This window comes from Prevotella sp. tf2-5 (genome assembly GCF_900115435.1).
Classification (GTDB): domain Bacteria; phylum Bacteroidota; class Bacteroidia; order Bacteroidales; family Bacteroidaceae; genus Prevotella.
The window spans coordinates 1-230,686 of the sequence record NZ_FOWK01000001.1 but is presented as its reverse complement, the minus strand read 5'-3'; the positions used below and the strand labels follow the sequence as shown (position 1 = coordinate 230,686).

The window sequence follows — 230,686 nt, the reverse complement described above, 5'->3', positions numbered from 1 at the left end:
AAACTATTAATATTTATCTTTTTAAACAACAACGATTATGAACAAGACAGAATTAATTGAGAAGATCGCAGCCTCTGCAAAACTGACTAAGGCTGATTCAAAGAAGGCATTGGACGCAACTATCGAGGCTATCGCTGGCGCACTGAAGAAGGGTGACAAAGTACAGCTCGTAGGTTTTGGTACATTCTCTGTAGCTAAGAAGCCTGCTCGTGAGGGTATCAACCCCGCTACCAAGGCTAAGATCAAGATTGCTGCTAAGAAGGTTGCTAAGTTTAAGGCTGGTGCTGAGCTTGCAAAGGTTGTGAACAAGTAATTTTTGTCAAGAAAAATTTAAAGAGGCTTCCTTACGGGAAGCCTCTTTTTTGTAGTCTGTCGGAAAGACTTATTGAGGTTGCTTTCCAATATATGCAAGGATACCACCGTCCACATACAGCACATGACCGTTAACGGCGTCAGAGGCATGTGAGGCAAGGAAGACAGCGGGACCTCCGAGTTCTGATGGATCGAGCCAGCGACCAGCAGGTGTCTTCGCACATATGAATGAATCGAACGGATGACGGCTGCCGTCTGGCTGACGCTCACGGAGTGGGGCGGTCTGTGGGGTAGCGATGTAACCCGGACCGATACCGTTACACTGGATGTTATATTCACCATACTCAGAGCAGATGTTGCGGGTCAGCATCTTCAGACCACCCTTGGCGGCTGCGTAGGCACTGACAGTCTCACGACCCAGCTCAGACATCATCGAGCAAATATTGATAATCTTACCCTCACGACGCTCCATCATCTCAGGGATGACAGCTGAGCTGACGATAAACGGACCTACGAGGTCGATATCGATGACCTGCTGGAACTCAGCGCGTTTCATCTCGTGCATGGGGATACGCTTGATGATACCGGCATTGTTGACGAGGATGTCAATCTGACCTACCTCTGCGTGGATTTTCTCCACGAGTGCTTTCACGTCGTCCTCCTTTGTCACGTCACAGACATAACCTTTCACGTTGGTGATACCTGCCTCTTTGTAATTGGCAAGACCACGCTCCAGCGCTGCCTCGTTGATGTCGTTGAAGATGATGTTCTTGATGCCTGCTGCTACGAAAGCCTTGGCGATGTTGAAACCAATTCCGTAAGATGCGCCGGTAATCCAGGCGTTCTTACCCTCTAATGAAAATAGATTTGCCATAATAGTTTATTTTTAAGTAAAGTGATATTAAATGCAAAGGTAGCAATTTTTTTTGAATTGCCACCTTTATATGATACGTTTTAAGTTTGATTAATACTTAAAATTCCAAAATCAACGATTGACGGGGACGTAGTCGGAGGTCTTGGGACAGATCATAGTATCGTCCTGTGAGTATGTCTTTCGCCCGTTTGGTGTTACCAATTACCTCGACATAGCGCTCCACAGGCATCGTGGCTTCCTGACGGGTGCCATTGAGGATGGTGAGTGCTGTTTTACCCTGGTATCGGCGGGCAATGACATAGATACCTCTATAGGGGATAAACTGGGTCATCGCCCCTTTGGTAATCACTTCGTTACCTTGTCTCCAGTGAAGCAGTCGACTGGTCCATCGGAACATGTCCTGCTCAGCCTTGGTGCGTCCCTCCTTGGTAAAGGCGTTACGCTTGTCACCCGGGAAACCGCCTGGGAAATCCTTGCGCACGTTGCCGTCGGTCACCTCCTTGGTACCGTTCATCAGAATCTCGGTGCCATAGTAGAGTTGTGGGATGCGGTTGACGGTCAATAACAAGGCGAGTGCTTGCTTGAGGGCAAGAGTGTCGCATCCGTTCCCCAAGAATCGGTCGGTATCGTGGTTGTCGATAAATGCCATGACCGATGAGGGGTTGGGGTAGAGGTAGTCATAAACAAACGAGTTGTAGATGCGGTTCAGACCATTCCACCATGCGTCCGTCTCCTCATTCTTTGCTTGATTGAGCTTGTCAAAGAACGAGAAGTCCATGACGGTCTTCAGATAGCTGTTATCTTTGGAGAGTTTACTGTCTTTCTGCCATGCCGCGGTATAGGCAGGCTCGGTAACCCATGTCTCACCAACGGTATTGAAATGGGGATATTCGTTGTCGAGCTCCTTCATCCACTGTGCCATAGCATGGGCGTCGGCATATGGATAGGTGTCCATACGGATTCCGTCGATACCTACCGTCTCTATCCACCAGATACTGTTCTGGATAAGATAGCGCATCAGGTGTGGGTTATGTTGGTTGAGGTCAGGCATTGTGGGTACAAACCATCCCTCCGTTGTCTCTTGCAGGTCTTTCTTAGAGGCGTAAGGGTCTTTGACAGGGGTCAACTTGTAGCTGGTCTGCAGATACAGGTTCTTTTGCTCGTCCTTCAACCATTCCGGAGAGTTGAGCCAGTCTTTCGATGGCATGTCCTTGGTCCAGGGATGCTCAAAGCCCGAGTGGTTGAAAATCATATCCATCACGACCTTCAGTCCCTTGGCATGTGCCTCGTCACATAACCGTCGGTAGTCCTCATTGGTCCCGAAACGTGGGTCTACTCTATAGTAATCTGTAGTGGCATAGCCATGATAGGTGGAGAAACCATTTTCCGTGTCAGGGGAGTCATTCTCCAATACAGGAGTCAGCCATAACGCGGTCACTCCTAATTCGGTGAAATAGTCCAGATGCTCACGGATCCCATTCAAGTCTCCTCCATGTCGCAGACTCGGTTGTGTTCGGTCCTCCTGATAGGGGCGTAGTCCCTTAACCTGTGGGTTATGACCAGCTCCCTGTGCAAAACGGTCGGGCATCAGCATATAGAGCACATCCGCATTGGTGAAGCTCATACGCTGGTCGCCAGCTTTCTCCCTCTGTCTCAGGGTATAGTTTACTTTCTGCTTGTCAAACTTCAGCGTCATGGTTCCAGGCTGTGCTCCCTGCAGGTTGAGGTATAGCAGAAGGTAGTTGGGAGAGTCAAGGCGTACCACACTGTCAATGCGCACATGGGGGTAGTCAGTGGTCACCTCTTTGACAGAGGCGATATTCTTACCATATACCATGAGTTGCAATTGTGGATTCTTCATGCCCGCAAACCAGTCGGTGGGGTCTATCCTGTCTATTTTCACTGCGGCGTTCATTGTTATTATATGCAAAGCAAAGAGTCCTAATAATAATGTTCGTTTCATATTGTCATACTTGGTTTAATTATGTATAATCATTGCAGATTGGGGAGTGACCACTATCTTGTTGCCATTGACGTTGCCCATCCCTTGTTCATTGATGTTACCGTCCTGACATACCACCGTGTATTTATCCTGGGGGATGGTGATGGTTTGTGGCTCCTTAGAGGCATTCAGTACGACGATGATATTCTGCCATTCGTCCTTGTCCTGAAGGTCTTTAAGTCTGAAAGCAACTACCTGTTGAGGGGTCTTCAGGAATTCCAGGTGTTTGCGGACGAGGTCTGCGTTGCCCAGACGAAAGGCAGGATGATGCAGGCGCAAGGCAATGAGTCGTTGGTAATATGCAAAGACTTGCGGGTAGCGTTGGAGATTCGACCATTCTAGACGGTTGATGCTGTCGGGCGACTCATAGCTGTTATGGACACCTTTTTTGTCACGTAGCAGTTCCTCACCACTTAGCATGAAGGGAATACCTTGTGAGGTAAAGACAGCGGTCTGTGCAAGGAGGTCAAGATGAATCAGCTCGTCCATCGTTATCCCAGGCTTACTGGTTTTCAGACGGTCGACCAGACACATGTCGTCATGACAACTTACATAACTCATCATCTGGGTAGGCTCGGCAGCCCAAGGCTCTGTTGAGTAGTTGACGCTCTTCATATCAACCTGTGGGTGCTCGATAGCACCGGCAATACCGAATTTCAGACTCTCCTCACAATTGGGGACTCCTATGAGGAAACCACCTTTGGTGTCGTCGCTGAAAGGACCACGAAGCGCATCGCGTATCTCGTCGGAAAAGGCGGCGATGTGAGGCATCTGCTTAATGTTCGCCTTCATACCCAGTTGCTCGTTAGGCAGGGCACAGGCTCCTGCGCTCCATCCCTCTCCATAGATGAGGATATTGGGGTCAATGGCATCCATCATCTTGCGGATCGCATTCATCGTCTCTATATCGTGAACACCCATCAGGTCAAAGCGGAATCCGTCAATATGGTATTCTTCAAACCAATATCTCACGCTTTCCTCCATGAATTTCCGCATCATAAGCTTGTCAGAGGCCGTCTCGTTGCCACAGCCAGACCCGTTGCTATATACCCCCTCTGCTGTTTTACGATAATAGTAATCGGGATAGGTACGCTGGAAATTGGAGTGATCGATGTCGTAGGTATGGTTATAGACAACGTCGAGGATAACCGAGATACCAGCCTTGTGGAGTGCCTGTACCATTTGCTTGAACTCCCGGATGCGACATTCTGGGTCATAAGGGTCGGTGGAATAGCCGCCATCCGGCACGTTATAGTTTACAGGGTCATAGCCCCAGTTATACTGCGGCTCATTCAGACGGGTCTCGTCCACAGAGCCGTAGTCGTAGCTGGGCAGGATATGGACGGCATTGATACCAAGGTCTTTCAAGTGCTGGATTGCCCAAGGCTCGGTCAGGGCAAGGAACTTACCGGGATGCTTTGCCTCTGGGCGTGCTATAGAGAAATCACGATGGTGCATCTCATAAACGACATAGTCCTGGAAAGGACGCAGCACATGCTGGTCGTCAGCCCACCCCTTGGGGTTGGTGTCACGCATGTCCAGGATAACCCCTTTCTCACCATTTACTGTTACCGCCTTGGCGAACACTCCAGGAGAAGCCTGTCCGTTGACGACAAACTGATAGGTCTTTCCTTTCTGGTCACCAGAGAGCGTTGCCGTCCAGATGCTGTCACTTTGTAGTTTCATGTGAATACTATCGTTATCGATGACCACCAGACACCTGGCGTCAGTAGGTGCAAACAACTTGAAGACGGTCTCTTGGGGTGAGTAGGTTACTTCGTCGAAGTGAAATGTCTCTGTCGTAGGCTTGCAAGCTGTCAGTAGCACTGTCATTCCTATTAATAAAGTTCTTCTCATTGTGCTATCATTGTGCTATCAGTGAAATTGCAAAACCGCCACCAGGAGCCTCTGTCAGTTTCAGGGAGTCACCAGCCTTCACCACCTTCTTGGTGATGACGTAAGCCTTGGGGTTCTTCTCGTAATGGGCATCCTTGGCATCAGCATAAATAGTACAGTTGTATTTCTTTCCTTTGTCTAGGAAGTCGAGTCTGATGACACTCTGGTGACCGTTCTCGTCACACTTGCCACCGATAAACCAGTTGTCGGTGCCTTTTGCCTTACGAGCCACTGTGATATAGTCGCCTGGCTCTGCCTCTAAATATTTGGAGTCATCCCAGTCGCAGGCAACGTCACGAATAAACTGGAAAGCGTCATCGTATTTCTCATAGTGCTCTGGGAGGTCTGCCGCCATCTGTAACGGGCTGTACATTGTCAGATAGAGCGCCAGTGTACCAGCGATAGTGATGCGTGCCCAAGAGGTGTTATTGCTCCATGTGTCTAACTTTGTCTCAAAGATACCAGGGGTATAGTCCATCGGACCACCTTGCAGGCGGGTGAATGGCAAGATACAGGTGTGGTCGGGGTTGTTGCCGCCGAAAGCTTCGTATTCTGTGCCTCGTGCACTCTCGCCACCTACCAGGTTAGGATAAGTGCGACAGAGTCCTGTCGGACGGGTGGCTTCATGGCTGTTTACCATCACATGGTGTTTCGCCGCCTCTTTGATGACATACAGGTAGTGGTTGTTCATCGACTGTGAGTAGTGATGGTCGCCACGAGGGATAATATCACCTACATATCCCGTCTTCACAGCATCGTAGCCATATTTGTTCATCAACTCATACGCTTCCTTGATATGTCGCTCGTAGTTCTGGGTGGAGCTACTGGTCTCATGGTGCATCAGGATCTTCACGCCCTTGGAGTGTGCGTACTCATTGAGCATCTTGATATCGAAGTCGGGGTAGGGGGTCACGAAATCAAAGACGTCCCGTTTCCACATATTCGCCCAGTCTTCCCAGCCGACATTCCAGCCTTCTACCAATACCTGGTCGAGTCCGTTCTTTGCAGCAAAGTCTATATAGCGCTTTACCTTCTCATTATTGGCAGCGTGCCGCCCATTGGGTTTTACACACTGCCAGTCTATCTGGTCAAGGTGGATACTGGGGAAGTCATCAGTGTAATGCCAGCTTGACTTACCCACAATCATCTCCCACCATACACCACAATATTTCGTGGGATGGATCCAGCTGGTATCCTCAATTTTGCAAGGCTCGTTGAGGTTAAGGATGAGATTACTTGACAGTATGTCACGAGCGTCATCACTAACCATCACTGTACGCCAAGGAGTGTTGCAGGGGGTCTGCATACAACCTTTCAGTCCTGTGGCGTCAGGTGTCAGATGACTGACGAATGTGAAAGCCTTGGGTAATTGATAAATGGAGGGCTTAGGATTGGGTGTATAGGCATTACTGCCGCCACCCAATTGTGTTGTCAGCGCTTGGGTTTCCGCGTCTACCAGTTCGAGATGCATGGTTGCATAGTCAAGACAGGCTGCCTCATGGATATTGATGTACAGCCCATCATCAGATTTCATTTGCAAAGAAGTCTGCACACCTGTCGGCGAGAAGACGGCAACGGAGGAGTTGTCCCAGTTGACAGCACTCTTCATTCGTCCGCGAATCTCTGAGAGGCGTGTCTGTTGTGTGATCTGCTCCTGTGTGTCGTAATCTCCAGGCAGCCACCATGCCATATGGTCGCCAGCCATAGCGAACTCAGAGTGCTCCTCTTTGATGAGGAAATAGTTGAGATCCTTTTGTTGTGGGAACTCATAGCGGAAACCGATACCGTCGTCATACACACGGAAACGGATCATCATCTCACGTGTTTGTGTCTCCATCCACATTCCCTTTGTCCCTGCCTTCTTGGGATAGTGGTGAATGTCCAGTCTCTGCTCGAGAGTAACTGCATATTCATTATAATGATTACGGATATCCTTGGTCTCGCCCCACACAGGTTGCCACGTCTCGTCGAAAGAAGTGGTAGTCTCCTCTTTAATGGAGAAATGATCCATCAGGTCTGTCTCGCTCATTCCTTTAGAGGCATGCTTGTCCTTGGCAAGTTCCAATCCCAGTCTGCTGGGCTTAATGACATCTTTGCCTTTATAAGTCATACTATAGGTGGGGACTCCATCGTTTACATGGAAAGTCAAAACGATATTGCCGTTTGGTGATTTCACTTCAGCAGCAAGAGCTGTCAAAGGCAATAGTAAGAGTGTAAGGAAAAAGTGAATGCGTCTCATATTATTATCTACCACTTTGTGAGATTAATGTCTTGATTGTTTCATTGAAATCATCGGCTTTTAACAAGTCCTCTATGGTCATGTGCATCCGATAACGCCAGTAATGGCGAGGGTTAGCAGGGATATTGATACGCTCTGCATTCTGGTCGGGCAGTCGTAGTTTCTCGTCTATCGACAGCCAGTCTTGCAGGGACAGCAGACAGAGCATACTGGGTGATGTCAACTGCCGGCTCACAATATCCTTGGCAAGCCAGCCAGGTAACGGATGAGGCGCGTCACCACCACGGCGCAGTGGTCCGTTGTAATATACTTGCGTCTGCTCATAGTCCTCGTCCCACCATTGGCGCAATGTTGGCATGTCGTGTGTCGAGAAGGTACATACACTGCGATAGGGATTGTGTGACAGTTTGCCAAACCGTAAATTCGGATCCTTGGGCATGGTCTGGATCTCGAGCGACAGGATGCGCAGCTCGTTCATCACCCAGGGAACACATTCGGGTACCATACCCAAATCCTCCGCACATACCAGCATACGGGTGGCTTGTGTCAGACGGGGCAGCTTCTTCATCGCCTCCTGATACCAGAATTGGTTGTTACGACGATAAAAATAGTCGTTATATAAACGGTTGAAATTGTATTTCTGTTCCTCGTCTAACTGTTCGTAAGCTTGTTGGAACTGAACGGCGATACGTGGATGCCAGCGGTCGTTACGCTTGTGGTCAACCAAGAAGAGACCATCGTTGAAATTCACACCATAGCCGGCAATCTCTTCCTTGCTCATTCCCAAGGCTGGCGCAAACTGCCCCATCAGTCCTGACTTCTCAGGTACGGGTATCTCCCAGATGCGGAAGAAGCCTAACACATGGTCAATACGATAAGCGTCGAAAAACTGAGCCATCTTACGGAAGCGGCGTGTCCACCATACACAATCGTCTTTCATCATCTCATCCCAGTTGTAGGTGGGGAAGCCCCAGTTCTGTCCGTCAGCAGAGAAAGGATCGGGTGGGGCACCTGCCTGTCCGTTGAGGTTGAAGTATTTAGGCTCCACCCATGCCTCTACGCCGTCACGGGAGATACCGATGGGGATATCACCTTTCAGAATGACATGATGCTGACGGGCATACTCATGGGCGGCATGCATCTGCTGGTCGAGGTTATACTGTACGAAGAACCAGAACTCTACATCCTTGTCTATCTTCAAGGCTTTCACCGTCGCGTCTTTGGGCCATTCCGAGAACACCGCAGTCTTGTATTTGTCACGGTAGTAACAGAAAGCGGCATAGGGCACCAACCACTCCTTGTTTTGTTCGTAGAATGCCTTATAGGTAGCACGGCGCTTGATAGTTGCCCATTCCTGCTCAAATAACGCATGCAGATAATCCATCTTAGCAGCGAACATCCGCTCATAATCAATCTGTGGCAGGGCATTCAGCTCATGGCGGAGTTGCTCGAATTGGATTTTTATTTTTTCATCCTTAATCTCTGGCAACTGCCTGAAGTCCGTGTATTGCGGATGCAGGGCATAGATACTGATACTATTATAAGGATAGCTGTCCTGCCATGTCTGAGTCATATTGGTATCGTTGATTGGCAGTATTTGGATGATATGCTGGTTGGTCTTGTCCGCCCAGTCGACCATCATTTTCAAATCACCGAAATCGCCTACACCGAAACTGCCCTCACTGCGGAGGGAGAAGACAGGGATGACGGTTCCGGCTCCCTTCCAAGGATAGATAGGGAAGAAAGCCCGAGAAAGCTCGTAAACGATGACTTCCCCTTTCTTGATCTGTGGTAGTACCACTGTGCGGTTGTTGCCATTCTCCCAAAGTGGGGTGACATCCTCCTCTTCGTCCAGCGCTACAAACTTAAACTCCATCGTCTCTCCCAGTTCATCAGCATCCAGACTGATGACCCATTCGTGACTCTCATGCTCTGTCATTTTTAAGGCACGCTTGGCTTCCCAATTACCTAAAGCCTCTCCACTTCCCAGTAAGGCAAGTCGCTCGTTGCCTCGTAATTGCGGGGCACGTACTTTCAGTCTTACCACTTGAGAATAAGATACCTCCTCGCTCTTCTCACGCTTACGGGCTGCAATACATTCTGTAAAGGCAGAAGAATACATATAGGAATCCTCTGGGATGTCTATCCAATGGTCATATACCATATAGAAGTTCGCTTTGGGAGCAATAATCTCTAGATGGTGAGGCTCTGTAAGCCATTCATGACGAGCCTCCTTGTCACCTCGGTAAACACTATAATAATAATCGATATGGGCTTCTGCCTTGGCACCCTTTGTTAATTGATACGACCAATGTAGTCCGTCAAGGGTACTCATCTTGTATTGAGTAACCTTTGACTTGTCGTCTTCCGACATGATGTTCAGTACCAGATTTTCACCGAAAGAGGTCTGATATTCCAGGTTAAATAATAGTTTCATAAGCATATATTTATAGTTTCTATTGGCAAAAATACAAAAAATCCCCATGCGGATAGTCCGAATGGGGATTGTTTTTCAAGTTATGGAATGCAAACGTTTGCACCAATTACTTTTGTCGGATGACTGTGACACACGCCGCTCCAGCGACCAAAAGGACGCCAGACACTATCATCATCGTGGATTGGTGACTACCTACCAAGGAAAGGACGATGCCTCCACAGAGTGCGGCAATAATCTGTGGAATACAGATGGTACCATTGAATAACCCAAGGTAAGCCCCCATGTGTCCATAACCTTGCAGGGCATTGGTGACGAAGGTGAAAGGCATTGCAAGCATTGCCGCCCAGGCACATCCTATCAGCAGGAATGGAATGAACTGCAGGTAGGCATCATGGATATATGGCACAAGTGCAAAACCGACGGCTCCGATGATGAGGCTGACTGCATAGGCTACCTTAATGTTCTTGAGTTGGGGCAGTACAGCGGCCCAGATAACGGAGCCGATAGCCTGTACGGCAAACAGTACGCCCACCCAGTTGCCGGCAGTTTGAAAGTCCTCGCAAGCAGGGTCTGTCGTGTTCCATACCGTCTCGGCAATAGCTCCTGTCGTGTAATTCCACATATAGAGGAAAGCTGCCCAGCAGAAAAACTGTACCAGTCCTACCTTCCAGAAAGTGGAAGGGGCTTTACGCAATAATGTGATCCAGTTGCCAGAGTTCTCTGAGTTCTCGGAATGCTCTGAGTTCTCAGATTTTTCCGAATTTCCATTATATTCCGCATATTCCTTTGGGTTCCACTCCTTAACTTTTAAAGTGGTATAGATGACACAGAGGATCAAGATCGCCGCACCGATATAGAACGACCAAATGACGCTGTCGGGAACCACACCCTTCTCGGCGACGTTACTGATACCGATGAAGGTAAAGATAAAGGGGAGTAGAAAACCTGCCACACTGCCTGCGTTACAGAGGAACGACTGTATGCTGTATGCTTTTGCCTTTTGCTCTTCGTTTACCATGTCACCCACCAGCATCTTGAAAGGCTGCATTGCCATATTGATACTGGTGTCAAGAAACATCAGGGCAATGAGTCCGAACATCATGGCGGCACTGACCGCTAGTCCCAGCGATCCTGCGTTGGGCAACAGACACATCACCAGAACGGCAACAGTAGCTCCTATAAATAAATAAGGTATACGTCGTCCGAAACGGGTCCATGTCTTGTCACTTAGTGAACCTACTATTGGTTGTACCAAAATACCCATCAATGGGGGTAATATCCAGAAATAGCTCAAGTTGTGAGGGTCTGCGCCTAGTGTGGCAAAGATACGTGAGATGTTAGCGCTTTGGAGTGCATACGCAATCTGTACCCCGAAGAATCCAAAACTCAGGTTCCACAGGCTCCAAAATGGTAAATTCGGTTTTTGTTTCATATCTCTTTTTCTTTTGTTATATTCTTAATATACTATAGTGACTATAGGAACTATAGGAACTATATTACTATACCCTATCTGGTAGTTCCCCTGATGATTAAGCGGGTTCTTACTATTCTTCGTTCCATCTTGCTACGAGGGATGGTTCCTTCCACATGTCCTATCAGGATGTCGGCGGCCTCTTCCCCGACTTTCGTGCCTCGTTGTTCCACTGTGGTCAGCATGGGGTCGCAGGCAACGGCACGTTGTCCGTTAGTAAAACCACAAATAGAGATGTCGTCGGGCACCTTGAATCCCATGCGCTTTGCCGTATAGAGGATGCCTATTGCCGTGTCATCGTTGACGGCAAAGAATCCATTGGGTGGGGCAGGGCTTTTAAGGATCTCTGGAGTAATCGCCTCTGCATCTGTCCGGTTGTCACAAATACGTACCAGTTCCGGATCAGGTTGGATGCCGTTTTTCAACAAGGCATCCCTGTAACCGTTATATCGGTTTTTGGAGATCTCCAGTGTCATTGCGGAACCATAATAGGCAATCCTGTTACACCCCGTTGCTATCAGATGCGACACAGCATTGAAGGCACCCATATAGTCATCCACCACCACGCGGCTAGCATTTACTCCCGTACAAATACGATCGTAGAAAACCAAGGGGACTCCTGCGTCTATCAGTCGCTGGAAGTGATCGTATCTCTGGGTGTCTTTAGCCTGGGACACGATGATGCCGCATACCTTGTTCTCGTAGAATGACTGGCATATTTTCACCTCTCGCTCATATCTCTCGTCACTTTGTGCTACCATGATACGGTAACCGTGAGCTGATGCCTCTTCCTCGATGCCGGAAAGGATGGACGAGAAATAATAATGGGCAAACTCAGGGATAATGACCCCGATAACTTTCATAGGCTGTATCCGGGAATGACGCAGTGACTCTGCGATCATATTCGGTGTGAAGTTATGCTCCCTTGCATACTGCTGGATAGCAGCACGCCGCTCCGCAGAGATGCGGGGCGAGTCCTTCAGGGCTCGTGAGACGGTTGCTACACTGATACCTAGCTCACGAGCAATGTCCTTCATTGTCAAGGGGGTACGTTCTTCCATTTCCTGATTTTTAGTCTGATGATGCAAAGGTATAGAAAAGTTTCTTTCCTTATTCCTTTACCTTATTTATTTTATATATTATCCGATGTGCAAACGTTTGCATGTCCTTAATAACGTTTTTAACTCAAAAAAAGTATGAACGAATGCAAACAACTCTTATCTTTGCATCAGAAATCGTGAGGATTTTACGAAACTTAAAACAATATATTAACTTAAAAATTCTAAGATGAAGCAGGTAAACATTACAACTCCGTTAAGGATGCTTGTCCTCTTATTAGGACTCTTTCTTTCGGTAGGAGCCTTTGCACAGATTGATGTCAAAGGTCATGTTAAAGATGCTCAGGGCGAACCGATTATCGGTGCGACGGTACGTGTGGTAGGTACTCAGACCGCTACTGTATCAGACTTCGATGGTAACTTCGCCTTGAAGGCTAATCAGGGTGCTGACATCAGCGTGTCGTATGTGGGTTATCAGACTCAGACCGTGAAGGCAGCGTCAAGTCTCGACATCACCCTTTTGGAGGATGCTGCAGTTCTCGACAATGTGGTTGTCATTGGTTACGGTCGTGCTAAGAAGACCGACTTGACTGGTTCTGTGACAGCTCTCAAGCCGGATGAGATGAACCATGGATTGCAGACTTCGGCACAGGACATGTTGCAAGGTAAGATCGCCGGTGTGAATATCACGAATAGTGGTGGTGAGCCAGGTGCTGGTGCAACCATCCGTATCCGTGGTGGATCCTCTCTGAACGCTTCCAATAACCCATTGATCGTGATTGATGGACTTGCTATGGACAGCTATGGTATGCAGGGTGCCTCTAACCCACTCAATCTGGTGAACCCAAATGATATCGAGAGCTTTACAGTGCTGAAGGATGCTTCCGCTACCGCCATCTACGGTAGCCGTGCTTCTAACGGTGTGATTATCATTACCACCAAGAAAGGACAGAAGAACTCCAAGCCACGTATCTCTTATAACGGTAATATCTCTATCAGTGCTGTGAAGAAGAAGATGGATGTGATGAACTCCGCTCAGTATCAGGCATATGTAAAGGATCGTGTGATGAGTGAGAAGGGATTGACGGAAGAGGAGTATCTAGCCAGTGATTATTATAATAGCCTCGGCTATTTCGATGCAAATGGTAATCACCTTTTTGCAAATACCGACTGGCAGGATGAGATTTACCGCACTGCCGTCAGCACAGACCATAATATCACTGTAGCCGGTGGTATTAAGAATATGCCTTATCGTGTTTCTTTCGGCTATACCAATCAGAGCGGTATCGTCAAGACCAGTAACTATCAGCGTTATACAGCCAGCGTGAACCTTTCTCCTTCATTCCTCGATGACCACTTGAACATTAACTTCAATGCAAAAGGAATGTATTCAAAGACAAAATATGCTAATGCTGGCTCTGCTATTGGTGGCGCAATCTATATGGATCCAACGAAACCTATCTATGATTACAACAAGGATAACGGTTATGGTGGATACTGGCAGTGGCCCGGTTCTACGGACTGGCAAGATCCTACATGGGGTAATACAGGTGTGAATACCTTTGCTACCGGTAACCCTGTTGCTGCACTCAATAACTATAGTGATGAGGGTAAGTCAAAGGCTTTGATTGGCAACATTGAGGCAGACTATAAGATTCACGGTTTTGAGGATTTGCATATCCATTTGAACATGGGTATGGATCTCAGCACAGGTAAGACTAACAAGTCACAGAGTCCTTATAGTTATGCTTCTGGTACCTACTATTACGGAAACTATGGTTGGAACACCATGGATACCTATAACCTCTCACTCAGCCTTTATGCCCAATACATAAAGGATGTGGCAGAGATTCATCATTTTGATGTCATGGCAGGTTATGAGTGGCAGCACTTCCATAAGAAGAGTGACTATTTCTATTATGGACTCTATCCTTTAACTTCTCAGAAGGTAGACGAGGATGGTAATCCATTAGCAGGTGAATATTATTTGCCTTCAGAGAATACGCTCTATAAGACAGAAAACTACCTCGTATCATTCTTCGGTCGTTTCAACTACTCGTTGATGGATCGCTACATGTTGACCTTCACCCTGCGTGATGACGGTTCTTCTCGTTTCCATAAAGACAAGCGCTGGGGCGTATTCCCCTCTCTTGCACTTGCATGGAAGATCAATGAGGAGCCTTTCTTGAAAAAAGCTACTTGGCTGTCTGATTTGAAACTCCGTTTAGGATGGGGTATCACTGGTCAGCAGGAGGGTATCGGTGACTATACCTATATTGCTACTTATACACCAAACTCTCAGGGTGCCTATTATCCCTTGTTCGGTGATGGACGCACCTATCGTCCGGATGCCTATAACCCCAACTTGACATGGGAGAAGACAACCACGTGGAATGCTGGCTTGGATTTCGGAATCCTCAACAACCGTCTGACCATGAACTTTGATGTATATCATCGCAAGACGAAGGACCTGATTAATACTGTTACAGTTCCAGTAGGTACAAACTTTAAGAACAAGGTGACCAGTAATATCGGTTCACTGCACAATACCGGTTTCGAGTTTGCAGCTAACTGGCGTGCTATCCAGACAAAGGACTGGAACTGGCAGATTGGTTATAACCTTACTTATAACAAAAACGAGATTGACGAGTTGATAGCAAGTTCTGGCGAGGGCTATAAGATTCTTCATGGCGGTCTTGCCATTGGTGACGGTGGCTCTGATGGTGTGAAGGCATGGTCGGTAGGTCACCCTGTGGAGGCATACTATGTCTATCAGCAGGTCTATGATATGAACGGACAGCCTATTGAGGGACAATATGTAGACCGCAACGCTGATGGTATCATCAATATCAATGACCGTTATTTCTACAAGAAGAGTACTCCTGATGTAACGATGGGCTTCACCTCTAAGTTGATGTGGAAGAAATGGGACTTCGGATTCTCTCTTCGCGCCAGCATTAATAATTATGTATATAATGGTGTAGAGGCAGGTAACTCTAACCTCGTACTCTCAAATGTGTTCTTGGGTAATTCTTGGCACAATGTGATTGACATTGCTCGTCCAAAGAACTGGCAGACAGGAACAGTTGTTGGCGCTCTGAGTGACTATTATATCCAGAATGCCTCTTTCTTGAAATGTGATAATATTACGCTGGGTTATTCTTTCGACACCTTGTTCGGTCTGAAGGCGAGCGGTCGTGTGTATGCAACAGCTCAGAATGTATTTACAATCACTGATTACAAGGGACTCGATCCTGAAATTGACGGTGGCTATGATGGTAACATGTATCCACGTCCGTTTGTTGGAATTCTTGGTTTGACCCTTAATTTCTAAATCTCATTCATTTAAAAGATTATAAGTTATGATACTGAATAAAATCAAATCATTGATTCCTGTAGCTGTTGCCGTTTTGGCTTTTGGCACCATGACGACATCATGCACAGGCGACCTTGATGTAGACAATATCAATCCGCAACAGACCAGTGAATTGGATACTGATGCTCTATTGAACAAGATATATTCTTGTTTTGCTCTCACAGGCCAGAAAGGTCCTGGCGATAACGATGATGCTTGGAAGGATATCCTTGACATCGATGAAGGACGTTCTGACTTATTCCGTAAGTCATGGGAGCTTAACGAACTTCCTACTGGAGAGGCAACATGGAGATGGGATGATACAGGTCTCCCTGAACTGATTGATAAGACATGGGGTGCTGACAACGCAAGCTCTGTTGGTCTGTACTATCGTTTGTTCTTCTCTATCACATTGTGTAACTACTATCTCGACCAAGTCCCCGAGGATGGTACATCAGATGTTCAGCAGAAGCGTGCAGAGGTTCGTTTTATCCGTTCTCTTCTGTATTACTTTGTGATGGATTTCTATGCTAATGCTGCTTTCACAGAACATGTTAGCACAGAGGCTGGCGTTCGTTACACCCGTGATCAGTACTATAATTATATTGAGAGTGAGTTGCTGGCTATCGAAGATGAACTTGCTAATCCAGGAGCCAACACTTACGGTCGCATAGACAAGGTTGCTGCATGGTTGCTGCTGTCCCGTCTTTATCTGAATGCAGAGGTATATACAGGCACTGCTCAGTGGGCAAAGGCTAAGGAATATGCAGACAAAGTTATCAAGAATGGTTATTATAAGCTTTGTACTGCTGGTGCCACTAACCCCAAGACAGGAGAAGTATATTCTGGCTATCAGATGTTGTTCCTTGCTGACAATGACACCAATGGTGCTCAGTATGAGAATATTTATCCCGTCCTGAATCACGGTATTGACACACAGAGTTATGGTTCAATGCACTTCCTTGTACTTGCTATGTACGACAAACCAACAGACGGTAAAATGGATATTGATATTCCCTCAGGAACAGACTGTGCTTGGGGTAAGTGTGGTAAGCTGACTGGCTATATTGTAGACAAGTTCTTTGGCGTGGGTGGTGAGGTACCTGCAGTAACAACAAAGACACAGGATATCACAACTGCTGCTGGCGACGACCGTGCATTGTTCTACACCACAGGCTTTACTCGTAATATCGAGGACCGCTCTGACAATCTGAATGGTTATGGATGTGTTAAGTTCCGTAACGTTCGTTCTGATGGCAATGTTACAAGTTCTATTGTCAAGGTTGACACAGACCTGCCTTTGATGCGTATCGCTGAGGCTTATCTGAACTATGCTGAGGCAGAGACCCGTATGAATGGCAGTACTTCTGATGCAGCCGAAAAGATAAACGAACTGCATAAGCGTGCTCATGCAGCTACCAAGACAAACTATTCTCTTGCTGAAATTCAGGATGAGTGGGTGAAGGAGTTCTGGTTTGAGGGAAGAAATCGTATGGATCAGGTTCGCTTCGGTACTTACAATGTTCCTGCATACCGTTACATCTATGGTATACCTGTTAACGACTTGCTTAACAACCCGAATCTGATACAGAATCCTGGTTATTAATAGACATACAAACATCAAATAGATTATGAATATGAAAAAGATATATAAAAGTCTGCTTTTCGCAATGGTAGCCTGCCTGCCTTTCCTTACATCCTGTAAGGACGACAATGGCAGTAATCCTACCATCTGGATCCCTGCGTCATTTGAACTCAATGAACCAGAGTTTGCAGCGAACAATGTCTATGATTTGCCATCTGCTACCACGTTGAATCTGACGACCTCACAACCTAATTATGGTGGCTGGCCTGCTGCAGTGACCTATGCCGTACAGATCTCTCTGGATGGCAAAGATGACAGTTGGAACGAGCTCAAGACAACGTATACCTCTACGAAGATCGGTATCAGTACCGCTGAGTTGAATGCTGCCGTATTGGATATGTATCGTAAAGCTCATGAGGATGCTGATCCTGAAGGTGTGATGCCGTTATACTTCCGTTTGCGTGCTTTCCTCGCCGACACTGGTGCACATTATGCTGAGGTGTTCTCAAATGCTATTCAGGTAAATGTGCTGAGCTACGATAAACCTAGTGAAGTGACCATGCCTACAGCAGTTTATGTCTGTGGTAATTCTATCGCCGAGGCATGGAGTACCTGGAAACCTGTAGCACCTGTCTATGGTAAGGAGGGTCGCTTCTACACCATGATCTATAATAATGCCGATGGTTTCAAGTGGGGCTATAAGGAGAATGACTGGTTTGGCTATGACAAGATTACGGAGTTCGATAATCAGGTACCTGATCTGGAGATCACCGCTGCCAGTGATGGTAATATCGTCTTCAGCAAGGCTGGCTGGTACGTCCTTGAGTTTATCTGCAAGATTGTTGGCAATGATGTCCAGGTGAAACTGGTTGTTGCTCCTGGCGCTGCTGGTGTGATTGGTAACTCTATCGGAAACTGGGATGGCATACTGATGGATGTGCCTGCTGGTAAGACAGAGTGGACGTTCAGCGACTTTACCGCTTCTGGTGAGCTTCGTGCATATATTGTGGTTCCTGGTGAGGACTGGTGGCGTACAGAGTTCACGCTCTATAGCGGTACGACCGTCTACTATCGTGACTTTGATATTCCTAGTGACTGGGCTTCAGGTGCCGCAGAGAAGGCAGATCCTCCCAAGCCAGATCCAGAGAACTACAGTCAGCAAGTAGGACCTGGCAAGACGCTCAAGGTTAACTTCGATAACAATACTGGTTCTATTGAGTAACATAAAAAACAATGAGTCGTATGAAGAAAAATATATTATTAGGTGGAATGCTGCTCTGTGCAGCAGCATTCACTTCCTGTAACGAGGACTTCAAAGACTGGGCGGATCCACAGTCGAATGCCCAGGGAAATCCTGCTGGTACGTATGGTATTACTGTCTCTCCAGGCAGTCAGGCTAATGTGGTGATGGATAATGCCACTGAGATGTCAGAGATCATTACAGTCACAGCAGGTCAGGAGGAGGTGTCAACCATTGTCCTGAAGGATATCACCATCGGTGGTCAGAAATTGCCTTATACTTTTGAGAAAGGTGTTATCTCCGTGAAGTCCGCACAGTTGGACTCTTTGGTAGAGGCTGTGACCCTTGACCGCTCTGCCACTCCTCATGCAGTGATAGTAAAGACGGAATGGTCAGCTGTTCTGGCAACGGGTGAGGCAGTCCCTGTTGAGTCAGAGACAGAGATTTCCGTCACTCCGTATTCAAACATTCCTGAGATTGACCCTAAGGGCTACGCGATGTTGGGGCAGTGGCAAGGATGGGATCCCAGTAACCCTACATGGATGACTGAGGTGGAGCCGGGAGTCTATCAGGCTTTGGTGACTACGACAGATGCCGGTGACAACTGGTATAAGTTCTATAAGGGTTCTGGTTTTGATGCTGCCAGTTTCCCATGGGATGACGTAGCCTTAGGTTGCGCAGAAAATGGTGATGCTACATCTCCTAACTTGCTCGTTTGGAAGGATGACCCGCGTTTCGGTAAGTTCGAGACTCCTGTTATCAGCGGAGCTGGTCAGTGGCTGGTTACCCTTGATATGAACAAGTTCTGCTTCAAGTATGAGCCGAAGGAGACCAAGTATTATGTAGTTGGTGTTCCTAATGGTTGGAGTACGGAAAATAAGACTTGTCTGATGTATGCTCTCGGTGCCAATAAGTTCTCATACACTACGTCATGGAACAGTCAATGGAGTATGAAATTCTGGTCTGAGGAACATTTCGGAGACTGGAATGCTGCATTTGGTGGTGAAAATGGCTCTACTGCAGCTACTGGTAGTCTTATCTTCGGCGGTGACGCTGATGGTTGTGGCGCCATTGGTCCAAGTGAGTCTCAGGTATGGGCTGTCTTCACTGCTGACATGGGAAGCAGAACATATGAATGGACTATCATTGATGCTCCTACGGCTGAATACAATGCTATCAGTGTGATTGGCGGTTTCAACGAATGGAAGGACGAAGGTGAGATAGAACTCACGCAGTTGGAGAGTGCTCCACATAACTGGTATGCTCGTGCTACCATCGCAGAGGATACGGAGCTGAAGTTCCGTGCTAACCACAATTGGGATGTCAACTGGGGTGGCGACGGTAGTGCTGCTATCAGCGAGGATAAGTATTATGTGACTCCAGGTGGTGACAATATCATTGTCCCTGCAGGAACCTATGACTTCTTCCTGAATGATATCACAGGCAACTGGAGTATTGCTTGGGTAGCAGAATAATCCTTAAACTATAACCATGATCAGGCGGATAGGCTGGCAAAGGCCTGCTCCGCCTGATTTTAATTTAAAAGCGATGAGAAAAGTCTTTATAATATTAATAGGTACGTGTATGGCTTTGTCTGCCTCTGCCCAACAACGGTATCTGGGTGGTGACCTGTCCATGCTGCCATCCTATGAGGAAGCTGGGACGGTCTATCGTGACTCGGCAGGAAAGAAGGTGGATCCTCTGACGTTCCTAAGACAGCAGGGATGGAATGCGGTACGTGTCCGGTTGTTTGTCGACCCGCAGTATGCCAAGAAGGAGCACCAAGGGGAGGGTGTGTGCCAGGACCTGGACTATGTCATCCGTCTGTCAAGACATGTGAAGAAGGCTGACCTTGCGTTGATGCTGGACTTCCATTATAGTGACACCTGGGCTGACCCTGCCAAGCAGTTTATGCCGAAACGCTGGAAGGATGCGGCTCCTGAGACTTTGTCTGACTCGGTATATGCATATACTCGTCATTGTCTGCAACAGATGATTGCCGCAGGCTGTACTCCTGATATGATACAGGTGGGCAATGAGATTACCAATGGGATGATGTGGGAGGTAGGACGTGTCAATGCCGCAGGTAGTGAGGGCTTCGACGTGCTCTCCCGTTTGTTGAGGAGTGGTGTCCGTGCCTGTCGTGAACTCTGTCCGAAGGCAAAACTGATTATCCATACGGAGAAGGCAGGTGACTGGGCTGTCACCAAGAACTTCTATGAGCAGATGCGTAGCTGTCAGGTGGACTACGACATCATCGGACTGTCGTATTATCCGATGTGGCACGAACGTCTGCCTGTGCTCCACAACACCCTCGATTCCCTTGCTGTCCTGTTTCCCGACAAAGAGGTGATGATCGTAGAGACAGCTGCCTATTACTCTCATGAGCGTGATATCTGGTCGAAGGGACCGGATCAGTATAGCGAGTTCTATCCCATCACCACAGAAGGACAGCGTCTGTTTACGAAGGAACTGATGTCAGAACTGCGTAAACATAAGCATGTGACAGGTGTGTTTTGGTGGTTCCCGGAGGAGAATGAGAGTGGGCGACAGGTCACTAACTACTGGCTCAACCGTGGTCTGTTCGACAATCATACGGGTCGTGCCAAGCCTGCACTCTATGAACTGAAATGGTGAGTCGCCTGCTGACGCGATGTCGGCAAGCGACTCTCTCATTGATAAGGAAATCCTTTACTTGACAATAAACTTTTTCCCGTTCTGGATATAAATGCCAGGGCGTAGAGAATTCTTGTCTTTTACCTGATGACCGCTGAGAGTATAGATGCGATCATCGGTAGGACGTTGAGTAGAGATGGTGCGAATTCCTGTCAACTGACTGATTGTCTTGGTGGGAGTATCCGTTCCTTCTACATAATATCCGTTAACAACATATACTGCACCGTCGTAAGGACGTGGGTTATCACCATTCTTCGTGATAATGAAATTAGAGGGTGCCTTTGCGGCTTTGAAAGTGAACTTGTAAATATAATGTCCGTTTTCGGCAATTCCCATCAGTGTCATTGAAGGACGGTCACCCCAGCCTCCAGTGATTCCAAGCAGTTGTTGCTCAGTTACTCCTTCTCCCCATGCCCAGATTTGATAATTGGCTTCTGTGGCAGTCTCAAAGAACAGACTGATTTCATCAGAACTCTCAATAGTAGGAGTATAAACCTCTGGTGCGGGTATGTCTTCTTCTGAGTAGTTACCCTTTACATAAACTCTATACCCTTTTGCCTCTAATGAGATGCTTTGTGAGGTAGAGAGATTTACTTGTTTACGGCTGGTTCCACTGCTGATAGTCTCGCTATTAAGCCACAGACTATATGCTCCTGCGGTAATTCCGGAGATAGTGGTATTTACCGTGGCTGTTCCGAAATTCAGTATAATGATGGCCTCGCTACTACCGTATTTACAACTGTATGCAAGTACGTTGTTAGAACTGCTGGTCAGCCAAGTCGTGGAATGATGCGTAGAGGCTGTCTTTCCATCTTTGAATGCGTCAATACTATGCTTCAAAGCATTCAAGGTTCGGATGGTATTGAGCATCTTCTTATCAGTGCTATTCCAGTCAATTTTCTGGTCTGTAAAATAGTTCAAGGCTTGATTACCGCCAATCTCCTGACCATTATAAATGAGAGGCATACCCCATACGGTATGTGCTAAGACGGTTAAAGGATAACGGTTATTACCATATTTCTGAGTCAGTGTCTTTTTTTCCTCATTATAATTCTGGTCGTGGTTTGTCAGATACACCATGCGCCCAAAACTAATGCTGTTTTGACCGTCAATCAGTTTGTTGGCGTTTGTTTTAAGTGAAGCAGCATAAACACCTGATGACCCATAATTGACAAGTGATGTCTGATACTGCCAGGCATAGTCATAATCAAAGCCGACAGATTTCAGTTTCGTAGCATCATTAGCAATGTCTGCCTCACCAAGGAAAGTAATCGTCTTGCCACTCTTATAGGATTTGATGAGTGGAATGGTTGTCTGCCAGTACGATGCGGGAATAGCATTGCTGCTGACAAAGTCACAACGGTAGCCGTCAATGTCCGCCTGGTCAATCCAGAACTTGAGGCAGTCATTCATCGCAGTGACGAGGTCACTATTATTGTAATTCAACTGATAGACATCACTATAACCGTTTGGATGAATGAAGTTATTACCGCTTTTGCTATAATACTCAGGGTGTGAGGTTACCCAATCTGCGTCCGTTGCAGTGTGATTAGGTACCCAGTCGAGCCATACCTCCATCTTCAATTCATGGGCACGGCTGACAAATGTCTTTAGGTCATTAATGGTTCCATAAGCGGGATTTACTTTTTGGAAATTAGTGGCTGCGTAAGGGCTGTTGATACCACCTCCTCGGGGATAGATAGGCATTAGCCACACAATATCCACACCGAGGGTTTTCAAGTCTTCCAGTTTGTCCTTAGCAGCGTTAAATGTACCGGCTGATGTAAACGCACCCACATTCATCTCGTAAATCACTTGATGACCTGCTTCATATTTTGTGGAGGAGGTGTTGATGGCATCAACATAGTCTGTCGCCATCATCTGAAAAGGCACTAGTGCCATTAGGAATACGAATATCTTTCTCATAATCTTTATTATTTATCTTTCAGTTGTAAAAGGGCGGTCCGTTCTTCCCAGAGCAGTCCGCCCGTGGTTAAAATTTTAACTCTAATTAAACAGTTGTACCTTTATGATGAAGCAGGTCATAACTGTTTTACGTATACCGCATATCCCTTAGCCGATATGGCAATCTCGGATGCAGTGTCAAGAGTGTGCTCTGTGGCAGATGGACCTTGTTCGATAGTCTTGTCATTAAGCCACTGAGTATATGTTCCGGCTTCTATGCCATTTACCTTCACGTTAACGTCTGATTTCCCTAAGTTCAATACCACTACCACATTGCCACGGTGATAGGCAAGTACCTGTGGGTTATCGGTCACCAGGAACTCCACGGGAGCGTCAGCAGCAAGTGAGGGCTGGGTATGATGCAATGCGATCAGAGTGCGTATAGTGTTCTGCATCTTATGATCCACCTTGTTCCATTGTACCTTGGCATCAGTAAAATAGTTCAGGGTATCTGGGTCACCGATTTCCTGACCTTGATAGAGCAAGGGCATGCCATAGAATGTAAATTCCAGTACGGTGAGCAGATAACGGTTGTCGCCATAGAAGTCCTTCAGCGTATGTCCTCCGTCGTTGTAGTTCTGGTCGTGATTGGTCAGATACACCATACGGCGGTTTTTGATTGCCTTCGAGGCATTGAGGAATGTGTCCAGGATCGTCTTCAGGGTATCAGCCTTCTCGCTGTCTTTGAATTTCCATGCCAACGCTCCTTGTAGATCCCACGCATAATCATAATCGAAACCGCAAGAGTCAATACGAATATTCTCCTTATTGCTGATGTCAGTCTCGCTGAGCATCTCAATGCCTAAACCTTTGCTTTTCAGTTCGGCAATGATGTTCTGCCAGTACTTCACTGGGATGGTGGGGCTGCTTACATAATCGCAGCGGAAACCGTCTACATGACATTGCTCTACCCAGAAGTTCAATGTATTATCCATCTCGTTGACTAATCCTTCGTTCTGGTAGTTCAGTTCATAGACATCACCCCATCCATGCGGATGTACCATCTGCCCTTTGGCGTCTTTCGTGAAATATTCCGGATGCTCCTTTACCCAAGGATTCTCCACGGCGACATGATTAGGAACCCAGTCGAGCCATACCTTCATTCCTTTGTCGTGAGCAGCGGCAATAAAATCTTTCAAATCAGCAATCGTGCCATAAGCGGGATTGACAGATCTGAAATTCATGGAGGCATACGGACTGTGCATTGTCTCTCCACGAGGATAGATAGGCATCAGCCACAAGATATCTATGCCCAGCGTGTCAAGTCGTCCCAACTGCTCCTGTGCCGCCTTGAAAGTTCCTTCAGAGGTAAAGGCGCCGATGTTCAGTTGATAGATGATGCGGTTTTCCCTGCCAACGGGCACCGTGTTGTCCACCAAGAAGGCTTCTTTCCCAGGGTTGCAGGCTGCCAGAAGCAGCACTGCACCGAGGGATAGGAGCGTATATAAGCGTATTTTTCTCATACGGATTAGTTAGCGGTAAAAGTATAACTCTGATTGGCAATAATGGTAGCAATATCCTGCTGTACGCCTTCACCTTCACCGTTCAGGATAAGGTTATACTCGCCACCGTCATTAGGAAGTGGGAATACCAAAGTCCCGTTCGCATTGCTGATAGGTTTGATACCGCGCCAGCCGCCATAGATCTCGCCAGATCCCCAGGCGTAAAGTCGTGGGTCTGTATAACCTGACACATTTTGGATAGTCACCGTGTTGGTTGAGAGCTCCCAAGAGGTATTCACGTCGAAGAACATCATACCTGTAGTTGTAATGGCGGGACCGTCAATTTGAGAACCATTACCGTTATCATTCAGAATAGGATTGAAGTTTCCGTTTGCAGGTAATTCGAAGAGATACCAGCCGTTGTCGGTCACCTTGACAGGTGCTGCACCAGGCCATCCGCCACATGCCTCACTATCGCCCCATACATAGAGATGAGGATCTGCATAGCCGATAGTGTTCTTTACAGCAATAATGACGTTCTCATCAATAGGCTCTGGACCAGGAGTAGGTGTGTCGCCACCAGGCTGATAGTCCTTGTCGATAATCTCATATCCACCATCGAAGATGCGGATATAGATGTCGTGGTCAATCGTGAAGTTCAAATCGCCACCTTCCCATTGCACCCCATTATTGTTGTTGTTGGGGATGAGGTTGAGGTTCAGTCCTGTGTTAGCCTCACCCATGTCAAAGTAGATATATTCATTCCCATTGATGGTCTGAGTGCCCGTAGGAGCCATTCCTGGCCATCCGCCGAATGCCTCTGCGTCGCCCCATGCATAGAGAGCTAATTCAGTCTGACTCGACTCATTGAGTACGAACAGTGCATAACCGTCATGCTTGACAGCGGGCTCTGGAGAGATTTCTTCAACGCCATCAGCGGTGATGCGTAGGTAGATATTGCGGTCGATGGTGAAGTTGAAGTCTTTCAGCTGTGAGCCGCCTCCCGCATTGTTGAAGATGAGGTTTTCGTTCAGACCGGCATTCTCTTCGCCGAAATCGAAATACTTCCAAGTTACACCGTCATGCTTCCATGTACCGGTAACCTCCATACCAGGCCATCCGCCGTTCAGGTCGTTCACATCACCCCACATATAGAGTGTCAGTGCGTCCCAACCAGTCTGATCATCCACATAGACGCAAAAGCCGTCGTGCTCAGGTTCTGGTGACTCACCGCCTTCCCAGTAGTAACTCTCCCAGTGCTGTCCCCAGATGTTGGTGAAAGTACCGATACCAGGATTGTCGGTATGATGAGCCAGTTCACCGTTGAGGTCGAGTTCCTTGCCCTGACTTACTGAGTAGAAGTAGAACCCATCGGCAAGTGACTTACCGTTGACAAACGTCGAGGGATCTAGATAGACACCCCATTTAGCAGTGCTGGTGGGAGCTGCCATGAGTTTGTATTCCTCCTTGCCAATAGCCTCTTCCTCTCCGTTGAAAGCACCCAGAATGTAGATTTCCTCATTAGGAGTAGTACCAAATGGAGCGATGAACTCCAAGAGGATGCGGTCGGCGCGCGTCTCAAATTGCTGACGCTCATGATCGAACACAATGTCGTCGTTGCTCTTACAACCTGTCATCAATCCCGTCAGGGTGAGTACAGCCAGCAACAGACTATATAATCTCTTATTCATAGTTTTACTTGTTTACTTTTTTACCTTATAATATTTAATAGTTCGGATTCTGAACCAATCCGGGATTCACACTCAAAGCAGATTGTGGTAATGGATACCACTCATACTTGCGGTCACGTTTTGCAGGAAGTTCAAGTCCCGGTTCTGTAGCGCGTCCCCAGAACCACCATTGACCCTGTGTGAACTTGTCGAAGCGACGTAAGTCGGTACGACGGCGATTGCCCTCACCCAAGTATTCCTTACCCCACTCAGAAAGTATCCAGTCCATGTCAAAGTTACTAAAACCAGGACCAGGAATGCTCAGTGCACTGGTGCGGTCACCGCTCTTGAAGTAACGCTGACGGATTTCGTCCACATATTTCTTAGCTTCTGAAGCATTACCCTTGCGCATCTCACACTCGGCAACATTCAGATAAGCCTCCGCAAGACGGAACTGTACATCGTCGATAGACTTGAAACCACCATTGTCATCATTCGGATAGAGGGGATATTTCACCAGACGAATACCAGAGTTGGTCTCACCCCAGCGAGGACTCATGACTGTCTCGAGATCACGCCCTATGTTTTGGAAAGAGCCAATTTGGTCTACATATTTCAGACTCTGACCGTCACGGTCAGCATCTGCCGTCAGTACATCACCAGGCTCGAATACCTTACCGTCCTGTTCGAAGTGATAGTTGGCTTTCGCCAGTCCTTTCAGGAACATTCCCGGGCCGTGTGTCTTGGTAATATTGTCATATACATAGTTCTGTTTGCGGATATCACGGTCGTCAAAGCGTTCGTAGGGAGCACCCAATTTGTCATTATAGGGAGCACTCAAGAAACAATTGGGGTTGTCGGTGCCTCCCAGTGGGTCTACGTTCCCGGAGTTGTCGAAGGATGGAACAAGACATACACAGTTCCAAGCCCCGATGCCGTCGTAAGTCTGTCCGTAGATAGCAGGATAGCAGTAATGCATGCCAACCATGGTGCGTACGTTCGAGATAGCGTTGGCGGCACCCTGTCCATCTTCAGCAGCCAATGCGAAGATCACCTCTGGACATTTCACATTATCCATACTGTAGAGGTCACGGTAGTTGTCGGTCAATCCATAGGCTCCGTATTTACCACTGATAATCTCCTTCGACAGAGCCTCGCATTCGTCATAGTGCTTCTCACCGATGAATACTTCAGCATTGAGCAGCAGACGGGCTTTCAGTAGACGGTTCATACCCTGATTGGCGCGGTTTACCATCGTGTGGTTGGCATCGTCTTGTGCCAGACTATTGACTGTCTCGTCCAGTTCAGTAGCGATGAAATCGTAAATCAGTTTGCATGAGGTGTTGAAGTCAGGATCAGCCGTTCCAGGCACCTCACTGCCAGCCGATGTGTTCAAAGGCAGTGCACCACCCCAGAGTTCGAAGATACAGTAGTAGTTCCATGCACGAAGTGTGCGAACCTCTGCTACATACTGTGCCAAAGCATTTTCTGTCATACCAAGACTGGCAGCATTCAGACCTTCCAGATCGCTCAACAACAGGTTGGAGAGTCCGATGGCTGTCCATGCGCCTTTCCATGCATTCTCGATGATGGTCGATTCGGAGTTCCAGTTATGCCACGAAAGAACAGTCTTCATGGCTTCGTCCCATCCCCACAGACCACCGTTCCACACACGCCAGGTCAGTTGGTCGGCAGGATATTCTGAAAGGTGGAAGAAATTCTCACCAGCCAGTGTGCTGGAAGTCTGACCGTAGATAGCTGCTACGGCACCTTTCACACTTTCCTCATTCTGGTAGTAAACACCGGCATCAATACGGTCGTACACCTTCTCATCCAAATCGGTACAAGCCGTCAGTCCCAGTCCAACAACCATTGCTATGATGCTATATTTGATTGCTTTCATAACTTTCTAATCTTTAATTAATCAGTTCTTCTATTATATATTAGTGGAATCTCAGCGTTACACCGAGACTTACCTGCGTAGCCTGTGGATAGGCGCTATTTGTGTCGATACCTGGGGTAATACCATTGGAGGTAACGATAGAAGGGTCATTCCCTTCGTAGGCTGTCAGCGTGAAGAGATTCTTTGCTGTCAGATAGACACGCAGACTCTCAATCAGTTCACGCTTCTTTGGTGTGAAGGTGTAACCCACTGTCACGTTGTCGAGTTTAAAGTAGTTGCCGTTCTCCAGGAAGTAACTGCTAATAACACCACCACCAGAGGTGATATTATTATAGTCGGTATAGGCAGTGCGCAGTACGTTGTCGGTACCACATCCTTTCAGTCCCATACCATATTTGCGCATATTGAATATCTTATACCCTAAGGCACTGCGGAATAGCATGCTCAGGTCGAAGTTCTTGTAGCGGAAAGAGTTGCTCCACGACAAGAAGTGTTTCGGGGCACCGTTGCCGATGTTGCGCTTCCAAGCGGGATCTGCCTGAGCCACTGGTCTTGCCTCTCCCTCATTATCGTAGATCAGCAACTGACCAGTTTCGTCAATACCCGCATGCTCATAGCCATAGAACTGACCAATCTTTCCACCTTCCTCTACACGGAAGAAATATTCAGAGGTGCCCAGACCTGGTTTCTGGTAGAGATCCAGATAAGCTGCCTTATAGACATCACTTGACAGCTTGGTCAGCTTGGTTGTACCTGTACTCCAGTTGACACCGGTGGTCCACTTCACGGCAGTCTTTGAGAGAACGTCGTAGTCGAGTGAAATTTCAAGACCAGTGTTCTTGGTCGTACCAACATTCACCAAGATATTGTCATAGATGAATGGAGGCTGTGGAGCTGTGTAGTTATAAAGCAGGTCCTTAGAGCGGCGATCGAAATACTCAATGCTACCGCGCAAGTGACTGTTCAATGTAACGAAATCAATACCAACGTTGAAGGCTGTCGATTTCTCCCATGCCAAGTCAGGATTGGCGTTCAATGAGGGTGCATATCCGATTACCCACTGGTTGTTCAAATAATAAGAACTGTAACTGCTATAGGTCGAGAGTGACTTATAAGCATCGAAATCCGAACGACCTGTTACACCATAGGAGATGCGAGGCTTCAAACTCTGGAACATTTTGAAGGTGTCCTTCAACCCAGGTGTACTGGTTACTTCCCATGCCAATGAGATAGAAGGGAAGGTTCCCCATTTTTTGTTCTTACCGAACTTGGTGGAACCCTCGTGCCGCAGTGATGCTGAGGCATATAGCATATCGTTATAGTTGTAATTCAGTCGACCGAAGAAACCAATCAGTGTCGATTCAGATGAGCCGCCCCAGAGATTAGCCTTACCGTCTTTTAGAGCCGTACCGTTGCCGATACCATACCAAGACATGGAGTCATAGACGAAGTTCATGTTCTCATTACCACTCTGCTCCCATTTTGAGCGTTCCCAGGAATAACCAAGAACAGCCTTCAGTTGGTGCTTCTTTAGTGTCAACGTGTAATTGATGAGCCACTCTAAACGGTTGGTCCACCACTTCTGGTAGTTGACGTTGGCACGACCTTCGAAGCCTGTCCAGTAACTCTCACTGGATGTCGTCGGTGTGTAGAAGTTCGATTTCAGGTCGTTATACTGAAGTGCATAACTCAGTGAGGTGCTCAGGTTATGCATCTCCTGCTGTAAGATGTTCACCTTTACGTCGGCATTACCTAAGATATAGGTACGGTCACCCTCGTTGACGTTGTTCAGCAGGTCGTTGACAGGATTGTGGATTCCTGAAGGTGAACTGGGCTGATAGTAGTTACCGTTGGCTCCTTTCACAGGGATGGTGGGGTTCATGGTCAGTGCTGTGTCAAACAGGCCATCATTGCCCCAGTCCTCATGCACTTTACGAGCAGAGACTGACGCATTGAACTGCAGGTAGTTTTGCAGTACGCGTTGCTCCATGACAAAGCGTCCACCATACTCTTCACGCTTGGAAACGATGTCTAGACCGTTACCGCTTTTGTAGTTCAGTGAGGCTCCAAAATAGCCGTTCTTCGTAGAACTGTCAATTGAGATGTACTGGTTCAGACTGTAACTGGTCGAGCGGGTTATCTCGTCCCACCAGTCAGTGCTAGCGCCATAGTCAGTGGCACGGCGTGAGCGACGGAACTCGTCAGGGGACAGGATGTCTGGTTTTGGCTTGGCGAAGTTCAGGGCGATATAGCTGTCGTAGGTAACATTCGTCACACCAGCCGTGCCAGAACCTTTCTTTGTGGTTACCAGGATAACACCGTTGGCACCACGGGTACCATAGATAGCAGCAGAGCCGGCATCCTTCAGTACGGTGATGCTCTCGACATCCTGAGTGGCAATGTTACGCAGGTCGCCACCGGCAATACCGTCGATGACAATCAGCGGGCCGTTGCTTGCTGTCAGAGAACCAGCACCACGTACCTGGATATCGGTCATCGCATTCGGGTTGGCATCGGCAGTAGCAGCGACGTTCAGTCCGGTTACCTTACCGGCAATCAGTGCCATCGGGTCACTGGCAGCACCTTGGTTGAACTGGTCTTTGTTGATCTGTACCACTGAGCTTGAAATCTCTTTCTTGGCAAGTGAGCCGTAACCAACGACTACGACTTCGTTCAACTGAGCGACATCTTCTCTTAAAGTGATGTCCAAATTGTTCTTCGCCTTCACTTCCTGCGGCACGAAGCCGATGTAAGTGATGACCAGAGTGGCACCAGTCTCACACTTCAGTTGGAAATTACCATCAAAGTCAGTGACGGTTCCGTTTGTCGTACCTTTGACCATCACACTGGCTCCGATGATGCCTTCACCTGTGTCATCCTTCACATGACCATTAATGGTGGTCTGTGCCGAAACATCCAAGGCAAAAAATACCATTGCGAGCATCAGTAGGATTGCCCTTAGGCTTACGCCGTTTCCCGTTTGACGGGAATGCTCAAATGTTCTTTTCATTTTGTTGTTGTTTTAAGTTAAATAAATATAGTTATTTGTATATAGATTTCAATCCTTCAATCCTAATCGCCGCACCACCGCTACGGGCAAGGCTCAGGTGCAATATGCTCTCGCTCGTCACTTCCTCCTGACGGATGGTCATAGGGTAGGGGTTCTTCTCGTAGTCGGCATCCGGTCCGTCCTCATAGATGACGGCGTGGTATGTCATCCCTTTGTCAAGGAAGTCAAGGGAAAGGTCGATCTGGCGTGCCTCCTCATTGGTGATACTGCCTACGAACCATCGGTCACCATCACGCATTCCCGACGTGCCGTCGCCTACCCGTAGCCTTTCTTTACGTGCCACAGTGACATATTTGCCAATCTCACCATTTGGTACCAGAGTCTGGCTCCAGGTAGTTGGGCAACTCTCAATAAAGGTCAGTCCCGGTTGTCCCTCGTAGTTCTCGATAGCGTCGGCAGCCATCTGCAACGGACTGTAGATGACCACGAACTCACCGAGTTGCTTGGCAAGGGTGGAGTGAGGATGGGTACCCTTCACCACTTCCGAGAAATTGAAGATGGCAGGGGTGAAGTCGGTAGGTCCTGCGAGACAGCGGGTGAATGGCAAGGTAACGGTATGGGCAGGTGGATTACCGCCTCTAACATCCCAGGCATTGTATTCCTGTCCACGAACACCCTCCTGAGTCATCAAGTTGGGAAGGGTACGCTGGATACCGGTAGGCATGGCGGGCTCATGGTTGTCAATCATAATCTGGTGCTTGGCGGCACACTCTATTACCTTGCGATAGTGGCGGATGCCGTATTGCGACTTGGCAAGTTCCTTACCGTCGAAGTAGTGTCCTACATAACCTGTCTTCACGGCACGGATGCCCAGACGATTGTACCAGGCGAACGCCTCGTCCATCTGTTCCTCCAAAAGTCTTGTATTACCCCATGTCTCAGTATGTCCGATAAAACGGACTCCTTTCGAGAGGGCATAACGGCAAACCTCCTCAATGTCGAAGTCGGGATAAGCCTTCAGGTAACTGATTTGCTCACCCTTGCCCCAGCCAGGGTTCCAGCCTTCAGCCAGCACGCCACTGAATCCGTGACGGGCGGCGAAATCGATATATCTTTTGACGTTTTGTGTGGTTGCTCCGTGAGTGGGTCCCATCTCCCAGGTGTTCTGCTTCTTGTGGATGCTCCACCAGATGCCGATATAGCGTCCTGGCTCTATCCATGATGTGTTCTCTATCTTAGAAGGCTCGTTGAGGTTCAGCATCAGACGGGAAGTTATCAAATCTCCTGCGCGTGTACCTATTATAATAGTGCGCCAAGGAGTTTTCTTCGTTCCCTCGCAATAGACTTTTACTCCGTTTTGCCAAGGAGTCAGTGCCGTCAGCAGGCGTACACTGCCGTCGCTGTTGTTTCGTGGTGTCAGGTTGATGCTGGCATAGTCCTCTAATGCCGCCTCATGAAGAGCGAGATAAATATCCTTGTCATACTCAATGGTCAATGGGGTGCATACCGTATCCTTCTTGCTCAGTAGGTCAGAGGTATAGATACCCTCGAAATACTCGGTGCGGTTGGTGGGGATCGACCAAGCCTTGGCATCGTGTGCCAAGGTCATTTCGGTCAACTCCTCTAGAATACAATATTTCTCATTATTATTAGTATGAATCACATATCTGAATCCTATTCCGTCGTTGAACACACGGAAGATAACACTCATCCGCATCTTCGCTCCTGTTTTCTCCTGTAAGTCAACCGTGAGTTCGTTATAATGGTTACGGATGGTCTCGTCCTCACCCCATGGCTGCTGCCATGTCTCGTCCTTTGAGTCGGTATGCTCGTCCGTTATTCTCATATTCTCACCCAGTGTTCCCTTGTCAAGTTGGAAACCGAGATGTGACGGGGCGATAATAGGGGTTTGGTTATAATTGACTGTGTAGTAGGGTTTGCCCGACTTCAGTCCGACGGTCAACGAAATCCGACCGTCGGGTGAAGTCACATGCTTCGCTGCGTTACCCAACGCGGTGAAGACAGTCATTAAACTAAAACAAACTACTAACCTTAAAAAGTTCCTATTCATAATTTTAGTATTTATCATGTTTTGGCATTCGACGGCAAAATTAGAACTTATGCTATCAGTTTCCAAGCACAACAAATAAAAATCAAAGTGCCTCAAAATGTATCTGTCTGACAATAAGAATGTTGCGAAAATTAGTAGTTTGTATAATCTAAAGTTTTTCAATTCATATTTGGCTATTTTCCTACAGAATCATTTGGAGCTTATCCTAAAAAGACTTATCTTTGTTGGCGAAACATAAAACCCCAAAACTCTGTTGACTTATGATGAAGCGTCTCTTCCTTTTATTGCTGGTGGTCTGTTGTGTACCGAAAGTACACTCAACTCCCAATATACCCCAACTATATCAAACGCTTGACAGTCTTATCGCATTCTCCGATGAGATCATGACAGCCAAGGAACGTCATATCGAGTCACTCGGTAACGGATTACAGGGCATCCATCTCTCCTCCTCCCAGCGTTATGAGTTCAATATGCGTCTGTACGATGAGTATGTTGCCTTCCGTTTCGACTCTGCCTATTATTATATAAGGAAGAATATTTCACTTGCCGAACAAGAAGGAGTTCCACAAGAACAGTATGCTGCCAGTTTGATCAGACTTTCACACATCCTGTCTGTCAGTGGACTCTTTAACAAGGCTGAGAGAATCTTGACGACCATCCACCCCGAGCGACTTTCTGACACTGACCTTGTAGACTATTACAACCAGCGTGTGGAAATTAATCTCTACCGTTCGGAGATGGCGCAGTACTCACCCTTTTTCAGTGAATATATTGATAGTGCCCAGTATTACCGTCAGAAAGTGATGCAGGTCGCTCCCAAAGAGTCGTTCGCCTATATTACCAATTATGCTGGATACATCTGTGAGACAGGTGATATTGATGGGGCAATCCGTATGTTTGAGCGTTACCTGCCTACCTTCCAGTCTGGTGACCGCCGTTACTCCATTGTCGCCAGTACCCTTGCCTTTTTCTATATGCGTAAAGGTGATCAGCAGATGCAGGAACGTTATCTTCTGCTCAGTGCCATCAGTGATGTCCAGGGGGCGATCCTGGAGAATATCTCTTTCCGTGAGTTGTCTCTATTTTTGTTAGATAGGGGTGAATTGGAGAAAGCCTACATTTATCTTTCACGTGCCAGTGGTGACGCTAAAGCGTATGGCAGCGGATTACGTAGTTTGCAGGTGGCTCGTCTGGCACCAGTCATCACCAATGCCTATGACTTGGCGCGTAATCAGACTCAGCGGCGAACCAACATCTTATTGCTGGCAGTCTCCGTTTCGGCATTATTGCTTTTAGCACTGATGCTTTTCACGTTATCCTTGCTTCGGAAACGGCGTATCGCCTCCCGTAAAATCAGCCTGATGAATGAGGAACTTTCTCACCATAACGAGGAGATACAAACATTGAACGGACAGATGAAGGAGGATAACCTCATCAAAGAAGAGTATATCGGACGTTTCCTGCAACTATGCAGTGACTTGGTGCATCGTGGAGAGGAGCGTAATAAATTGCTCAACCGACTGGCTCGTGACCGTAAGTTGGAGGATCTCTATGCTGAGTTGAAGAATTACACCACTATCAATGAGGGTGTCCGCCTGTTCCACCAGAACTTCGATACGGCATTTCTGAATATCTATCCGAACTTCATAGACGAGGTAAATAAACTGATGACGGAGGAGAATCGCTTTGAGAAACCTGATGACGCCAAGAAACTCAGCACAGAACTGCGGATCCTTGCCCTCATCCGACTGGGTATCACTGACAATCAGCGGATCGCGGACATCCTGCGCTCCAGCATCACCACGATCTATACCTATCGGTCGAAAATGAAAGCACGTGCCGTATCGAAGGACACTTTTGAGGATGACATCTGTAAAATCGGCACTTATTAGTCCATTGCCTTTATTGTGGTTTCCAGGTCTTACCTATTTATATATTATTTGAACAAAGAATACTCTTGTACCTCCCAGGCAAGGGCACTGGCTCCTAAGACATCACGCTCCTGGTCGTTCAGTTCTGAGAGGGTCACCAACACTTTGCCCCGCATATTACGGAAGACATGGTTCTCGAATGACTCCTGGGTAGGCTCTAGCAACCATTTGCCGGCATGGGAGACACCTCCCGTAATGATGATTGCCTCAGGGTTGACAATAGAGGCATAGGTGGCAAGTCCGATACCGAACAGATAGCCGGTGCGGCGGTATACCTCTATGGCAAGTTCGTCACCCTCATCACATAAGGCGGAGATGGTCTTGGCATCCAAATGCTCTATGTCACGCATCTTCGAGGGGGTATCACTCTCCGCAAGCAACTCTTTCGCTGTCTGGACGATACCCGCAGCGGCAACGTAAGTCTCCAGACATCCTTTGAGTCCGCAGGGACAGGGTCTGCCGTCGTCCTTCAGACAGGTATGTCCAATCTCACCGGCATAGCCTTGGGCTCCTTGATGCTCGTGTCCTTCGGAGAAGAAACAACTGCCCAGTCCGACACCGAGGTTCAGCACGATGAAGTTCTTCATACCATGCGCAGAGCCGTACATCTTCTCACCCAGTGCTGTGTTATGGGCATCGTTCCCTAAGGCGACAGCGATTCCCAGTCGGTCGCGGAGCATGGCAGCCAAGGGTATGATACCTTTCCATGGGAGGTTGGCGGCATTCTCGATGCAGCCGGAGGTATGGGAGGCACTCGGACAACTGATACCTACTGAGCGGATAGCCTCGTAGCCGCCGTTAGCCTCTGCGATCTCCACAATGCTCTCCGTCAACTTCTCAACATACCTGTTGATGTCGGGATAGTCGGGGGTGGCGAACTGGTCGTGGGCAATCACGTTGCCACGAACGTCAACAATCGCATAGGAAGTCACGGCATTACCGATGTCTACACCGATGACGCGCTTCTTGATACTGGTCGCTTGCATAGTTTTTGTATATAAGAATTTTAGTTCCGCTTGCAAAGATAGACATTATATTTCAAAATCCCACATTTTTATATGCCTAAAAATTCCTAAAATCCTGCTATCCCTGCTACAATGTGGTTGAAATGTCGATAAATAAAGGGTGGAGGCTGTAGCAGGATGGGGATTTATCCTGCTACAATGGTGCTACAATCCTGCTACAGCATTCCACCCATCTATTTATTTCCTGAGAGTCATATAATAGCCGCGAATACCACTGATTCCTCCTTTGGGGAAGTTGAGCCGCTTGATAGCTGTTCCCAACGATTTCAGGTTAGGTACATCGCTTGCCTTCAAGTGTTTGGAAATCTCTTTCTGGATATCCGTGACAGTCCAGAAATACTTCTTACTATGCTGGTTCGTCGGCTCAAACAGACTCTGTAAGATCAGTTCTGGGGACGATAGTTGCTGATAAGGCATGTTATGCTCCTGAATCTCCTGCTCGTCCTCACTGGTAAACCAGTAGACGCAACCCTTCTGACGCAACTCTGTCATCGCCTGCGCATACATCTGTTTATAGGGTATGGGGGCTGTCATGTCAATCTCTCCTGTCACCTCCACGCACAGGTAGCGACGACTGCCGTCCCCACTGGGCAAGGGTGTGCTGTCGTTAGTGGTGGCGATGAATGAGCAAAGGCGGGGTATCATCGTGTACTGGTCGGAGCGCATCTTCCTTGCCTGCACGTCCTTCTCTGTCAACAGTCGTTTGATCTTCGCTTGCTCCCGCTCTGTCTTGGCGTTATACTCGTCGATGCACACCAGCCACATACGACCTAAGACACGCTCCACCTGCTCGGCATTCTCCATCTTGATGTCGTCAATTCTCTGTCTGTCAATGGTCTCCACTCTTTATAGGTCAGGTCGTTAGGACGGTATTCAGTCACCTGTTTCACCACGTTATAGCGTAGTTGGTAGCGACGGTCGAAGAACTCCACGATAGAACGCATGATACGCTCCTTCTCGTTCATCTGCGAGAGGGGTTTCTCACTTTGCGGTTTCCTGTAGGCATTACGGAAGATCTTGCGGATGACATCCTCGGAGAGCGTGCGGAAACGACTCTGCCAACGGGTGCGCTCCACACTGTCTTCTTCGCCCAGATGTGCCTTCGCACAGTAGTCGGCGAGTTGCTGTACACAATGTTCCACGTTATCACCTGCCTCCTCCAAAGCCTTCGACAGACAGGTATGGTACTCCAACTGTGCCTGCTCACGTACCTCCAGCGAGGGAGGTGGCAGTACATTCCCCTCGTCATCCGAATGGGTGTCCTCATAGGCTTTCAGGACATCCTGCTCCTCACGGACGACGGGAAGCGGTAGTGCCTCTGGCTGGTAATAGAGTTGTGGGTCATGACTCATGCGGCAACCAACCTTCAAGGATTGCTCCTTGACGAACACCTCACAACCTGTCAGGGCACTATACAGGCGCACGGCACTGTTCTGCGCATCGGTCAGGTAGGCGAGATAGCTCTCCTTGTCATGTTTTGGCTGTTCCTCAGGTGCTTGGCAGCGCACCACCACTTTCAAGGTCACGCCACTCACCCCTGCGAAGGCAAGCAACGTATAGGGCACCTGTGCCACCCTGCGTCTCATCATCGCCACCTGTGACAAGCCCTTCTCACAGTTGACATCAAGCAGGAGCAGGTTGGTGAAGTCCTTCGGATGGTCGAGACCGTCCTTGCCGAACGTTGCCGAGAAGATGAGGTAGGGCAGGCGGTCCTTGTCCGTCAGGTAGTAGTGGGGACTCCCTTCTTCCTCCATCAGTCTCGACAAGCGGGCACTGGTCGCTATCCGTTCTGCCGCTTCCTTGTTATTACCCGAGCGCATACGTTCTACTACGGCGCTCAATTCCGTACTCACTGGTGTACAAAGTTCACCGACTTTGGTCTTAATCTTTGAAATTCTCATTGTAGTTATTGATAATAGCCAGCTATGATAACAAGCTATGGTTGTGATGCAAAGGTACAAAAAATAAACGAAACGACCAAAGAATCGTTTCGAATATTGTATTAGATGTCTCCGATTGAAGACGAAGATGCCTTGCATAAGGGTTGCAGGTTACTGGTAATGGGGTATTAGTGCCTACCTTCGAGGGAATTAGAAGCATCCTTTCAACCGTTCGGCTATAGCCAAACGACTGAACGGCTCCAGCCAAACAACTGAACGCCTATAGCCGTTTTCAATCCACTCAAAAACAGTCGCTGTTTGGTTGTAGGGTTGTAGCAGGATTGTAGCACCATTGTAGCAGGATAAATTCCCATCGTGCTACAGGCTCCGCCCTTTGTACATCAGCATTTCAGCAACATTGTAGCAGGGATAGCAGGGTTCACTCGTACTAATCCAAAGCCTGGGGCGAACTTTCACACTTCCGTATAAATGAACTGTTGACCTTGCTTGGTCTTCAGGAGACGGGGAGTGTCGCCCTGGCACCATGCCTCCAACTGTTTGCGGGCGGAGTATTTGGTGAGGTTGGCGAATAGGGCGAAACGGCGGACGGTGGTGTAGCCGAAACCTTGGAGGCTCCGCTGGAGGGCACGGTCGATATACTTCGTGTCGGCAAGTAGCTCCTGGGTGTCGGGATTGTTGGCACGGCGGAAACCATGAAGCCAGTAGCGCACACTCTCCTCGAACGATTTCACCGACTTATACTCGATGCCCTCGAAACGGACATCATAGTTTTTGACATCCTTTGCGTCAGTAATCTCACGGCGCAGTCCGATCTTCGGGGCAAACGAACCGATAAGGGTCTCCAGCCGATAGCCTTCGGCAAGGTAATAGCCCGTCGCCTGGATGAAGGCATTGAACGAGCGGGTGAGTTCTCCGGGACGCAGGGCGTAGTGCTGGGCACAATAGTCGTCCAACTGTCTCATCGTTACTTTCTGTCCACTACGTGGACGGACATACAACAGGTTTTTACCGTCCTTCCCTTTCATTGGGGAGGGATGAATCTCAAAGGGCATTCCGTCTTTCTTTCTTGGCATAGTTGATGATAGTTTTGGTTTTACAGATGCAAAGTTACAAAAAGTTGAGAGCAGAACAAAAGATTTTAATCTTTTTTATGCCGAGACGGAGTAACTTCGCCATCTCTGAAGGCAAAGTTACGAAAAAAGGTTGACTTTAAAAAGCGATTTTGGAGAATTAACGCAGAATGACCGTAAATAAAAGGCAAGACGGGGAATAATGGGGGATCAAAGGACGAAGGGAAAAGGCAACTTGATGCGGATTGGTGCAAGAGTTAAGTCTCTAAATCGTAACCCGTTTAACCCGCATTTGACAGTTAAACTTTTACTCCAGCTCCGTGTCCTCAGTCAATTCGAAGACGTTCTCGTCAATCTTCAGTGCTTCAATTTGTTCATGTGTAGCCATGGGTTTCTATTCTTTTTTGCAAAAGTAGGCAATTACCTCGATTTATCCAAATAAAAAGACTTTCACAAGGCTTGTGGAAATCACTTTTTTAGTAATTGTGCATCTCATTAGAAAAAAAATCGTATCTTTGTGGTCAAAAATTGGCAATACGGAACAAGGACACCTAAAACGTAAGATATATGGCTCAATGGCAACCAATCCAAATAAAACGAGAAAACGGAGAGACTGTTAAAGCTCAGGCTCCCATTATAGTCTCTGCAAGTAGGAGTACGGATATCCCGGCTTTCTATGCTGACTGGTTCTTCCACCGTTTGAAGGTTGGCTATTCTGCTTGGACTAATCCCTTTAATGGGGTTAAGAGTTATGTGTCATATCAAGACACTCGCTTCATCGTATTTTGGTCAAAGAATCCAAGACCACTTTTACAGCATCTTGATTATCTGAAAGAGCGTAATATTGGTTGCTATATTCAATATACTCTTAATGATTATGAGAAGGAAGGTTTAGAGCGTGGCGTGCCGAAACTTTCTGAACGCGTAGACACGTTTAAGCTACTAGTTGATAAATTAGGAAAGGGACGGGTAATCTGGCGTTTTGACCCGTTGCTACTGACGGACGATATCTCTATTGATGCATTACTTTCCAAGATAGGACGAATTGGAGACCAATTACAAGGCTATACCGAGAAGCTTGTATTCAGTTATGCAGACATTCTGAGTTATCGGAAAGTAAAGGCCAATCTTGAAAAGAGTCATATCCCATATCATGAATGGACTGAACTGCAGATGCTGGAATTTGCAGAAAAACTTGCTGAGCTGAATAAGAAATGGGGGTATACTCTTGCTACTTGTGGCGAGAAAGTAGACTTACAGCGATATGGCATTGTTCACAACCATTGTATTGACGATGCACTTATTATCCGATTTACATACGAAGACAAGAAACTTATGGACTTTCTTAATGTCAAGACATTCCCAATGCCTGTACCAAATCTCTTTGGCGAATCAGAACCTTTGCCCGAAGATGCAATCCTTCTACCCAACAACACATACGCCACTCATGGCGATAATAGGGACAAAGGCCAGCGGCAGTTTTGCGGGTGTATAGTAAGCAAAGATATTGGGGAATATAATACTTGCCCCCACTTGTGTGAGTATTGTTATGCGAATTCGAGTAAGGAAATCGCAGTAAGGAACTGGAAAGAGCATAAAAAGAATCAATTTGGAGAAACAATAAAAGGGAGGTAATATGAAACCATTAAAGCGATTCATTCAGCAAAATAATGGATGGGCATTTTTGTTTGAGGATGGTACAACAGAATTTCATTCCGCATTAACCTCGGATATTTTAGCTTTTGGAAAGGGGGAGTTCTTTGAGAATTCTGGATATCTATCGTGTTCATGGGACTTTGACGAGTACAAATTGTGCCCAATATGCAAAAATGGCAAATGGGGTTTCGTAAATAAAAAGTTCGAATACACGATTCCATGTAAATATGATTTTGCAGGAATTGCAGTTAAAGATCAAGTTTACATACATTGTTGTAACCATACAATTTACTTCCATCACTATTTCTGGGATGCCTATACATTGTCAGAGCAGGAATCTGAGAAATATCTAGATTTCCATGAGAGAGTTAAGCCTTTTTATTGTCCCGTATTACTTGGTAACAGATGGCTACAAATCGACGAGAATGGCAATGAACTTGCCTTTGATAATATTAATACATATAAGACTGCTCTTAATCGAATTAGGAATGTAAATATTTCAAGCATTATTAAACTATGCCACGAATTATTACCTGAACAATGGAAATCTTACCCATGGAAACATCCAGAGTTGGTACATGGTATTGGACTATTGGCTAGTGAAGAAGCTCTTAATTGCTATATGTCTGCTTATGGGGAAATGCATGTTGGTAAGTTACGTGCAGCAATTATGAATTTCCCTTTTAATAAGTTGGTTGGCTCTATAGAAATTGTCGATTGGGGTTGTGGACAAGGTATTGGCTCCACAACGTTAATAGAAGTATTACAACAGCGTGACTTGTTGAAGTGGGTAAAAAGGATCACACTTGTTGAACCATCACCAAATGCCATCCAACGAGCGTTGTGCAATATTTCTAAGATGGTTGACAATAACATAGAAATAAATGCAATTAACAAATTCATGCCTGCCACAGTAGAAGTGACAGGTGAAGTAGTGACTTCTATTGGCTATAGATACAGCAAAGTCATTCATGTTTTCTCAAATATTCTTGATGTCAAGGCTATAGATTTGGCAGAAGTGGCACGCATGGTAGCTTCTTCTCATGGTAATCATTTCATTCTATGTATGGGACCCAAGAACAGTGCCGCTTACAGAATTGAACAGTTTTGTTCAGTATTTGGTGAACAAGAATATTTTAGCCATATTGATAGCGTGAGATATGGACGAACTCAAAGAACAGGTCATCCCTATACCTGCATGACGCGTTGTTTCGCTTATAATGGGGCATCATTAGACTTGAGCAGATTGTCATTGTATCATGACAGTGGAGAGGATGTGTTCAATGATTATGACATGCAGCTACAATGGCAAAACAAGGTGATGTCTCGAGAGAAAGCAAGAGTTGCATATCGTCTTCAGAGTATATTGTCAGTAGATGATATCCTATATGTTGATCCTGTTATTAATGAAGTGGCAGTTGATTTTATTATTGTTCGTCCAAATAAAGGGTTACTTCTACTAAATGTGTTTGAAGAGGATCTTAATAAATGCCAATTACCCAAGGATGGCAAAGGGATTTCTGTATTAGGTGAAAATGAGGTAGTCACAAAAACACTTCAGTCACCCATTGAACTTATTAGTTTGTGCCAAACCAGTATTAAGGATGGAATTGAAGAACTACTGTTGAGTACAATAGAAAGCAGTAAAAACTATGGTTTAATCAAGAAAGCGGTTGTGTTTACAGTTAATGACAACAATAAAGTTAGAGATTTCTTTGGTTTATCGGGTGAGCATATTAACTACACATATTTATTTGGAAGCGAGTTTATCTCCAAGAAAAGCATCTCGCAAGGACTTTATACCCAAATAGGACTTATTAACACCTCATCATATTTTGATGATGTAGTAAAACGTAAGATTGCAAAGATGCTTTCTCCTGCATGGCATTCTTATCAAGAAGGAAAAGCAGGATTTGAACCAAAAGGAGCACAAAAGAAACTCGTGGTTAGTCAAAATACACATCAGAAAATCAGTGGAGTTGCAGGATCTGGTAAAACTCATGTTCTCGCTGCCCGTGCTGTAAATGCGATGAAACGAACGGGTGGAGATGTACTTGTACTAACTTTCAATATTACATTAGCAAATTACTTGAGATATAGGCTCTCCGAACTGCGAGAGGATTTTTCATGGGAGAAAATAGATATTTATCCCTATCATCAATTTTTTAGGATACGAGCCTCAGAATGTAAACTTCATGTTGAGTTCGGATCATATGATAATCAGTCGTTCTTTAAGGATGTGAATGTTCATAAGCGTTATTCCGCTATCCTTGTAGACGAGGTACAAGACTATACTACCGAATGGCTAAGAATCGTTATGCAGAACTTTCTTTTGCCTAATGGAGAGTTTGTTGTGTTTGGTGATCCTAAGCAAAATGTTTATCACAGACCCATAGATAGTAATGGCGATATCCGATTGGGTGTTATTGGTGGTGTATGGAACAAAGAGCTGAGCACAGGACGGCGTTTTACCAACCCTCGACTTGCATCTTTAGCTACAGCGTTCCAGACAAGGTTCTTATCTAAGCAGTCCGTTGACACCATCAATGCAGCAAGTGATTTTGATAATTCGCTGAACTTTCAGATAGTCACTTATTACAATATGAGAGGGGCATTCACCATGGATAATCTGGTATTGAAATTAACAGAGATAATCAAAAATAGCAACAATAGTCCAAAGGACTTTGTTGTTTTGGCATCCTATTCTAAACTGCTGCAAATAATTGATTTTAAGTATCGAGAAAAGACAGGAGAAAAGACAGAAATTACCTTTGTCTCTACAGAACAATTCGAACATTTGAAACAGTTGCATAATGTTACCGATAAGCAACCTGCCAATTGGAAGTTCAATAGAGACTATGAAGCATTAGGTCGTACTAGGAAACAACTGTTTACTACAGACAAACGATGTTTGAAACTCTCAACTATCAAAAGTTTCAAAGGATGGGAGTCGCCTTGTGTGATAATTATTTTAGATGATGAGTATAATGCCAAAACCGCTTGCAATATACCGATGGAGCCAGAAATGATGTATACTGCAATTACGCGAGCTCGCGAAAATCTGTACATCATTAATATTGGTAACGAGACTTACGACAAATTCTTTAAAGAACAAACGATATGATTCAACTTACAATAATCGAGAAATTCGCAATAGTAACCATTCTCTCACAGATAATGAATGCTGATGGTATAATTTATCCGAAGGAGGAAAAATATATGGATAAGGTTTATGCTGAACTAGGTATAACCATTAGTGATATAGAAGATATGGCTAACATGGATGATATTCAGGCTAAGTCCGTTATAAATGAAATGCTGGAAGAGAAAAAGCAATATGTTCAATCTCTATTCGTTTCAATGGCTGAGGCAGATGGATATATACATCCAAACGAAACAGAAATAATCAATCATATTTGGGTGGAAGAAAAGACTCTATAAGATTTGAACATGGTAAAAGCAAATAATACAATATTCCGGTTTTATCTGGCAATGATGGATTTTTTTGGAGAGTATCTTTCTGAAAAGTATCCCCAAAGTAGTTCTATAGAAGACACAAAGCACTATCAGACTGTTATAATAATGAAGATTGTACGGATGTTTCATTCTTTAGAACTATTAACAAAGGGCACATTAGACGAAGTGTCTGCAAGATGTTTGCTCCGTGGAATTTTGGATAGTGTTACAGCCTATAGCTTCGTTTATCAAAGAGAAGATGAAAACGATATGCTGTTTCGTCATTATTTATATGCCTTGGATGGATGGCGAGAATATAAGAAGAGCGTTATTACAATTTCGGAAGAATATGAGTATAAAGATAAAGAGGATTATGCTTGTGACTATGTAATAAAGCAGATTGAAGAGAAACTGCGCAATCATATTTACTATTCTCAAGATCAAGCAACAGCCAAATTTTTAATTCAAAATTCTAATTGGAAATATGAATCATTGAAGAACCCAAGAAGTTTAAAATATGGAGAAATGTATTCTGTTATAGGTTTCAACAATAAATCAATAGAGTATTTCCAAGGCTATCTGTCACAATTTGTTCATGGTTTGTGCTTAAGTAATAAGCCAAACACAGACTCAGAACAAATGAAAAGGGTTCTGCATGAATGTATTCCTACAGCTGACATTTTCATTCAATCAATAAATCAGACGTTTAATGACAAAGAAATGATGATTAGTTTAATTGGTTCTGATACTATTCAGGATTTTCTTAATTCTAAAGATTTCAATTTTGAAGATTTGGCGGAATTTGCAATTGCATTAGTAAGGAAAGATAAAACCATATTGATATGATTTTACTTTAGTACGCATATCACATGACATGTGATTACATAAAAAATGGATTGAGCATTATTATAATTGATTAAAAAATACATATGACAGAAGATTTTTTCGATACAATTAGATACGATTATTCAATTGACCAGAAACTTGAGAAATGGGTGGCATCAAGAGTTAAATTGGCCTTCAGTTTAGCGAAGGTTCAGCAAGGTATTCTTGAAGAACTTGGATATAAGAATCTTGCTCCATTATCGGTTGACTATGATAGAATCTGGTTTTATATAAAAGAAGAAAAGTTCCATACTGTCGATGATAGTGAAGGAGGACATACTTATAGACGATGGACCCATTTGTATGGTGACATTCTCCTATGCTTAAATGACAACGGATATCATCTATGTGAGCCTTCAACTGAAAAAGGTCCAAAGAAGTACAAAGTTGAAGACGGAGAATACTATTTCTTGTGGGAAAATGACGAATATACAGAGTTGTCGTACATGCTTCCCATTGGCTATTGTAAAGATGAATTTGAATTTATAAAAGAAGAAAACTATGTTGCTATAAAATACCATAAGAAGAAAGAGTATGGTGATTCTTTTATGAGTGAGGAAGAAAGATGGAAAGAGAAACCCCTTAAAGATACAATTATTTCAAGAGAAAAAGACATATACCACATTAAAGTATTTACATATTTCTACAATGACAAAATTGTTGTATACGATGGCGATGAAATAATAGTCTACGATAAGGAGTTCAACATCTTGTATGAAAGCTATAGTGGTTTTGAAATATGGGAGGTAAATTCTACTTCTTATCTCCTTTTTCCATCAGAAGGATTAGTATATGAACTATCTAAAGGCGAAGAAATAAGTTTGGTAAATGGAAACAATATCTATTGGGATTATGTAAAAACATATAAGAACATAGCTGTCTTTTACACAATAGAACGATACCAAGTGGAAGATAATTCATATTATGATGAAGATGGCTATTATTGGAGTAGCGATTACAATGAAGAGGATATCCCCATAAGGAACACGATAGGACATATCTTCGATTCGTCTTTCAAATTGCTTAGAGAATTTAATGTAATAGGTGAGATTGAGCTACTAAAGGAAATAGGTAACACTATTGTAATGATAGCTAATTCATCATCTGTGGAAGAACACGACACCAGTGCCTATTATAATGTCAATGTTCCTAATTTGACTCGCCATAATGACAAAACTGATGAAGATTTCTCTGTTCCAGACATTACCTTTAGGGATATGGCTGGTTTTGAAGAACATAATCTGGTAGTCGTTAAGACAAGGGTTGCTTCATCTGAGTATATTGATTTAACAGAAAATACACCGTCTCAATTATTTAGAGAAAAATGTGGTGTTTACTCATGTATTGATTGGAGTAAAGGAAAATATAAGAAAATAATCGAATGCAAATACGATTATATAAAATCGTTACCCATTAAAGATGATTATAGCGTATACTATGCAGGCGTTGTTGGCTTAGGGGATGACAATAAATTTGATTTTTACATAAATCACAAACTTGTATTACAAGGGATACCTTTTAAAAGAGGGCACTCGGTGAAATTGATTAACGATGGAACATTCATTCAAATAACTAATTCTGATGGAAAAAAGGGGATATTAAGAAATGGCGAATTCCTTTTGGAGCCGATTTATAAAATGACTAAAGCATTTGTTATGCACGAAAGGAATTATAATCCAGAGACTAACATCACATCAGAATCCATAAAATATCTTTTTGTAGTTTCAGATGGCAAATTATTTGGAATATGTTCTCCATTAGGGAAACTAATACTTCCAATGAAATATTCCACGATTGACATGGATGATGAGCTCTGCATAGTATTGGTAAGAGACTTCGATAAAGAGCTTGATGATGAGAATAACAAGGAAATCGAAGAAATGCTTGATTATGGAGGAATTTATGAAACAGGCTATTATGATGAAGAAAAGGATGTTGTTGAAATAGAAAGAGCCGTGTTTAAAGAAGGTGCAGTTCTTCTAGACGATGAAGGTAATTATATTTGGGATGGTCAGTTTAGATATTTAAAAGAGGACGATTATTATGGATGGACGGATCAAGAACTTAGAGATGCCGCAGATATAGCTTATGAAGGTCATAGCAGATTGGAGTTAGGACTCGAAGACTAAAACACTATTATTAAAATCAAAGTCTTATTGAAATCAAGAATTACAAGATATGACGAAAGAAGATATACTGAAACTAAGAGATACGGCAGAACAGACGCGGGTGCAGTTCAAGGAGCGTGTGACTCGCGACAATAAGTATGACGTGAGTTGCGAGATGGTGGCACAGAGCAATTCTCGTGGCGGCATGATTGTAGTGGGTATTGATGACAAGACAGGACGCATCAATCCTCTCTCGTTTGTTGAGTTGCAAGAGACGACGAACTTGTTGGGAAGTTTGGCATCGGAAGGTGTGGTTCCACAGATTCTGCTCGACATCGAGAATGTTCAGATGGAGGGTGGTGTCATTGTGGTGGCTACCGTCAAACAAGGAAAAAACAAGCCTTATCGTGACAGCAAAGGAATTGTGTGGGTGAAACAGGGCGCAGACAAACGCAAAGTGTTTGACAATGCAGAACTGATAGCCATGCTGATGGAGAACGGACAGATGCATCCAGACAGCATGACTGTGAATGGAACCAGTATCAAGGATTTGGATGAGAATACCTTGCGGGACTATCTGCTCAACAGATTCCGTAGTGATTTTGAGCGACAGCAGTTGTCCGTAACAGAATTGAGGCATAGGAGTCTTGACGAGATTACAGGTGTTCTTAGCCAAACGCCAGAGGGCATCTTGAAGAACAATGGACTGATATTGGAGGATGGTACATTGACGGTGGCTGCCTTGATGCTGATGGGAAAGAACCCTCAACGTTGGTTGCCTGCCTTCACCGTGAGATGTGTCAGTTTTGTGGGTAACAGCATTGGGGGTACGGAGTTCCGTGATAAGAGTGGGAATGATGCAGATGGCAATGCCGTACACCTATACAACTATATCATTTCATTCCTGACCAGGAATCTTCGCAGGAAGCAAGTGGAAAAGGACTTTAACAGTCAGGGCGAGTTGGAGGTCTCAATCGCCAGTCTGTCAGAGATTGTCACGAATGGCATCCTACATCGCTCGTATGTGATAGAAGCACCATTGCGGGTGTTCATCTTCGACAACAGAATTGAGATTCACAGTCCAGGACTATTGCCAGAGGGTGTCAGCATGGAAAGCATTAAGCATGGCGCATCGGTGCCAAGGAACAAGTTGCTGTTCAATCATGGTATCAACTTGTTGCCATACACTGGTGCAGGAAGCGGCATCACCAGAGCCTTGAAGTTTACTCCAGATATCAAGTTTGTGAATGACGAGACGCTTAATGAGTTTGTGGTAACGGTGGAGCGTAGAAATGTAGGAGAAACAAGTCCTAAAAATGATAGAGATGATAGAGAAAAAAGAGACAGAGAAGACAGAGATAAAACGTTGGAAAACAATGACTTGAAAAATAGCCAGGGTCTTAAAAGAGACAGAGAAGACAGAGATGATATGATAGAGACGCACCCCGTTTCTTATAAGTCTCTCAGTGGGGTACAAAAGAATGTTATTCAATTCTGTAGTATCCCCAGAAGTGCAAGAGAAATCCTTGAGCATGTAGGATATGCTTACAACTCAACAAATATAGCCAATCAAATCAAGCCCCTAGTTGAGTATGGTTTTATTGAAATGACAGAGCCTAAAAAACTTAACAGTAAGAATCAGAAGTATCGGAAAGTTAGAAAAGACTAAAAGGAAGCGTATGATATTCGGTAAGAAGATAAAAGAACTCAGAGAAGAGCATGGGATGGTGCAGCGGAAACTTGCGGCTGCACTGGATATAGATACGCCAATGTATAGCAAGATAGAACGTGGAGAAAGAAAGGCCAAACGGAGTCATATACCTATTATGGCCAAATTACTGGAAATCGACGAGAAAGAACTACTGACTATCTGGTTGGCAGACAAGGTACTTGATACCGTTGATGGTGAAGACGAGGTAAAACATGGCGCTGTAATCTATGCTCAGAAAGAGATAGAGGCTGGAGTTGGATGATTTATGCTTGACAACTTTTTGTTGTACCTTTGTATTTGACAACGAGCCACGAAACAGGCGGTGATTCAGAGTCGGGTGCTCTTTCAGGCAATTTATAGCAGAACATTGAATTGAGAACGGTCTCCAAATCGTAACCCTAAATTTTCACAATCCTCTGCATCGCCTTTGTACAAAGAAATCCTACAAATTCTTCCAAAGTTACGAAAAGTTGAGAGCAGAACAAAAGATTTTAATCTTTTTTATGCCGAGACGGAGTAACTTCGCCATCTCTGAAGGCAAAGTTACGAAAAAGCACCCTGTGCAACCGATTGCACGACCCGCTTCACCTTATTTAATAGTTGAAAAGTAGCACGTAAAGGTAAAAATAGTATCTTTGCACACAGACAACTAAAAACTTACAGATATGAAGAAAATCTACACAACCCTTTTATTGTTTGTTGCCTCACTGACCGCATCGGCTCAGGGATGGCCGGCCAATTATGATGGTGTGATGCTGCAAGGCTTCTCATGGGACTCTTTTGTGGACACTCAGTGGACCAATTTGGAACGTCAGGCGGATGAGATGAAAGGCTATTTCGACCTGATATGGGTGCCACAGAGCGGTAATTGTAACTCATCGTATAACCAAATGGGTTATACGCCGGTGTATTACTTTGACCAAAATAGCTCGTTCGGTACGGAGGCTCAGTTGCGCTCGATGATCAAGGCTTACAAGGAACGGAAAATCGGGATTATTGCCGATGTGGTGGTGAACCATCGCAACGTGCTGGGCGTGGGCGGCTCATGGGTAGACTACCCGGCAGAGGTATATAAGGGCGTGACATACCAGATGCAGCCAACCGACATCTGTAAGAACGACGACGGCGGCAAGACGAAGACATGGGCCGACGGAAAGGGTATCAGCATCAGTGGCAATAGCGACACAGGTGAGGACTGGGACGGTTGCCGCGACCTGGACCATAAGAGCGAGAATGTGCAGAACATTATTAAGGTGTATCTTGGCTTTCTGCTGGACGACCTGGAGTATGCGGGCTTCCGCTACGACATGACCAAGGGCTTTAGCCGCAGTTATGTGGCAGACTATAATGCGACGACGAAGCCTCAGTTCTCTGTAGGAGAGTATTGGGACGGTAATGTGAACAACTTGAAGAACGTGGTGAATCAAATGAAGAAGAATGGCCAAATACAGAGTGCAACCTTTGATTTTGCTTTCCGCTATTCTGCTCGTGATGCTTGTAACAATACTAACTGGAGTAAGTTGGCAAATGGGGGACTTGCCACACAGTCAGGCTTCGACCGCTATGCGGTGACTTTCGTGGAGAATCACGACATGCAGGACCGTGGCAATGTCAGCAACTATACGAAAGACCCGATTACTAAGAATGTGGCGGCAGCCAATGCGTGGCTGCTTGCCATGCCGGGAACGCCTTGTGTGTTCCTGCTTCATTGGAAGAGCTATAAGGATGAGATCAAGCAGATGATTCTGGCTCGTAAGGCGGCTGGCATCACCAACCAGAGCACGTTTACGCAAGTGAGTAGTGCCATTCAATATTATGAAATGTACACTACGGGAGCAAAGGCCAAACTCTATGCTGTCTTTGGCAATAAGTCGTTCTCTGGTAGCGACTATGTGAAGATCCTGAGCGGCACCAATTATGCCTATTATCTAGAGAAGAAGGCAGAGACACCATGGGTGAGTCTGGCAGAGGATACTTATACCGATCCTATGGAGGCAACTCTGACTGCCGTGTCGCAGACTGCCGATGCTAAACTGGTGTACACACTTGATGGTAGTGATCCTACTGTTAGCAGCACACAGGTGAGCAGCGGTGCCAAGATCACTATCAGCGAAACTTGCACTCTGAAGGTGGGTCTGCTCATTGGTGGGGTAGTGAAGAACATCATCACGCGTCACTATACCATCAAGCCTTTCGAGCCTCATAAGGCTACCATCTACCTGAAGAATCCTGACTGGACTACTCCCGTATATTTCTACGCATGGGCCAATGATGAGAATAATACGCAGCTGCTGGGCAATTGGCCTGGTACACAGATCACTACGACCAAAGAGATTGATGGGTGCACGTGGTACTGCTATGAGTTCAATGTGGATATGAAAGACTACAGTTTCAACATCATCTTCAACCAAGGTTCAGGCAAGAAACAGACTGTTGATATCGGTCCGTTAAGCGAGGATACCTATTATGAGATTGGTGCTGAAGTGGGTGGCAAGTTCACGGTGAACGATGTCACGGGAACCGTTACGGCCATTACACCAATAACCTTCAACAATCGTCCGAACACAGACAATAACTGGTATGACCTTAACGGTCGCAGGCTGACAGGTGAGCCGACGACGAAGGGTGTGTATATTTACCAGGGAAAGAAAATACTTAGGTAAGAACCATTAGATATTTGCTAAGAAAAGAGGGAAAGGATTTACTTTCCCTCTTTTCTTTCGTTCATATACTCACGTGGCGACATGCCGTAGAACTTCTTGAAGATGGTCGAGAAGGAGGCGGCATTGTTGAAACCGCAGGCATACATCACCTCGGTGATATTCACATTCTGTCCTGCCAACAGGTTGGCTGCCTGCTTCAAGCGGATATTACGGATGAAGTCATGAGGTGTCTGTCCTGTGAGCTCTTTCATCTTTCGATGCAGATGGACGCGGCTGATACCTACCTCATCGGCGATGGCATCCACACTCAGCTCAGAGTTGCCGATATTCTTGTTGATGACAGCCATGATACGCTCAAGGAGCTTGTCGTCAGGAGTCTTGATCTGCAGTTCGTCCACCTTCTGCTCCAACTGGTCGTTGCGACCGTATTTCAGACGAAGTATGTTGTGAGTATGGATAAGATTGATAATGGTACGTCGCAGGATGTCCATATTGAAAGGTTTGACGATATAGGAGTCTGCTCCTGTCTCTAAGCCCTCTAACTGGTCCTCGTCACGGTTCTTTGCCGTCAGGAGGATGACAGGGATATGATTGGTGATAGGATTAGCCTTCACTTTCGAACAGAGGGTGTTGCCATCCATCTCAGGCATCATGATATCGGATATCAGAAGGTCTGGGAAGGTCTTCAGCACTTCTGCCAATGCCTCCTTACCATTCTCACACCCAATGACCTTATAGTTGTTTGACAGCTCTTGGATGAGGTATTCACGAATCTCCTGGTCGTCCTCAGCAATCACAATCGTCTGCTGTCTGTTTGCTTTAGGAATGATGACTTCCTGCTGGTTGTTGTCAGCGGTCATCATGGCATCCTCGTCAAACAAATTGTTTGCATGGGTGACTTCCGCTTTGTCGGTTACCATCTCCTCGGGTTTCAGATGCTCGTTACCCAATGGGATGGTGACGACGAACTCACAGCCCTCGCCCTCTTCATTGTTATGGGCGGAGATGGTGCCGTGATGCAGCTCCACCAAGGAACGGGTGAGGTCGAGTCCGATACCTGTTCCTACGTTACGGTCGTTGACAGAGGACGGTGACTGGTAGAAACGCTCAAAGATACGCTCTAACTTGTCTTCTGGGATCTTCTCACCATTGTCGAAGATACGGATCGTGGCATTTTTGTCGTCATGGAGGACCTTGATGCAGATCATACCACCGGTAGGTGTGAACTTGAACGCGTTAGACAAGATATTGACGATGACCTTGTCAAAGTTGTCACGGTCTATCCATACTGGCAGCATCTGGGTGTCGTGCTCATAGCTGAACTGGATGTTCTTCGCCTTCGACTGCTGGGTGAAGAGGGTGTGGATATCTCTGACGAAACTAATCAGGTCTGTCTCACACATATGCATTTGCATCTGTCCTTTGTCAATCTTACGGAGGTCCATCATCTGGTTGATGAGTCCTAAGATACGTTCCGCATTCCGTCGGATGGTCTCATAAAGACTGCGTCGGTGTGGATCGTCATCCTGTTTCATCAAAGAAAGCAAAGGAGAGATAATCAGTGTCATAGGTGTACGGATCTCATGGCTGATATTCATGAAGAAACGCAGTTTCGCCTCTCCCATCTCCTCAGCATGGATATGCTCCTGCAGCCGGAGTTTGTCTTGCTCCTTGTGACGGCGATAGAGCAGGTATTTCCATGCGATGAAGGCAAGAATCAGCAGGTAGCAGACATAGGCGAGGTAAGAGCGATACCAAGGTGCATGGATATATACGGTGAAGCAACGCTCCTCTGTGGTCTGGTTATTACGCTGTGCCACCACGCAGAAGTTGTAGTTGCCTGGTGCCATGTGACTGAATGTGATCTCATTTGTTCCTGGTTGCAGGCGTACCCAGTCCTCTTTGTTGATGCGATAGCTGTATACGATATGCTCTGGATTGTCGTAGGTTAGCGTTGACAACTGGATGGAGAATGAGTTGTCACCACTGCTCAGGACGAACCGTTTGGAGGCGATCACCGTTGTGTCCGTGACATGATACCATCCTGACTTGGTCTCTGGTGTGACAAATTCCCCATTGATGGAGAAGGCAGTCAACTTGACATCAGCCTTCCACTCTGTTTGTTTGATATCGGAGGGATTGAACCATGTCACACCGCCGACACCTCCGAACATCATCGTTCCTTTAGCGGAGATACTAGAGGCACCGTCACTGAACTCGTTACTTTGCAAGCCGTTGTCCACAAAGAAACTCTGGGTCAAATGTGTCTGTGGGTTATAACAGCACAGACCATGATCCGTACCCACCCATATATTCCCTTGTTGGTCTTGCTGGATAGAGGCGATACCATTGTCGGCAAGTCCTTTTTCCATATTCAGGTGACGTAGCTTCTTGGTGGTAAGGTCATAGACGTAAAGTCCGTCATTGGTTCCGATACACAGATTGTTATTGTATTCTCTTGCTATACGAGTGGGGGTACCATAATTAATGGTGTTCGCTCCAAAGACCTTTGTCCAGCTCTCACTGGCGATATCCATACAACAGACACCCATCGTGGTGGCAACATAGATACGCTTACCGTCTGGGGACAGTGAGATCTGTGAGATATAGTTGTTGATAATACTGTTTATCCTACGGTCGGAGATAGCATTCTCTTCTGTCAGATAGCTTTTCACCTCCCCGGAGCTTAGTTGCAGGCGCAGGAGTCCCTCACCCATAGTGGCAAGCCAGAGTGCTCCCTCTTTGTCACATTCTAAGTCGAAGACGCTGACGGTTTCTCCCTGGGGTAATGCCTGACGGTGGAACGCATGACTCTTGGCATCGACCCAGCCACACCCCTCACGGAAAGAACCTACCCAGATGCGTCCTTGGTTGTCTTCTGTAATACCGAGGATGGTACCTGGGAAATTCTCCTTATAATGATATGCGGGCTGGTCATTGTTGTCAAAACTGTACAGTCCGTCCTTGTCGGTGCCCACCCATGTCCATCCTTTGCTGTCGATGAGTACGCTGGTCACACATGCCTGTACCAGCAGGTTACGGGTTCCGAGTTTGTAACCCATGTAGTTGAAAGGTATCTCCGTGCGGGGTAGCATATAGATACCCTTTTGCAACAATCCTAACCAGACATTCGCGGTGTGGTCTTATACGATAGAGTAGCACTTACTCTGAGAGAGGTTCACTTCCCTGCTATAGTAGGGGTTGTTCTGTAACATACCAGTCTGCGGCTGGAAGATACCCATGCCTTTTCCATGATAGCGCAGCAGTAACTCTCCTTTCCTGTTTTTATAAATCTCTACAATGGGCAGGTTGCCTGTAACAGCGATATGCTCAAAAGTCCCTTTCTCCGTTAAGACAAAGAGTCCGTTCTTTGCTGTTCCTACATAGATCTTGCCGTCCCTTCCCTCGCAGACGGAGCGTAGTTGGGTGCGGTAAAACTCATCCTCAAAATAACGGTACGACTTGTTGCCGACATAACATACAAGACCTTGCTCTTCCGTGACCAGCCATAAACGCTCTTGCTGATCCTCTGTCATCTGGTGAACACCAATGACGTCAGCAAGAGGACCGCCAACCTGGTGGGCATTCTCTTTATCAGTCAGTCGAAGCAAACCGTGTCCTGACGTGCCGATCATGACATCCCCGTTCTTACGCTCCGTAAAACAAGTCACGTAAGGCGGCATGATACGGTCTTGCAGGTCATGCACTTTGATGTCTTTGAAACGATAACCGTTAAACGACTGGAGGGCACCATACATGCCGACGAAAAAGAGCCCGTTACGATCTTGCAGGATACAGTTGACATAGTTACTTGCCATACCCAGCTCTGCCTCTTTCTCTTTTTTGTAGATGCGGAACTGATACCCGTCGTACTTGTTCAAGCCGTTACGGGTGGCAACCCATATAAAACCATCTCTGTCAAGGTAGGCTTGGCAGACGAAACTACTGGACAATTGTTTGTCAGCGTCAAACAATTTACCTGTTTGGGAATGGATGCCCAAAGGCAGAAAAAGAAACAAGAATGTAAGAACTTTACTTTTCATGTCAGTTTGCACAGTTATGATTTGTAACATCAGAACAAGTGCAAAGATAATAATTTTTTACGAAATGTATCATATCTTTCTTGAAAAGAAAGACATAAATGTTACTTTTCGCAAAGTTTGCGTTACAAACCATGCGAATTCTTTATAATATGCCACCCCTATGTCAGAATGCCTTGCTGAACTCGTTGACGCTGATCTTGACGGGCTCAACCATAAACTCTGGTCGGTTGTAGCACTTCAATTGGAATGTGTTTTGCTCAGGGTCTTCCTGTGGGAGCATGAATGCCTTCTCCACTTTTCCATTATTGAAATAGGAGAAATAGACACGACTGTAGTTACCATCTCCTCGACGACTGGAACACATCATCCAATGTCCGTTGCTTGACCAGGTGGGATAGCTGTCTGCAAAGCCCTCACTGTTGAACTTGGATAGATCAAGCGGAGAAGGGTTCTCTACATTCAGGGGCATACAAACGATGTCGCCGTCACAGTGCCTGATATGAAAACAACCATACTGCCCTTGTGCAAATAGCAGATAACGTCCATCGGGACTGATACGTGGCAGGGTAGCGCTCTTGTTCTGCGATGCTGCATCATACACCAGTTCCTCCTCTCCGAAGTTGTGTGTTGCTATGTCGAACGAACGACGGTAGAGGTTGTATTGTATTTTCTCGAAGGTGGATCTGATATCCTTGTCGCGCAGTTCCTCTGGAAGTGGAACAGACTTACAGTAATACAGGTATTTTCCATCGGGTGACCAGGTAGGGTATACCTCCAAAAGCGTGGAATCGTTGCTAACGATGCTCACGGAGTCTGTCGCTACGTCATAGAGGATCAGGTCACTGGCAAGGTCGTATACCTCAAGTTTATTAGGATGTGCTGTATGGAAAGCCTGTCGAGTCTTATTGGTGGAGAAGGCAATTAATTTGGCGGTAGGGTGCCATGCTGGATAGACACCTCCAGAGATGGTGTAGTCACGCTTCATATTGACTTTTGACACCTTACCGTCGTTCACAATGATGGTGCCTGCATTAGCAAGACGTACATGGAAGAGCATGTTGTCTGTCTTGTAGTTCTGGTAGCTGTGGCAGTTAATGCATTGTCCTTTTGCTCTGTCATTACAGGTTATCTCATTGTTGAAGATTTGAGACTCCTCGAATGTAGTGACGTCGCGTTGGGAAATCTCCATGAAGTTCCATGCTACATACGATGGTTCGATGAGGCGATATGAGATATATTCATCAATGGGTTCTTTGGCTACATGAATCTCAAATAGGTTGAATGACAGCCACTCGTCATTCTTCTTACCCCATACCTCCACCTTGATGCTTTTACCTTTCGAGACATCTAGCATAGCATGCCATTCGTCTTCAGGTATCTGTACTTTCACACCATTGCCGTAAGTCTGTTGCTGTCCGTCTGATGTGGTGAAACGAGCAACGCACTCTTTGTATTGATCGGCAGGCAACATGAAATTGAGTGGGGCGATGTTATAAGGCACCGTCACATTGCAATAATCAGGAAAGACGGCAGGCAGGCACTTGGCTTCCTTGTATGAGGAAGGCACATCGGGATGATTCGCACACGATGTTAAGAGCAGCAAGGCTCCAATTATAAAGTAGATATATCTTTTCATAGCTTACTCATGATTGAACTTCGTTGTCTTTCCTCTCGGCAGAATTTGTATATTGTCTTCCGAAAAAGTTATAGTACCAATAGGTGCCTCCCCATTTCCCGCGCATTTCATCCGCCACTTGTCCAAGTGTCTTGCCAGGCTTTACTAGTTTGGCTAATGTCTCACAGAATTGTTGGTAGCCATTGTAAACTGTCTCCTCAACGGGAAGCATCATACGTTTTTCTTCTGGTGCCTTATCCATCATTAGGATATAAGCTTCTTGTGCATGTACAGGAAATTCCTCATTCCGATGCAACCTTATATAGTTACGCAATGTCGACCAGAAGCGCTGAGAGTCGCAACTGATCATGGCATAGTACAAAGCCTGCTCTGAAGCTACTTTGCTATCGGTTTCATACCAGAGACTGATGCTATTGACAATATAGCTGTCGCTGTTCTCCACGCCAGTGAGTTCATCAGGAAAAGCATCCTGCAATGATTTTACCTTAGTTGTGACGGGAGCCGGTTGCCAGTTGCTGTAAAGAGGATGATGATGCAATAGGGTGGTATAACGCTCCAACAGTTTCTGATCCCCCTTCGCTAAAGCACAGCGTGAGAGCGTTTTCAGAAAGAATGGTGAGAAGCCGTATTGAATGGCAAGTTCATAATTCAATCGAATGGCTTCATTGATCATACCATAATTATAATAGACAAGGGGTGAAACAATGTTCAGGAAACTAACATGGAGTGTATCGGGATTGGTGACGGGAAAACTGATGTTACCCGTTTTAAAAGAGCGATTGAGCAATCCTCCTTCATTCATGAGTGCCACATTCTTGAGAAAAACCATTGCGGTGGTAGGCTTAGGGTTCTCGGCTACTATGTTAAGGACTTCCTGCCAATTGTCTGTTTCAGCATAGCGCACCATGCGCATCTCGTCAATATAGTTCTGATCGCGAAAGCTGAATGATGTGGTGAATACGATGCCTGCAACTGTACATACTATAGGAACAAACCACTTCGTCAGATACTTGTTACACAACGGAAGGAGTGCAGAGACAGTACCAAGTACCCAGAACGGAGTGGATAGATACTTGCTGCTGTCGCTTGCTGTTACGAAGTGTGGTAAGCCTGCTAATACGACATCGTCGAATTTCAAATTAGAATAAAGTAACGCACGCCAGATGACAGCGGTAAAAAGAATTAATATAATGCCCGATAATTCACGCCAGTTAGGTTTTTCAGTAAGTATTAGACAAAGTACGAATAGCAAGGCAAGCCATCCTAGCACTGGATAGATGCAAAAGCCCAATATATACCAGGCAATATGCCATTTGTGTGGAGTACAACGGGCAGTCCATAATAGCAACAGCATCAACAGATAGCCAATTGATTGTGAGAACCAATAGCCTTTGATGGGAAGGATATAAATCCAATAGCCTAAATCAACAATCGATGTCAGGAGGCAGGCTACGGGCAAGAGCATCAAGGCAGAGGCATATCCCTGTAATCTGAATGCTTTTTTACCTACCAAGAAAATAAGTATCCAGATGGCTACCAGTATAGCCGTGCCTAAAGCTGGATGATAGAACAGTTGGGTAAGCCAGGCACCTAAATATTGTAACAGACCAAATGGCTTCGACAGGAGGGTGTTGAAATAGGGTGTTCCAAAGAGAAACTCCGAACGATCATGTGCCGTATAGAATACTTCCTGATTAATATATAATAGGTACGCGACAAATAAAATGAAAACCAACAGACATCCATAGAGGACGGCATCAGATGCTTTGCTTTTGTTTATCATTATAATGCTTTAAAAGGCTGGCTCACTTTAAATGAGCCAGCCTGTTATTAAAATACAGATAGGGAAATCTTATTCCTCATAATAAACGTCACCGAAGGTTATAGTTCCGCGTGTTACCAAAAGTGTAAGGTCCTTACCACCTGCGGGGTCAGCACTTGCGTATTTCTTTGCACACTCTCTTGCCATTGCCTCGGTGATAGTAATTTCCAGCAGACCTGGCTTAACTTCAACACCATCAGCATAGGTGGTACTCCACCAACCATTCATGACGCGCAACAGAGGAGATCCGTCTGGCATACCCCAGATGCCTGGACCATCTTGTGCATCCTTGATTTCAAAGACAAGTGTCTTGAGACCATCGTAAACCTCGTCAGAAATAGTGGGCCAGTGTTTACCTTCAGTATCACTGAAACGAGTCTGTCCGGCATCACCAGAAGCAACAATGGTAAATGGCTCGCCATCATAGATCATAAACTTCTGGAGTTCCTCGGTAATGACCTCACAAGATACATTGGTATCATAAGTAAGCTCAGTTCCATCAGGACAAACAGCGGTCAGGGTGACCACATAATCGCCTATCTTCATTTTCTTTCTAGCATAGTTGCTAGTGAAATCCTTGCCATCGATTGTCCACTTAGCATTGACAGGTGCTGTGGTTGAACAGGTAATGACGTTACCATTTTGACCATTGTCAGCCTTGTCAACAGCGACGGTGGACATTGCCTTGAGCTCATCAAGGGAGATGTGACTACCATTGCTGATATCCTCTTCTGTAGGATTACAAGCTACAAGCGCACATGCTGCGGCAAAAAGCAAAAATATCTTTTTCATATTGGTTACTGATTATAATTTTAGTATAATGAAACATATTGTGTTTCCTCGGAGCCATCCCAACCCTCGTTCTGGGTAAGCTTACCCGCCATCAGGTTGATCTGTTCCTGAGGTTTAGCCAAGAAGCCTTTGGTAGCAGCGTAACGCTTTGCCCAAGAGCTGGTCATGTGGTGCATAGGAACTCTAGCATCCTTCTTACCGCGGACAACAATCATCTTACCATCCTGTGCCTGAAGAGCCCTGGCAGCGAGTGAGCTCTCATTAGCGTCTTTACCAGACCAGCGACGCAGATCATTGAAACGAAGACCCTCGAAGGCAAACTCCCAACGACGCTCGTTCTGAACGGCTTTCAAAGTGTAGCCTGTCTCAGGAACACCGGCACGACGCTGTACCTCATTCATGTACTGGGCATCACCAGTGAGCTCAGTAAGCATCAGCAGTACATCAGCATAACGCATCAGATAGAAATCCTCGAAGTTGTCACCCTGCATCTTGTTGTCGAGTGAACTGCTGGAGTAATTAGGAGTAAAGCACCACCAGGGAGCAAAAGAGTCTCCACTTGCCATAACGGTTACGGCATTGTATTTCTTTACTGCATAGCCGGATTCCTCACAGTCGTCCTTCTCGAAGGTATAGTCTGCAAGTTCATTGACACAGTCAATCAAAGAGCCGAGTTTACGGATATCTTTGTAACCGCCGGTGTTTTCTGCATCTGACCAATCATCCCAGAGGTTACATGAAGGTGTTCCCTGTCCCCATCCCTGGTTGAATGGATAGGTATGATCAACTTTACCGTTATCACCGTTACAACGGAGTCCCCAGAATACGGAGAGGTAGTTACAATACTGACGTTGCTGGCTGTAATAGGTAACAGGAATATTCCAGCTAGAAGCATTCATAAACTGAATCTGGAAGAGTTCCTCGGTGTTACCGTTACCCATGCCTGGCATATCGAAGCAGTTTTTGGGATCCATGTCTTTAATGAATTCATACTTACCCTCATTATAAACATAGCTGTTAGAGTACTGCCAAAGTGAACGGAAATCCTCACAGAGTTTGTATCCGCCATTTGTGACGATGTCCTTAAGGGCATCTTCCACATTTTTCTGAGAAACAGATGCTACATTGCAGCCTTCCTGTTCGATAGCTGCACCATCGCGACCAACGAGCTGAATGTCTGGTCCCTTATCTACAGCAAGTTCTCCTTTCTTCATATAGAAACCTGCCCAGAACATGTAAGCACGAGCGAGGAAAGCCTCAGCAACGAACTTATTGGCATGACCGTCACCTCTTCCTCTGGTTGTACCCATAAGGTTCTTACCAGAAATGAAATCGGCAATAATCTGTGGATAAATCACTTCCTCTGCGCTAACCTGCTCCTCCATCTCGGGAGTAACGTCTGAAGCGGTGATAAGAGGAACGTCGCCAAACATCTGGGTCAGCCACAAGGTGTACAGACCGCGCATGAAGAATCCCTCACCAAGAACCTGATTGCGGAATTCCTTCTGATCCTCATCCCAGGGCACATTGTCAATGGTCTCAATCAAGTCGTTGCAACGCTTGATACCGCCATAGAGAGCAATATATGGGTTTTGCCATTGGTTAGCATTCTGCTGGACGAGATGATGCATTGCCTTGACTTTGTCGTCTTGCAAACCACCACTGCCGTAGCAGTTGTCTGACATAATCTCCCACCAATAGAATGGATTCCAACTGTCAGAATCACCACCACCAAGTACGTTCATGATGGTGTAGATACCAGCCAACTCGGTATCAATATCTCCAGCTTTACCTGGGAAGGTTGCCTTGGTCATCTCGGTCTTACGCGGATCGGTGTCCAGCATACTGTTACAAGATGTGAACAAGGTTGTTGCTGCCAAAACAGTCAACACTGATAAAATATATTTCTTCATAACTTATAATCGAATTAGAATTTAATACTTGCACCAACCAGGAAGGTACGTGGGGTTGGGTAAAGACCAAGGTCAATACCGGAAGCCCAACCAGTACCACCACCAGAGTTACCTACCTCAGGATCGAGACCGGTGTAACCAGTGAAAGTAACGAGGTTTTGAGCCTGAATATAGAAGCGGAGCTGCTGGAATGGGCATGCCTTCCAGATGTGCTTGAAGTCGTAACCCAGAGTAACGGTCTTGATCTTGAAGTAATCAGCATCCTCCATATATCGGGTAGAAACCCAGATAGTATTGTTGTGACCAGTTGCAGAAATACGTGGCTGATCGTTTGAGGTGTTCTCACCGTGCCAACGATTAAAGATAGTAGTATCGTAGTTCTGGTAAGGATTGTCACCGAATGAACGATAAGAACGCATAATCTGCATACCGAATGCACCGGCACCGTTTACAGAGAAATCAAAGCCCTTCCATGCGCAACCGAGGTTGACACCAAGAGTTACGTCTGGGTTAGGATTACCAATCTCATGACGGTCGCAGTCAGGACCCTCAGTGTAGGTGAGCTTACCATCACCATTCCAGTCATCCCAGATGCAGTCACCAGGCTGTGCGGTGGCAGCAACAGCCTTACCTGCTGCACGTGCAGCATCAATCTGCTCCTGATTCTGCCAGATACCGCTGTAAGACATACCGTAGAAGTAACCGATAGGTTTGCCTTCCTCAGCACGATATACATATTCTGTACCTTGTGAGAGGACACCGCTAGGACCATTGATGTAGTGGTTATCGTTAGCGATACGGGTTACCTTATTACTGTTAGTCGCAAAGTTTACGCTAGCGTTGTAGCTGAAGTCCTTACCAATTCTGTCGTTCCAAGAAATAGCAAGCTCAATACCAGTATTACGAACGTCACCACCATTGATATAGGCAGGATTGGTACCGTAGATAGCAACGTGAGGACCACCAATCAACCAGTCCTTAGTTGTCTTCTTATACCAGTCGAAGGTTACGCCCAAACGGCTGTTCAAGAAACGAGCATCGAAACCGAGGTCAATCTGCTCAGAAGTTTCCCAAGTGAGGTCATAGTTAGGCAGGATATTGGCATAGGCACCAGTAATGGGAGTACCGGCTACAGAGGTTGTCATGTCAGAAGCGAACTTATAACCGTTGTCGTTATATGCACCTGACTGGGCAATAGTAGACAGATACTGATAAGCGGGGATGGCACAGTTACCGTTCTGTCCCCAGCTTGCACGAATCTTGAAGAAATCGAGCCAGCTCTTAGTCTTCTCCATGAATTTCTCATTGGTCATAACCCAACCTGCAGATACAGATGGGAAGGTTCCCCAACGGTGACCATCGTTGAATACGCTTGAACCATCATGACGTAAAGTAAATGTAGCCATGTAGGTCTCATTCCAGTCCCAAGAGACACGACCGAACCAAGAAGCGAGGTAGTTCTCGTCGGTTGGTGCACCTGTCAATGATGCATCTGTAGCATTTGCCAGTTTGAAGTTTGTTAAGTATGCAGAATCCCAACCTTTCAGTGTTGCGAGCTGCTCGCCATACTTTGCCTTGTTAGAACCGCCAATATTTTCACCCCATGCAGAGCTTTGGAAGGTCTGACCCACCATGGCAGTAATCTTGTGACCAGAGAAAATGGGGAAGTCATAGGTAATGGTGTTTTCAATAGACCAGTTAGAACCCATATTCTGATTCTGGCTGCCGCTATAAGAGTCTACGATAGCTGAACCGTTGGCAGGAGAGCGAGGCTCACCATAGCTGCGATAAGAACCTGACCACCAGTTGTAATTGAACTGTGCTCGCCATTTCAAACCTTTAATAGGCTGAACAGTCATGAAGGCTGTAGCGCCGACATTCAGGCTACGGCTCTCTGCCAAAGAATTGAATCCACCCTTAGAGAGTGCCTCCCATGGGTTCTTGAAGATCTGGGCGTTCCATCCTTGACCATAGCCAGGTTTGCCATTTACTTTCTGGTAACTGTAAATGTCACCATTCTCTGCATACTGTGGTACGAGTGGAGAGGTCTGAAGCAGGTCGTGGATATAGCTCCAATACATGCCGTCCTCAGCCAGATCGTGACTCTTTCTATAACCTATGGAGATATTCTCACCAATGGTGATTACATCTAAATCCTTTACACGATAGAGGACGTGATCACTGTTGAGGCGAATGGTATTACGCTTGTAGTAAGAAGCCATCTCTGCACCCATGATACCCTCATTGCCAGTATAGGTATAAGACATCATGAACTTAGATCTGTCTGAACCACCTGTCAGCGTTATAGAATGGTTGTGCTGAACGGCATTCTTGTTCTTGAATACATCCCACCAGTCAGTGCCTTTCCAACCTGCAGCGACATTGTCGAGGATGTTCTGAGGCACGTAAGCGGGCCAGTCCATCTTTGCACCAGAGGTATTGAAACTGAACTCGTCCATGATGGTCATGTATTGCTGAGCGTTAAGGAGTTGTGGACGCTTGTATGCGTTTGACCAACCGATAGCACCGTTATAGGTGATCTCAATCTTACCAGCCTTACCCTGTTTAGTAGTAACGAGGATAACGCCGTTAGCGGCACGGGCACCATAGATGGCAGCCGAAGCAGCATCTTTCAGAATGTCGATGCTCTCGATGTCAGCGGGGTTGATGTCGTCGAGGTTACCACCTGCAACGCCGTCAATCACATACAGAGGCTGAGAGTCACCAGTGGTACCGATACCACGGATGTACACCTTGAAACCCTTACCGGGCTGTGCAGATGAACTGGTAATCTGTACACCAGGAGTGCTTGACTGCATGGCTTCCAGTGCATTGGTGGTGTTCAGCTTGGCGATATCATCACCCTTTACCTGAACAGTAGCACCTGTCACCAGCTTTTTCTTCATCGTACCATAACCGATGACTACCACGTCGTTCAGCGTGGTGTTGTCCTCTGTTAAGGTCACATTAATGGTAGTTTTGCCACCCACCTTTACCTGCTGGGATACATAACCCACGTAGGAAAAGTTCAATGTGGCATCAGAGGCAGCCTTGACGCTGTAATTACCGTCGAAATCGGTAATCGCACCTTCATTGCTTCCCTGTACTTTGACGGTAGCGCCAATGATAGGCTCGCCAGACTCGTCGCTGACTGTTCCCTTTACGGTCTGAGCATTCATCCCAAGAGGAATCATGCAGAGCAGGAACAGCACTGCAAAAGTTTTTTGTAACTTTTTAAAGTTCCACATAATAGATTAAATTAGTTAATTAATAAATATAAATAGGTTTTATACAAACTTTCTTATGAACTTCGCACAAGGTGCTATTGATGCCGCAAAATTACAAAAAGAAATGTTAAAAGGTGTTTTCAGAACGTAACACGAAGTTTGCGAAATGTAGCACAAGCAGAAGATGTTACAATTCGCAAACTTTTAAGATACAAATGCGAAAGTAGGCAAAACGCTTTATTACTGGTCAAATACAGTAATTTGTATATTGTTGGTGTCAGTTTTTTTTCCTAATAAAAACTTGTCAATGAATGCTTCAACTTCAGGGTATTGACGCTCGGGAAGCATGCAATGGGGATGTCCTCCTACGATGGAATACCCCATTCGGTCTTCAATGCCAAATTGTTGCCATACCTTGCGTGCTGCTTTGGCGGACACCACCGCTGAGCGGTCGGCAAGCCATTTGTAGTCAGGGTTGCCAAGGATAAGCAAGGCACGGGGGCATATCATGGCACATAATTCATGGTGGTCGTAGGGCATGTGGTAGACACTGTCACCAGAGAAGGTGGTGCGCATAGTTTCCAGGAACCAGTGGTAGTCGGTTTTCTCTAAACACTCTACGCTGTCTAACTGATGGGAGATGCGCCATGCGGCAGCCCCTCCACCTCCCGGTTCCTGGGCAATGGTGAGAGCGATGCGCTCATCAAAGGCACCACAGAAAAGTGCCATTTTACCGGCATACGAGCATCCAGTCACACCGATGTGTCGCATATCTATTTTCGTCTGTTCCTCACCTAATAATTGAAGTCCGTCAATGAGCCGACTTAGTCCCCATGCCCATTCACTATAGGCACCATTGTCCTTTAACTCCGGGTAGAGGCGGTCGAAAGGATGCTCACCCCTGTCGTGGTGTGGTCTCCATTGGGAGTAGTCGTTCACTTGTGCCTCATGAAATGTCATCGTGGCGATAGGACGCTTCTCAAAGAGGGGTTTGGGAAGGCTCAGCATACTGGTACCGATCATCAAGGCATAGGGTGCCTTGCCTGTCTGGGGGTAATGGATGGTGGAGCGTAGCGTGAGGGTCTCGCCATGAATGGTGACATCGACGATGAGGGTGTCCCCGTTCATCCGTGCCTTTACGTTCTCTTTATCGACAGCGGGCTTCATGCCAATACCGTAATGTTGTATCTCTGCGGCTATCTCGCTGCGTCGTTGTGCCCATTCGTTGAAATGGGTGACTTTTCCTTCTCCATTACTCCATGCTAAAGGATCTGGCAAATCCTTACATTCTGATAATTGGTCGTAGCCAGGCATCTCAGGGGGGGCGTAATGACTGCCAGTATGTTCTTGGTCATAGACCAAAGGAAGTTGTTGGCTATGCGCATAAAGCCCATAGCCAACAACCAAGAGGAAGGATATGATATTCCTATACATTAATCTTATTTGAATAACAGTTGTGCCATCTGATAGAGACTTCTGCGCCATGTCAGGAACTCATGGGCAGTACCCTCGGAGATATAGCCGTGGGCATTGAGACCAGCAGCCTTCAGATGTGCTGTCGACTCCTTGATAGCGTCAGGACGCTCTTTGCTGCCACAGCTCTGGAAGATAAGTTTTACCTGTTTCTTGTCCTTGATGTCATCAGGTTCATACTGTCCTCCGCTCAACAACCCGTAGCTGCCGAAGACCTCTGGACGGCGCAAGGTGATGAGTTTTGTCTCGATACCTCCCATTGACAGACCAGCCATCGCACGATTCCACTTGTCTGCTTTGGTGGCGAAGTTTGCGTCAATATAAGGTACTAGCTCATCAACCAATAAAGTCTCAAACTCCTTGGCTGTGAATTGTCCGATGGTGCCAAACTTGATATCGTTGGTCAGTCCGTAGGTCATAACAATGATAAAAGGTTTAATCTTACCATCAGCTATCAGATTGTCCATGATGAGGTTGGCATGTCCTTGGTTGCTCCATGCATTCTCGTCTTCACCCCATCCGTGTTGCAGATAAAGAACAGGGAAACGTTCCTTCTTGTCTTTTCCATACGTAGGAGGTGTGTAGACAAAAGCACGTGCCGTGGTACCTGTACTCTTAGAGGGAAACAGTACCTGTTGTACGTTGCCATGAGGAATATCCATGCGACAAGCATAGAAATCTTTGTCGTGGGCAGGAATCTCAATACCGCTTTCCCATCGGCAAGAGCCGAAATAGTTATGTGTGCCAGGATCATTGAACGTACCACCGTCAATCGTCAAATGATAGTAGTGGAAACCCTCATCCATCGGTCCTTCTGTCGTCCCTGTCCATATTCCATCTTTGTCTTTACGCAGTACGGTACCTCCGCGACCGCCAAGACCAAGACTGACAATGACAGATTTCGCATCGGGAGCCACCACGCGGAAACGTGCAAAACCTTCAGAGTTTACCATAGGATACTCTTGTCCGTGTTGGTTCAGTTCATTAGGACGGAAATCCTCCTTAGGTTGATAATTATCGAGTTTCGTATCAAAGTTCTTAATGACCAGATAGGACTTCTTGGGTTTGTAGTTCTCGTCGAAAGGCAGGGGATGGTTGTTCACACCCAGCCATGAGTCACGATCGGAGAGGTTCCAGAAAGTGACACAGTCAATGACGTCCTTATGCTTACGGAAGATACGGAAGATGCGGTTGTACTGATCTTCCTGTAGCGTGGCGATATAAGGAGCCTGTGGTTTCGTCTCTCCTCGTGAGAAACGGAGCTGTCCGCCCTGCTCGGTATTGGTGCGTAGGTCAAGTTCTGTGACATGGATATGCTTCACCAGTTCTGCGTATTTGGTAATCGCAGCATCAATATCTTCCTCAGAGGGACCATAGATGTTGTAGTGTCCTTGCATACCAATACCATGGATGGGCACACCCTGTTCCTGCATTTTCTTTACCATATTATAGATACGGTCACGCTTGCCGGGGTCGCACTCATTGTAGTCATTATAGAATAGCAGCGCATTGGGGTCTGCCTCATGGGCAAACTCAAAAGCTTTGGCGATAAACTCATCACCACAGAGTTTGTAGGCAGTACTCTCCCTGTATGGGTTAGCAGGATGTCCTGGCCATCCGAAAGCCTGGTCTGCGATAGCCTCGTTGACGACATCCCAGCAATATACTACATCTTTATAACGGTTGACTACTGCATGGATATGCTCACGAAGACGTTCGTAAAACACTTCTTTCTTCACGGGCTTCCCCTTTTTGTCGTAGAACATCCAGTCAGCAAACTGAGAATGCCAGCACAGACAGTGTCCTCTCAGTTTGATGCCTTTCTCACGGCAGAAATTGGCTATGCTGTCAGCACCCCCCCAGTTCCATACGCCTTCTTTGGGGTGTACGGAGACGGGTTTCATGTCATTCTCAGCGGTAATGCTGTTAAACTCCTTTTGGATCAGTGCCATTTGCTCTGGTGTTACTACGTTCCTCTGGTTAACAGCGACACCAATGGAGAAATAATCTTTGTAGGTGTCCTTCATACCCAGTCCGGCATTGGGGTCAGGAGCCTGTCCCCATTGTGCCTTAGCGATGCCGCAGATCATCACGAGCATCAAAGTCAGGTGAATTGTTTTTTTCATTGTTTTAATGATATGTTGGTTTAGTTATTATGAAATTGGTTACAAAGATACAAACAAATGTACGAAAATGAATACTTGTTTGTATCAATTAGTTTTGGAAATGTAACAGAATCAGAAATCTGTCAAGGGAATTTCCAGAATGAAGCGTGAGCCTGTGGTAAAAGTTGTGTCCAGGGTAAGCTCTCCACCCAGTAAACGGGCTGTTTGACGGGAGAGAGGAAGACCCAGCCCTAGTCCCTCGTTGAAATCGTCGAGTTTGGAAAAAGGAGTGAAGATCTTCTCTTGGTTATCTGCGGAAATACCAGGTCCGTTGTCCTCTATCAGCCATCGCACATGGCTGTCATCTCGTTGTATCCTCACCAAGACCTTTCCTTCCTCGGCTTGTTTAGCCGTGAATTTCTTGGCATTGTAGAGCAACTCGTTCATCACGTTGCTCAGAAGTTTCTGGTTAGTGTGGATTGTCAGTGTGTCAGGGACCTCTGTCTCCAGCGTTATCATACAAGGGATATCTACCATTCGGGTATCGCAGATAGCGATAGCCTCTCTAGTGAAATCGTTGCACTTCAGTACGTCATCCATAGCAATGTGTTGCTCACTGTCAATAGAGGACGAGTCAACCAGCATAGCCACCATACGGGTGATGTGGTCGGCATTCTGTTTCATGGTGGTAGTGATACTGGTAATCTCTTCTTGTGGTATATTCTCGTAATCGTCACGAATCACCTGTGCAAAGCCCATGATGATATTCAACGGTGTACGTATCTGGTGCAGCATGTCTTGGATGAAAGCCGTCTTTTGTCTGCTAGCCTCCTCCGCCAGTTGATGGGCATGTATCAGTTCCTCGTTGCGTTGCTCCGTTTCGGCATTGACTTTCTGAAGGTTGTTGACATGCTCGTTGAGAGACTGCTGCATGGCGACAAAGTTGGTCTGGAGCCTTCCGATGACATCCTTCTGCTTGATGACATGCACCTCTTCATCAAAATGCCCGTTGGTGATATGTCGGGCCTGTCGCGACAACTGGTTGAGCGGGGCGATGAAGTAGGCGACAGTCTTTCTGCTATAGAGGAGAATCAACAGGAGTCCGATAATTGCCAATGGGATGACGATATAGATAAAACGGTAGTAGGAATGGAAGATGTCGTGTTCCGGACAGACGATGGCGATGCTCCATTGGGTCTGTGGCAGTGGGCGGTAGAGGACATAGCATTTCTGGTCGTTGATATTGACCTCCAGGATTCCCTTCTTACCACTGGTCATCTCATGACCCAGGGTGATGATATCCGTATTCTTTGTAGGATCGGTATCTGAGTAGATGGTCTTTGAGAGAAGCTTGGTGGAGTCAGGATGCACGAAGTAACGACCGTCTTCGCCCAGCATCACACAATAGGAGTTCTCATAAGGTTTCTCCGCGGATATCATATGAGAGAGCCAAGGCAGTGAGAGGTCTGTGGCAATGACTCCCACAAAGTGATGCTCGGCAGTATACAGGGGCTTGCAATAGGAGACGATAATCTGGTCAGCCGACAGGGTTCCTTCGTTATAGTCGTCATAAGGGTCTACCCAGCAGGCTTCTCCTTTTTTCTTGGGGGTCGCATACCATACTTTCTCGAAATACTCGTATTCACCCTCCCTCTCTGTAGTGATGGAATCGCCGTTTCTGACAGAGTAAGCCGAGAAATATCGTCCATATTGTGGGAAGAATTCTGGCTCCATCGTGATAGAGCAGCCGTTGAAATGGGGGTTTATTGCTACGATACGGTGTGTGTACTCCAGCAAGGAGTCTGGTGTCAGATGTCGAAGGATGAGTCCCTCCATCGTGTTGGTGGCGACCTCCACCTCCTGCAGATATTTCGTCACCCGTAGCGAGGTGTTGTCCAATATCCGCTCCGCATGTTCTATAGCCTCCTGTTTGACGATCTGACGTGACCGAAGGAATAGAAAGCCCAGAGTGCCCATGAATCCTGCGATGACAAGGAGCAGGATACCAACACTTAGTTTGCTGGCAAGCGACTGTCGGATATGTTGGAAGGGGTATGTCATAGACTATTCTTCTTTTTTCTTTTCTGATATCTCAAGTATCCGGGTAAGCATGGAGGTAATTGCCTTCGAGTTGTCATCCAGCTTCTTGGTCATCTGAGTGATGTCATCCTTGTTGAGCTGCTGATGCTTCTGTTGGATGGTCTCCACGATACAGCTGATGGTTTCTGACGGCTTAACCATTTGGTCTGTCATGTTCTGGAGGAAGGTCGACTTGATACGATTCGCCTCCTGTGCATGGTCATGAGCCACCTGTAAGGCTTTGTTATGCTCGGAGAGTACCAATTGTTGCTGTTTGATCTCATGAAGGTAATTTGACAACGACAACTGCATGGAGTGGAACGCCCGTTGCAAGTGTCCTATCTCGTCAGAGCGGTGAGAGGTGGGAATAGGCTCGTCATAATTTCCCGCAGTCAACTGTTGAACAGCTCCGTCGAGTTCCCGAAGTGGTCGGATGATACGCTCTATCAACAGGAAACAGCAGAAGAAAAGCACGATAAGTCCTACGATGCCTATCAGCATCATCAGGAATTGCAGGTAGTAATAGCCTGCGAAAATCTGTCCTTCGTAATAGACATAGTCTATACTCCACTTTGTGTTCTTATAGGGCTTGTAGAAGATATAGCTGGGATAGCCATAGAAATCAGCATAGATGTATCCGCTCTCTCCTGCGATCATCGACTGTGCCAGTTGCTTTAACTGTTCGTTGGGAGTTTCTTTCAGTGTCCGGTCCACACTACCTGGCTTCAGCATCGTACTGTCTGGATGGATGATAAAGGACCCGTTCTTGCTCATCAATGCAAAAGAGGAGTTGGGGAGTATCATATTGTGCTCTATTTTGTTTGACAACCAGACAAGCGAGATGTCTGCTGCGATAACACCAATGATACGACCCTTTTCACGGAGGGGGACACTATAGGAGATAATGGGATGGGGATAGACGGTCTCGTCGACGAGCGGGTCTGTCCAGACGGCATGCCCCTCTTTGACGGGTCGTTCCACCCATTCCTGTTGTGCCAGAGGGTCTGTCCCGAAATGGTCACCCTTGACAATCTGTTTGTTCTTACGATAATAATACACCATTTCCCGCCCATCCAGGAAAGCAATGGCACATCCTTCGATGGTCGGGTTGCTTTGGAGAAACTCCTGACAATACGCTGCCAGCGCGTCGGGTTGGTTGGTATGATGCTCGACGCTCCAATGTACATTATTGACAGCCGTCTCTGTAGAAGACAATAAGTTATCAATGCTGAGGATGGCAGCGTCTACTGTCTTCTCTGCCCTTGCCAGTGCTTCCTCTTTGATCGCCTGATGCGCAAAATAGAACATGATCACGACATTGGCGACGAACAGCAGAGCGACAAATGCCACGATCCATAGGCTGAGCCTGATGGAGAAAGACTTATGGGAAAGGATATTTAGTCTTCTCATTGCCCTGCAAAGATAAAGAAAAAAGAAGATACGACCAAGTTTTAGCAGATATATTTGATAGTAAACAGCCCCTTCAAAGTAAATTCAGTGTATTTACTGAGTAAATTCAGTGTATTTACTTACCAAATTCAGTGAATTTACCGACTAAATTCAGTGAATTTACTGAGAAGGGTCATAGTACTATCTAAACTCCCACCAGTCGAGACGGGTGTCTCCTTGTGTCTTCTCGAAACAGAGATAGAGGTCGTGAACCCCTGCGGCATCCTTCACCTTGGCGCTAAACGACTTGTATTTCTCGACGGAGCCGGTGCTCTTGATGATGGCTGTGCCGATGACGGGACCATCCTGACTGTCGAGACGGAGGGTGACGGCACAGCTGCCTGTAGAAGCGGCAGTGATACAGAACTGCTTGGCGCCCTTCTTGAAATCGACACCCCGCAGACGGATATATTCACCATCGTTCAGGTCGTAGATATACATGTTCCGTTTGCCAGTAGACGCAGGCATATCGGCAACGACACCCGTATTAGGAATTCCCATCTTTGCAGATTTCAGTCCAAAGCCCCATGCCATCGTCTCAGCCTCCACACGCTGGTAGGGATTGAGCCAGTGCAGTTGTTTCATGGGTTGCTGGTCGAGCCAATAGGGTACCTCCTCGATGGTGCCGTCAGCATGATAGGTGATCTCTGTCGCCGACACACTACGACGCTCATGATGTACGAAGGTCTCTAAGTGCATCAGGTCATAGTTCTGTCCGAAGACATACGAGTGTCCCTTATAGTCGCAGATCCCAGGATGGTTACCACGATCACGCGGGGTCGGTTTCATGATATAACCCTTCCATTCCCAGGGTCCCGTAGGAGAGTCGCTCATGGCATAGCCCAGGGCCTCAGGACAACAGGTGGAGGCAAAGCCGAGGTAATAATGTCCATGACGCTTGTAGAACCAAGGACCTTCCTGATAGTTGGGGATGTGTGGCAACTTCGTCACACCACTCGTCAGCGAGGTCATGTCGTTGCCGAGCTTTGCCCAGTAAGTATGGGGATTACCCCAGTACATATATGCCTGACCGTCATCGTCTGTATAGACAGAGGGGTCAATGTCAAACCAGTTGCTCTGGTCCCATACCAGCGGTTTGCCGAGTGGGTCTTTGAAGGGTCCGTAAGGCGAGTCTGCCACCAAGACACCAATACCATGTCCGTGGAGTGGGGCATAGAGATAATACTTGCCGTTACGCGCTACCGTCTGTATCGCCCAGGCACCATTCTCACGACTGCGCCAGGGGAAGTCCTTGAGGGAGGCGACGGCACCATGTTCTGTCCAGTTCACCATATCGGTGGTCGACCATAACAGCCAGTCGTACATGAAGAATCCAGCGGAGCCTTTCTCATTCTCGTCGGGGATGTCCTCTGGAGAGGCGTCATGTGACGTGTATAAGAACAAGGTGTCTCCCACGACTAGTGGTGAAGGGTCGGCGGTAAACTTTGTCTGAAAGAGGGGCATGTTCACCTGTTCCAAGCCACGCATCTCCCACCAGTCGAAGTTAAAGAGCTTAGGACCTTTACGTCCTGTGAAGACAAGATACAGGTCGTGGGTGGTTGGGTGTAGAGAGTTGAGAATGGAGAGGGGGTAGTCCAGGTCGGCAGTGAGGGTCTGCCATTGCTCCCATCCACCAGTGGCAGGAACCTCCAAGCGACCTAGCAGTTGTCCGCCAATGCTGTCAATACGGATCTCAATGGCACCACCACGCAGTCCACTTGCCACACGGGCAGTGAAGGTGCGTGGTGTCTTCTTGCCAAACTCCACGTTCTGCAGTTTGATATAGTCGCTGTTGTGGATGCTTGTCACATAGACACCTATCTGGTCGTTCTGCTCTGTCTTGATACCCTTGGAGAATGCCATCGTCTCTGCCTCTACCTTACGATAGGGATTGAAAGTGTCGATGGGTTTCACTCCCTCGTTCGTCGGCATGATGGTGGGGAAGCTGCCATCGGCGTTATACTTGAACTCCTCTACGGCGACACTACGTCCAAAACCGCCACCACCAGGAAGTTTTCCTGTATGGTAGAAGAAATAACTATGTCCTTTGTAGTCGGTGACACCACAATGGTTGGTAAATGACTGGGTGTCACATAACGGCATGATCTCTCCTGCGTATTTCCAAGGACCAACGGGTGAGGGTGCCGTACTATAGGAGATATGCTCTGGGACTCCACCTGCCGCATATAGTAGCTGGTAAGCTTTGGAAGGATCCGCTTGATACTTGGAACGGTCCACTTTCCTAAGCCAAGGTCCCTCGACATAGCCGTCCTTGTATTTTTTGTCTTTCTCTCGCTTACTCATCATTGGACCGCCGAACGCGTCCTCCGTCATGTCGAGGAGTCCCAACTCTCCACTGTATGATATCATGTCCTCATTCAGCTTCAGATAGTAGCACTGGGGGTTGCCCCACATCAACCATGCCTGTCCGTTGTCATCAATCAAGACGGTAGGGTCGATATGGTCCCAGCTGCCGTTCTCAAAGAGAGGTTTGCCAATAGCATCCTTGAAAGGACCTGTAGGTGTGTCACCTACGGCAACACCGATCGCCATACCGTTGGAGAGTTTGGAATGGGCACAGATATACCAGTAGAACTTCCCATTACGCTCGATACACTGACTTGCCCATGCACGGTCGTCAGCCCACGAGAAACTCTCCAAGGCAAGGGGAGAGCCATGGTCGGTCCAGTTGACCATATCCTGTGTGGAATAGACTCGCCATTCCTGCATCCAAAAGAAGTCGGCACCGTCTTCGTCATGTCCTGTATAGACATACATCGTCCCGTCATGCACCATAGGTGCCGGATCGGAGGTATACCATGTTTGTACGAAAGGATTCTGTGCCTGTAGGGTAGTAAATCCCAATAGTCCTAAGAGTATTGTTAGCTTTGTCGTTTTCATAGAATGCTACTTGTGATATTTATCTTTGTTGGAAATTCCATTTGGAATTGTCGGTGTTGAAATCATATTCTGCGAGAGAGGGTGTACTGTCACCGGCAGAATAGAGGCAGTATTTCTTATTAAAACCCTCTTGTCCGGGTATGGCGAATGGCATGAGACGGAAGGAACCGTCAGTCAACTGCTCAATCCACCATAACTGGTTGTCTTGTCCTTCAAATTCCTTCGTGGCAACTTGTAGGTCGGCAGTCGCTGTCAATGCACGGGTTGTTCCTTCTATATAAATCTCATAGAGGGGTCCCGTCAACCGTCCGCCTGCCTGTGGTACAGGCTTGATATGCCAGTGCTGCCAGGGTCGGAACATATAGTCGCTGCAGCGGACTGCAATCTCCCCATCTGGCCAGGTGCCGATGACCTCTTCCAGTCTTTGGTCGGGGATGGCCTTGACAGGCTCATTGGGATCTATCTGCCAGAAACGCTGTCGTTCCTGTTCCATGCGGATAAAATCGACGGCAAGTTCCAGACTGTAGCCACGACGCTCGGAGAAGATGGCATACGCCCCGTCTTTTAACTGTTTGCCAGCCACGGGCCATCCATTCTTCCATAACAGCGGAAGGATACCCAGTACAGAACGACCGCTGCGGTCGAAGTCTGCCTCGAAATGACAGGACATAATCTCTACACCGTCGTCAATTACAGTACGTCCGAAATGTCCGGGACCTGTCTTGCGGTCTCCAGCGGCAATGACCATTCTTCCACCGCCATGGAACATGTCACGTCCCACATTGTCGACATAAGGTCCTTCCACATTGCGAGAGCGTCCTACGACAATATTATAGGTAGAGTTCACACCATCACAACAGGTGCCGTGCGTACCAAGCAGGTAATACCAGCCGTCTCGATAGAGCAAGTCTGTCGCCTCACAGTCAATGGCAATGTCTTTCTCCTTGTTGCCTTTGACTCGCTCTCCAGTCTTTGGGTCCAATTCAATCAGGCGGATAGTACCGAAATAGGTGCCGTAACTCGCCCAAAGTCTTCCTGTGGTCGGGTCAAGCAGCAATCCTGGGTCAATGGCATCTTGGTCTTCCATACCGTCCGAGGAGCACACTTCGACAGGGGTGGTCCATTTGAAGTCGGGAGATGTCGGATCAAGGGTCTTGTTCCACATCGTCAGGATGCGACCGTTATGTCCTCCACCCAGTCCACCACCTGTAGCGCCGTAGATGCATAGGTAGCGGTCTCCAATCTTCAGGACATCGGGAGCCGCACCGCCGCCTGGACGATCCGCACCACTATGCCACGACCAACCGTCTTCAGAGATGAGTCCTCCACCACCCGTACCAAAGGTGTAGTATTTTCCCTCACACTCGGCTATCGTAGAAGGGTCGTGGATATAAGGAGCACCTGTCTGTGCCTTAACAGGTGTCATGGCAATGTAAAAATTAAACAATGAAATAAAGAGAAATATACGTTTCATATAGCGTTATATCTTAATTGTTACATTTTAAATTATTGAACTTTTACATTGTAGTCGGTAATCGGTTTTCCTTTCTCATCAATGAAACGAGCACACATGTCGCTTAGACCAGGACCGTTGATGACAGCAACACGTAAGGTGTTACGTCCTTTCTTGAGGGTTAGACGGGGTGACATACCATCATCCTCCACCATACGACGGTCACCTTCCAACATCAATACCTCTTCCCCGTTGAGCCACCATAATGACGCACCATTGGACCCACAGGCGAGTCGGACATTCCGCATCTCCTCAGGACTGTCAATGACAGTCTCACACCAGTAGAAAGAGCCGTAAGTCTGCTTACCGTATTTCTCCGCGAAGCGGAACAGTTTCATGTTATAGGTCTCGCTGTCCATGACATACCACTTCCCTTTTTTACTGTTTGTATTGAACTTAGCGAGCTCTTCACCAAATTTGTGACGTAGCCACGAATAGGTGAAGACGACATTGGAACGGACATCGACGGCGATAGGTTCCAATAGTCTCCAACGGCGGATAAAACCTTCTTGGTCTGGTTGCGACGGGGCTGCGGTAGCTGGGACGGGAGAGAAGTATTTCGGACGGTTCTTGAACTGAATCCAGTTGATGCTGAACGCCGCATTACCCTCGTTGGTAATGACAATGTCTGTTACTCCTTTTGGAAGATATTCCATAGGAACAGTCATCGTGAGCCATTGGTTACTCTGGTCACGACGGAAAGGGGTGGGGGAACCAGGGAATCTCGTCTCACTCTTGACCGTCATAGGAACCTTGGCGATGATCTTTCCCTTTGCCGACTTCTCTCTGACAAAGAACTCGGTATTGTCGGCAGCCTTGACATTGACGACTAGATAAGCGTCTGTTACAGAATTGAAATCAATGTCATTGTAACGCAGCCAGCTACCTTTTTGTGATAATATAGCCTCAAAACTGCGGAAGGTGTTTACAGTGTCAATCAGTTGTGTCGTCACATCGTTGCTTGCACTACTGTAGCGGTCGATCTCGATTCTCTCCACAGCCTGATTGATACCTACGCCACGCATGGTTTGCTTGACCTCCTGGATTGTTCCGTCACTATTGAATGCGATCTTCTCGATACGAGTGGAACGTCGTTTGTCCATATTTGGGGAGAAATCGTTCCGATGATAGAAGATATACCATTGTCCCTTGTATTCCAAAATACTATGATGGTTCGTCCAGCAGTGGTTGTCGTGTTCTGCCATGATGATACCCTTGAAATCCCAAGGACCTAAAGGTGATTTCGACATGGCATAGGCAAGTGTCTCCGTGGGATTGGCACCATTGCTGGTGTTACCACGAACCCATGGGAAGGTCAGGTAATACCAACCATTGCGCTTGAAGGCAAAAGGACCTTCCTTGAAACCGTCGGGCAGCCCTTCCATCACCTGGCCACCCATCTTCATCGGAGGCATCTCTGGCATTCCGTCTCGTTTGGGTATCTTCACTTCCTGTAATTCCCCATCCAGTTCTAGCATGTTTTCTTTCAGTCTTGCTCCACGAATACCCATGCCGCTCCAGTAAATATACGCAGAACAATCATCATCGATGAGGACGCAAGGATCAATGCCGGATATGCCCATGATAGGTTCCTGCACACAGGTGAATGGACCTTCTGGCTGATTGGCAATGGCTACTCCTACGGCAAAGCCTCGTCCATCTTTGGGAGCATTAGGAAAATAAAAATAATATTTCCCGTTTTTATAGACACAGTCGGGTGCCCACATGGAATAAGCGTCTGTTTTTCCCCAAGGAACTTGCTCTTGTGAAAGGATTACACCATGGTCTGTCCAGTCCGTCAGGTTCTCAGAGGAGAACACATGATAGTCTGCCATACAGAACCAATCCTGTCTTTGTCCTTCTGGAGCAGGAATGTCGTGGGACGGATAGACATATACCTTATTGTTAAACACACGGGCGGTAGGGTCAGCGGCGAATTGGTCACGAATGACGGGGTTCTGTGCTGATACAGCTAATGTGCTTAGAATGGAAATGGACAAAATGATATTTCTCATATATATTATTTAAATAGGTGAGGAATAAACTGACGGAAACAACGACGCCATGTCAACCATTCATGATGAGTGCCTGGGGACACGTAAAAGTCGGTCTTGATACCGGCTTCTTGCAAACTCTTAACTAAAGCCTCAGTACCGAAGTTTTCCTCGCTGCCGCAACTAAGATACAAATAATGTATCTTCTTGTTGAATTCCTCTGGCTTGGAAAACACACCATTGTAGGCAGTCTTCACGTCCAGTCCGAAGATCGCACCACTGAAAGCTCCCATATAGGAGAATTTGTCCATGTTATTCAAAACAAGGTCGAAGGTCTGGTGCCCACCCCATGACAGACCGGCCATCGCACGATGATCTCGGTCTGTTAAGGTGCGGAACTTAGAATCTATGGTTGGTATCAGATCCTGTATCATTACTTGATAGAAGCTGGCACCATACTCACTGAATCCCTGGCGATTGTCACCTCCACGGAATGGAGCCTTCACATCTCCACTCTCCATAACAACAATCATAGGTACTACTTCTTTACTGGCAATCAGGTTGTCCATGATATGTTGCATGTGTCCCTGTTTACCCCATCCTGTCTCATCCTCGCCCATTCCATGCTGCAGGTAAAGTACTGGATAGTGTTTCTTTCCCTTTTCGTACTCCGCAGGGGTATATACCATGGCATGCCGCCATTCCTGAGTTGCATTGGCATAGTAGTAGATAGAACGAACCTGCCCGTGCTCGATTCCTTGTTGTGGGCGATAATAGTCTCCCTCTGCCCCCTCGGGAATCTCTATACCACCAGCCTCACGGTTGCACCCGAAGAATGTCTCTGTGGCGGGGTCGATGACATTTACCCCCCCAATATTGATAAAATAATAATGGAATCCTACCACCAGGGGATCGGTGACAGCACACCAGATTCCTTTCTCGTCACGACGCATGTCATATTTCTTACCACAGATATCTACGATTACACTACTGGCAAGAGGTGCATTCAAACGGAAATAGGCACGGCGCTCTTTGTCAACTTTTGGGAAGTCATTTCCTGGAATGGTGGTCTCAGCGGTCATAGCATCCTCGGGTACGGTAAATGGCGAACGGACATGATAGCCCATTAGTTCTAGCATTTTCTCTCCATATCGACGACCTAGCTCGCGGTAGCCGGCAGCGTCAAAATGTAATTTGTCAGGTCCATTAGAACATCCAGTAGAGGAAATGACTTGAGATGTGTGAAGTGTCTTTGGCAGCTCGTCAATCTGTTTGTTCATTGCAATGCACTGTCCTTCTCCATTGGCTTGTACTACTTCACCAGCCAGGAGTGGTACTTCCTCTGGCTTGAGTTGGAGGTCTCCTAATAAATGGTCATAAACGTTTTGTACCTTGTTCGCCCACTCGGGATCTCCCGTGTTAGACTCTCCCTGATGCATGAGGATGCCTTTGATGACACCGTCTTTTTGTGCTTTTTGGGCAAGGGTGACCAGTCGTTTGTAAGGGTTATTGTCGTATGCCTGCAGCATGCCAGTCATCCAGCCTGGTGCTGTCTTAACGAACTCTTCCATACCTTCAGGCATGAAACCTTCGATGCGGATACCGCCTATAGCGACATGAATGACACCGACACGAATGTTCTCTGGAAGATTTTCTGTCAAGGTTCGTCCGAAATAGTCGACAGGTGTCAGACCTGTGTTGGGACGGCAAAGTGGGGGAAGTGCGTGGCACCATTCTCCCATCTTGCGATTACGTGCAGGGTCGTCGACGGCTGGCATTAGCAGGAAGCGCGGACTGACTCCTTCCAGGTCTTGTGGCTCTATTCGTGCGGCACCTTCCATGTTGGATTGTCCGAAACAAAGGAAAATGTAGAAATTGGGGTCTTGTGCAAAGGTGTCCGCCGTTACACCAAGACAGGTCAGGATTGTGAAGATGATTTTTTTCATAACATATTGAATGGTTGGTTTTTTATTTTTGTTGCAAAGTTAATGCTTTTTCAATCGAAAGCAATTGTCAAATGCAACTTAATCTTTTTCTCATGTAACAAAAAGGTTATATGAATAACACATGTTACAAATGAAAAGGTTCGTGTAACTTCAGAATTTGCAATATTCATAAAAGAGGTGTAATTTTGCGACAGAATCAAAAGAAAAGCATTTTAATCAGCTTAGGTTAGATTTGAAATATTTGATTAGTAGTTATGCTAGTTATGGTTTTAGTCGTGGGGGGCTGACGTGAGTCACCTCCCCATTTGTTTAAAATGATAGAAGTAAAGAATGTGATGAGTACTTTAAGAAAAAAAGATATAAGCCATTACCCATTTGGGTAATTTTTTAGAACTTTACATTGTGAAGGAGTTCGGGTCTGTGAAGATCCGGACTCTATTTTTAAGATTTATATTAATAATGTACGCGCGAGAAACCAAAGATGTAAGAGGATTGTTTGGATGGTGCCGTAATGGTGGCACATAACCTGATAACGTTCTTTTAGAGAGGCTCGATGATTCTGAGTAGTATTACCACCCTCCATGAAGTCGGCAAGGATCGCATTCGTATTCACAAAGGGTAAGTGTTGTTGCTCAGCACGTTTCATTACACGGATGCACCAATCAACATCTGCTGAATGGCGGTATAGAAGGTCGTAATCCTCCTGCTGGGCGATATCCGTCCGTACATAGAAAGCCTGATGGCATACGAGCATACCTTGTTTAAAAGATTTCCATGTGAGCTGTTTCGGGGGACGTAGTCTGCGCAGATGAAGGAATCTACCTTCACTATCTACAATGGAGGTATCACCGTATATAACAGCTGGGGAGTTAGATGATAGTTGACTAACAGTTTCTAAAGTGTTGTTGGAATGAAGGGCGTCTCCTGCATTGAGAAATATGAGATAATCACCAGTAGCTTTGTGCAGCCCTTTGTTCATAGCGTCATAGAGTCCCTGGTCAGGTTCGGAGCGGATGACTACCTTATATGGAACTTGTGCCTTGTAACTTTCAGCCATCTGCACAGTCTCGTCTTTTGAGGCTCCGTCGATGATCAGGTGCTCGATATCCTGATAGGTCTGGGTACAGACACTGTCGAGTGTCCGTTGCAGGACGGATGCCGCATTATAAGTAACTGTAATAATTGTAATTTTCATTGTTCATAGATTTCTAGATAGCGTTGGGCAATGCTCTGTTGTGAATAGTTGCGTGCCACTTTCCTTAAGCATGCTCTTTTTAAGTCCTCTTTGGTTGCTTCGTCAAGTATCCATCGGATTCCTTTAGCGAGGTCAGCAGCGTCTTGATAAGCTGCCACATAACCATTCTCTAGATGGTCTATTTCCTCTGGGATGCCTCCGATGTGGAATCCAACACATGGGATACCGCATGCCATTGCCTCCATAATGGTGTTGGGCAAGTTCTCAGAAAGAGAGGGCAGTATGAATACGTCAGCGGCATTATATACCTTTACGATACGATGCTCGTCATTCACATAGCCCAAAGGGTAACTTTTGAATGGTAAGGGAGTTGTCACTTCCTCTGCATGGCCTCCTAAAACCACCACGGCTGTGTTCTCTCTCATCTCTGGGTATTGGTTGGCCAGCAACTGGCAAGCCTCTGTCAGGTGTTGCATGCCTTTATATGGATTGGTAGCACGCTGTGATACGAAAAGAATGAGACGCAGGTTCGTGGGCAGCCCAAGTTCTTGTCGTGTCTCTTGTTGGTCGATGGGGTGATAAAGATGTGTGTCAATAGGGTTTGGTATATTGATGATGCGTTGATTTTGTAAAAGGGCACTTTTCTGTGCCTCGCCAGCAAGCCATTGGCTGCATGCGACAAATGTAACATGTTGTCCCTCTAACATCTGCCGTTTTTGCTTCCATACCTTAACCGAGAGATCGTTTTTCGAACCTCCTTCTGGTAACAAACGGCAATTTTGGCAACCTGTCTCAAAATGTCTGCAGTCGAGTGTCAAATGGCAAATAGCTGTGGCTGGCCAGATGTCGTGCATCGTCCATACCACCTTCTTACCACTTGTCAGTATCTTGCGGATATCTTTCAAAGAGAGCATGCCTTGGTTAATCCAGTGCAGGTGGATGATGTCTGCCTCCTTAAATTCTCTAATACTCGTAATGTCTGTTCCTGCATTGGCGATATCAATATCAAAGAGATGCTGACGACGACATCGTAAATGAATCCATACACAGAAACGTTCCCAGAGGAAATTCCAATGTAACTTCCACGTTGGAGGTAAACCTATGACTGTGAGGGCATCGGTTTGTTTGTCACGTACCAGCATCTTTGCCCTTACGCCATAGTTGTTCAGTGCCTCCATCAGACGATTGGCAGCCACCGCAGCTCCCCCTGTCCGCTCACTCGTATTGACAATCAATATTCGCATCATGACAAAGGTACGAATAAGTAGGCAAATAACCTCATAATTTGTTGATTTTTTCATTGTTTGCGCACACAATTCGTTGATTTAGGTCAAGAATAGGCGATTTTTGGGCAATAAAAGTGAAAAAGTCATTGTGGGTTTTGAAAATCGATGTAATTTTGCAATGTCAAAAGGAACAAGAGGTTCCAGTAAGACATTCGGTTAATAGATTGTTTTAGGTTAGTAGTAATATTTATAGTTTTAGGTTTTTAGTTATTGGTAATAAGAAAGTTTTAAATGTGTTAGGATAACAGTGGTCGCCGTGAGGCGCTCATAAATTTCTTTTTTAAGCGAATGGTTAGTATTAATTTAGATATCTTGTCGAAAGACAAGCCTTCCAGTCGCAAAGACTGGAATTATTTGAAAAAGGATTTTTAGTTAAACATAGGCTTTGGATGTCGCTGCTCGTGGAGAGTAGCGGCATTTTTTTTGTTTTAAAATTTGTCAGTCTCGCTACATTTTTGTATCTTAGCACCCGATATGGACAAAATAACAGAACGATTAGGACAGTTGAGGGAGGAATTGCGGAGAGAGCATCTGAGTGCTTTTATCTTCCCTACGACAGATCCGCATCATAGTGAGTATACTGCAGACTATTGGAAAGGTCGTGAGTGGATCAGTGGTTTTACAGGTTCTGCGGGTATTGCTGTGGTGACTCTTAAGAGCGCGGCATTATGGACGGATTCTCGTTATTTTATCCAGGCGGGGCAACAGCTCAGGGGGACGGAGTTTCAACTGATGAAGCAAAAAGTGGAAGGTACACCCACTATTCATGAGTGGATAGCTCACGAGTTGATTGATATGGATGATAAAGAGATTGGGGTGGATGGTATGGTTATCTCGGTGGTTGACGTGGAAAAACTGAAAGAGGAACTGAAGCGTTGTGGCGGTATAACCGTGCGTACCAACTTTGATCCACTGCAACGGATATGGAAAGACCGCCCAGCAATTCCGCAGCGTCCTGTGGAGATACACCCCTTGGAGTTGGCAGGGGAGGAGACAACGTCAAAACTTCGACGGATCCGACAGGCACTGCATGAGCAACATGTAGACGGTATGCTTGTGGTAACTCTCGATGATATTGCATGGACATTGAACCTTCGTGGCTCCGATGTTCATTGTAATCCGGTATTTGTTTCGTTTCTTTTGATAGACTCCAATAAAGCAACCTTATATATTAATAAGGTGAAAGTGAGTGGTGAGATTCTCTCTTATCTGAAAGGACAGGGTGTTGAAGTTGCTGATTATGCTGAAATCGGTAAGGGATTACAAGGCTATTTTGAGTATAATATCCTGCTTGATCCAGAAGAAGTCGGCTATACATTGTATCAAAGGGTTAACCGCATTGTCGTGCGTGGAAAATCTCCTATAGCAGCAATGAAAGCTGTAAAGAATGAAAGGGAGCAGGCGGGTTTTAGGTCCGCAATGTTACGTGATGGCATCGCAATGGTCAAGTTCTTGAAGTGGTTGAGTGAAAGCTTGAAAAGAGAAGCAGGTAAAGGAGAGACGGAAATCTCCGTCTCAAGACAATTGGAGTCCTTACGTGCTCGTCACCCCATGTATAGGGGACTTTCTTTCGATACAATAGCTGGTTATGAGGCACATGGTGCCATTGTCCATTATGAGGCGACACCAGAGACAGATGTCGCCTTACAACCCAAGGGGCTTTTGTTATTAGACAGCGGTGCACAATATCAGGATGGAACGACGGACATTACACGAACCATCGCTTTAGGTCCTCTCACGGAAGAACAGCGTCAAGTGTATACATTAGTGTTGAAAGGGCATGTCCAGTTGCAGATGCTTCATTTCCCAGACGGTGCCAGCGGAACACAACTTGATGCCATTGCCAGGAAAGATCTATGGAAGGCTGGCTACAACTATCTGCATGGCACTGGTCATGGTGTGGGGAGTTTCTTGAATGTCCACGAGGGTCCTCATCAGATACGTATGGAATGGTGCCCCGCTAAGATGCATGCGGGGATGACCGTTACGGACGAACCAGGGGTTTATATGGAGAACCGTTTTGGTATTCGTATAGAGAACACTCTTCTTGTTATCCCTTCAGAAGAAACGGAATGCGGACGTTTCTTACGGTTCGAAACATTGACATTGTGCCCAATTGACAAGAACCCAATCGTCCCTGAAATGCTGACGAAAGAGGAAATAGAATGGCTTGACAATTATCATGAGACGGTTTTTGAAAAATTGTCTCCCTTCCTTGATAAGACAGAAAAAGAATGGCTCCGACAGGCTACCTTGCCATTATAACTTCAAAAAAAAGACAAAAAAACTTGTATAATTCGTAAAATAGTTGTAATTTTGCACCCGCTTAATCGCAAAACAGAAGTTTAACATAAAAAATAAAAAGCAAAAAACGACATGATTATTGTACCAGTAAAGGAAGGCGAGAACATCGAGAAGGCCCTCAAGAAGTTCAAGAGAAAGTTTGAGAAGACAGGTGTGGTAAAAGAACTCCGTCGCCGTCAGCAGTTTGACAAGCCCTCTGTACTGAAGCGCCTGAAGATGGAACACGCTGTTTACGTACAGAAGTTGCGCGCTACTGAAGAGTAAAAAAGTAGCCAAATTATTTGGTAGTTTGAAGAATTCTTTGTAAATTCGTTGCCGAAAAGGTGCAACGGATGAATATGATAGAGAAATTTTTAGACTATCTGCGCTATGAGCGGAATCGCTCTGAACGAACCATAGAATGTTATGAGGAAAGTCTCAGAGATTTCGAGGCGTACTTCAATAAAAGAGAAAGTCAGCTCTCATGGGAGTCGGTAGACTCGGATGTCATCCGTGACTGGATGGAGAGTTTGATGGATAAAGGCGACATGGCATCATCAGTGAATCGTTATCTGAGTGCCGTGCGTTCTTTTTTCCGTTTTGCCTTGTCACGTGGATTGGTAAAACGAGATCCTTCACATATGGTAAAGGGTCCTAAGAAACAAAAGCCGTTGCCACAGTTTGTACGTGAAAATGAAATGGATCGCCTAATTGACATGTCAGAGATGTGGGAGGCGGACTATAAAGGCTCGCGCGCGCGTACCATTATTATTACATTCTATAGTACGGGTGTCCGGCTTGCGGAGTTAATCGGACTAAACACTGCAGACGTGGATTTTGTTTCCCGTCAATTGAAAGTAACGGGAAAACGCAATAAACAGCGGATTATACCTTTTGGCAAAGAGTTGGAGATGGCGCTCCGTAACTATATTGCTTTGCGTAACCAGATTGTGGGTAGTCCGACGGAGCCACTTTTCACCTCGGAGGATGGCAAACGGGTGTCACGTGAACAGGTGTCTGTTCTGGTTAAAAAATATCTATCACAAGTGACAACGATGAAAAAAAGATCGCCCCATGTGTTGCGTCACTCGTTTGCGACAGCCATGTTGAACAACGGGGCTGGGTTAGAGAGCGTTCGTAAACTGTTGGGGCATGAAAGTGTGGCAACGACGGAAATTTATACTCATACGACGTTTGAACAACTGAAAAATATATATAAGAATGCCCATCCAAGGGCTTAGTATAACCTTATAAAAATAGGAGGTAACTATGGAAATTAAGATTCAGTCAATTCATTTTGACGCTACTGAGAAACTACAGGCGTTCATCGACAAGAAAGTCGCCAAGTTAGAAAAAACCTTTGAGGATATTCAAAAGGTGGATGTGCAATGCAAGGTGGTAAAACCTGCTACTGCGCAGAATAAGGAAGTAAGCATGACCGTTACGGTGCCTGGCTCCACCTTATTCGTGGAGAAGACTAGTGATACTTTTGAAGAGAGTACTGACCTTTGTGTGGATTCTATGAAGGTGCAATTGCAGAAATACAAGGAAAAATTGCGCAATAGATAAAAAAAACTCTGAAAAGTTTTGGTAATTCGAAAATAATGCCTACCTTTGCATCCGCTTTCCGACATTTCACAACTTGTTCGGGGGGCGGATGCTTAGTGAAGCCTCTTTAGCTCAGTTGGCCAGAGCACGTGATTTGTAATCTCGGGGTCGTTGGTTCGAATCCGACAAGAGGCTCGAAAGAGCCTAGGATAGATGAAGCCAATTGTCTTAAGGCTCACAAAGGGTAAAGAGAAAACGTATTGGGTGGTTTCCAGAGCGGCCAAATGGGGCAGACTGTAAATCTGTTGTCTTTCGACTTCGGTGGTTCGAATCCATCACCACCCACTTCCAGAAAAGGAAGTAATGCGGAAATAGCTCAGTTGATAGAGCACTAGCCTTCCAAGCTGGGGGTCGCGGGTTTGAGCCCCGTTTTCCGCTCTAACCTCGCTGTTATAGCTCAGTGGTAGAGCACTTCCTTGGTAAGGAAGAGGTCCCGAGTTCAAGTCTCGGTAACAGCTCTTTAAAGAAATGTGGATTTAAATCGATCATTCATTTATAAATTATAACAAAGAAAAGCTATGGCTAAAGAGAATTTTGTGCGCACCAAACCGCACGTAAACATTGGTACAATTGGTCACGTTGACCATGGTAAGACAACTCTGACTGCTGCTATCACTACCGTTTTGGCTAAGCAGGGTCTTTCTGAGGTTAAGTCTTTCGACCAGATTGATAATGCTCCTGAGGAGAAGGAGCGTGGTATCACCATTAACACCGCTCACGTTGAGTATGAGACCGCTAAGCGTCACTACGCTCACGTAGACTGTCCGGGACACGCCGACTATGTGAAGAACATGGTAACTGGTGCTGCTCAGATGGACGGTGCAATCCTTGTTGTTGCTGCTACTGATGGTCCTATGCCTCAGACTCGTGAGCACGTCCTGCTCGCTCGTCAGGTAAACGTTCCCCGTCTGGTTGTATTCCTGAACAAGTGCGATATGGTTGATGATGAGGAGATGCTGGAGCTCGTTGAGATGGAGGTTCAGGAGATTCTCGCTCAGTATGAGTTCGAGGATGATACTCCTATCATTCGTGGTTCTGCCCTCGGTGCACTGAATGGTGTTGAGAAGTGGGAGCAGAAGGTGATGGAGCTGATGGATACTTGTGACACATGGATTCAGGAGCCTCCTCGCGCAACTGACAAACCTTTCTTGATGCCTGTTGAGGACGTATTCTCTATCACTGGTCGTGGTACTGTTGCTACTGGTCGTATCGAGACTGGTGTTATCCACGTAGGTGACGAGGTTGAGCTGCTCGGTCTCGGTGAGGATAAGAAGTCTGTTGTTACTGGCGTTGAGATGTTCCGTAAGATCCTTGACGAGGGTCAGGCTGGTGATAACGTTGGTCTGCTGCTCCGTGGTATCGATAAGAACGAGATCAAGCGTGGTATGGTCCTCTGCCATCCCGGACAGATCAAACCTTTCAAGAAGTTCAAGGCTTCTATCTATGTACTGAAGAAGGAAGAGGGTGGACGTCACACTCCATTCGGAAACAAGTATCGTCCTCAGTTCTATCTCCGTACAATGGACTGCACCGGTGAGATCACTCTGCCTGCTGGCGTTGAGATGGTAATGCCTGGTGATAACGTAGAGATTACCGTTGAGTTGATCTACGCTGTAGCCCTGAACCCAGGTCTCCGCTTCGCTATCCGTGAGGGTGGTCGTACGGTAGGTTCTGGTCAGATTACAGAGGTTTACGAGGATTAATCTCTTAATAGGTATTTTTCCTGTAGTCACTGTAGTTTTACTATAGTTTCTATTGAGAAAATAATAATCCAAGCCCCCGCTTTTGGGTGGGGGCTTACTTACGGGAATAGCTCAGTTGGTAGAGCATCGGTCTCCAAAACCGAGGGTCGTGGGTTCGAGTCCTCCTTCCCGTGCTAAAAAGGTAAAGATATGAATATCGTAAAGACATTTTTTAATTATTGCAAGGCATGTTATGAAGAACTTGCCCATAAGACGACATGGCCGACTCGCAAGGAATTGACACAAAGTGCTGTACTTGTGCTTTCGGCTTCTCTTATCATTGCAGTAGTGGTATGGCTGATGGATGTTGTATTCAAAGCAGTCATGAGTTCAATTTATCCCAACTAAACGTTAGAAGGAAAAAGATGTCAGAGACAAGTATGAAATGGTACGTGCTGCGTGCTGTTAGTGGAAAAGAAAGCAAGGTGAAGGAATTCATTGAAGCTGCTAAGAAGCACAATGATGTTCTTGAATCTCATGTGGGTGATGTCTTGCTCCCTACAGAGAAATATGCTATGCTCCGTAACGGCAAACGTGTCATTAAGGAGAAGCTCTTCTTGCCAGGCTATGTACTTGTTCAAGCTAATCTGCAAGGAGAAGTCGCACATATGCTTCGCTTTATTCCTAACGTACTCGGTTTCCTAGGAGGTATGGATAACCCTCAAGTCGTTCGCCAGTCAGAGATAAACCGTATACTTGGTACTGCTGAGGAAACTACTATTGAGAGTGCGGAAATTAATATCCCGTATACTGTTGATGAAACAGTGAAGGTTATAGATGGTCCGTTCAGCGGTTTCAGTGGTGTCATTGAAGAGGTGAACTCTGAAAAACGTAAGTTGAAAGTAATGGTAAAGATTTTCGGACGCAAGACTCCTTTGGAGTTGGCGTTCACACAAGTAGAGAAAGAATAAGGTGTAAGTTACGGTATGCCTGTTCTATATATACGGTTGCAGGAGGCTTCCACTCCCAAGACTTATATAAAGAATCAAAATTAATTATTTACAGAAATGGCTAAAGAAGTTGCTGGATTAATCAAATTGCAGATTAAAGGTGGCGCTGCGAATCCCTCCCCCCCTGTAGGACCTGCTCTTGGTTCTAAGGGTATTAATATCATGGGATTCTGCAAAGAGTTCAACGCCAGAACCCAGGACAAGGCAGGAAAAGTATTGCCAGTCGTTATCACTTACTATGCAGACAAGTCTTTTAGCTTCGTTATTAAGACTCCTCCCGCTGCTATTCAGTTGATGGAGGCTGCAAAGGTTAAGAGTGGCTCTGCTCAGCCTAATCGTAAGAAGGTTGCTTCTGTTACCTGGGATCAGGTGCGTGCAATCGCTGAGGATAAGATGAGCGACTTGAACTGCTTCACCGTGGAGTCGGCTATGAAATTGGTTGCCGGTACAGCAAGAAGTATGGGTATCACTGTAAAAGGGGACTTCCCTGGTAAATAACAAATAACTTCAATTAAAACGATGAGTAAACTGACAAAAAATCAAAAGTTGGTAGCTGATAAGGTTGAAGCAGGGAAAGCATACTCTTTGAAGGAAGCCGCACAGTTGGTGAAAGATATCACCACGACAAAGTTTGAGGCTTCTCTTGATATCGATGTACGCTTGGGTGTAGACCCGCGTAAAGCTAACCAGATGGTTCGTGGCGTAGTATCGTTACCGAATGGTACTGGTAAAGTGACACGCGTGCTCGCTCTCTGTACTCCCGACCAGGAAGCTGCTGCTAAGGAAGCAGGTGCCGACTATGTTGGTCTTGACGAGTATATCAACAAGATCAAGGGCGGTTGGACTGATGTTGATGTTATCATTACAATGCCCTCTTGCATGGGTAAGCTCGGTCCTTTGGGACGTGTGCTTGGTCCTCGTGGACTGATGCCTAATCCGAAGAGCGGTACTGTGACTATGGACGTTGCTAAGGCAGTTAAAGAGGTAAAGCAGGGTAAGATAGACTTTAAGGTTGACAAGGCTGGTATTGTGCACACGTCAATCGGTAAGGTGACTTTCACTGCAGATCAGATTTATGAGAATGCTAAGGAGTTTATTCAGACTATCATTAAGCTGAAGCCTGCTGCTGCCAAGGGTACATACATTAAGAGTATCTTTATCTCAAGCACGATGAGTGCAGGTATTAAGGTAGATCCTAAATCAGTTGAATAACTCCATAAAAGTTTAGTAAAATGAAAAAGGAAGTAAAAGATACTATTATTGTAGAACTTGGAGAAAAACTGAAGGAGTATCCTCATTTTTATCTGGTAGATGTTACTGGATTGAATGCTGAGAAGACGAGTGATCTTCGTCGTAAGTGCTTCAAGAATGAGATAAAGATGGTTGTTGTGAAGAATAAACTTCTCCACAAGGCTTTCGAGGCTTCTGAGATGGATTTCGAACCACTTTATGGCTGCTTGAAAGGAAATACAGCTTTGATGTTCACTCATCAGGCCAATGTTCCTGCTAAGTTGCTCAAGGAATATAAGAAAGAAGGTATCCCCGCCCTGAAGGCTGCTTATGCAGAGGAAGGATTCTTTGTAGGTGCCGACAAACTTGAGGAGCTCGTTGCAATCAAGAGCAAGAACGAACTTATTGCTGATGTTGTGGCATTGCTGCAGTCTCCTATCAAGACTGTTGTATCTGGCTTGAACGCAGGTGGTAAGATCCATGGACTGCTTGACGCTATCGCTGAGCGTAACAAATAAGCGAGAAGTATAACAATTAACATTAAAAACATTAAAATTTTAAATAAAATGGCAGATATTAAAGCTATTGCTGAAGAGTTGGTAAACCTTTCAGTTAAAGAAGTACAAGAGTTAGCTACAGTCCTGAAGGACGAGTATGGAATTGAGCCCGCCGCTGCAGCTGTTGCAGTTGCTGCTGGTCCTGCTGCTGCAGGTGCCGCTGAGGCTGCTGAGGAGAAATCTTCTTTCGATGTAGTTCTGAAGGAAGTAGGTGCTAATAAGCTTCAGGTCGTTAAGGCCGTTAAGGAGGCTTGTGGTCTTGGCTTGAAGGAAGCTAAGGATCTCGTTGATGGTGCTCCTGCTACTATCAAGGAGGGTATGGCAAAGGCAGAGGCTGAGAACCTGAAGAAGGCTATCGAAGAGGCTGGTGCCGTAGTTGAGCTGAAATAATTAAAGCACAACAACAATATGATGGTTGGGAGCTCTCCAGTAGAGGGTTCCCGACCATTTTCTTGTTTTTATTCTAGATAATCTAGATGTTCTAGAGTGTCTAGAGAGTCTAGGACAATATTAATTTGAATATATGGCTTCAAAAGTAGTTGATAACAGAGTAAACTTTGGCAGCGTCAAGAATCCGATGCCGTTCCCGGATTTTCTCGATGTGCAATTAAAGTCATTCAAAGACTTCCTGCAGTTGGATACGCCACCTGAGGAACGCAAGAATGACGGTTTGTATAAGGTGTTCGCAGAGAACTTCCCTATCACCGATACACGTAATAATTTCGTTCTTGAGTTCTTGGATTACTATATTGATCCGCCACGCTATACTATTGACGAGTGTCTTGAGCGTGGTCTGACCTATAGTGTACCTTTGAAGGCAAAGTTGAAACTTTATTGTACGGATCCTGATCATGAGGATTTTGGTACTGTGATTCAGGATGTGTTCCTGGGCCCGATTCCTTACATGACTTCAAATGGAACCTTTGTTATCAATGGTGCTGAGCGTGTTGTCGTGTCTCAGTTGCATCGTTCTCCAGGTGTGTTCTTTGGTCAGAACGTTCATGCTAATGGTACCTTATTGTATAGTGCCCGTATTATTCCCTTCAAGGGTTCTTGGATTGAGTTCGCTACTGATATCAACAATGTCATGTACGCTTATATCGATCGTAAGAAGAAGTTGCCTGTAACTACTTTGCTTCGCGCTATCGGTTACGAGAATGATAAAGATATTCTTGAGATCTTTGAGTTAGCTGAGGAAGTGAAAGTTAATAAGACTGCTCTGAAGAAAGCCTTAGGCCGTAAATTGGCAGCTCGTGTATTGAAGAGTTGGAATGAGGACTTTGTAGATGAGGATACCGGCGAGGTAGTGTCTATTGAGCGTAATGAGGTAATCATGGATCGTGAGACAGAGATTACAGAGGATAATATGAATGACATCCTGGAAAGCGGTGCTCAAACAATCCTAGTACACAAGGATGAGTCTGTGGCTCAGGATTATTCTATCATTTTTAATACCTTACAGAAAGATCCCAGTAACTCTGAGAAAGAAGCCGTATTGTATATCTATCGTCAGTTGCGTAACGCTGATCCTGCCGATGACGCTAGTGCTCGTGAGGTTATTCAGAACTTATTCTTCTCAGACAAGCGCTATGATTTAGGCGATGTGGGTCGTTACAGAATCAACAAAAAACTGGGTCTAAACACCGAGATGGATATTCGCGTGTTGACGAAAGAGGATATCATTGAGATTATCAAGTATCTGATACAATTGGTAAATTCCAAGGCTACCGTTGATGATATTGATCACCTTTCCAACCGTCGTGTCCGTACAGTCGGTGAGCAGTTGAGCAACCAGTTCTCTATTGGTCTTGCCCGTATGAGCCGTACCATCCGTGAACGCATGAATGTTCGTGATAACGAAGTGTTCACTCCTACGGATTTGATTAATGCCAAGACTATTTCTAGTGTTATTAACTCGTTCTTTGGAACCAATCCGTTGTCGCAGTTCATGGATCAGACGAACCCTCTTGCCGAGGTGACACACAAGCGTCGTCTCTCTGCCTTAGGTCCTGGCGGTCTGTCTCGTGAGCGTGCCGGTTTCGAGGTTCGTGACGTACACTATACCCACTATGGGCGTCTTTGCCCGATTGAAAGCCCTGAAGGTCCTAATATCGGTCTGATTTCGTCTCTTTGTGTATATGCGAAAATCAATGAGCTTGGTTTCATCGAAACTCCTTACCGTAAGGTGGAGAATGGTGTAGCTAATCTTAATAATGATGATATTGTCTATCTGACTGCAGAGGAAGAAGAAAGTCACGTTATCGGTCAGGGAAATGCTCCTCTCCGTGATGACGGTACATTTATCCGTCCCGTGGTCAAGTGTCGCCAGGATGCAGACTTCCCTGTTGTTCCACCAACTGATGTCGACCTGATTGACGTATCTCCACAGCAGATAGCGTCTATTGCCGCATCTCTTATTCCTTTCTTGGAGCATGATGATGCTCACCGTGCTCTGATGGGATCTAACATGATGCGTCAGGCAGTACCTTTGCTTCACAATGAGGCTCCTATTGTTGGAACGGGTATTGAGAAGCAGGTATGTGAGGATTCTCGTACCATGATTACTGCAGAGGGTGATGGTGTGATTGACTATGTTGATGCTACAACGATTCGTATACTGTACGATCGTACAGAGGACGAGGAGTTTGTCAGCTTTGAGCCTGCCTTGAAAGAATATCGTATTCCTAAGTTCCGTCGTACTAATCAGAATATGACCATTGACCTTCGTCCTATCTGTGAGAAAGGTCAGCGTGTGAAGATGGGTGATATCCTGACGGAAGGTTATGCTACTGAGAATGGCGAGCTTGCATTGGGTCGTAATCTTCTCGTGGCATACATGCCTTGGAAGGGATATAACTATGAGGATGCTATAGTGCTCAATGAGCGTATTGTCCGAGAAGATATCCTAACCTCAGTCCATGTGGATGAGTACTCTCTGGATGTCCGTGAGACAAAACGTGGTGCTGAGGAATTTACCGCTGATATTCCGAATGTCAGTGAGGAAGCCACTAAGGATCTCGATGAAAATGGTGTCATTCGTGTTGGTGCCCGTGTGGAACCTGGTGACATTCTTATTGGTAAGATATCTCCTAAGGGAGAAAGTGATCCCTCTCCAGAAGAGAAACTGCTTCGTGCTATCTTTGGTGACAAGGCTGGTGATGTGAAAGACTCTTCACTGAAGGCAAATCCTTCACTTTCTGGTGTCATCATCGATAAAAAACTCTTCACTCGAGCAACCAAGACTCGTGCCACCAAGCAACAGGATAAGATTCTTCTTGCCAAGATAGATGAGGAACATGAGGCTAAGATAGAGGATTTGAAGGATATCTTAGTAGAGAAACTAATCACATTGACGAAGGGTAAGACCTCACAAGGTGTGAAGGATTATACAGGTTCTGAGATTATCTCCAAGGGAAGTAAATTTACTGTTGCGGCTTTGAAGAACCTTGAGTATGGTGATATCCAGATCAGCAACTGGACCAATGACGAGCACAAAAATCAGCTTATCGCCCAGTTGATTATCAATTATATGAAGAAGTTCAAACTGCTAGATGCCGAGATGAAGCGTAAGAAGTTTGCCATTACCATTGGTGATGAGTTACCTTCTGGTATCCTGCAGATGGCAAAGGTATATGTTGCCAAGAAACGTAAGATTGGTGTAGGTGATAAGCTTGCCGGTCGTCATGGTAACAAGGGTATCGTCTCTAAGGTTGTTCGTCAGGAGGATATGCCTTTCCTCGAGGATGGTCGTCCTGTAGACTTAGTACTTAACCCATTGGGTGTACCTTCTCGTATGAATCTCGGTCAGATATTCGAGGCTATCCTAGGTGCAGCAGGTAAGCGTCTTGGTGTGAAGTTCTCAACACCAATCTTTGATGGTGCGAAACTTGATGATCTCGCTGAGTGGACGGATAAAGCTGGTCTTCCTCGCCTCTGTTCTACACACTTGTATGATGGTGAGACTGGTGAGCAGTTTGACCAGCCAGCAACAGTAGGTATTACTTATTTCTTGAAGCTCGGTCATATGGTTGAGGACAAGATGCATGCTCGTTCTATCGGTCCGTACAGCTTGATTACTCAGCAGCCACTTGGTGGTAAAGCACAATTTGGTGGTCAGCGTTTCGGAGAGATGGAGGTCTGGGCTTTGGAGGCCTTCGGTGCCAGCCATGTCCTGCAAGAGATTCTGACCATTAAGTCTGATGATGTCGTTGGTCGTTCAAAGGCTTACGAGGCAATCGTGAAAGGCGAGCCTATGCCAACACCAGGTATTCCTGAGTCACTCAATGTGCTTTTGCATGAGTTGAAGGGTCTTGGTCTCAGTATTAAGATGGACTAATCAGAGAATTAAAAGGTTAAAGATTAAAGATTAAAGATTGAAATATGGCTTTCAAGAAAGATACAAAGATAAAGAGTAATTTTACCAAGATTACTATTGGTCTGGCTTCACCGGAGGAGATCCTCGAGAACTCTTGTGGTGAGGTGACCAAGCCTGAGACCATCAATTATCGTACTTACAAACCTGAGCGTGACGGTCTGTTTTGCGAGCGCATCTTTGGTCCGACAAAGGACTATGAGTGTGCTTGTGGTAAGTACAAGCGTATCCGTTATAAGGGTATTGTATGCGATCGTTGTGGCGTTGAGGTGACAGAGAAGAAGGTGCGTCGTGAGCGTACAGGTCATATTGAGCTTGTGGTTCCTGTGGCTCATATTTGGTATTTCCGCAGCCTTCCTAATAAAATCGGTTATCTACTCGGTCTTCCTACCAAGAAACTCGATGCGATTATCTATTATGAGCGTTACGTGGTGATTCAGCCAGGTGCTATGGCAGGTAAGAAAGATGCTGATGGTAATGATGCCATTGGTTCAAATATGTATGACCTGCTGTCAGAGGAGGAGTATAATGATATCGTAGATAACAAGATTTCTCCCGAGAATGATTATCTTGACGACAGCGATCCTAATAAGTTCATTGCTAAGATGGGGGCTGAGGCAATTTATGACCTCCTGATTCGTCTTGACCTTGACTCTCTGTCCTATGAGTTGCGTGACCGTGCCAATAGTGACTCTTCCATGCAGCGGAAGAATGAGGCATTGAAGCGCCTTCAGGTGGTTGAGGCTTTCCGTTCCAGTGTGGAGAAAGGTATTAACCGCCCAGAGTGGATGATCATGAAGATTATTCCTGTGACTCCTCCTGAGTTGCGCCCGTTGGTACCGCTGGATGGTGGTCGTTTTGCCACTTCCGACCTGAATGACCTCTATCGTCGTGTTATTATCCGTAACAACCGTCTGAAGAGACTGATGGAGATCAAAGCTCCAGAGGTCATTCTCCGCAACGAGAAACGTATGTTGCAGGAGGCTGTAGACTCGTTGTTCGATAACAGTCGTAAGTCCAGTGCTGTCAAGAGTGAGAGCAACCGTCCGTTGAAGTCACTCTCTGACTCTTTGAAAGGTAAACAAGGACGTTTCCGTCAGAACTTGCTTGGTAAGCGTGTTGACTACTCAGCTCGTTCGGTTATCGTCGTAGGTCCTGAGCTGAAGATGGGTGAGTGTGGTCTGCCGAAACTGATGGCTGCCGAGCTCTACAAACCGTTTATCATCCGTAAGCTCATTGAGCGTGGTATCGTGAAAACGGTGAAGTCCGCAAAGAAGATTGTGGATCGTCGTGAACCGATTATCTGGGATATTCTGGAGAATGTGATGAAAGGACACCCTGTACTCCTTAACCGTGCACCAACGCTGCACCGTCTGGGTATTCAGGCATTCCAACCTAAATTGATTGAGGGTAAGGCTATCCAGTTGCATCCGCTTGCCTGTACGGCTTTCAATGCTGACTTTGATGGTGACCAGATGGCTGTGCACCTCCCATTGAGCAATGAAGCTATTCTTGAGGCTCAGATCCTGATGCTTCAGAGTCATAATATTCTGAATCCAGCCAATGGTGCTCCTATCACCGTTCCTTCACAGGATATGGTGCTTGGACTCTACTATATCTCCAAGATTCGTCCGGGAGCTAAGGGCGAGGGACTGACTTTCTATGGTCCTGAAGAAGCTATCATTGCCCATAATGAGGGTAAGTGTGACTTACATGCTCAGGTGAAGGTGATGGTTGATGATATTGTAGATGGCAAACCTGTCCGTCACATGGTGGAGACTTCTGTAGGTCGTGTCATCGTGAATGGTATCATCCCGAAGGAGGTAGGTTATGTCAATCGTATTATCTCTAAGAAGAGCCTGCGTGACATCATTGCAGATGTTATCAAGAATGTAGGTTTCGCAGAGGCTTGTGAGTTCCTTGATGGTATCAAGAACCTTGGTTATCGTATGGCTTACGAGGCTGGCTTGTCGTTCAACCTTGACGACATCATCATTCCAGAGTCTAAGAAGGCTCTGGTGGAGAAAGGTAACGCAGAGGTACAGCAGATTACCGAAAATTACAACATGGGATTCATCACGGACAACGAGCGTTATAATCAGGTCATTGATACCTGGACGCATATCAACAACGATCTCGGCAATGTGCTGATGAAGGAGATGACAGAGGCAGACCAGGGCTTCAATGCTGTATTCATGATGCTTGACTCTGGTGCCCGTGGTAGTAAGGACCAGATCCGCCAGCTCTCTGGTATGCGTGGACTGATGGCTAAGCCTCAGAAAGCAGGTGCCGAGGGTGCCCAGATTATTGAGAACCCTATTCTGTCTAACTTCAAGGAGGGTATGTCAGTGTTGGAGTACTTTATCTCTACGCACGGTGCCCGTAAGGGTCTTGCCGATACTGCCATGAAGACAGCTGATGCTGGTTATCTGACTCGTCGTCTGGTGGATGTCTCACATGACGTGATTATCACGGAAGAAGACTGTGGAACACTCCGTGGATTGGTTTGCACTGCCCTTAAGAATGGCGATGAGACCATTTCCACCTTGTATGAGCGTATCTTGGGTCGTGTCTCTGTACATGATATTATCCATCCTTCTACTGGTGAACTGATTGTAGCTGCTGGTGAGGAGATCACAGAACCTATTGCACAGGCTATTGAGGACTCCCCAATTGAGAGTGTCGAGATTCGTTCCGTACTTACCTGTGAGTCGAAGCATGGTGTCTGCCGTAAGTGTTATGGACGTAACCTTGCCACACGCCGTATGGTGCAGAAGGGCGAGGCTGTCGGTGTGATTGCCGCACAAGCTATTGGTGAGCCAGGTACTCAGTTGACACTTCGTACGTTCCATGCCGGTGGTGTGGCTGCCAATGCTGCAGCGAATGCCAGTATCGTAGCTAAGAACGACTCAGTTCTGGAACTCGAGGAGGTACGTACTGTACCGTTCGACGAGGATGGCCGTGAGTGTGAGATGGTTGTCAGCCGTCTTGGTGAGGCTCGTTTTGTTGATCCGAATACAAAGATTGTTCTCTCTACCGTCAATGTACCTTACGGCTCTTCTCTGTACTTCAAGTCAGGTGATACTGTGAAGAAAGGCGATAAGGTAGCCCAGTGGGATCCTTTCAATGCCGTTATCGTTACGGAATATGCAGGAACCTTGAAGTTCCACGATGTTATCGAGGGTATTACCTTCCGTGCAGAGACTGACGATACAACTGGTTTGACGGAGAAGATTGTCACAGAGTCGAAAGACAAGTCAAAGGTACCTACCTGTGATGTCATCGGTGCTGATGGCGAGATCATCGGAACCTATAACTTCCCAGTAGGTGGTCACGTTGTGGTAGAGGATGGTCAGACAGTCAAGACTGGTGAGACCCTCGTGAAGATTCCGCGTGCCGCAGCCAAGGGTGGTGATATCACCGGAGGTCTGCCCCGTGTCACTGAGTTGTTCGAGGCTCGTAACCCATCCAACCCTGCCATCGTCTCTGAGATTGACGGTGAGGTTACCATGGGTAAGGTTAAGCGTGGTAACCGTGAGATTATCGTTACCTCGAAGACCGGTGAGCAGCGTAAATATCTCGTATCTCTGTCGAAGCAGATTTTGGTACAGGAGCATGATGCCGTCCGTGCAGGTACACCACTCTCTGATGGTGTCATCACGCCTGCCGACATCCTTGCCATCAAGGGTCCGACGGCCGTTCAGGAATACATCGTTAATGAGGTTCAGGACGTATACCGTCTTCAGGGTGTGAAGATCAACGACAAGCACTTTGAGATTATCGTTCGTCAGATGATGCGTAAGGTACAGATCAACGAGCCTGGTGATACATCCTTCCTTGAGCAAGAGATTGTCGACAAGCTCGACTTCGCAGAGGAGAATGACCGTATCTGGGGTAAGAAGGTGGTCATCGATGCTGGTGATTCCGAGAACTTGCAGAAAGGTCAGATCGTCACAGCTCGTAAGTTGCGTGACGAGAACTCGATGCTGAAGCGTCGTGACTTGCGAATCGTTCAGGTGCGTGATGCTGTACCCGCCACTTCTACACAGATCCTGCAGGGTATCACCCGTGCAGCCCTCCAGACTAAGTCGTTCATGTCTGCCGCTTCCTTCCAAGAGACGACGAAGGTGCTCAACGAAGCTGCCATCCGTGGTAAGGTTGATAACCTTGAGGGTATGAAGGAGAATGTGATTGCCGGTCACCTCATTCCAGCTGGTACTGGTCTTCGTGAGTTCGAGAAGATTATCGTCGGCTCAAAGGAGGAGTACGAGCGCATGCAGGCTAACAAGAAGAACGTCATCGACTTTGCTGAGGAAACTGTCCTTGAGGAGAAGTAATTAATACCTATATTTAATAATACCGCTGTTGCAGTAATATGTAACAGCGGTTTTTTTGTTTGTTGTGATGACAAGTGACTGGCAGAGTTGCTTTTTTGATGGCGAGTAAGATTCGTTAAGCGAAGTGAAAAACTCCATTATATTTTGTGGAAATAGAAAAGAATTGCTATCTTTGTCCTTTGATAACCAATAATCAATAATCGAACGATGAAAAAAGTACTTTTAATCATGATGGCGGCATTGGTGGCAGTATCCATGCCTGCCGTGGCACAACAGAAGAAAACAGCTAAGAAACGTACGACAACGACCGTTAAGAAAAAACCGGTCAGTCAGCCAGTGAAGATAGAGATGGACGAGCCTTGTATCGCAGGCGGGGCATTAGCCTTCAACGGCATCCCCATTAATCTGTCGGATGCGGAGATGGCATCGGAATTGAAAAGCCAGGGCTTTACGTTTAAGAAGGACGAGTATGGCAATGGAGGACTCTGGTATGGCAAGGCTTTCGGTGCTGAAGGTAAAGTATGGGTAGGTAAAGATCCTGCCCGTGTGACTTTCACCGAGAAGAAAGAGTATAGCAAGGTCCAAGCCCGCAAACGTGTGATGGCATATAAGGAAGCCTTCGAGGAAGCCTCTGGATGTACCGCCACGGAAAACACCATGGGTTGGAACAGCGACGAGGGCGGTATGGTGAAGATTCCCATCAATTCCAGTTATATTGAGATCAGTTATGCGAATTGTGACGAGGTAGAGTTCAGCAGTAACCTCTTCACAATCAATATTCTTTATCAGGAATAGCCGATGAAAAGAGCTCTGACGACACTGTGGCTGGCAGGAGTGACGATGATAGCTATCGCCCAGCAGCCCACCATGACGGAATGGCATGACCTGCAGGTGAATGAGGTCAACCGCTATCCGATACATACCACTTTCCCCCATGCCAGCATCCTGTCGTTGGATGGCATATGGCATTTTCTATGGGTGGAGCGTGCCGACCAGCGTCCTACGGATTTCTTCCGTACAGACTATGAGGAGAAAGGGTGGACAACGATGCATGTCCCTGGCATGTGGGAACTCAATGGATTTGGTGATCCTGAGTATGTGAATGTAGGCTTTGCCTGGCGTGGGCATTTTAAGAATAATCCACCAGAGGTCCCTGTCAAGGATAATCATGTTGGGTCTTATCGTCGTACGATAACTATTCCTGCTGACTGGACGGGAAAACAGGTGATAGCCCATTTTGGTTCTGTTACCTCGAACATATATTTGTGGGTCAATGGTCAGTATGTTGGCTATGCGGAGGACTCCAAGATAGCTGCGGAATTTGACATCACACCCTATGTGCATGCCGGTGACAATCTCCTTGCCTTTCAGACTTTCCGTTGGTGCGACGGCTCTTACCATGAGGATCAGGACTTCTGGCGATTGAGTGGTGTGGGACGTTCCTGCTATCTTTATGCGCAGGATGCCAAGGAGCACATCCAGGACATTCGTATCACCCCTGATTTAGTAAACAACTATAAGGACGGTACGTTGGAAGTGAAGCTATGGGCTGTCGGTAAGTCTGAGGCACGACTCAGTCTGCTTGACGCTACGGGCAAGGAAATCGTGTCAGAGACAGTCAAGTCATGGCAGGAGTCGCAACCCAAGCAGGGTGGGGTGACTTTGGAGGTTAAGAATCCTCATCAGTGGACGGCAGAGACCCCTTATCTTTATACGCTGAAGGTGGAATATGGCCCTCAGGTCACGACACAAAAGGTGGGTTTCCGCAAAGTAGAAATCAAGAACGCCCAGTTGTTGGTCAATGGACAACCTATATATATAAAAGGTGTCAATCGTCATGAGATGGACCCGGATGGTGGCTATGTGGTCAGTCGTGATCGCATGCTTCAGGATATCCAGTTGATGAAACGCTTCAATATCAATGCGGTGCGTACCTGTCACTATCCAGACGACCCCCTGTGGTACGACCTTTGTGACGAGTATGGTCTCTATTTGGTTGCAGAGGCGAACCAAGAGAGTCATGGTTTCCTTTACCAGAACCCGTCGCCCTCCAAGGATCCTATGTTCAGAAAGCAAATTGTAGAGCGCAACCAGCATAATGTCGCAATGAATTTCAACCACCCCTCCGTCATCATTTGGAGTTTGGGTAATGAGACCGCCAATAGTGAGAACTTTACTGCTGCCCGTCAGTGGATACGCTCACAGGACCAGAGTCGTCCTGTTCAGTATGAGCCGGCAGGAGAAGGTGATAATACCGATATCTTCTGTCCTATGTATATGACGCAATGGCATTGTGAAGGCTATGCGAAGGATAACAGGAAAGAGAAACCCCTTATCCAGTGTGAATACAACCACGTCATGGGAAATTCTGGTGGTGGTATGAAAGAGTACTGGGACTTGGTGCGTAAGTATCCGAAGTTCCAGGGTGGTTTTATCTGGGACTTCGTCGATCAAGGGTTGCATGGCAAGGATGCCGAGGGTCGAGCCATCTATACCTATGGTGGTGACTATAATAACTACGACCCGTCGGACAACAACTTCAACTGTAACGGACTGGTCAGTCCCGATCGTGTGCCAAACCCTCATATGTATGAGACAGGTTATGAGTATCAGAATATATGGACGGAGCCTGTCGATGTCACAAAAGGTCTGTTACGTATTCGTAACGAGTATTTCTTCCGTGGCTTAGACAACTACAGAATGGAGTGGACACTGCTGTGTGATGGAAAGGTGGTGAAGACCGGACAGGTAGAGCAGATCAGTTGTGGTCCACAGGGTACTACAAACGTGACATTGCCGATAGGCAATTGTGAGGGAACAGGAGAGTACCTGCTGAATGTCGATTATAAGTTGAAAACGGCAGAGCCACTGATGGAGGCTGGTCAGACCGTAGCCTTCCAGCAGATGATGGTGAAGGCAGGAACTTGTGCGAAGGAGACAACGACAGGAAAGATCCCCTCCCTCAAGGTAAAGGACAGTAAACGTGACAGTCTGTTGACGATGACCAATGACGCTGTCTTTGTACAATTCAACAAACGTACAGGTTTCTTGGTCGGATATACTGTAAATGGTCAACCACTTCTTGGAGAAGGAGGTACTCTGCGTCCTAACTTCTGGCGTGCCGTCACGGATAATGACATGGGTGGTGACTTCCATAAGAAGAATTTGGTGTGGAAGAAGCCTACGCTGACCCTGACGACATTCGAAGTGGAGAAAGTAAAGAAACCACAGTCGTATGTGCAGGTCACCGCCGGCTATGACATACCAGAGGTGAAAGCCCATCTGACGCTCACCTACCAGATTGATGGTAACGGTACTGTCAAGGTGACCGAGCAACTCATAACGGACAAAGACTCGAAACAGCCAGATATGGCTCGTTTTGGAATGGTGATGCAACAGCCATTCGACATGGACCGCAGTGAGTATTATGGTCGTGGGCCTGTGGAGAACTATAGCGATCGCAAGCTGTCACAGCGTATCGGCATCTATAGCCAGACTGCCGACGAGCAGTTCTATCCCTATGTCCGTCCGCAAGAGACAGGACTGAAGTCGGATGTTCGTTGGTGGAACCAGACGACAGCCCAGGGTAAGGGGGTACGCATAGAGACAGAGGAGCCGTTCTTTGCTTCTGCTCTCCATTATGCCATTGAGGACCTGGACGAGCCAGGACCCAAGAAGGCACAGCGACACTCCCCTCAGGTGCCTAAGTCAAAATACACCAACCTCTGCATAGACGGTGCCCATACTGGTGTCGGCGGCTCAAACAGTTGGAGCGACTGGGGAATGGCATTGTCAAAGTACCGTGTGCCCTGCCAGAACCGTACCTTCACTTTCTGTCTTATCCCTGTAAAATAAGACGTTACTGATAATTATTTTTGACAAAAGTCCTCCGTGGTTTCGCGTAGAATTCACCAAGTCCATAATCGGACTAAAATACGCGAAACTACGGAGGTTATCGTAAAATGCTGTCTGTCAGTTGCTTAGCCGTTTTTGAGGCTTGTTCGCACCCTTAGAAACGTGATAGAAGTGCCTGAAAAGGGGTGTTCCAAGGCTTGGTACACATGTTAGTAGGCGGCACCAACGGGTATGGAAGGCGGTACCTAAAGGGTAAGAAGGTACCGACAAACCCCCTCGAAGGCGGCACCTTCCTCCAAATCCACCTCTTTCACCCTTGTTTTTTGCTTCCTCCAATCCTAGAATGCACAAAAATCCATACATAATTTTCGACAAGTTTTCTTGACAAAAACAGTTGCGGATTACTTCATAACCGTTATCGGAAGCTAAAATGGTTGTTTTATTTGGATATTAAACATATTATGTTTACCTTTGCAGTAGAATCATGTATACATTAATATAATATAGATATGGACAACAATGAGAAGAATCAACAGCAGGGACAACTGCAACTGGAACTGCCACAGGAGGTAGCACAAGTCGAAGTACACCAACCTCTGCATCGACGGTGCACATGCCGGCGTAGGCGGTATCAACAGTTGGAGCGACTGGGGATTTGCCCTGCCTCGCTATCAGGTGCCGTATCAGGACCGTACCTTCACGTTCCGTATCGTTGCCTATTGATGACAGGCATCCGTGTGCATATAGAGGCATAAGGGGACGCAAGTTTTTTGATTCTTCCTTTACTAGAAATAGATTTTTTTTACTAATTTGTTTGTGGTTTTCAGAAATAATCATTATCTTTGCCATTGACTAAGCAAGTCCTAGTGGATTAAATAGACAATTAACGAAGTCCGTGTCTGTGAAAATGGCGCAGCAGCGCTGGACCAAATTAACAAGCGCCAACTAAAAACTTAATATTATGGGTATTATTATTATTTTAATTATCATTGCACTGGTTGTACTGTGGTTGATGAGAGACCCTGCATGGTTGCGTGAAATCTACAAGAAAAAGAGTCCCGAGCAGAAAGCCGTCATTCGCTATTTCCTTCGTGAAGGTTGTCTGGCCCGTACGATGAAGGATGAGGAGTACGATGCGATTATTGAAAGATTAGCCAACTCACAGGATTTCAAGAAGAATGCCCTGAATAAGTTTGGCCTTGATGAAGACCAGGTGCAGGAAATACCTCCCGTACATTTCGAGGGCTACGTATTCAACCGTGAGAAAGCCTATGTCAAGAAAGGAAAAGACGATCTGTACCGTAGTTCGCTTTATCAGATTACATGGATTCTTTTCAGTGACACACAGGTTTATTTCTACCAGTATACCTTCAATACGGACGAGAATACCAAGAGTGAGACTGCCGACGAATACTTCTACAAAGATATCACCAACTTCTCTCATGCTACGACTACTGACGAGTATACGTACTATGACAAGAATGGTAAGAAGCAAATTGGTAACGTCGAGAATACGAAGTTCCAGATTACAGTTCCTGGCGACAAGATGTGGGCAGCCATGAAGCAGTGCGAGGAGAATGAGAACGTGGTGAAGGCCATGAAGAACAAGCTCCGCGAGAAGAAAGGTGTATAATCCTATATGACGGCAGAAGAAAAGGAGGTAAGGCAGTATTGTTTGCAACGGCCTTTGCAGAGACCGTTAACCAATTGGGGTTCTGCTTTGTGCCAAGTTGCTGTCTACGTATCAGTATCTGTCATTACATTCCTTTTGCTTCGCTATATTACCAGACTTCTGAAGTGGGACTTGATGGAGAGTCCCACTTCTATAGCCTGGATTCTCCTGTTGATAGTGTTGCTCGACGGCCGTAGGATAGGTGTCCTGTTGGTTCGACTGTATCAGCATTACGCATCAGAATCCATGCGTCGCAGATGTGTCTGCAAGCCCACGTGTTCGGAGTATGCACTGTTGGCTCTTGACAAATATTGCTGGCCTCGTGCCTTGTACAAAATACTCTACCGGCTGCGCTATGGCTGTCAGGGACACTATCATATCGATTATCCGTAAACGAAAAAACTTAAAACTTCATATTATGGGATGGTTTGGAATTACAACGGACAGAGATCCAAATGAGGCTGCCTATAATGGTGGTCAGAAGCATTTCAGGGACGTTATCCAGAACGAGTCTGGAGAAGACCTGATATACTATATGGACCCTCGTGTTGACTTCAATACGAAATCGACACTGATTGTCCATCCAGGTGAGATGGCGATTTTCGAGAATAATGGTCGTATCAGCGATGTGTTTGAGGAGGGACGCTATGTCATGGAGAATGACAACCTGCCCATTATAGGTCGTTTGCGTAATATGTTCACAGGTGGGGTCAGTTCGTTCAGTTGTCGTGTACACTATTTCCGCAAGGCTGACTCCGCAGAGATTAAGTGGGGGACCCGTTCACCCATCGACATTGAGGATAATATCTACAACCAGGAGGCCAAACTTGGTGTCAGAGGGGCCTATAAGGTGTATATTGACGACCCTGCCGTACTACTGAAACGCTTGTTGACCAGTAATACAGGTATTACGACACAGGAAGACCTCAACCAATACTGGCGTTCGGAATTCATCTCGATTATCACCAGTAAACTGACTCGTGCGCTGAAGAGCTATCAGGGAAGTCTTATTGATGCCAAGAATGATCCCTACGGTATCTCACAGGACATGAAGCCCGCCATTGACGATGCTATCAGCGACTACGGTGTCAAGTTGCGTAAGTTCGTGATTGAGGCAATTGACTTCGTGGACGACTTCATCGAGCGTATCCGTGCCAATAAGGATATCCGTCGTGACAAGCAGTTGAATGCTTTGGGCAACAAGGACGAGGTGAATATCCTTGGTCAGGATTGGGGACGTGTTCAGGCACGTGACATCCTGAGTGATCTGGCTAATAATCCTGGTTCTGGCGGAGAAATGGCTGCCGCAGGTGCTGGTCTGGGTATGGGACTCGGTGCAGGCAGTGCCTTCGCAGGCATGGCAGGTCAGATGTTCCAGCCGATGCAGGGACAACAGCAAGGACAACCGGCACAGGGAGTAACGCCGCCGCCCGTTCAGCAGGTCCAGTATTTCATTTATGTCAATAACCAACAGGTGGGTCCGATAGATATGAATCAACTCCCGCAGTACGTACAGAGCGGACAGTTGACACCGGACACACTGGTATGGAAGCAGGGAATGGCCCAATGGGCAGCGGCCAAGACGACGGAACTGGCCCAGTTGTTTGCCCAGGCAACGCCTCCCCCAGTGCCCCCCGTACCTCCTACCGTTCCACCAACAACGTAAGCACCATGAACAAGAAGACGTTTATACTGATTCTGTTGTTCTCGCTATTCCTGATAGCGTTCAACATCCTGTATTTTATATATATAGATTTCAAGGGAGCCAATTCGGCCACATGGATTAGCTATGGCTTTATACATCTCTCGTATATCGTGTTCATACTGTCTATCTTTCTGATAAAGAAAAGCAAGGCGGATAACTCCTATGATATTGCTACTGCCTTCGTCACGTGGAAGTATTTCTGTACGGCCTATGCCGTTGGTGTGGGCTGTATCTTCAAGACAACATTGGTACCTCAGGGGCTGTCTTTTGCCATCCGTGACCTGCAGGAACCGTTTTGGCCCCTGCTTACTCAGACGATTATCGCTGTCACGTTTATAGCGTGGTGGTTGGCTTCGCTATGGGCTAATGAGGTAACGGCTGAATCCATGGCCCGACAAGAGCAGGACCATCAGTTTATAAAGAACGGCTCGTTGATGCTGAATGGTATTGTTTGCAATACATCTGATGAGAAAATTCGTCGTGTTGTTGAGCGTTGCTATGATGTGATGAGCAGCAGTCCCGAGCGCAGTCATGCCAGCGTACAGCAGTTGGAGCAAAAGATATTGGATGCCATTGGTGATATGGAGCGTGCCAGCAGGAATGGCAACACTGAAGGACTGACCCGGTTGGCTGATGATGTGACAGGAATGTTACGAGACCGTAACCGTATCTTACAAATGAATCATTAATTATACCAAGATTATGAGTGCAGAAGTAATTAACTTGAAATGTGGCGGATGTGGCAGCCCTGTCAGTACAGGACAGAAGGTTTGTGAGTATTGTGGGGGACCTATAACGATATCCACGTTCAATAGTGTGTCGTCGATGCCTTTGCCTAAGCTCAACAAGTATGTCCGCAACTATGAGGAAGTGCTGAGAGAGCATCCAGACAATTCCGATGTCAATCGCTCCATAGCGTTTGTCTACCTAAAGTTGAAGAACTATGAGAAGGCGCGTGAGTATTTTGAGCGTGCCATGGAGGACGACTTTGACGATGCAGAGAACTACTTCTATGCGGCTGTTACTATACTGAAAGGGAAGAAGGCCTTTATGACCTCACGTGATGACATCAACAAGGCGGAGGAGTATATACAGGCAGCCATCAGTATCGAGCCGCGGGGCATCTTCTATTATTTCTGGGCATATATTCGCTATGACCATCATGCCCGTAAATTCTATAAGGTCACGCCTTCTTATACAGAGTTGGTAGAAGAGGCATTTAATGAAGGAGTGTCTGACAGTGATATAGAGGAATTGTTTGAGATATTGGGGCAGTCACGTCCAGAGCAACTTCCTCTCAACGGATAATGTCCAAATATACATTAATATAATATAGATATGGACAACAATGAGAAGAATCAACAGCAGGGACAACTGCAACTGGAACTGCCACAGGAGGTAGCACAAGGGGAGTATGCTAACTTCGCCATCATCTCACACTCCAGCAGTGACTTCGTCATCGACTTTGCTCGCGTGCTGCCGGGAGTGCCTAAGTCATCTGTGAGGAGTCGTGTGATACTGGCTCCCGAGCATGCGAAACGACTGCTTAACGCCTTGCAGGAGAACATCATGAGATACGAGCGGGAGTTTGGCACAATCAAGATTCCCAATCAGGAACCACGCACTATTTCTCCCTTCAATGTAGGACAAGGAGAGGCATAATCGTGGTTAATAATTCTTAAAACACTTATTTTATGTTAAATTTCATGAAATAAGTGTTTTTTCGCGTCTTATGGATTAGGTGTTTTGCCGAAAAGTTAGTACCTTTGCAGCCCAAAAGCGACCTGTAAGTAGGGCGCAGTGTGTCAAATAGAACATATACATAATAATATAATAATTTAAAAATCAAACAATTATGCCTACAATTTCACAATTGGTAAGAAAAGGCAGAAAGGAGCTCGTAGACAAGAGCAAATCACCCGCGCTGGACGCATGTCCTCAGCGCCGAGGAGTTTGCGTTCGTGTTTATACGACAACCCCGAAGAAGCCTAATTCGGCTATGCGTAAGGTAGCCCGTGTTCGTTTGACCAACCAGAAGGAGGTCAACAGTTACATTCCCGGAGAGGGACACAACTTGCAGGAGCACAGTATCGTACTGGTGCGTGGCGGTCGTGTAAAAGACCTTCCCGGTGTACGTTATCACATCGTACGTGGTACATTGGATACCGCTGGTGTGGCAAGCCGTACTCAGCGTCGCTCGAAGTATGGTGCTAAGCGTCCAAAGGCTAAGAAATAATAACCGGAGAGGGTTATAAGCCGAAAGGACGAGCTCTCCTAGTCGAGAGTATTAAAGTTTAAAGTTAAAACTGTTTTGCTGGAGAATTGTTACGAAACAGGTTGAGTAAATGCTCATGTGAGAGCGTTGAAGATCAAGAAAGGACAGCCCCAGGCAGACAACAAAACAAAAACAAAAAATGAGAAAAGCAAAACCAAAGAAGCGTGTGATCCTGCCAGATCCAGTCTTCAACGACACTAAGGTGTCAAAGTTTGTGAACCATCTGATGTACGATGGAAAGAAGTCAGTCTCTTATGAGATTTTCTACAATGCGCTCGAGGCTGTGAAGGCCAAGATGAAGGACGATGAGAAGTCAGCTCTGGAAATCTGGAAGCAGGCTTTGGACAACATCACCCCACAGGTGGAGGTGAAGAGCCGCCGTATCGGTGGTGCTACTTTCCAGGTTCCTACAGAGATCCGTCCCGACCGTAAGGAAAGTATCTCTATGAAGAATATGATTGCGTTTGCCCGCAAGCGCAGTGGTAAATCTATGGCTGACAAACTGGCTGCCGAGATTATGGATGCTTTCAACAATCAGGGTGGTGCCTTCAAGCGTAAGGAAGATATGCACCGTATGGCTGAGGCTAACCGTGCATTCGCTCACTTCAGATTCTAATTAGATAGGTAAAAGGATTCATTAAGAAGGAAAAGAAAAATGGCAAATCGCGATTTACATTTGACCCGCAATATCGGTATTATGGCGCACATCGATGCCGGTAAGACCACCACGTCAGAGCGTATCCTGTTCTATACAGGTAAGACGCACAAGATTGGTGAGGTACACGACGGTGCTGCTACCATGGACTGGATGGCTCAGGAGCAGGAGCGCGGTATTACGATTACCTCTGCTGCCACTACCTGTAACTGGAAATGGAACGGCAAGGAATTCAAAATCAACCTGATTGACACTCCGGGACACGTTGACTTCACTGCTGAGGTGGAGCGCTCCCTGCGTGTACTTGACGGTGCCGTAGCCACTTACTCTGCTGCTGATGGTGTACAGCCTCAGTCTGAGACGGTATGGCGTCAGGCAGATAAGTATAACGTACCCCGTATCGGTTACGTGAACAAGATGGACCGTTCTGGTGCCGACTTCTTCGAGACGGTACAGCAGATGCGTGACATCCTGGGCGCTAATCCTGTTGTTATCCAGGTGCCTATCGGTGCTGAGGAGAACTTCAAGGGTGTCGTTGACCTGATTAAGATGAAGGCTATCCTGTGGCATGATGAGACCATGGGCGCCGAATATGATGTTGAGGAGATTCCTGCAGACTTGAAGGATGAGTGTGACGAGTGGCGTAACAAACTGCTCGAGGCTGCCGCTGAGTATGATGAGCCTCTGATGGAGAAATATTTCGATGATCCAGACTCTATCACAGAGGAGGAGATTATCGCCGCTATCCGTAAGGGTACCATCTCCATGGCCTGCACACCTATGATCTGCGGTTCTTCGTATAAGAACAAGGGTGTACAGCCTCTGCTCGACTATGTTTGTGCTTTCCTGCCTGCTCCCGTTGACGTGGAGATGGTGATGGGTACCAATCCCAACACAGAGGAAGAGGAAGGCCGCAAGCCCAGCGAGGAAGAGCCTACAGCAGCTCTTGCCTTTAAGATTGCCACTGACCCCTACATGGGTCGTCTGGTATTCTTCCGCGTCTACTCTGGTAGCGTGAAGGCAGGTTCTTATGTCTACAACCCACGTTCCGGCAAGAAAGAGCGTATCAGTCGTCTGTTCCAGATGAACTCCAACAAGGAGATTCCTATGGAGTCTATCGACGCAGGTGATATCGGTGCAGGCGTTGGTTTCAAGGATATTCGTACGGGTGACACCCTCTGTGATGAGGAGAAACCAATCGTATTGGAGTCTATGACCTTCCCCGATACCGTGATCTCTATTGCTGTCGAGCCGAAGTCTCAGGCTGATGTTGCCAAGCTTGACAACGGTCTTGCCAAGCTTGCTGAGGAAGACCCGACATTCACCGTCCGTACCGACGAGCAGAGTGGTCAGACCATTATCTCCGGTATGGGTGAGCTCCACCTCGATATCATCATCGACCGTCTGAAGCGTGAGTTCAAGGTTGAGTGTAACCAGGGTAAGCCTCAGGTGAACTACAAGGAGGCCATCACCAAGACTGTGATGGGCTATCGTGAGGTTTACAAGAAGCAGTCTGGTGGTCGCGGTAAGTTCGCTGACATCATCGTTAACGTTGGTCCTGTGGATGACGATTGGAACATCAAGGAGAACGGTGGCTTGCAGTTTGTCAACGAGGTGAAGGGTGGTAATATTCCTAAGGAGTTTATCCCCTCTATTCAGAAGGGCTTTGAGGCTGCCATGAAGAACGGTATCCTCGGTGGCTATCCTGTTGACTCCCTGAAGGTTGTTGTTGTGGATGGTTCGTTCCACCCCGTTGACTCTGACCAGCTGTCCTTCGAGATTGCTGCCCAAATGGCTTACAAGGCAGTCTGCGCTCAGGCTAAGCCAGTGCTGATGGAGCCTATCATGAAACTCGAGGTTGTTACTCCTGAGGAGAACATGGGTGATGTGATCGGTGACTTGAACAAGCGTCGTGGTCAGGTCGAGGGTATGGACGAGGCTCGCAGTGGCGCCCGTGTCGTCAAGGCAATGGTTCCCCTGTCAGAGATGTTCGGTTATGTAACCGCCCTGCGTACCATCACCTCTGGTCGCGCTACTAGCTCTATGGAGTACGATCACCACGCTCCTCTGTCTTCTGCTCTTGCAAAGGCAGTGCTTGAGGAGGTTAAGGGACGTGCCGACCTGGTATAAGCGCTTTGCGCAATGCAAAAATGTAACAGTTATAAAATTGGGGTCTGCCGTTGAGCAAATGACTCTTTAGCGACGACCCCATTTTACATTTTTTAAAATATATAATTTTTAAATTTTTCAAAATGAGTCAGAAAATTCGTATCAAGCTGAAGAGCTACGACCACAAACTCGTAGACAAGTCAGCAGAGAAGATCGTGAAGGCTGTGAAGGCTACCGGTGCTATCATCAGCGGTCCTATCCCCCTTCCCACACACAAGCGTATCTACACGGTCAACCGCTCTACCTTCGTTAACAAGAAGTCTCGTGAGCAGTTCCAACTCTCAGACTACAAGCGTCTGATTGACATCTACAGCTCTACTGCAAAGACTGTTGATGCCCTGATGAAACTTGAACTTCCCAGCGGTGTTGAGGTAGAGATCAAAGTGTAATTATATTATACTCTGTATAGAGAAGGATGTGCCTGGCACATCCTTTTTTGTTTTTATAGCAATTCTTTTGTTATTTCAAAAAGAATAATTATCTTTGCATGCAGAAGATCTGAGCATCATAAAGAATCAGATGAGCATAGGAGCACTTTTGAAACATATCTTACGCTATGTGAGACCGTATCGCAGGCTGGTCATTGTCACTTTGTTGTTGACTCTGATAGGCTCTTTATTGGCGCAGGTGAATGCTATTGTGCTTGATCGTTCCGTGGATGCCATCAATATCTTGGATCAGCAACCTACACTCTCCTGGAGCAGTGCAAGGACAATTCTGTTGATCATTAGTGCTGTGTTACTGGGTAAGGAGGTTCTTGCCACTATTGTCAATTTCTTCCGACGCTATTATGGGGAGCGTATGCGTATCCTTGTCAGTAGAGACCTGTATCTTCAGGTGGTCAGACATATCCTCACTTATCGGATGGCATTCTATACTACGTCAGGTAATGAGGCAGGCAGGTTACAGTCGCGTATCGACAATGGCGTGACAAGTCTCAGCCGAGCGGTGAACCTCTTCTTTATTGATATCCTGCCACTCTTCACCAGTGCTATCATTGCCTTGATTTTGATGTTTGTCGCCAATTTCTATGTCGGGTTGGTGGCATTGTGTATCGTCCCCATCTACTTCTATGTCACCTATATCCAGGCAGAGCGTATGAGGGCAGGACGACGTGGTATCTTTGACGGACAACAAGCCGTCAGCCAGAATATTCTGAATATCATTGAAAGTATCACGGTCATTAAATCGTTTAACCGTGAAGAAATAGAGAGTCAGCGACAGGCTGGTGTGCAGAATAAAGTGACTAACCTGCAGTTGAGCACCCGTAAACAGAGTTATTTCTATACAGGATTAAAGGGATTCCTGGAACAGATAGGTACTGTACTTGTCATCATCCTGACGGCTTTTTTTGTTCTTGTTGACTATCCGGGGATGACAATCGGTAAAATTATGTACCATGTCATGCTCTTTGCCAATGTCAGTGCACCGATTCGTCAATTGCATCGTATCTATGACGACCTGAATGATGCACTGGTCTATTCTGAGGGTCTCTTTGATCTGCTGGAAGGTGAGGAGGATGTGGAAGAGTCAGGTGACTATCGCCCTGCCGAGGTTACTGGGTGTTTTGAGTTGCAGCATGTAGACTTTACCTATCCGAATGGAGTGAAGGCGCTACACGATGTGTCAATGCGCATAGAACCAGGAAAGATTACCGCCTTGGTAGGTGTGAGTGGTGCTGGTAAGAGCACAGTAGTCAACTTGCTAGATAAATTCTATCGTGTAGACAGTGGGATGATTTGTCTTGATGGTGTACCCCTTGACCAGTGGGATACTCATTGGCTGCGCGAACATGTCGGATTGGTGATGCAGAGGAACCATATCTTTGATGGTACTATTGAGGAGAATATCAAATATGGCAATCCGCAAGCTTCCCATGACGATGTGGTTGATGCGGCTCGTAAGGCATTCCTCTACGACCAGGTGATGGCAATGCCTGATGGCTTTGAGAGCAGTGCCCTGCGTCTTAGCGGCGGTCAGCAGCAGCGTGTAGCCATTGCTCGTATGTTTATTAAGAATCCGTCGATTATTATCCTCGACGAGCCGACGGCGAGCCTGGATGCTATTGCCACAGAGCAGATCAAGGCAAGTATTGATGCAATCAAGGAAGGACGTACGGTGATTGTCATTTCTCATAATATCGGACAAATTGTCGATGCAGACCAATTGTATATGTTGGAGCAGGGACGAGTGGTAGAGAGTGGAAAACCTGATGAGGTCTACAAACAAGGAGGACGTTACAAGGAGATATTCGATGCCAGTGCCCGTAGTATGAATGCTGACAGAATAGCAGATGTGTTGGACCAGTGATGTGAAAAAATGAGAAAGAGAATATGGACAGCGGTACTCTGGTGCCTGACGATGTTGCTGGTGACGGCTTGTGTGGATGGTAAAATCCCTCCTCACTCGGAGGCTTTTATCAATCAGTATTTCCCTCACTCGTCAGTCGTTCTTGTAGAGATGGATAATGACGATGATGACGAATTGGAATACAGTGTGTTGCTTAATGACGGTACGAAGATTGAATTCGACCTACAGGGGCATTGGAAAAGGGTAGGACGCAAAAAGACAGGTGTTCCCTCTTCCCTTATCCCTCCTGCTATCAACCAGTATGTGAGGATTCATTTTCCTGAGGATGTCGTTACGAAACTCAGCAAGAAGCCGTATGGCTTCAAAATAGAACTCTCCAACGATATGGACGTACGCTTCAATCCGAAAGGGCAGTTCATGGAGAAGATAGATTGACAGATAAAAAACAACAGATTATATGAACAAAAACGAGAAATTTGTAATTACCATCAATCGCGAACTAGGTAGCGGTGGTCGTACGGTAGGTGAAAAATTAGCCGAACGTCTGGGTGTTTCATTCTATGATAAAGCCCTTATCAAGGCTTTGGAAGAGAAATACCATCTCACGGTGGAGGAGATAGAGAAATTGAAAGGGCAAAAGAACAACTGGTGGTCGGATTTTAAACGAGTGGTCTCTGTTGGAGGCGCCTTGCACCAATCTGCCTATTATCAAGTGCCTGTCGGTAGTAAGTCAGAGCTGTTGACAACAGCGGATTTGTTCCATGCCGAGACAGAAATCCTGGAGGGTATTGCAGAAAATGAGTCATGTGTCATTGCGGGTCGTTGTGGATTCTTCGTATTCCGTAATCATCCTAACCATCTGAGTATTCTTATTCTGGCTCCCTTAGAGTATCGTATCCAGCGTGTGATGAAGAAAAAAGGACTGTCTCATGAGGATGCGGAAAAAATCATTAGACAGGTAGACAGGATGCGTGAGAACTATGTCACTAAATATACAAATTCCTCGCGTTATGATGCTCGTAACTATAATTTAGTCATCTCCTCAGATGAAAGGACAGAGGATGAGATTGCTGATCTTATCGTCAGGTATATTGGGTAATCTTTGTATGACATGAACAAGGACGAAAAGTTTATTATCACCATCAACCGTGAGTTGGGTAGTGGTGGCAGGACTGTTGGACGCAAACTTGCCGAGCAGTTGGGTGTGAAGTATTACGACAAAGCTATCATCCAGGGGCTGACCGAGAAATATGGGCTGACAGCTGAAGAGATAGAACAGTTGAAGGCTCAGGAGAAACCGTCATGGTGGGGCGAGTTGCAGGAACGTTGTAAATCGTTGCTGAGTTCCAACCGTCAGGAGAAGCCCTCTACCAGTGCGATGTTTGAGACAGAACGGAAGATATTGGAAAGACTAGCTCATGAGGAGTCCTGTGTGGTGGCTGGTAGAAGTGGTTTTCTGATTTTCCGTGACTATCCCAATAGCTTGAATGTGTTTATCCAGGCATCCACCGAATATCGTATTGAGCGTTTGATGAAGAAACAGGGGATAACCTATGCTGCCGCTCTCGATACTCTCGACATGGTGGATGAGGGACGTGAGACATATTTGAAGAAATATAGTGACCGCTCTCGGTACGATACGCGTAACTATGATATAATGCTCTCAATGGATGGTATGACGGAGGATGATGCCGTAGCCGTCATCATGGAGTATGTCAACAGAAAGAGATAATCGATGAAGGGATGACAATAGTCATCTCTTCTTTTTGTATAAGTAAGCTACTGCTGCACCAGAGATGTTATGCCATACGCTGAAAATGGCACCAGGGATGGTGGCGAGGGGGTAAGCAGCAAAGTGGATTGTTGCCAGACTGCTTGCCAGTCCTGAGTTTTGCATGCCTACCTCAATGGATATAGCTCTCTTCTTGGCTTCTGACAGACCGAGTAGTCGCCCGAGCAGATACCCGAAAGCTAGTCCACAGAGGTTATGAAGTGCCACCACCACGATAATCAGTAGTCCTCCAGCAAGAAGCTTTTCGGCGTTTGCAGAAATGACAATGGCAACGATGAGGGCGATGACTACGGAGGAGAATGCAGGTAGATAGTCTGTTACTTTCTCAGTGAATCTTGGCAATAACGTCTTCACAACAAGACCGATAATGATGGGTAGGATGACTACCCAGAGGATACTAAGAAACATGCTTGTCACATCAACATGAATGTTTTTTCCTGCCAATACCCATGTCAGCAAGGGGGTGAGTAGGGGAGCGAGTAGGGTTGAGACACCTGTCATCCCCACAGAAAGGGCAAGATCGCCTTTTGCCAGATAGGTGATGACGTTAGAGGCAGTACCGCCTGGGCAACACCCAACTAGGACGACGCCAAGTGCCAGCGCCTCGTCAAGTGAGAAGAGCCTTGCCAGTCCCCATGCCAATAATGGCATGATGGTAAATTGTGCCAGACAACCGGTGATGACATCTTTGGGACGGCTGAACACGATGCGGAAGTCTTGTAGGTTCAGTGTCAGCCCCATTCCGAACATGACTATTCCCAACATATAGTTGATGACAGTGGGACGTACATGCTGAAGTGCATCGGGAAAAGTCAGTGCCAGCAAGGCAGTTACTAATACCAGCACCCCCATATATTCCGATATGTAATGACAGATCTTTTTTATTTGAATCATAGTGCAAATGTAATCATTTTTATTGAATACGACAAATAATTAATGATATTTACCGAAAAAACGGCACCCATAAGAACATGTATGAGGCTGGCATTTTGTTCTTTTTAACAATATAGGAGATGGAAAAATAAAAAATATATGTATCTTTGCAATATTTAATAACTAAACTAAAATTGTACGAAAACAGGAGGTCTTATGAGGAAATTGTTACTTGTGCTGATAATAGTGTGTCTGTATAGTATGGCAATTGGCGCTGAGCCTGTCGGAAGACAACGTGCACAGCAGATTGCGGCTCAGTTCTTGAGTAAAATATCAATCTCACACAGGGCGCCATCTGCTTCGGAGATGCAGGCAGAGGCAGTATTTAACGAAAAGAATGGTATGGGTATGCCTTATCTTTATGTCGTTCATGCGTCAGAAGATAAGGGCTTCGTGATCGTCAGCGGTGATGACCGCTTTGCTGAGGTATTAGGTTATAGTGACAGTGGCTCGTTTGATGAGAACCTGTTGCCTGACAATATGAAGGCATGGTTGCAAGGCTATATTGAGGAGATGAAGGAGCTGGATGCCAGAGGCTATGCTCCGATAATGACCTCCCGCCGTGCGGCAACGTCATGGCCAGTCATCAAGCCAATGACTACGACGAAGTGGTTCCAGGGGGCTCCATATAATGATTTGCTGCCTACGAATGAGGTCATCGGACACTATCTTGCTGGCTGTATGACGATAGCTACAGCACAGTTGGTGAACTACTGGGCACAAAAGACAGGGAAACCTGCTAAGACAATGAAACCTGTTCCTGCCTATACTACAGAGACATTAAAGATTGCTATAGAGGAATTGCCTGTCACCGAGTTCGACTGGACGAAGATGCGGAATGCGTATGATGAGACATCTGTTGAAGCCGATAAGGCTGAAGTGGCAAAACTCATCAAGTATTGTGCCTATGCCAACCAATCGGACTTCACACCCCTTGTGACTGGCGGAAGGAGTCTCACGATTCCCGAGACACTGATCGAGTATTTTGGGTTCGATAAGACGGCGAATCTTCAGCTCCATGAATTGTATTCACATGATGACTGGACGGCAATGATCTACAACGAACTGAAGAATCAGCGACCTGTCATCTATGGCGCGTCAACGACTGGAATATCGACAGCGGGACATGCCTTTATTATCGACGGTTATGATGGTGATGAGATGTTTCATATCAATTTCGGATGGGGTGGAAAAAATGATGGCTATTACAAACTATCCGTCATGGACTATCATAATAAGGATAACAAGGACGCTCCCGTCTCACCCTCCAGTTTTACCACCGGTCAGGCAGCAGTTTTTGGCGCACAGATAGGTGTCAGCACTCCGGCGGAAATGTTGTTTAGCACCTTAACATGGGGCGTAATGGTAACCGATAATACTGTTACTGCCAATTACACAAATTTAATGGGTATGCTGAACACGTTCGAGATTGGGTTGGCATATCTGGACGAGAATGGTACCCTTGAGACCATTGTCACGAGGGAAGAGGAAATACCTGTAGGTTTTGTGTTTAAGGAAATCTCCTGTACCGTGCAGCCTACAGACAAAGCACAGGGGACATATAAGATAGTGCCTATCAGCAGGATCAAAGGAAAGACCCAGTGGACTGTCGAGAAGCAACATTATGTCTTGGCAACGTTTGATGGTACTAACGTAAAACTGACGGTGTCTGCCCCACAGTTGGAAGCCGTCGACTTCCAGGCTATCGGTTCGAAGAAGGCAACGTTAGACCAGGACATCAGTTTTGTGCTTAGGAACAAAGGCTCAGAATTCCTCAGTAATGTATATCTGTTTGCCAGTACGACGGAAGAAAAAGGAAAAGTACGCTCACATTGTGCCGTAACAGTGGTGGAGAACGGCAGCCAGCAGGTAGTGCTGCCTTTCAATCCTGACGTGGCAGGGAAGTGGAATGTTTGGGTTGCCACTGATGAGGCTGGTTCCAATGTTATAGGCTCTGCGACATTTGATATCGCGGAATTCAGCAATCCTGTTGTCTTTTTCATAGCTACCAATAAGCCTGCTTCGGTGGAAGACCTAAAGGCAACAATAGGAACTGAACCGATAGAATCCGGAGCTGCTGTTGAACTTAAGTCGATGCTGACGATTACGGCAGCTGAGGCACCTAACTACCATATAGAATGGTATCTCAACAGCAAGAAATTAGATGCCGTCGGCAATGTCATCTCACAAACGGTACTGAACGACTATCAGATTGAGGCCCGCTATGTGGAGAACTTCAAGTTCATTTTCGAGGGAACGCCTTTCGTGAAGTATGCCGATGCGAATGGTGTTATCTATATGGGCCCGAATTTCTATTGCCATAAGTTTGATAAACTGCGTGCTTTTGGCTATTCCGTGGCAGATTTTACTGGAAGTAATGGTAAGACTTACTTGGTAGACAACGCTCCGGACGCCATTCTTGTCGTGAAGGATACGTTGACCGCTGATGTCGTAATGAAACCCAACTACGTGTTGAACCAGTGTGACCTCGGTGATGTTACCGTGATGCCGCTATGGGACTTTGACAAGCCAGACAGTGTAGCCCGCTTTGATAACTATCAGGGAAAATGCTGTTTCACGAAACCGACATGGTTTGATTCTAACTATATCGATCTGAACATGTCGTGCGATGCCACCAATGGATGGATAGACAATGTGCGAGGCAAACAAAAGGGTTATGCCGATGTGGGAGCAGGAACGAAATTCATACTGCCAGCCCGCTACGGTACCATCTATCGTATGACAACGAAGGAGGAACTCTCTGCCACCACGATAGCCGACAGTACCAGTGCCAGCTTCAGGAAATCGACAGATGCCGCAGGCAACCAGGTGGCTACCTTATTCTATCGCGGGTCAGACAAAGACTCCATCCAGATTGTGGTGGGCGAAGATATTCAGCTGGTATCCATCTCTGCCTCCTATCCGGGTGGTGATAATGTGCTGACGTGGTTGCCGGATACGACGGCGACCGCCAAGGATGAACTTGTTACGGTGGAGAAGACTGGCGAGGCAGGAGGACTGCTCTATGACCTGTCCGACCTGACCATCAATGGCGGATTGAAGGTAGTGGCTGGAACGCATCGTGATAGTTGCTCCGTACAGATAGAAGTCCCCAATGAGAAGGATGAGAACAAATACCTGTCGGCGACCTTCCAGATGGATGACGGGTTCTCCTTCGCCCTTAAGAGACTGCTCACACAGATGGTACTAGAGGGAGCCGACAAGTCGGCTAATGTGGAGATCGTCCTCTCCGACGAGTTCGGTACTGAGTTGAAGTCAAAAGTCTATGAGCATCTTCAGACAGATGTCGTGTTCACTGATACGTTGGAGAACCTGGGGAAGACCAAGGAACTGCACATGGAGGGTAAGATCACGCTGAAGATATATGTCTATGGTGCGGCAGACTATTACCGTCTGTACATGCCTATCACGTGTTCCGTAGAGATCTGTGAGGTCATGCGGTTCCCGGAGGGTTACAACTATGCCACTTACAAGGCGAAGAGCGAGATAGACAATGACGGTGCGGCACTGTTGAGCGTCGATGCCTACGAGTTGGTAGGTGTTGATGACGAACATGACTATGTTATCTTGAATCCCATAGAGGAAATTCCGATGGGTGATGTTCTTGTTATTCATTCAGATGTGGCGGGTGCTGTGCATCATATCCCGTTGACAAGAGCCGATGATGCTTATGTGCGTGGCAATAATAGGTTATGGGTTTCCGATGGAACCGTCAAAGGTGGTAAGGATATCTATCGCTTCAGTAAGGAAGGTGACGAGTATGTGTTCCGTTCATCCTCTGCTGATGTGACGTTGCCCCGTGGCGAGATTTATATGAGGTTTCATAGCACAACAAAGAAAGAAGTGTTTTATCTCAATGAGAAATCTGTTCCACCACAGACACCTGAGCTCGTTTTCCATGAGAATGAAGACAACAATCCTCTTATAGAACAGTATAGAGGTAGAACGATTAAGAAAGTAGTTCTTGACGGACATAAGTTATATAAGAATCATATGTGGAACACCATTTGCCTGCCCTTCGACATCATTGGTGAGAACATTGATTCAAGCCCGTTGCAAGGGGCGGAAATCCATGAGATGGATCTGACCGACAGTAAAGATTATAAAGCCCCGACAGGCTATGATTTGGAAAGTGGCGTCGTGACGCTCAACTTCAAGTCTGTGCATGCCATAGAACCAGGCAAACCCTATTTCCTGGAATGGAGGACTACGTCGTCAAGTGAGATTGTCAATCCTGAGTTTGACAATGTCACCATCAAGACGACGGAAGCCGCTGAGATGGCTATAACCAGCAACGATGGCAAGGTGCAGTTTGTGGGCACTTATGATCCTGTGATGCTCACAGGCAACAATGCTTCTAATCTTTATGTGGGTACTGATGACAATATCCATGTTCCGACGGAACATCAAGAGGTCGGTGCTTTTAATGGCTACTTCCTCATCGACTTGGGTAATGGTCTTGGAATACCTGGAAGCAATCCACTCAATAAGATCCTGTTGAATATCGCCGGAGGGGGTGACGTGCTTCGTGTCATCACCATTACCGTGCCCCATAATCTTCAGGATGATGTATGGTATGATCTGCAGGGAAGGAAGTATGTTGACAAACCCACGCAGCAAGGCATCTATATCCTGAAAGGTAAGAAGATATTGATAAAATAGATTCATAATAATTAATAAGACCTATGAAAATGAGAAAATCTATAATACTATTTGTCTTATGGCTGTGTGGTATGACCGTCATGGCTGATGTCACCGTCACTTTCAAGGTTACTAACAAGCCTTCCTCTCTTGTGGACCTTGTCGTGACAACAGACGGAACTCCTATTTCATCGGGCGCGACCGTTGCAGACAACGCAATAGTCAAGTTCACAGCCGCTGTGGACAGGGCCTGGCATGTGGAATGGTATATGAACGAGACGAAGGTGGAGAATGACTTCAATAACGTGTTGGAGGTGAAGGCTGTTGCCGATTGTGCCATTGAGGCTCGTTATATAGAGAACTACAAGTTCATTTTTGAAGGCACGCCCCATGTGAAATATGCAGCTCCGAATGGTGTTATTTATTTGGGACCAAATTTCTATTGCCATAAGTTTGAGAAACTGCGCGCCTTCGGCTATACCGTCTCGTCCTTTAAGGGTAGTAACGGCAAGACCTATCAAGTGGACCGGTCGAAGAATCCTAACCTGATTGTGAAGGACATACTGACAGCCGACGTGGTGATGACTCCCAATTACGTGTTGAACGAGTCGGACTTCGGCGATGCCACCGTAGCACCGGTATGGGACTTCGACAAACCGGACAGTGTCGCACTGTTCCGAAATTTCCAAGGGAGGTGCTGTTTTGTAAAACCGACTTTCTTTGACTCTAACTTCATTGACTTGAATATGTCGTGTGACGCTACCTATGGTTGGATTGATAATGAGAACAATAAGGACTTAGGCTATGCCGACGTGGGAGCGGGAACGAAGTTCACTCTCCCTGCTCGCTATGGCACCATCTACCGCATGGTGACTAAAGACGCATTGAGTGCTACTACTATCGCCGATAGTACTAGTACACAGTACACGACGACACAAGATAAGGAAGGCAACTATGTGTCGACTTTACTTTATTATGTATCAGACAAGGACTCTATCCAGATTGATATCAAAGAGGATATTAAGCTTGTATCCATCTCTGCCTCTTATCCTGGAAGTGACAATTTCATGACCTGGATGCCTGATACCGCAACCGTCAAGGATGAACTTGTGACGGTACAGAAACCCGAAGGGGCAGGTAGTCTGCTTTATGATGTCTCCGACCTGACGGTCAACGGCGGACTGAACGTGGTGGCAGGAGAACCCCTGGACAGCCTCTCTGCACAGATAGAGGTACCAGACGAATTTGATGCAAATAAATATGTGTCTGTGAGTTTCCGGATGGCTGAGGGCTTCTCGTATCTGCATGGCAAAGCTTTATTGAGCATGCGCCTCTACGGTATCAAGACATCTACCAAGGTTCAGCTGGTGATGTCTGACACGAAAGGCCACGAGCTGAAGTCGAGACTCTATGACTATAACAACCTGGCTGACAGTGTACTACTCGACACACTATCCAATGTGAAACCAGAGGCGGTCTATATGGAGGGACTGGTTACGCTGAAGGTCTATGTCTATGGCGATGCGGACTATTATCGTTTGTGCATGGGTACCCAGTCGATAGGTGAAGTGTGCGAGATATTGCGCTTCCCCGAGGGCTATACTTTCACGCCCCATAAGGCGAAGAGTGAACTCGACTTCGACGGTTTGGGCCTGTTGACCATTGATGCCCATGAAGTGCTGGGTGTGAATGAAGACACAGAAAGAATCATTCTGAGTTCCATAGAGGAGGTGCCGATGGGGGATATCATCCTCTTGCATACCGACAATGCTGGTGCCACTTATCATATCCCGCTGACGAGGGCTGACGATGCCTATATACCCGAGAACAATAAATTGAGGGTGTCTGACGGTAAGGTTATGGGTGGTCCGGACATCTATCGTTTCACGAAGGAAGGTGACATCTATGTGTTCAGGAACTCGTTACCGACCGATATCTTGCCCAACGGAGAAATCTATATGAAGTACCATAGTGCCTACAAGAGGGAAGTGTTCTACCTGAGCGATGCGGATGTGCCTCCAAAGGTAACGGAGCTTGTCTTTAAGGAGATGGAGGACAATAGTTCGCAGATAGAGCAGTACAAGGGTAGAACCATCAAGAAAGTAGTGCTCGATGGACATAAATTGTATAAGAATCATAAGTGGAACACTATTTGTTTGCCTTTTGACATTATTAGTGAATCTATCAGTTCAACTCCACTTGATGGGGCAGTCCTCTATGAACTGGATGTGGTTGACAAGGTTGACTATACTACTCCGACTGGCTATGATGCAGAAAGTGGTGTAGTGACTCTTAACTTTAAGACAGCACATGTCATAGAACCTGGTAAGCCTTATTTCCTGGAATGGGAGACTACGGCGTCAAGTGAGATTGTCAATCCTGAGTTTGACAATGTCACCATCAAGACGACGGAAGCCGCTGAGATGGCTATAACCAGTAACGATGGCAAGGTGCAGTTTGTGGGCACTTATGATCCTGTGATGCTCACAGGCAATAATGCTTCTAATCTTTATGTGGGTACTGATGACAATATCCATGTTCCGACAGAACATCATGAGGTCGGTGCTTTCAATGGCTACTTCCTCGTCGACTTGGGTAATGGTCTTGGAATACCGGGAAGCAATCCGCTCAATAAGATCCTGCTGAATATCGCCGGAGGGGGTGACGTGCTTCGTGTCATCACCATTACCGTGCCCCATAATCTTCAGAATGATGTATGGTATGATTTGCAGGGAAGAAAGTATGTTGACAAACCCACGCAGCACGGCATGTATATTATGAACGGAAAGAAGATACTTCTTAAATAAAGGTTGAAAAAGATAAAAAATCTTAAATAATGTTATGAGGTACGTAAATAGTGTTGCGTACCTCATTTATTATGTGTACCTTTGCAGCCGCTAAAGTGCGTATTGCGCTGGCTCGACGGCTAACAATACCTTGAGAAAGAGCGATTTACCTTCAGTTTAGAAGAAGTGATGAGTTCTTTTTGAGTGTATTTGCGGGCTAGAGAAAAGCGAGATGACACTTAAAAAGAAAAAGAATATATTCACATTATTATTTAAATTTTAAACTGAAATGCCAGGATTAATTGGAAGAAAAATCGGAATGACATCCGTTTTCAGTGCCGACGGTAAAAATGTACCGTGCACTGTTATCGAAGCTGGTCCTTGTGTTGTTACTCAGGTAAAGACCGTCGAGAAAGACGGTTATGCCGCCCTTCAGTTAGCTTATGGTGAGAAGAAAGAAAAGAATACTACCAAGGCTATGCAGGGTATTTTCAAGAAGGCGGGTACAACACCAAAGGCCCACTTGGCCGAGTTCAAGTTTGACGAGGAGCATAACCTCGGTGACACCATCACAGTGGAGCTTTTCAACGACACAGAGTTTGTTGATGTCGTTGGTACCTCAAAAGGTAAGGGTTTCCAGGGTGTTATGAAGCGTCACGGTTTTGGTGGTGTAGGTCAGGCTACACACGGTCAGGACGACCGCGCCCGTAAACCGGGATCTATCGGTGCTTGTTCTTATCCCGCCAAGGTGTTTAAGGGAATGCGCATGGGTGGCCAGATGGGTGGCGACCGCGTGACAACGCAGAACCTTCGTGTGTTAAAGGTTATACCAGAGCATAACCTCATCCTTGTGAAAGGTAGTTGCGCTGGTTGTAATGGTTCAACTGTTTTAATTCAGAAGTAAGCTATGGAAATTAACGTATTGAATATCAAAGGTCAGGAGACTGGAAGAAAGGTTACGTTGAACGAGTCTATCTTCGGAATTGAGCCTAACGACCATGTTATTTATCTTGACGTAAAGCGTTATCTTGCTGATCAGCGTCAGGGAACTGCTAAGGCAAAAGAGAGAAGTGAGCATGCTGGTTCAACCCGCAAGCTAGGTCGTCAGAAAGGTGGTGGCGGTGCTCGTCATGGTGATATTAACTCACCTCTGTTGCGTGGTGGTGGTCGCGTGTTTGGTCCACGTCCCCGTGACTATCGTTTTAAATTGAATAAGAAGGTGACTCTTCTTGCCCGCAAGTCAGCCCTCTCATATAAGGCTAAGGAAAATGCCATCATCATTGTTGAGGACTTTAATTTTGAGGCTCCAAAGACGAAGGACTTCTTGAGCATTGCCAAGAATCTCAACGTAGAGGGTAAGAAGTTACTCATGGTATTGCCTGAGTCAAATAAGAATGTATATTTGTCGGCTCGCAACTTGCAGCGCTCAGAGGTTATCCTTGCCGCATCACTCAATACTTACAAGGTTTTGAACGCTGATGTGATGGTGATTACCGAAAATTCGCTGAAGACTATCGACAGTGTATTAAACAAATAAAGATAGGAGACATAAGATATGGCATATATTATCAAGCCTCTGATTTCAGAGAAAATGAACAATATTACTGAGAAGTCTTCTACCGACAGGACTTTCAAAGCTAAGACCGGCGCTCATAAAGGTGAGATGGTGACCAAGAAGGCTCATGCCCAGTATGGTTTCATCGTTAAGCCAGAGGCAAATAAGCTGGAGATTAAGGCAGAGGTTGAGGCTCAGTATAATGTGACAGTTGAGAGTGTAAATACGCTTCGCTATGCTGGTAAACGCTCACAACGTTATACCAAGGCTGGTCTCGTGAGAGGTCAGAAGAATGCGTTCAAGAAAGCAATCGTTACTCTTAAGGAGGGCGATACCATTGATTTTTACAGCAATATTTAATAAGAAATGGCAGTACGTAAATTAAAACCCGTAACTCCGGGTCAAAGACACAAGATTATTGGCACGTTCGAGGATATTACTGCATCCGTGCCAGAGAAGTCTCTCGTTTACGGTAAGCGTTCTACCGGTGGTCGAAACAACACCGGTAAAATGACTGTCCGTTACATGGGCGGCGGTCACAAGAAGAAGTATCGTCTGATCGACTTCAAACGAGAGAAAGATGGTGTTCCAGCTGTAGTTAAGACAATCGAGTACGATCCGAATCGTTCGGCACGTATCGCATTGTTGTTCTACGCTGATGGTGAGAAACGTTATATCATTGCTCCTAATGGACTGCAGGTTGGTACGACCCTGATGTCTGGCTCGGAGGCAGCACCTGAGGTAGGTAATGCTCTCCCCCTTGCCAACATTCCTGTTGGTACCGTCATCCACAACATTGAGATGCGTCCCGGTCAGGGTGCCAAGCTCGTTCGTTCGGCAGGTAATTTCGCTCAGTTGACTTCTCGTGAGGGCAGCTATTGTGTAATTAAGCTTCCTTCTGGTGAGACTCGTCAGATTCTCTCTGCTTGTAAGGCTACTGTAGGTAGTGTAGGTAACTCAGATCACGCTTTGGAGCAGTCTGGTAAGGCTGGTCGCTCACGCTGGCTGGGTCGTCGTCCTCACAACCGTGGTGTTGTTATGAACCCGCATGATCACCCAATGGGTGGTGGTGAAGGACGTCAGTCTGGAGGACACCCACGCTCACGTAAGGGCTTGTATGCTAAGGGTCTTAAGACTCGTGCACCTAAGAAGCTTTCAAACAAGTACATTATTGAAAGAGCTAACAAGAAGTAATCACGAAGTTAATTAGAGAAAATTATGAGTCGTTCATTAAAAAAAGGCCCGTACATCAACGTATCACTCGAGAAAAAAATTCTCGCTATGAACGAGAGTGGTAAGAAGAATGTCGTTAAGACATGGGCAAGAGCTTCAATGATTTCCCCGGATTTCGTGGGACATACAGTTGCAGTTCACAATGGAAATAAATTCATCCCTGTTTACATTACCGAGAACATGGTAGGACACAAGCTCGGTGAGTTCTCTCCGACGCGTCGTTTCGGTGGTCATGCCGGAAACAAGAAGTAATCCCAGGGATAAGAATTAAGAATTAAGAATTAAGAATTAAGAATTATAATGGGAGCAAGAAAAAGATTAGCGGCTGAGAAAAGAAAGGCAGCCAATAAGACACAGAATTTTGCAAAGCTGAAAGGTGTTCCTTCTTCTCCACGCAAGATGCGTTATGTCGTTGACATGATCCGCGGCATGGAGGTTAACCGCGCTCTTGGCGTATTGAGATTCTCAAAGAAACATGCTGCAGCTGACGTAGAGAAGCTTCTCCGTTCAGCTATTGCTAACTGGGAGGCGAAGAATGACCGCAAGGCAGAAGACGGCGAATTGTATGTTAGCCGTGTCTTCGTTGACGAAGGTGTGACAATGAAACGTATGAGACCGGCACCTCAGGGTCGTGGCTATCGTATCCGTAAGCGTTCGAACCATGTGACTCTGTTTGTCGACGCTAAAACTAATGATAAGTAAGAAGTATGGGACAGAAAGTTAATCCAATTAGCAACCGCCTTGGTATCGTTAAAGGTTGGGACTCAAATTGGTTCGGAGGCAAGGACTTCGGAGATAACCTGGTAGAGGATCAGAAAATCCGTAAGTACCTCAATGAGCGTCTTGCCAAGGCAAGCGTGTCGAAGATTGTCATCGAACGTACATTGAAACTGGTAACCATCACTATCTGCACTGCCCGTCCGGGTCTTGTCATTGGTAAGGGTGGACAGGATGTCGATAAGTTGAAGGAAGAGCTGAAGAAACTCTATGACAAGGAGATTCAGATTAATATCTTTGAAGTAAAGAAACCGGAACTTGACGCTACGATTGTTGCCAACAACATCGCTCGCCAGATAGAGGGTAAGATTGCTTACCGTCGTGCTATCAAGATGGCTGTGGCTAACACTATGCGTGCTGGTGCCGAGGGTATCAAGGTACAGATCTCTGGTCGTCTGAATGGTGCGGAAATTGCCCGCAGCGAGATGATTAAGGAGGGTCGTACACCTCTACACACTTTCCGTGCTGATATTGATTACTGCCAGGCTGAGGCTCTGACGAAAGTCGGACTGCTGGGCTTGAAGGTTTGGATTTGCCGTGGTGAGATCTATGGTAAAGTTGATTTGGCCCCAAACTTCACTCAGGAGAAAGGCGCAAGCCGTAACAGCGGTAGTAGCACTGGTGGCAGAAAGTTCCGTAATAAGAAAAAGTAATTAACATTAAAGTAAGAAGCTATCATGTTACAGCCTAAGAGAGTAAGATATAGAAGACCTCAAGACGGACGCGGCAATAAAGGCAACGCCCACAGAGGTACACAACTGGCTTTCGGCTCATTCGGCATCAAGACATTGGATGCCAAATGGATTGACAGCCGTCAGATTGAGGCAGCTCGTGTTGCTATCAACCGTTATATGAACCGTGAGGGTCAAGTATGGATTCGCATCTTCCCGGACAAACCTATTACTCGTAAGCCTGCTGACGTACGTATGGGTAAAGGTAAAGGTGACCCTGCAGGTTGGGTGGCTCCTGTAACTCCAGGACGTATCCTCTTTGAAGTAGAAGGCGTTTCTTTTGAGACTGCCAAGGAGGCACTTCGCCTCGGTGCTCAGAAGTTGCCCGTAAAGACTAAGTTTGTTGTTAGACGCGATTACGATAAAAACGCTTAAGAAGTATGAAAAGCAAGGAATTAAAAGAGATTGAGACCAAGGATTTGGCTGAGAGACTGGAAGCCGAGGTTGCTAAGTACAACCAGATGAAGTTGAATCATGCCATTACACCTATGGAGAATCCATCACAGATTAAGGCCGCACGTCGTGATATCGCCCGTATGAAGACAGAGCTCCGTCAAAGAGAACTTAACAAATAATAATGGTCCAGATGGAAACAAGAAATTTAAGAAAGACAAGACAGGGTGTCGTTATCAGTAACAAGATGGATAAAACCATTGTTATTGCTGCTAAGTTCAAGGAGAAGCACCCTATTTATGGTAAGTTTGTCCAGAAGACAAAGAAATACCATGTACACGATGAGAAGAATGAGTGCAACGTAGGTGATACAGTACTCGTTATGGAGACCCGTCCTTTGTCAAAGACCAAGAGATGGAGATTAGTACAGATTGTAGAAAAAGCTAAGTAATTATGATACAAACTGAGACAAGACTGACAGTTGCTGACAACAGCGGTGCACGTGAAGCTCTTTGCATCCGTGTATTGGGTGGTACCCGCCGCCGTTATGCCAGCGTGGGTGATGTGATTGTTGTCGCTATCAAGAACGCCATTCCCACAAGTGATGTTAAAAAAGGTGCAGTATCAAAGGCTTTGGTTGTTCGTACCAAGAAGGAGATTCGTCGTGCTGATGGCTCGTACATCCGTTTCGATGACAATGCTTGTGTGCTGTTGAACAACGCTGGTGAGCTCCGTGGCAGCCGTATCTTCGGTCCTGTTGCTCGTGAGCTGCGTGCCGTTAATATGAAGGTCGTTTCACTGGCACCTGAGGTTCTTTAACATTTAAAGCATTCAAGAAATGAGTAAGTTACATATTAGAAAAGGTGATGAGGTAATTATCCTCGCTGGCAAGGACAAAGGCCAGAAGGGTAAGGTGCTCAAAGTCTTCATCAAAGAGCAGAGAGCTCTGGTAGAGGGCGTCAATATGGTATCTAAGAGTGCCAAGCCAAGTGCGAAGAACCCCCAGGGTGGTGTCATCAAGCAGGAGGCTCCGATACATATCTCAAATTTAAGTCTGATTGATCCGAAGAGCGGTAAGGCTACCCGTGTTGCTATCAAGCATGAGGGTAAGAACGTAATTCGTATCGCTAAAAAGTCAGGGGAGGAAATTAAGTAATGGATACAGCACAGTTAAAGAAAGAGTATAAGGAGCAGATTGCTCCAGCTCTGCAGAAGCAGTTCAACTACACTTCAGCCATGCAGATTCCTGTTCTGAAGAAGATTGTCATCAATCAGGGTTTGGGTGATGCAACACAGGATAAGAAAATTATCGATGTTGCTATCAACGAGATTACGACCATCACTGGTCAGAAGGCTGTTGCCACATATTCCAAGAAGGATATTGCCAACTTCAAGCTTCGTAAGAAGATGCCTATCGGTGTAATGGTTACACTGCGCCGTGAGCGTATGTATGAGTTCCTGGAGAAGCTCGTCCGTGTAGCTCTTCCTCGTATCCGTGACTTCAAGGGTATTGAGAGTAAGTTCGACGGTCGTGGTAATTACACACTCGGTGTTCAGGAGCAGATTATCTTCCCTGAAATCAATATTGATACAGTAGACCGTATCCAGGGTATGAACATTACCTTCGTGACCTCTGCCAAGACAGACGAGGAAGGTTATGCTTTGCTGAAGGGCTTCGGTCTGCCATTCAAGAACGCTAAAAACGATTAAGAGATATGGCAAAAGAATCAATGAAAGCCCGCGAGGTAAAGCGTGCTAAACTGGTTGCCCGCTATGCTGAGAAACGTGCGGCACTGAAGAAGATTATCGCAACATCTGAGGATCCCGCAGAGGCTTACGAGGCTGCTCGCAAGCTCCAGAGCATCCCAAAGAATGCGAATCCCATCCGTCTGCACAACCGTTGTAAGATTACAGGTCGTCCCAAAGGATATATGCGTCAGTTCGGTCTGTCACGTATCCAGTTCCGTGAGATGGCTTCCAACGGCTTGATTCCAGGTGTTAAGAAGGCAAGCTGGTAAGAGTGAGATTATTATTTTTAATATTGTCGGGGCAGTCCCGATTAATTAAACAATTTATTTTATGACAGATCCAATAGCAGATTATCTGACCAGACTCAGAAACGCCATCATGGCTCATCACCGTGTTGTTGAGGTTCCTGCGTCTAACTTGAAGAAGGAAATCACAAAGATCCTCTTCGAGAAGGGTTACATCCTGAACTACAAGTTCATTGAGGACGGCCCTCAGGGTACTATCAAGGTGGCTTTGAAGTATGACCCAGCCACTAAGGCTAACGCCATCAAGTGCCTGAAACGCGTGTCAACACCAGGTCTTCGTAAGTACACTGGTTACAAAGACATGCCGAGAGTAATTAACGGATTAGGTATTGCCATCTTATCTACATCCCAAGGTGTAATGACAGACAAAGAAGCTGCCGACTTGAAGATTGGTGGCGAGGTACTTTGTTACGTATATTAATTGGAGGACTCGATTATGTCAAGAATAGGAAAATTGCCAATTAGTATTCCTGCCGGCGTAACGATTGCGCAGGGTCAGGACGGTGTCGTTACCGTTAAGGGTCCGAAGGGTGAACTTTCTCAGAAAGTGGATCCCTCTATCAAGATGACTGTCGCTGATGGTCATGTATCATTTGAGATTGACGAGAACAGTCCTGTAAATATTAAACAGAAGCAGGCTTTCCATGGTTTATACCGTGCACTCATCAACAACATGGTTGTAGGTGTTAGTGAAGGTTACAAGAAGGAGATGGAGCTCATCGGTGTTGGTTATCGTGTATCCAACCAGGGCAACATCATCGAGTTCTCGTTAGGTTATACGCACCCCATTTTCATCCAGCTTCCTAAGGAGGTCAAGGTGGAGACCAAGATGGAGCGTAACCAGAACCCGCAGATTATCCTGGAGTCTTGCGACAAGCAGTTGCTGGGACTCATTTGTGCTAAGATTCGTTCTTTCCGTATGCCGGAGCCTTATAAGGGTAAGGGTATCTTGTTCAAGGGTGAGGTTATCCGTCGTAAGTCGGGTAAGTCAGCCGCAGCTAAGTAATAATCATTTAAAGAATTGAAGATTATGGCAACAAAGAAAATAGAAAGACGAATTAAGATCAAATATAGAATTCGTAAGAACGTGTTCGGTACAGCCGAGCGTCCACGCTTGAGTGTTTTCCGCAGCAACAAGCAGATTTATGCTCAGGTGATCAACGATTTGGAAGGTAAAACTCTCGCATCTGCATCTTCTATTGGTCTTGAGGCAATGCCTAAGATCCAGCAGGCCGAGAAGGTTGGTGAGTTGGTAGCCGAGAAGGCTCAGGCAGCCGGTGTTAACACCGTTGTCTTCGACCGTAACGGTTATCTCTATCATGGTCGTGTGAAGTCTTTGGCTGACGCAGCACGTAAAGGTGGACTTAAATTCTAAACGATTATGGCAATGAAAAACGTAAAAGTAAGTAGTGACGTAGAGTTGAAAGACAGACTGGTTGCCATCAACCGTGTTACAAAGGTAACAAAGGGAGGTCGCACCTTCACATTCGCAGCTATCGTCGTTGTTGGAGACGGCAACGGTATCATCGGCTGGGGACTTGGTAAGGCAGGTGAGGTTACCGCCGCTATCGCCAAGGGTGTAGAGGCAGCCAAGAAAAATCTGGTTAAGGTTCCCGTACTGAAAGGAACTATTCCTCATGAGATGGAAGCACGCTTCGGTGGAGCTCAGGTGTTCTTGAAACCAGCCGCAGCAGGTACTGGACTAGTAGCTGGTGGTGCTATGCGTGCTGTTCTGGAGAGTGTTGGTGTCAAAGATGTACTTGCAAAGTCAAAAGGTTCTTCTAACCCCCACAACTTGGTGAAGGCCACCATCACCGCTCTGAGCGAGATGCGTGACGCTTATACTATCGCAGGTACTCGTGGAATCAGTATGGAAAAAGTATTTAGAGGATAAAGGAGGCTACGACTATGGCAACAATTAAGATTAAGCAGATTAAGAGCAAGATCGGTTATCCCGTAGACCAGAAGCGTACTCTTCTGGCACTGGGTCTTCACAAGATCTCCCAGGTTGTCGAGGTAGAGGATACTCCTTCTATCCGCGGTATGATCCGTAAGGTTCATCACTTGGTGACAGTTATCGATTAATTAATTAAAAAAGACACGTAATTATGAAACTACATACTTTAAAACCAGCTGAGGGTTCAACCCACTCACGTCGTCGTATCGGTCGTGGACCAGGCTCTGGTCTCGGTGGTACTTCTACCCGTGGTCACAAGGGTGCTAAGGCTCGTTCAGGTTATAAGAAGAAGATTGGTTTCGAAGGTGGTCAGATGCCATTGCAGCGTCGTGTTCCGAAGAGTGGATTCAAGAATATCAACCACAAGGAGTATTTCGCTGTTAATCTGTCTACACTCCAGAAACTTGCTGAGGTAAAGAACCTCACCAAGATTGGTATTGCAGAACTCGTAGCCGCAGGTCTGACCAATGGCAAGGAGCTCGTGAAGATTCTTGGAAATGGTGAGTTGAAGGCAAAGGTTGATGTAGAGGCTAATGCCTTCTCAAAGACTGCTGAAGAGGCTATCAAGGCAGTTGGTGGTAACGCAACAATTATCTAGACAAGATGAAGAAGTTTATAGAGACACTGAAGAACATCTGGAAGATTGAGGACCTGCGCCAGCGCATCTTAATCACTCTTCTGTTTGTAGCGATTTATCGTTTCGGCTCGTTCGTAGTATTGCCAGGTATTAACCCTGCTATGCTTGACAAGTTGCAGTCACAAACCCAAGGCGGTCTGATGTCGCTTTTGGATATGTTCTCCGGTGGTGCATTTTCCAATGCGTCTATCTTTGCGCTTGGAATCATGCCTTACATCTCTGCTTCCATCGTTATGCAGCTCCTCGCTGTCGCTGTGCCTTATTTTCAGAAGATGCAGCGCGAGGGTGAAAGCGGTCGCAAGAAGATTATGACTTACACTCGTTACCTGACAGTAGCTATCCTGCTGTTCCAGGCTCCGAGTTACCTCATCAATCTGAAGATGCAGGCCGGTGCAGCCTTGGCTTCAGGTATCAGTTGGTCGGTATTTGTATTCCCGGCTACGATTATCCTTGCCGCAGGCAGTATGTTCATCCTTTGGTTAGGAGAGCGCATTACGGATAAAGGTATTGGAAATGGTATCTCGCTGATCATTATGATCGGTATCATCGCCCGTCTTCCTCAGGCATTCATCCAGGAAGTCGGTTCCCGTTTCACTGCCATCACAGGTGGTGGACTGGTGATGTTCCTCGTCGAGATTATCATTCTCTATGCAGTTGTATGTGCATCTATCGTTTTGGTACAGGGTGTCCGTAAGATTCCTGTACAGTATGCTAAGCGTCTTGTAGGTAACCAGCAGGTGGGTGGTGCGCGTCAGTACATCCCCTTGAAGCTGTTCGCAGCCAATGTGATGCCTATCATCTTTGCCCAGGCATTGATGTTCATCCCTCTGGCTTTCGTACAGTATGCTGCTCCTGAGAATGCAAACTGGTTTGTCCGTTCGCTGTTGAACCATCACAGCTGGACGTACAATGTCATCTTTGCCATCCTCATCATTGCGTTTACCTATTTCTATACGGCAATCACTCTCAACCCCACACAGATGGCTGAGGACATGAAGCGTAACAACGGATTCATCCCAGGTATCAAGCCTGGTAAACCGACAGCAGATTATATCGACACTATCATGTCGCGTATCACACTGCCTGGTTCTCTGTTTATTGCTTTCATCGCTGTGATGCCAGCATTTGCCAGCCTGTTGAATGTGCAGGACGCCTTCTCGCAGTTCTTCGGAGGAACCTCACTGCTGATTCTCGTGGGTGTCGTGCTCGACACACTTCAGCAGATTGAGAGTCACCTGCTGATGCGTCACTATGACGGCCTGTTGAATTCAGGTCGTATTCACGGACGTGGCGGTGTGACTGCATACTAAGTCTGTATGAGGATATTTCTGAAGACAGAAGATGAGATTGAGCTGATGCGCGAGGCGAACCAACTTGTTGGTAAGACCCTCGGTGAATTAGCAAAACATATCAAGCCTGGTATAACGACCCTCCAGTTGGATCAGATTGCCGACGAATTTATTCGCGACCATGGTGCAATCCCCACTTTCAAGGGTTTCCCCAATCCTTATGGAGGGTCGTTTCCTGCCAGCATCTGCACATCAGTCAATGATGTTGTGGTGCATGGCGTTCCTAATGAGCAGACCGTGCTTCAAGAGGGAGATATCATCTCCATCGACTGCGGCACCCTGCTGAATGGCTTCTGTGGTGACTCCTGCTACACATTCTGTGTTGGAGAAATTAACGAGGAGAAGAAACAACTTCTCCGCACCACCAAGGAAGCACTTTATAAGGGAATAGAACAAGCGGTGGCAGGACACCATCTGGGGGATATCGGCAGTGCCGTCCAAGAACACTGTGAGGCTCAGGGTTACGGTATCGTACGAGAGTTGACAGGACATGGTATTGGATGCGAGATGCATGAAGACCCACAGGTTCCCAATTACGGTCGCCGTGGTAATGGCACCCTACTGAAAGCCAGTATGTGCATTGCCATAGAACCGATGATTACGATGGGAAAACGGGATATCTACTTGGATGCACAGGACCGTTGGACCATTCGTACTCGTGATGGCAAGCCGGCAGCCCATTTTGAGCATACCGTTGCTGTCAGGAAAGGGAAAGCGGAAATCCTCTCTTCGTTTGAGGAAGTTGAGACAATAGAAGGCAAATTATATTAGTATGGCAAAACAAGGTGCTATAGAACAAGACGGAACGATTGTAGAGGCATTGTCAAACGCTATGTTCCGGGTAGAGTTGGAGAACGGTGTGCCTATTATCGCGCACATCTCTGGTAAGATGCGCATGCACTATATCAAGATTCTCCCTGGTGACAAAGTAAAGGTGGAGATGAGTCCCTACGATCTGACAAAAGGTAGAATAGTGTTTAGATACAAATAATTTAAGGAGACAGTATAATGAAGACAAGAGCATCGTTGAAGAAGCGTACCCCAGACTGCAAGATCGTACGTCGTAAGGGTCGTTTGTTCGTCATCAACAAGAAGAACCCTAAGTACAAGATGCGTCAGGGTTAATGTTAAATAAGCATAAAGAGGTAGCGGAATATCAATTATTTTGCGTACCTTTGCATGCTTTTTGGCAAAAATTCGAATTTTATTTATTTTATTTATTAGTTTAAAATGGCAATTAGAATTGTTGGAGTAGATTTGCCCCAAGAGAAGCGTGGCGAAATCGCATTGACCTATATCTATGGTATTGGTCGAAGTAGTTCAGCAAAGATTTTGGACAAGGCCGGCGTGAGCCGTGACTTGAAAGTCAGTGAGTGGAGTGACGATCAGGCAGCCAAGATCCGTGAAATTATCGGCGCTGAATTCAAAGTAGAAGGTGATCTCCGCAGTGAGATCCAGTTGAATATCAAGCGACTGATGGATATTGGTTGCTATCGTGGTGTGCGTCATCGCCACGGTCTTCCCGTTCGTGGTCAGAGCACCAAGAACAATGCCCGTACACGTAAGGGTAAGAAGAAGACTGTAGCAAACAAGAAGAAGGCCACGAAGTAATTCTAAAGTTTAATGTTTAGAGATTAAAGTTTAAAGTTATGGCAAAGAAAACAGTCACTTCAAAGAAGAGAAACGTGAAGGTTAACGCCCTAGGTCAGCTTCACGTACACAGTTCTTTCAATAATATTATCGTTACTTTGGCAAACGATGAGGGTCAGGTTATCTCTTGGTCTTCAGCCGGTAAAATGGGTTTCCGTGGTTCCAAGAAGAACACTCCGTATGCAGCCCAGATGGCAGCCGAGGATTGTGCAAAGGTCGCTTTTGATTTGGGTCTTCGTAAGGTAAAGGCTTATGTGAAAGGTCCTGGTAACGGTCGTGAGTCCGCTATCCGTGCCGTCCATGGCGCAGGTATTGAGGTTATCGAGATCATCGATGCCACACCACTGCCACACAACGGTTGTCGTCCTCCAAAGCGTCGTAGAGTTTAATTAGTCGAAATATTGACATATTGAAATAACGAAATTATTTTTATATTATGGCAAGATATATTGGACCGAAATCAAAAATTGCACGTCGATTTGGTGAGCCCATCTTCGGCGCAGACAAAGTTTTGTCCCGCAGGAACTTCCCCCCGGGACAGCATGGCAATAACCGCCGCCGCAAGCAGTCGGAGTATGCTGTCATGCTGGCAGAGAAGCAGAAAGCCAAGTACACCTATGGTGTTCTTGAGCGCCAGTTCCGTAATATGTTTGAGAAGGCTGCAAAGGCTGAGGGTATTACCGGTGAGGTACTGCTTCAGAATTTGGAGAGCCGTCTTGACAATGTAGTGTTCCGTATGGGTATTGCTCCCACACGTGCCGCTGCCCGTCAGTTGGTGGGTCACAAGCACATTACTGTCGACGGTGCTGTAGTCAACATTCCCTCTTTCTCCGTAAAGCCCGGCATGATTGTTGCTGTACGTGAGAAGTCAAAGTCTTTGGAAGTCATCGCTGCAGCTCTTGCAGGTTTCAACCACAGCAAGTATCCATGGATTGAGTGGGACGAGCAGACAAAGAGCGGTAAGTACCTGCACAAGCCAGAGCGTGCCGACATTCCCGAGAACATTAAGGAGCAGTTAATCGTTGAGTTGTACTCTAAATAATCATTAAATTAATGGCGATATTAGCATTTCAAAAACCTGATAAAGTCGTAATGTTGGAGGCTGACGACAAGTTTGGCAAGTTCGAATTTCGTCCTCTTGAGCCTGGTTTCGGTGTGACCATTGGTAACGCCCTGCGCCGCATTCTTCTTTCATCGCTCGAGGGCTATGCCATCAATACTGTCCGCATCGGTGGTGTTGAGCATGAGTTCTCATCAGTACCTGGTGTAAAGGAAGACGTGACCAACATTATCTTGAACCTGAAGCAAGTTCGGTTCAAGCAAGTAGTGGAAGAATTCGAGAACGAAAAAGTCTCTATCACCGTTGAGAATTCTACCGAGTTTAAAGCCGGTGATATAGGCAAGTATCTGACTGGATTTGAAGTGTTAAATCCCGATTTGGTGATTTGTCATTTAGATTCCAAAGCTTCGATGCAGATTGATATTACCATTAACAAAGGTCGTGGCTACGTTCCCGCTGATGAGAACCGTGAGTTCTGCACCGATGTCAATGTAATAGCTATCGATTCAATCTACACTCCGATTCGTAATGTGAAATACGCCGTTGAGCCGTATCGTGTCGAGCAGAAGACCGACTACGACAAATTGGTGATGGAGATTACGACGGATGGTTCCATACACCCGAAAGACGCGCTGAAGGAAGCCGCCAAGATCCTTATCTATCACTTCATGCTCTTCTCAGATGAGAAAATCACTCTTGAGAACACGGAGAGTGAGGGCAACCAGGAGTTTGATGAGGAGGTACTGCACATGCGTCAGTTGCTCAAGACCAAGTTGGTAGACATGAACCTCTCCGTTCGTGCCCTCAACTGTCTGAAGGCTGCCGATGTAGAGACCCTTGGTGATCTCGTACAGTACAACAAGACGGATCTCCTGAAGTTCCGCAATTTCGGTAAGAAATCGCTCACTGAGCTTGATGATTTGCTCGAGAGTCTGAATCTGTCGTTTGGAACCGATATTACAAAATACAAATTAGACAAGGAGTAATCTTATAAGACTATAGTCACTATAGTAACTGTATGAACTCCTTCCAAAGAAGAAAAAAAACGAAAAAATGAGACACGGAAAGAAATTTAACCATCTGGGCCGTACTGCTGACCACCGCCGTGCCATGCTTGCCAACATGGCTATCTCGCTGATCATGCACAAAAGAATCACTACGACCCTCGCCAAGGCAAAGGCACTCAAGAAGTATGTTGAGCCCCTGATCACACGCTCAAAAGACGATAGCACAAACTCACGTCGTGTAGTATTCAGCTACCTGCAGAACAAAGAGGCTCTCAAAGAGCTCTTCGGTGTTATCTCACAGAAGGTAGGTGACCGTCCTGGTGGCTACACCCGCGTGATCAAGCTGGGTGCTCGTCAGGGTGATGGTGCGGATATCGCATTCATCGAGCTCGTAGACTTCGATGAGAACATGGCTAAGACTCCAAAGGCAGAGAAGAAGACTCGTCGTTCACGTAAGTCTGCTGCTGCCAAGGCTGAGGCTCCTGCAGAGGAGGCACCCAAGGCTGCTGAGGCTCCCGCTGAGGAGGCTCCTAAGGCTGAGGAAGCACCTGCTGCTGAGGCACCTGCTTCTGAGGAGACAAAGGCTGAGTAAGATTTCGATTGAACGAACTCACAATAGAGTGGGGCATTGCGATGGCAATGTCCCACTTTTATTGTTTATCCCTTCTTATACTTTTTGTAGTTGCGGTAGAAGGAGCTGAGAGAAGCAAATCCCGATTGTATGGCGATATCATTCACCGAGAGGTTGGGATTTTTCGCTATCAGTTGTTCGGCATGTGCGATCCGCTGTCTGTTGATGAACTCATTGAAAGTGATACCCATCTGTTGGTTGATAGCCTGATAGATATAGGTACGGTTAGTGCTCATCATCCTTGCGAGGTCTTCCAGTTTCAAATCAGGCTGCAAGAATATCTTGTCCTTCTCAACGAGTTCCACGATACGCTCCGTCAGTGTTCTGTCAAGGGCGGTCTTCTCATTCTCCTCCTTGCTGATGATGGCTTTGTCACGATCCATGTCGATGATGGAGAACTCCCGATGTAGGCCCAGGTAGCCGATGGCAAATAGTAAGATGGTAAAGGCAATGGAAGGGAACGCAAGTAGGTATGTGGCATCCGTAAAGCGGTAACGCCCGATGACATTCGCCACAAACGACATCACGGAGGCAATGACTATCAGGTAGAATATCGACTTGATGTTACGCATCGACTTGTCGTCGGTATCCGCATAAAACTGGTTGACGGCATTGTCATACCTGCGAATCAGCTGTACCCCCACCACAATTGTTATAATCACCTCAATAGCGAACACGATCTTACATACGGTGTGTATCCATGCCAGTAGCAAGGCTGTGCCAGTCAGTCCTTCCGTCAGGTTATGATAGAGATACTGCTCTGTGAAGAGGCTGCTCTCCTCGTCAGACATCGTGAAGAGGCTGATGCCGCAAGCGAGGGCGGCGAGGAAGGCAGGGAGGAATCCCCAGTAGTACCATGACTTCCATCGGGCAGTCAGCCTTATAATATAAATAAGGTATAGGGGATAGACAGCCAGGTTTGCTGCCACATACACCACGTCCATGAATGGGACGACGTGGACGACATGGTTGAAGAACACATAATGTCCAGCATATAACACTGTTGTCGTGAGCATAAACACAAAAAGTGTCCGTTGCTCACGCAACCGGCAGTTGTTCCACTCCAAGGCGATGAGCACTGTGAACAGTGCGCATGTGATCATGGGCAGTGATGTGATGAGGTGATAAATCATAGTACTGACAAATTTATGCCATTCTCCTGAAATATGCAAGTTTTATGTGGAAAACTTTCCCTTTTTTCTGCAAAAACCATAATAATTGTGATTATGGGAGTAAGTTTTGTGAATGTGGAAATAAGGCAATGGGTAAAATCGCTAAATTTGCGAATACTAATCATTTAATTACATTAAAAATCAAAAACTATGAAGAAATTTTTCTTAACTATTATCGCATTGGTAGGCGCAGTAGCTGGCTATGCACAGATTTCAGACGGTGTGACCGCAACGCTTCAGGTTGGTGATAACACCACAGTGTTTTATGGCTTTGATGCCTTCAAGGATGCTTTGGCAGCTGCTCCCGATGCCGATGGCGTCATCACGTTGTCTCCAGGAGCCTTCAGCAACCCGGGAGCAATCTCGAAAAGCATCAAGATTTATGGTGCTGGCTTCATAAAAGATGTTGTCAACAACATTTCTGAGACTCGTGTCAATGGAAACCTGACCATTACCAGTACCGATGCACTCGCCCCTGTAGTTCGTATTGAGGGTGTTTACTTTGTAAATGATTTAAGCATTGGAGGAACACAGGCTGTCTCTAAGACGGAAATCATCAAGTGTAGCTTTGGTCATTTTTGTAACGATGTTGAAACCAATAGTACCATCATCCGTCAAAGCTATATCCGTGGTGCTCTGCTTGGTCGTAACAAACTGACAACAGGATTAGTTGTAGCCAACTGTTGGATAGGAGATCGTATTGGCAGCGAAAAGTTTGCGACTGGAAGTTCTGGGATTATTAACCATTGTATCATTGCCTATTATTATGGTGGTTCTTATGGGTCTGACTATTATCCATTCGATTATCGAAACAATATCTTTAATTATTGTAGTAATAATTGTGGAGCTGGATCAACCTGCTATAACAATGTTGGTTGGGAGGCGAAATTCTCTAATGGAGGGCAAAACACCTCTAGCGGCAACTATGACGTAGCATTATGGACAGACTGGAAAACACTTTTTGCTGATGGCCAGGATAACCTTGAAATCTACATCAAAGATACCACCACTCCCCGCACATGGGAGTTGGCAGATCCCACGACTTACGTAGGCATCGACGGTACACCTTGTGGTGTAACAGGTGGTGACTTCCCTTGGAATCCTATTCCTGCTACTCCACGCATTCTCAGTACCTCAGTTGATACCAAGACAACTCCCGGAACCTTGAAGGTGTCTGTCAAGGCTGAAGCACGTCCATTAGAGTAATCACACCCAACAGAAACAGACAATGAACAGAACGAAACATTTAGTACTGTCTTTGCTGGCATTGCTCTGTTGGCTGACGGCGGCGGCTGACGCTTCCGTCACGAAGTGTGAGTACTGGTTTGACCAGCAATTTGACAGTCGTACGGAAGCAGATATATCCGAAGGAGTTTGGACTAAGGATATTGACATCTCTGCTTTGAACTATGGTTTGCATAGCATTGCATTCCGTGTTCTTTCTGTCGATGGTACGGAAAGCCTGTATAGTCCTGTTGTGGTGAAAAACTTTATCAAATTAGAGACTACGCCAACAGGTGATAACTCGCTGAAGACTTATGAATACTGGATTGACCAAGAGTTCGACAAACGCAAAAGTGGTACTGTCGATGCGTCGGGAATCGTCAACTTCGATGAGGACCTTTCAGCTCTTGACTATGGTCTGCATAATGTCACCATTCGTGTGATTGATGCGACAGGCAAGGTCAGTTCCGCATTGGTGAAGAACTTCATGAAACTGGAGACTACGCCAACAGGTGATAACTCGCTGAAGACTTATGAATACTGGATTGACCAAGAGTTCGACAAACGCAAAAGTGGTACTGTCGATGCGTCGGGAATCGTCAACTTCGATGAGGACCTTTCAGCTCTTGACTATGGTCTGCATAATGTCACCATTCGTGTGATTGATGCGACAGGCAAGGTCAGTTCCGCATTGGTGAAGAACTTCATGAAACTGGAGACTACGCCAACAGGTGATAACTCGCTGAAGACTTATGAATACTGGATTGACCAAGAGTTCGACAAACGTAAAAGTGGAACTATCGATGCGTCAGGAATCATTAACTTCGATGAGGACATCTCTGCTCTTGACTATGGTCTGCATAATGTTACCATTCGTGTGATTGATGCGACAGGTAAGGTCAGCTCCGCACTGACCAAGAACTTCATGAAGGTAGAGCAGATGGATGGTGACAATGCCCTGACCACTTACGAGTACTGGATTGATAACGCCTTCGACGAACGAGAGAGTGCTGCGGTGCCAGATGGTGGTATCGTCAACCTCAATATCGACATCTCAGCATTGAAACAAGGTTTGCATACCTTCAACTATCGTACTGCCGACAAAGCAGGACTGGTGTCTGCTGTGGTGACTAAGAACTTCTTTGTGAAGAAGGTAGAGGGTGAGGGTAAGATCATCGGTGTCGACTACTGGTTCAATGACGGACCACGTACCCGTATCGCCATTGATCCTGCACAAGCCTCCATCGACAAGAATGATATCGTGATTTCACTGGATGGCGTCCAACCACGCAGTATCTCTGAGGATTATACCTTCGACGCTACGACGAAGACAGTGAAGACCACAGAGACTATCACCTTTGGTATCCAGGTGTTCAACGATGCTGAGGTAGGCACCGAGGCTGTCGTCGAGACCTTGGAAGACTATCTCTTCAATGTCGACATCAATGCCGTGGCACTTACCGACGATGTTAGTGACACGAAGGCAGCACCGCAGGGTGGACAAGTTCAAGGCTTCAGTTTTGATGGTGCTGTTGGTGACTCACTTCATTGGGAGCTTACCGGTTCTGACGCAAAGATAGACTTCTTCGATGCAAACGGCAACCGTCTCACGCCTGAGTCAAAGACGATAGATGAAAAGGACGTCCTCATCATCAAGATGCCGACAACCACCGTCTATGCCTTGACCTATGGCGCCACGGAAGCTGGTGAGATGACCGTAAAGGTGTCAATCAAGGTAGCTTACATCCAAGGTGATGTCAATAGTGACGGTGTTGTCAATGTGACCGACATCGTGGCAACAGTCAACTACATCATGGACAAGCCTGCTCCAAACTTCAACAAGGATGCGGCTGACGTAAATGGTGATGGTGTCATTAATGTGACGGACATCGTGATGATGGTGAACATCATCATGACGGGAGGTGGTCCTTCTTCCTCACGTCGTGCCGCCTCCACAGGTGGATTAATACTCCACGGAAAGGATGTCTTGTTAAGGGATGCCGGGAACTACACGGCAGTCCAGTTTGACATTAACCTGCGCGATGGTCAGTATGTAAACGATGTCGTTCAGTGTTGCAGTAGCGATCACCAGCTGATGTGGAAGATGGTTGATGCTGGCACGTGTCGTGTCGTAGTCTACTCGATGACGAATGCCGCCTTCCATACTAACGGCGATGCTTTGATGAATATCATCATGAATGGTGGAGTAGAGGATGCCACCATCAGTAATGAGGTGCTGATCAGGGCAGAAGGTACGACGAGCATTGACAGCTACCAGCAGGTCAAGAGCTATGACGTCTATGACCTCCGTGGTAACAAGGTTCGCTCGAACGCATCAGACCTAAGCGGTCTGCCCGACGGTGTCTATATCGTCAACGGCAAGAAGGTGCTTCACCGTCGTAAGAAATAGAAATGATTCCCCTCGTAGGAATAAAAGATGATAAATATGGTGTGGAGCGGCAGTGATGCCGCTCCTTTTTTCATAGGGAATCCCCTAAGCGTTTTTCGGGAAAAACCCCTTGCGGGTTTCTGAAAAATATGTATCTTTGCATCGTGAACTTTAAAAAGGAAGTGATATGAAGAAGATTGGACTATGGGTTATCGGTGCTGTCTTGATGCTGAGTAGTTGTAATACCTACACAGGACAAGGTGCTTATGCAGGTGGAACGATTGGGGCTATCCTGGGCTCTGCCATCGGAGGAATCTCTGGTGGTTGGCGTGGTAGCGACCTCGGTACCATCGTAGGTATGGCTGGCGGTGCCGCCGTGGGTGCCGCCATCGGTGCACAGGCTGACAAGGCTGAGGCAGAGAAGTATGAGGCATATAAGCGAGATCGTGAGCGTCGGATGGCTGAGCGTCACTCCCGTTATGACGATGACGATTATCCACAGGAGGTTCATCGCTCTAACGACAGTGGTTTCGATGCTACTAACAGTGGTGATGACCGTATTAACATTGATATTGCGGGTCCGAAGGGCGCACAGACTCAGAAGAGACATGATGAAAGGACCTTCGACCCTTCCAGAGACCGTCTTTATGACAAGAGTCGTCCAGAGCGTGTCGTCATCCGTAATGCCCGTTTTGTTGATGAGAACCACGATGGTATCTTGCGTGCTGGGGAACAGTGTCAGATTACCTTCGAGATTATGAACTATACTCGTCATACCCTCTACGATGTACAACCTATGGTCTATGACGTGACAGGTAATAAAAACTTGTATATCTCACCAAACCTGCATGTGGAGAGTATCGCTCCCAACAGTGGTGTGCGTTATACCGCATCCATCCTTGCCGACAGGAAATTGAAGGATGGCACGGCGAAGATCAGGGTAGGGGCTACTGTCAATAATCAGAATGTCGACACGGACACGCATGATCTGACGATAGTCACGAGAAGGAAGTAAATGTTGAAAGCCAAATGCTATGAAAAAATTGTTAGTATTCCTCTGTGGAATCCTCCTTGTCAGTTGTGGCAAGGACAGTGATCAAGCGACAACGGTCATATCGACGGATGACACGAGTCAGTTTGTGACACTGACGGATGTCGTACCTGATGCCATCCTTGAGATCCGTTACTTTGGTACCTATAATTTCGTAGGTGACCGTATTGATGGCTATGAAGAGGCGACGGCACTGCTGACGAGACAGGCTGCCGACAGCCTGCGTGCAGTAAGTGATGATGTCATCAAACAGGGATACCGCCTGAAAATCTATGATGCTTATCGTCCACAGAAGGCGGTAGACCATTTCATACGATGGGCAGAGGATATCTCTGACGTCCGCATGAAACCTTATTTCTATCCCGACCTTGACAAGAGCGTGCTTTTCCCACAGGAGTATATTTGTGCGAAAAGTGGTCACTCTCGTGGATCCACCCTCGACCTGACTTTGTTTGACATGACGACGGAGAAGGAACTGGATATGGGTGGCACGTTCGATTGGTTCGGTCCGGAGAGCCATCCAGATTTTTGTGGTAACCCCGAGACGGGTGAGTATACAGGTGATAACCATAAGAGTCCTGCTCAGCGTAGCATCACTGCAGAGCAGTTTAAGAACCGGATGATTCTTCGTCAGGCAATGCTCCGTCATGGGTTCAATCCTTTCCCAACAGAATGGTGGCACTTCACACTGAAGAATGAGCCGTTCCCCGATACGTATTTCACCTTCCCAATCAAACTATTGAAGCATTAAAAATAAAAAAGGCTCCTCATCGGGAGCCTTCTTTATAATATAATAAGGTGAGGTGTCATCAGACGATACCTTGGGCAAGCATCGCCTTAGCTACCTTCATGAAGCCTGCCACATTGGCTCCCTTCACATAATTGACGTAATTGCCTTCTCTGCCGTATCTCACACATTGCTCGTGGATGCCCGACATGATCTGGTGCAGTTTCTGGTCAACTTCCTCCCCCGTCCATGCAATACGCATCGAGTTCTGGGTCATCTCCAGACCAGAGGTGGCGACACCACCTGCATTTACAGCCTTGCCAGGAGCAAATAACTGCCCAGCGGCAATAAACTTGTTGACAGCCTCGGCGGTGCATCCCATGTTGCTGACCTCCGCGACGCATAATGGCTTGTTGGCAAGAATCTTATCGGCATCCTCACCATTCAGCTCGTTCTGGGTAGCACATGGCAGATAGATATCGGCTTTCTGCTCCCATGGCTTCTTACCCTCGAAGAACTGACTGCCAGGGAACTCCTCAGCATAGGGAGCACAGATATCATTGCCAGAGGCACGCAGCTCCAACAGGTACTCTATCTTCTCATCGTCGAGACCGGCAGGGTCGTAGATATAACCATCGGGACCACTGATGGTGATGACTTTCGCCCCCAGTTCAGTAGCTTTCTTAGCGGCACCCCATGCCACATTGCCGAAACCAGAAAGTGCCACAGTCTTCCCCTTGATATCCAGTCCGTGTGTATCCATCATCTGGTGTACGAAATACAAGGCACCATAACCTGTAGCCTCCGGACGCAGGATAGAACCACCCCATTCCAGTCCTTTGCCTGTGAGGGTGGCACCATGGAACTGACTGGTCAATTTCTTGTACATCCCGAAGAGGTAGCCAATCTCACGGCCACCTACGCCGATATCACCAGCGGGTACGTCGACATCAGGACCAATCACTTTATAAAGCTCACACATGAAAGCCTGACAGAAACGCATGATCTCAGCGTCGCTCTTACCACGTGGAGAGAAGTCGCTGCCTCCCTTACCACCGCCCATCGGCAGGGTCGTCAGTGCGTTCTTGAAGGTCTGCTCGAAGCCGAGGAACTTCAAAATGCTCAAATTCACAGAGGCGTGGAAGCGTAAGCCACCTTTATACGGTCCAATGGCACTATTGAATTGTACACGATAGCCGATGTTCACTTGTACCTCACCATTGTCGTCAACCCAGGGAACACGGAAGGTGATGATGCGCTCAGGTTCTACGATACGCTCTACGATCTTCGCCTTCTCAAACTCAGGGTGCTGGTTGTACACATCCTTGATGGATTCAAGAACCTCACGTACAGCCTGTAAGTACTCTACTTCGCCTGGATGCTTCTTCTCCAGGTCTTGCATGATTTTCTCAACGTTCATAGCTTTAAGGTTTTATTGTAAATTGACAAATTGTTATATTGGTAATGCAAAAATAGGGAATTTTCTTGAAATGACCAAGAAAAATCCCTATTATTTTAGTTTAAAACTTACAAATTGTTAATCTTTGGGCTAGAGAATCTTTAAGGTTCCCATCATATAGACCAGTCCGAAGCCTAAGATCATGGAGATGATACCCATGATAGCACCCAGTTTGATCATGTCGTTCTGCTTCACAAAGCCCGTAGCAAAAGCCAGTGCGTTCGGTGGTGTGGAGATAGGCAGGATCATGGCAGACGATGCCGCGATGGCAACACCGATGAGTACAGTAGGCGTGCCACCGATGGGGTCGAGTTTGTCACCCATAGCCGAACATACAATGGCAAGGATAGGCATGAGGAGTGCTGCCGTAGCGGAGTTCGATATGAAGTTGGACAGGATGTAACAGATGGCGCCACCGAGTAAGAGAATGAGCAACGGGGAGAACTTCCCGAAGGGGATACTTTCCACGGCATTGGCAGCCAGTCCTGATGCATTCAGTCCGTAGCCTAACGCGAAACCACCCGCTACCATCCAGATGACACTCCAGTTGATCTGCTCGAGGTCACGCTTGTTGATGACTCCCGTCAAGGCAAATACCATAAACGGTATCATGGCGACAGTATAAGAGTTGATACCTGTCAGACGGTCAAACAGCCAAAGTGCCACGGTAATGAAGAAAGTGATGATGACGACCCACGAATGGAAGCCTTTCTGCATACCGCCCTCGATGTTCAGTTCAATACGTTTCTGGGTAAAGGGGAATATTCTCAGCAAGAGACGCCAACTGATGAATAGGAGTACGATAACTAATGGGAACATGAACATCATCCACTGACCGAAACCCAGTCCGAGGTTCAACCCCTCAGGGTCGTTAAGGTATTTCAGTGCGATGGTGTTCGGCGGTGTTCCGATAGGTGTACCCATACCACCGAGGTTTGCTGCGATGGGGATAGACATGGCGAGTGAGACACGTCCTTTACCCTCTGGAGGCAGTTGACGGAATACTGGTGTCAGGAATGTCAGCATCATAGCGGCGGTAGCTGTGTTTGACACAAACATCGAGAACAGGCCGGTGATAAGCAGGAAACCCAACAGCACCATCTCGCTCTTCGTGCCGAAGGGCTTCAGCAGGACTTTCGCCAATTGAGCATCCAAGCCTGTCTTAGTGGCAGCGATGGCTAAAACGAAACCACCGATGAACAACATGATGACAGGATCGGCAAAAGTAGCCATCACCCCTTTGTATGACAACAGTTTTCCTACCTCTTCCTCGTTGACCATGGGTAATATACCACTGTCGCTACAGAAAAGCAGCATCAGTACGATGATGGCGACGGATGTTGCCCACGATGACACGATCTCCATAATCCACATCAGGGTAGCGAATGCGAAGATAGCGATAATACGTTGCTGGATGACAGTAAGATTCTGGATGCCGAACCATTCGGTGGGCATGTTCCATAGAAAGAGAGTGACCAAGGCTACTAATGCAATTTTTATAGCCCGTTTAGTGCCATCAGCAGGATGATATTTCCTCTGATGCCGCATTTTGTGGTAAGCATCAACAAGATGGAAACCTTCGTAAATGTGAAACATATCTTATTTAATTGTTTAATTTTTACATTATTAAATTTTCTCCAGTGCCTGCTTGATGTCGTCAAGGATGTCCTCTACGTCCTCTATACCAACAGATAAACGAATCAGATCGGGTGCCACACCAGCCTCGCGCAGTTGCTCATCACTGAGTTGGCGGTGGGTGTGACTGGCAGGATGCAGTACGCAGGTACGGGCATCGGCAACGTGTGTCACTATATTGATCATCTCCAAGGAGTCCATCCATTTGATGGCGGTCTCACGGTCACCCTTCAGTCCGAAGGCGATGACTCCACAGGAACCGTTTGGCAGGTATTTTTGTCCAAGCTCATAGTAGGCATCGTCTTTCAGACCACAATAATGCACCCAAGCTACTTTGGGATTGTCGTGCAGAAACTCTGCTACTCGTTGGGCGTTCTTACAGTGCTGTGCCATACGCAGATGTAGCGTCTGCAGTCCAAGATGCAGCAGGAATGAGTTCTGGGGAGCAGGGATACTGCCAAGGTCACGCATCAACTGAGCGACCAGTTTCGTGGTATATCCCATCTTGCCGAATGCCTTCACGTATGTCAGTCCGTGATAGGACTCATCGGGGGTGCATAGGCCTGGAAACTTATCGGCATGGGCAAGCCAGTCAAAGTTGCCGCTGTCTACGACAACGCCTCCTACCTGTGTGGCTAGTCCGTCCATATATTTCGTGGTAGAATGTGTCACAATATCCGCACCCCATTCGAAAGGCCGACAGTTGATAGGTGTGGCAAAGGTGTTGTCGATGATGAGGGGTACTCCGTTTTGATGGGCAATGCGGGCAAACTTCTCAATATCCAATACGGCACATCCCGGGTTAGTGATGGTCTCGCCGAATAGTGCCTTCGTATTAGGTCGGAAAGCAGCTTGTATTTCCTCCTCACTAGCCTCTGGGTTAACAAAGGTACACTCGATACCCAGTTTCTTCAAGGTAACATTGAAAAGATTATAGGTGCCACCATATATCTCATTGGAAGTCACGAAATGGTCGCCAGCCTCGCAGATATTAAACAAGGCATAGAAATTGGCTGCTTGTCCTGATGAGGTCAATACGGCACCTACACCCCCTTCCAGGGCTGCTATCTTCCCGGCTACCGCATCATTGGTCGGGTTCTGCAGGCGGGTATAGAAATAGCCCTCTTTCTTAAGGTCAAACAGTTGTGCCATCTCATCCGAGTTGTCATACTTAAAAGTCGTACTCTGAATGATGGGCAACTCAATGGGTTCTCCATTCTTCGCTTTGTAGCCAGCCTGTACACAGAGAGAGGCTGTGCGTAGTTTCTTTTCCATATATCTTTAGTTATTAATGATGTTCAATAATATTTTGTATTTCTCTGCTTTCTTCAGTATGCTTAAGGGGTAGGCACGGGAACTACTGGGCATCCGATAGAGGCGCATATCCTTGTCAGAATAGTGGAAGGGCGTGTAATCCCCCACAGCAGGCTGTGCAATGTGGAAATGTTCCGTCAGGATGTCCGTCGCCTTCTGTCCCGTCGTGACGATTGCGTCACAGTCGGGTATCTGTCGCAGCAGACCGTCGATGTCCGTCTCCTCCACCACCTCCAGGTCCTTGTCCGACGCAGTATTCTTCGTCCTCACCACCGCACATGCCGTATCATAGAGGGCAATACCTTTGGTACTCAGGAATAATTCTATCTTTTCTTGCTTAAAACGTTTGTTTGTCAGGTCGACGAAATAGTCTTTGTCTTGAAAGCAGACAAGCCCCCATATCCTCCACATGTCATTGTTGAAGTTAGGGTAGAAGAAATCCATGCACCATCTTTTCCGTGATGGCGGGAAACTGCCGAGCATCAATATCCTCGCATGGGCGGGCAGAAACGGTTGTAATGGATGTTGTTCTATCTCCCTCATGGGACTCTTTTCCAAAAACAACTGCAAAGGTACGATTAAGTAAGAAGAAAACCAAAAGAATTTTGAGTTTTCTCAAACGTGAGCACCTTCGACGAAGTCAAAGTTACGAATAAACGAGTGAAATCTTGAACCCTTAACCTTCACCCCATGAAGGCGGCACCTTCGACCCTCGAAGCCCGTACCTTCGACCCGAGGAAGCGGCACCTTCGCAGGCAGGAGGTGCCGCCTTCGTAAAACACCCCCGTTAGATGCTTTTTATTCCGATATCTCCTATCTCAGTAAATTCACTGAATTTGGTGAGTAAATTCACTGAATTTACTGAGTAAACACACTGAATTTACTTTCATAGGAGATACTAGTGTCAAAAGCAAACAATAAGGGATACCATCACTACACTCGTTTTTACCCCATTTTAGGGGCAAAAACGCATTCGTTGTCACTGTTGCCGCTTCGTTGTTACCCACAACCGTCTGATAATCAAATAGTTTTGCAAGGCGGCAACGGTGACAAGGGTTTTAAAAATTACGTGTAGGGAATGGTGGATCAACCGACCCCAAATTTTCCTCTCGGTTTTATCAGAAAAGCCGATAATTTCTTGCGTATCTCAAAGGAAATGTCCTGATTATTTTTAGTAATTAATTTTGGTTGTATCAGAATATATTAGTATCTTTGCCTTCGTTAGACAATAACCGGCATCCCGCAGGTGCTCTATGAGTATGGACCGCTACGTTTCGTCCGCATGGACAATGGAACCGTCAAGAAGGTCATGAAGCATTGACCAATCCTCGAAAAGAATTCGCATTCGAGAAAACTCAAAATTCTTTTGGTTTTCTTCTCACATAATCGTACTTTGACCTTTGGTCGAAGGTACTCATGCTCGAAAGAAAAAATAAATGAATTTATTTTGTTCTTTGCTCACATAATCGTACCTTTGCAAAATGTATGGAAGAGACTAATAAAATACCGAATGAGTGGAATCAGTTCTACTTAAAAGATGTGTCGTTTGTCAATCTGATGACACGCCGTATCTTCAATATCCTGATCGTTGCGAACCCTTATGATGCCTTTATGCTGGAGGATGACGGGCGTATTGACGAGAAACTATTCGACGAGTATATGGAACTGGGGTTGCGTTATCCTCCTACGTTTACCCAGGTGAGCACGACGGGAGAGGCAGAAGAGGTGCTGAAGACAACAGACATTGACCTGGTAATCTGTATGCCTGGCAATGCCGATAACGATGCTTTCGCCGTAGCACGTGATGTGAAGCAGTTGGCTCCTCATATTCCCTGTGTAGTACTGACTCCGTTCTCACATGGTATTACCAAGCGTATAGAACATGAAGATATGTCCATCTTCGACTATGTGTTCTGTTGGTTGGGGAATACCAACCTCATCCTTTCCATCATCAAACTGATAGAGGATAGGATGAATATCGAACATGATATCAAGGAGGCTGGCGTACAGATGATCATGCTGGTGGAGGATAATATCCGATTCTATTCCTCAGTATTGCCCAATCTTTATAACTATATCCTCGCCCAGAGTAAGAATTTCTCGACGGAGGCATTGAACCCCCATGCTGCTGCCCAGCGAAAGCGCGGACGACCTAAAGTGGTGCTTGCCACCAATTACGAGGAGGCGATGGCTTGGTATGAGAAATATCATGATAATGTATTGGGTGTGATTAGCGATACCCGTTTCCCGATGAAGACCGTTCCTGGTCGTCTCTCCCATGTGGAAGAGGGAGATGCGGAAGCAGGACTGAAACTACTGCGTGAGATTCGTAAGCGGGATGAGTATGTACCGCTGATTTTACAAAGTAGTGAGATTGTTAACAAAGAGAAGGCGGAGGCAGAAGGTTTTGATTTTGTCGACAAGAATTCGAAGAAGATGAATGTCGACCTGCGTCATATCATAGAGGAGCACATGGGTTTCGGTGATTTTATCTTCCGTGACCCGGTGACCCGTGAGGAGATTATGCGCGTGTCGTCTTTGAAGGAGTTGCAGGATAATATTTTTAAGATTCCCAATGATTCGATGCTCTACCATATTTCCCGTAACCACATGAGCCGTTGGTTGTGTGCCCGCGCCATTTTCCCTGTCTCTGCTTTCCTGAAGACGGTGACATGGCATAAGTTACAGGATGTGGATGCTCACCGGCAGATTATCTTTGACGCTATCGTCCAGTATCGTAGGATGAAGAATATTGGTGTTGTCGCAGTGTTCGACCGCTTGAAATTTGACCGATACGCACACTTCGCCCGTATTGGTGAAGGCTCCTTAGGAGGAAAAGGACGTGGTCTTGCTTTCTTGGACAATATCATCAAGCGCCATCCAGAGTTGAACCAGTTTGAGAAAGCTGCCGTTTCCATCCCCAAGACAGTCGTTCTCTGTACTGACTTCTTCGATGAGTTCATGGATAAGAATAACCTATGGACTATCGCCCTGAGTGACGCGTCAGACGAAGAGATCTTACAGCATTTCCTGAGGGCGCTGTTGCCTGACACTTTGATAGCAGACTTCTTCACTTTCTTCGATGCGGTGAAGTCACCTATCGCTGTACGCTCCAGTTCATTGCTGGAGGACAGTCACTATCAGCCATTTGCAGGCATCTATAGTACCTATATGATTCCTTATCTGGATGACAAGTACGAGATGCTCCGTATGCTTGCCTGTGCCATCAAGGGTGTCTATGCCTCTGTCTATTACAAAGACTCGAAGGCATACATGACAGCAACCTCTAATGTCATCGATCAAGAGAAAATGGCGGTAATACTGCAGGAGGTGGTGGGACATCAGTATGGTGACCATTATTATCCTACGTTTAGTGGTGTCTTGCGGTCTTTGAATTACTATCCTATCGGTGATGAGACAGCGGAGGAGGGTATCGCTTCCCTTGCCTTGGGCTTGGGCAAGTATATCGTGGACGGCGGACAGACGTTGCGTGTGTCACCCTATCATCCTCATCAAGTGTTACAGACTTCAGAGATGGAGACGGCACTGAAAGAGACACAAACACGTTTCTATGCGTTGGATATGTCCCATGTAGGTGACGATTTCAAGGTGGACGATGGTTTCAATATCAAGAGTCTAAGAGTGAAAGAGGCAGACAAAGATGGTTCCTTGAATGGTATCGCTTCTACTTATGATCCCTCTGACCAGATTATCCGTGACGGTATCTATGAGGGTGGGCGCAAGGTCATCTCGTTCTGTGGGGTCTTGCAACAGGGTATCTTCCCTTTGCCTGAGATCCTGCAGATGGCACAGAAATATGGCTCTGAGGAGATGCGACGCCCCGTAGAGATAGAGTTTGCTTGTAATCTGAACAGTACTCCACAAGGTACTACTGGTGATTTTTATCTGTTGCAAATTCGTCCTATTGTCGACTCCAAGCAAGTCTTGGATGAGGATCTAGCCGTTATCCCAGACGAACAGTGCCTGCTGCGTTCCCAAAACTCTTTGGGTCATGGTATCTCTGAGGATGTTGTAGATGTGGTCTACGTCAAGACAGATGATGATTTCACAGCGGCAAACAATCTTTATATCGCAGATGAGATAGAAAAGATAAACCGAAAGTTCCTTGATACTGACAAGAACTACATTCTTATCGGACCGGGGCGATGGGGGAGTAGTGACTACTGGCTTGGGATTCCTGTTAAGTGGCCCCATATCTCAGCTGCCCGTGTCATTGTAGAGACAGGTCTGAAGAATTATCATGTGGATCCTTCGCAGGGAACACATTTCTTCCAGAACTTAACATCTTTCGGAGTAGGCTATTTCACCATCAACACCTATACGGGTGATGGTGTTTTCCAGAAGGAGATTCTTGATGCTATGCCTGCTGTCGAAGAGACAGAATATGTGCGTCATGTCCGCTTCGAGCATCCGGTGAGGATCATGATGGATGGAAAGAAACAACATGGTGTGGTGCTGTTACCGTCGTAAGAAAGGAACAGCCCTGTCGTTATTGCTAGAAACCTAAAACTGATAATATATGAATCTCCATTTGACTGATACCATTCAGATGCCAGATCACCAGTTGCGTAAGCAAGTCATCGCATTATGTAATAAGGTGGGGAAGCCCTTGTTAAAGTTATCTACGAAAGACTATGAGGACAATGGGCTGGGAAACCTTGTCAAGCAATTCAGCGGACAGGCTGGTCTGGTAAACATCGAAGTTTTTAATGAGTTGCAGCATACCATCACGGGATGGCCTGGTGGCAAGCCGAACGTGGATGACAGCAACCGACCAGAGCGTGCTACACCTTATCCCAAACGTGTCATCGTGTTCTCACCGCATCCTGACGATGATGTGATCTCGATGGGTGGAACCATCCGTCGCCTGATACAACAAGGGCACGATGTGCATGTCGCTTATGAGACGAGTGGGAATATCGCTGTGGCAGATGAGGAAGTCCGTCTTTATATGCATTTCATCAATGGCTTCAACCAACTTTTTGCCAATGGTTCTGATGAGGTGATCAAGATTCGTTATCAAGAGATCATGAACTACTTGAAACAAAAGAACGAAGGTGATCTGGATAATCCCAGTATTCTAACTGTCAAAGGATTGATTCGCCGGGGAGAGGCTCGTAATGCCTGTAGGTATAACCATATTGAGAAGGATCATATTCATTTCCTCGACCTTCCTTTCTATGAGAGCGGGAAGATTGAGAAACTTCCTGTCACAGAAAAGGATGTACGGATGGTACAAGAGCTGATAGCCGGCATACAGCCCCATCAGATTTATGTCGCTGCCGATTTGGCAGATCCTCATGGTACTCATCGCAAGTGTACGGACGTTGTGCTTGCTGCTGTTGAAGAAGAAAAAGCAGCGGGTGCCACATGGCTTGATGACTGTAGGATATGGATGTATCGCGGTGCATGGGCAGAATGGGATATTGCGGATATCGAGATGTGTGTGCCGATGAGTCCAGAGGAACTGTTGGAGAAACGTAATGCTATCCTCCGTCATCAGAGTCAGATGGAAGGTGCCCCTTTCATGGGAGATGATGTGCGGTTGTTCTGGCAACGGGCGCAGGATCGTAATCGTGAGACAGCGAAGCGTTATGATGAGTTAGGCCTGGCTTGTTATGAGGCAATGGAGGCATTTGTGGAATATAAGTTTTGAGAAGATGAGAAATTGGGTGGTGTTGCTGCTGATGAGCTATGTGTCTGTTGCGGTAGCGGAAAATACTGATTATCAAGTGGTTCCTCTTCCACAAAGTGTACAATTGCAGAAAGGTGAGCCTTTCGCTTTCCAAGAGGATGTGCGTATTGTGGCACAAGAAGGTTTGCAACGTGAGGCAGCTTTCTTAAAGGAATACCTTTTCGAGATGATAGGGAAAGAACTGTCTGTCGTCTCCAAACCTCGGAAGGGTGAGCGTAATATCTCCCTCTCTGTTTCCTCAAGGATTAGTCAAGTGGAAGGGTATGTACTTACTGTTGACAAAGAGCATGTTTCTATTGAGGGAGGTTCTGCCGCAGGTGTTTTCTATGGTATACAAACCCTTCGTAAATCATTGAGTGGGGATTCCGTACTGGCTCCTGTCATCATTAAGGATGCACCTCGTTTCTCTTGGCGGGGTATGCATCTCGACTGCTCCCGTCATTTCTTCCCAGTGTCTTTCGTGAAGAAATTCATTGATTTGTTGGCATTACACCAGATGAATGTGTTCCATTGGCATCTTACGGATGACCAGGGATGGCGTATAGAAATCAAGAAATGGCATCAACTGATCACGGTAGGCTCTCATCGTACTGGTACAATTATCGGTACGAACTCTGACATTGATGATGAGATACCTTATGGTGGCTACTATACCCAGGAGGAAGCGCGTGAGATCGTCGCTTATGCCCAAGAGCGTCATATCACCATCGTCCCGGAGATAGACATGCCAGGTCATATGCTTGCCGCACTTGCCAGTTATCCGGAATTAGGATGTACGGGAGGTCCTTATCAAGTGGGACATTACTGGGGGGTCTATAAGGATGTCCTTTGTGTAGGTAATGAAAAGGTGTACCATTTTGTGGAGGATGTGCTGTCGGAAATCATGGATATCTTCCCTGCAGAGGTTATTCATATCGGCGGTGATGAGACTCCAACTGAGAAATGGGAACATTGTGCGAAATGTCAGTCGTTGGAGTTAAATGGTCATACCTTGCAGGGTTATTTCACTAAACGTGTTACTGACTTCCTGACAGCCCACCATCGTCGTGCTTTAGGATGGGATGAGTTGTTGGATAACAAGGCTCCACAGGATGCGATGATTATGTCTTGGCGTGGAACAGAACCTGGTGCTAAGGCAGCGGAAATGGGACATGACGTGGTGATGGCTCCTACGACCCATTGTTATTTCGATTATCAGCAGGTGAAGGACGTTCTTTTTGAACCTAGTCGCTGTGGTGGCTTTATTCCCATAGAAAAGGTGTATAGTTTAAATCCTGTTCCTGATAGTCTCTCCAAGGAGGCAAAGCGACATATCCTTGGTATACAAGCTAACCTGTGGTCGGAGTATATGACGAACGAGCGTATCGTAGAGTACCAGGCTCTTCCCCGTATGTCAGCACTTGCTGAGGTGCAGTGGACACAGCCATCACGAAAGAACTATGATGACTTTATCATACGACTGACTCGTATGACAAAACTATACGACAAATATCATTATTATTATTGCAAGCATTTGTGGCCCGACCGTCAGATGCCCAGTCGTTGGCAATTCTGATGTCTATTGCCCACCAAGATGTGAGAAGTACTCGATGATGTCCTCCCATGTTTTGAACGTGTCGGAACCGTACTCCAGGAGCGTTGCCAACGACCCCTCTGATTTCTCCTGTCGAGGGGAGGTTATCAGGTAGTCCCCATAAAGTAACTCACGGCGTGGGGTAAAGATGGTATGCCGCCATGCGGGGACGTTGATGTAATCATCGAGCCATGCCATCTCTGTCCATCCTCCATGAAGAGGTGGTGGTGCCACAAAGAATACCTCGTAGTGCTCAATCAATAGTCGAACGGCTTTCTGTACGGATGATACTGGCTTCTGGTAGGAGTCCATCATCGTCTCTATACCTATATATATAATAGGACGCTGCCTTTTCTCCTGCTTATCATCAATCCAACGGATAACAGGGACGACGGAGTGCATATAACTTTGGTCGTCCATGCGGTGCGCTCCGTGGAAATGAGTGGCTTGCGAGTAGTGCTCGCAGAAAATACCCATCGTGTCTACCAAGTCGTCCTTGTCGCCAAAGAGTCCGTAGACTCGCTGCTCATCCTCTGGGGTAATCCCGATGAAGCGTTGTTCCGAAACTTCCCGATACGCTTTGACAAGCGCTTTATCGACATAAAATTCTTGGATGCCGTCTAGTCGAGGATTTTGAAATTGCTGTGTTCCCGTCATACCGTGTTCTCTCATCGTTTCTGCTATTTCCAGAGCAGGGTTGATGCAGATACGATCGAAACCACGCAACTGTTCTGTGTACATACCTCCCATGGAAGTACCGATAATAAGGTCGGGTGCCTCTGCCTCACAGATATGATGTAACAAGGCAATTGCTTCATGGGGGTTAATAGGTAAATCGGGAGCGATGACACGTGCGTTAGGCATTACGGAACGCAGACGTGTCACCGTTCCCGACTGTCCGCTGGAGGCGAAGCCGTGACAGTATAACACTTTCTTTCCCGCCATCAAATCGGGAAACTGTTTGATATACGAATTCTCAGCAGCCATGTCAGACGGTAGTGTGACCGTTTAGTTGTCGGGGTCACCTAAATAGTGATACTCCTTGATATTTGGATTCTCTCCCACATACTCATCTTGTGGAGCAGGATCGATGAGTCGTTCCTTGTTGTAGTTCTTAATGGTGCTTACGAACAAGATGATGTCACTGTATTTAATGGTGGGAATAACGAGATTAAAGATACCGACACCTACGCGGATGCCCTCCGCACTCAGATTGTTACGTAAACGGGCTGTGGTGTAGAAAGAGTGGCGGTAAATCTCCAACTTGTTATACTTATGAAAAGCCTCCATGACCTCCTTGTCGTTAAAGGTGGTGTCTGCCTCTGTGAAGATACGACTGAAATTTGCCACAGCATCATCAATGGCATCACCTTTAATACTGTCGTTCTGTTGTATACACTCACGGATGTTGTCCATCATCTCCGTTTCCATCTTCTCGTCAGAAGGTACTGTGATGACAGCAATCACAAAGAGAACGAAAAGTAATACTAAAAGGATAATGATTTTACCCAAGCAGCTATGATAAAATTCTTGAGGAAGGGATTGCTTGGTGCGATATGAGTTTTTGTTGTCTTGTTCCATATATGAAATTGATTAAATCGTCGTGTTATTATGTATCAGATTCATAAATTCCTGTCTGGTCTTGGCTTGGTTGAATGCGCCACTGAACTCGCTAGTGGTCGTGATGGAGTTTTGTTTCTCAACACCACGCATTTGCATGCACATGTGTCTGGCTTCAATGACAACCATGACTCCAAGGGGGTGCAGTGTCTCCTCAATACATTGTCTGATCTGCAGTGTCATGCGTTCTTGTACTTGGAGACGGTGTGAGAAGATGTCTACCACACGGGCTATCTTCGAGAGCCCAGTGATGTAGCCATTGGGAATATAAGCCACATGTGCCTTCCCATAGAAAGGTATCATGTGATGCTCACAAAGCGAGAAGAAGTCAATATCCTTGACGATGACCATTTGACTGTAATCTTCTTTGAAAAGAGCCTGTCGGAGTACCTGATGGGCATCCATAGTATAACCTCGTGTCAATACCTGCATGGCTTTTGCCACACGCATCGGGGTCTTTAACAACCCCTCACGGTCAGGGTCTTCTCCCAGGAGTGACAGTATCTCTTTATAATGGGATGCCAGTTCATCAAGTCCTTCTCTGTATTCTGTTTCAGGATTCATCAGTATGATACGGTTATTTTGCCTTTTACAATGGATGCCTGTTTATACCCCATGTTCTGTAGTCTTACCATCATCTGGTATGCTTCCTCATAAGTACGGAAATTACCTACACGGCAGATCCAACGGGGAGAGTAGAAATGAACATATACAGCCACATTGGGTATTTGTGACTTGATATTGTTACGTATCTGCTCAGCTGTCTGACGGTCTTTACGGGAATTACCACCAGCAAAAGCCTGTACACGGTAGCCCATGATTTTCTGGGTGGCTTTCCTTGCAGACTCTACCGGTTCTGTTTCCGTATTCTCTGAGTCAGTGGTCGTGCTGTTAGTGGTACTTGCCTGCTTGTTGTCTTTGGTGGCCTCTGGTTGCTTCTTGTTGTCAGAAGGCTTTTGATTTTGTACACCAGTAGCAGTGGGATCGTTTACCAGTTGGTCGATTTCCTCGTTTTGATGAATGGTCACAGTCCCTTTCCCTTCCACATGTTTCTGGACACGTTGGGTGAAAGTCTGTGCATTGGCATGCGTCAACATGCCAACACACAGGATGAAAGTGACTATCCATCGATTACGACGAAAGGATATTCGCATCATGTCTTTTTTATTTCCAAGCATCGATGATACCCTTGAAGTCAGCGCATTTCAAAGAAGCGCCACCAATCAGACCACCGTCGATGTCAGGTTTTGCGAAAAGCTCAGGAGCATTGCTTGCCTTACAGCTTCCACCATAGAGGATGCTGGTGTCCTCAGCAACAGCCTTACCGTATTTGTCGGCAACGATAGAACGGATGTATGCGTGGATCTCCTCAGCCTGCTCAGCGGTAGCGGTCTTACCGGTACCGATGGCCCAGATAGGCTCGTAGGCGATGACGATCTTACGGAAGTCCTCCTCGCTGAGGTTGAAGACACTGCCTTCCAACTCTGCCTTCACGACTTCGTTCTGCTTGTTAGCCTCACGCTCCTCAAGGGTCTCGCCGATACAGAAGATGACTTTCAGACCGTTCTTCAAGGCGAGTAATACCTTCTCCTTCAGAATCTCTGGGGTCTCCTTGTAATACTCGCGGCGCTCAGAGTGACCGAGGATGACATACTGGGCTCCTGTGCTCTTCACCATCTCGGCAGATACCTCACCAGTGAAAGCACCCTTCTCCTTGTCAGCGCAGTTCTCAGCTCCAAGACCAATCACGTCTTGATTGATGACCTGAGCCACAGAGGCAAGGTGGATAAATGGGGTACAGATAACTACACCACAGTTGGGTTTGTCGGCAGCCAGTGCCTCATTCAGTTCTTTTGCCAAAGCAACACCTTCTTGCAGGTTCAGGTTCATTTTCCAGTTTCCTGCTACAATTTTCTTTCTCATGTCTTTACGTTTTAAGATTTGATATAATTTAATTGTTTTTTCACCTTTCTTTATCCAGTTCGACCAGGCCCACAGGCGGTCGGCGATGGTCAGCAATACCAGCGGCAGGACATACCACAGGAGTATCACCAGAATTTTCTTCGGTACGGAGTCCTCGGGCATCTTCCCTATCTTCGTCTTCTCTAGTGGTGCACTCAGCTCGTCTTCCCCTGGCAGGATGTTGTGACTCCATTTGCGGATGATGGTACCATCCTTGAGAAGCATCAGTCCTGGGTTACTCCGTATTATTGTCTTCAAGACAATATCGTCTGTCTGGCAGAACGTGTATTCCGCTCCTGTGCCGTCGCGCCACTTGGTGATCGCCTTCTCCCCACTTGCCGTCAAGCAGTAGAAAGGATAGCCTTCCTCCATCGCATATTCGTAAATCAGGTTCAGTCTGCCGAACTGACTCTCGTCAGCCTCTTCCAGATGGGGTGACACCAGCAGGAACACGTAGCCTTTGTCATTCAGCACGGAGTCAGTGATGTCATTCCCGTCGTCTATGCGTTCTAAGAAGAACTCACTATATGGTGACTCTTCTCCCTCCATCATCTGTTGCCATCCTTTCCTCAGGTCCGTTCCAATATGATAGGGACGAAAATCGAAGTATGGCAGTTCGTAGAGTGACTGTCCTGCCACTATCAGGATGAACAATGCTGTGAAGTTCATCACAATCCATTGGTTCGTCCTTGATACGAAGCGCATCATATCCAGTGGATAGCATGCCAGCAGGATGGCACAGGCAAGGAGGATGATGTTCTTCCAGAATGTCTGCCAGTTGGTGAGCACGATGGCATCCCCAAAACAACCACAGTCACTGATGGGATTGGCGAGAGCCAGCCACAGTGTCAGTGGTGTCATGATCATGAGCCATACCAGAATGACACGTGTCACTACACGTCGTCGGATGGCAAAAAGCAGACAGATACCGAGCCAGAACTCGGCAGCCGACAGGAGTACTGACAGGATGAGTGTCAGACCATCGGGAACGTAGGCTCCCAGATGCAACGCCTCCAGATAGTCGGCTATTTTGTATTGTGTGCCCAGCGGGTCTACTGCCTTGACGAATCCTGACAGGATAAACGCCAGCGCGACGACCAGTCGGGCAATGTTCATTATGATCTTTCTCGTCATCACTCACTCAACTTGATCGCTCCGAAGACCGCATAGTTGATGATGTCCATGTAGTTGGCATCGATGCCCTCGCTGACAAGAGTGTCACCTCCGAGATTCTCAATCTCCTTGATGCGTTCTATCTTGGTGAGGATGAAGTCTGTATAACTGCTGACGCGCATACCACGCCACGCCTCGTCGTAGTCATGGTTCTTGCGTTTCATCAGCTCTAGCGCCTCCAAGGCATAGCGGTCATAGAGCGCCATCGCCTCCTTCGGCTGCATGTCAACAGTGTCAGAGAAGCCCTGTGCCAGTTGGATAAGTCCCACGATGCCATAGTTAATCAGGGCGATGAACTCAGGACGGATGCCTTCGCCCACCAGCGACTCTTTCTTGATCTCCAGAGATCGGATACGCTTCGCTTTGATAAACAACTGGTCGGTGAGGGACTGAGGACGCAGGATGCGCCAGGATGCACCATAGTCATGGAGCTTCTTCTCAAACAGGCTACGACATTCCTGCATCACCTGCTCGAACTGCGCGTTGGTTTTCTCGTTTTCCTTTGACATGATGTATTTTAGAAATTAACAGCGAACGAGGCGCCCAGCACGAAGGAATGCATGGTCTTCTTGATGCTCTTGCTGGCTGTGAAAGTCTCTTTAATCTCAGCTTCGCTCATGTTTTCAAAAGCTGATGGATACATGGCGTAAGGAATGCCTCCGTAGTTGTAATTCATCGTGTAGGTCTTACGGGCAACATCGTAATCAAGGAATACCTTCCATGAGAAGTTTTTCTTGTAGGCATAGGTAAGCGAGATACCAGTACCAAACTTCATGGTATTATTACCATCAACGGTGAAGTAGTCCCATTCCACGTCGTATTCTTTACCAGTTGGCTGATCAGGTTTGTCTCCTTTGTTATATTCTTTACCTGCTATCTTGGCATTCAAAGAGAGTTCCTGCATAATACTACGACCAATGAGCAGTTTGCTGCCTAAGGCAAAACGGTTGGAGAGGGGGAAATTGAAATAAGCACCGAGGTCTACAGCAAACTCCGTCAGGTGGTCACTCTCGATCACGAAGTCAATATCGTCAATCGAAGCCTCTATGTCTTTCAGCTCTTCATCATCTAACTGACTTATTTCATCATACATATAATATACGTCCTCCCAGGCAAAGTCAGTAATCTTATTCCATCCCTTGATAGGTGAGCTCTTCACACGCAGTCTACCACCCACACCGATATAAGGATTGAAGAAGTAAGCACCTTCAGCACCAACTACTGTGGAAGCCTGGAATTTCAGGTTCAGGTTATCGGACCATCCGTAATTTTCCATGTCGAAATCGAGGTCGCGAGTTCCCAGTCCGATACCCATCGAGATAGAGAAGAACGAGGGGTGATCAATGACATTGGGGGCACCGATGATGTCGTTGCGCAGCAGACCTTTGCCTTTGAAGAGCAGGTCGCAGAGTGCATAGCCTAACTCACCGGACAGCATACCAATACCGGCACCAGAGAGCACGTCACTGATCCAGTGGCGGTTGTTCAACACACGCATCACACCTGTTGCCGTAGCCACACTATAACCAGCTACCGACCACCAGGGAGAACGGGTGAGACCATATTCCTTGTGCAACAGTGTAGCACCAACGAAGGCTGTGGCAGTATGTCCAGAGGGCCATGAGTTGGCTGTACTTCCGTCAGGACGCATCTCCTTGGCTGTGTGCTTGATGGTGTTGACAAGGAGTGCCATGATACCATAGCCCATACCGGCGCTTGCCAACAGACGGGGCCAGTCGCTGCGTCCCTCGTAACCGCCTAATTTCAGACCGACAACGGCAGCAGGACCGAAGAACTGGGTATAGTCGTCGATACCAGTCTTGAATTTTGTTACCAGTGAGTGCTTTTGCTGCTGTTTGAAGGCGTTCTTCTCACTCTTGGCAATGATACCGGCAATGAAAAGGGGAACACCAGCGAATGTCATGTCTTCCATGAATTTATATGGTCTGGTGCCAGGGTTTGTGCGTGACTTGAAGAACGCAAAATCCATTTTGGGCTCTGGAGCTGTCATTGACAGTTCGCTTCGGTAACCGTTCTCATTACTAAATGTACCAAGCTCTGCCTTCATCTCGGGAACTGTGAGCTTTAACGGCTCCATGTCCTTATAGCTGTCCGTATTGGCTTGAACAGCTATAGTCATAGTCAGGAAAATAGCGGTTAATAAACGTTTCATTCTTGTTCTACGTATTTAATTAATTATTAATTTGTGTGCAAAGTTACAAATATTTTTGTACTTTTGCAACCGAAAAGAGAAAAATGTCATGAAATTATATTCTGATGCCGCTTTGGCAAAGATATTAGACCAAGAAATATTCCATCAGATCAGTGCTGTCGCAGACCGCTTGGGTGTTGAGTGCTATGTGGTGGGAGGGTATGTTCGTGATATTTTTCTGGAGCGTCCTTCCGACGACATTGATGTCGTTGTGGTGGGCAGTGGTATTGAGGTGGCGTCAGCACTAAAGAAAGAATTGGGAAAGAAGGCACATCTCTCTGTATTCCGCAATTTCGGAACGGCTCAGGTGAAGTTCTCGAGGAACGAGGAAGGAGGAACGAGGAAGGAGTACGAAATAGAATTTGTAGGAGCTCGCAGGGAGAGTTATAGCCACGACTCACGTAAACCTGTTGTGGAAGACGGGACGTTAGAGGATGACCAGAACCGTCGCGACTTTACGATTAATGCGATGGCAATTTGCTTGAATAAGGAGCGATTTGGTGAATTAATTGATCCTTTCAATGGTATTGCGGACCTGCAAGATCATATGATAGCCACACCCCTCGACCCGGAGGTGACTTTTTCCGATGATCCCTTACGTATGATGCGTTGTGTCCGTTTTGCCACTCAGCTCAATTTCCAGATTGAGGATGACACCTTTGACGCACTGGGAAGGATGGCTGACCGTATTAAAATAGTCAGTGGGGAGCGTATAGAGGTAGAGCTGAACAAGATCATGATGGCGACTCATCCCAGCATAGGTTTTGAGTATCTGCAACGTAGTGGGTTGTTGCAAATCATACTCCCGGAGCTTGCTGCTCTGGATATCGTGGAAAAGAAAGAAGGACGGGCGCATAAGAACAATTTCTACCACACCCTTGAGGTCTTGGAGAATGTTTGTCGTCAAGGAGCGCCTCTGTGGCTGAGGTGGGGTGCGCTTTTGCATGATATCGGCAAGACAAAGACGAAACGTTGGGAACCTAAGACGGGATGGACCTTCCATAACCATAATTATGTTGGCGCGAAGATGGTACAGGACATCTTCCGCCGATTGAAACTGCCGATGGGTATGGAGATGCGTTATGTGCAGAAACTCGTTGATCTCCACATGCGTCCTATTGCTATTGCTGACGAGGAGGTGACCGACTCTGCCGTACGTCGTTTGCTGAATGACGCAGGTGATGATATTGATGACCTCATGACCCTTTGCGAAGCAGATATCACCTCGAAAAATGAGGTGCGTAAACAACTGTTCTTGGAGAACTTCCGCATGGTGCGTGAGAAACTGGCAGACTTGAAGGAGAAGGACTATAAGCGACTTCTTCAGCCAGTCATCGATGGCAACGAGATCATGGAACTCTTTCATCTCTCTCCCTCTCGTGAGGTAGGTGTCCTTAAGCAATATCTAAAAGACGCCGTTCTCGATAATAAAGTAGAGAACGAACGGGAGTCGCTCATGCGTCTGTTGCTGGAGAAAGCGAAAGAGATGGGGTTGGAAAAGCAATAAAAGGCTATAAACGGTTAAAAGCAATATCTAAAAAGAAGTGAAGGCGGCACCTTCTTGTTACCTGTAATATTCTGATTATCAAATATTTTTGCAAGGAGGCAACGGTAACAAGGGTTTTAAAAAATACGTGGGGAAAAATAGGAGGGTTTGCTATCAGCAAGCGTTGGAATTCCAAAGAGAACAGTATATGCGAAGAAAAGAACGTCGAAAGTTGGAAAATAATGTTTAATTTTGCAGCGGAAAAGATGAAGGTCCGTATGCAAGAGTTGAAAATTGTCCATGCGATGGAAGATGAAATTCTCTTTGTAGACGACATTAGGGATGCAAAGGATTTGCCTTCCATTAGTATGTCGTATAACTCCATTGTACATTGTCGAAAAGGACAAATTATCGTTGAAATGGGTGGTAACCATCAGGTGAAAGTCATTTCAGGGCAATTGTTGTTGATACCTGTGGGAAAGCTTGTCAATCCTATGCTTGTCAGCACTGATGCAGAGGCAACTGCTTTGCTGGTGTCAGACAGGATGTTGAAATCGGTATTGGGTAATCAGATTAATATCTGGAACAAGGCGATGTACATGCGTGAGATTTATGTCGTGGATGGCAATGACTGGTTAGGGAGTATACAGAAATATACCCATTCTATCTTCAAAATTGAGAAGATGCCGTTATTGTCCCGTGAGATTATGGTGTCGTTCTTGCGAACGACGTTGTTGATGATTTGTGAGGAACTGCTGCGTCATGAGGATATGGCGTTAGGGGGCGATACCTCAAGTATTCACGACAAGGAAATCTTCAACCAGTTCCTGCAGCTATTGTCCAGCCAGGAACAGAAACGCCAGCGTGTGTCATTTTATGCCAGTCAGTTACATATCACACCCAAGTACCTTTCCTTGATATCGAAGAAGGTCAGTGGCAAGAACCCCATGCGATGGATTACGGAGAGTACGATGCAAGACTGCTACTCTTTGCTGAAGGAGACGGATATGAGTATCAAGGAGATTTCCAACAAGTTGGGATTCCCCAACTCCTCGTTTTTTAGTCAGTATTTCCGGGAACAGGCAAACGTAACCCCAATGGAATACCGTTTGGAACATAAAAGAGTTGTGCGATGAATACGGTGAAGGTCAAACAGGTACATGATCACAGGACGATGAATGATTTCGTTCATATTGTGGATAGCATCTATGGGAATTGTCCGCAATATGTGCCTGATTTGGAGTCAGATGTGCGGAAGCTCTTCAACAGCCGGAAAAACCCGGGATTGGAGTTTTCCGACATCCAGGCTTTTGTCGCATACCAAAACGAACAGCCTGTGGGACGTGTCGTGGGAATTGTTAACGGGAAGGCAAATCAAAAATGGAAAGTACGGAATGTCCGTTTCTCCATGATTGAGTTTATTGACGACATGACAGTTTCCAGTGCTTTGCTGAAAGCAGTTGAGGAATGGGGTAAGACAAAAGGAATGGATGCCTTGCAAGGACCATTGGGTATCACCGATTTTGACAAAGAGGGTATGCTCGTGGAGGATTTTGATATGCTAGGTTCCATGAATACCATTTATAACCCGGACTATTATCCTCGTCATATGGAGGCCTATGGACTGGTTAAGGAAGTGGACTGGTTGCAGGTTCGTATTGATATTCCCCAAGACATACCGGCAAGATATGCCCGTGTGGCACAATATGCCAGGGAACAGATCGGGTTACGGGTGGTGAAACTCACTGTGAAAGAAGTCTTCCAATTAGGATACGGGAAAAAAGTATTCGCCCTCCTGAATGAGTGTTATCAGCCTATCTTTGGCTTCTCGACCTTGTCAGAAAAGCAGATGAATACCTTCATCAACAAATACCTCCGACTGATAGACTTAAACCTGATTCCTGTCATTCTCAATGATCGCCAGGAAGTGGTGGGTGTTGCGATTACGATGGGTAGTCTGTCAATGGCGATGCAAAAGGCAGGTGGTCGTTTGCTTCCGATGGGGTGGTACCATTTGTTGAAGGCATTGAAATGGAAACGGGAGGATCACGCGGAGATGTTGCTTATTGCTGTTCGTCCCGATTATCAGGGACTCGGCGTGAATGCGATGTTCTTCAATGACCTCATACCTATTTATAATAATTATGGATTCAAATGGGCAGAGACAGGTCCGCAATTGGAGGATAATGTCCGGGAACTGTCTCAGTGGAAGCCTTTGCATCCACAGTTTGTGAAACGCAGAAGATGTTATAAAAAGAATATATAAAAAATGGAAAGAAGAGTAGTAATTACGGGAATGGGTATTTGGTCGTGCCTTGGTACGACCCTTGACGAAGTACGCCAGTCCCTGTACGATGGTAAGAGTGGTATCATTTTTAGTCAGGAACGTGTGGATGCAGGATTCCGCTCCCCTTTCTGCGCTGATGTGCCGAAAGCTGACCTTAAACCTTATGTGAATCGTAATTTCAGACAGTTCATGCCAGAGGAGGCACAGTATGCCTATATGGCAACACGTGATGCTTTGGCAAGTGCCCGTTTGGAACAAGACTATATAGACCAGCATGAGGTGGGTATTATCTATGGTAATGATTCCGTAGCTGAGGCTACCATGCGTGCCCTTGACAAATTCCGTCAGTTCGGGTCTACCGCTGCCTGTGGTAGTGGCGCCATCTTCCAGTCGATGAATTCCACGGTGACTATGAACCTTGCCTGCCTGTTCCATCTGAAAGGTATCAACCTGACGGCATCGGCAGCTTGTGCGTCTGGCTCACAGTCAATTGGTCTGGGTTATCTGTTGATTAAGAACGGACTACAGGACTGTGTCGTATGTGGTGGAGCCCAGGAGGCAAACATGTATGGTGTCGCCTCTTTCGATGGCATCCAGTCGTTTGCCTTGCGTGAGGATAACAATGCCTCCAAGGCAAGCCGTCCTTTCGACCGTGATCGTAACGGTCTGGTACCTGGTGGCGGTGCGGCAACCCTGATAATTGAGGACTATGAGAGTGCTGTCCGTCGTGGTGCTCCTATCCTTGCCGAGATTGTAGGATGGGGCTTCTCTGGTAATGGTGACCATATCTCAACACCAAATGTGGCAGGACCAGCTCGTTCTCTTGAGCTTTGTTTGCAACAAAGTGGTGTTAATATTAAGGAGATTGGCTATGTGAATGCCCATGCCACTTCAACGAAGATCGGTGACAGCCGCGAGGCACAGGCAATTGCCCAGATCTTTGGAGATTATCGTGTGCCAGTGACTTCCACGAAGAGTCAGACGGGTCATGAGATGTGGATGGCTGGTGCTTCTGAGATCATCTATACTATGTTGATGATGAAGAATGACTTTATCGCAGGTAATGTCAATTTTGAGAATCCTGATGATGAGACGGCATGTGTCAATGTGATTCCAGAGACAATCGAGGCTCATTTCGACACATTCCTCAGTAATTCATTCGGCTTTGGCGGTACTAATTCGACCCTGATCGTGAAGAACCTATAGTCGCAATATCGCAATATCGAAATAACGAAATAACGCAATATCGAAACTTTAAAATTTAAAAAAACATTATGACAAGAGAAGAAATCATCGAGCAGGTTAATGGACTGCTCTCAGAAGAGTTTGAAGTAGAACAGAGTGAGTTTACACCCGATGCCAACCTGAAGGACACCCTTCAGCTGGACAGCATCAACTTGGTGGACTTGATAGCACTGGTACAGGTGACTTACAAGATCACAATCCCTGTCAATGAGCTGCACCAGATACAGACTTTCAATAACCTCTACGACTACATCGAGCAGCATCTGCCGGCATGATCATCAAGGGTGACGATATCAAGCAGCTCATCCCTCAGCGTGCCCCTTTCATGATGGTCGATGAGTTTGAGCAACAGGATGATAACACTGCCAAGACGGTCCTTAACATCAGCAGAGGTAATTATTTCCTGTTGCCTGACAGTATGATGTCGCCGACTGGGTTGATAGAGCATATCGCCCAGTCGTGCTCTGCCCTTGCGGCAAGCAGGAAAGAACATACGGAAAAAGCACCTGTCGGTATGATCGCGGAGGTGAAGAACTTCTGTTGTCATCGTCGCCCGCAGTTGAATGAACAATTAACCACCACGGTGACCTTCGGTTTCTCGTTCGGTAGTATGACATTGGCGCACGGTATCTCCAAAATCGGGGAGGAGACCGTCGCTGAGGTAGACTTGAAAATATTCATGCAATGACGAATTTTTTCATCAGGTTATATCGGTATTTCCGCAACCATCAGATGGTCTGTTGGTTGTCAATGGTCGCCCTTTTCGCTTTCTTCGGATGGTTCGCTACACGTATCTATCTGGAGGAGGACATCGACAAGCTGATGCCCTCATCGAAGAACGAGGACGGTACCACGAAACTTGCCTTTGCCGATTTGAAGATCAAGGACAAGACATTCCTGTTGTTTGAGGGGCTGCAGACAGGTGTAGACCCTGCACGCCTGTCGGATGTCTGTGACCAGTTTGTGGACACTCTCCTGCAATGTGACTCGGCCACGCATACTATCGAGGATGTCTTCTACCAGTTGCCCGAAGACCTGATGGTGGATGGTGTCGACTACCTCTCCGCACATTTCCCTGCCTATATAGATACTGCCGCCTATGCTCGTTTCGATACTTTGCTGACCCGTGAGCATTTCGAGGTGCAGATGCGACAGAACTATGAGGATCTGCAGAGTGAGGTCGGAGAGTTGTTCCCTGAACTGATCCAGATGGACCCGATGGGGATGAGGACGGTACTCGCCAAACAGTTCAAACCCTTGTTAGAAGGTGGCTCGGGAAGTTACAAGACTATCAACGGTCATTTCTTCGTACCTGACTCCACAGTCTGTCTCGCCTTTATCACACCTCATTTCTCTGCTACAAATACAGGACAGGGTTCTGCACTCTTTGAGATGATGAACAGTCAGATAGAGGCATTTGCCAAGAGTCATCCCGACGTGCGTATCAGTTATCACGGGACTCCTGCAAGCGGCTATTATAACTCGTCACAAATCAAGCATGACCTGACGACCACCATCACGGGAGCACTGGTTTTGGTACTGGTCTTCCTCCTGGCGTGTTTCCGTCGGTGGGATACCATCCCCTTGTTGTTGCTGCCTGTTATTTTTGGAACACTCTTCGGACTGACGATGATGTATTTCATCAAAGGACAGTTCTCGCTGCTTGCTTTAGGTATAGGTGGTGTCGTCTTAGGTGTGGCACTCAGCTACGTGCTGCATGTGCTGACGCACCAGCAGTATGTCGGCGATCCGGAGAAGATGCTGCATGACCAGGTGAAGCCCGTATGGCTGGGTTGTCTGACGACGATAGGCTCGTTCGCAGGATTGATCTTCATACAGACAGACCTCTTACGGGACTTTGGACTCTTTGCCGCCTTCGCAATCCTCGGTACGACCTTGTTCAGTCTGACCTTCCTGCCTCAGTTCTTGAGAAAGAAAGTGTCTGGTGGACACGCTTTCGCATGGATAGACCGTGTCAATACGTATCCCTTCGACCGTAAGACCCCATTGCTGATTGCCCTTGTGGTAATCTTGGTGGTTTGTGTCGGAGCCTATCTTGTGGGAGGGACCCGTTTTGACGCAGACATGCATAACCTCGGTTATGAGGCGGAGTTGACTGAGCATTCGGAACAGGTGCTGCGGGAGAAAACCTATACGGGTGACAAGCAGAAATATTTTGCCAGCAAGGGGAAAACGATGGAGGAGGCTATTGAGCACTTTGCCTTGTTGGATCGTCAGCTCGACTCGCTGCAGCAGTTGGGACTGGTCAAGAGCTATACCCATACCAATCAGGTCTTTGTACCCTTGAAGGTGCAACAGCAGCGTATTGATGCGTGGAAGAAATATTGGACGGAGGAGCGCCTGTCGAAAGTGCGACGCCTGATAGCGGAGACAGCATCACAGGCAGGACTGAGCCAGGATGCCTTCGACACGTTCTTCGAGGCGGTGGCTGCCGACTATGAGCCGGATGCTTTGTATCAGGCAGGACTGATACCCGCAGGTTATCAGTCGACGCTGATGGAGGAGTCGTACGACGGTAATTTCCTTTGTTTTACCTCTGTCCGTTGTGCTAATGACAGTGTGCGCAGCAGCGAGAGCGACTATATCCGTATCTGTGACGCGGTAGCGGCACACCCGGAGTTGTTGGTGCTGGACACTTATTATTATACGACAGACACCCTGTTGCGGATGAGTGAGGATTTCAACGTGTTGCAGTGGTTGTCCATGGCTTTTGTCTTTGCCGTCTTGCTCCTGAGTTTCCATTTCAACCTCAAGCATGCCTTGTTGGGCTTCCTGCCCATCCTGCTCAGCTGGATGGTCGTCTTGGGGGCTATGGTATTGTTTGACATCCGCTTTAACCTCATCAGCATCATCATCTCCACCTTTATCTTCGGTATTGGTGTTGACTATAGCATCTTCGTGATGGACGGACTGACGCATCACGACCAACAGAAACTGACCTTCCATAAGACGGCGATCTTCCTGAGTGCCGTCACTCTGATAACGACAGTCAGCAGTATGCTGATAGCCTCTCATCCTGCCATTCGCTCCGTAGGGTTCTCCACCCTTGTCGGACTTCTCTCGGCGGTCATCCTATCCTATGTGCTGCAACCTGCTATCTTTAGATGGCTCAATAGGCGAAAATGATGAAATATGATGTCGTTGTCATAGGAAGTGGTTTCGGTGGACTGGCTTGTGCCCTGCTGCTCTCGAAAGCGGGCTGTCGTGTCCTCGTGCTGGAAGCCCATTGGCAACCGGGCGGTTGTATGCAGAGCTACCAGCGCAAAGGTCATACCTTTGACACTGGACTGCATTATGTGGGTGGACTGGACGACGGAGAGACACTGCATGATGTCTTCGGACAGTTAGGACTCCTGCGGCTGCCTTGGCACCGAATGGATGTGGAGGGCACCGACCAGATAACGATTGATGGGCGAACATTCTGTCTGGCACAGGGTTTCGACCGTTTCGTGGATGTGCTGGCAACGGATTTCCCCCACCAGCGGCAGGCATTGAGAACCTATGTTGGCATGCTGCAGGGACCGGATCAGGATCCCTCTGTTAACGCGTGGCAGTGGTTGGACGAGACCTTCAGCGACAAGTTGCTGATAGATGTTCTGTCTGGTTCCTGCCTGAAGACTGAGCTACGACGTGAGTCTCTGCCGCTCCTTGCCTTCGCCCACAGCCAGAAGAGCTATATCCAGAGCAGCTGGCGACTGAGAGGGGACAGCGGCATGATTGTGCGCTCCATGGTGAATGACATCAGACACATGGGCGGTGACGTGGTCTGTCGCGCTGAGGTGAAGGAGCTGATAGAACAGGACGGGCGTATCGTGGCTGCCATGTGCGACAACGGGGAACGTTATGAGGGTCGTCTCTTCATTAGTGATATCCATCCTGCCCAGACCTTTGCCCTTGTCAAAGAGAGTAAGGTGCTGAAAAATATCTTCCGCAGGAGGATGACGATGCTGGAGAATACTTACGGGATGTACACCTTCTCGCTGGTGCTGAAGCCACATTCGCTTCCTTATTTCAATCACAACAAGTTCGTGTATGAGGGAGGTAGCGTTTGGGACGAGGATACGACAAAGGTGATGCTGAGTTGCAGAGTACCGGAGGAAGACTCGGACGATGCCACGCTCCTTGACCTGCTGACACCGTGTGACAAGGACCCTATGACGCTCGCGGAGACGGTGATACCAGGACTGCGTGACATGGTCAGTGAACAGTATGTCAGCACACCTCGTACCTGGCAGCGCTTTACCCATACTCCCGACGGTTCTGCCTATGGGATACGGAAAGACTGTCGTCAGTCTCTGCTGACCATGCTGTCACCACGTACCCCTCTCAGTAACCTGTTGTTGACGGGACAGAATGTGATGCTGCATGGACTGGAAGGTGTGGCTATGACGGCAAGGCAGACATGTGATATCATCATGAGAAATCATACAGAATATTTGAGAATATGAGTAAATATGCATTAGTAACAGGCGGCAGCCGTGGTATCGGACGTGCCGTCGTGGTCAGACTGGCACAGGATGGCTATCAGGTGATCGTCAACTATGCCAGCAATCAGGCAGAGGCGGAGAGGACCCTTGAGTTGATCAACGGACAGGGTGAACTGCTCCCCTTTGATGTGAGTAATGCTGCACAGGTGCGTGAGGCATTGCAGGGATGGCAGCAGCGTCATCCTGAGGAATATATCGAGGTGCTGGTGAACAATGCCGGCATCCGTCGTGATAACGTGCTGGCACTGATGCCGGAGGATGACTGGCACCGTGTGCTGGATATCACGCTTTCCGGTTTCTTTAATGTCACGCAGCCGCTGTTGCCTGCCATGCAGCTGCATAAGTTCGGACGCATTGTCAATATGGCGAGTGTCAGTGGACTGAAGGGACTGCCCGGGCAGACGAACTATTCTGCTGCCAAGGGTGGAATCATCGCTGCCACCAAAGCGTTGGCACAGGAGGTGGCACGTAAGAACGTAACGGTGAATGCGGTGGCACCGGGATTCATCAAGACGGATATGACTGAGGGCTTGGATGAGGCTGCCCTAAAGAAGACGATCCCGGCTAACCGCTTTGGTAACCCGGAGGAGGTGGCAGACCTGGTCTCTTTCCTCGTCTCCCCCAATGCCGGCTATATTACAGGAAATGTTATCTCAATCAATGGAGGACTTTATACATGAGAAAGATTGTTTTATTGTTGTTTTGTCTGCTTACATGCTATGCAGGCACCAATGCCCAGACCGTTACGAAGACAACCCATAAGAAAGCCATCAAAACGGATGTGGTGACTACAGGTACACTGACGATCCGTAAACCGTCGTATGTCTGTATCTCAACAGATAATGACCGTGACCAGCTTATCATGGACGGTACTAAGTTTACCATGACGCTGGGGAAGAAGAAACAGGTGACGGATAGCCGCCGTAACCCGATGTTCGCTACGTTCCAGTCTGTCCTTGAGGCTGTCATCAACGGACGCCCGATACCCTCAGGTGAAGACCTGACTGTAACAGTCAAGGATAATGAGAAGACCATCACCATCATCCCTACAGGGAAGAAACGACAGATGTTCACCTCTTTTGTATTGGTGATAGATGTTAAGACTTCAACCTTTAAGACACTGCGAATGAATGACAGAAGCGGTGGGTATATGGAATATACTTTTAAGAATAGTAAATGATTAAACTGAGAGGTTTCTTAATTGGCATGATGTGCTTGGTGGGCATGACGTCTTATGCCCAGCAAATTACCGGATATGTCACGGATGCCGAGACTGGTGATAGTATTCCATATGCCAGTGTCGTCTATAAGGGACATCATGTGAACGCAATCTCCAATGGGGAAGGACGCTACACCATTGCGCGCCACGAGGGCTGGAATATCACTTTCAGTGCTGTTGGTTATAAGACGCGTATCATCCCTGTCAATGCGAAGACAAAGGCGAAACTGAATGTCGCTTTGAAACCTGATAAGCAGATGCTGGCAGAGGTGACGGTTAAAGCCAAACGTAGTCGCTATAGCCGTAAGAACAATCCTGCCGTTGAGCTGATGAAGCGAGTTGTGGAGGCGAAGAAAAAGACAGACCTGAGTGTAAATGATTATTATCAGTATAGTAAATATGAGAAAATCACCACCTCGCTTAATGACCTGAAACCGGAGCAGTTGGAACAGGGTGTATTTAAGAAACACCCATGGTTGGTGGAACAAGTAGAGGTCAGCTCGGCAACGAATAAGTTGATTCTTCCTGTGAGCATTGACGAGACGGTGTCTCAGAAAGTCTATCGAAAGGAACCCCGTGCCGAAAAGACAATTATACAAGGTCAGTCATCGAAAGGTATCAATAACATCTTTCAGACGGGTGATGTCGTCAATACTGTCATCAAGGATGTGTTTACAGATATAGACCTTTATCAAGACCATATCCGACTATTACAGTATCCCTTTATCTCTCCAATTTCGAAAGAGGGCATCGGTTTCTACCGTTATTACATTGAGGATACACTGGCGATAGAACGTGACAGTTGTTTTCATCTGCATTTTCTTCCCAATAACCAGAACGATATGGGCTTCCGTGGTGACCTGTATATCCTGAAGGACTCTACACTGCATGTCCGTCGTTGTGAAATGACGATTCCCAAGCAGAGTAACGTCAATTTCGTAAAGAACGTGAAGATCCTGCAGGAGTATGAGAAGTTGCCCAATGGTCAATGGGTACTTACGAAGGACGATATGTCCACGGAACTGAGCCTATTGAGCTTCCTCCGGGAGTTGATAGTGACCCGTACCACACGTATGAGGGATTATGCCTTTGATCCGATACCAAAGAAACTGTTCCGGGGTATAGCTCCTGAAGTGACGGAGGCAGATGCTCAGATGCGTGATGATGCATTTTGGAGCCAATTCCGGCAGGTGGAGCTTACCAAGAGTGAGAGTTCGATGGATAAGTTTATCCATCGGATTGAGAATATGAAGGGCATGAAATACGTAATTTTCGGATTGAAGGCACTCTTCGAGAACTCGATAGAGACGAGTACACCGAACTATATAGATATCTGTCCTGTCAATACGATCTTGAGTCATAACTATGTGGATGGATGGCGTAGCCGATTGAGTCTGAAGACAACGGCGAATCTCAGTAAGCATTTCTTCCTCTCTGGCTATTACGGTCGGGGATGGGGGAGTCATCAGAACTACTATAATGCAGAGTTCACGTATTCCATCAATCCTAAGAAATACCTACCTCATGAGTTTCCAAGACGTACCTTGAGTATACAGGTCAATCGTGACGTGTGTTCGCCTGGCGACCGCTTCATGGATACCGACAAAGATAACTTCATGGTAGCATTCAAATGGGCGGAGACTAATAAAATGATGTATTATAACCGTCAACAGGTGACATTCGACTATGAGACGGACTGGGGATTGAAAGCTACATTGATTGGTAAACTTGAGGAGAATGAGGCTTGTGGCAAGATGTCTTTCCGTACACTGGATGTCGCACCCCGAGAGGAGTTTTTCCGTACTGGTAATGGTGAGCATATCCGTACCACAGAAGTGACAGCTAAACTGCGTTACGCTCCAGGTGAGACGTATATCAATAATAAGTTGCGCCGTCGTGTTATCAATCTTGACGCTCCTGTGTTTAGTGTGTCCCACACAATGGGCTTTGATGGCGTCTTTGGAGGACAGTATTCCTACAATTATACCGAGCTGCATATCTATAAGCGCTTCTGGTTGAGCAGTTGGGGAAAACTGGATATCTCCTTGAAAGGTGGTATGCAGTGGAACCAAGTACCTTATCCCTTACTTATCCATCCGGCAGCAAATCAGTCGTATATCATTATTCCCGAGACCTTCAACCTTATCAACACGATGGAGTTCCTGAATGACCGTTTCGCATCGCTGATGGTATCATGGGATTTGAATGGAAAAATATTCAATCGTATTCCATTGTTGAATAAACTGCATTGGCGTGAGTATATTGGATTCCGTATGTTGTGGGGTGAACTTTCAGACAAGAACAACCCGTTCTTGCCTGAGAATGTAGGTAATAAGCGGCTGATGTATTTCCCGGAGGGCTCACATGTGATGAATCCTGACCGTCCCTATGCGGAGATTGTATTGGGTATCCATAACATCTTCAAGTTCTTCCATGTGGAGTATGTGCGACGACTGAACTATAATGATTTGCCCACAAGTCCCAAATGGGGCATGCGCTATGTAATTGCGTTTAGTTTTTAATTTCGCAAACCGTTGAATAAAACTTATTGGATGATAGAAGCCTTGCGTAATTTACGCAGGGCTTTATCTTTTATCTGACGTACTCTCTCTCGTTTCAGACCTAGGGACTCTCCAATTTCTGCCATCGTCTGACGCTCTGTATCTACACCAAAGAAAGCCTTGATGACAGATTGTTCTCGTTCGTTGAGGAAGACAATAGCACGAATCAGATCGTCCGAGAGAGTGTCTTGCTCTAATGACTGGTCAGCCTTGGGGGCGTCTTTATCCTCTAAGACATGGAGTAGGGTGTAGTTGTTTTTGGAGCCAACAGGAATGGACTCATCTGTAGAGAGAACCGGAATCTCTCCTGTCACTTTACGGATTGCTTCCTCAATATTACGGCGGATATAGGGAGCGGCGAAGGTGACGAATGGTTTTCCTTTGTCGGGGTCGAATTTTTCGGCAGCCTTGATCATACCAATGCAGCCTTCACTGATGAGGTCGTCGGTGCTCAGCAGTTCTGATTGATACTGGCGTGCAAGTGTCACCACATAGCCCATGTTTTTGCTGACGAGTTCGTCACGTTGTCTTTTCTGTTCGTTTGTCATAGTGGCGACAAAGATACAATGAAAAAAAAAGAAATCCAAATAAAAGTTTGGATTTCTTTCTGCTAGTCTCATCATGAGGTCGTTATGAGATCTCAATCATACGAGAGACTTTCGTTTCCTCCTTTTTCATTTTTGGCAGTATCACAGTCAGAATGCCATTCTCTACTTTGGCGGAAATACCTTCCTTGTTGACATCCTCTGGTAGTGAGTAGTTCTGTTGATAGTTGGTGTAGCTAAACTCACGACGCAGGTAATGCTGTTTCTTGTCCTCCTCCTTGTGCTCCATTTTGTTTTCGATGGCTATGCTCAGATTGCCGTCGTCATTGATGTGTACACGACAGAACTCTTTTTTGATGCCAGGAGCGGCGACCTCCATCGTGTAGGCGTTCTCGTCTTCTTTGACGTTGACTGCTGGAGCGGTAGTGGTGGCGCATGCCATCATATCGTTGTTCATGAAATCATCGAATACTGTTGGGAACCAACTGTTTTTGAATACTGGTAACATAATCATACCTCCTAATTCTATTTTTAATTGTTTATGAATGTTATTTAATCTCTCTTGCCTATGCTTTCGCCTTGGCATTCACCCTCTATGATACAAGTTTTGTGCCAGCAGCCTCTTTCTGTCAAATTGACATAAATATACGACAAGATGACAGGGCTTTATTTTTTTCACTGTTTAATCTAGGATGTTGTAAAAAGTCATCCTCCGAAAAATCCAAATTAATTTGGTTTCTCTTCGTTTATTCGGAAATTTCCACTATCTTTGTAGGCACTAATAATCAAAAAGATGAAGACAGATATTCAGATTGCCAGAGAATGCCAATTGAAACCGATTGGCGATATTGCGGCACAGTTGGGAATTGCCCCAGAGGAAATAGAGCCGTATGGACGTTATATGGCGAAGGTGCCCATCTCGTTGATTGATGAGAAACGGGTAAAAAAGAGCCGGTTGATACTGGTGACAGCCATCAGTCCTACAAAAGCAGGCATCGGTAAGACTACCGTTAGTATTGGACTGACGCTAGGACTCCAGAAACTTGGCAAGAAAGCCGTGGTGGCTTTGCGTGAGCCTTCCCTTGGTCCGTGTTTCGGTATTAAGGGTGGTGCGGCTGGTGGTGGTTATGCTCAGGTGTTGCCGATGGAGAAAATCAACCTCCACTTTACGGGTGATTTCCATGCTGTCACCTCTGCGCATAACACTATCAGTGCCATGCTCGACAACTATATCTACCAGCATCGTAAAGAAGGTTTCTCATTGCGGGAAATCTATTGGAAACGTGTATTGGATGTCAACGATCGTGCTTTGCGTAATGTGGTCACTGGCCTGCGTGGCGATGGCGTAGTGTCAGAGACGGGTTTTGATATTACTTCTGCATCGGAATTGATGGCGATTCTCTGTTTGGCGACCAGCGAAGAGGATCTCCAGCATCGTATCGAAAATATTCTGTTGGGTATCACTTCCGACGGAAAACCTTTCCGTGTTCGTGACCTAGGGGTGGCGGGTGCTATTACTGTGTTATTGCGTGATGCCCTCTCTCCAAATCTCGTCCAAACCACAGAGCATACACCTGCTTTCATCCATGGCGGTCCTTTTGCCAATATCGCCCATGGTTGTTCGAGTGTGCTTGCCACCAAGATGGCGATGACTTATGGTGACTATGTGGTAACGGAGGCGGGCTTTGGAGCTGACCTTGGTGCTGAGAAGTTCTTTGACATCAAATGTCGTAAGGCGGGACTGCAGCCTTGTCTGGTGGTGATTGTCGCAACTACCCAGGGTCTGAAAATGCATGGCGGTGTGGATGTTGAACTCATCAAAGAGCCGCATGCGAAAGGGCTGAGAGAAGGGCTGAAGAACCTCAACCGCCATATCCGTAACATGCAAAGCTTTGGACAACCCGTTGTGGTTACTTTGAACCGCTATGATACGGATCTTGAAGAAGAGATAGACATCGTCCGCAAGAATTGTGAGGACTTAGAAGTGGGTTTTTCTGTCAATGAGGCTTTTCTCAAAGGAGGTGACGGTGCGACAGCGTTAGCACAGACTGTTGTCGATACCATCGACCATATCCAGGCGATGCCCATCCATTTTACCTATCCTGAGAATGATAGTATTGAAGGTAAGATCGAAAAGGTTTGCAAATGTATTTATGGTGCTGCTGCCGTGGAGTTTACCAAGACAGGTAAGAAACGGTTGGAGGCTATCCGGGAGATTTTTGGAAAGGACAAGGATATTGCCCGTTATCCTGTCTGTATCGCCAAGACACAGTTTTCTTTCTCAGCCGACTCTACCCGCTATGGCTCTCCCGAAGGTTTTACTATCCGCATACGTGATCTCATCCTCAATTGTGGTAGTGAGATGATTGTTGCTATTGCTGGTGACATGCTTCGTATGCCTGGATTGCCTAAGAGTCCTCAAGCAGAGCGTATCACCATCGAAAACGGTGAGATAGAGGGACTTTCATAGTTTCCTTGCATAAACTTTGTTAAATATCTGCTATCTATTTTATAGATAAAGTTGTTTTTTAGTAACTTTGCAAGCTGAAAACTGAAGCGACGGCTTGGGGTTTTGTGAGAATAGATCATTTATTCGAATAAATAACAATTGATAAATAGGTAATGAAAATGAAAAAGTTGATGATGTCTGTGGCAATTGCTGCAACATTGGTTTCATGTGGCGGCGGAGGTGGTCGCCCGAATTTCGGTGACAATGAGTACCCCGTTGTGACAGTGGGAACGTCCAATGCCGATATGCAGTCTACGTATCCTGCTACCATCAAGGGCGTGCAAGATGTGGAAATCCGTCCGAAGGTACAGGGATTCATCACGCAGATTAATGTGAAGGAAGGTCAGACAGTTAGTGCTGGTCAGACCTTGTTCGTTTTGGATAACGCAACGTATCAGGCACAAGTCCGTATGGCAGAAGCTTCCGTGAATACTGCCCAGCAGCAAGTGAATACTACTCAGTTGACATATGAGAATGCCAAGTTGTTGCATGCCAACAAGGTGATTGGTGACTATGAGCTGCAGACCTCACAGAATTCGTATGAGAGTGCCAAGGCACAATTGGCGCAGGCTAAGGCATCACTGGCTTCAGCTCGTGAGACGCTGAGTTTCTGTTTTGTGAAAAGTCCAGCCGCTGGTGTCGTTGGTACCCTTCCTTATAAGAAAGGTGCTTTGGTTAGTGCCTCCAACTCATTGACGACCGTTTCTAATATCTCGTCAATGGATGTCTATTTCTCTGTGACGGAGAAAGATGCGATGGTCATTTCCGCTAATGGTCTTAATAGTATTCCTGCTGTGAAATTGCAATTGGCTGATGGAACTGTTTATACCCATGAAGGTAAGGTAACCAAAATGAGCGGTGTCATTGATCAGGCTACAGGTACCGTACAGTTGATAGCCTCTTTCGTCAATCCTGAGAAGAAACTGAAGAGTGGTGGCGCTGGCACGATTATCATCCCTCGTATCGCCTCTTCTGCCATCATTATCCCTCAGTCATGTGTATCAGAGGTGCAGAACAAGAAGTTTGTCTATACCTTGGGTAAGGATAATAAAGTAAAATATACTGAGATCAAGGTGGATCCCCAGAACGATGGTAATAATTACATTGTGACAGATGGTCTGAAGACTGGTGATAAATATGTAACCAATGGTGTTACCAAACTTACTGACGGTATGGAGATTGTACCCATCACGCCAGAGAAGTACCAGCAGAAGATCAATGAGCAAGCAAAGGCAATGTCAGCCGGTGACATCGTGGGAGCAATGAAGAAATAAGAAGTAAGAAAATATGACTTTTACGACATTTATTAAACGCCCGGTACTCTCGACGGTGATCTCTATCCTCATCGTCCTGTTGGGTTTTATCGGATTGGTGTTGCTGCCTATAGAGCAGTACCCCAATATAGCACCCCCTACTGTTGCGGTATGGACCAATTATCCTGGTGCTGACGCAGAGACGGTGAAAAACTCCGTAGTTACACCTCTAGAGGAGAGCATCAACGGTGTGGAGGGAATGGACTACATCACCTCCACGTCATCCACTGGATCGGCACAGCTCTCTATTCTCTTTCGTCAGGGTATGAATCCTGATATGTGTGCCGTCAATGTTCAGAACCGTGTCTCCCAGGCTCAGGCATTGCTGCCTGCCGAGGTAACACGTATGGGTGTGACGGTGACGAAGCGACAGACTTCACAGGTGCTGATGTTCACGCTGACCTCTGATGGTCGCTACGACGATGAGTTCCTGACCAACTATAGTAATATTAACATCATTCCTGCCATCAAGCGTATTCAGGGCGTGGGTGACGTACAAAGCCCTGGTCTGAAGACGTACTCCATGCGTATCTGGCTGAAGCCTGATGTGATGAAACAGCATAATCTGATGCCGTCAGACATCAGTAATGTCCTTGCCGAACAAAATATCGAGGCTGCCCCTGGTAGCTTTGGTGAGCAGTCGGATGTCGCCTATGAGTATGCCATGCGTTATACGGGTCGTCTGAAGACTGCCGAGGAATTTGGTAATATTATCATATCTAGCGATGCCAATGGTCAGACATTGAAACTGAAGGATGTGGCACGTATAGAGCTGGGTGGTCAGCAGTATTCTGTTGCGATGAAAAACAACAACCTGCCGTCAGTGCTGGGTATGGTACAGCAGATTGCTGGATCGAATGCCAATGAGATTGCCAAGCAAGTTAAAGCAGAGCTGGAAGAACAGGCGAAACTGTTTCCACCGGGTATGATATATAAAATCAATTATGACGTAACGGAATTTCTATATGCCTCTATCGAGGAGGTAGTGTTTACGCTGGTCTTCACCCTTATCTTGGTGTTCATCGTGATATATGTCTTCCTGCAGGACTGGCGCTCGACACTGATTCCGTTGATTGCAGTTCCTGTATCGCTAATTGGTACATTCTTCTTCCTTAGTGTGTTCGGTTTTTCCATTAACCTTCTGACGTTGTCCGCCTTGCTGTTGGCAATTGCCATTGTGGTGGACGATGCTATCGTGGTGGTTGAAGCAGTACATGCTAAACTCGACCAAGGTTATAAGTCTCCACTGACAGCTTCTATTGATGCCATGAATGAGATTTCTGGTGCTATTATTTCTATTACGTTGGTGATGGCGTCAGTGTTTATTCCTGTGTCGTTTATCGGTGGAGCCTCAGGTACCTTCTATCGTGAGTTCGGTGTAACGATGGCTGTGAGCATTTTTATTTCAGCATTGAACGCCTTAACACTATCTCCAGCACTATGTGCCATCTTCCTGAAACCGCACGATACAGAGGAACATGAGAAGAAAATATCAATGATAGATCGTTTCCATGCTTCTTTCAATACGGCTTTTAATGCTACGACAGATAAATATAAAGGGGTGGTTGAGAAACTGGTACGCAAGCCCTTTGCTATTATCGTGACCGTCCTTATCGGTATCGTTGTATTGGTGGCTACGATGGCTACGACTAAGACAGGTTTGGTACCTGACGAGGATACAGGAACGATTTTCTGTACTATCTCGATGCCACCAGCTACCTCTGTGGAGCGCACCAAGCGTATCATCAGTCAGGTGGATAGTATACTGGGTGCCGATCCAGCCATCCAGAGTCGCGAGCAGATTCAAGGTTATAACTTCATAGCAGGTTCTGGCTCTGACCAGGCAACCTTTATTATTAAGTTGAAGCCGTTCTCAGAGCGACAGAAGGGATTTTTCTGGAAGCTTAGCGGACTATGGCAGGGTGACGGTATCTACCGTTTTTTCCTCAATCCGTACGAGTCGAATGGTGTGCTTGCTCAAATTTACCTGAAGACAGCTCATATCAAGGATGCACAGATTCTGGCGTTCGCACCACCTATGATTCCTGGATTCTCTGCAAACTCAGGTATATCTATCGTGATGCAGGATCGTACCGGCGGTTCTCTTGATAAATTCTTCGGTATTGTAAAGGATTACCTTGCTGAATTGAACAAACGTCCAGAGTTCCAAACGGCACAGACCTCCTACAACCCGAACTATCCACAGTACATGTTGTATGTTGATGTCGCTAAGTGTAAGCAGTCTGGCATCTCACCAAATACGGTGCTTACCACGCTGCAAGGATACTATGGTGGCCTATATGCTTCTAACTTCAATGCTTACGGTAAACTCTATCGTGTGATGATTCAGGGCTCGCCGGAGACCCGTATGACACCAGAGTCGCTGAACAGTATCTATGTCCGTACACCGGGTGGCATGTCTCCCGTACAGGAGTTCTGTCGTATGGAACGTGTCTATGGACCGTCGAACATCAACCGCTTCAACCTGTTTACCGCTATTAACGTAACGGCAACAGTGGCTGATGGCTACTCTACGGGTGAGGCTATCAAAGCAGCCCAGGAAGTGGCTGCAGAGATGTTGCCACAGGGTTATACCTACGAATATTCAGGTCTGACTCGTGAGGAGGCGAAGGCATCGAACACCACAGCTGTTATCTTCGTGTTGTGTATCATCTTTATTTATCTTATTCTGTCGGCACAGTATGAATCGTATATCCTACCGCTTGCCGTAGTACTCTCTGTACCCTTCGGTCTAGCAGGCTGTTTCTTGTTTACTATGCTTTTCGGACACTCCAATGATATATACATGCAGATTTCACTGATTATGTTGATTGGTCTGTTGGCGAAGAACGCCATCTTGATTGTACAGTTTGCCTTGGAGCGTCGTCAGACGGGTATGGCGATCTCCTGGTCGGCAATCTTGGGTGCTGCAGCTCGTCTGCGTCCTATCTTGATGACTTCATTGGCGATGGTTATCGGTCTGTTGCCGATGATGTTTGCCTCAGGTGTAGGTAAGAATGGTAACCAGACACTGGGTGCCGCTGCTGTGGGTGGTATGTTGATCGGTACACTCTGTCAGATAATGGTGGTTCCCGCTTTGTTCGTTATCTTCCAGTCATTACAGGAAAAGGTTAATCCGATGAAGTTTGAGGATGAAGAGGAGAACTCTGATGTTGCCACAGAGATTTCCCAGTATGCTCATCGTCCTGTAGACTATAAATTAGAGGAGTAAGAAAGTATGAAGAAGATCATGATATTCGTTGCCGCAACGATATTATTTGGCGGTTGTGGTGTATATAATAAGTATGAGCGTCCAGAAGTGGATACGAAAGGGCTCATTCGTGATGCAGTTAGTGATGTGGATACATTAGTGGTAGCACCGCAAGATACAGCTTCGTTTGGTAACCTGCCCTGGCGTAGTATATTCACGGACCCGCTACTGCAAACCCTTATAGAACGAGGATTGCAGAAGAATGCCAATCTGCAGAATGCGGCTCTCACTGTCCAAATGTATGAGGTTATGTTGAAGGCAGCAAAGCTAGCATTCCTGCCAGCGATTAATTTTGGAAGCAATTCTGTCGGTTATATCCAGACGCTTTATACGGATCCTTCGCAGACTCTCAAATCCTACACGTTCCCAATGACAGCTTCATGGACCTTGGATCTCTTCGGCAATATCTTGTCACAGAAGCGTTCTACCCAGATGAAGTTACTTGGTTTTAAGGACTATCAAATGGCTGTGCGTGCACAGGTTATCAGCGGTATTGCCAACAGTTATTATACCTTGTTGATGCTTGATGAGCAGCTCCGTATTGCTACGGAGATGTCGGGCATGGCGAAAGAGACCTGGGAGATGATGAAGTTACAGTATCAGCTGGGACGTATACGTTCTACTGGTGTACAGAGTGCGGAGGCTGCCTATCTGTCCACACAGACACAGATCAATGAGTTTAAGCGTCAGATACGTGCCACAGAGAATGCCTTGTCTTTACTGATAGGACAGGCAGGTCAGCAGATTCCTCGTTCTACACTCGCAGAGCAATCACTTCCTTCTGAGTTCTCTACAGGTGTGGGCATGGCGCTACTGAAGAACCGTCCTGATGTTCATAATGCTGAGATGCAACTGGCTTCCTGCTTTCATGATGTGCAGACCGCTCGCTCGAAATTCTACCCCACGATTAGTGTAGGCTTTACAGGATCCTTCGGTAATTCTGGTGGTACACTCAATCCTGGTAAATGGCTTACTAATCTCTTTGGTAATCTCACACAGCCCATTTTCAATCGTGGTGCCTTGACTGCTAATCTTAAGGTGTCAAAGATACAGTATGAGCAAGCTTTTAATACTTGGCAGAATGCTATCCTCTCGGCTGGTAATGAGGTCAGCAATGCCCTCGTGAATTATAATAGCTATGATAGAAACAGCAAACTGGAAGCACAGCGTGTTGAGATTCTCGCAAAGAGTGTGGAGGATACTCGTGCACTTTACAAGAGTAGTGGCTCTTCCTATCTGGAGGTCCTGACGGCGCAGACCCAGTTGCTCAATGCCCAACTTAACAAGGTTAACAACGATTTTGCCAAGATGCAGACGGTGGTATCACTATATACGGCACTCGGTGGCGGAGGAAAATAAGTTTATAGTTTATATTAAGAGTTTAGAGTTATGGCAAGTGAAATAAGTCCCAAGGCCGAGATAGATCCCAGAGCGAAGATCGGCAATAATTGTAAGATATTCCCCTTTGTGTATATCGAGGGTGATGTGGTGATTGGCGACGACTGTATCATCTTCCCCTTCGTCAGCATTTGTAATGGTACCCGCATGGGTAATAAGAATAAGATTCACCAAGGTACAGTCATTGGAGCTTTGCCTCAGGACTTTGAATTCTGTGGTGAAAAGACTGAGTGTATAGTTGGTGATAATAACATCTTCCGTGAGAATGTGGTTGTTAACCGAGCTACTCATAAAGGTGGAAAAACTGTTATAGGTAACGACAATGTACTGATGGAGGGCGCCCATATCTCTCACGATACGAAAGTGGGTAATCGATGTGTCTTTGGTTATGGTACTAAGATCGCAGGTGACTGTGAGATTGAGGATGGCGTGATATACTCTTCCAGTGTCATTGAGAATGCCAAGACCCGTGTGGGACGTGGGGCTATGATACAGGCAGGAACTACGTTCTCTAAGGACGTGCCACCTTTTATTATCTGTACTAAGAATGTGGAGTATGGGGGCGTGAATATGCAGGTGGCTCGTCTTCATGGTGTTGATGAGAAAACGTTGAAGCATTTAGCTAATGCCTATCGCCTTCTGTTTCATGGTAAGACCTCCACGTTTGATGCTGTCAACCAAATAGAGGAACAGGTACCTGATGGACCGTTTATCCGTCACATCATCGAGTTTATCCGTGCCTCTAAGATAGGCATCATTACGAAGATGTAAATCCTAATAACTTGCAGAGCAGGGTATCCCTGCCGCTATCACACGGTCGCGAATGGCATCCAACTGTTCGCGACTTGCTTTTTCTAATCCTTGCGCTGGTGTCTCACGGTCAATGGTATAGACCATCACTTGCTGGGGCTTGACTTGTTTGATGACCTCCAGCCAGGGAACTACATATTCTTCACCGGTGTTGTCAACGGACTCCATTGACTGTTGAATGGTACCCCGCATGAACATTGTCTGGATAATGAGATGTCCGTGGAACGCCTTCATATGTTCAATGATGGCATTGACATCATAAGTGCCGTTGGGATGGTCTACCTTATTGATATAGTCGGGATCAACGGTGTCCAGTTTGAGAATGTTGTCATCTACTTTCATCAAAGCATCATGAACCTGCTGGCGGTGGATCATTGTCGAGTTACTCAGTACGCATACTTTCGCTTTTGGACAGTATTGGTCACGCAACAGAATGGTGTCATAGATGATCTCCGCAAAATGGGGGTGGCACGTCGGCTCTCCATTCCCTGCGAAGGTTAGCACGTCGGGCAACTGTCCTTCAGTTGTCATCTTTTGAAGCTTCTTCTCCAAAGCTTGTGCTACTTCTTCTCGAGTAGGCAAGGGAAGGGTAGGCCGGTGGTCTTCATTAAAGCCGCATTCACAATAGATACAGTCGAAGGAACAAACCTTGCCATCAGCAGGCAGAAGATTGATACCCAAGGAGATACCCAGTCTTCGACTGTGTACCGGACCGAATATAGGGGAGGGATAAATAATCGTACTCATAGGTGTCGTGTTATCATTTCGATTGCAAAATTAGTAAATAAAACGTAAATTGTTTTGTTTTTAGACTGATTTATTGTAAATTTGCAGCAAATTAGGTGTATTACGTCTAAAAAGGAAATGGGAAACAAAAGAAAAAGAACCCGCAACCGTCGTGGTATGCAGGTTGTTACACTTTGTATCAGTACTACAATGGTATTGATATTATTAGGTATGGTGGTGTTTTCTGTCTTACTGGCTCGTAACTTGTCGAACCATATGAAAGAGAATCTGACCGTTACTGTAATGCTGAAAGATTATGTATCCGTAAACCAAGCACATCGTCTCTGCCGTGACCTGTACCATCGTCCCTTTGCTCGCAATATCGATTATATCAGCAAGGAACAAGCACAGAAGGAACAGACGAAAGAACTGGGTAGCGACCCATCGGAGTTTCTTGGCTTCAATCCCTTTTCTGCCACTTTGGAGATTCAGTTAAAGTCTGATTATGCCAACCGTGACTCGCTGAAATGGATTGTCAAGGAGATACGGAAGGATGCCCGTGTCAGTGATATTGCCTACATGGAGGATCTAGTGGATCAGGTGAATTTCAATCTGAGTCGTATCAGTATCATCCTGTTGGTATTGGCGGTACTGCTAACTTTTGTGTCTTTCTCTCTGATTAGTAATACGGTACGCCTGAGTGTTTATGCCCGACGTTTTATTATCCATACCATGAAACTGGTTGGCGCATCTTGGGGTTTTATTCGTCGCCCGTTCATTCGCAATGCCGTCATGGTCGGTCTCATCGCAGCCATCTTGGCGAATATCGTATTAGGTGCCTGTTTCTATGGGTTGTATTTGACACAGCCAGGTATACTGACTATTATACAGTGGGAGGAACTTGCCATTACAGCTGGTGCGGTATTTCTTTTCGGACTATTAATCACGGCGCTGTGTGCATGGCTTGCCGTCAATAAGTTCTTGAAGATGACGGCGGGAGAGCTTTATAAGATTTAGTTTGTAGTTCAAAGTTTTTAATTTATGGATAAGAGAAATTTAGCATTTGATCGTGTCAACTATATTCTTTTGGTCGTGGGCATGGTGATTGTTGTCATCGGTTTTATCTTGATGAGTGGTGCAGGCTCTACGGAGAGTGCTTATAATCCTGATATTTTCAGTGCCCGTCGCATCAAAGTAGCCCCGCTGGTATGTCTCTTCGGCTTTGTGTCTATGATTTATGCCGTAATGCGTAAACCTAAAGATAAGGAGGTAGAGAAATGAACTGGTTGGAAACGGTTATTATTGCTATTGTTGAAGGTTTGACGGAGTTTTTGCCTGTTTCCTCAACGGGACATATGATTATCACCCAGAACTTATTGGGAATCCCTCAGGGCGACCCGTTCGTCCATGCTTTTACATTCATTATTCAGTTTGGAGCCATCTTGTCGGTAGTCTGTCTCTATTGGAAGCGTTTCTTTCAGTTTGACCATAGTCCAGCGCCTGCAAGCAGCAGTCTGTTGCAGCGACTCAAACATAAGTATTATTTTTACTGGTTGCTAATCGTCGGTGTCATTCCTGCAGTCGTGATAGGACTGTTGGCGAAAAAGTCAGGACTGCTGGACTGGCTGCTTGATAGTGTATTGGTGGTTGCTATTATGCTGGTTGTAGGTGGCATCTTCATGTTGTTCTGTGACAAGTTGTTCAATAAGGGCTCAGACAATAATAAGGTCAACGAGAGACGTGCGTTTAACATTGGTCTTTATCAGTGTATCTCTGTGATACCAGGTGTGTCACGCTCGATGGCAACCATCGTGGGCGGTATGACACAAGGATTGACCCGTAAGCGTGCGGCGGAGTTCTCTTTCTTCCTTGCCGTGCCGACTATGGCAGGTGCTACGTTGCTTGACTTGATGGATCTGCTGAAAGAGGATGCCGCATGGGCTACTCCACATAACATCACTATGTTGCTGCTAGGATGTGCTGTCGCCTTCGTGGTTGCATTGTTTGCCATGAAATGGTTTGTGTCTTTCTTAACAAAATATGGCTTTAAGGCATTTGGTATTTATCGTATCATAGTCGGTGGTATCATCATCGTGTTGTTGCTGACGGGTCACTCTCTTGCAATGGTTGACTAATGAACTTTCTCACAGGCGAATATATCTACATTAACAAGCCCTACGGTATGACATCTTTTGGTGCCTTGGCGTATGTCCGGACTCGTATCTCAAGGAAAGTGGGAGTTAAACGGGTCAAGACAGGACATGCCGGAACCCTCGATCCCTTGGCAACTGGGGTGCTGATTCTCTGTACGGGGAAGAAGACCAAGGAGATAGAACGCCTGCAGCTTCATGACAAGGAATATACCGCTACGCTGCAATTGGGTAGTACTACTCCTAGTTATGACCTTGAGCATGAGGTGGATCAAACTTACCCTACGGAGCATATCACCCGTGAACTGATAGAGGAAGTGCTGACGAGTTTTGTTGGTGACATTCAGCAGGTGCCTCCCCAATATTCTGCCTGTAAGATAGGGGGCGATCGTGCCTATGAGTTGAAACGTAAAGGTAAGGAGGTGCAGTTGGCTGCCAAGACAATCCATATCAGTGAACTGGAGCTCACCGACTTCCAGCCAAAGACCATGCAGATGAGTATCCGTGTCTGTTGTGGCAAGGGTACTTACATCCGCTCTCTGGCTCGTGACATCGGAAGGGCTCTTCATAGCGGAGCTCATTTGACAGCGCTCTGCCGCACGCGACTGGGGAGTGTGCGCATTGAAGACTGCATCACCATCGATAATTTCTCTGCCTGGCTTGACCAGCAAGAGATTGAGGGATTGTCATATCATAATAACGAAATTCAGAAATAATGAAATAATCAATGAAACTATCACAATTCAAATTCAAACTGCCAGAGGCACAGGTGGCATTAGAACCGCCTCATAAAGTTTTTGAGAACGAGGATGGTACGGTAGAGAAGGTCTACCGTCGTGACGAATGTCGTCTGATGGTGGTGCATCGTAAGAGCCAGACCATCGATATGTTCCAGAAGGATGACAAAGGCAAGGATACCGACCAGCCGCTGTTATTTCGAGATATTGTGAACTACTTCGAAGAGGGTGATGCTATGGTCCTTAACGACACGAAGGTGTTCCCGGCACGTCTCTATGGCACGAAGGAGAAGACGGATGCCAAGATCGAGGTGTTCCTGTTGCGTGAGCTTAATGAGGAGTTACGCCTCTGGGACGTCCTGGTGGAACCGGCTCGTAAGATCCGTATCGGCAACAAGCTGTTCTTCGAGGATGATGGTCCAATGGTAGCTGAGGTGATAGATAATACCACCAGTCGTGGAAGGACACTGCGTTTCCTCTATGACTGTCCTCACGATGAGTTCAAACGTGAGTTGTTCGCCTTGGGTTCCGCCCCTGTTCCTCGTTATATTATTGATAATCGTGAGGTGACAGCGGATGATATGGAGAACTTCCAGACCATCTATGCTAAGAACGAGGGAGCCGTGACGGCTCCAGCCTCGGGACTGCATTTCAGTCGTGAGTTGATGAAGCGTCTGGAGATTTATGGAGTTAATTTCTCTTATATCACTGTCCATTGTGGCTTGGGTTGCTTTGACCCGATAGAGGTAGAGGACCTTACCAAGCATAAGATGAGCTCGGAGCAGATGATGATCAAGGCGGAAGCATGTAAGGTGGTGAATGACGCGAAGGCTGGCGGTCATCGCATCTGTGCTGTGGGTGTCAGCACCCTACGTGCCACGGAATCGGCAGTGGGTACTGACGGTCTGTTGAAGGAGTTCGACGGATGGACGAATAAGTTCATCTTCCCTCCTTATGATTTCGGACTCGCTAACTCGTTGATCTCTAATTTCTACCATCCCGAGTCTACCATGATGATGGCGACAGCGGCGTTTGGTGGTTACGAATTGGTCTATGAGGCTTATGAGCAGGCTGTGAAGAACGGCTATATGTTTGGATGCTATGGTGATGCGATGCTGATCCTCGATGACTAGTCATCAGGTGTATTTGGGTCTCGGTTCGAACCTGGGCGACAGGGAGGGGAATATCCGTAAGGCAATAGACCTTCTCCATGAACGGGTTGGAGAGGTCGTCCGACAGTCGTCGCTGATAGAGACAGTCCCTTGGGGCTTCGAGTCTGAGCATCGCTTCCTTAACGGGGTCATACTCTGTGAGACAACCCTCACCCCTCGCCAGGTGCTCAAGGTGACACAGAAGATAGAGCGGGAATTGGGAAAAACGAAGGCTCACGCTACCAAGCGTCAACTTTCAATGTTGAACTCTCAACTTCCAACTTTTAAAGACCGCCCCATCGACATTGACATCCTGCTCTACGATGACTGGGAGGTGGAGGAGCCTGACTTAAAAATACCACATCCGTTGATGCGAGAACGTGATTTTGTCATGATTCCTTTGAAAGAAATATTATAACACTAAAACAAACTGCGTATGAAAAAACTATTTCTGACAATTGTGGCAGCACTGGCTGTCAGCCTGAGTGTGCAAGCGGATAACCCGTACAAGAAGTTTACGGAGAATTTACCGTTCACTATGCCGGAGATCAGTGCTCCCGAAATTCCTGACCATCAGGTGAAACTCACTGATTTCGGAGCCATAGGTGATGGTGTGACCCTCAATACGGAGGCATTTGCCAAGGCGATTGATGCCCTGAGTAAGAAGGGTGGTGGTAAATTAATCGTCCCACAGGGAGTATGGCACACAGGACCTATCGTTCTCAAGAGTAATATCGAGTTGCACCTCAGAGCTGGTGCCGTCATCCTCTTTGCAGCTGACGAGAGTCTGTATCCCATCATTGAGACTTCCTTTGAGGGCTTGGACACCCGCCGCCTGCAGTCACCAATCTATGCCAAGGGTGCAACGAATATCGCCATCACGGGTAAGGGTGTGATTGACGGTAACGGTCAGTACTGGCGTCCTGTCAAGAAAGGAAAGGTGACAGAGGCACACTGGAAGGAACTGCTCGCTATTCCCGGCAGTCAGGAGATGAAACCCGGCTACTGGGTCCCTTCCGCCGGTTATGCCAGAGGTGAACAGGGGGCGAATATGAACGTACCCAATGCCCAGACCGAGGAAGAGTGGAATGCCATCAAGCGTTTTCTGCGTCCTGTGATGATCTCTTTCGTGCAGTGTAAGAATGTGATGCTGAAAGGGGTAATTTTCCAAAACTCTCCCGCTTGGAACCTCCATCCACTGATGTGTGAGAACGTGATTATCGATCAGGTGTTAGTACGTAACCCCAGTTACGCACAGAATGGGGATGCCCTTGACTTGGAGTCATGTAAAAACGCTCTCATCGTCAACTCTCGTTTCGATGCAGGTGATGATGGCATCTGTATCAAGAGCGGTAAGGATGCCGACGGTCGTCGTCGTGGCAGACCTTGTGAGAACGTGGTGGTCGACGGCTGCACCGTCTTCGCCGGACATGGTGGTTTTGTTGTCGGCTCGGAGATGAGTGGTGGCGTGAGGAACATCCTCGTGGAAAACTGTCAATTCCTCGGAACAGATGTCGGCTTGCGTTTCAAGTCTACCCGTGGTCGTGGTGGTATCGTGGAGAATATATATATTAATAAGGTGTCAATGACGGATATCAAGACGGATGCTATTACCTTTAATATGTATTATGGTGGAAAGTCTGTCGCCGAGATGCTTGCTGATGGTGACAACCCTGACAATACTACTAAGATGCCTGTGACGGAGGAGACTCCCATCTTCCGTAATATCGATATTAAGAATGTCATCTGCAATGGCGCAGGACGTGCCATGGAGTTTAATGGTTTACCTGAGATGCCCATTAACGGCATCACCCTTCAGGATGTGAATATCCTTGCCAAGAAGGATGCCGTGTTTACTAACTGTGAGCATATCAAGAAGAAAAACGTGAATATCACGATACAGAAATAACAAAAAGAAATCCCGCTCCAATTGGAACGGGATTTCTTTTTTGTCCTTACATCTTATTTACGCAGACCAAGTGCCTTCACAATAGCACGGTAGCGGTTGATGTCCTTGTTGTAGAGATACTTCAGGAGCTTACGACGCTGACCTACCATCTTTGTCAGGGAGCGAGCGGTACCAAAGTCCTTGTGGTTCTTCTTCAGATGCTCTGTCAGGTGACTGATACGATAGGTGAACAATGCAATCTGGCTCTCTGCGGAACCTGTGTCTGTTACTGCCTTGCCATGCTTCTCAAAGATCTCTTTCTTTTTTGCTGAATCTAAATACATAATTTTGATGATTTAATTGTTAATATAATACATCTTTCGGATGCCTGCCACCCTCATCGGAAGTGGGGTACATCGTCAAATGCGGGTGCAAAGGTACAACTTTTTTGCAAAACGGACAAATATTTATTGGAAAAGTTGTACCTTTGCACCCGAATTAAAAGGAAAAGGAATATGCAGGATATCCGTAACATTGCGATTATCGCACATGTAGACCACGGCAAGACGACGCTCGTGGACAAGATGATGCTGGCAGGTAATCTGTTTCGTGAGGGACAGAACCTTAGTAGTCAGGTGTTGGACGCTAACGATCTGGAGCGTGAGCGAGGCATCACGATTCTTTCGAAGAATGTAAGTATTAACTGGAAAGGAACAAAGATCAACATCATCGACACACCGGGACACTCGGACTTCGGTGGTGAGGTGGAGCGTGTGCTCAATATGGCAGACGGCTGCCTGCTGCTGGTGGATGCCTTCGAGGGTCCGATGCCACAGACACGTTTTGTGTTGCAGAAGGCGTTGCAGATAGGACTGAAACCTATCGTGGTGGTCAACAAGGTCGATAAACCGAATTGTCGTCCGGAGGAGGTATATGAGATGGTCTTCGACCTGATGTTCTCATTGGATGCGACGGAGGATCAGTTGGACTTCCCCGTTGTCTATGGCTCCGCGAAGAACGGATGGATGGGTGAGGACTATAACACACCCACTAATGACATCACCTACCTGCTGGACAAGATCGTGGAGGTGATTCCTGCACCTAAGCAGTTGGAGGGTACACCACAGATGCTGATTACCTCTCTTGACTATTCGAGCTATACAGGTCGTATCGCTGTGGGTCGTGTTCATCGTGGCAGCCTGAAAGACGGACAGCAGGTGACCATCGCCCATCGTGACGGTACCATGGAGAAGACGAAGATTAAGGAACTGCATACCTTCGACGGTATGGGACATACCCGTACCGACCAGGTAGACTGTGGTGATATCTGTGCCGTCATCGGCTTGGAGAGATTCGAGATTGGTGACACCATCTGTGATGCCGAGAACCCGGAGGCGCTGCCACCTATTGCCATCGACGAGCCTACCATGTCGATGCTCTTCACCATTAACGACTCTCCTTTCTTCGGCAAAGAGGGTAAGTTCGTGACCTCCCGTCATATCAACGACCGTCTGGAGAAGGAACTGGAGAAGAATCTCGCTCTCCGTGTAGAACCTTTCGAGGATGCAACAGACCGCTGGGTGGTCAGTGGTCGTGGTGTGCTGCATCTCTCCGTCCTCATCGAGACGATGCGTCGTGAGGGTTATGAGCTGCAGGTCGGACAGCCTCAGGTTATATATAAGGAGATTGACGGACAGAAATGTGAACCTATCGAGGAACTGACGATCAATGTCCCGGAGGAGTTCGCCTCTAAGATGATTGACATGGTGACACGCCGTAAGGGAGAGTTGACATCGATGGAGTCCCAGGGTGAACGTACGAATATCGAGTTTGACATCCCTTCCCGTGGTATTATAGGACTGCGTACCAACGTGCTGACGGCTTCACAGGGTGAGGCGATCATGGCACACCGCTTCAAGGAATACCAACCATACAAAGGGGATATCGAGCGTCGTGTTAACGGCTCGATGATTGCCTTGGAGACAGGTACTGCCTTCGCTTATTCGATTGATAAGTTACAGGACCGTGGTAAGTTCTTCATTGACCCGGGTGAGGAGGTTTATATGGGCCAGGTAGTCGGCGAGCATGTCCATGACAACGACCTCGTGGTGAATGTCGCCAAGGCAAAGCAGTTGACGAACGTCCGTGCCTCTGGTACGGATGACAAGGCTCGTATCATCCCCAAGACTGTCATGTCACTCGAAGAGTGTCTGGAGTATATCAAGGAAGATGAGCTCGTGGAGGTTACTCCCCAGTCGATGCGTATGCGTAAGATCATCCTTGACCACGACCAGCGTAAAAAAGCAAATAAACAATAAAACATCTCCCCTTCTCCCGTTTCTTCGTGAAACGGCGGTGTATAGGGCGTTTCAGTACGGGAGTAGTTGTCGCAACTACTCCCGTACTAGTCCCTTTTTTATGCACTTTTTTGTGGTATCGCTTTGTAATAGGCGACATGACTATGCTCCACATGCTCATAGCCTAAGTCCCTCATGGCGAATCCAAGTTGAATCCTGCTGCTTCTGTCAATCTTGACGAAGGGGTATTCCTGCTGGATGACTTTCAACATCTCTGTGCTATTGATAGTCTTGATACGTTCTCCCTCCTTGGGTTTCCTGAAACATACCTTGATCATCTCGGCAATGTCTTTCTGCTCCATGTAGTTGAGGTTCAACTCTTGGATACGGGCCACTTCCGCATTGTTGAACCAATAGGGTACCTTCAATTCCCTAATCTCATAAAGCACCTGTGCATACAACTGCTCATAGTCAATCTCATCCTCGTTGTCGATGAGTTGTCCTTGGGGTACCGCCAGACAGATGTATCGGCGTGAACCAGTGGCATCCGTCAGCGGATGGGGATTGTTGGTGGTGGCGACGAAGGAGGCAAACCTTGGACGGTCTTCTTGCGAGCAGCCGAAGATAGGACGACCGTTGACCTTCGACTTCGACAGGGTCTGTTTCAGATGGGCATGCTGACTGGGACGTATGGCCTCCAACTCGTCGAGGTTCACCAGCAGGTTGTTGGTCAGTGCCATCTCCTTGTCGAACTTGTTCGAGAGGTTCAGATGGTCGAGGAAATACTCTCGCAGGTGGGGTGGGAGCAGTCGGGTGACGAAGGTTGTCTTGCCACATCCCTGTGCACCTATTAAAATAGGTACGCACTCGTTACCATGAATGGTGTCCATTTGCAACCAGTGAGCGACCATCGAGCGGATCCATACGGCAAGGAACCCATGCTGCTCGGTCGTGATACCAGGTAGTCTGCCGAACAACTTCGCTACATGGTTCTGTCCGTCCCACTTTGCCAGGTGTTCCAGGAAGTCCTGGACAGGATTGAACGTTGGAACCTCCTCGGAATGAATCAGTTCCAAGATTTCCGTTTTCGGACTCCCTTTCTCACAGACTCCCTCTCGCTTGGCACGGATGATGATGCTGTTCAGCGCCTGTTGGGTGAGTGTCCTGTAAACAAGTTCCTCTGCAGGAAGGGTTGCGAACTCTACCTTTCCGCTCAATACGTTGCGACGGAAGAGGTAATTGTCTTGGAGGAATAACTCTGTGCCTAGAGTTCCCTCCTGCGAAGCCGTAAGGGTCTCGCTTTGTGAATTGGAATTTTTAAACATAGTTTGTTAATAAATTTAGTTAATAATGTGTTCTCAAAAGCAATGGCAAAGATACAAAAAAATAATCCCTTTTGCAATACCTTTTAGGAGGCACACCCCTTCCAGATACTAGGGATTTAAGATTCCCATTATCGGGATACCCCGTACGAGATATCAGGAGTACCTCTACGAAGCCTCCGGAATGGGATTCCCAGATATTCGGAAAACCCTTGGGAATAATATTAATGGAGTATAAAAATTATAAACGTCCTTCCTTCTTCGTCAGAAAGTGAAGAAATCATATACATAGGCATAATGTTCGAAGACCAGGTTTTCCGTATAGCCAGTGCGTTGGAAGAGTTGGATAATCCACTTCTGTTGCTCCTCATTCAGCATCCGTTCGCCATTGTTATAACGATAGTAATTGCTGGTGCCGTTGAGATATTGTCGCATAGCAGTACGTAATCCCCTTTCATGTTTGCTCCTCACCTCCTCGAATAGTTTGCCGAAACCCCATGCCATCTTGACGGGCTGACCAGTGGCAAATAGTCGGCAACCCCTCTCTGTCATCTTTATATTCGGATAGACAGCAGGTCCCCAGTCCCGATCCTCTGGCATTTCCTTGCCAGCAAGATACCTCAGACACTCGTCCTTCATAGGACATGTTTCCATAAAACATAGTTGATACCCTTTAGGTACATTCCGATAATCGGCTCTGATAGTTAGATCCTTTGTTGTCATTAATAGTTATGAAATTAATGGTTTGTAATTAATGTTGATAATATCATAGTTGATATATCGACTACAAAGTTACAACTTTTTCTCGAATCCACTAGCCTCCCCACCTCTCTTTTTTCACAAAAAGGAGATGAGCCTGCAAAAAAGGGAGTAGTACGGGAGTAGTTATGCCAACTACTCCCGTACCGAAATGCCCTGTACATCGGCATTCCAAGAGAAAACGGGAGAAGGGGAGTAGTTTTTAATTAATCTTTATTCTGTTCACAGGGAATCTGACACCAGAAGGTGGAGCCATGACCTAATCCTTCGCTGGTGACACCGATGGTGCCGCCGCAACGCTCTACAATACTCTTGCTGATAGCCAGTCCCAGACCAGTTCCTTGCACAAACTCATCCAGTTTGACAAAACGCTCGAAGATGGAAGCCTGTTTCTCCTTCGGGATACCTGTACCCGTGTCTTCGCAGTAGATGTAGAGTCCGGGCTGCTGGTCGTCTCCCTCGCAATAGCGGTATCCCACCTTGATGTGTCCCTCCTTAGTGTATTTGATAGCATTAGTCACGAAATTGGTGATGATCTGTTGTATGCGTCCTTTGTCAAGGCGTGTGTTGAAGACCTGATAGGGATTGTCTTTGATGAACTGGACTTCAGGCTTCTGCATACGTTGCTCGATGGTCTGGCAGATGTCATTGAAGAACTGTGCGAAGTCCACGTCAGTGGGTTCGATGGCAAGAGGACGTGAGTCGATGTCGGATACCTCAAGGATATCGCTGATGAGCCGGAGGAGCATGTCACAGTTATTACGGATGATGCGTATGAACTCCTGCTTTTCGTTGGCATCGTCAACCATGGACAGCACGTCAGAGAATCCGACGATGGCGTTGAGAGGTGTTCGTATCTCATGTGTCATGTTGGCGAGGAAGGCAGCCTTGAGTCGTCCGGAGTTCTCAGCACGTGCCGTCTCAATGCGTAGCTTCTCCTGTGCTTCCATGAGCTCTGTGATATTACGCGAGAGTCCGAAATACTCGGTGAGTTGCCCGTCTTTATTGAAGATGGGGATGCCGGAGATGGAATACCATGTGGGCTCGCTATCGAAGAGTGTATGCTCGAAGGGCAGGATCGTATTGTATGGCTTGCCCTGTTGTATGGCACTGCGTATCTCTTCCATACCTTTCTCGCGGGCTTGTGGACTGATGGTCTCCAGATATTCCTCTATAGTCTCCGTGAATTCTGTCTGTCCGGTAGTACGTGACATGTTGACGATATCCTTCTCCGGGAGATAGTGCCAGATATACATCTTACTCTCCTTCAATAAGTAGCAGAGCTGTTCCTCATAGTGTTTGGCAGCCTTGTTGATGGCGTGCAGCTGGCGGTCATGCTCTCGCTGTCCTAGATAGATGTTACGCTCGGCGGTGATGTCACGGTTGGTGACGATATAGAAGACCAACTCATCATTGTCATTTATCACGGGACGGATGCGGGACTCAGAATATTTGTCTATTCCCATTTGCGGCTCGTGGATATGCTGACAGGTATGTAAGATCTCGCGAGTGCCAGGCAGATAGATACCTTTGAGGCTTGGGAAGTCAAAGAGCGAGGTGGTACGGTAATACTGCTCGTTCTTGTCGTTTATCTCGCAGAACTCGCGCATCTTCTGGTTGATGTCAAGGAGTTTGCCGTTGGCATCGTAGAATGACATCGCGACAAGGTTGGTGTCGAACATCTTCTTGTACTTGTTGGTAATGGTCTTAATGCGTTGGTTCTCGTTAAGCTCGTCAGTGATGTCCTTCGTGGTATAGACAATATAGAGCAGCTTCCCTGGCGACTGACTGTTGATGCTGTTTTCCCTTTCGGCGATGGCATTGCCGTAGAAGGTCCTCCAGCATGGTGACTCACTGGAGCCCTGATTAAGTCTGAGGGTCATGTCGAAGTGGTTGATGATACCAGATGCAAGCTGTTCGTTGAGTTCGTGAAACTGTCTGCCTTCCTCTTCGGGCATGCGCTTGAGGAACTCCTCTGGTGACATTCCGCCCTGTGGGATAATATCCCCGTATTTGTTGCGTAGCATATTGTTTTTGAAGTCCCACTCCACCACGAAGTAGTCACCCATGTTAAGAACCTGGTTCATTATCTGTCCCAGGTCAGAGCTCTCCTGTACTGACTGGCTGACCCTCTGGCGGACAATCTTTATGAGCGACAGCACGGCGACGGTTGCCAGGAACAGTCCTGCGAGGATATAGAGTGCTACAGGTGAGGTGTCGTCATGGATGCGCTCCGGGTGGAACCAGCGGTCATAGACCTCTTGCAGCTCGCCAGCCTGTTCCAGACGCGTGTACTGGTCGTCAATGATGCTGATCAGGTCTTTGTTGTAACCGATGATTCGCAGCTCGCCTGACGGGATGTCTATATCGTCGAGGACGATATTGTCGAGTCCAAGCTCTTGGATCTTATGACTCAGGGGTATCTCACCCCAGATAAAATATTTGTACTTGCCCTGGGTGATGCTCGTCAGGGCATCCTTCGGTGAGTGGTATTCAATAGTAAACGGATATGTGTCTCTTTGTGCAAGGACCATTGCCGCATAGTCGTCTTCCTTTAGGAGCAGCGTGTCTTTCGGCTGGAGCTTATTAAGCTGGTCCAGTGGGTTGGTATCTATGCGGCGTGCCAATTTCAGGTTGTAGTAGTTGATGTACTTGTGGGTTGACACATAGGGGGCATCTTTATAGAAGGCGTACAGAGCGTGTATGAGGTCTGCTTCCCGTCTCTGGAACATTTTAGTAGCGATATGCCATTCCTGCATGACAAACTGATGGGGAATGTCGAGTTGGTCGAGAATCAGGTTAAGTACGTCGACGTTATATCCGGCAGGCTGTCCCTCGGCGTTAATGAACTCGAAGGGACGGAAGTCCCAGTCGCATACAATAACCAATGGCTTCTCCTTGGTATATCCGAAGTGATTATCGGCGGAGAGGGAGGACCATAAGGAGAAAAGGCAGAGGAGTAATATCAGGGACCTTTTCATATATTGGAACGTATCTCGTATCATGCGTCTTTATTTTTCGTTATTCAATGATCGGACTTCACTCTTATACTTTGATGACATCGTCAGTACTGCAGGGGATGATGACCCATACGATAGTGCCTTTACCGACCTCGGACTTCAAGCGTATCTTGCCTCCCATCAGCCTGACAATCTCCTGGCAGATGACCAGTCCCAGTCCACTGCTGTTGCTGTCGGTGGTGACAAAACGCTCGAAAATCTTTCTTGTCTGGTCTTCGGAGATACCGCAGCCTGTGTCCTCGATGGCAATGGTGAGGTCCTCACCGTTATAGTCGAAGCGTGCCCGTACGTAACCAGAGGTGGTATGCCGCACAGCGTTGGAGATGATCTGGTCGATGATAATGCCCATATTAGTCAGGTCAATATCGAGTGTGAGATGCTCATAAGGCTTCTCGACGATATACCCAATGGCAGGCTGCTGGCTATTTTTCCACGCTGTCTGACAGCGTTCATCGAAGAAGACGGGGAAGTCGATGGGCTTGGGCTTGATTTCTATCATGTCAGCGTCAAGGCGTGACAGGAAGAGGATGTTGTTAATGAGGTTCAGCAGACTGCGTGAGTTCTTCTTGATTTCCTCGACAAAGAACTGCACGTCGTCACTGTTGTTGCTTTGCTCAATGAGTTTGGCAAAGCCAACCACTGAGTTGAGGGGAGTGCGGATCTCGTAGCACATATTATGCAGGAAGGCGTTTTTCACCTCTTCCACCTCTTGTGCTTTTCTGGTCTCCAGTGCCAGCAGCTCCTCGGTAGCCTTGATATCACTGATGTCACGGAACATACCGAAATAGTTGGTGACATATCCACTGTCGTTGGTAACCGGCACGAAGGAGAAAGACAGACATAGCGGTTTGTTCCCCTTGAGGCGGATGGTGGACTTGATGATGGCTTTCACGGGCTGGTGAGTGAGGCTGTCCATGGTGTTCATGATGCGCTGGACGGTGCTCTTCGATTCCTCGGCAGTCAGTGACAGGAGCCGCGTCTGTGTCAGCTGGTACTGAATGGCCTCAATCTTATTGTAAACCGTCAGCGTATGGGTGTCGGGCGAATAGTCCACAATACGCACCCCACCGTTCTTCAGTACGTAGTCGATGTTATGGATATAATCCTGTAGCTCGTCGGTTGCCTCCTGCAACTTGGTGACCTTCTTCTGAAGACTGGAGTAGGACTTGGCTAACTCCGTGACATCACGTCCTGTGCCGTAGATTCCCAACAGGCGACCGTCATCGTCACGGACAGGTACCAGCTGCAGCTCATAATACAGTTCATCGCGCCGCAGGACGCGATTGAGAGCGCGCTCATCGTCTGGCGATTTGTAGATCTGCGTCAGGTAGGTATATTCCAGATTGTCAAGGGAGAGGTCTGGCTCTCCGATAACATTCTGAATAGAGAAATGGCTATCGATGATCTGTTGGATATCAACACCGATACTCTCAACAGCCTTATTGTTCATGTCATCAATGATGCCGTGTTCGTCGTACGACACCGTGTCAACCAAGGCAGAGTTGAAGATATGCTTGTAGCGCAGCATCGTACTCTTCTGCTGTTGTTGGCGCAGGTGCGCCTTCGTAATATTGGTAGTGGCACCGATGAGGACTGTAGGGTTGCCATTCTTGTCACGCTTCATCACCGAGAAGTTGACGGAGAAGATATGTGATGTCTTGTCGTCCTTCTTGACGGCATGGAACTCCATGGTCTCTCTCTCTTTCTTACGATTGGCAATCTCACCGATCAGAATGCTGAGCCGTTCAAAGTCCTCTGGAAGTATATAGAAATTAATGAAGTCAGGGGACAGTGGGATGGAGGTCTTCTTGCCGTCACTGTTGATGCTCGTAAGCATCTTGGTAGTGATGTCATACAGCCAGATATGTACCTTACCCGTATTCAGGATGAGTAACAGGCGGTTGTTGGAGCGTCGGATGTTTTTCGTCATCTTGCGCTCATAGAGACGGGAAAAGACATAATAGATAAGGAAGAATATAATGACTGTCAGCAGTGCGGCGACGACATACCATACCCAGGAGGGGATACCCGTATCTTTGTGCTCCGGATAGAACCACTTGTTCTGGATGGGTTGCAGCCTGCCTGTGGAGTTCAACTTGGTATAGACACTGTCCATCTGCTCCAGCAGACGCGTGTCGTTAGACATGAACTTGTATTCTCCGTGTGGAATGTTGACGGGTGTCAGCTCCAGGTCGTTGTAGCCGAACTTATGGAGCAGCCATTTCAGCGACAGTGTGTTCCATGCAATCTGACTGCCTTTATGGTTATGGACATACTGCACAGCATCCTGCATGTCGTTATAGGGTATGGCATTCTTTCCCCATCCCCACTCCTGCATGAGATGGTGGCTGAAACTGCCGTCATGCACGATGACGCGCTGTGTGGCGAGGTCGTCGACGCTCTTGATGAGCACTGGCTCGTCCTTGCGATGGACGATGCTATGGGTGAATATCTGGATGACGCTACTGCCATATTGTGCATACTCATTATGGAAGTGTGCGTCCATGCCGCACATCAGGTCGGCATGTCCGGTCTTCAGGTCGTTGAGTGCGTCCTGGGTCGGCTTCAGCTTGATTCTATATGGAATATCCAGCTCGTTGAAGATGAGTTTGAGCAGGTCGATATTGAAACCTGTGGGTTCACCAGTGTCATTGACAAACGAGTATGGCCACAGGTCCCACGCATCTTCATAGATCAAGGGGTGTTCTTCGTCATATACACGAGCCAGAGTGACGGTTGGTAGAAGAGTCAGGAATATGACGAACAGGAGTTCTCTTTTTTTTAGCATAGGTGTGCTAATAAAGGGATTCAACAAATGTCTTGGTGATATGGAAGGAGTTGTCAGCAATGGTGTTCCAGAAGTCATGATACTGGGAGGCATCGGTGTCACGCAAGGGGATGTCGCTGATGACACGGAAGGAGATAAACGGTACTTGGTTGAAATAACAAGTCTGGGCAAGGGCGGCATTAACCTTGCCGATACCACATTTCCCCACTCTTACGTTGTCTTGACAGAAAAGCTGTTGCAGTTGACGCAGCTCCTTGTCCATTGCTACAATAATACCAATTTTCATATCACTTTTTATTATTTATGGTGCAAAGGTACAAAGAAATTAGAAATTAGAAATTAGAAATTAGAAAATAATTCTTATCTTGGCATATTGGGGACGTCACCTTATATATTATATGAGTTGTTCCACTTTATTTATTATTCTAGAACCCTATTAGAGCGAGATGAGGTTTAAATATCGCTAAAAAAACTTTAGATTTTGTCGGTCAGTCTTTAAATCTTGTCTGATAGACTAATATTTTTTATCTGTACTATTGCAGTACAGACATTTTTTTATATCTTTGTGCTTTTTGATAAAAAAGTGTGAAATTTACTGATATTGCTAAAATAATTTCCATAAAATCTTTGCTGTTTCATAAAAATGTTGTAATTTTAGCACCGATTATGCAATAACAATTATTTAAAACTATTTTTAATAATATTATTAATCATTTAAATTAAAAAACTATGAAAAAATTATTTGTAATGATTGCCCTGATGCTTCCAATGGCAGTGATGGCACAAGAAGAGAAAGACGCAACAGGAGTAGTTCCCGAAGGAGAAAAGGCATTACGATTAGCAGCAGAATTATCAAAGTATGGTTATGCCAATGATGATGCTTTGTCGCTCATTCAAGCTGCTCGTATCTCCAAGAAGGCTGGCTTTACGCTTGAGGATAAGAAGAAAGTGGAAGGTGACAAGGGGCAGCCAGGATCAAAGGCTGGAAAAAAAGGACAAGTTTCAGTGGAGCCGGCAAAACTTCTTGCCGATGCTAAGGCAAAAGCAGGTGATGACGGTGTGCTTCTGGCTCTTATTGATGATGTGAATAGTAACGTCCGTGGTGCAGTTGGTGGTCCTAAGTATGGAGAAAGTCATGTTAATGCAGGAAGTTCTGATTTATATGAAGTCAACTTCAAAGCTGGTGAGTCTGCAATGGTGATTGTCGTAGGTGATGGAGATACCGACCTTGACCTTTATGTATATGACAATAATGGAACTTTGGTAGCACGAGATGCTGATTACACCGACGACTGTGTAGTTACCTTCACCCCACGTCGGACAGGTAAGTTCACTGTCAAGATTGTAAACCGTGGTAGTGTATATAATAGTTATTTAATTGGCACGAACTAATTATGTAACAGACACCTGTATGCTTATTATAAGCACATATAATCAAAATAATTCACTGGCAGTCCGTGAAAAGGCTGCTGGTGAATTAGTTTTTCTAGAAAAGGACGACAATGCCGCCATTAAGCGGCTTACAGAGGAAGCGAGGAAATATAACGAAAGTGAATCGAAGCGTTTGGAATGCTATCTTATTTTATGTGACCAGACATCACTATGGCTTTTACAGACGGTTGGGCTTCCTCAAGAAATCGAGGATAAAGTGGATGTATTTGCCACGACAATGGAAGATTTGTTGGCAAAGACTATTTTTGTAAAACTCCCTAATCTTCCTTCAAAATTTCCATCATTAGACCGACAGCCTATTGCGTACGGAAGTGATACCACTGTTCATCTCGTTCTTGTAGGCTTCTCAGCCCAAACGGAGGCCCTTGCTCTTAATGCAGCCCTAGTTGCCCATTATCCGAACTATTGTAAAGACACACGGTTAAGAACACGTATCACCATCATTGACGAAAATGTTTATGATGGAAGAGACCGGCTGATACAACGTTACGCTCATCTGTTTGATAATTCTTATTATCGTACCATTGATTTAAATGACACACATCCCCAGTGTCTTGTACACCGTCCGATGTACGAGAAAGAGCATCGTAAAGATTTTGTTGACGTAGAGTGGGAATTTGTCAATGGAAACATCAGGAATGATGCTGTTAGACAAAAACTAGAAGAATGGAGTACAGATAATCGTCATCTGTTGACGATTGCTGTTTGTCATACTGACAATAATCGTAATTATAGTGAATCTTTTGGCTTGCCACAGCAGGTTTATAATCAAGAGATTCCTGTTCTATGCCATACAGAAGAGAGTGAACTGATACAGATTGCTACAAAAGAAGGAACTTATTCTTCTGTTTATCCGTTTGGCAGTGAATGTTGTGATATAAATACCCTTCGTACACTAAAACGATTGGCTCAAAGGGTCAACTATGTGTATAATCATTGTTTTTCGCTTGTATCGGGAGATCCGATAACGGCTCCTGCTTCTATCGACGAAGACAAATTGGAAATGCAATGGAGACAAATAGGTTCTTTGTCAAAGCAGTATTCTAATATCTTCAATGCGATGACGTTAGGGACAAAGATGCATTCTATCGGTCACACGTCGGAAGACTGGGAGGCGTATTATGCCGTGACTCTAGAAGAAATTAATATTTTGACGGAGGTAGAGCATAACCGTTGGAGTGTAGAAGAACTTATTCTGGGTTATAGACCTGTGACAGAAAAGGAGGAAAAGCTCGTAGAGAACGATATCTCCCAGAAGAAAGCACTACGTCAAAAAAAGATACACTATGATTTACGCGCTTTCAGCGACCTTCGGACAGACAGCACTGGCAAGAACGTCAATGTCTATGATATGGCTTTGATACAAGGAATCCCACTAATTATCAAATCATGTATTACCGACTAATATATACTATATCACCAGACAAAAATAGGGTGGGTGATTACGTTCAAAATGGGAGCAAACCCTTGAACATCGGTCAGGGTGTAATGTGCAGTGTACTGTTGCCTGAATCAGAGAAATATGAGCCTCAGGTTTATGCCACCATCCTCCAGCAAGCAGAAGAGGAAGGATGGTATTTAGTGAGGAGGACAGACTGTTATCAGATTCTTATTAATGGCAAAGAAATTCCTGTCGCCCAAGTTCTTCAACATGGAGATATTCTGTCGTTTAATGATGGTGATTCTCATACAGAATTGAAATTTGAGATATTTGATGATGGGGAGTACGATGCCAGTAGTGGTGTCGTATATAAAAAGCATAAGAATAATAAACTGTATTATGTTGTAACAATGTTTATCGCTCTGTGTGCTTTTGGTATAGCAACTCTCAGCGTCCTGTCACCTCCTCAAGAAGATATAAGACACTCTGATTTAAGCCAGTTTAATCAGTCCGTCTACCATATCATGGTTGACTCTGTATACCTCTTTTGCGATAGTGTTGTAGTGGATGCTATAGAGTTGACAGAAGTTGCGGCAGGTACTGCATTCCTTGCCAAAGAAGGGGATGATACATTATTCGTTACCGCAAGACATTGTATCGAACCATGGATTAATGATGAGGAATGGGACGGGGTGTCGAATAAGTCAAAGATATTGCCAGAAGTCAGACTGGCAGTAAAAGCTGAAACAGAAAACAAATTGGTGGGATATGAGAAATATGTTCTACGATCGCATTGTGTGATTAGTAAGGGCTTTGAACGGTACGACTACTATTCCACAGACTTCTTTGTGAATAGAAGCCGTGATTTGGTGATGCGTCTTGGAAATACGAAAGAGGTTTTCTATTGGCGTACCATTTTTCCGATAGCACATCGAAGGGATATGGAACTAGGTGATTTCGCTTATGTCGTAGCAACAGGTCTTACAAGAGAAAGTAATAAACCATTGATGTCTATGGCAGAATGGGAGGAAGTCAAAGGATTTACCAACTCGAAGAATCTTGACATTGCCGTTATAGGATATCCTCTGAACGATAATGATGCGGATGATATGACGGTGGTCTATGGAAACCATGCAGGAATGGCAATTGATGACTCCTTAAAGATTCCGGTTGGATGCATGCAGTTATCGGCACCTATCAATAGAGGAAATTCTGGCGGTCCTGTAGTTGCTATTGTGGAAGGTGTCATTAAGGTGATTGGTATTGTGTCGAAAGCAGATGGACGAGCAGATCAGGGAATGTTCTGGGCTGTGCCTATTACAGAAGTTCTTATCATGCACAGACAAGGTGACAAGGTAGAAGAAGATATTGAAGAATACAGAAGATGATGAAGAAAGAGATTACGCTGAAAGATATCGCAGGATATTCAACAGAAAGGACAGTCTGGCAAATGATATTAAACCTTTCTGCTCATGGCCTGATTGACAAAATCAGTAATATCACACCACATGCAGTGGCTATTGTTGGCAATGACTTCCTGTTGAAAGAAATCTCATTAATTGAAACTGATAGTAATAGGGCTTTTGCTGCTCCGGAGACATTTAATAAGAATACAGAAATTAATTCTGAGGCATCTGCTATCTGGACCTTAGGGGCTTTGGCATTCTATGTCATCACCAGTACGAATGTGTTTGAAGGAAAGGGTGGCGAAACACAGACGGAACTTACGGAGATTCCAAGAATCAGTTCTGTTTATGCTAGTTCGGATCTTAGCACTTTGATACAGCGTTGTCTCTGTTTCTCTCCACAAAAGAGACCTACAATAAAGGAGATACGACAGAAAGCGGAGGCTGCCCTAAACAAGTATGTTGAACCACGCAAGAGACTAGTCAGTCACACAGGAAAAAGCTATGCTGCTTCATTGGTTAAATTCTGGCCAGAAGAGATGATTCCACTTCTATTGATATGTCTTTTGCTTTTATCGTCTATATCTCTTCCTGCCCAGTCTCTGCAAGGGGTTGATAAAACAGTAATACCTAATGAAATGGCAAGCTTGGTGTTGCGCTGTATAGACCTTCGTTCATCTCAGAATGCGGGAAAAGTCAGTAGGGCAATGGACAGAGATATGAACTGGACTATGATGGATGAGTTGCCTGTTGACAAAGCAGGTGAATGTACTACAAAAGATGCGGTGGACATGTTTGGTTTGAATGACATGGGCTTCGGTATACTCAAACGTCACGGTGGTGTCACTAATTCGGGAGGAAGGTTCCGTGATGGTCGTGATCCTCGCTATAAATATTCGTTTATAGAAATTACTGTGAAACAAAGTAAATCTGTTCGCTATAGTATCAGTGGCCGTGAGGGAGAGCAATTGTTTGCAGTTGTCCCCTATGATAAGAATGCCAAATTCGAAGTCATGATTAGGAAAGATGGGAAGGATATTAAAGGATCCGTGATAGATGGCGTTAGTTATATCAGATTGCGACAAGGTATCAAGAAAAGCGATACATTTACGTTGACCCTTAGCAATCACACGGGGAAAAATATGGCTTTTGCGCTTATCAATTACAATTCAAGGAATAATGAGTAGGAGGGTTCTGTATATCATATTTTATATTTCTTTGTTGGCAACTCCAGTTTTTGGTCAGCAAGAAGAAGGTGTATTCGACGATGAAATTTATAACCTTTATGACAAGGCATATAACTTGAATGAATCAAAGGACTATCTGTTGGCATATCGCAATATCCTTTTAGCTGACCAGTCTGTTCTGACAACATTATCCAAGAAACACTTGAAAGCCTCCTCCTTAAGTGACGAAGAGTTTATCTATCCATATTGGCGTATTAAGCAAAGTAAGGCAGAGATAGCATATATGTTAGGCGTATATACAGATATGGAGGCAGTTTCCAATGAACTAAGATTATCCTTGAGGGAAAAAAACTGGAAAGAAGGAAATGGAATAGAGGAAATAAAAAATGGACTCTGGGCTACTTTGGCAAAAATAGACGGAAGTCGTTATTTCCTGATAGAGAAATATGACTCATCAGAAATCGCCTTAAAGGATGCGTTACGCCTAGGTTCATTTTATGGAAATGCCTTTTTTATGTGTAAGGTCCATGACGATCTGGCTCAGTTATACTATAAACAGGAGATCTATGATAAGTCTTTGACACATTTGGACTCTATTTTGGCAAGTCCTCTCTATCAATTAGATGCCCGTAATAAAGAAACAGAGCAGAATATAAAGATTGTTGAGTCACAACGTGCTATTTGTCTGGCTCGTCTGGCTCGTTTTACTGAGGCGTTGAGAGAAATAGAATCTGTATGTGCTTATTTTAAAAAGGTAAATGATAAACGTGCTTATGCCGAGGCTTTGCGTAAGAAAGCGAAGATACTGATGCTCCAGTATGACTCTACCGGTATATATAGTCCAGAAGCCATTTCATGTTACCAACAATACCTCTCCATTTCTAGGGATTATATTGATACCTATTTTATCAATATGAGTGAATCAGAACGTGAACAATATTGGATGACTGAGCAACCTTTTGTCACAGACTGTTTCAGGTTAGAGGAAAAGGCACCAGCCCTTCTGTATGACGTTGCTCTCTATAGCAAGGCGGTCCTTTTACAAATGGGACGTGACTTTAAGGAAAATATGTCTGTCGCTGATAAGAAACGTGCGTTAGCATCTATTCGTGTCAACTGGAAACAGGTAAGAGAAAAACTTCCGGTCTCGAGCTGTGCCATAGAATATCTTGTCTATGAAAAAAAAGGTAAGAATCACCTAGGCGCTTTGGTTGTTACGAAGAAGTCAGTCAGTCCACAATTTGTTGATATAGGTGAGGTCGCACAGATAAGTGATTACCTGCTGACAGAAAGGTTACGGGTAAAAGATGTCTTTGCTGATACGCAAAGTAAGGATAAGATAAATACTCTTTATAATGATAGTATGCTATGTCGATTAATATGGAATGACGACATGGTAAGAACCATTGGTGATAATAGGAAAGTGTACTTTTCACCGGATGGCATTTTCTATCAAATGGGTATTGAGTATATGGTGCCACCGTCATTGGATGGAAAGCAATTTTATAGGCTGACTACAACGAGATTGCTCACACAGGCTAAACACAAGGTACGGACAGACAAAATGCTGGTATGTGGCGGGGTGGAATATGGCTTGACAACAGAAGACAAGGAAAAAGACAATGACGAATTGGCTTATTCTTTGTTGGCACCCATGGATATAAGGGTTGCACCTCTGCCGAATTCTGCAATAGAGATAGACTCTATCAGGGGTGTTAGAAACAAACGCCCAGAAGATATGGTCCTTCGAGCAGATTCTTTGACTGAAGCTGCCTTGAGTCAATTGATGGGGAAATACCATATTGCACATATATCAACTCATGGATTGTTTTCAGAGGTAGCCAAAATAGGAACAGACATACGACCCTCCTCCTCTGATTTACAACTTTCTAAAAGTTGCTTGTTCCTCTCAGGATCGGAAAAGAACTTAAGACAAATGGCGTTTGATGCTTCTTTCCATGATGGTATTTTGTCGGCACGGGAATTGGCTAAGATGGATTTGAGTAACGTTGACTTAACAGTGCTATCAGCCTGTATGTCAGGACTGGGATATATTACGCCAGATGGTGTTTATGGACTTCAGAGAGGATTGAAAACGGCAGGTGTGAAGACTATCATATCCACATTGTGGAGCGTAGATGATGAAGCCACTTGTTTCTTTATAATTCAGTTGTACAGGAACTTAGAAAAAGGGAAGTCTCTATATGAGTCATTCTGGACAGCTCGAGAGACTTTGAAGAAGTATGAGAAGACATATGGCGGATCTTCTGCCACAGGAACTGCCAGTGGGTCGTTCATTCAACGTAGGCGGATTACCATCCCCAAATTTAACAAACCTTATTTCTACAACGCATTTATCTTAATAGACGGACTGGAATAATCATTAAAATACGATAAAAATGAAAACGAAATTATTTTTAATTACTTGTGTATTAATGCTCATTGCCAATCTTTCGACGGCTCAGTCCTTCCATTCTCAACCGGGCAAGGGTAAACCAAGTGAAGATATTATGAGCGGGCTTGACATGAATAGTTTGGAGACATCTTTTGTCCTGAATATTAACCCGATGAATGAGGAAAGGAAAGACAAACTCAACCGAGTGGCTTCCAATTATCGTTCTCACAATCGTAGTATCTTGACAGATATGGGTAATTCTATGATTACAGGTGGTGTTGCTGCCATTATAAATATTATAGGAACAGAGATTATCAATCTGACACAGATTCGGTCCAGACAGAAGAAAGCATGGGAACAGATGAGACAAAAAGAGTGTATGTTTGTGGATAGTCTTCAATCTGTTAAAGGACAAAGTGATTTCTATGGCCGACAGTCTACCTATGGTCCATTAGATCCATCCGACATGAATTTCGATGGTATTACACTTAAGGCTAACAGAGGTGGAAAAGAGGTGTTGAAAATGGTGTGCCATATTGACACCATGAAATTCGACCACTTGTTCCTCCATAGTAAATTCTATTTGGTTGTAGATACTATCATATTCCATCCCTATCGCTCTTTTTTACCTAATTTGAAAGCCAATCATATTGAGAAGCCTCGTGCCAATGAGGCATCGCAAGATGAAATAGACTATTGGAATACAATTAGTCAGTTCAGTTTTGAAGAACATCAGTCCCCAATAGTTAATATCCAAATGGAGATATATTCTTCCTGGATTAATGAGTTAGTTCAAGTATATCAGGACGTAAAACTTGGCTCTTTCTCTGTGAATATTCCTATCAACGAAAGAGATCTGACAGACTCTGTGTACATATACAGTCGTAAGCAGGCTATTGCAGAAAATCGTCCTATAATTAATATGGACGGTGATTGTTTCGTAGTTCCCCGGTCTTATATGCCCGTGGCTGCTAATAATCCGTCATGGGGAACTGGTGAATACAAAATGAAAGTGGTTCTCTCAGAGAAGTGTAGGTATAATCCAAAGGCAGGACGCTCAAAGAATTGGCACCGTGATTACAAACAACTGGTTCGTATGCGGAATCATGGTAAGGCTAAGAACGAGTATTTGAATGATGTTGTCACGACGTTCCGTGATAATGGCACTACAATTTTAAAAGCTACATATACTCCCGTTCTCAATGCTCTTCCAGGCATGCTGGGGATTGGCGCATCGTCAGGTGGCGGTGCAAGTAAGGCAGGTGCTGGTGGAGCGAGTAAAGCAGGCGCCGGTGGAGCAAGTCAGGCTCAAGGTGGCGCTTCTGGTGCATCGGGAGCACCAGCGGCAAAGAGTAGTATGCAATCCAAGAGATAAGTTGAAATGGATGCTTTATGATATAGGGATGATTAGAGCGAGATGAGGTTTAAATATCGCTAAAAAGATTTTAGATTTTGTCAGTCAGTCTTTAAATATTGTCTGATAAACTAATATTTTTTGTCTGTACTATTAATAGTACAGACATTTTTTATATTTTTGTGCTCAGTAAAAACCAATCACAAAACTATCAAATATGAATAGAATAAAGATTTTCATATTACTGGCAGTGCTGCTATGCGCTACCACAACTCGGGCACAGACCAAAGTCTCAACGGATAGCGAACTGCGTGAAGCGATAAAGACCGACGGTGCGAACATCATCGTGACGGCTGACATTAACCTCAGCAACAGTACGCTTGAAATCCAAGCAAAGAAGACAGTGACCATCAACCTTAAAATTTGAAAAAGATTAATAGATTGGGGTCTATCCCGCATAATACGTTAAAGAACAATAAAAGTTACCTTTGGTAATTTACCATTGGGTAACTTTTTGTATATTTGTACATTATAAGTAAAACTAAAGAATATGAATGCATTGAGCAATTTCATGGTTTTCGACGTAAAGCTTGTGTTGCTAATGGAGATGTTGTTACTAGAGAAAAATAATGATTAACCAATGAGAATAAAACGAAAAAGAATTCTATGGCTTAAGTTTGATAGACTACTGTCTAAGAGCCTGCTTAGGCAGTTTGCTATTCTCGGTGCAGTACTTGTTGTCGCACTTGGATTATCATATCTGATGCTTTCATGGTCTGGTACTCAATGGAAAGAATTTTGTGACGCAGAGCATCTAAACAAATATCTGTTGCCTCTTTATCTACTGACAGACTCCAATGCGCTGAACAACCTATACATGGGTAGTGACAACACTCATGTTCATGGCTGGATGCTGATAGCCAGCAGTTTGATTTTCCTGTTTGGCGCATTTGTGTTCAATGGCATTATCATTGGTGTTATTACCAACTCCATAGAGCGACGGGTGAACAGTCATAAAGAGGGACGGATTCATTATTTGAAGTCGGGTCACTACATCATCATGGGTTATGACGAGATGGTACCCTCATTTATTTCGCATATTTTTGATAAGGATAAGGATGCCTACATACTAATTCTTACAGCTAAAGAGACGATGAGTATCAAGGAACAGCTCTTGAAGTCATTCAGTGATAAGCAGATGGAACGGGTGATTATCAATTATGGACATCGGATATCTACTGAAGCTTTTAAGGATATTTACTTAGAGGCTGCAGAAGAGGTGTTCGTGGTGGGTAATCATTCCAACCCTGCTCACGATGCCATCAATGTGGAGTGTGTGGATAGTATCAGCCGTTATCTAAAAGACCAAAGACAGAAACCGGTTCGAATTACCTGTGTGTTCAAGGATTTGGATACCTATGCTGCCTTCAAGACCTCGGAGATATTTGGTGATGTCAAGAATCTTGGAGTGGAGTTTGTTCCATATAACTTCTATACTGGTTGGGCTAAGCAGGTGTTTGTAAAGCGTCTTTATAGGGACTTTGACAATCCTGGTACGGAGTATCGCTATCCGCTTGTCTATGGCAAGGGTATTGTACCTGACGATGAGAAGTATGTTCACCTTGTGTTTGTGGGTACCACCAACTTTGCTGTGGCTTTTGCGATGGAGGCTGCTTATGTGCTGCACTTTCCCAATGGTCCAAAGGTTAAGACGATTATCACCTTCATCGATGTAAATGCCGACAAGGAGAAAGACGAGTTTATCACCCGTAATCGTCATTTCTTTGAGGTGCAGGCATATACTTACAGAGATCTTTCTGCCGAGCCTAAGGACGTGTCCGAATATATAGGAAAAGAATATCTGAAATTTACAGGCGAAGACGCAAATTTCCTTGACGTAGAGTTTGAGTTCATTAAAGGAGACGTTTTCTCAAAGAATGTACAAGATGTGATAAGCAGTTGGGCTGAGGAACATAGCGAGGGTAAACAATGTTTCTCTATTTTCCTCGCACTGGCTGACCAGCGCCAGAACTTCGTGATGGGTATGAATATGCCAGATGAGGTGTATAATAACGAGATTCCGGTGTTCATCCGTCAGAACCGCTCAGACAATTTCGTCACGAACTTGCGCAATGCTGACATGAGAAGAGGAGACAAGAAACTGATCTATTCGGTGGTCACTAAAGACGATGTGGTAGAGTCCAAGAAGTCTGATGCTCGCTATGCCCATATCTATCCCTTTGGTATGAACGAGACAGCTTTCAGTGCTGATGACCACTCGCTGAAACGTGCCAAGCTCATCAACTATCTATATGAGACAGCCGACTATGAGACATATAAGTTTCAGGGCATTCCTGTCCTTGATGCCATTCCTGAGGATAAGATATGGGAAGAGGCTAATAGCTGTTGGCAGAAACTGTCGGTAGCCCTGAAGTGGTCGAATCTTTACAATTCTTACACTATGCGTACCAAACAGCGTACACTTAGGGCTATGCGTGGGCTGGATATTGACGACGAGAGTCACGATTACGACACCCTGTCTGAATATGAGTTGGAGCAGTTGGCTATAGTGGAGCATAACCGTTGGAACGTGGAGAAGTTGTTGATGGGATTTAGAAAACCTCGCAAAGATGAGGATATGTATGAGCATGAGGAATTTGCTGACAGCCTGAAAAAGAATAAGGATCTCTTTATCCACCACGACATCAGACCGTTTAGTCAGTTGGATACGATTAAGAAACTTGACTACGAGTTCTCGCGCTATATCCCGTGGATAATGAAAATGACAGAAAAATAATGAGTAACTAATTATAGAAGAGCATTTTGGTGGATAAGTTGAAAATTTTTATTTGGGTATTTCCTCATAAATGTGTAATTTTGCAGATGGAAAGGTAAAATAACATCATATGATAAAAATAGTATCTTTTGTTATCATTGTTGTTGTGATGCTTACTGCATGCGGCAATCGGTCTACATCCAGTTCGGTAAATCCTCGTGACACTGTGACAGTCCCAGAGGGAGTCACGGGTGAGGATAGTATTGCCTATATCGAGAATAAGGTATTGCATAGTCCTATTTCTGCTAAGGATCTGCTGGGACTCGCGGAGGTTCATGCTGTCCAGGAACGGCTCTACAGTTATGACAGTACAACGGTATCCCCTCGTGATGCAGAAGTCTTGCGCTTGGCAAACCGCTTGATGAGGATGTATAATGTAGTTGATGAGAACGGCGATGCTAACGACAAATTGCAATGGGTGGTGGCTGTCAATACTGCTATAGATGCATTCCATAAGGCTGTACCTTCCGTTCCGTCCGACTCTGCCTTGTATGAAGTTGAAGAGGTGCTGAATAAGTTCTCTTCGCAGAGTCAAAACGAGATGAATTTCCAGTGTTATGTCCATGCTACCATCGTCTACTATCAGACCGTTGAGGATTATAGGAAATGGTTCCAGGAAGTCCCTTCAGACCTGAGACCGCTCATGGAGAGGGAATATGCTGCCTGGCATGATCTCCACGAGGCTCGTTACAACTTCTGGGCTGACGTGTCATACAGGCAGGAGTGGTATAGCATGAAACCGATGGAGTTAGCTGCTCACTACATCGCTATGTTACAGAACCGGCGTGCCGAGATGGACATAGAGCGAGATATTATCATGGGAAACAAGTTGTATCAGCAGCAGAGTAGGACAATGACTCCCAGTCAATGGGAACAATGGATAGCAGAGAACTCAGTCCCGGAAGATCTGGATGAACTCTACAAAATCGGTGATAAAGACCTCATCCCGAGTGACAGTCTGGTGGCAGACCGTGTGAAAATACTTAAGTCCTCTTTCTACCAGTGGGTTGCTGCCCGTAAGGCTGTTGCCGAGGCATTACCTGACAGTCAGGGCAGGTCTTACGACAACCTGAGTGCCGATATCAACAATCGTATGATAGGTAAGCTGCCCCCACTCATTCCTTACTTAGAAGAGTAGAGGCGTAGAACGATAGAATCGTCAGAGAGAGGCGACAAATGTCTTGGTGATCTGGAAGGAGTTGTCGGCAATAGTGTTCCAGAAGTCATGATACTGGGAGGCATCGGTGTCACGCAAAGGGATGTCGCTGATGACACGGAAGGAGATAAACGGTACTTGGTTGATATAACAAGTCTGGGCAATGGCACATGACTCCATATCGACTGCTTTAGCCTCCGGGAACTTGTCGATGATGCTGCGCATCTTCTCCTTGGTGTCCACGAACCAGTCGCCGGTGACGATGAGTCCTTGGTGAAGGTTGATGGATGATGTCTGGAGGTTGAAGGCTTTTTCAAGTAAATAAGGGTCTGGAGTATAGCGGACGGGGAGCCCTTGTACTTGTCCGTAAACGGTAGTCTCATCAATCGCCTTGCCACAGTAGACATCATGATAGGTGACTTCGGAGCCGACAATGACATCTTGTATGTTGATGTCGTCGCCATTACCACCGGCACAGCCGCTGGAGATAATCACATCGGGGTGGAACTCATTGATTATGCGTTGGGCACCAAGGGCGGCATTAACCTTGCCGATACCACATTTCTCCACTCTTACGTTGTCTTGACAGAAAAGCTGTTGCAGTTGACGCAGCTCCTTGTCCATTGCTACGATTATTCCTATCTTCATATTGTCTTTTTTACTGTTTGGATTGCAAAGATACAAATAAATTAGGAATTAGGAATTAGGAATTAGGAATTATTTGTTAACTTTGCACGCAGAAATTAAGAAAACAGTTATGAAGAATCTGAAACAATGGCTGCCAGACATCTTGGCAGTAGTATTATTTGCCGTTATATCATTTGCCTATTTCTTTCCTGCTGACATCGAGGGACGTATCCTGTATCGTCATGACTCCTCCGCTGGACGCGGGGCAGGACAGGAAGCATCGGAATACTATCAGCGGACAGGTGAGCGTACCCGTTGGACCAATGCGGTGTTCAGCGGTATGCCGACTTATCAGACTTCTCCGTCGTATAAGAGTACCGACACGCTGGCGAAGGTGGAGAAAGCCTATCATCTATGGCTGCCGGAGAACGTATGGTATGTGTTTGCCTATCTCTTGGGCTTCTATATCCTGTTGCGTGCCTTCGACTTCCGCTGGTACCTTGCCACCTTGGGTGCCGTGGTATGGGCGTTCAGCAGTTATTTCTTCATCATTATCGCAGCAGGACATATCTGGAAGGTGATAGCCCTTGCCTACCTGCCTCCGATGATAGCGGGTGTGGTACTTGCCTATCGGGGGAGATACGCATGGGGACTGATCGTCACAGCGTTGTTCTGTGCCTTGGAAGTGCTTGCCAACCATGTGCAGATGACCTATTACTATCTGTTTGTCATCCTGGCGATGGTGATTGCTTTTGTGATAGAGGGAGCGAGAAAGAAAGAGTGGATACACCTGCTGAAAGCGACGGGCGTCTGTCTTGCCGGTGCGATAATAGGTACCTGTATCAATATGTCTAACCTTTATCATACCTGGGAGTATGGCAAGGAGTCGATGCGTAGTAAGAGTGAGCTGGTGAAGGCGAATGCTGCCAACCAGACCTCCAGTGGACTGGACCGCGACTATATCACACAGTGGAGCTATGGCATTGATGAGACATGGACGCTGTTGGTGCCCAATACGAAAGGAGGAGCCTCTGTGCCGATGGTCCTCAACAAGACGGCGATGGCGCATGCTAACAGTGACTATATGGGTATTTACGAGCAGATAGGACAGTATTGGGGTAACCAGCCGATGACGGCAGGGCCCGTCTATGTGGGTGCCTTTGTGCTGATGCTCTTCATACTGGGACTGTTTATCGTCAAGGGACCGTTGAAATGGGCATTATTGGCAGTTACGATCCTCTCCATCCTGTTGTCGTGGGGACGTAATTTCATGCCGTTTACGGATTTCTTCCTCGACTATATCCCGATGTATGCGAAGTTCCGCACTGTCGCCTCTATCCTCGTCATCGCGGAGTTCACCATACCTCTGTTGGCGATGTTCGCCTTAAAGAAAATCGTGGAGGAACCGGAGGTCATGACGAAGCAACTCAAATATGTCTTTGTCGCCTTTGGACTGACAGGCGGGCTTTCCCTGCTCTTCGCCCTGATGCCGAAGGTGTTCTTCCCCGACTATATCAGTATTAGTGAGATACAAGCGATGCGACAGATCCCCGCCGACCAGTTGGCTCCGTTGGTACAGAACCTGACGGAGATGCGTGTCGCCGTGTTTACTGCCGACTGCTGGCGCTCTTTCTGGATTATCATGATAGGAACGGGCTGCCTGTTCTTGTATAAATATCGTAAGTTACGTGCGGAATGGCTTGTAGGACTCCTCACCGTTCTCTGTCTCTTCGACATGTGGCAGATTAACAAGCGTTATCTGAACGATGAGATGTTCGTCTCGAAGACGGTTCGTGAGGAACCCGTTCAGAAGTCGACAGCCATAGACCATATCCTGCAGGACAAGACCCTTGACTTCCGTGTGCTGAACCTTGCCTCGAACACGTTCAACGAGAACGAGACGAGTTTCTATGTGAAGAGCATCGGAGGTTACCATGCCGCTAAGTTACGCCGTTACCAGGAACTCATTGATGCTTATATCTCGAAGGAGATGGAGCAGACATACAGTGCTATCGCTGAGGCACAGGGTGATATGACACGGGTGAAGGGCGACTCCGTCTATCCTGTGCTGAACATGTTGAACACGAAATACTTCATCCTGCCGTTACAAGGGGGACAGACCGTTCCTGTGGAGAATCCCTATAGCTATGGTAACGCCTGGCTGGTAGACAAGGTGACTTATGTGGATAATGCCAATCAGGAATTAGACATGCTTTCTAACCTGAACCTCCGTCATGAGGCTGTCGCCGATAAGAAATTCAAGGAACAGCTCGGTGAAAGTACGCAACAGGACACGTTGAGTGTCGTGCGTATCAAGAGCTATGAGCCTAACCAAATAGCTTATGAGGTGGAGTCAGGTAAAGGTGGAGTCATCGTCTTCTCAGAGATCTACTATCCAGGTTGGACGGCAACGGTGGATGGCGTGGAGCAGGAACTCGGTCGTGTCGACTATGTGTTACGTGCCTTGCAGGTGAAGCCTGGTAAGCATGAGATCGTACTTAGCTTCTTCCCGAAGAGCATCACCACGACAGAGACGATTGCCTATGTCTCATTAGTCATCCTGTTCTTACTGCTGGTCGGACTGGCAGTACAAGCCTACCGTACCCGGAAGAAAGTGTAAAGGTATCAAATACGAACTACTATGAAGAAACTACTATCTGTTCCGCCCAATGTGGTGGACTGCTTTCATGAGTTGACAGGACTGAGCAGGGAAGAGTATTTCTGTACCTGTGACCCGATAGGACACCGTTTAGGATCGGGTGGGGGAACGACATGGCTCCTCCAGCAAGCTGCCGACTGGCTGGGTGGTGAGCGTAGTATCATCCTGCATGCCGGTGGACAGAGCAAGCGACTGCCTTCCTATGCCGTCAGTGGTAAGATCCTCGCTCCGATACCTGTGTTCCGCTGGGAACGGGGACAGCGACTCTCACAGACCCTGTTAGACTTGCAGTTACCGCTTTATGAGCGGATGATGGAAGCGGCGCCAAAGCGGTTGCGTACCATGATTGTCAGCGGTGATGTGTATATCCGTGCCGCAGAACGTATCGGAGCCATTCCTGATGCGGATGTGGTATGCTATGGACTCTGGCTCGACGCTTCGATAGCCAAGGACCATGGGGTGTTTGTCAGTGACCGCCGTACCCCTAACGTCTTGAAGATGATGCTTCAGAAACCCAGTACGGAACGACTGTCAGCACTGTTGAAAGACCATTTCTACCTGACGGATATCGGTATCTGGCTCTTGAGTGACCGTGCCTTGGAGTTGTTGAGGAAGAGATCGGAGAACTCAGAGTACTCAGAGAACTCGACGTTCCCACTCAAAGAGTACGACCTCTATTCTGAGTTCGGTTGTGCCTTGGGTACCCAGCCTACCATCGATGACCCAGAACTTGGTGCACTCTCTGTGGCTATCGTGCCGTTGCCAGGTGGTGAGTTCTATCATTTCGGTACTTCCAGAGAGATGATCTCCTCAACACTAGCGATACAGAATATCGTCAATGACCAGCGGGAGATCATGCATCATGACAGGAAACCCCATCCGTCTATCTTCACACAGAATGCCGTCACCCATTATCAGTTTACACCTGAGAATCAGAATATCTGGATAGAGAATAGCTTCATAGGACCTCGTTGGAGACTGACCCGCGACCATGTCATAACAGGTGTTCCCGAGAACGACTGGGAGATCAGTTTGGAACCGGGAGAGTGTATGGATGTGGTGCCGGTAGGAGAGGATGACTATGAGGTGCGTCGTTACCATATCGATGATGCCGTGAACAGTAATGAGGTGGCGCAACGTGCCAACTTACGGCGTTTGTTTGCCCAGCGGAACACCTTCCGTCAGGAGAACTGGCGTGCGATGGCTCGTAACTGGCAGCATAGCGTGTTTTATCAGCTCGACCTGGACGATGCCGCCCGTGAGTTTGAGAAGATGAAGATAGAGCTGCCTCCAGTACTGCCTGACGATGCCCCTTTGATGACCCGTATCCACGATGCTATGTTCCGTCAGGAAAGTACCCATGCCTTCTCGTTGTTACGAGAGGGACTGACTGCCGATGTGGTGGCACAGAAGCAACAGCCGCAGATGTCGGTATACCAGGACCAGATCGTATGGGGGCGTTCTCCTGTGCGTATCGACCTGGCAGGAGGATGGACAGACACTCCTCCATACTGTCTGATGGAAGGTGGCAGTGTCGTGAATATCGCCATCGAACTCAACGGACAGCCCCCCTTGCAAGCCTATGTAAGACCGAGTAAGGAGTACCGTATCGTCTTGCGTAGTATTGACCTCGGTGCCTCGGAGGTCGTAGAGACTTATGAGCAGTTAGGGGATTTCATGCATGTGGGCTCTCCTTTCAGTATCCCGAAGGCAGCACTCGCACTGGCAGGTTTCCTGCCCCGGTTCTCCGCTGAGGTCTTTCCGTCATTGAAAGCACAGCTGGAAGCCTTCGGTGGTGGTATCGAGCTGACGTTACTGTCGGCAGTACCTGCAGGCAGCGGACTGGGGACGAGTAGTATCCTCGCAGCCACCGTCTTAGGGGCTGTCAGCGACTTCTGCTCGTTAGCATGGGATAAGAACGAGATAGGACGACGTACCCTCGTGTTGGAGCAGCTGTTGACCACTGGCGGTGGCTGGCAGGATCAGTTCGGTGGGGTACTGGGTGGTGTCAAGCTCCTGGAGACCACTCGTGGCTTTGAGCAGAACCCCGTGGTGCGTTGGTTGCCTGATGATGTGTTCACTCAACCCGAATACCAGTCGTGTCATCTGCTTTATTATACGGGAGTCACTCGTACGGCGAAGAAAATCCTGGCGGAGATAGTCCGTCGGATGTTCCTCAACCAGCATGAGCAGCTCTTGATGTTAAGGGCGATGAAAGCTCATGCCTTGGATATGTATGAGGCAATACAACGGAACGACTTTGCGGAGATGGGACGACTGGTGCGTAAGACATGGCAGCAGAACCAGTTGATAGACAGTGGCACGAATCCTGATGCGGTGCGTCGTATCACGGACCTGATTGACGATCTCTGTCTGGGTTATAAGCTTCCAGGAGCCGGTGGCGGCGGTTATCTGTATATGGTTGCCAAAGACCCGGAGGCCGCGGCACGTGTCAAACAAATCATCCAACAGAGTGAGCAGAACCCGAATGCGCGTTTTGTGGATATGACATTGAGTAAGAAGGGACTGCAGATCAGTCGTAGTTAGTGTGAGGTATGGAGTTCAGGACTATTGTTGACATTCCCAAGCTGGCGTTTCAGATAGAGCCTTGTGAGGAAATACTGTTAGTGGGTTCTTGTTTCGCCGACAGTATCGGACAGCGTTTCAAGGACGAGAAGTTCCATGCCACAGTCAATCCTTTTGGTGTGATGTACAATCCCGCCTCCATCCTTCATACCATCGAGCGGTACCAGGGGTGTCCCCGTATCGTCTTCCTGACATTAGGTACCAATCACGTCTATCGTCTGAAAGAGACAGGTGAGATTGTGGATAATTGTGAGAAGCGATCTGCTGCCTTGTTTCAGGAAGAGATACTGACGGTGGAGAAGTGTGCGGACTACCTGCGGAAAACCATTGATATCCTAAGAGAGCGTCGTCCAGATGTGCAAATCGTCGTGACCGTCAGTCCGATCCGTTATCGTAAATACGGTTATCATGAGAGTCAGTTGTCGAAGGCGACGTTGTTACTTGCTGTCTCTCACCTGACATCAGACATCTTACATCATCCATCATCCATCTATTACTTCCCTGCCTATGAGATCGTGAACGATGAGTTACGTGACTACCGTTTCTATGCCGCAGATATGCTCCATCCCTCAGAACAGACTGTGGATTATATCTGGGAGCGGCTCGTGGAAGCCTGTTTCTCGCCATCCGCCAAGGGTTTCCTTCAGGAGTGGCAGCCTGTCAAACAGGCATTGCACCACAAACCTTTCCACCCTGATTCGGAGGAATACAAAGCATTTATGGATAAAACTATGTTAAAAGTAGAAGACCTACGGAAAAAATATAGTAATTTTGTACTATGATTTACACAATAGAAAAGATTACGACGCTCATTGGAGCGCGTCGCATCGGACATACCGATGCTAAGATAGGATGGCTGTTGACGGATAGTCGTTCTTTGTGTTTCCCTGAGGAGACCTTGTTCTTTGCCCTTCGTTCCCAGCGTAATGACGGGCATCGTTATATTGACGACCTCTATCGCCGTGGAGTTCGTAACTTTGTCGTGGAGAACAATTCTCAATTCTCAGTTCTCAATTCTCAATTTGTGGATGCCAACTTCCTGGTGGTACCCTCTCCATTGGAGGCATTGCAGCGATTAGCAGAGCGACATCGTGATGAGTTTGACATTCCCGTGGTGGGTATTACCGGCTCGAATGGTAAGACGATGGTGAAGGAGTGGCTTTACCAGATCCTGTCGCCACAGATGGTGGTGACGCGCTCTCCCCGTAGTTATAACTCACAGATCGGTGTGCCCTTGTCGGTATGGCTGCTGAACGAACAGACAGAGGCGGGTGTCTTCGAGGCAGGTATCAGTGAGCCAGGTGAGATGCAGTCGCTGCATGACATCATACAGCCTACTATTGGCGTGCTGACATCCCTGGGCAGTGCCCATCAGAAGAATTTCCGCTCGATGGAGGAGAAATGTATGGAGAAACTGCAACTCTTCCATGGAGCGAAAGTCATTGCCTATGACAGTGACAATGACGTCATCAGTCGTTGCATCCGTCGCTCCGGCTATAAGGGTGAGAAGATAGGATGGAGCCGTGAGAACCCGTCGGCACCATTCTATATTTCTAATATCTCCAGTTCTTCTAGTACGTCTAGTATTTCCTATACTTATAAAGGCACGAGTGCTACCTATCACCTCCCGTTTATCGATGAGGCTTCTATAAAATGTTCCTTTGCCTGTGCTGCCACCGCCCTTTATCTAGGGGTGACACCAGAGGACCTTGATGCCCGTATGGCACAGCTGGAACCTGTCGCCATGCGTTTGGAGGTAAAGGAGGGACAGCATGGTTGCACGTTGATCAACGACTCGTATAACTCTGATATCAACTCGTTGGACATCGCCCTCGACTTCATGAACCGCCGTCCTGAATATCAGGGACGTCACCGTACGTTGATACTCAGTGATATCCAGCAGATGGGTATGGACAAGACGGAGCTTTACCGGGAAGTCAGCGACCTCTGTCAGAAACGGGGTGTTGACCGTCTGATAGGTATTGGTACCGCTATCCAGCGTCATGCGGAGGTCATCAGTATTGCGGATAAGGCATTCTTCCCTGGTGTCGACCAGTTTGTGGGGAGTGACCTGTTCCATCATCTGCATGATGAGGTGATTCTCCTGAAAGGTGCCCGTGTCTTCGGTTTCGACCACTTGACGGAGCTCTTGGAACAGAAAGTTCATGAGACGATATTGGAGGTTAACCTCAATGCAGTGGTGGATAACCTGAATTTCTACCGCTCGTTCCTGAAGCCAGAGACCAAACTGGTCTGCATGGTGAAGGCGGATGCCTACGGTGCTGGTGCTGTGGAGGTGGCTAAGACGTTGCAGGACCATCGGGTCGACTACCTCGCCGTGGCTGTCGCTGACGAGGGTGTGACGCTCCGTCGGAATGGCATCACCCAGAATATCATGATTATGAATCCGGAGATGACCGCCTTCAAGACGATGTTCGACTATGACCTGGAACCGGAGGTCTATTCCTTCCGACTGATGGATGCTCTGATTCGTGCGGCAGAGAAGGAGGGTATCACGGGATGGCCCGTCCATATCAAACTGGATACGGGTATGCACCGTCTGGGCTTCGACCCCGAGAAAGACATCGATGAGGTCATCGTACGCCTGAAACACCAGAATGCCATCATCCCTCGTTCGGTATTCTCCCATTTCGTGGGGTCCGACAGTGATGACTTCGACAACTTCTCCACGATGCAGTTTGAGAAATTCGATGTGGCAAGCAAGAAACTGCAGGCTGCCTTCTCGCATAAGATACTCCGTCACATGGATAACTCCGCTGCCATCGAGCATTTCCCCGAGCGACAGATGGATATGTGTCGCTTAGGACTCGGTCTCTATGGCGTGGATCCTCGTGACAACCGCATGCTGCATACCGTCTCAACGCTGAAGACCACCATCCTCCAGTTACGTCATGTGCCTAAGGAGGAGACGGTAGGCTATAGCCGGAAGGGTGTCCTGACCCGCGACAGTGTGATCGCCGCTATTCCTATCGGTTATGCCGACGGACTCAACCGTCACTTGGGACGCGGCAAGTGCTACTGTCTGGTAAACGGACAGAAAGCCCCTTATGTGGGTAATATCTGTATGGATGTCGCTATGATTGACGTGACGGATATCGACTGCAAAGAGGGTGACAGCGTGGAGATCTTCGGAGAGCATCTGCCCGTCACCGTCCTCTCCGATGTCCTCGACACCATCCCTTATGAGGTGATGACGAGTGTCAGCAACCGTGTGAAGAAAGTGTATTACCAGGACTAAAGAGGGTGTGTCAAAATAGGCACATCCTCTTCTTTATGGACCTGTTGTCTTGGCAGGTCGTCTTGCCGAGGTATATATAATAACCGCATCGCATACACTAAATAAATTAATATGATAGAGAGAGGTATTATTTGCTTCGCCCACGGATACACGTTGGCAGGTGCTAACCTAATAATCGTGTTACTGATTCTCGTCGTGATAGTACTTGTCGTGATGGGATGCTACAGTATACGTTATAACAGGATTATCAGTCAGCGAAACGAACAGCTCCGACGCATTCTCACGGCTTTGGACGACTACCGCGCCATAGTAGGCGACGGGGCTCTGTCGCTCGACGAACAGGAGGCGATATTGAAGTACAAGTTGAAGAAGACAAAAGAGGCCCTGCCGCTTAAGAAGGATGGGGAGCAGAACTTCTTTGTGATGATGGATGCGCGTATCAATAAGGAGAGACCTTATACGGATCCTACTTTCGACCAAGATGCCCTGATTAAGTTTATGGGAGTCAGTCGTGAGACATTCTGCAATCTGGTGCCTCGCTATAAGGATCCTGACAGAACGTTTGATTATATCAACTCCCTACGAGCTGAATACGGTGCACGACTCATCATTGAGCATCCGCATGAAGAAATCGAAACCATCGCCAAGGAATGTGGCTTTATTGGCGTAGATGTCTTCAACAGCGCCTTCAAGTTCGCCCTGGGTGTCACGCCTGCCGAATACCGCAATAGCATGATTAAACTATTCAAGAACAATCAAAGCTCTACTATCCACCAACAATAAAGCGTCCTGGAGTTCAATTTCCAGAACGCTTTTCTAGTTTAATACCCCACGCTTGCTTACGGCTCTTCCGAACCTCCCTGGTTAGGCTTACCGCCATTATCATCTCCACCGCCAGTCTGAGTAGAATCTCCACCGCTCTGGGTGTCATCCCCAGTGAGACAGGTACCAGTCCCTGAGTGTCTAAATTTGTCTCAATTCCTTTCATATTTGTCTCATCCCCATGGATTTTTAGTTAAAAACATTTAAAATCCGCACAGCTATCACTCATCCTGCACAAATCCGATGCGCCTCCGTGGTTTCGGGTCCCTGGGCTGCAACTCCGCCAGTGCCTCACTGATGGCATCCAGCTGGGCACGGGTCGACTCGTTGATGTCGTTCTGGTCGGCAAGGATATCCTCCATGTCCTGCTTGATGCGTTTGATCTCATTCTCTATCTTTGTGATGCGTTCTGAAGATATTGTTAAAGTTGGGACACTATAGAAAGAGACAAAGACACGCATGATTTTGATATTTGCATCTATAGCAATGTCGCTGTTCAGCACACCAGATAGCATTGCTAATCCAGGTTGTGTAAAAGCATAAGGAAGTTTACGGGTCCCTCCCCAACTTGAAATTCCATTTTGGAATATCAAATTTCTATTTAGTTCATAAAACTCTTCTTTAGTAAGCTGGAACATGAAGTCAGGTGGGAATCTTCTGATATTTCTCTTTACTGCTTTGTTCAGATTACCAGTTGTTACTCCATACAACTCCGCTAGGTCGCGATCCAGCATCACACGCTGCCCCCGAATCTCATAAATCTTGTTCCGTATTGACTCTACATTGTGTTCCATAACGCCTGCAAAGTTACGAAACAAAAGGGAGACAAATTTTCAAATTTTTCTCAATTCCTTTCATATTTGTCTCATCCCCATGGAATTTGAGTTAAAAACATTAAAAATCCGCACAACCTTCACAGATTATGCGGACTCAAAACTATATAAATCAAATTTTATACGTATAGAGCAATACGAGACAGGGACCAGTCCCTAGTGTTCTGGTCGTGTTAACAGTAGCCAGTTCCGAAATCCCCCTCAAGATGGTGTCTGAGCTGCATGTGCGCAAAGTGGGATGAAGCGAGAGATGGGGCATCAAGTGACTCGTCACGTCCTCAACGCAGTCACCGCCACAGAAGTAGACGCTTGACAGCGAACCCGCGATCTCGCTGTACTGATAGCCGTATGACGTGCACCAGAGACCCAACACTTCGTCGATAACGGGGCCGACGTACCGGGGAAAAACTCTCTCACATGAAATATTCCTCCAAAAGGAGTGATTTTCTCAGATTTTATGCTTACCTTTGCCATGTCATTGATGATTTTGCTTGTCTTGATTTGCAGCACTAAGGTAAGTGAAAAATCTGACATGGCCAAATCCTGGGCAACTTTTTGTTGCTCAGGTACTTATAAAGAATGTTAAACTAAAATGCTGCGGATTTTAGGTACATTTTAAATTTGGATTATAGATGAAACTAACAAAAGTATTTGAAGGCGCCTGTAAAATAGCTAATTTCAGGCAGCTAAAATTGATAGTCTTTGTACTCGCTATTATGATGTCTATTGGTACATTTGCACAAAAGGAGAAAGTCATAAAGAACTTCTGGCAAGCCAAGGTTTGGTTGAAAGACGGAACTACAGATAGTGGATATATCAGGAATGGGCATAGTACCGTATGTGTCTATGATGAAACTGTTGTGTTGAACAATCTGGATGGTTTATTCAGTAAAAACAGAACACATGCCACTAAAGACATAGACAGTATGTATATATGGTATGATACTGAACCAGATAAGGTGTTGATTAGCCACGCTGTTCCAGTATATTATTACTATGGCAACGAAACTCCTATGGAATACGGTTATCCCAGTATGTGCTATGTGCTTTATCAAAGCAAAAATGTCACTATCTATGAGGCATGGGACTTGTTTTTAGGTGATTTCTACTTATATAAGACACCAGATATGCAGTATGCTAAAGCATTATTTAGAAAAGGGAAAAAACTAACTGAAAAACGCAGAGCGACACTATGTGATGAGTTTCAGAACTATTCTATCATCAAGAAATATATCAAATCCATCCATAAGGACAAACTGAAAGATGACCCTGTTCCATTTTTCTTACTCATAGACAAAGTTTTGGAATCTGAGGAACACTAGGGACAGGTGAGCGTTTCACTCCTTTTCATATGCTCATAGGGATGTTTCTTTATGAGGTAAGCGTTGGGAGGTTCTTGCTCTAGTAAGTGCCCTTGTCGATGATCGCATTATCCACTTGGGGATGTAAGTGTTTGGAACATTAATTTTATATTTGTTTTAAGTTTCTGCCTACAAAGATAATAAAATATCACTAGTGTCCACTAAAAATTAGCGGAGATGTTTGTAAGTTATTTAAATATAGAGTTTTAGAGCGAGAAATTGACGGTGACGATTTGAATTGA

180 protein-coding genes, 5 tRNA genes and 3 pseudogenes are annotated in these 230,686 nt (G+C 46.5%); 127 read left to right on the top strand and 61 right to left on the bottom strand.

Features of this window, described 5'->3' with window-relative positions; genetic code table 11:
- Nucleotides 1–37 precede the first annotated feature (37 nt).
- Nucleotides 38–313, top strand: a complete 276-nt coding sequence (locus BM257_RS00930) for an HU family DNA-binding protein (protein WP_092067316.1) — start codon at nucleotides 38–40, stop codon at nucleotides 311–313.
- A gap of 69 nt (nucleotides 314–382) precedes the next feature.
- On the opposite strand, the gene BM257_RS00925 is transcribed toward BM257_RS00930, so the two are convergent.
- The 7 genes from BM257_RS00925 to BM257_RS00895 all read right to left on the bottom strand — a co-directional run bounded on the left by BM257_RS00925 (nucleotide 383) and on the right by BM257_RS00895 (nucleotide 12,292).
- Complete coding sequence (locus tag BM257_RS00925) at nucleotides 383–1,186, bottom strand: gluconate 5-dehydrogenase (protein ID WP_092067314.1); 804 nt, start codon at nucleotides 1,184–1,186, stop codon at nucleotides 383–385.
- Nucleotides 1,187–1,283: 97 nt separating this feature from the next.
- Entirely contained in the window at nucleotides 1,284–3,149 is a 1,866-nt protein-coding gene (locus tag BM257_RS00920; RefSeq protein WP_092067312.1) for an alpha-amylase family glycosyl hydrolase, read from the bottom strand.
- Nucleotides 3,150–3,164: 15 nt separating this feature from the next.
- Nucleotides 3,165–5,021, bottom strand: coding sequence for a type I pullulanase (gene pulA / locus BM257_RS00915; protein WP_255405432.1), 1,857 nt, complete (start codon nucleotides 5,019–5,021; stop codon nucleotides 3,165–3,167).
- Between the two features lie 31 nt (nucleotides 5,022–5,052).
- Entirely contained in the window at nucleotides 5,053–7,323 is a 2,271-nt protein-coding gene (locus BM257_RS00910; RefSeq protein ID WP_092067732.1) for a glycoside hydrolase family 97 protein, read from the bottom strand.
- A 4-nt stretch (nucleotides 7,324–7,327) separates the two neighbouring features.
- A complete protein-coding gene (locus tag BM257_RS00905) occupies nucleotides 7,328–9,760 on the bottom strand; it encodes a 4-alpha-glucanotransferase (protein ID WP_092067730.1) in 2,433 nt (810 codons plus the stop codon).
- Nucleotides 9,761–9,866: 106 nt separating this feature from the next.
- Nucleotides 9,867–11,192: an SLC45 family MFS transporter gene (locus tag BM257_RS00900; RefSeq protein ID WP_092067308.1), complete on the bottom strand. Its 1,326-nt coding sequence runs from the start codon at nucleotides 11,190–11,192 to the stop codon at nucleotides 9,867–9,869.
- A gap of 74 nt (nucleotides 11,193–11,266) precedes the next feature.
- Nucleotides 11,267–12,292 (bottom strand): LacI family DNA-binding transcriptional regulator, encoded by a 1,026-nt coding sequence (locus BM257_RS00895; protein WP_092067306.1) that lies wholly within the window; start codon nucleotides 12,290–12,292, stop codon nucleotides 11,267–11,269.
- A gap of 226 nt (nucleotides 12,293–12,518) precedes the next feature.
- Here BM257_RS00895 and BM257_RS00890 point away from each other — a divergent pair, with 226 nt between their 5' ends.
- The 5 genes from BM257_RS00890 to BM257_RS00870 all read left to right on the top strand — a co-directional run bounded on the left by BM257_RS00890 (nucleotide 12,519) and on the right by BM257_RS00870 (nucleotide 21,106).
- A complete protein-coding gene (locus BM257_RS00890) occupies nucleotides 12,519–15,623 on the top strand; it encodes a SusC/RagA family TonB-linked outer membrane protein (RefSeq protein ID WP_092067304.1) in 3,105 nt (1,034 codons plus the stop codon).
- A gap of 28 nt (nucleotides 15,624–15,651) precedes the next feature.
- Nucleotides 15,652–17,250, top strand: coding sequence for a RagB/SusD family nutrient uptake outer membrane protein (locus BM257_RS00885; RefSeq protein ID WP_092067302.1), 1,599 nt, complete (start codon nucleotides 15,652–15,654; stop codon nucleotides 17,248–17,250).
- A gap of 31 nt (nucleotides 17,251–17,281) precedes the next feature.
- Nucleotides 17,282–18,451: a SusF/SusE family carbohydrate-binding protein gene (locus BM257_RS00880; RefSeq protein WP_177215966.1), complete on the top strand. Its 1,170-nt coding sequence runs from the start codon at nucleotides 17,282–17,284 to the stop codon at nucleotides 18,449–18,451.
- Between the two features lie 20 nt (nucleotides 18,452–18,471).
- Nucleotides 18,472–19,944, top strand: a complete 1,473-nt coding sequence (locus tag BM257_RS00875; protein ID WP_177215964.1) for an Outer membrane protein SusF domain-containing protein — start codon at nucleotides 18,472–18,474, stop codon at nucleotides 19,942–19,944.
- Nucleotides 19,945–20,017: 73 nt separating this feature from the next.
- Entirely contained in the window at nucleotides 20,018–21,106 is a 1,089-nt protein-coding gene (locus tag BM257_RS00870; protein WP_092067296.1) for a glycoside hydrolase family 53 protein, read from the top strand.
- A gap of 54 nt (nucleotides 21,107–21,160) precedes the next feature.
- On the opposite strand, the gene BM257_RS00865 is transcribed toward BM257_RS00870, so the two are convergent.
- The 6 genes from BM257_RS00865 to BM257_RS00840 form a co-directional block, all read right to left on the bottom strand.
- Nucleotides 21,161–23,071: an alpha-amylase family glycosyl hydrolase gene (locus tag BM257_RS00865; RefSeq protein ID WP_092067294.1), complete on the bottom strand. Its 1,911-nt coding sequence runs from the start codon at nucleotides 23,069–23,071 to the stop codon at nucleotides 21,161–21,163.
- Nucleotides 23,072–23,187: 116 nt separating this feature from the next.
- Complete coding sequence (locus BM257_RS00860; RefSeq protein WP_092067292.1) at nucleotides 23,188–24,573, bottom strand: alpha-amylase family glycosyl hydrolase; 1,386 nt, start codon at nucleotides 24,571–24,573, stop codon at nucleotides 23,188–23,190.
- Between the two features lie 5 nt (nucleotides 24,574–24,578).
- Nucleotides 24,579–26,243 carry a starch-binding protein gene (locus BM257_RS00855; protein ID WP_092067290.1) on the bottom strand — a complete coding sequence of 555 codons (1,665 nt, stop codon included), beginning with the start codon at nucleotides 26,241–26,243 and terminating at the stop codon, nucleotides 24,579–24,581.
- A gap of 34 nt (nucleotides 26,244–26,277) precedes the next feature.
- Nucleotides 26,278–28,125, bottom strand: a complete 1,848-nt coding sequence (locus tag BM257_RS00850) for a RagB/SusD family nutrient uptake outer membrane protein (RefSeq protein ID WP_092067288.1) — start codon at nucleotides 28,123–28,125, stop codon at nucleotides 26,278–26,280.
- Between the two features lie 40 nt (nucleotides 28,126–28,165).
- A complete protein-coding gene (locus BM257_RS00845; RefSeq protein WP_092067286.1) occupies nucleotides 28,166–31,135 on the bottom strand; it encodes a SusC/RagA family TonB-linked outer membrane protein in 2,970 nt (989 codons plus the stop codon).
- 31 nt (nucleotides 31,136–31,166) lie between these two features.
- Nucleotides 31,167–33,206, bottom strand: coding sequence for a glycoside hydrolase family 97 protein (locus BM257_RS00840; RefSeq protein ID WP_092067284.1), 2,040 nt, complete (start codon nucleotides 33,204–33,206; stop codon nucleotides 31,167–31,169).
- 260 nt (nucleotides 33,207–33,466) lie between these two features.
- Here BM257_RS00840 and BM257_RS00835 point away from each other — a divergent pair, with 260 nt between their 5' ends.
- The gene (locus tag BM257_RS00835) at nucleotides 33,467–35,098 is read left to right on the top strand and encodes a DUF6377 domain-containing protein (protein ID WP_092067282.1); all 1,632 of its coding nucleotides are present in this window, start codon (nucleotides 33,467–33,469) and stop codon (nucleotides 35,096–35,098) included.
- Nucleotides 35,099–35,142: 44 nt separating this feature from the next.
- Here BM257_RS00835 and BM257_RS00830 read toward each other — a convergent pair whose 3' ends face one another.
- The 4 genes from BM257_RS00830 to BM257_RS00815 all read right to left on the bottom strand — a co-directional run bounded on the left by BM257_RS00830 (nucleotide 35,143) and on the right by BM257_RS00815 (nucleotide 39,136).
- A complete protein-coding gene (locus BM257_RS00830; protein ID WP_092067280.1) occupies nucleotides 35,143–36,123 on the bottom strand; it encodes an ROK family protein in 981 nt (326 codons plus the stop codon).
- Between the two features lie 216 nt (nucleotides 36,124–36,339).
- Nucleotides 36,340–37,005 carry a VapE domain-containing protein gene (locus BM257_RS00825; RefSeq protein WP_143096694.1) on the bottom strand — a complete coding sequence of 222 codons (666 nt, stop codon included), beginning with the start codon at nucleotides 37,003–37,005 and terminating at the stop codon, nucleotides 36,340–36,342.
- Nucleotides 36,933–38,063, bottom strand: a complete 1,131-nt coding sequence (locus BM257_RS00820) for a BT4734/BF3469 family protein (RefSeq protein ID WP_177215962.1) — start codon at nucleotides 38,061–38,063, stop codon at nucleotides 36,933–36,935. Before BM257_RS00820 ends, BM257_RS00825 begins: the two co-directional genes overlap by 73 nt.
- 452 nt (nucleotides 38,064–38,515) lie before the next feature.
- Nucleotides 38,516–39,136: an HU family DNA-binding protein gene (locus BM257_RS00815; protein WP_092067274.1), complete on the bottom strand. Its 621-nt coding sequence runs from the start codon at nucleotides 39,134–39,136 to the stop codon at nucleotides 38,516–38,518.
- 564 nt (nucleotides 39,137–39,700) lie between these two features.
- Here BM257_RS00815 and BM257_RS00810 point away from each other — a divergent pair.
- From BM257_RS00810 to BM257_RS00775, 8 genes are all read left to right on the top strand, one after another.
- Nucleotides 39,701–40,768, top strand: coding sequence for a DUF1848 domain-containing protein (locus tag BM257_RS00810; RefSeq protein ID WP_092067271.1), 1,068 nt, complete (start codon nucleotides 39,701–39,703; stop codon nucleotides 40,766–40,768).
- 1 nt (nucleotide 40,769) lies between these two features.
- The gene (locus BM257_RS00805) at nucleotides 40,770–43,913 is read left to right on the top strand and encodes a UvrD-helicase domain-containing protein (RefSeq protein ID WP_092067269.1); all 3,144 of its coding nucleotides are present in this window, start codon (nucleotides 40,770–40,772) and stop codon (nucleotides 43,911–43,913) included.
- Nucleotides 43,910–44,230: a tellurite resistance TerB family protein gene (locus tag BM257_RS00800; protein ID WP_092067267.1), complete on the top strand. Its 321-nt coding sequence runs from the start codon at nucleotides 43,910–43,912 to the stop codon at nucleotides 44,228–44,230. The genes BM257_RS00805 and BM257_RS00800 overlap by 4 nt, the downstream gene beginning before the upstream one ends.
- 9 nt (nucleotides 44,231–44,239) lie before the next feature.
- The gene (locus BM257_RS00795) at nucleotides 44,240–45,091 is read left to right on the top strand and encodes a hypothetical protein (protein ID WP_092067265.1); all 852 of its coding nucleotides are present in this window, start codon (nucleotides 44,240–44,242) and stop codon (nucleotides 45,089–45,091) included.
- A gap of 83 nt (nucleotides 45,092–45,174) precedes the next feature.
- On the top strand, nucleotides 45,175–47,259 hold the full coding sequence (locus BM257_RS00790) for a hypothetical protein (protein WP_092067263.1): 2,085 nt from the start codon (nucleotides 45,175–45,177) through the stop codon (nucleotides 47,257–47,259).
- A 49-nt stretch (nucleotides 47,260–47,308) separates the two neighbouring features.
- Nucleotides 47,309–48,907: an RNA-binding domain-containing protein gene (locus BM257_RS00785; RefSeq protein ID WP_092067261.1), complete on the top strand. Its 1,599-nt coding sequence runs from the start codon at nucleotides 47,309–47,311 to the stop codon at nucleotides 48,905–48,907.
- 10 nt (nucleotides 48,908–48,917) lie between these two features.
- Nucleotides 48,918–49,211, top strand: coding sequence for a helix-turn-helix domain-containing protein (locus tag BM257_RS00780; RefSeq protein ID WP_092067259.1), 294 nt, complete (start codon nucleotides 48,918–48,920; stop codon nucleotides 49,209–49,211).
- 403 nt (nucleotides 49,212–49,614) lie between these two features.
- Nucleotides 49,615–51,612: an alpha-amylase family glycosyl hydrolase gene (locus BM257_RS00775; RefSeq protein ID WP_092067257.1), complete on the top strand. Its 1,998-nt coding sequence runs from the start codon at nucleotides 49,615–49,617 to the stop codon at nucleotides 51,610–51,612.
- A gap of 38 nt (nucleotides 51,613–51,650) precedes the next feature.
- Here the strand turns inward: BM257_RS00775 and BM257_RS00770 are convergent, their stop codons facing one another.
- The 18 genes and pseudogenes from BM257_RS00770 to BM257_RS00695 form a co-directional block, all read right to left on the bottom strand.
- Entirely contained in the window at nucleotides 51,651–54,707 is a 3,057-nt protein-coding gene (locus BM257_RS00770; protein WP_255405412.1) for a hybrid sensor histidine kinase/response regulator transcription factor, read from the bottom strand.
- A 48-nt stretch (nucleotides 54,708–54,755) separates the two neighbouring features.
- Complete coding sequence (locus BM257_RS15060) at nucleotides 54,756–55,655, bottom strand: ligand-binding sensor domain-containing protein (protein ID WP_255405411.1); 900 nt, start codon at nucleotides 55,653–55,655, stop codon at nucleotides 54,756–54,758.
- Nucleotides 55,656–55,818: 163 nt separating this feature from the next.
- Entirely contained in the window at nucleotides 55,819–57,291 is a 1,473-nt protein-coding gene (locus BM257_RS00765) for a TolB family protein (RefSeq protein ID WP_092067255.1), read from the bottom strand.
- Nucleotides 57,292–57,298: 7 nt separating this feature from the next.
- Nucleotides 57,299–59,074, bottom strand: a complete 1,776-nt coding sequence (locus BM257_RS00760; protein WP_092067253.1) for a DUF6057 family protein — start codon at nucleotides 59,072–59,074, stop codon at nucleotides 57,299–57,301.
- A 69-nt stretch (nucleotides 59,075–59,143) separates the two neighbouring features.
- Nucleotides 59,144–59,905 (bottom strand): hypothetical protein, encoded by a 762-nt coding sequence (locus tag BM257_RS00755; protein WP_092067251.1) that lies wholly within the window; start codon nucleotides 59,903–59,905, stop codon nucleotides 59,144–59,146.
- 20 nt (nucleotides 59,906–59,925) lie between these two features.
- Nucleotides 59,926–61,818, bottom strand: coding sequence for a RagB/SusD family nutrient uptake outer membrane protein (locus BM257_RS00750; protein ID WP_092067250.1), 1,893 nt, complete (start codon nucleotides 61,816–61,818; stop codon nucleotides 59,926–59,928).
- A 14-nt stretch (nucleotides 61,819–61,832) separates the two neighbouring features.
- Nucleotides 61,833–65,066: a SusC/RagA family TonB-linked outer membrane protein gene (locus tag BM257_RS00745; protein WP_218154485.1), complete on the bottom strand. Its 3,234-nt coding sequence runs from the start codon at nucleotides 65,064–65,066 to the stop codon at nucleotides 61,833–61,835.
- A 219-nt stretch (nucleotides 65,067–65,285) separates the two neighbouring features.
- Nucleotides 65,286–66,479 (bottom strand): glucuronyl esterase domain-containing protein, encoded by a 1,194-nt coding sequence (locus BM257_RS00740; RefSeq protein WP_092067246.1) that lies wholly within the window; start codon nucleotides 66,477–66,479, stop codon nucleotides 65,286–65,288.
- Between the two features lie 5 nt (nucleotides 66,480–66,484).
- Complete coding sequence (gene xyn10D/fae1, locus BM257_RS00735) at nucleotides 66,485–68,644, bottom strand: bifunctional endo-1,4-beta-xylanase/feruloyl esterase (RefSeq protein ID WP_092067244.1); 2,160 nt, start codon at nucleotides 68,642–68,644, stop codon at nucleotides 66,485–66,487.
- 111 nt (nucleotides 68,645–68,755) lie between these two features.
- On the bottom strand, nucleotides 68,756–70,684 hold the full coding sequence (locus tag BM257_RS00730; RefSeq protein WP_092067242.1) for an ATP-binding protein: 1,929 nt from the start codon (nucleotides 70,682–70,684) through the stop codon (nucleotides 68,756–68,758).
- A 3-nt stretch (nucleotides 70,685–70,687) separates the two neighbouring features.
- On the bottom strand, nucleotides 70,688–72,112 hold the full coding sequence (locus BM257_RS00725) for a PDC sensor domain-containing protein (protein ID WP_092067240.1): 1,425 nt from the start codon (nucleotides 72,110–72,112) through the stop codon (nucleotides 70,688–70,690).
- A 180-nt stretch (nucleotides 72,113–72,292) separates the two neighbouring features.
- A complete protein-coding gene (locus tag BM257_RS15240) occupies nucleotides 72,293–73,639 on the bottom strand; it encodes a family 43 glycosylhydrolase (RefSeq protein WP_177215984.1) in 1,347 nt (448 codons plus the stop codon).
- Between the two features lie 9 nt (nucleotides 73,640–73,648).
- Nucleotides 73,649–75,052 (bottom strand): annotated as a pseudogene (locus BM257_RS15235) (glycoside hydrolase family 43 protein); the annotation flags it as partial.
- Nucleotides 75,053–75,071: 19 nt separating this feature from the next.
- Nucleotides 75,072–76,526 carry a family 43 glycosylhydrolase gene (locus BM257_RS00715; protein WP_092067238.1) on the bottom strand — a complete coding sequence of 485 codons (1,455 nt, stop codon included), beginning with the start codon at nucleotides 76,524–76,526 and terminating at the stop codon, nucleotides 75,072–75,074.
- A 32-nt stretch (nucleotides 76,527–76,558) separates the two neighbouring features.
- Nucleotides 76,559–78,580: a family 43 glycosylhydrolase gene (locus tag BM257_RS00710; RefSeq protein ID WP_092067236.1), complete on the bottom strand. Its 2,022-nt coding sequence runs from the start codon at nucleotides 78,578–78,580 to the stop codon at nucleotides 76,559–76,561.
- Nucleotides 78,581–78,585: 5 nt separating this feature from the next.
- Nucleotides 78,586–80,505, bottom strand: coding sequence for a bifunctional carbohydrate acetyl esterase/feruloyl esterase (locus BM257_RS00705; protein ID WP_092067234.1), 1,920 nt, complete (start codon nucleotides 80,503–80,505; stop codon nucleotides 78,586–78,588).
- A gap of 448 nt (nucleotides 80,506–80,953) precedes the next feature.
- Nucleotides 80,954–81,700, bottom strand: coding sequence for a glycosyltransferase family 2 protein (locus BM257_RS00700; RefSeq protein WP_092067232.1), 747 nt, complete (start codon nucleotides 81,698–81,700; stop codon nucleotides 80,954–80,956).
- Nucleotides 81,697–82,944, bottom strand: a complete 1,248-nt coding sequence (locus BM257_RS00695) for a glycosyltransferase family 4 protein (protein ID WP_092067728.1) — start codon at nucleotides 82,942–82,944, stop codon at nucleotides 81,697–81,699. Before BM257_RS00695 ends, BM257_RS00700 begins: the two co-directional genes overlap by 4 nt.
- 516 nt (nucleotides 82,945–83,460) lie before the next feature.
- Between BM257_RS00695 and BM257_RS00690 the strand changes: the two genes are divergently transcribed.
- The 35 genes from BM257_RS00690 (at nucleotide 83,461) to BM257_RS00520 (ending at nucleotide 116,438) form a co-directional block, all read left to right on the top strand.
- Nucleotides 83,461–85,251 carry an aminopeptidase P family protein gene (locus BM257_RS00690; RefSeq protein WP_092067230.1) on the top strand — a complete coding sequence of 597 codons (1,791 nt, stop codon included), beginning with the start codon at nucleotides 83,461–83,463 and terminating at the stop codon, nucleotides 85,249–85,251.
- Between the two features lie 111 nt (nucleotides 85,252–85,362).
- Nucleotides 85,363–85,554: a 30S ribosomal protein S21 gene (gene rpsU / locus BM257_RS00685; protein ID WP_092067229.1), complete on the top strand. Its 192-nt coding sequence runs from the start codon at nucleotides 85,363–85,365 to the stop codon at nucleotides 85,552–85,554.
- A 68-nt stretch (nucleotides 85,555–85,622) separates the two neighbouring features.
- Nucleotides 85,623–86,510 (top strand): site-specific tyrosine recombinase/integron integrase, encoded by an 888-nt coding sequence (xerA, locus tag BM257_RS00680; protein WP_092067227.1) that lies wholly within the window; start codon nucleotides 85,623–85,625, stop codon nucleotides 86,508–86,510.
- Nucleotides 86,511–86,538: 28 nt separating this feature from the next.
- Nucleotides 86,539–86,838, top strand: coding sequence for a ribosome hibernation-promoting factor, HPF/YfiA family (hpf, locus tag BM257_RS00675; protein ID WP_092067225.1), 300 nt, complete (start codon nucleotides 86,539–86,541; stop codon nucleotides 86,836–86,838).
- Nucleotides 86,839–86,938: 100 nt separating this feature from the next.
- Nucleotides 86,939–87,012 (top strand) — tRNA-Thr (locus tag BM257_RS00670).
- 67 nt (nucleotides 87,013–87,079) lie between these two features.
- A tRNA-Tyr gene (locus BM257_RS00665) sits at nucleotides 87,080–87,162 on the top strand.
- A 20-nt stretch (nucleotides 87,163–87,182) separates the two neighbouring features.
- Nucleotides 87,183–87,255, top strand: a tRNA-Gly gene (locus BM257_RS00660).
- 8 nt (nucleotides 87,256–87,263) lie between these two features.
- Nucleotides 87,264–87,335, top strand: a tRNA-Thr gene (locus tag BM257_RS00655).
- Between the two features lie 60 nt (nucleotides 87,336–87,395).
- Complete coding sequence (tuf, locus tag BM257_RS00650) at nucleotides 87,396–88,580, top strand: elongation factor Tu (protein ID WP_092067223.1); 1,185 nt, start codon at nucleotides 87,396–87,398, stop codon at nucleotides 88,578–88,580.
- 100 nt (nucleotides 88,581–88,680) lie between these two features.
- Nucleotides 88,681–88,753 (top strand) — tRNA-Trp (locus BM257_RS00645).
- A 16-nt stretch (nucleotides 88,754–88,769) separates the two neighbouring features.
- Nucleotides 88,770–88,967, top strand: coding sequence for a preprotein translocase subunit SecE (gene secE, locus BM257_RS00640; protein ID WP_092067221.1), 198 nt, complete (start codon nucleotides 88,770–88,772; stop codon nucleotides 88,965–88,967).
- Nucleotides 88,968–88,984: 17 nt separating this feature from the next.
- A complete protein-coding gene (gene nusG / locus BM257_RS00635) occupies nucleotides 88,985–89,530 on the top strand; it encodes a transcription termination/antitermination protein NusG (RefSeq protein ID WP_092067219.1) in 546 nt (181 codons plus the stop codon).
- Between the two features lie 96 nt (nucleotides 89,531–89,626).
- Complete coding sequence (rplK, locus tag BM257_RS00630; RefSeq protein ID WP_092067217.1) at nucleotides 89,627–90,067, top strand: 50S ribosomal protein L11; 441 nt, start codon at nucleotides 89,627–89,629, stop codon at nucleotides 90,065–90,067.
- Between the two features lie 21 nt (nucleotides 90,068–90,088).
- The gene (gene rplA / locus BM257_RS00625; RefSeq protein ID WP_092067215.1) at nucleotides 90,089–90,781 is read left to right on the top strand and encodes a 50S ribosomal protein L1; all 693 of its coding nucleotides are present in this window, start codon (nucleotides 90,089–90,091) and stop codon (nucleotides 90,779–90,781) included.
- Between the two features lie 20 nt (nucleotides 90,782–90,801).
- The gene (gene rplJ, locus BM257_RS00620) at nucleotides 90,802–91,317 is read left to right on the top strand and encodes a 50S ribosomal protein L10 (protein WP_092067213.1); all 516 of its coding nucleotides are present in this window, start codon (nucleotides 90,802–90,804) and stop codon (nucleotides 91,315–91,317) included.
- A 48-nt stretch (nucleotides 91,318–91,365) separates the two neighbouring features.
- Nucleotides 91,366–91,746, top strand: a complete 381-nt coding sequence (gene rplL, locus BM257_RS00615) for a 50S ribosomal protein L7/L12 (protein WP_092067210.1) — start codon at nucleotides 91,366–91,368, stop codon at nucleotides 91,744–91,746.
- 133 nt (nucleotides 91,747–91,879) lie between these two features.
- Entirely contained in the window at nucleotides 91,880–95,692 is a 3,813-nt protein-coding gene (gene rpoB / locus BM257_RS00610) for a DNA-directed RNA polymerase subunit beta (RefSeq protein WP_092067208.1), read from the top strand.
- 44 nt (nucleotides 95,693–95,736) lie between these two features.
- The gene (rpoC, locus tag BM257_RS00605; RefSeq protein WP_092067206.1) at nucleotides 95,737–100,065 is read left to right on the top strand and encodes a DNA-directed RNA polymerase subunit beta'; all 4,329 of its coding nucleotides are present in this window, start codon (nucleotides 95,737–95,739) and stop codon (nucleotides 100,063–100,065) included.
- 207 nt (nucleotides 100,066–100,272) lie between these two features.
- Nucleotides 100,273–100,860 carry a hypothetical protein gene (locus BM257_RS00600; protein WP_143096693.1) on the top strand — a complete coding sequence of 196 codons (588 nt, stop codon included), beginning with the start codon at nucleotides 100,273–100,275 and terminating at the stop codon, nucleotides 100,858–100,860.
- Nucleotides 100,861–100,863: 3 nt separating this feature from the next.
- On the top strand, nucleotides 100,864–103,920 hold the full coding sequence (locus tag BM257_RS00595) for a glycoside hydrolase family 2 TIM barrel-domain containing protein (protein WP_092067202.1): 3,057 nt from the start codon (nucleotides 100,864–100,866) through the stop codon (nucleotides 103,918–103,920).
- Nucleotides 103,921–104,520: 600 nt separating this feature from the next.
- Nucleotides 104,521–104,643 (top strand): hypothetical protein, encoded by a 123-nt coding sequence (locus tag BM257_RS15230; RefSeq protein WP_143096713.1) that lies wholly within the window; start codon nucleotides 104,521–104,523, stop codon nucleotides 104,641–104,643.
- Between the two features lie 238 nt (nucleotides 104,644–104,881).
- Nucleotides 104,882–105,553 (top strand): hypothetical protein, encoded by a 672-nt coding sequence (locus BM257_RS00585; RefSeq protein WP_143096692.1) that lies wholly within the window; start codon nucleotides 104,882–104,884, stop codon nucleotides 105,551–105,553.
- 6 nt (nucleotides 105,554–105,559) lie between these two features.
- Nucleotides 105,560–105,985 (top strand): membrane protein insertion efficiency factor YidD, encoded by a 426-nt coding sequence (gene yidD, locus BM257_RS00580; RefSeq protein WP_092067196.1) that lies wholly within the window; start codon nucleotides 105,560–105,562, stop codon nucleotides 105,983–105,985.
- Nucleotides 105,986–106,010: 25 nt separating this feature from the next.
- Nucleotides 106,011–107,258 carry an SPFH domain-containing protein gene (locus BM257_RS00575; RefSeq protein ID WP_177215960.1) on the top strand — a complete coding sequence of 416 codons (1,248 nt, stop codon included), beginning with the start codon at nucleotides 106,011–106,013 and terminating at the stop codon, nucleotides 107,256–107,258.
- 5 nt (nucleotides 107,259–107,263) lie between these two features.
- Nucleotides 107,264–107,986: a hypothetical protein gene (locus BM257_RS00570; RefSeq protein WP_092067192.1), complete on the top strand. Its 723-nt coding sequence runs from the start codon at nucleotides 107,264–107,266 to the stop codon at nucleotides 107,984–107,986.
- Nucleotides 107,987–107,999: 13 nt separating this feature from the next.
- Nucleotides 108,000–108,605, top strand: coding sequence for a tetratricopeptide repeat protein (locus tag BM257_RS00565; RefSeq protein ID WP_092067190.1), 606 nt, complete (start codon nucleotides 108,000–108,002; stop codon nucleotides 108,603–108,605).
- A gap of 30 nt (nucleotides 108,606–108,635) precedes the next feature.
- Nucleotides 108,636–108,959: a DUF3467 domain-containing protein gene (locus tag BM257_RS00560; RefSeq protein ID WP_092067188.1), complete on the top strand. Its 324-nt coding sequence runs from the start codon at nucleotides 108,636–108,638 to the stop codon at nucleotides 108,957–108,959.
- A gap of 193 nt (nucleotides 108,960–109,152) precedes the next feature.
- Nucleotides 109,153–109,533: a 30S ribosomal protein S12 gene (rpsL, locus tag BM257_RS00555; RefSeq protein ID WP_092067186.1), complete on the top strand. Its 381-nt coding sequence runs from the start codon at nucleotides 109,153–109,155 to the stop codon at nucleotides 109,531–109,533.
- Between the two features lie 178 nt (nucleotides 109,534–109,711).
- Entirely contained in the window at nucleotides 109,712–110,188 is a 477-nt protein-coding gene (gene rpsG, locus BM257_RS00550) for a 30S ribosomal protein S7 (RefSeq protein WP_092067184.1), read from the top strand.
- Between the two features lie 39 nt (nucleotides 110,189–110,227).
- Nucleotides 110,228–112,357: an elongation factor G gene (fusA, locus tag BM257_RS00545; protein WP_092067182.1), complete on the top strand. Its 2,130-nt coding sequence runs from the start codon at nucleotides 110,228–110,230 to the stop codon at nucleotides 112,355–112,357.
- Nucleotides 112,358–112,479: 122 nt separating this feature from the next.
- Nucleotides 112,480–112,785, top strand: coding sequence for a 30S ribosomal protein S10 (rpsJ, locus tag BM257_RS00540; protein WP_072290385.1), 306 nt, complete (start codon nucleotides 112,480–112,482; stop codon nucleotides 112,783–112,785).
- 130 nt (nucleotides 112,786–112,915) lie between these two features.
- Nucleotides 112,916–114,706 carry an ABC transporter ATP-binding protein gene (locus tag BM257_RS00535; protein ID WP_092067180.1) on the top strand — a complete coding sequence of 597 codons (1,791 nt, stop codon included), beginning with the start codon at nucleotides 112,916–112,918 and terminating at the stop codon, nucleotides 114,704–114,706.
- A gap of 9 nt (nucleotides 114,707–114,715) precedes the next feature.
- The gene (locus tag BM257_RS00530; RefSeq protein ID WP_092067178.1) at nucleotides 114,716–115,141 is read left to right on the top strand and encodes a PepSY-like domain-containing protein; all 426 of its coding nucleotides are present in this window, start codon (nucleotides 114,716–114,718) and stop codon (nucleotides 115,139–115,141) included.
- Nucleotides 115,142–115,163: 22 nt separating this feature from the next.
- Nucleotides 115,164–115,805 carry a cytidylate kinase-like family protein gene (locus BM257_RS00525; RefSeq protein ID WP_092067176.1) on the top strand — a complete coding sequence of 214 codons (642 nt, stop codon included), beginning with the start codon at nucleotides 115,164–115,166 and terminating at the stop codon, nucleotides 115,803–115,805.
- A gap of 12 nt (nucleotides 115,806–115,817) precedes the next feature.
- Complete coding sequence (locus BM257_RS00520) at nucleotides 115,818–116,438, top strand: cytidylate kinase-like family protein (protein WP_092067174.1); 621 nt, start codon at nucleotides 115,818–115,820, stop codon at nucleotides 116,436–116,438.
- A gap of 21 nt (nucleotides 116,439–116,459) precedes the next feature.
- Here the strand turns inward: BM257_RS00520 and BM257_RS00515 are convergent, their stop codons facing one another.
- Nucleotides 116,460–117,383, bottom strand: coding sequence for a bile acid:sodium symporter family protein (locus BM257_RS00515; RefSeq protein WP_218154487.1), 924 nt, complete (start codon nucleotides 117,381–117,383; stop codon nucleotides 116,460–116,462).
- A gap of 204 nt (nucleotides 117,384–117,587) precedes the next feature.
- On the opposite strand from BM257_RS00515, the gene BM257_RS00510 reads away from it, so the two are divergent.
- The 31 genes from BM257_RS00510 (at nucleotide 117,588) to rplQ (ending at nucleotide 139,874) form a co-directional block, all read left to right on the top strand.
- Nucleotides 117,588–122,114, top strand: a complete 4,527-nt coding sequence (locus BM257_RS00510; protein ID WP_092067170.1) for a C10 family peptidase — start codon at nucleotides 117,588–117,590, stop codon at nucleotides 122,112–122,114.
- 29 nt (nucleotides 122,115–122,143) lie between these two features.
- Complete coding sequence (locus BM257_RS00505) at nucleotides 122,144–124,900, top strand: hypothetical protein (protein ID WP_143096690.1); 2,757 nt, start codon at nucleotides 122,144–122,146, stop codon at nucleotides 124,898–124,900.
- 268 nt (nucleotides 124,901–125,168) lie between these two features.
- On the top strand, nucleotides 125,169–125,783 hold the full coding sequence (rplC, locus tag BM257_RS00500) for a 50S ribosomal protein L3 (RefSeq protein WP_092067166.1): 615 nt from the start codon (nucleotides 125,169–125,171) through the stop codon (nucleotides 125,781–125,783).
- 3 nt (nucleotides 125,784–125,786) lie between these two features.
- The gene (gene rplD / locus BM257_RS00495; RefSeq protein ID WP_092067164.1) at nucleotides 125,787–126,416 is read left to right on the top strand and encodes a 50S ribosomal protein L4; all 630 of its coding nucleotides are present in this window, start codon (nucleotides 125,787–125,789) and stop codon (nucleotides 126,414–126,416) included.
- Between the two features lie 18 nt (nucleotides 126,417–126,434).
- On the top strand, nucleotides 126,435–126,794 hold the full coding sequence (rplW, locus tag BM257_RS00490; RefSeq protein ID WP_092067162.1) for a 50S ribosomal protein L23: 360 nt from the start codon (nucleotides 126,435–126,437) through the stop codon (nucleotides 126,792–126,794).
- A gap of 6 nt (nucleotides 126,795–126,800) precedes the next feature.
- Nucleotides 126,801–127,628 (top strand): 50S ribosomal protein L2, encoded by an 828-nt coding sequence (gene rplB, locus BM257_RS00485; RefSeq protein ID WP_092067160.1) that lies wholly within the window; start codon nucleotides 126,801–126,803, stop codon nucleotides 127,626–127,628.
- A 24-nt stretch (nucleotides 127,629–127,652) separates the two neighbouring features.
- Complete coding sequence (gene rpsS, locus BM257_RS00480; protein ID WP_092067158.1) at nucleotides 127,653–127,919, top strand: 30S ribosomal protein S19; 267 nt, start codon at nucleotides 127,653–127,655, stop codon at nucleotides 127,917–127,919.
- 48 nt (nucleotides 127,920–127,967) lie between these two features.
- Nucleotides 127,968–128,369, top strand: a complete 402-nt coding sequence (gene rplV / locus BM257_RS00475; RefSeq protein WP_092067156.1) for a 50S ribosomal protein L22 — start codon at nucleotides 127,968–127,970, stop codon at nucleotides 128,367–128,369.
- Nucleotides 128,370–128,374: 5 nt separating this feature from the next.
- Nucleotides 128,375–129,097, top strand: coding sequence for a 30S ribosomal protein S3 (gene rpsC / locus BM257_RS00470; RefSeq protein ID WP_092067154.1), 723 nt, complete (start codon nucleotides 128,375–128,377; stop codon nucleotides 129,095–129,097).
- Between the two features lie 24 nt (nucleotides 129,098–129,121).
- Complete coding sequence (gene rplP / locus BM257_RS00465; RefSeq protein WP_092067152.1) at nucleotides 129,122–129,550, top strand: 50S ribosomal protein L16; 429 nt, start codon at nucleotides 129,122–129,124, stop codon at nucleotides 129,548–129,550.
- 5 nt (nucleotides 129,551–129,555) lie between these two features.
- Nucleotides 129,556–129,750, top strand: a complete 195-nt coding sequence (gene rpmC / locus BM257_RS00460) for a 50S ribosomal protein L29 (RefSeq protein ID WP_092067150.1) — start codon at nucleotides 129,556–129,558, stop codon at nucleotides 129,748–129,750.
- A gap of 2 nt (nucleotides 129,751–129,752) precedes the next feature.
- A complete protein-coding gene (gene rpsQ / locus BM257_RS00455) occupies nucleotides 129,753–130,019 on the top strand; it encodes a 30S ribosomal protein S17 (RefSeq protein WP_092067148.1) in 267 nt (88 codons plus the stop codon).
- A 2-nt stretch (nucleotides 130,020–130,021) separates the two neighbouring features.
- Nucleotides 130,022–130,387: a 50S ribosomal protein L14 gene (gene rplN, locus BM257_RS00450; RefSeq protein WP_072290400.1), complete on the top strand. Its 366-nt coding sequence runs from the start codon at nucleotides 130,022–130,024 to the stop codon at nucleotides 130,385–130,387.
- 19 nt (nucleotides 130,388–130,406) lie between these two features.
- Nucleotides 130,407–130,724 carry a 50S ribosomal protein L24 gene (rplX, locus tag BM257_RS00445; protein WP_092067146.1) on the top strand — a complete coding sequence of 106 codons (318 nt, stop codon included), beginning with the start codon at nucleotides 130,407–130,409 and terminating at the stop codon, nucleotides 130,722–130,724.
- Nucleotides 130,724–131,278, top strand: coding sequence for a 50S ribosomal protein L5 (gene rplE / locus BM257_RS00440; RefSeq protein ID WP_092067144.1), 555 nt, complete (start codon nucleotides 130,724–130,726; stop codon nucleotides 131,276–131,278). The genes rplX and rplE overlap by 1 nt, the downstream gene beginning before the upstream one ends.
- 5 nt (nucleotides 131,279–131,283) lie before the next feature.
- Nucleotides 131,284–131,586: a 30S ribosomal protein S14 gene (gene rpsN / locus BM257_RS00435; protein WP_092067142.1), complete on the top strand. Its 303-nt coding sequence runs from the start codon at nucleotides 131,284–131,286 to the stop codon at nucleotides 131,584–131,586.
- Between the two features lie 61 nt (nucleotides 131,587–131,647).
- Nucleotides 131,648–132,043, top strand: a complete 396-nt coding sequence (gene rpsH, locus BM257_RS00430) for a 30S ribosomal protein S8 (RefSeq protein ID WP_092067140.1) — start codon at nucleotides 131,648–131,650, stop codon at nucleotides 132,041–132,043.
- A gap of 15 nt (nucleotides 132,044–132,058) precedes the next feature.
- A complete protein-coding gene (gene rplF / locus BM257_RS00425; protein WP_092067726.1) occupies nucleotides 132,059–132,628 on the top strand; it encodes a 50S ribosomal protein L6 in 570 nt (189 codons plus the stop codon).
- A 24-nt stretch (nucleotides 132,629–132,652) separates the two neighbouring features.
- Nucleotides 132,653–132,997, top strand: a complete 345-nt coding sequence (gene rplR / locus BM257_RS00420) for a 50S ribosomal protein L18 (protein WP_092067138.1) — start codon at nucleotides 132,653–132,655, stop codon at nucleotides 132,995–132,997.
- Nucleotides 132,998–133,003: 6 nt separating this feature from the next.
- Nucleotides 133,004–133,516: a 30S ribosomal protein S5 gene (rpsE, locus tag BM257_RS00415; protein WP_092067136.1), complete on the top strand. Its 513-nt coding sequence runs from the start codon at nucleotides 133,004–133,006 to the stop codon at nucleotides 133,514–133,516.
- Between the two features lie 14 nt (nucleotides 133,517–133,530).
- Nucleotides 133,531–133,707, top strand: a complete 177-nt coding sequence (gene rpmD, locus BM257_RS00410) for a 50S ribosomal protein L30 (RefSeq protein ID WP_092067134.1) — start codon at nucleotides 133,531–133,533, stop codon at nucleotides 133,705–133,707.
- 23 nt (nucleotides 133,708–133,730) lie between these two features.
- On the top strand, nucleotides 133,731–134,177 hold the full coding sequence (rplO, locus tag BM257_RS00405) for a 50S ribosomal protein L15 (RefSeq protein WP_092067132.1): 447 nt from the start codon (nucleotides 133,731–133,733) through the stop codon (nucleotides 134,175–134,177).
- Nucleotides 134,178–134,182: 5 nt separating this feature from the next.
- A complete protein-coding gene (secY, locus tag BM257_RS00400; RefSeq protein ID WP_092067130.1) occupies nucleotides 134,183–135,526 on the top strand; it encodes a preprotein translocase subunit SecY in 1,344 nt (447 codons plus the stop codon).
- A 6-nt stretch (nucleotides 135,527–135,532) separates the two neighbouring features.
- Nucleotides 135,533–136,336: a type I methionyl aminopeptidase gene (gene map, locus BM257_RS00395; protein WP_092067128.1), complete on the top strand. Its 804-nt coding sequence runs from the start codon at nucleotides 135,533–135,535 to the stop codon at nucleotides 136,334–136,336.
- Between the two features lies 1 nt (nucleotide 136,337).
- Nucleotides 136,338–136,556, top strand: coding sequence for a translation initiation factor IF-1 (infA, locus tag BM257_RS00390; protein WP_072290412.1), 219 nt, complete (start codon nucleotides 136,338–136,340; stop codon nucleotides 136,554–136,556).
- A gap of 17 nt (nucleotides 136,557–136,573) precedes the next feature.
- Nucleotides 136,574–136,690, top strand: a complete 117-nt coding sequence (gene rpmJ / locus BM257_RS00385; RefSeq protein WP_009160995.1) for a 50S ribosomal protein L36 — start codon at nucleotides 136,574–136,576, stop codon at nucleotides 136,688–136,690.
- Between the two features lie 105 nt (nucleotides 136,691–136,795).
- Nucleotides 136,796–137,176, top strand: coding sequence for a 30S ribosomal protein S13 (rpsM, locus tag BM257_RS00380; RefSeq protein ID WP_092067126.1), 381 nt, complete (start codon nucleotides 136,796–136,798; stop codon nucleotides 137,174–137,176).
- A gap of 38 nt (nucleotides 137,177–137,214) precedes the next feature.
- Nucleotides 137,215–137,604, top strand: coding sequence for a 30S ribosomal protein S11 (gene rpsK / locus BM257_RS00375; RefSeq protein ID WP_092067124.1), 390 nt, complete (start codon nucleotides 137,215–137,217; stop codon nucleotides 137,602–137,604).
- A gap of 47 nt (nucleotides 137,605–137,651) precedes the next feature.
- Nucleotides 137,652–138,257, top strand: a complete 606-nt coding sequence (gene rpsD / locus BM257_RS00370; protein ID WP_092067122.1) for a 30S ribosomal protein S4 — start codon at nucleotides 137,652–137,654, stop codon at nucleotides 138,255–138,257.
- An 11-nt stretch (nucleotides 138,258–138,268) separates the two neighbouring features.
- Nucleotides 138,269–139,261 carry a DNA-directed RNA polymerase subunit alpha gene (locus tag BM257_RS00365; RefSeq protein WP_092067120.1) on the top strand — a complete coding sequence of 331 codons (993 nt, stop codon included), beginning with the start codon at nucleotides 138,269–138,271 and terminating at the stop codon, nucleotides 139,259–139,261.
- Nucleotides 139,262–139,328: 67 nt separating this feature from the next.
- Entirely contained in the window at nucleotides 139,329–139,874 is a 546-nt protein-coding gene (rplQ, locus tag BM257_RS00360) for a 50S ribosomal protein L17 (RefSeq protein ID WP_092067118.1), read from the top strand.
- Between the two features lie 65 nt (nucleotides 139,875–139,939).
- Here the strand turns inward: rplQ and BM257_RS00355 are convergent, their stop codons facing one another.
- Nucleotides 139,940–141,046 (bottom strand): helix-turn-helix transcriptional regulator, encoded by a 1,107-nt coding sequence (locus BM257_RS00355; protein ID WP_143096689.1) that lies wholly within the window; start codon nucleotides 141,044–141,046, stop codon nucleotides 139,940–139,942.
- Nucleotides 141,047–141,235: 189 nt separating this feature from the next.
- Between BM257_RS00355 and BM257_RS00350 the strand changes: the two genes are divergently transcribed.
- From BM257_RS00350 to BM257_RS00335, 4 genes are all read left to right on the top strand, one after another.
- Complete coding sequence (locus BM257_RS00350; RefSeq protein WP_143096688.1) at nucleotides 141,236–142,291, top strand: hypothetical protein; 1,056 nt, start codon at nucleotides 141,236–141,238, stop codon at nucleotides 142,289–142,291.
- Nucleotides 142,292–142,313: 22 nt separating this feature from the next.
- Nucleotides 142,314–144,719: a dockerin type I repeat-containing protein gene (locus BM257_RS00345; protein ID WP_092067112.1), complete on the top strand. Its 2,406-nt coding sequence runs from the start codon at nucleotides 142,314–142,316 to the stop codon at nucleotides 144,717–144,719.
- 166 nt (nucleotides 144,720–144,885) lie between these two features.
- The gene (locus tag BM257_RS00340; RefSeq protein WP_092067110.1) at nucleotides 144,886–145,713 is read left to right on the top strand and encodes a hypothetical protein; all 828 of its coding nucleotides are present in this window, start codon (nucleotides 144,886–144,888) and stop codon (nucleotides 145,711–145,713) included.
- A gap of 19 nt (nucleotides 145,714–145,732) precedes the next feature.
- Complete coding sequence (locus BM257_RS00335; RefSeq protein WP_092067108.1) at nucleotides 145,733–146,500, top strand: M15 family metallopeptidase; 768 nt, start codon at nucleotides 145,733–145,735, stop codon at nucleotides 146,498–146,500.
- A gap of 58 nt (nucleotides 146,501–146,558) precedes the next feature.
- On the opposite strand, the gene gdhA is transcribed toward BM257_RS00335, so the two are convergent.
- From gdhA to BM257_RS00315, 4 genes are all read right to left on the bottom strand, one after another.
- Complete coding sequence (gene gdhA, locus BM257_RS00330; RefSeq protein WP_092067106.1) at nucleotides 146,559–147,896, bottom strand: NADP-specific glutamate dehydrogenase; 1,338 nt, start codon at nucleotides 147,894–147,896, stop codon at nucleotides 146,559–146,561.
- 129 nt (nucleotides 147,897–148,025) lie between these two features.
- Entirely contained in the window at nucleotides 148,026–149,531 is a 1,506-nt protein-coding gene (locus BM257_RS00325; protein ID WP_177215959.1) for an SLC13 family permease, read from the bottom strand.
- 30 nt (nucleotides 149,532–149,561) lie between these two features.
- Nucleotides 149,562–150,845, bottom strand: coding sequence for an O-acetylhomoserine aminocarboxypropyltransferase/cysteine synthase family protein (locus tag BM257_RS00320; RefSeq protein ID WP_092067102.1), 1,284 nt, complete (start codon nucleotides 150,843–150,845; stop codon nucleotides 149,562–149,564).
- Nucleotides 150,846–150,851: 6 nt separating this feature from the next.
- Nucleotides 150,852–151,427 (bottom strand): uracil-DNA glycosylase family protein, encoded by a 576-nt coding sequence (locus BM257_RS00315; RefSeq protein WP_092067100.1) that lies wholly within the window; start codon nucleotides 151,425–151,427, stop codon nucleotides 150,852–150,854.
- Between the two features lie 942 nt (nucleotides 151,428–152,369).
- Between BM257_RS00315 and BM257_RS00310 the strand changes: the two genes are divergently transcribed.
- The 3 genes and pseudogenes from BM257_RS00310 (at nucleotide 152,370) to BM257_RS00300 (ending at nucleotide 158,155) form a co-directional block, all read left to right on the top strand.
- Nucleotides 152,370–155,375 (top strand): PEP/pyruvate-binding domain-containing protein, encoded by a 3,006-nt coding sequence (locus BM257_RS00310; RefSeq protein WP_092067098.1) that lies wholly within the window; start codon nucleotides 152,370–152,372, stop codon nucleotides 155,373–155,375.
- Nucleotides 155,376–155,490: 115 nt separating this feature from the next.
- Nucleotides 155,491–156,561, top strand: a pseudogene (locus tag BM257_RS00305) (PIG-L family deacetylase); the annotation flags it as partial.
- A gap of 4 nt (nucleotides 156,562–156,565) precedes the next feature.
- Nucleotides 156,566–158,155: a beta-N-acetylhexosaminidase gene (locus BM257_RS00300; protein WP_092067094.1), complete on the top strand. Its 1,590-nt coding sequence runs from the start codon at nucleotides 156,566–156,568 to the stop codon at nucleotides 158,153–158,155.
- Nucleotides 158,156–158,158: 3 nt separating this feature from the next.
- Here BM257_RS00300 and BM257_RS00295 read toward each other — a convergent pair whose 3' ends face one another.
- The 7 genes from BM257_RS00295 to BM257_RS00265 are packed head-to-tail and all read right to left on the bottom strand — an operon-like array spanning nucleotide 158,159 to nucleotide 165,101.
- The gene (locus tag BM257_RS00295; protein WP_092067093.1) at nucleotides 158,159–159,160 is read right to left on the bottom strand and encodes a YqiA/YcfP family alpha/beta fold hydrolase; all 1,002 of its coding nucleotides are present in this window, start codon (nucleotides 159,158–159,160) and stop codon (nucleotides 158,159–158,161) included.
- Nucleotides 159,161–159,181: 21 nt separating this feature from the next.
- Nucleotides 159,182–159,754 carry a hypothetical protein gene (locus BM257_RS00290; protein ID WP_092067091.1) on the bottom strand — a complete coding sequence of 191 codons (573 nt, stop codon included), beginning with the start codon at nucleotides 159,752–159,754 and terminating at the stop codon, nucleotides 159,182–159,184.
- 12 nt (nucleotides 159,755–159,766) lie between these two features.
- Entirely contained in the window at nucleotides 159,767–160,357 is a 591-nt protein-coding gene (folE, locus tag BM257_RS00285) for a GTP cyclohydrolase I FolE (protein WP_092067089.1), read from the bottom strand.
- Nucleotides 160,357–160,950 (bottom strand): SPOR domain-containing protein, encoded by a 594-nt coding sequence (locus BM257_RS00280; protein ID WP_255405406.1) that lies wholly within the window; start codon nucleotides 160,948–160,950, stop codon nucleotides 160,357–160,359. The genes folE and BM257_RS00280 overlap by 1 nt, the downstream gene beginning before the upstream one ends.
- Nucleotides 160,951–160,957: 7 nt before the next feature.
- The gene (tpiA, locus tag BM257_RS00275) at nucleotides 160,958–162,889 is read right to left on the bottom strand and encodes a triose-phosphate isomerase (RefSeq protein WP_092067087.1); all 1,932 of its coding nucleotides are present in this window, start codon (nucleotides 162,887–162,889) and stop codon (nucleotides 160,958–160,960) included.
- Nucleotides 162,889–163,437 carry a DUF1599 domain-containing protein gene (locus BM257_RS00270; protein WP_092067085.1) on the bottom strand — a complete coding sequence of 183 codons (549 nt, stop codon included), beginning with the start codon at nucleotides 163,435–163,437 and terminating at the stop codon, nucleotides 162,889–162,891. Before BM257_RS00270 ends, tpiA begins: the two co-directional genes overlap by 1 nt.
- An 8-nt stretch (nucleotides 163,438–163,445) precedes the next feature.
- On the bottom strand, nucleotides 163,446–165,101 hold the full coding sequence (locus BM257_RS00265; protein WP_092067083.1) for a phosphatase PAP2 family protein: 1,656 nt from the start codon (nucleotides 165,099–165,101) through the stop codon (nucleotides 163,446–163,448).
- 88 nt (nucleotides 165,102–165,189) lie between these two features.
- Here BM257_RS00265 and BM257_RS00260 point away from each other — a divergent pair, with 88 nt between their 5' ends.
- From BM257_RS00260 to BM257_RS00210, 11 genes are all read left to right on the top strand, one after another.
- Nucleotides 165,190–166,647, top strand: coding sequence for a CCA tRNA nucleotidyltransferase (locus tag BM257_RS00260; protein WP_092067081.1), 1,458 nt, complete (start codon nucleotides 165,190–165,192; stop codon nucleotides 166,645–166,647).
- Between the two features lie 221 nt (nucleotides 166,648–166,868).
- Entirely contained in the window at nucleotides 166,869–167,762 is an 894-nt protein-coding gene (locus BM257_RS00255; RefSeq protein ID WP_092067079.1) for a helix-turn-helix transcriptional regulator, read from the top strand.
- On the top strand, nucleotides 167,759–168,892 hold the full coding sequence (locus tag BM257_RS00250; protein WP_092067077.1) for an N-acetyltransferase: 1,134 nt from the start codon (nucleotides 167,759–167,761) through the stop codon (nucleotides 168,890–168,892). The genes BM257_RS00255 and BM257_RS00250 overlap by 4 nt, the downstream gene beginning before the upstream one ends.
- Before the next feature lie 3 nt (nucleotides 168,893–168,895).
- Entirely contained in the window at nucleotides 168,896–170,119 is a 1,224-nt protein-coding gene (locus BM257_RS00245) for a beta-ketoacyl-[acyl-carrier-protein] synthase family protein (protein ID WP_092067075.1), read from the top strand.
- A gap of 68 nt (nucleotides 170,120–170,187) precedes the next feature.
- Complete coding sequence (locus BM257_RS00240; protein WP_092067073.1) at nucleotides 170,188–170,433, top strand: acyl carrier protein; 246 nt, start codon at nucleotides 170,188–170,190, stop codon at nucleotides 170,431–170,433.
- A complete protein-coding gene (locus BM257_RS00235) occupies nucleotides 170,430–170,846 on the top strand; it encodes an ApeP family dehydratase (protein WP_092067071.1) in 417 nt (138 codons plus the stop codon). Before BM257_RS00240 ends, BM257_RS00235 begins: the two co-directional genes overlap by 4 nt.
- Nucleotides 170,843–173,305 carry an MMPL family transporter gene (locus BM257_RS00230; RefSeq protein WP_092067069.1) on the top strand — a complete coding sequence of 821 codons (2,463 nt, stop codon included), beginning with the start codon at nucleotides 170,843–170,845 and terminating at the stop codon, nucleotides 173,303–173,305. Before BM257_RS00235 ends, BM257_RS00230 begins: the two co-directional genes overlap by 4 nt.
- Nucleotides 173,302–174,627, top strand: coding sequence for a phytoene desaturase family protein (locus BM257_RS00225; protein WP_255405404.1), 1,326 nt, complete (start codon nucleotides 173,302–173,304; stop codon nucleotides 174,625–174,627). Before BM257_RS00230 ends, BM257_RS00225 begins: the two co-directional genes overlap by 4 nt.
- Complete coding sequence (fabG, locus tag BM257_RS00220; RefSeq protein ID WP_092067067.1) at nucleotides 174,624–175,346, top strand: flexirubin biosynthesis SDR family reductase FlxB; 723 nt, start codon at nucleotides 174,624–174,626, stop codon at nucleotides 175,344–175,346. Before BM257_RS00225 ends, fabG begins: the two co-directional genes overlap by 4 nt.
- Entirely contained in the window at nucleotides 175,343–175,846 is a 504-nt protein-coding gene (locus BM257_RS00215; protein WP_092067065.1) for an outer membrane lipoprotein carrier protein LolA, read from the top strand. Before fabG ends, BM257_RS00215 begins: the two co-directional genes overlap by 4 nt.
- Nucleotides 175,843–178,407 carry a DUF5686 and carboxypeptidase-like regulatory domain-containing protein gene (locus BM257_RS00210; protein ID WP_177215958.1) on the top strand — a complete coding sequence of 855 codons (2,565 nt, stop codon included), beginning with the start codon at nucleotides 175,843–175,845 and terminating at the stop codon, nucleotides 178,405–178,407. The genes BM257_RS00215 and BM257_RS00210 overlap by 4 nt, the downstream gene beginning before the upstream one ends.
- Nucleotides 178,408–178,430: 23 nt before the next feature.
- On the opposite strand, the gene BM257_RS00205 is transcribed toward BM257_RS00210, so the two are convergent.
- Together BM257_RS00205 and BM257_RS00200 are read right to left on the bottom strand one after the other, a co-directional pair.
- Nucleotides 178,431–178,994, bottom strand: coding sequence for a sigma-70 family RNA polymerase sigma factor (locus BM257_RS00205; protein ID WP_177215956.1), 564 nt, complete (start codon nucleotides 178,992–178,994; stop codon nucleotides 178,431–178,433).
- A gap of 82 nt (nucleotides 178,995–179,076) precedes the next feature.
- A complete protein-coding gene (locus tag BM257_RS00200; protein ID WP_092067718.1) occupies nucleotides 179,077–179,499 on the bottom strand; it encodes an Hsp20/alpha crystallin family protein in 423 nt (140 codons plus the stop codon).
- Nucleotides 179,500–179,784: 285 nt separating this feature from the next.
- Here BM257_RS00200 and BM257_RS00195 point away from each other — a divergent pair, with 285 nt between their 5' ends.
- The 5 genes from BM257_RS00195 to lpxA all read left to right on the top strand — a co-directional run bounded on the left by BM257_RS00195 (nucleotide 179,785) and on the right by lpxA (nucleotide 188,253).
- On the top strand, nucleotides 179,785–181,461 hold the full coding sequence (locus tag BM257_RS00195) for a formate--tetrahydrofolate ligase (protein ID WP_092067061.1): 1,677 nt from the start codon (nucleotides 179,785–179,787) through the stop codon (nucleotides 181,459–181,461).
- A 152-nt stretch (nucleotides 181,462–181,613) separates the two neighbouring features.
- Complete coding sequence (locus tag BM257_RS00190; RefSeq protein WP_092067059.1) at nucleotides 181,614–182,774, top strand: efflux RND transporter periplasmic adaptor subunit; 1,161 nt, start codon at nucleotides 181,614–181,616, stop codon at nucleotides 182,772–182,774.
- 13 nt (nucleotides 182,775–182,787) lie between these two features.
- Complete coding sequence (locus BM257_RS00185; protein ID WP_092067057.1) at nucleotides 182,788–186,045, top strand: efflux RND transporter permease subunit; 3,258 nt, start codon at nucleotides 182,788–182,790, stop codon at nucleotides 186,043–186,045.
- A gap of 6 nt (nucleotides 186,046–186,051) precedes the next feature.
- Nucleotides 186,052–187,443 (top strand): TolC family protein, encoded by a 1,392-nt coding sequence (locus BM257_RS00180; protein ID WP_092067055.1) that lies wholly within the window; start codon nucleotides 186,052–186,054, stop codon nucleotides 187,441–187,443.
- A gap of 30 nt (nucleotides 187,444–187,473) precedes the next feature.
- A complete protein-coding gene (gene lpxA / locus BM257_RS00175; RefSeq protein WP_092067053.1) occupies nucleotides 187,474–188,253 on the top strand; it encodes an acyl-ACP--UDP-N-acetylglucosamine O-acyltransferase in 780 nt (259 codons plus the stop codon).
- A 3-nt stretch (nucleotides 188,254–188,256) separates the two neighbouring features.
- Here lpxA and BM257_RS00170 read toward each other — a convergent pair whose 3' ends face one another.
- Complete coding sequence (locus BM257_RS00170) at nucleotides 188,257–189,039, bottom strand: radical SAM protein (protein ID WP_092067051.1); 783 nt, start codon at nucleotides 189,037–189,039, stop codon at nucleotides 188,257–188,259.
- A gap of 117 nt (nucleotides 189,040–189,156) precedes the next feature.
- Here BM257_RS00170 and BM257_RS00165 point away from each other — a divergent pair, with 117 nt between their 5' ends.
- From BM257_RS00165 to BM257_RS00135, 7 genes are read left to right on the top strand one after another with little or no spacing between them, the layout of a single operon-like run.
- A complete protein-coding gene (locus tag BM257_RS00165; protein WP_092067049.1) occupies nucleotides 189,157–190,035 on the top strand; it encodes a cell division protein FtsX in 879 nt (292 codons plus the stop codon).
- Nucleotides 190,036–190,059: 24 nt separating this feature from the next.
- Nucleotides 190,060–190,299, top strand: a complete 240-nt coding sequence (locus tag BM257_RS00160) for a DUF3098 domain-containing protein (protein ID WP_092067047.1) — start codon at nucleotides 190,060–190,062, stop codon at nucleotides 190,297–190,299.
- Entirely contained in the window at nucleotides 190,296–191,153 is an 858-nt protein-coding gene (locus BM257_RS00155) for an undecaprenyl-diphosphate phosphatase (RefSeq protein ID WP_092067046.1), read from the top strand. Before BM257_RS00160 ends, BM257_RS00155 begins: the two co-directional genes overlap by 4 nt.
- Nucleotides 191,153–191,884, top strand: coding sequence for a tRNA pseudouridine(55) synthase TruB (truB, locus tag BM257_RS00150; protein WP_092067045.1), 732 nt, complete (start codon nucleotides 191,153–191,155; stop codon nucleotides 191,882–191,884). The genes BM257_RS00155 and truB overlap by 1 nt, the downstream gene beginning before the upstream one ends.
- A gap of 11 nt (nucleotides 191,885–191,895) precedes the next feature.
- The gene (gene queA / locus BM257_RS00145) at nucleotides 191,896–193,038 is read left to right on the top strand and encodes a tRNA preQ1(34) S-adenosylmethionine ribosyltransferase-isomerase QueA (protein WP_092067044.1); all 1,143 of its coding nucleotides are present in this window, start codon (nucleotides 191,896–191,898) and stop codon (nucleotides 193,036–193,038) included.
- Nucleotides 193,031–193,474, top strand: a complete 444-nt coding sequence (folK, locus tag BM257_RS00140) for a 2-amino-4-hydroxy-6-hydroxymethyldihydropteridine diphosphokinase (protein WP_092067043.1) — start codon at nucleotides 193,031–193,033, stop codon at nucleotides 193,472–193,474. The genes queA and folK overlap by 8 nt, the downstream gene beginning before the upstream one ends.
- An 18-nt stretch (nucleotides 193,475–193,492) precedes the next feature.
- Nucleotides 193,493–194,965: a glycoside hydrolase family 28 protein gene (locus BM257_RS00135; protein ID WP_092067042.1), complete on the top strand. Its 1,473-nt coding sequence runs from the start codon at nucleotides 193,493–193,495 to the stop codon at nucleotides 194,963–194,965.
- 53 nt (nucleotides 194,966–195,018) lie between these two features.
- On the opposite strand, the gene rpsO is transcribed toward BM257_RS00135, so the two are convergent.
- Nucleotides 195,019–195,288, bottom strand: a complete 270-nt coding sequence (rpsO, locus tag BM257_RS00130; protein WP_092067041.1) for a 30S ribosomal protein S15 — start codon at nucleotides 195,286–195,288, stop codon at nucleotides 195,019–195,021.
- A 171-nt stretch (nucleotides 195,289–195,459) separates the two neighbouring features.
- On the opposite strand from rpsO, the gene typA reads away from it, so the two are divergent.
- Nucleotides 195,460–197,262 (top strand): translational GTPase TypA, encoded by a 1,803-nt coding sequence (typA, locus tag BM257_RS00125; RefSeq protein ID WP_092067040.1) that lies wholly within the window; start codon nucleotides 195,460–195,462, stop codon nucleotides 197,260–197,262.
- Nucleotides 197,263–197,360: 98 nt separating this feature from the next.
- Here the strand turns inward: typA and BM257_RS00120 are convergent, their stop codons facing one another.
- The 5 genes from BM257_RS00120 to BM257_RS00100 form a co-directional block, all read right to left on the bottom strand.
- Nucleotides 197,361–198,566, bottom strand: coding sequence for a VapE domain-containing protein (locus BM257_RS00120; protein ID WP_092067039.1), 1,206 nt, complete (start codon nucleotides 198,564–198,566; stop codon nucleotides 197,361–197,363).
- Nucleotides 198,567–198,827: 261 nt separating this feature from the next.
- Nucleotides 198,828–199,286: a DUF6078 family protein gene (locus BM257_RS00115; RefSeq protein WP_255405401.1), complete on the bottom strand. Its 459-nt coding sequence runs from the start codon at nucleotides 199,284–199,286 to the stop codon at nucleotides 198,828–198,830.
- Nucleotides 199,287–199,528: 242 nt separating this feature from the next.
- Nucleotides 199,529–202,327, bottom strand: coding sequence for an ATP-binding protein (locus BM257_RS00110; protein WP_092067037.1), 2,799 nt, complete (start codon nucleotides 202,325–202,327; stop codon nucleotides 199,529–199,531).
- A gap of 40 nt (nucleotides 202,328–202,367) precedes the next feature.
- Nucleotides 202,368–205,130, bottom strand: coding sequence for an ATP-binding protein (locus BM257_RS00105; RefSeq protein ID WP_177215954.1), 2,763 nt, complete (start codon nucleotides 205,128–205,130; stop codon nucleotides 202,368–202,370).
- A gap of 7 nt (nucleotides 205,131–205,137) precedes the next feature.
- Complete coding sequence (locus BM257_RS00100; protein WP_092067035.1) at nucleotides 205,138–205,416, bottom strand: phosphorylase family protein; 279 nt, start codon at nucleotides 205,414–205,416, stop codon at nucleotides 205,138–205,140.
- A 443-nt stretch (nucleotides 205,417–205,859) separates the two neighbouring features.
- Here BM257_RS00100 and BM257_RS00095 point away from each other — a divergent pair, with 443 nt between their 5' ends.
- The 9 genes from BM257_RS00095 (at nucleotide 205,860) to BM257_RS00055 (ending at nucleotide 218,279) form a co-directional block, all read left to right on the top strand.
- Entirely contained in the window at nucleotides 205,860–206,522 is a 663-nt protein-coding gene (locus BM257_RS00095; RefSeq protein WP_092067034.1) for a PPC domain-containing protein, read from the top strand.
- A gap of 19 nt (nucleotides 206,523–206,541) precedes the next feature.
- The gene (locus tag BM257_RS00090; RefSeq protein WP_092067033.1) at nucleotides 206,542–207,987 is read left to right on the top strand and encodes a hypothetical protein; all 1,446 of its coding nucleotides are present in this window, start codon (nucleotides 206,542–206,544) and stop codon (nucleotides 207,985–207,987) included.
- A 29-nt stretch (nucleotides 207,988–208,016) separates the two neighbouring features.
- Complete coding sequence (locus tag BM257_RS00085; protein ID WP_143096687.1) at nucleotides 208,017–209,351, top strand: S1C family serine protease; 1,335 nt, start codon at nucleotides 208,017–208,019, stop codon at nucleotides 209,349–209,351.
- Nucleotides 209,348–210,556 (top strand): protein kinase domain-containing protein, encoded by a 1,209-nt coding sequence (locus BM257_RS00080; protein ID WP_092067031.1) that lies wholly within the window; start codon nucleotides 209,348–209,350, stop codon nucleotides 210,554–210,556. Before BM257_RS00085 ends, BM257_RS00080 begins: the two co-directional genes overlap by 4 nt.
- Complete coding sequence (locus tag BM257_RS00075) at nucleotides 210,549–212,936, top strand: CHAT domain-containing protein (protein WP_092067030.1); 2,388 nt, start codon at nucleotides 210,549–210,551, stop codon at nucleotides 212,934–212,936. The genes BM257_RS00080 and BM257_RS00075 overlap by 8 nt, the downstream gene beginning before the upstream one ends.
- Nucleotides 212,937–213,066: 130 nt before the next feature.
- Entirely contained in the window at nucleotides 213,067–214,326 is a 1,260-nt protein-coding gene (locus BM257_RS14660) for a hypothetical protein (RefSeq protein WP_177215952.1), read from the top strand.
- A gap of 196 nt (nucleotides 214,327–214,522) precedes the next feature.
- Complete coding sequence (locus tag BM257_RS00065) at nucleotides 214,523–214,732, top strand: hypothetical protein (RefSeq protein ID WP_092067028.1); 210 nt, start codon at nucleotides 214,523–214,525, stop codon at nucleotides 214,730–214,732.
- Nucleotides 214,733–214,945: 213 nt separating this feature from the next.
- Nucleotides 214,946–217,102, top strand: coding sequence for a hypothetical protein (locus tag BM257_RS00060; protein WP_143096685.1), 2,157 nt, complete (start codon nucleotides 214,946–214,948; stop codon nucleotides 217,100–217,102).
- A 109-nt stretch (nucleotides 217,103–217,211) separates the two neighbouring features.
- On the top strand, nucleotides 217,212–218,279 hold the full coding sequence (locus BM257_RS00055) for a hypothetical protein (RefSeq protein ID WP_092067026.1): 1,068 nt from the start codon (nucleotides 217,212–217,214) through the stop codon (nucleotides 218,277–218,279).
- A gap of 21 nt (nucleotides 218,280–218,300) precedes the next feature.
- Here the strand turns inward: BM257_RS00055 and mtnN are convergent, their stop codons facing one another.
- Nucleotides 218,301–218,945 (bottom strand): 5'-methylthioadenosine/S-adenosylhomocysteine nucleosidase, encoded by a 645-nt coding sequence (gene mtnN / locus BM257_RS00050; RefSeq protein WP_092067025.1) that lies wholly within the window; start codon nucleotides 218,943–218,945, stop codon nucleotides 218,301–218,303.
- A 109-nt stretch (nucleotides 218,946–219,054) separates the two neighbouring features.
- On the opposite strand from mtnN, the gene BM257_RS00045 reads away from it, so the two are divergent.
- The 5 genes from BM257_RS00045 (at nucleotide 219,055) to BM257_RS00025 (ending at nucleotide 228,211) form a co-directional block, all read left to right on the top strand.
- Entirely contained in the window at nucleotides 219,055–221,544 is a 2,490-nt protein-coding gene (locus BM257_RS00045) for a YfhO family protein (protein WP_092067024.1), read from the top strand.
- Nucleotides 221,545–221,565: 21 nt separating this feature from the next.
- Nucleotides 221,566–224,130: a bifunctional fucokinase/fucose-1-phosphate guanylyltransferase gene (locus tag BM257_RS00040; RefSeq protein ID WP_092067023.1), complete on the top strand. Its 2,565-nt coding sequence runs from the start codon at nucleotides 221,566–221,568 to the stop codon at nucleotides 224,128–224,130.
- Between the two features lie 8 nt (nucleotides 224,131–224,138).
- On the top strand, nucleotides 224,139–224,951 hold the full coding sequence (locus tag BM257_RS00035) for a GSCFA domain-containing protein (protein WP_092067022.1): 813 nt from the start codon (nucleotides 224,139–224,141) through the stop codon (nucleotides 224,949–224,951).
- Nucleotides 224,948–227,428: a bifunctional UDP-N-acetylmuramoyl-tripeptide:D-alanyl-D-alanine ligase/alanine racemase gene (locus BM257_RS00030; protein WP_092067021.1), complete on the top strand. Its 2,481-nt coding sequence runs from the start codon at nucleotides 224,948–224,950 to the stop codon at nucleotides 227,426–227,428. Before BM257_RS00035 ends, BM257_RS00030 begins: the two co-directional genes overlap by 4 nt.
- Before the next feature lie 111 nt (nucleotides 227,429–227,539).
- Nucleotides 227,540–228,211, top strand: a complete 672-nt coding sequence (locus BM257_RS00025) for a helix-turn-helix domain-containing protein (RefSeq protein WP_092067020.1) — start codon at nucleotides 227,540–227,542, stop codon at nucleotides 228,209–228,211.
- Nucleotides 228,212–228,224: 13 nt separating this feature from the next.
- Here BM257_RS00025 and BM257_RS00020 read toward each other — a convergent pair whose 3' ends face one another.
- The 3 genes and pseudogenes from BM257_RS00020 to BM257_RS00010 all read right to left on the bottom strand — a co-directional run.
- Nucleotides 228,225–228,416 (bottom strand): hypothetical protein, encoded by a 192-nt coding sequence (locus BM257_RS00020; protein WP_092067019.1) that lies wholly within the window; start codon nucleotides 228,414–228,416, stop codon nucleotides 228,225–228,227.
- Nucleotides 228,417–228,471: 55 nt separating this feature from the next.
- Entirely contained in the window at nucleotides 228,472–229,044 is a 573-nt protein-coding gene (locus BM257_RS00015; protein ID WP_092067018.1) for an ORF6N domain-containing protein, read from the bottom strand.
- 187 nt (nucleotides 229,045–229,231) lie between these two features.
- Nucleotides 229,232–229,557 (bottom strand): annotated as a pseudogene (locus BM257_RS00010) (IS1380 family transposase); the annotation flags it as partial.
- Nucleotides 229,558–229,715: 158 nt separating this feature from the next.
- On the opposite strand from BM257_RS00010, the gene BM257_RS00005 reads away from it, so the two are divergent.
- The gene (locus BM257_RS00005) at nucleotides 229,716–230,405 is read left to right on the top strand and encodes a hypothetical protein (RefSeq protein WP_092067017.1); all 690 of its coding nucleotides are present in this window, start codon (nucleotides 229,716–229,718) and stop codon (nucleotides 230,403–230,405) included.
- Nucleotides 230,406–230,686: the final 281 nt, after the last annotated feature.

What these genes read in the sequence shown, in the direction of transcription:
- BM257_RS00930 (WP_092067316.1), top strand. Translation starts at nt 38, where the DNA reads ATGAACAAGACAGAATTAATTGAGAAGATCGCAGCCTCTGCAAAACTG.
- BM257_RS00925 (WP_092067314.1), bottom strand. Translation starts at nt 1,186, where the DNA reads ATGGCAAATCTATTTTCATTAGAGGGTAAGAACGCCTGGATTACCGGC.
- BM257_RS00920 (WP_092067312.1), bottom strand. Translation starts at nt 3,149, where the DNA reads ATGAAACGAACATTATTATTAGGACTCTTTGCTTTGCATATAATAACA.
- pulA (WP_255405432.1), bottom strand. Translation starts at nt 5,021, where the DNA reads ATGACAGTGCTACTGACAGCTTGCAAGCCTACGACAGAGACATTTCAC.
- BM257_RS00910 (WP_092067732.1), bottom strand. Translation starts at nt 7,323, where the DNA reads ATGAGACGCATTCACTTTTTCCTTACACTCTTACTATTGCCTTTGACA.
- BM257_RS00905 (WP_092067730.1), bottom strand. Translation starts at nt 9,760, where the DNA reads ATGAAACTATTATTTAACCTGGAATATCAGACCTCTTTCGGTGAAAAT.
- BM257_RS00900 (WP_092067308.1), bottom strand. Translation starts at nt 11,192, where the DNA reads ATGAAACAAAAACCGAATTTACCATTTTGGAGCCTGTGGAACCTGAGT.
- BM257_RS00895 (WP_092067306.1), bottom strand. Translation starts at nt 12,292, where the DNA reads ATGGAAGAACGTACCCCCTTGACAATGAAGGACATTGCTCGTGAGCTA.
- BM257_RS00890 (WP_092067304.1), top strand. Translation starts at nt 12,519, where the DNA reads ATGAAGCAGGTAAACATTACAACTCCGTTAAGGATGCTTGTCCTCTTA.
- BM257_RS00885 (WP_092067302.1), top strand. Translation starts at nt 15,652, where the DNA reads ATGATACTGAATAAAATCAAATCATTGATTCCTGTAGCTGTTGCCGTT.
- BM257_RS00880 (WP_177215966.1), top strand. Translation starts at nt 17,282, where the DNA reads ATGAAAAAGATATATAAAAGTCTGCTTTTCGCAATGGTAGCCTGCCTG.
- BM257_RS00875 (WP_177215964.1), top strand. Translation starts at nt 18,472, where the DNA reads ATGAAGAAAAATATATTATTAGGTGGAATGCTGCTCTGTGCAGCAGCA.
- BM257_RS00870 (WP_092067296.1), top strand. Translation starts at nt 20,018, where the DNA reads ATGAGAAAAGTCTTTATAATATTAATAGGTACGTGTATGGCTTTGTCT.
- BM257_RS00865 (WP_092067294.1), bottom strand. Translation starts at nt 23,071, where the DNA reads ATGAGAAAGATATTCGTATTCCTAATGGCACTAGTGCCTTTTCAGATG.
- BM257_RS00860 (WP_092067292.1), bottom strand. Translation starts at nt 24,573, where the DNA reads ATGAGAAAAATACGCTTATATACGCTCCTATCCCTCGGTGCAGTGCTG.
- BM257_RS00855 (WP_092067290.1), bottom strand. Translation starts at nt 26,243, where the DNA reads ATGAATAAGAGATTATATAGTCTGTTGCTGGCTGTACTCACCCTGACG.
- BM257_RS00850 (WP_092067288.1), bottom strand. Translation starts at nt 28,125, where the DNA reads ATGAAAGCAATCAAATATAGCATCATAGCAATGGTTGTTGGACTGGGA.
- BM257_RS00845 (WP_092067286.1), bottom strand. Translation starts at nt 31,135, where the DNA reads ATGAAAAGAACATTTGAGCATTCCCGTCAAACGGGAAACGGCGTAAGC.
- BM257_RS00840 (WP_092067284.1), bottom strand. Translation starts at nt 33,206, where the DNA reads ATGAATAGGAACTTTTTAAGGTTAGTAGTTTGTTTTAGTTTAATGACT.
- BM257_RS00835 (WP_092067282.1), top strand. Translation starts at nt 33,467, where the DNA reads ATGATGAAGCGTCTCTTCCTTTTATTGCTGGTGGTCTGTTGTGTACCG.
- BM257_RS00830 (WP_092067280.1), bottom strand. Translation starts at nt 36,123, where the DNA reads ATGCAAGCGACCAGTATCAAGAAGCGCGTCATCGGTGTAGACATCGGT.
- BM257_RS00820 (WP_177215962.1), bottom strand. Translation starts at nt 38,063, where the DNA reads ATGAGAATTTCAAAGATTAAGACCAAAGTCGGTGAACTTTGTACACCA.
- BM257_RS00815 (WP_092067274.1), bottom strand. Translation starts at nt 39,136, where the DNA reads ATGCCAAGAAAGAAAGACGGAATGCCCTTTGAGATTCATCCCTCCCCA.
- BM257_RS00810 (WP_092067271.1), top strand. Translation starts at nt 39,701, where the DNA reads ATGGCTCAATGGCAACCAATCCAAATAAAACGAGAAAACGGAGAGACT.
- BM257_RS00805 (WP_092067269.1), top strand. Translation starts at nt 40,770, where the DNA reads ATGAAACCATTAAAGCGATTCATTCAGCAAAATAATGGATGGGCATTT.
- BM257_RS00800 (WP_092067267.1), top strand. Translation starts at nt 43,910, where the DNA reads ATGATTCAACTTACAATAATCGAGAAATTCGCAATAGTAACCATTCTC.
- BM257_RS00795 (WP_092067265.1), top strand. Translation starts at nt 44,240, where the DNA reads ATGGTAAAAGCAAATAATACAATATTCCGGTTTTATCTGGCAATGATG.
- BM257_RS00790 (WP_092067263.1), top strand. Translation starts at nt 45,175, where the DNA reads ATGACAGAAGATTTTTTCGATACAATTAGATACGATTATTCAATTGAC.
- BM257_RS00785 (WP_092067261.1), top strand. Translation starts at nt 47,309, where the DNA reads ATGACGAAAGAAGATATACTGAAACTAAGAGATACGGCAGAACAGACG.
- BM257_RS00780 (WP_092067259.1), top strand. Translation starts at nt 48,918, where the DNA reads ATGATATTCGGTAAGAAGATAAAAGAACTCAGAGAAGAGCATGGGATG.
- BM257_RS00775 (WP_092067257.1), top strand. Translation starts at nt 49,615, where the DNA reads ATGAAGAAAATCTACACAACCCTTTTATTGTTTGTTGCCTCACTGACC.
- BM257_RS00770 (WP_255405412.1), bottom strand. Translation starts at nt 54,707, where the DNA reads ATGCTACCCCGCACGGAGATACCTTTCAACTACATGGGTTACAAACTC.
- BM257_RS15060 (WP_255405411.1), bottom strand. Translation starts at nt 55,655, where the DNA reads ATGAAAAGTAAAGTTCTTACATTCTTGTTTCTTTTTCTGCCTTTGGGC.
- BM257_RS00765 (WP_092067255.1), bottom strand. Translation starts at nt 57,291, where the DNA reads ATGAAAAGATATATCTACTTTATAATTGGAGCCTTGCTGCTCTTAACA.
- BM257_RS00760 (WP_092067253.1), bottom strand. Translation starts at nt 59,074, where the DNA reads ATGATAAACAAAAGCAAAGCATCTGATGCCGTCCTCTATGGATGTCTG.
- BM257_RS00755 (WP_092067251.1), bottom strand. Translation starts at nt 59,905, where the DNA reads ATGAAAAAGATATTTTTGCTTTTTGCCGCAGCATGTGCGCTTGTAGCT.
- BM257_RS00750 (WP_092067250.1), bottom strand. Translation starts at nt 61,818, where the DNA reads ATGAAGAAATATATTTTATCAGTGTTGACTGTTTTGGCAGCAACAACC.
- BM257_RS00745 (WP_218154485.1), bottom strand. Translation starts at nt 65,066, where the DNA reads ATGTGGAACTTTAAAAAGTTACAAAAAACTTTTGCAGTGCTGTTCCTG.
- BM257_RS00740 (WP_092067246.1), bottom strand. Translation starts at nt 66,479, where the DNA reads ATGTATAGGAATATCATATCCTTCCTCTTGGTTGTTGGCTATGGGCTT.
- xyn10D/fae1 (WP_092067244.1), bottom strand. Translation starts at nt 68,644, where the DNA reads ATGAAAAAAACAATTCACCTGACTTTGATGCTCGTGATGATCTGCGGC.
- BM257_RS00730 (WP_092067242.1), bottom strand. Translation starts at nt 70,684, where the DNA reads ATGACATACCCCTTCCAACATATCCGACAGTCGCTTGCCAGCAAACTA.
- BM257_RS00725 (WP_092067240.1), bottom strand. Translation starts at nt 72,112, where the DNA reads ATGAGAAGACTAAATATCCTTTCCCATAAGTCTTTCTCCATCAGGCTC.
- BM257_RS15240 (WP_177215984.1), bottom strand. Translation starts at nt 73,639, where the DNA reads ATGCGTGGCTTGGAACAGGTGAACATGCCCCTCTTTCAGACAAAGTTT.
- BM257_RS00715 (WP_092067238.1), bottom strand. Translation starts at nt 76,526, where the DNA reads ATGAAACGTATATTTCTCTTTATTTCATTGTTTAATTTTTACATTGCC.
- BM257_RS00710 (WP_092067236.1), bottom strand. Translation starts at nt 78,580, where the DNA reads ATGAGAAATATCATTTTGTCCATTTCCATTCTAAGCACATTAGCTGTA.
- BM257_RS00705 (WP_092067234.1), bottom strand. Translation starts at nt 80,505, where the DNA reads ATGAAAAAAATCATCTTCACAATCCTGACCTGTCTTGGTGTAACGGCG.
- BM257_RS00700 (WP_092067232.1), bottom strand. Translation starts at nt 81,700, where the DNA reads ATGAAAATTACAATTATTACAGTTACTTATAATGCGGCATCCGTCCTG.
- BM257_RS00695 (WP_092067728.1), bottom strand. Translation starts at nt 82,944, where the DNA reads ATGCGAATATTGATTGTCAATACGAGTGAGCGGACAGGGGGAGCTGCG.
- BM257_RS00690 (WP_092067230.1), top strand. Translation starts at nt 83,461, where the DNA reads ATGGACAAAATAACAGAACGATTAGGACAGTTGAGGGAGGAATTGCGG.
- rpsU (WP_092067229.1), top strand. Translation starts at nt 85,363, where the DNA reads ATGATTATTGTACCAGTAAAGGAAGGCGAGAACATCGAGAAGGCCCTC.
- xerA (WP_092067227.1), top strand. Translation starts at nt 85,623, where the DNA reads ATGAATATGATAGAGAAATTTTTAGACTATCTGCGCTATGAGCGGAAT.
- hpf (WP_092067225.1), top strand. Translation starts at nt 86,539, where the DNA reads ATGGAAATTAAGATTCAGTCAATTCATTTTGACGCTACTGAGAAACTA.
- tuf (WP_092067223.1), top strand. Translation starts at nt 87,396, where the DNA reads ATGGCTAAAGAGAATTTTGTGCGCACCAAACCGCACGTAAACATTGGT.
- secE (WP_092067221.1), top strand. Translation starts at nt 88,770, where the DNA reads ATGAATATCGTAAAGACATTTTTTAATTATTGCAAGGCATGTTATGAA.
- nusG (WP_092067219.1), top strand. Translation starts at nt 88,985, where the DNA reads ATGTCAGAGACAAGTATGAAATGGTACGTGCTGCGTGCTGTTAGTGGA.
- rplK (WP_092067217.1), top strand. Translation starts at nt 89,627, where the DNA reads ATGGCTAAAGAAGTTGCTGGATTAATCAAATTGCAGATTAAAGGTGGC.
- rplA (WP_092067215.1), top strand. Translation starts at nt 90,089, where the DNA reads ATGAGTAAACTGACAAAAAATCAAAAGTTGGTAGCTGATAAGGTTGAA.
- rplJ (WP_092067213.1), top strand. Translation starts at nt 90,802, where the DNA reads ATGAAAAAGGAAGTAAAAGATACTATTATTGTAGAACTTGGAGAAAAA.
- rplL (WP_092067210.1), top strand. Translation starts at nt 91,366, where the DNA reads ATGGCAGATATTAAAGCTATTGCTGAAGAGTTGGTAAACCTTTCAGTT.
- rpoB (WP_092067208.1), top strand. Translation starts at nt 91,880, where the DNA reads ATGGCTTCAAAAGTAGTTGATAACAGAGTAAACTTTGGCAGCGTCAAG.
- rpoC (WP_092067206.1), top strand. Translation starts at nt 95,737, where the DNA reads ATGGCTTTCAAGAAAGATACAAAGATAAAGAGTAATTTTACCAAGATT.
- BM257_RS00600 (WP_143096693.1), top strand. Translation starts at nt 100,273, where the DNA reads ATGAAAAAAGTACTTTTAATCATGATGGCGGCATTGGTGGCAGTATCC.
- BM257_RS00595 (WP_092067202.1), top strand. Translation starts at nt 100,864, where the DNA reads ATGAAAAGAGCTCTGACGACACTGTGGCTGGCAGGAGTGACGATGATA.
- BM257_RS00585 (WP_143096692.1), top strand. Translation starts at nt 104,882, where the DNA reads ATGGGTATTATTATTATTTTAATTATCATTGCACTGGTTGTACTGTGG.
- yidD (WP_092067196.1), top strand. Translation starts at nt 105,560, where the DNA reads ATGACGGCAGAAGAAAAGGAGGTAAGGCAGTATTGTTTGCAACGGCCT.
- BM257_RS00575 (WP_177215960.1), top strand. Translation starts at nt 106,011, where the DNA reads ATGGGATGGTTTGGAATTACAACGGACAGAGATCCAAATGAGGCTGCC.
- BM257_RS00570 (WP_092067192.1), top strand. Translation starts at nt 107,264, where the DNA reads ATGAACAAGAAGACGTTTATACTGATTCTGTTGTTCTCGCTATTCCTG.
- BM257_RS00565 (WP_092067190.1), top strand. Translation starts at nt 108,000, where the DNA reads ATGAGTGCAGAAGTAATTAACTTGAAATGTGGCGGATGTGGCAGCCCT.
- BM257_RS00560 (WP_092067188.1), top strand. Translation starts at nt 108,636, where the DNA reads ATGGACAACAATGAGAAGAATCAACAGCAGGGACAACTGCAACTGGAA.
- rpsL (WP_092067186.1), top strand. Translation starts at nt 109,153, where the DNA reads ATGCCTACAATTTCACAATTGGTAAGAAAAGGCAGAAAGGAGCTCGTA.
- rpsG (WP_092067184.1), top strand. Translation starts at nt 109,712, where the DNA reads ATGAGAAAAGCAAAACCAAAGAAGCGTGTGATCCTGCCAGATCCAGTC.
- fusA (WP_092067182.1), top strand. Translation starts at nt 110,228, where the DNA reads ATGGCAAATCGCGATTTACATTTGACCCGCAATATCGGTATTATGGCG.
- rpsJ (WP_072290385.1), top strand. Translation starts at nt 112,480, where the DNA reads ATGAGTCAGAAAATTCGTATCAAGCTGAAGAGCTACGACCACAAACTC.
- BM257_RS00535 (WP_092067180.1), top strand. Translation starts at nt 112,916, where the DNA reads ATGAGCATAGGAGCACTTTTGAAACATATCTTACGCTATGTGAGACCG.
- BM257_RS00530 (WP_092067178.1), top strand. Translation starts at nt 114,716, where the DNA reads ATGAGAAAGAGAATATGGACAGCGGTACTCTGGTGCCTGACGATGTTG.
- BM257_RS00525 (WP_092067176.1), top strand. Translation starts at nt 115,164, where the DNA reads ATGAACAAAAACGAGAAATTTGTAATTACCATCAATCGCGAACTAGGT.
- BM257_RS00520 (WP_092067174.1), top strand. Translation starts at nt 115,818, where the DNA reads ATGAACAAGGACGAAAAGTTTATTATCACCATCAACCGTGAGTTGGGT.
- BM257_RS00510 (WP_092067170.1), top strand. Translation starts at nt 117,588, where the DNA reads ATGAGGAAATTGTTACTTGTGCTGATAATAGTGTGTCTGTATAGTATG.
- BM257_RS00505 (WP_143096690.1), top strand. Translation starts at nt 122,144, where the DNA reads ATGAGAAAATCTATAATACTATTTGTCTTATGGCTGTGTGGTATGACC.
- rplC (WP_092067166.1), top strand. Translation starts at nt 125,169, where the DNA reads ATGCCAGGATTAATTGGAAGAAAAATCGGAATGACATCCGTTTTCAGT.
- rplD (WP_092067164.1), top strand. Translation starts at nt 125,787, where the DNA reads ATGGAAATTAACGTATTGAATATCAAAGGTCAGGAGACTGGAAGAAAG.
- rplW (WP_092067162.1), top strand. Translation starts at nt 126,435, where the DNA reads ATGGCATATATTATCAAGCCTCTGATTTCAGAGAAAATGAACAATATT.
- rplB (WP_092067160.1), top strand. Translation starts at nt 126,801, where the DNA reads ATGGCAGTACGTAAATTAAAACCCGTAACTCCGGGTCAAAGACACAAG.
- rpsS (WP_092067158.1), top strand. Translation starts at nt 127,653, where the DNA reads ATGAGTCGTTCATTAAAAAAAGGCCCGTACATCAACGTATCACTCGAG.
- rplV (WP_092067156.1), top strand. Translation starts at nt 127,968, where the DNA reads ATGGGAGCAAGAAAAAGATTAGCGGCTGAGAAAAGAAAGGCAGCCAAT.
- rpsC (WP_092067154.1), top strand. Translation starts at nt 128,375, where the DNA reads ATGGGACAGAAAGTTAATCCAATTAGCAACCGCCTTGGTATCGTTAAA.
- rplP (WP_092067152.1), top strand. Translation starts at nt 129,122, where the DNA reads ATGTTACAGCCTAAGAGAGTAAGATATAGAAGACCTCAAGACGGACGC.
- rpmC (WP_092067150.1), top strand. Translation starts at nt 129,556, where the DNA reads ATGAAAAGCAAGGAATTAAAAGAGATTGAGACCAAGGATTTGGCTGAG.
- rpsQ (WP_092067148.1), top strand. Translation starts at nt 129,753, where the DNA reads ATGGTCCAGATGGAAACAAGAAATTTAAGAAAGACAAGACAGGGTGTC.
- rplN (WP_072290400.1), top strand. Translation starts at nt 130,022, where the DNA reads ATGATACAAACTGAGACAAGACTGACAGTTGCTGACAACAGCGGTGCA.
- rplX (WP_092067146.1), top strand. Translation starts at nt 130,407, where the DNA reads ATGAGTAAGTTACATATTAGAAAAGGTGATGAGGTAATTATCCTCGCT.
- rplE (WP_092067144.1), top strand. Translation starts at nt 130,724, where the DNA reads ATGGATACAGCACAGTTAAAGAAAGAGTATAAGGAGCAGATTGCTCCA.
- rpsN (WP_092067142.1), top strand. Translation starts at nt 131,284, where the DNA reads ATGGCAAAAGAATCAATGAAAGCCCGCGAGGTAAAGCGTGCTAAACTG.
- rpsH (WP_092067140.1), top strand. Translation starts at nt 131,648, where the DNA reads ATGACAGATCCAATAGCAGATTATCTGACCAGACTCAGAAACGCCATC.
- rplF (WP_092067726.1), top strand. Translation starts at nt 132,059, where the DNA reads ATGTCAAGAATAGGAAAATTGCCAATTAGTATTCCTGCCGGCGTAACG.
- rplR (WP_092067138.1), top strand. Translation starts at nt 132,653, where the DNA reads ATGGCAACAAAGAAAATAGAAAGACGAATTAAGATCAAATATAGAATT.
- rpsE (WP_092067136.1), top strand. Translation starts at nt 133,004, where the DNA reads ATGGCAATGAAAAACGTAAAAGTAAGTAGTGACGTAGAGTTGAAAGAC.
- rpmD (WP_092067134.1), top strand. Translation starts at nt 133,531, where the DNA reads ATGGCAACAATTAAGATTAAGCAGATTAAGAGCAAGATCGGTTATCCC.
- rplO (WP_092067132.1), top strand. Translation starts at nt 133,731, where the DNA reads ATGAAACTACATACTTTAAAACCAGCTGAGGGTTCAACCCACTCACGT.
- secY (WP_092067130.1), top strand. Translation starts at nt 134,183, where the DNA reads ATGAAGAAGTTTATAGAGACACTGAAGAACATCTGGAAGATTGAGGAC.
- map (WP_092067128.1), top strand. Translation starts at nt 135,533, where the DNA reads ATGAGGATATTTCTGAAGACAGAAGATGAGATTGAGCTGATGCGCGAG.
- infA (WP_072290412.1), top strand. Translation starts at nt 136,338, where the DNA reads ATGGCAAAACAAGGTGCTATAGAACAAGACGGAACGATTGTAGAGGCA.
- rpmJ (WP_009160995.1), top strand. Translation starts at nt 136,574, where the DNA reads ATGAAGACAAGAGCATCGTTGAAGAAGCGTACCCCAGACTGCAAGATC.
- rpsM (WP_092067126.1), top strand. Translation starts at nt 136,796, where the DNA reads ATGGCAATTAGAATTGTTGGAGTAGATTTGCCCCAAGAGAAGCGTGGC.
- rpsK (WP_092067124.1), top strand. Translation starts at nt 137,215, where the DNA reads ATGGCAAAGAAAACAGTCACTTCAAAGAAGAGAAACGTGAAGGTTAAC.
- rpsD (WP_092067122.1), top strand. Translation starts at nt 137,652, where the DNA reads ATGGCAAGATATATTGGACCGAAATCAAAAATTGCACGTCGATTTGGT.
- BM257_RS00365 (WP_092067120.1), top strand. Translation starts at nt 138,269, where the DNA reads ATGGCGATATTAGCATTTCAAAAACCTGATAAAGTCGTAATGTTGGAG.
- rplQ (WP_092067118.1), top strand. Translation starts at nt 139,329, where the DNA reads ATGAGACACGGAAAGAAATTTAACCATCTGGGCCGTACTGCTGACCAC.
- BM257_RS00355 (WP_143096689.1), bottom strand. Translation starts at nt 141,046, where the DNA reads ATGATTTATCACCTCATCACATCACTGCCCATGATCACATGCGCACTG.
- BM257_RS00350 (WP_143096688.1), top strand. Translation starts at nt 141,236, where the DNA reads ATGAAGAAATTTTTCTTAACTATTATCGCATTGGTAGGCGCAGTAGCT.
- BM257_RS00345 (WP_092067112.1), top strand. Translation starts at nt 142,314, where the DNA reads ATGAACAGAACGAAACATTTAGTACTGTCTTTGCTGGCATTGCTCTGT.
- BM257_RS00340 (WP_092067110.1), top strand. Translation starts at nt 144,886, where the DNA reads ATGAAGAAGATTGGACTATGGGTTATCGGTGCTGTCTTGATGCTGAGT.
- BM257_RS00335 (WP_092067108.1), top strand. Translation starts at nt 145,733, where the DNA reads ATGAAAAAATTGTTAGTATTCCTCTGTGGAATCCTCCTTGTCAGTTGT.
- gdhA (WP_092067106.1), bottom strand. Translation starts at nt 147,896, where the DNA reads ATGAACGTTGAGAAAATCATGCAAGACCTGGAGAAGAAGCATCCAGGC.
- BM257_RS00325 (WP_177215959.1), bottom strand. Translation starts at nt 149,531, where the DNA reads ATGTTTCACATTTACGAAGGTTTCCATCTTGTTGATGCTTACCACAAA.
- BM257_RS00320 (WP_092067102.1), bottom strand. Translation starts at nt 150,845, where the DNA reads ATGGAAAAGAAACTACGCACAGCCTCTCTCTGTGTACAGGCTGGCTAC.
- BM257_RS00315 (WP_092067100.1), bottom strand. Translation starts at nt 151,427, where the DNA reads ATGAGGGAGATAGAACAACATCCATTACAACCGTTTCTGCCCGCCCAT.
- BM257_RS00310 (WP_092067098.1), top strand. Translation starts at nt 152,370, where the DNA reads ATGGAAGAGACTAATAAAATACCGAATGAGTGGAATCAGTTCTACTTA.
- BM257_RS00300 (WP_092067094.1), top strand. Translation starts at nt 156,566, where the DNA reads ATGAGAAATTGGGTGGTGTTGCTGCTGATGAGCTATGTGTCTGTTGCG.
- BM257_RS00295 (WP_092067093.1), bottom strand. Translation starts at nt 159,160, where the DNA reads ATGGCTGCTGAGAATTCGTATATCAAACAGTTTCCCGATTTGATGGCG.
- BM257_RS00290 (WP_092067091.1), bottom strand. Translation starts at nt 159,754, where the DNA reads ATGGAACAAGACAACAAAAACTCATATCGCACCAAGCAATCCCTTCCT.
- folE (WP_092067089.1), bottom strand. Translation starts at nt 160,357, where the DNA reads ATGAATCCTGAAACAGAATACAGAGAAGGACTTGATGAACTGGCATCC.
- BM257_RS00280 (WP_255405406.1), bottom strand. Translation starts at nt 160,950, where the DNA reads ATGATGCGAATATCCTTTCGTCGTAATCGATGGATAGTCACTTTCATC.
- tpiA (WP_092067087.1), bottom strand. Translation starts at nt 162,889, where the DNA reads ATGACGAGAAAGATCATAATGAACATTGCCCGACTGGTCGTCGCGCTG.
- BM257_RS00270 (WP_092067085.1), bottom strand. Translation starts at nt 163,437, where the DNA reads ATGTCAAAGGAAAACGAGAAAACCAACGCGCAGTTCGAGCAGGTGATG.
- BM257_RS00265 (WP_092067083.1), bottom strand. Translation starts at nt 165,101, where the DNA reads ATGAAACGTTTATTAACCGCTATTTTCCTGACTATGACTATAGCTGTT.
- BM257_RS00260 (WP_092067081.1), top strand. Translation starts at nt 165,190, where the DNA reads ATGAAATTATATTCTGATGCCGCTTTGGCAAAGATATTAGACCAAGAA.
- BM257_RS00255 (WP_092067079.1), top strand. Translation starts at nt 166,869, where the DNA reads ATGTTTAATTTTGCAGCGGAAAAGATGAAGGTCCGTATGCAAGAGTTG.
- BM257_RS00250 (WP_092067077.1), top strand. Translation starts at nt 167,759, where the DNA reads ATGAATACGGTGAAGGTCAAACAGGTACATGATCACAGGACGATGAAT.
- BM257_RS00245 (WP_092067075.1), top strand. Translation starts at nt 168,896, where the DNA reads ATGGAAAGAAGAGTAGTAATTACGGGAATGGGTATTTGGTCGTGCCTT.
- BM257_RS00240 (WP_092067073.1), top strand. Translation starts at nt 170,188, where the DNA reads ATGACAAGAGAAGAAATCATCGAGCAGGTTAATGGACTGCTCTCAGAA.
- BM257_RS00235 (WP_092067071.1), top strand. Translation starts at nt 170,430, where the DNA reads ATGATCATCAAGGGTGACGATATCAAGCAGCTCATCCCTCAGCGTGCC.
- BM257_RS00230 (WP_092067069.1), top strand. Translation starts at nt 170,843, where the DNA reads ATGACGAATTTTTTCATCAGGTTATATCGGTATTTCCGCAACCATCAG.
- BM257_RS00225 (WP_255405404.1), top strand. Translation starts at nt 173,302, where the DNA reads ATGATGAAATATGATGTCGTTGTCATAGGAAGTGGTTTCGGTGGACTG.
- fabG (WP_092067067.1), top strand. Translation starts at nt 174,624, where the DNA reads ATGAGTAAATATGCATTAGTAACAGGCGGCAGCCGTGGTATCGGACGT.
- BM257_RS00215 (WP_092067065.1), top strand. Translation starts at nt 175,343, where the DNA reads ATGAGAAAGATTGTTTTATTGTTGTTTTGTCTGCTTACATGCTATGCA.
- BM257_RS00210 (WP_177215958.1), top strand. Translation starts at nt 175,843, where the DNA reads ATGATTAAACTGAGAGGTTTCTTAATTGGCATGATGTGCTTGGTGGGC.
- BM257_RS00205 (WP_177215956.1), bottom strand. Translation starts at nt 178,994, where the DNA reads ATGACAAACGAACAGAAAAGACAACGTGACGAACTCGTCAGCAAAAAC.
- BM257_RS00200 (WP_092067718.1), bottom strand. Translation starts at nt 179,499, where the DNA reads ATGTTACCAGTATTCAAAAACAGTTGGTTCCCAACAGTATTCGATGAT.
- BM257_RS00195 (WP_092067061.1), top strand. Translation starts at nt 179,785, where the DNA reads ATGAAGACAGATATTCAGATTGCCAGAGAATGCCAATTGAAACCGATT.
- BM257_RS00190 (WP_092067059.1), top strand. Translation starts at nt 181,614, where the DNA reads ATGAAAATGAAAAAGTTGATGATGTCTGTGGCAATTGCTGCAACATTG.
- BM257_RS00185 (WP_092067057.1), top strand. Translation starts at nt 182,788, where the DNA reads ATGACTTTTACGACATTTATTAAACGCCCGGTACTCTCGACGGTGATC.
- BM257_RS00180 (WP_092067055.1), top strand. Translation starts at nt 186,052, where the DNA reads ATGAAGAAGATCATGATATTCGTTGCCGCAACGATATTATTTGGCGGT.
- lpxA (WP_092067053.1), top strand. Translation starts at nt 187,474, where the DNA reads ATGGCAAGTGAAATAAGTCCCAAGGCCGAGATAGATCCCAGAGCGAAG.
- BM257_RS00170 (WP_092067051.1), bottom strand. Translation starts at nt 189,039, where the DNA reads ATGAGTACGATTATTTATCCCTCCCCTATATTCGGTCCGGTACACAGT.
- BM257_RS00165 (WP_092067049.1), top strand. Translation starts at nt 189,157, where the DNA reads ATGGGAAACAAAAGAAAAAGAACCCGCAACCGTCGTGGTATGCAGGTT.
- BM257_RS00160 (WP_092067047.1), top strand. Translation starts at nt 190,060, where the DNA reads ATGGATAAGAGAAATTTAGCATTTGATCGTGTCAACTATATTCTTTTG.
- BM257_RS00155 (WP_092067046.1), top strand. Translation starts at nt 190,296, where the DNA reads ATGAACTGGTTGGAAACGGTTATTATTGCTATTGTTGAAGGTTTGACG.
- truB (WP_092067045.1), top strand. Translation starts at nt 191,153, where the DNA reads ATGAACTTTCTCACAGGCGAATATATCTACATTAACAAGCCCTACGGT.
- queA (WP_092067044.1), top strand. Translation starts at nt 191,896, where the DNA reads ATGAAACTATCACAATTCAAATTCAAACTGCCAGAGGCACAGGTGGCA.
- folK (WP_092067043.1), top strand. Translation starts at nt 193,031, where the DNA reads ATGACTAGTCATCAGGTGTATTTGGGTCTCGGTTCGAACCTGGGCGAC.
- BM257_RS00135 (WP_092067042.1), top strand. Translation starts at nt 193,493, where the DNA reads ATGAAAAAACTATTTCTGACAATTGTGGCAGCACTGGCTGTCAGCCTG.
- rpsO (WP_092067041.1), bottom strand. Translation starts at nt 195,288, where the DNA reads ATGTATTTAGATTCAGCAAAAAAGAAAGAGATCTTTGAGAAGCATGGC.
- typA (WP_092067040.1), top strand. Translation starts at nt 195,460, where the DNA reads ATGCAGGATATCCGTAACATTGCGATTATCGCACATGTAGACCACGGC.
- BM257_RS00120 (WP_092067039.1), bottom strand. Translation starts at nt 198,566, where the DNA reads ATGTTTAAAAATTCCAATTCACAAAGCGAGACCCTTACGGCTTCGCAG.
- BM257_RS00115 (WP_255405401.1), bottom strand. Translation starts at nt 199,286, where the DNA reads ATGACAACAAAGGATCTAACTATCAGAGCCGATTATCGGAATGTACCT.
- BM257_RS00110 (WP_092067037.1), bottom strand. Translation starts at nt 202,327, where the DNA reads ATGATACGAGATACGTTCCAATATATGAAAAGGTCCCTGATATTACTC.
- BM257_RS00105 (WP_177215954.1), bottom strand. Translation starts at nt 205,130, where the DNA reads ATGCTAAAAAAAAGAGAACTCCTGTTCGTCATATTCCTGACTCTTCTA.
- BM257_RS00100 (WP_092067035.1), bottom strand. Translation starts at nt 205,416, where the DNA reads ATGAAAATTGGTATTATTGTAGCAATGGACAAGGAGCTGCGTCAACTG.
- BM257_RS00095 (WP_092067034.1), top strand. Translation starts at nt 205,860, where the DNA reads ATGAAAAAATTATTTGTAATGATTGCCCTGATGCTTCCAATGGCAGTG.
- BM257_RS00090 (WP_092067033.1), top strand. Translation starts at nt 206,542, where the DNA reads ATGCTTATTATAAGCACATATAATCAAAATAATTCACTGGCAGTCCGT.
- BM257_RS00080 (WP_092067031.1), top strand. Translation starts at nt 209,348, where the DNA reads ATGATGAAGAAAGAGATTACGCTGAAAGATATCGCAGGATATTCAACA.
- BM257_RS00075 (WP_092067030.1), top strand. Translation starts at nt 210,549, where the DNA reads ATGAGTAGGAGGGTTCTGTATATCATATTTTATATTTCTTTGTTGGCA.
- BM257_RS14660 (WP_177215952.1), top strand. Translation starts at nt 213,067, where the DNA reads ATGAGCGGGCTTGACATGAATAGTTTGGAGACATCTTTTGTCCTGAAT.
- BM257_RS00065 (WP_092067028.1), top strand. Translation starts at nt 214,523, where the DNA reads ATGAATAGAATAAAGATTTTCATATTACTGGCAGTGCTGCTATGCGCT.
- BM257_RS00060 (WP_143096685.1), top strand. Translation starts at nt 214,946, where the DNA reads ATGAGAATAAAACGAAAAAGAATTCTATGGCTTAAGTTTGATAGACTA.
- BM257_RS00055 (WP_092067026.1), top strand. Translation starts at nt 217,212, where the DNA reads ATGATAAAAATAGTATCTTTTGTTATCATTGTTGTTGTGATGCTTACT.
- mtnN (WP_092067025.1), bottom strand. Translation starts at nt 218,945, where the DNA reads ATGAAGATAGGAATAATCGTAGCAATGGACAAGGAGCTGCGTCAACTG.
- BM257_RS00045 (WP_092067024.1), top strand. Translation starts at nt 219,055, where the DNA reads ATGAAGAATCTGAAACAATGGCTGCCAGACATCTTGGCAGTAGTATTA.
- BM257_RS00040 (WP_092067023.1), top strand. Translation starts at nt 221,566, where the DNA reads ATGAAGAAACTACTATCTGTTCCGCCCAATGTGGTGGACTGCTTTCAT.
- BM257_RS00035 (WP_092067022.1), top strand. Translation starts at nt 224,139, where the DNA reads ATGGAGTTCAGGACTATTGTTGACATTCCCAAGCTGGCGTTTCAGATA.
- BM257_RS00030 (WP_092067021.1), top strand. Translation starts at nt 224,948, where the DNA reads ATGATTTACACAATAGAAAAGATTACGACGCTCATTGGAGCGCGTCGC.
- BM257_RS00025 (WP_092067020.1), top strand. Translation starts at nt 227,540, where the DNA reads ATGATAGAGAGAGGTATTATTTGCTTCGCCCACGGATACACGTTGGCA.
- BM257_RS00020 (WP_092067019.1), bottom strand. Translation starts at nt 228,416, where the DNA reads ATGAAAGGAATTGAGACAAATTTAGACACTCAGGGACTGGTACCTGTC.
- BM257_RS00015 (WP_092067018.1), bottom strand. Translation starts at nt 229,044, where the DNA reads ATGGAACACAATGTAGAGTCAATACGGAACAAGATTTATGAGATTCGG.
- BM257_RS00005 (WP_092067017.1), top strand. Translation starts at nt 229,716, where the DNA reads ATGAAACTAACAAAAGTATTTGAAGGCGCCTGTAAAATAGCTAATTTC.